The 226,498-nt window shown below is 73.2% G+C and carries 212 protein-coding genes, 1 tRNA gene and 3 pseudogenes (2 of these 216 only partly in view); 95 read left to right on the forward strand and 121 right to left on the reverse strand.

Going from position 1 to position 226,498, the window contains the following annotated elements:
* The 3 genes from CRYAR_RS43750 to CRYAR_RS27885 all read left to right on the forward strand — a co-directional run.
* Window positions 1-681: the 3' portion of a DUF4142 domain-containing protein gene (locus CRYAR_RS43750; protein WP_051571032.1), read on the forward strand. It extends 54 nt beyond the left edge of the window; 681 of the gene's 735 nt are visible here — the last part of the coding sequence; its start codon lies beyond the left edge, outside the window; the stop codon is at window positions 679-681.
* Window positions 682-757: 76 nt separating this feature from the next.
* The gene (locus CRYAR_RS27880) at window positions 758-2,032 is read left to right on the forward strand and encodes an MFS transporter (RefSeq protein WP_035856345.1); all 1,275 of its coding nucleotides are present in this window, start codon (window positions 758-760) and stop codon (window positions 2,030-2,032) included.
* Window positions 2,029-3,048: a ketopantoate reductase family protein gene (locus CRYAR_RS27885; RefSeq protein ID WP_035856346.1), complete on the forward strand. Its 1,020-nt coding sequence runs from the start codon at window positions 2,029-2,031 to the stop codon at window positions 3,046-3,048. The genes CRYAR_RS27880 and CRYAR_RS27885 overlap by 4 nt, the downstream gene beginning before the upstream one ends.
* Before the next feature lie 81 nt (window positions 3,049-3,129).
* Here the strand turns inward: CRYAR_RS27885 and CRYAR_RS27890 are convergent, their stop codons facing one another.
* The 3 genes from CRYAR_RS27890 to CRYAR_RS27895 form a co-directional block, all read right to left on the reverse strand.
* The gene (locus CRYAR_RS27890; RefSeq protein ID WP_035856347.1) at window positions 3,130-4,002 is read right to left on the reverse strand and encodes a sigma-70 family RNA polymerase sigma factor; all 873 of its coding nucleotides are present in this window, start codon (window positions 4,000-4,002) and stop codon (window positions 3,130-3,132) included.
* Between the two features lie 228 nt (window positions 4,003-4,230).
* Window positions 4,231-4,374: a DUF6203 family protein gene (locus tag CRYAR_RS47595; protein WP_157018127.1), complete on the reverse strand. Its 144-nt coding sequence runs from the start codon at window positions 4,372-4,374 to the stop codon at window positions 4,231-4,233.
* A gap of 71 nt (window positions 4,375-4,445) precedes the next feature.
* Window positions 4,446-5,189, reverse strand: coding sequence for a CAP domain-containing protein (locus tag CRYAR_RS27895; protein ID WP_051571033.1), 744 nt, complete (start codon window positions 5,187-5,189; stop codon window positions 4,446-4,448).
* Window positions 5,190-5,345: 156 nt separating this feature from the next.
* On the opposite strand from CRYAR_RS27895, the gene CRYAR_RS27900 reads away from it, so the two are divergent.
* The 6 genes from CRYAR_RS27900 (at window position 5,346) to CRYAR_RS27930 (ending at window position 11,199) form a co-directional block, all read left to right on the forward strand.
* Window positions 5,346-6,314 (forward strand): TIGR03619 family F420-dependent LLM class oxidoreductase, encoded by a 969-nt coding sequence (locus tag CRYAR_RS27900; protein WP_051571034.1) that lies wholly within the window; start codon window positions 5,346-5,348, stop codon window positions 6,312-6,314.
* Window positions 6,311-6,937, forward strand: coding sequence for a hypothetical protein (locus CRYAR_RS49160; protein WP_051571035.1), 627 nt, complete (start codon window positions 6,311-6,313; stop codon window positions 6,935-6,937). The genes CRYAR_RS27900 and CRYAR_RS49160 overlap by 4 nt, the downstream gene beginning before the upstream one ends.
* Window positions 6,938-7,822: 885 nt before the next feature.
* A complete protein-coding gene (locus CRYAR_RS27915) occupies window positions 7,823-8,821 on the forward strand; it encodes a LacI family DNA-binding transcriptional regulator (protein ID WP_035856349.1) in 999 nt (332 codons plus the stop codon).
* Between the two features lie 26 nt (window positions 8,822-8,847).
* The gene (locus CRYAR_RS27920; RefSeq protein WP_035867103.1) at window positions 8,848-9,276 is read left to right on the forward strand and encodes an HIT family protein; all 429 of its coding nucleotides are present in this window, start codon (window positions 8,848-8,850) and stop codon (window positions 9,274-9,276) included.
* Between the two features lie 130 nt (window positions 9,277-9,406).
* Window positions 9,407-10,579 (forward strand): aminotransferase-like domain-containing protein, encoded by a 1,173-nt coding sequence (locus CRYAR_RS27925; protein WP_035856350.1) that lies wholly within the window; start codon window positions 9,407-9,409, stop codon window positions 10,577-10,579.
* A gap of 251 nt (window positions 10,580-10,830) precedes the next feature.
* Entirely contained in the window at window positions 10,831-11,199 is a 369-nt protein-coding gene (locus tag CRYAR_RS27930; protein ID WP_035856352.1) for an FKBP-type peptidyl-prolyl cis-trans isomerase, read from the forward strand.
* A gap of 52 nt (window positions 11,200-11,251) precedes the next feature.
* Here CRYAR_RS27930 and CRYAR_RS27935 read toward each other — a convergent pair whose 3' ends face one another.
* Together CRYAR_RS27935 and CRYAR_RS27940 are read right to left on the reverse strand one after the other, a co-directional pair.
* Window positions 11,252-11,809, reverse strand: coding sequence for a hypothetical protein (locus CRYAR_RS27935; protein ID WP_035856353.1), 558 nt, complete (start codon window positions 11,807-11,809; stop codon window positions 11,252-11,254).
* Between the two features lie 143 nt (window positions 11,810-11,952).
* Window positions 11,953-13,065 (reverse strand): hypothetical protein, encoded by a 1,113-nt coding sequence (locus tag CRYAR_RS27940; RefSeq protein ID WP_035856354.1) that lies wholly within the window; start codon window positions 13,063-13,065, stop codon window positions 11,953-11,955.
* 93 nt (window positions 13,066-13,158) lie between these two features.
* Here CRYAR_RS27940 and CRYAR_RS27945 point away from each other — a divergent pair, with 93 nt between their 5' ends.
* Window positions 13,159-13,584 carry a rhodanese-like domain-containing protein gene (locus tag CRYAR_RS27945; RefSeq protein ID WP_157018129.1) on the forward strand — a complete coding sequence of 142 codons (426 nt, stop codon included), beginning with the start codon at window positions 13,159-13,161 and terminating at the stop codon, window positions 13,582-13,584.
* Window positions 13,581-14,528, forward strand: a complete 948-nt coding sequence (locus CRYAR_RS27950; protein ID WP_051571037.1) for an aminoglycoside phosphotransferase family protein — start codon at window positions 13,581-13,583, stop codon at window positions 14,526-14,528. The genes CRYAR_RS27945 and CRYAR_RS27950 overlap by 4 nt, the downstream gene beginning before the upstream one ends.
* On the opposite strand, the gene CRYAR_RS27955 is transcribed toward CRYAR_RS27950, so the two are convergent.
* The 3 genes from CRYAR_RS27955 to CRYAR_RS27965 all read right to left on the reverse strand — a co-directional run bounded on the left by CRYAR_RS27955 (window position 14,503) and on the right by CRYAR_RS27965 (window position 18,376).
* Window positions 14,503-15,690 (reverse strand): winged helix DNA-binding domain-containing protein, encoded by a 1,188-nt coding sequence (locus CRYAR_RS27955; protein ID WP_035856356.1) that lies wholly within the window; start codon window positions 15,688-15,690, stop codon window positions 14,503-14,505. The genes CRYAR_RS27950 and CRYAR_RS27955 overlap by 26 nt on opposite strands.
* Window positions 15,691-15,776: 86 nt before the next feature.
* Window positions 15,777-17,165, reverse strand: coding sequence for a MocR-like pyridoxine biosynthesis transcription factor PdxR (pdxR, locus tag CRYAR_RS27960; protein WP_035856357.1), 1,389 nt, complete (start codon window positions 17,163-17,165; stop codon window positions 15,777-15,779).
* Window positions 17,132-18,376 (reverse strand): MFS transporter, encoded by a 1,245-nt coding sequence (locus tag CRYAR_RS27965; RefSeq protein ID WP_211247675.1) that lies wholly within the window; start codon window positions 18,374-18,376, stop codon window positions 17,132-17,134. Before CRYAR_RS27965 ends, pdxR begins: the two co-directional genes overlap by 34 nt.
* A gap of 81 nt (window positions 18,377-18,457) precedes the next feature.
* On the opposite strand from CRYAR_RS27965, the gene CRYAR_RS27970 reads away from it, so the two are divergent.
* A complete protein-coding gene (locus tag CRYAR_RS27970; protein ID WP_211247676.1) occupies window positions 18,458-19,297 on the forward strand; it encodes an SAM hydrolase/SAM-dependent halogenase family protein in 840 nt (279 codons plus the stop codon).
* A gap of 2 nt (window positions 19,298-19,299) precedes the next feature.
* On the opposite strand, the gene CRYAR_RS27975 is transcribed toward CRYAR_RS27970, so the two are convergent.
* Window positions 19,300-20,091, reverse strand: coding sequence for a class I SAM-dependent methyltransferase (locus CRYAR_RS27975; RefSeq protein WP_035856360.1), 792 nt, complete (start codon window positions 20,089-20,091; stop codon window positions 19,300-19,302).
* Between the two features lie 59 nt (window positions 20,092-20,150).
* Between CRYAR_RS27975 and CRYAR_RS27980 the strand changes: the two genes are divergently transcribed.
* Entirely contained in the window at window positions 20,151-20,831 is a 681-nt protein-coding gene (locus CRYAR_RS27980; RefSeq protein ID WP_035856362.1) for a winged helix-turn-helix transcriptional regulator, read from the forward strand.
* Here CRYAR_RS27980 and CRYAR_RS27985 read toward each other — a convergent pair.
* Window positions 20,815-21,945, reverse strand: coding sequence for an FAD-dependent monooxygenase (locus CRYAR_RS27985; RefSeq protein ID WP_035856364.1), 1,131 nt, complete (start codon window positions 21,943-21,945; stop codon window positions 20,815-20,817). The genes CRYAR_RS27980 and CRYAR_RS27985 overlap by 17 nt on opposite strands.
* A gap of 168 nt (window positions 21,946-22,113) precedes the next feature.
* Between CRYAR_RS27985 and CRYAR_RS27990 the strand changes: the two genes are divergently transcribed.
* Window positions 22,114-23,124: a phosphotransferase family protein gene (locus tag CRYAR_RS27990; RefSeq protein WP_035856366.1), complete on the forward strand. Its 1,011-nt coding sequence runs from the start codon at window positions 22,114-22,116 to the stop codon at window positions 23,122-23,124.
* Here the strand turns inward: CRYAR_RS27990 and CRYAR_RS27995 are convergent.
* The 4 genes from CRYAR_RS27995 to CRYAR_RS28010 all read right to left on the reverse strand — a co-directional run bounded on the left by CRYAR_RS27995 (window position 23,113) and on the right by CRYAR_RS28010 (window position 26,689).
* Window positions 23,113-24,210 carry a coiled-coil domain-containing protein gene (locus CRYAR_RS27995; RefSeq protein ID WP_035856368.1) on the reverse strand — a complete coding sequence of 366 codons (1,098 nt, stop codon included), beginning with the start codon at window positions 24,208-24,210 and terminating at the stop codon, window positions 23,113-23,115. The two genes, CRYAR_RS27990 and CRYAR_RS27995, sit on opposite strands and share 12 nt — an antisense overlap.
* A 108-nt stretch (window positions 24,211-24,318) precedes the next feature.
* A complete protein-coding gene (locus CRYAR_RS28000) occupies window positions 24,319-24,885 on the reverse strand; it encodes a dihydrofolate reductase family protein (RefSeq protein ID WP_035856370.1) in 567 nt (188 codons plus the stop codon).
* A gap of 5 nt (window positions 24,886-24,890) precedes the next feature.
* A complete protein-coding gene (locus tag CRYAR_RS28005) occupies window positions 24,891-25,733 on the reverse strand; it encodes an ABC transporter permease (protein WP_035856372.1) in 843 nt (280 codons plus the stop codon).
* Window positions 25,730-26,689: an ATP-binding cassette domain-containing protein gene (locus CRYAR_RS28010; protein ID WP_211247677.1), complete on the reverse strand. Its 960-nt coding sequence runs from the start codon at window positions 26,687-26,689 to the stop codon at window positions 25,730-25,732. The genes CRYAR_RS28005 and CRYAR_RS28010 overlap by 4 nt, the downstream gene beginning before the upstream one ends.
* An 80-nt stretch (window positions 26,690-26,769) precedes the next feature.
* Between CRYAR_RS28010 and CRYAR_RS28015 the strand changes: the two genes are divergently transcribed.
* The gene (locus tag CRYAR_RS28015) at window positions 26,770-27,873 is read left to right on the forward strand and encodes a nucleotide disphospho-sugar-binding domain-containing protein (protein ID WP_035856375.1); all 1,104 of its coding nucleotides are present in this window, start codon (window positions 26,770-26,772) and stop codon (window positions 27,871-27,873) included.
* Between the two features lie 58 nt (window positions 27,874-27,931).
* The gene (locus CRYAR_RS43760) at window positions 27,932-28,405 is read left to right on the forward strand and encodes a cupin domain-containing protein (RefSeq protein ID WP_051571038.1); all 474 of its coding nucleotides are present in this window, start codon (window positions 27,932-27,934) and stop codon (window positions 28,403-28,405) included.
* Here CRYAR_RS43760 and CRYAR_RS28025 read toward each other — a convergent pair.
* From CRYAR_RS28025 to CRYAR_RS28050, 6 genes are all read right to left on the reverse strand, one after another.
* The gene (locus CRYAR_RS28025; RefSeq protein ID WP_035856376.1) at window positions 28,395-29,711 is read right to left on the reverse strand and encodes a DUF4185 domain-containing protein; all 1,317 of its coding nucleotides are present in this window, start codon (window positions 29,709-29,711) and stop codon (window positions 28,395-28,397) included. The two genes, CRYAR_RS43760 and CRYAR_RS28025, sit on opposite strands and share 11 nt — an antisense overlap.
* A 207-nt stretch (window positions 29,712-29,918) precedes the next feature.
* Window positions 29,919-30,707: an HTD2 family dehydratase gene (locus CRYAR_RS28030; protein WP_035856377.1), complete on the reverse strand. Its 789-nt coding sequence runs from the start codon at window positions 30,705-30,707 to the stop codon at window positions 29,919-29,921.
* Window positions 30,704-31,909 (reverse strand): CaiB/BaiF CoA transferase family protein, encoded by a 1,206-nt coding sequence (locus CRYAR_RS28035; protein ID WP_035856378.1) that lies wholly within the window; start codon window positions 31,907-31,909, stop codon window positions 30,704-30,706. Before CRYAR_RS28035 ends, CRYAR_RS28030 begins: the two co-directional genes overlap by 4 nt.
* Window positions 31,906-32,844: a hydroxymethylglutaryl-CoA lyase gene (locus tag CRYAR_RS28040; protein ID WP_035856379.1), complete on the reverse strand. Its 939-nt coding sequence runs from the start codon at window positions 32,842-32,844 to the stop codon at window positions 31,906-31,908. Before CRYAR_RS28040 ends, CRYAR_RS28035 begins: the two co-directional genes overlap by 4 nt.
* A 77-nt stretch (window positions 32,845-32,921) precedes the next feature.
* On the reverse strand, window positions 32,922-34,205 hold the full coding sequence (locus tag CRYAR_RS28045) for a hydroxymethylglutaryl-CoA reductase, degradative (protein ID WP_035856380.1): 1,284 nt from the start codon (window positions 34,203-34,205) through the stop codon (window positions 32,922-32,924).
* 55 nt (window positions 34,206-34,260) lie between these two features.
* Complete coding sequence (locus CRYAR_RS28050) at window positions 34,261-36,186, reverse strand: helix-turn-helix domain-containing protein (RefSeq protein WP_035856382.1); 1,926 nt, start codon at window positions 36,184-36,186, stop codon at window positions 34,261-34,263.
* A 73-nt stretch (window positions 36,187-36,259) separates the two neighbouring features.
* Between CRYAR_RS28050 and CRYAR_RS28055 the strand changes: the two genes are divergently transcribed.
* From CRYAR_RS28055 to CRYAR_RS28065, 3 genes are all read left to right on the forward strand, one after another.
* Window positions 36,260-36,916, forward strand: coding sequence for a TetR/AcrR family transcriptional regulator C-terminal domain-containing protein (locus CRYAR_RS28055; RefSeq protein WP_035856383.1), 657 nt, complete (start codon window positions 36,260-36,262; stop codon window positions 36,914-36,916).
* Between the two features lie 77 nt (window positions 36,917-36,993).
* On the forward strand, window positions 36,994-37,968 hold the full coding sequence (locus tag CRYAR_RS28060; protein ID WP_035856384.1) for an NAD(P)-dependent alcohol dehydrogenase: 975 nt from the start codon (window positions 36,994-36,996) through the stop codon (window positions 37,966-37,968).
* A 58-nt stretch (window positions 37,969-38,026) separates the two neighbouring features.
* Window positions 38,027-38,938, forward strand: coding sequence for an acyl-CoA desaturase (locus CRYAR_RS28065; RefSeq protein ID WP_035856386.1), 912 nt, complete (start codon window positions 38,027-38,029; stop codon window positions 38,936-38,938).
* On the opposite strand, the gene CRYAR_RS28070 is transcribed toward CRYAR_RS28065, so the two are convergent.
* A complete protein-coding gene (locus CRYAR_RS28070; protein WP_211247678.1) occupies window positions 38,919-39,800 on the reverse strand; it encodes an EamA family transporter in 882 nt (293 codons plus the stop codon). The genes CRYAR_RS28065 and CRYAR_RS28070 overlap by 20 nt on opposite strands.
* 65 nt (window positions 39,801-39,865) lie before the next feature.
* On the opposite strand from CRYAR_RS28070, the gene CRYAR_RS28075 reads away from it, so the two are divergent.
* Complete coding sequence (locus CRYAR_RS28075) at window positions 39,866-40,360, forward strand: Lrp/AsnC family transcriptional regulator (protein ID WP_035856387.1); 495 nt, start codon at window positions 39,866-39,868, stop codon at window positions 40,358-40,360.
* On the opposite strand, the gene CRYAR_RS28080 is transcribed toward CRYAR_RS28075, so the two are convergent.
* From CRYAR_RS28080 to CRYAR_RS28135, 12 genes are all read right to left on the reverse strand, one after another.
* Entirely contained in the window at window positions 40,349-41,116 is a 768-nt protein-coding gene (locus CRYAR_RS28080; RefSeq protein WP_035856388.1) for an SDR family NAD(P)-dependent oxidoreductase, read from the reverse strand. The genes CRYAR_RS28075 and CRYAR_RS28080 overlap by 12 nt on opposite strands.
* Window positions 41,113-42,627 carry an AMP-binding protein gene (locus CRYAR_RS28085; protein ID WP_035856389.1) on the reverse strand — a complete coding sequence of 505 codons (1,515 nt, stop codon included), beginning with the start codon at window positions 42,625-42,627 and terminating at the stop codon, window positions 41,113-41,115. The genes CRYAR_RS28080 and CRYAR_RS28085 overlap by 4 nt, the downstream gene beginning before the upstream one ends.
* 3 nt (window positions 42,628-42,630) lie before the next feature.
* Complete coding sequence (locus CRYAR_RS28090; RefSeq protein WP_051571040.1) at window positions 42,631-43,290, reverse strand: HAD family hydrolase; 660 nt, start codon at window positions 43,288-43,290, stop codon at window positions 42,631-42,633.
* Window positions 43,287-44,207 (reverse strand): phosphotriesterase family protein, encoded by a 921-nt coding sequence (locus CRYAR_RS28095; protein ID WP_051571041.1) that lies wholly within the window; start codon window positions 44,205-44,207, stop codon window positions 43,287-43,289. The genes CRYAR_RS28090 and CRYAR_RS28095 overlap by 4 nt, the downstream gene beginning before the upstream one ends.
* Entirely contained in the window at window positions 44,204-45,697 is a 1,494-nt protein-coding gene (locus CRYAR_RS28100; protein ID WP_035856390.1) for an FGGY-family carbohydrate kinase, read from the reverse strand. Before CRYAR_RS28100 ends, CRYAR_RS28095 begins: the two co-directional genes overlap by 4 nt.
* The gene (locus CRYAR_RS28105) at window positions 45,697-46,737 is read right to left on the reverse strand and encodes an ABC transporter permease (protein WP_051571042.1); all 1,041 of its coding nucleotides are present in this window, start codon (window positions 46,735-46,737) and stop codon (window positions 45,697-45,699) included. Before CRYAR_RS28105 ends, CRYAR_RS28100 begins: the two co-directional genes overlap by 1 nt.
* Window positions 46,734-48,251 carry a sugar ABC transporter ATP-binding protein gene (locus tag CRYAR_RS28110; protein WP_051571043.1) on the reverse strand — a complete coding sequence of 506 codons (1,518 nt, stop codon included), beginning with the start codon at window positions 48,249-48,251 and terminating at the stop codon, window positions 46,734-46,736. The genes CRYAR_RS28105 and CRYAR_RS28110 overlap by 4 nt, the downstream gene beginning before the upstream one ends.
* Window positions 48,252-48,266: 15 nt before the next feature.
* Window positions 48,267-49,250 carry a sugar ABC transporter substrate-binding protein gene (locus CRYAR_RS28115; RefSeq protein WP_035856391.1) on the reverse strand — a complete coding sequence of 328 codons (984 nt, stop codon included), beginning with the start codon at window positions 49,248-49,250 and terminating at the stop codon, window positions 48,267-48,269.
* A gap of 76 nt (window positions 49,251-49,326) precedes the next feature.
* A complete protein-coding gene (locus CRYAR_RS28120) occupies window positions 49,327-50,160 on the reverse strand; it encodes an IclR family transcriptional regulator (RefSeq protein WP_051571044.1) in 834 nt (277 codons plus the stop codon).
* 63 nt (window positions 50,161-50,223) lie between these two features.
* Window positions 50,224-50,982 carry an SDR family NAD(P)-dependent oxidoreductase gene (locus CRYAR_RS28125; RefSeq protein WP_035867225.1) on the reverse strand — a complete coding sequence of 253 codons (759 nt, stop codon included), beginning with the start codon at window positions 50,980-50,982 and terminating at the stop codon, window positions 50,224-50,226.
* On the reverse strand, window positions 50,979-52,004 hold the full coding sequence (locus CRYAR_RS28130; RefSeq protein WP_084701040.1) for a transketolase family protein: 1,026 nt from the start codon (window positions 52,002-52,004) through the stop codon (window positions 50,979-50,981). The genes CRYAR_RS28125 and CRYAR_RS28130 overlap by 4 nt, the downstream gene beginning before the upstream one ends.
* Entirely contained in the window at window positions 52,001-52,840 is an 840-nt protein-coding gene (locus CRYAR_RS28135) for a transketolase (protein ID WP_035856392.1), read from the reverse strand. The genes CRYAR_RS28130 and CRYAR_RS28135 overlap by 4 nt, the downstream gene beginning before the upstream one ends.
* Window positions 52,841-52,933: 93 nt before the next feature.
* On the opposite strand from CRYAR_RS28135, the gene CRYAR_RS28140 reads away from it, so the two are divergent.
* The 3 genes from CRYAR_RS28140 to CRYAR_RS28150 are packed head-to-tail and all read left to right on the forward strand — an operon-like array spanning window position 52,934 to window position 55,104.
* Complete coding sequence (locus CRYAR_RS28140; protein ID WP_035856393.1) at window positions 52,934-53,989, forward strand: glycerol dehydrogenase; 1,056 nt, start codon at window positions 52,934-52,936, stop codon at window positions 53,987-53,989.
* A gap of 39 nt (window positions 53,990-54,028) precedes the next feature.
* The gene (locus CRYAR_RS28145; protein WP_035867240.1) at window positions 54,029-54,529 is read left to right on the forward strand and encodes a MaoC/PaaZ C-terminal domain-containing protein; all 501 of its coding nucleotides are present in this window, start codon (window positions 54,029-54,031) and stop codon (window positions 54,527-54,529) included.
* A complete protein-coding gene (locus CRYAR_RS28150) occupies window positions 54,526-55,104 on the forward strand; it encodes an HD domain-containing protein (protein ID WP_035856394.1) in 579 nt (192 codons plus the stop codon). Before CRYAR_RS28145 ends, CRYAR_RS28150 begins: the two co-directional genes overlap by 4 nt.
* On the opposite strand, the gene CRYAR_RS44655 is transcribed toward CRYAR_RS28150, so the two are convergent.
* The 4 genes from CRYAR_RS44655 to CRYAR_RS28170 are packed head-to-tail and all read right to left on the reverse strand — an operon-like array spanning window position 55,097 to window position 60,892.
* Window positions 55,097-56,458 carry an alpha/beta fold hydrolase gene (locus CRYAR_RS44655; protein WP_063725773.1) on the reverse strand — a complete coding sequence of 454 codons (1,362 nt, stop codon included), beginning with the start codon at window positions 56,456-56,458 and terminating at the stop codon, window positions 55,097-55,099. The two genes, CRYAR_RS28150 and CRYAR_RS44655, sit on opposite strands and share 8 nt — an antisense overlap.
* A gap of 3 nt (window positions 56,459-56,461) precedes the next feature.
* Complete coding sequence (locus tag CRYAR_RS49785; protein WP_051571045.1) at window positions 56,462-57,127, reverse strand: helix-turn-helix transcriptional regulator; 666 nt, start codon at window positions 57,125-57,127, stop codon at window positions 56,462-56,464.
* Window positions 57,128-57,131: 4 nt separating this feature from the next.
* Complete coding sequence (locus CRYAR_RS28165) at window positions 57,132-59,972, reverse strand: AfsR/SARP family transcriptional regulator (RefSeq protein ID WP_084701042.1); 2,841 nt, start codon at window positions 59,970-59,972, stop codon at window positions 57,132-57,134.
* 56 nt (window positions 59,973-60,028) lie between these two features.
* Window positions 60,029-60,892 (reverse strand): SMP-30/gluconolactonase/LRE family protein, encoded by an 864-nt coding sequence (locus tag CRYAR_RS28170; RefSeq protein ID WP_035856395.1) that lies wholly within the window; start codon window positions 60,890-60,892, stop codon window positions 60,029-60,031.
* A gap of 47 nt (window positions 60,893-60,939) precedes the next feature.
* Here CRYAR_RS28170 and CRYAR_RS28175 point away from each other — a divergent pair, with 47 nt between their 5' ends.
* Window positions 60,940-62,631 carry an IlvD/Edd family dehydratase gene (locus CRYAR_RS28175; RefSeq protein WP_035856396.1) on the forward strand — a complete coding sequence of 564 codons (1,692 nt, stop codon included), beginning with the start codon at window positions 60,940-60,942 and terminating at the stop codon, window positions 62,629-62,631.
* Here CRYAR_RS28175 and CRYAR_RS28180 read toward each other — a convergent pair.
* Window positions 62,612-62,857 carry a hypothetical protein gene (locus tag CRYAR_RS28180; protein WP_035856397.1) on the reverse strand — a complete coding sequence of 82 codons (246 nt, stop codon included), beginning with the start codon at window positions 62,855-62,857 and terminating at the stop codon, window positions 62,612-62,614. The genes CRYAR_RS28175 and CRYAR_RS28180 overlap by 20 nt on opposite strands.
* A 106-nt stretch (window positions 62,858-62,963) precedes the next feature.
* On the opposite strand from CRYAR_RS28180, the gene CRYAR_RS43765 reads away from it, so the two are divergent.
* Genes CRYAR_RS43765 through CRYAR_RS28200 form a run of 4 tightly spaced genes read left to right on the forward strand, consistent with a single transcriptional unit; the run spans window position 62,964 to window position 65,374 of the window.
* Window positions 62,964-63,407, forward strand: coding sequence for a hypothetical protein (locus CRYAR_RS43765; RefSeq protein ID WP_051571047.1), 444 nt, complete (start codon window positions 62,964-62,966; stop codon window positions 63,405-63,407).
* Window positions 63,404-63,757, forward strand: a complete 354-nt coding sequence (locus tag CRYAR_RS28190; RefSeq protein ID WP_051571048.1) for a transcriptional regulator — start codon at window positions 63,404-63,406, stop codon at window positions 63,755-63,757. Before CRYAR_RS43765 ends, CRYAR_RS28190 begins: the two co-directional genes overlap by 4 nt.
* A 34-nt stretch (window positions 63,758-63,791) precedes the next feature.
* Window positions 63,792-64,307, forward strand: coding sequence for a SigE family RNA polymerase sigma factor (locus tag CRYAR_RS28195; protein ID WP_035856398.1), 516 nt, complete (start codon window positions 63,792-63,794; stop codon window positions 64,305-64,307).
* A gap of 2 nt (window positions 64,308-64,309) precedes the next feature.
* Window positions 64,310-65,374, forward strand: a complete 1,065-nt coding sequence (locus CRYAR_RS28200; protein WP_035856399.1) for a hypothetical protein — start codon at window positions 64,310-64,312, stop codon at window positions 65,372-65,374.
* On the opposite strand, the gene CRYAR_RS28205 is transcribed toward CRYAR_RS28200, so the two are convergent.
* Window positions 65,361-66,443, reverse strand: a complete 1,083-nt coding sequence (locus CRYAR_RS28205; RefSeq protein WP_035856400.1) for a sensor histidine kinase — start codon at window positions 66,441-66,443, stop codon at window positions 65,361-65,363. The two genes, CRYAR_RS28200 and CRYAR_RS28205, sit on opposite strands and share 14 nt — an antisense overlap.
* Window positions 66,440-67,099, reverse strand: a complete 660-nt coding sequence (locus tag CRYAR_RS28210) for a response regulator transcription factor (protein WP_035856401.1) — start codon at window positions 67,097-67,099, stop codon at window positions 66,440-66,442. Before CRYAR_RS28210 ends, CRYAR_RS28205 begins: the two co-directional genes overlap by 4 nt.
* A gap of 87 nt (window positions 67,100-67,186) precedes the next feature.
* Here CRYAR_RS28210 and CRYAR_RS28215 point away from each other — a divergent pair, with 87 nt between their 5' ends.
* Together CRYAR_RS28215 and CRYAR_RS43770 are read left to right on the forward strand one after the other, a co-directional pair.
* Window positions 67,187-68,032 carry a S1 family peptidase gene (locus CRYAR_RS28215; RefSeq protein ID WP_035856403.1) on the forward strand — a complete coding sequence of 282 codons (846 nt, stop codon included), beginning with the start codon at window positions 67,187-67,189 and terminating at the stop codon, window positions 68,030-68,032.
* A complete protein-coding gene (locus CRYAR_RS43770; protein ID WP_051571049.1) occupies window positions 68,029-69,519 on the forward strand; it encodes a transglycosylase domain-containing protein in 1,491 nt (496 codons plus the stop codon). Before CRYAR_RS28215 ends, CRYAR_RS43770 begins: the two co-directional genes overlap by 4 nt.
* Here the strand turns inward: CRYAR_RS43770 and CRYAR_RS28225 are convergent.
* Entirely contained in the window at window positions 69,498-70,496 is a 999-nt protein-coding gene (locus CRYAR_RS28225) for a LacI family DNA-binding transcriptional regulator (RefSeq protein ID WP_211247679.1), read from the reverse strand. The two genes, CRYAR_RS43770 and CRYAR_RS28225, sit on opposite strands and share 22 nt — an antisense overlap.
* Before the next feature lie 136 nt (window positions 70,497-70,632).
* Here CRYAR_RS28225 and CRYAR_RS28230 point away from each other — a divergent pair, with 136 nt between their 5' ends.
* From CRYAR_RS28230 to CRYAR_RS28245, 4 genes are read left to right on the forward strand one after another with little or no spacing between them, the layout of a single operon-like run.
* Complete coding sequence (locus tag CRYAR_RS28230) at window positions 70,633-71,943, forward strand: ABC transporter substrate-binding protein (RefSeq protein ID WP_035856404.1); 1,311 nt, start codon at window positions 70,633-70,635, stop codon at window positions 71,941-71,943.
* The gene (locus CRYAR_RS28235; RefSeq protein ID WP_084701048.1) at window positions 71,940-72,839 is read left to right on the forward strand and encodes a carbohydrate ABC transporter permease; all 900 of its coding nucleotides are present in this window, start codon (window positions 71,940-71,942) and stop codon (window positions 72,837-72,839) included. The genes CRYAR_RS28230 and CRYAR_RS28235 overlap by 4 nt, the downstream gene beginning before the upstream one ends.
* Window positions 72,829-73,671, forward strand: a complete 843-nt coding sequence (locus tag CRYAR_RS28240; RefSeq protein ID WP_035856405.1) for a carbohydrate ABC transporter permease — start codon at window positions 72,829-72,831, stop codon at window positions 73,669-73,671. The genes CRYAR_RS28235 and CRYAR_RS28240 overlap by 11 nt, the downstream gene beginning before the upstream one ends.
* Window positions 73,668-75,074, forward strand: a complete 1,407-nt coding sequence (locus tag CRYAR_RS28245) for an argininosuccinate lyase (RefSeq protein ID WP_035856406.1) — start codon at window positions 73,668-73,670, stop codon at window positions 75,072-75,074. Before CRYAR_RS28240 ends, CRYAR_RS28245 begins: the two co-directional genes overlap by 4 nt.
* On the opposite strand, the gene CRYAR_RS28250 is transcribed toward CRYAR_RS28245, so the two are convergent.
* Window positions 75,075-76,262 carry an ROK family transcriptional regulator gene (locus CRYAR_RS28250; protein WP_035856407.1) on the reverse strand — a complete coding sequence of 396 codons (1,188 nt, stop codon included), beginning with the start codon at window positions 76,260-76,262 and terminating at the stop codon, window positions 75,075-75,077.
* 116 nt (window positions 76,263-76,378) lie between these two features.
* Here CRYAR_RS28250 and CRYAR_RS28255 point away from each other — a divergent pair, with 116 nt between their 5' ends.
* Genes CRYAR_RS28255 through CRYAR_RS28270 form a run of 4 tightly spaced genes read left to right on the forward strand, consistent with a single transcriptional unit; the run spans window position 76,379 to window position 80,149 of the window.
* Complete coding sequence (locus tag CRYAR_RS28255; RefSeq protein WP_035856408.1) at window positions 76,379-77,428, forward strand: sugar ABC transporter substrate-binding protein; 1,050 nt, start codon at window positions 76,379-76,381, stop codon at window positions 77,426-77,428.
* Window positions 77,428-78,150, forward strand: a complete 723-nt coding sequence (locus tag CRYAR_RS28260; RefSeq protein WP_035867285.1) for an ATP-binding cassette domain-containing protein — start codon at window positions 77,428-77,430, stop codon at window positions 78,148-78,150. Before CRYAR_RS28255 ends, CRYAR_RS28260 begins: the two co-directional genes overlap by 1 nt.
* A complete protein-coding gene (locus tag CRYAR_RS28265) occupies window positions 78,147-79,280 on the forward strand; it encodes a sugar ABC transporter permease (protein WP_035856409.1) in 1,134 nt (377 codons plus the stop codon). Before CRYAR_RS28260 ends, CRYAR_RS28265 begins: the two co-directional genes overlap by 4 nt.
* Complete coding sequence (locus CRYAR_RS28270) at window positions 79,277-80,149, forward strand: ROK family protein (protein WP_035856410.1); 873 nt, start codon at window positions 79,277-79,279, stop codon at window positions 80,147-80,149. The genes CRYAR_RS28265 and CRYAR_RS28270 overlap by 4 nt, the downstream gene beginning before the upstream one ends.
* On the opposite strand, the gene CRYAR_RS28275 is transcribed toward CRYAR_RS28270, so the two are convergent.
* Window positions 80,146-81,282 carry an AAA family ATPase gene (locus CRYAR_RS28275; RefSeq protein WP_035867287.1) on the reverse strand — a complete coding sequence of 379 codons (1,137 nt, stop codon included), beginning with the start codon at window positions 81,280-81,282 and terminating at the stop codon, window positions 80,146-80,148. The genes CRYAR_RS28270 and CRYAR_RS28275 overlap by 4 nt on opposite strands.
* A 100-nt stretch (window positions 81,283-81,382) precedes the next feature.
* Here CRYAR_RS28275 and CRYAR_RS28280 point away from each other — a divergent pair, with 100 nt between their 5' ends.
* Window positions 81,383-81,745, forward strand: coding sequence for a DUF4267 domain-containing protein (locus CRYAR_RS28280; protein ID WP_035856411.1), 363 nt, complete (start codon window positions 81,383-81,385; stop codon window positions 81,743-81,745).
* 215 nt (window positions 81,746-81,960) lie between these two features.
* Window positions 81,961-82,761: an SAM-dependent methyltransferase gene (locus CRYAR_RS28285; RefSeq protein ID WP_035856412.1), complete on the forward strand. Its 801-nt coding sequence runs from the start codon at window positions 81,961-81,963 to the stop codon at window positions 82,759-82,761.
* A 124-nt stretch (window positions 82,762-82,885) separates the two neighbouring features.
* Here the strand turns inward: CRYAR_RS28285 and CRYAR_RS28290 are convergent, their stop codons facing one another.
* Window positions 82,886-84,070 (reverse strand): FAD-dependent monooxygenase, encoded by a 1,185-nt coding sequence (locus CRYAR_RS28290; RefSeq protein WP_035867298.1) that lies wholly within the window; start codon window positions 84,068-84,070, stop codon window positions 82,886-82,888.
* A 75-nt stretch (window positions 84,071-84,145) separates the two neighbouring features.
* On the opposite strand from CRYAR_RS28290, the gene CRYAR_RS28295 reads away from it, so the two are divergent.
* Window positions 84,146-84,655, forward strand: coding sequence for a MarR family winged helix-turn-helix transcriptional regulator (locus CRYAR_RS28295; RefSeq protein ID WP_051571051.1), 510 nt, complete (start codon window positions 84,146-84,148; stop codon window positions 84,653-84,655).
* Here the strand turns inward: CRYAR_RS28295 and CRYAR_RS28300 are convergent.
* Window positions 84,623-85,333 carry a response regulator gene (locus CRYAR_RS28300; protein WP_245620518.1) on the reverse strand — a complete coding sequence of 237 codons (711 nt, stop codon included), beginning with the start codon at window positions 85,331-85,333 and terminating at the stop codon, window positions 84,623-84,625. The two genes, CRYAR_RS28295 and CRYAR_RS28300, sit on opposite strands and share 33 nt — an antisense overlap.
* On the reverse strand, window positions 85,330-86,496 hold the full coding sequence (locus tag CRYAR_RS28305; protein WP_157018133.1) for a sensor histidine kinase: 1,167 nt from the start codon (window positions 86,494-86,496) through the stop codon (window positions 85,330-85,332). Before CRYAR_RS28305 ends, CRYAR_RS28300 begins: the two co-directional genes overlap by 4 nt.
* A gap of 111 nt (window positions 86,497-86,607) precedes the next feature.
* On the opposite strand from CRYAR_RS28305, the gene CRYAR_RS28310 reads away from it, so the two are divergent.
* Window positions 86,608-88,635, forward strand: a complete 2,028-nt coding sequence (locus CRYAR_RS28310) for an alpha/beta hydrolase (RefSeq protein WP_035856414.1) — start codon at window positions 86,608-86,610, stop codon at window positions 88,633-88,635.
* A 3-nt stretch (window positions 88,636-88,638) separates the two neighbouring features.
* On the opposite strand, the gene CRYAR_RS28315 is transcribed toward CRYAR_RS28310, so the two are convergent.
* Window positions 88,639-89,838, reverse strand: a complete 1,200-nt coding sequence (locus CRYAR_RS28315) for a glycosyltransferase (RefSeq protein WP_035856415.1) — start codon at window positions 89,836-89,838, stop codon at window positions 88,639-88,641.
* A 219-nt stretch (window positions 89,839-90,057) separates the two neighbouring features.
* On the opposite strand from CRYAR_RS28315, the gene CRYAR_RS28320 reads away from it, so the two are divergent.
* Genes CRYAR_RS28320 through CRYAR_RS28335 form a run of 4 tightly spaced genes read left to right on the forward strand, consistent with a single transcriptional unit; the run spans window position 90,058 to window position 104,887 of the window.
* Window positions 90,058-93,831, forward strand: coding sequence for a non-ribosomal peptide synthetase (locus CRYAR_RS28320; protein WP_211247680.1), 3,774 nt, complete (start codon window positions 90,058-90,060; stop codon window positions 93,829-93,831).
* Window positions 93,828-102,500, forward strand: a complete 8,673-nt coding sequence (locus CRYAR_RS28325) for a non-ribosomal peptide synthetase (protein WP_035856416.1) — start codon at window positions 93,828-93,830, stop codon at window positions 102,498-102,500. The genes CRYAR_RS28320 and CRYAR_RS28325 overlap by 4 nt, the downstream gene beginning before the upstream one ends.
* A 2-nt stretch (window positions 102,501-102,502) precedes the next feature.
* Window positions 102,503-103,375: a TauD/TfdA dioxygenase family protein gene (locus CRYAR_RS28330; protein ID WP_035856417.1), complete on the forward strand. Its 873-nt coding sequence runs from the start codon at window positions 102,503-102,505 to the stop codon at window positions 103,373-103,375.
* 12 nt (window positions 103,376-103,387) lie between these two features.
* On the forward strand, window positions 103,388-104,887 hold the full coding sequence (locus CRYAR_RS28335; RefSeq protein ID WP_035856418.1) for a serine hydrolase domain-containing protein: 1,500 nt from the start codon (window positions 103,388-103,390) through the stop codon (window positions 104,885-104,887).
* A 68-nt stretch (window positions 104,888-104,955) separates the two neighbouring features.
* Here CRYAR_RS28335 and CRYAR_RS28340 read toward each other — a convergent pair whose 3' ends face one another.
* The 6 genes from CRYAR_RS28340 to CRYAR_RS28365 form a co-directional block, all read right to left on the reverse strand.
* Window positions 104,956-106,155 carry a cytochrome P450 family protein gene (locus tag CRYAR_RS28340; protein WP_211247681.1) on the reverse strand — a complete coding sequence of 400 codons (1,200 nt, stop codon included), beginning with the start codon at window positions 106,153-106,155 and terminating at the stop codon, window positions 104,956-104,958.
* Window positions 106,156-106,244: 89 nt separating this feature from the next.
* Entirely contained in the window at window positions 106,245-106,919 is a 675-nt protein-coding gene (locus CRYAR_RS28345; protein ID WP_035856421.1) for a response regulator, read from the reverse strand.
* Window positions 106,916-108,298, reverse strand: coding sequence for a sensor histidine kinase (locus tag CRYAR_RS28350; protein WP_035867315.1), 1,383 nt, complete (start codon window positions 108,296-108,298; stop codon window positions 106,916-106,918). Before CRYAR_RS28350 ends, CRYAR_RS28345 begins: the two co-directional genes overlap by 4 nt.
* Before the next feature lie 41 nt (window positions 108,299-108,339).
* A complete protein-coding gene (locus CRYAR_RS28355; protein WP_035856422.1) occupies window positions 108,340-109,134 on the reverse strand; it encodes an ABC transporter permease in 795 nt (264 codons plus the stop codon).
* Entirely contained in the window at window positions 109,131-109,970 is an 840-nt protein-coding gene (locus tag CRYAR_RS28360; RefSeq protein WP_035856423.1) for an ABC transporter permease, read from the reverse strand. Before CRYAR_RS28360 ends, CRYAR_RS28355 begins: the two co-directional genes overlap by 4 nt.
* Entirely contained in the window at window positions 109,967-110,881 is a 915-nt protein-coding gene (locus CRYAR_RS28365) for an ATP-binding cassette domain-containing protein (protein ID WP_035856424.1), read from the reverse strand. The genes CRYAR_RS28360 and CRYAR_RS28365 overlap by 4 nt, the downstream gene beginning before the upstream one ends.
* 375 nt (window positions 110,882-111,256) lie before the next feature.
* Between CRYAR_RS28365 and CRYAR_RS43775 the strand changes: the two genes are divergently transcribed.
* Window positions 111,257-111,931, forward strand: coding sequence for a DUF6199 family natural product biosynthesis protein (locus tag CRYAR_RS43775; protein WP_051571052.1), 675 nt, complete (start codon window positions 111,257-111,259; stop codon window positions 111,929-111,931).
* Here CRYAR_RS43775 and CRYAR_RS28375 read toward each other — a convergent pair.
* The 3 genes from CRYAR_RS28375 to CRYAR_RS28385 all read right to left on the reverse strand — a co-directional run bounded on the left by CRYAR_RS28375 (window position 111,928) and on the right by CRYAR_RS28385 (window position 114,980).
* Window positions 111,928-112,509, reverse strand: coding sequence for an alpha/beta fold hydrolase (locus CRYAR_RS28375; protein WP_035867319.1), 582 nt, complete (start codon window positions 112,507-112,509; stop codon window positions 111,928-111,930). The two genes, CRYAR_RS43775 and CRYAR_RS28375, sit on opposite strands and share 4 nt — an antisense overlap.
* A complete protein-coding gene (locus tag CRYAR_RS28380) occupies window positions 112,506-114,524 on the reverse strand; it encodes an MMPL family transporter (RefSeq protein ID WP_035856425.1) in 2,019 nt (672 codons plus the stop codon). Before CRYAR_RS28380 ends, CRYAR_RS28375 begins: the two co-directional genes overlap by 4 nt.
* 78 nt (window positions 114,525-114,602) lie before the next feature.
* A complete protein-coding gene (locus CRYAR_RS28385; RefSeq protein ID WP_245620724.1) occupies window positions 114,603-114,980 on the reverse strand; it encodes a RidA family protein in 378 nt (125 codons plus the stop codon).
* Between the two features lie 53 nt (window positions 114,981-115,033).
* On the opposite strand from CRYAR_RS28385, the gene CRYAR_RS28390 reads away from it, so the two are divergent.
* On the forward strand, window positions 115,034-115,213 hold the full coding sequence (locus tag CRYAR_RS28390; protein ID WP_157018135.1) for a hypothetical protein: 180 nt from the start codon (window positions 115,034-115,036) through the stop codon (window positions 115,211-115,213).
* Between the two features lie 42 nt (window positions 115,214-115,255).
* Here the strand turns inward: CRYAR_RS28390 and CRYAR_RS28395 are convergent, their stop codons facing one another.
* On the reverse strand, window positions 115,256-116,779 hold the full coding sequence (locus CRYAR_RS28395) for a class I adenylate-forming enzyme family protein (RefSeq protein ID WP_035856428.1): 1,524 nt from the start codon (window positions 116,777-116,779) through the stop codon (window positions 115,256-115,258).
* A 216-nt stretch (window positions 116,780-116,995) separates the two neighbouring features.
* On the opposite strand from CRYAR_RS28395, the gene CRYAR_RS28400 reads away from it, so the two are divergent.
* Window positions 116,996-117,931, forward strand: a complete 936-nt coding sequence (locus CRYAR_RS28400) for an RNA polymerase sigma factor (RefSeq protein ID WP_035856429.1) — start codon at window positions 116,996-116,998, stop codon at window positions 117,929-117,931.
* A gap of 99 nt (window positions 117,932-118,030) precedes the next feature.
* Window positions 118,031-119,152, forward strand: coding sequence for an acyl-CoA dehydrogenase family protein (locus tag CRYAR_RS28405; protein ID WP_035856430.1), 1,122 nt, complete (start codon window positions 118,031-118,033; stop codon window positions 119,150-119,152).
* Between the two features lie 12 nt (window positions 119,153-119,164).
* Here CRYAR_RS28405 and CRYAR_RS28410 read toward each other — a convergent pair whose 3' ends face one another.
* From CRYAR_RS28410 to CRYAR_RS28430, 5 genes are all read right to left on the reverse strand, one after another.
* Window positions 119,165-119,551 carry an SRPBCC family protein gene (locus tag CRYAR_RS28410; protein ID WP_035856431.1) on the reverse strand — a complete coding sequence of 129 codons (387 nt, stop codon included), beginning with the start codon at window positions 119,549-119,551 and terminating at the stop codon, window positions 119,165-119,167.
* Between the two features lie 4 nt (window positions 119,552-119,555).
* A complete protein-coding gene (locus CRYAR_RS28415; RefSeq protein ID WP_035856432.1) occupies window positions 119,556-119,942 on the reverse strand; it encodes a GntR family transcriptional regulator in 387 nt (128 codons plus the stop codon).
* The gene (locus CRYAR_RS28420; protein WP_051571054.1) at window positions 119,939-120,742 is read right to left on the reverse strand and encodes a hypothetical protein; all 804 of its coding nucleotides are present in this window, start codon (window positions 120,740-120,742) and stop codon (window positions 119,939-119,941) included. The genes CRYAR_RS28415 and CRYAR_RS28420 overlap by 4 nt, the downstream gene beginning before the upstream one ends.
* A gap of 45 nt (window positions 120,743-120,787) precedes the next feature.
* A complete protein-coding gene (locus tag CRYAR_RS28425; protein ID WP_051571055.1) occupies window positions 120,788-121,981 on the reverse strand; it encodes a DUF418 domain-containing protein in 1,194 nt (397 codons plus the stop codon).
* 105 nt (window positions 121,982-122,086) lie between these two features.
* Window positions 122,087-122,632 carry a GNAT family N-acetyltransferase gene (locus CRYAR_RS28430; RefSeq protein ID WP_035856434.1) on the reverse strand — a complete coding sequence of 182 codons (546 nt, stop codon included), beginning with the start codon at window positions 122,630-122,632 and terminating at the stop codon, window positions 122,087-122,089.
* A 54-nt stretch (window positions 122,633-122,686) separates the two neighbouring features.
* On the opposite strand from CRYAR_RS28430, the gene CRYAR_RS43780 reads away from it, so the two are divergent.
* The 3 genes and pseudogenes from CRYAR_RS43780 (at window position 122,687) to CRYAR_RS28440 (ending at window position 124,742) form a co-directional block, all read left to right on the forward strand.
* Window positions 122,687-122,920 carry a hypothetical protein gene (locus CRYAR_RS43780; protein ID WP_051571057.1) on the forward strand — a complete coding sequence of 78 codons (234 nt, stop codon included), beginning with the start codon at window positions 122,687-122,689 and terminating at the stop codon, window positions 122,918-122,920.
* Between the two features lie 524 nt (window positions 122,921-123,444).
* Window positions 123,445-123,600, forward strand: a pseudogene (locus tag CRYAR_RS50355) (FAD-dependent monooxygenase); the annotation flags it as partial.
* A gap of 143 nt (window positions 123,601-123,743) precedes the next feature.
* Window positions 123,744-124,742 (forward strand): LacI family DNA-binding transcriptional regulator, encoded by a 999-nt coding sequence (locus tag CRYAR_RS28440; protein ID WP_035856435.1) that lies wholly within the window; start codon window positions 123,744-123,746, stop codon window positions 124,740-124,742.
* A gap of 40 nt (window positions 124,743-124,782) precedes the next feature.
* Here the strand turns inward: CRYAR_RS28440 and CRYAR_RS28445 are convergent, their stop codons facing one another.
* Window positions 124,783-125,562 carry a glucosamine-6-phosphate deaminase gene (locus CRYAR_RS28445; RefSeq protein WP_035856436.1) on the reverse strand — a complete coding sequence of 260 codons (780 nt, stop codon included), beginning with the start codon at window positions 125,560-125,562 and terminating at the stop codon, window positions 124,783-124,785.
* Window positions 125,563-125,650: 88 nt separating this feature from the next.
* Here CRYAR_RS28445 and melA point away from each other — a divergent pair, with 88 nt between their 5' ends.
* From melA to CRYAR_RS28470, 5 genes are read left to right on the forward strand one after another with little or no spacing between them, the layout of a single operon-like run.
* Window positions 125,651-127,000, forward strand: coding sequence for an alpha-galactosidase (gene melA / locus CRYAR_RS28450; protein WP_051571058.1), 1,350 nt, complete (start codon window positions 125,651-125,653; stop codon window positions 126,998-127,000).
* Window positions 126,997-128,313: an ABC transporter substrate-binding protein gene (locus CRYAR_RS28455; protein ID WP_035856437.1), complete on the forward strand. Its 1,317-nt coding sequence runs from the start codon at window positions 126,997-126,999 to the stop codon at window positions 128,311-128,313. Before melA ends, CRYAR_RS28455 begins: the two co-directional genes overlap by 4 nt.
* Complete coding sequence (locus tag CRYAR_RS28460) at window positions 128,310-129,254, forward strand: carbohydrate ABC transporter permease (RefSeq protein WP_035856438.1); 945 nt, start codon at window positions 128,310-128,312, stop codon at window positions 129,252-129,254. Before CRYAR_RS28455 ends, CRYAR_RS28460 begins: the two co-directional genes overlap by 4 nt.
* Entirely contained in the window at window positions 129,255-130,103 is an 849-nt protein-coding gene (locus tag CRYAR_RS28465) for a carbohydrate ABC transporter permease (protein WP_035856439.1), read from the forward strand. It abuts the gene before it with no gap.
* 2 nt (window positions 130,104-130,105) lie between these two features.
* Window positions 130,106-131,392: an MFS transporter gene (locus CRYAR_RS28470; RefSeq protein WP_063725775.1), complete on the forward strand. Its 1,287-nt coding sequence runs from the start codon at window positions 130,106-130,108 to the stop codon at window positions 131,390-131,392.
* Here the strand turns inward: CRYAR_RS28470 and CRYAR_RS28475 are convergent.
* Together CRYAR_RS28475 and CRYAR_RS28480 are read right to left on the reverse strand one after the other, a co-directional pair.
* Complete coding sequence (locus CRYAR_RS28475; RefSeq protein ID WP_035856441.1) at window positions 131,370-133,067, reverse strand: sensor histidine kinase; 1,698 nt, start codon at window positions 133,065-133,067, stop codon at window positions 131,370-131,372. The genes CRYAR_RS28470 and CRYAR_RS28475 overlap by 23 nt on opposite strands.
* Window positions 133,064-133,741: a response regulator transcription factor gene (locus CRYAR_RS28480; RefSeq protein WP_035856442.1), complete on the reverse strand. Its 678-nt coding sequence runs from the start codon at window positions 133,739-133,741 to the stop codon at window positions 133,064-133,066. The genes CRYAR_RS28475 and CRYAR_RS28480 overlap by 4 nt, the downstream gene beginning before the upstream one ends.
* A gap of 58 nt (window positions 133,742-133,799) precedes the next feature.
* Between CRYAR_RS28480 and CRYAR_RS28485 the strand changes: the two genes are divergently transcribed.
* Entirely contained in the window at window positions 133,800-135,518 is a 1,719-nt protein-coding gene (locus CRYAR_RS28485) for a transglycosylase domain-containing protein (RefSeq protein WP_035856443.1), read from the forward strand.
* A gap of 27 nt (window positions 135,519-135,545) precedes the next feature.
* Here the strand turns inward: CRYAR_RS28485 and CRYAR_RS28490 are convergent, their stop codons facing one another.
* On the reverse strand, window positions 135,546-135,866 hold the full coding sequence (locus tag CRYAR_RS28490) for a hypothetical protein (protein ID WP_035856444.1): 321 nt from the start codon (window positions 135,864-135,866) through the stop codon (window positions 135,546-135,548).
* A gap of 117 nt (window positions 135,867-135,983) precedes the next feature.
* Here CRYAR_RS28490 and CRYAR_RS28495 point away from each other — a divergent pair, with 117 nt between their 5' ends.
* Together CRYAR_RS28495 and CRYAR_RS28500 are read left to right on the forward strand one after the other, a co-directional pair.
* Window positions 135,984-137,639, forward strand: a complete 1,656-nt coding sequence (locus tag CRYAR_RS28495; protein WP_035856445.1) for an aminotransferase class V-fold PLP-dependent enzyme — start codon at window positions 135,984-135,986, stop codon at window positions 137,637-137,639.
* 197 nt (window positions 137,640-137,836) lie between these two features.
* Window positions 137,837-138,061, forward strand: coding sequence for a hypothetical protein (locus tag CRYAR_RS28500; RefSeq protein WP_157018137.1), 225 nt, complete (start codon window positions 137,837-137,839; stop codon window positions 138,059-138,061).
* Here the strand turns inward: CRYAR_RS28500 and CRYAR_RS49170 are convergent, their stop codons facing one another.
* Window positions 138,062-138,352, reverse strand: a complete 291-nt coding sequence (locus tag CRYAR_RS49170) for a winged helix-turn-helix transcriptional regulator (protein WP_211247684.1) — start codon at window positions 138,350-138,352, stop codon at window positions 138,062-138,064.
* A 114-nt stretch (window positions 138,353-138,466) separates the two neighbouring features.
* Here CRYAR_RS49170 and CRYAR_RS28510 point away from each other — a divergent pair, with 114 nt between their 5' ends.
* The 3 genes from CRYAR_RS28510 to CRYAR_RS28520 all read left to right on the forward strand — a co-directional run bounded on the left by CRYAR_RS28510 (window position 138,467) and on the right by CRYAR_RS28520 (window position 140,160).
* Window positions 138,467-138,880 (forward strand): YybH family protein, encoded by a 414-nt coding sequence (locus CRYAR_RS28510; protein WP_035856447.1) that lies wholly within the window; start codon window positions 138,467-138,469, stop codon window positions 138,878-138,880.
* A 93-nt stretch (window positions 138,881-138,973) separates the two neighbouring features.
* Window positions 138,974-139,702, forward strand: coding sequence for a CPBP family intramembrane glutamic endopeptidase (locus CRYAR_RS28515; RefSeq protein WP_051571061.1), 729 nt, complete (start codon window positions 138,974-138,976; stop codon window positions 139,700-139,702).
* Window positions 139,699-140,160: a hypothetical protein gene (locus tag CRYAR_RS28520; RefSeq protein ID WP_051571062.1), complete on the forward strand. Its 462-nt coding sequence runs from the start codon at window positions 139,699-139,701 to the stop codon at window positions 140,158-140,160. Before CRYAR_RS28515 ends, CRYAR_RS28520 begins: the two co-directional genes overlap by 4 nt.
* Window positions 140,161-140,229: 69 nt before the next feature.
* Here the strand turns inward: CRYAR_RS28520 and CRYAR_RS28525 are convergent.
* From CRYAR_RS28525 to CRYAR_RS28545, 5 genes and pseudogenes are all read right to left on the reverse strand, one after another.
* A pseudogene (locus CRYAR_RS28525) lies at window positions 140,230-140,602 on the reverse strand (class I SAM-dependent methyltransferase); the annotation flags it as partial.
* 110 nt (window positions 140,603-140,712) lie between these two features.
* Window positions 140,713-141,366 (reverse strand): response regulator, encoded by a 654-nt coding sequence (locus CRYAR_RS28530; RefSeq protein ID WP_035856448.1) that lies wholly within the window; start codon window positions 141,364-141,366, stop codon window positions 140,713-140,715.
* On the reverse strand, window positions 141,363-142,517 hold the full coding sequence (locus tag CRYAR_RS28535) for a sensor histidine kinase (RefSeq protein ID WP_035856449.1): 1,155 nt from the start codon (window positions 142,515-142,517) through the stop codon (window positions 141,363-141,365). The genes CRYAR_RS28530 and CRYAR_RS28535 overlap by 4 nt, the downstream gene beginning before the upstream one ends.
* Before the next feature lie 13 nt (window positions 142,518-142,530).
* Window positions 142,531-144,021: an alpha/beta fold hydrolase gene (locus CRYAR_RS28540; protein ID WP_035856451.1), complete on the reverse strand. Its 1,491-nt coding sequence runs from the start codon at window positions 144,019-144,021 to the stop codon at window positions 142,531-142,533.
* 279 nt (window positions 144,022-144,300) lie between these two features.
* Complete coding sequence (locus CRYAR_RS28545) at window positions 144,301-145,272, reverse strand: hypothetical protein (protein ID WP_035856452.1); 972 nt, start codon at window positions 145,270-145,272, stop codon at window positions 144,301-144,303.
* Window positions 145,273-145,447: 175 nt separating this feature from the next.
* On the opposite strand from CRYAR_RS28545, the gene CRYAR_RS50360 reads away from it, so the two are divergent.
* Complete coding sequence (locus tag CRYAR_RS50360) at window positions 145,448-145,570, forward strand: hypothetical protein (protein ID WP_281174636.1); 123 nt, start codon at window positions 145,448-145,450, stop codon at window positions 145,568-145,570.
* A gap of 138 nt (window positions 145,571-145,708) precedes the next feature.
* Here the strand turns inward: CRYAR_RS50360 and CRYAR_RS28550 are convergent, their stop codons facing one another.
* Window positions 145,709-146,077, reverse strand: coding sequence for a hypothetical protein (locus tag CRYAR_RS28550; protein ID WP_157018139.1), 369 nt, complete (start codon window positions 146,075-146,077; stop codon window positions 145,709-145,711).
* Window positions 146,078-146,183: 106 nt separating this feature from the next.
* Window positions 146,184-146,456, reverse strand: coding sequence for a mycothiol transferase (locus CRYAR_RS48215; protein ID WP_084701060.1), 273 nt, complete (start codon window positions 146,454-146,456; stop codon window positions 146,184-146,186).
* Window positions 146,457-146,653: 197 nt separating this feature from the next.
* On the opposite strand from CRYAR_RS48215, the gene CRYAR_RS28560 reads away from it, so the two are divergent.
* Window positions 146,654-147,025, forward strand: coding sequence for a nuclear transport factor 2 family protein (locus CRYAR_RS28560; RefSeq protein WP_035856456.1), 372 nt, complete (start codon window positions 146,654-146,656; stop codon window positions 147,023-147,025).
* Between the two features lie 142 nt (window positions 147,026-147,167).
* Here CRYAR_RS28560 and CRYAR_RS28565 read toward each other — a convergent pair whose 3' ends face one another.
* Both CRYAR_RS28565 and CRYAR_RS28570 read right to left on the reverse strand, forming a co-directional pair.
* Complete coding sequence (locus tag CRYAR_RS28565; protein ID WP_035856457.1) at window positions 147,168-147,920, reverse strand: DUF6928 family protein; 753 nt, start codon at window positions 147,918-147,920, stop codon at window positions 147,168-147,170.
* 93 nt (window positions 147,921-148,013) lie between these two features.
* A complete protein-coding gene (locus CRYAR_RS28570; RefSeq protein ID WP_211247685.1) occupies window positions 148,014-148,910 on the reverse strand; it encodes a DUF4241 domain-containing protein in 897 nt (298 codons plus the stop codon).
* Window positions 148,911-149,024: 114 nt separating this feature from the next.
* On the opposite strand from CRYAR_RS28570, the gene CRYAR_RS28575 reads away from it, so the two are divergent.
* A complete protein-coding gene (locus CRYAR_RS28575; RefSeq protein WP_035856458.1) occupies window positions 149,025-149,447 on the forward strand; it encodes a hypothetical protein in 423 nt (140 codons plus the stop codon).
* Between the two features lie 158 nt (window positions 149,448-149,605).
* Here CRYAR_RS28575 and CRYAR_RS28580 read toward each other — a convergent pair whose 3' ends face one another.
* A complete protein-coding gene (locus CRYAR_RS28580; protein WP_051571064.1) occupies window positions 149,606-150,343 on the reverse strand; it encodes a hypothetical protein in 738 nt (245 codons plus the stop codon).
* 291 nt (window positions 150,344-150,634) lie between these two features.
* Here CRYAR_RS28580 and CRYAR_RS50365 point away from each other — a divergent pair, with 291 nt between their 5' ends.
* Window positions 150,635-150,763, forward strand: a complete 129-nt coding sequence (locus CRYAR_RS50365; protein WP_281174637.1) for a hypothetical protein — start codon at window positions 150,635-150,637, stop codon at window positions 150,761-150,763.
* A 224-nt stretch (window positions 150,764-150,987) separates the two neighbouring features.
* On the opposite strand, the gene CRYAR_RS28585 is transcribed toward CRYAR_RS50365, so the two are convergent.
* Entirely contained in the window at window positions 150,988-151,914 is a 927-nt protein-coding gene (locus tag CRYAR_RS28585) for an SDR family NAD(P)-dependent oxidoreductase (protein WP_035856459.1), read from the reverse strand.
* 76 nt (window positions 151,915-151,990) lie between these two features.
* On the opposite strand from CRYAR_RS28585, the gene CRYAR_RS43785 reads away from it, so the two are divergent.
* On the forward strand, window positions 151,991-152,608 hold the full coding sequence (locus tag CRYAR_RS43785) for a TetR/AcrR family transcriptional regulator (RefSeq protein ID WP_051571065.1): 618 nt from the start codon (window positions 151,991-151,993) through the stop codon (window positions 152,606-152,608).
* A gap of 357 nt (window positions 152,609-152,965) precedes the next feature.
* On the opposite strand, the gene CRYAR_RS46085 is transcribed toward CRYAR_RS43785, so the two are convergent.
* The 3 genes from CRYAR_RS46085 to CRYAR_RS28610 form a co-directional block, all read right to left on the reverse strand.
* A protein-coding gene (locus CRYAR_RS46085; protein ID WP_169744990.1) for an IS5 family transposase occupies window positions 152,966-153,837 on the reverse strand; the annotation gives its coding sequence in 2 pieces (ribosomal slippage) (window positions 152,966-153,448 and window positions 153,451-153,837; 870 coding nt in all).
* Between the two features lie 62 nt (window positions 153,838-153,899).
* Entirely contained in the window at window positions 153,900-154,502 is a 603-nt protein-coding gene (locus CRYAR_RS28605; protein ID WP_051571066.1) for a TetR/AcrR family transcriptional regulator, read from the reverse strand.
* On the reverse strand, window positions 154,469-155,902 hold the full coding sequence (locus CRYAR_RS28610; RefSeq protein ID WP_051571067.1) for an MFS transporter: 1,434 nt from the start codon (window positions 155,900-155,902) through the stop codon (window positions 154,469-154,471). The genes CRYAR_RS28605 and CRYAR_RS28610 overlap by 34 nt, the downstream gene beginning before the upstream one ends.
* A gap of 247 nt (window positions 155,903-156,149) precedes the next feature.
* Between CRYAR_RS28610 and CRYAR_RS49175 the strand changes: the two genes are divergently transcribed.
* On the forward strand, window positions 156,150-157,685 hold the full coding sequence (locus CRYAR_RS49175; RefSeq protein ID WP_211247686.1) for a MerR family transcriptional regulator: 1,536 nt from the start codon (window positions 156,150-156,152) through the stop codon (window positions 157,683-157,685).
* Window positions 157,686-157,896: 211 nt separating this feature from the next.
* Here CRYAR_RS49175 and CRYAR_RS50940 read toward each other — a convergent pair whose 3' ends face one another.
* Together CRYAR_RS50940 and CRYAR_RS50945 are read right to left on the reverse strand one after the other, a co-directional pair.
* Window positions 157,897-158,988: an alpha/beta fold hydrolase gene (locus tag CRYAR_RS50940; RefSeq protein WP_051572227.1), complete on the reverse strand. Its 1,092-nt coding sequence runs from the start codon at window positions 158,986-158,988 to the stop codon at window positions 157,897-157,899.
* Between the two features lie 126 nt (window positions 158,989-159,114).
* Window positions 159,115-160,149: pseudogene (locus tag CRYAR_RS50945) on the reverse strand (MFS transporter); the annotation flags it as partial.
* Between the two features lie 78 nt (window positions 160,150-160,227).
* Between CRYAR_RS50945 and CRYAR_RS28630 the strand changes: the two are divergent.
* Window positions 160,228-160,788 (forward strand): TetR/AcrR family transcriptional regulator, encoded by a 561-nt coding sequence (locus CRYAR_RS28630; RefSeq protein ID WP_211247687.1) that lies wholly within the window; start codon window positions 160,228-160,230, stop codon window positions 160,786-160,788.
* A 1,142-nt stretch (window positions 160,789-161,930) separates the two neighbouring features.
* Here the strand turns inward: CRYAR_RS28630 and CRYAR_RS28635 are convergent.
* Window positions 161,931-162,689, reverse strand: a complete 759-nt coding sequence (locus CRYAR_RS28635) for an SDR family NAD(P)-dependent oxidoreductase (RefSeq protein ID WP_035856461.1) — start codon at window positions 162,687-162,689, stop codon at window positions 161,931-161,933.
* A gap of 106 nt (window positions 162,690-162,795) precedes the next feature.
* Between CRYAR_RS28635 and CRYAR_RS28640 the strand changes: the two genes are divergently transcribed.
* Window positions 162,796-163,248, forward strand: coding sequence for a MarR family winged helix-turn-helix transcriptional regulator (locus tag CRYAR_RS28640; protein ID WP_035856462.1), 453 nt, complete (start codon window positions 162,796-162,798; stop codon window positions 163,246-163,248).
* Window positions 163,249-163,860: 612 nt separating this feature from the next.
* Here the strand turns inward: CRYAR_RS28640 and CRYAR_RS49180 are convergent.
* Window positions 163,861-164,256 carry a phage integrase N-terminal SAM-like domain-containing protein gene (locus CRYAR_RS49180; RefSeq protein ID WP_211248022.1) on the reverse strand — a complete coding sequence of 132 codons (396 nt, stop codon included), beginning with the start codon at window positions 164,254-164,256 and terminating at the stop codon, window positions 163,861-163,863.
* A gap of 113 nt (window positions 164,257-164,369) precedes the next feature.
* Window positions 164,370-164,443: transfer RNA gene (locus tag CRYAR_RS28650), tRNA-Pro, on the reverse strand.
* A 173-nt stretch (window positions 164,444-164,616) separates the two neighbouring features.
* Here CRYAR_RS28650 and CRYAR_RS28655 point away from each other — a divergent pair.
* A complete protein-coding gene (locus CRYAR_RS28655) occupies window positions 164,617-165,264 on the forward strand; it encodes a PilZ domain-containing protein (protein WP_035856463.1) in 648 nt (215 codons plus the stop codon).
* Here the strand turns inward: CRYAR_RS28655 and CRYAR_RS28660 are convergent.
* From CRYAR_RS28660 to CRYAR_RS28670, 3 genes are all read right to left on the reverse strand, one after another.
* Entirely contained in the window at window positions 165,261-165,539 is a 279-nt protein-coding gene (locus tag CRYAR_RS28660; protein ID WP_035856464.1) for a hypothetical protein, read from the reverse strand. The genes CRYAR_RS28655 and CRYAR_RS28660 overlap by 4 nt on opposite strands.
* 73 nt (window positions 165,540-165,612) lie before the next feature.
* Window positions 165,613-166,869, reverse strand: coding sequence for a DUF7224 domain-containing protein (locus tag CRYAR_RS28665; protein ID WP_035856465.1), 1,257 nt, complete (start codon window positions 166,867-166,869; stop codon window positions 165,613-165,615).
* Window positions 166,870-166,905: 36 nt separating this feature from the next.
* Window positions 166,906-167,166, reverse strand: a complete 261-nt coding sequence (locus CRYAR_RS28670; protein WP_035856466.1) for a hypothetical protein — start codon at window positions 167,164-167,166, stop codon at window positions 166,906-166,908.
* Between the two features lie 106 nt (window positions 167,167-167,272).
* Here CRYAR_RS28670 and CRYAR_RS28675 point away from each other — a divergent pair, with 106 nt between their 5' ends.
* From CRYAR_RS28675 to CRYAR_RS28685, 3 genes are read left to right on the forward strand one after another with little or no spacing between them, the layout of a single operon-like run.
* Window positions 167,273-167,686 (forward strand): MarR family winged helix-turn-helix transcriptional regulator, encoded by a 414-nt coding sequence (locus CRYAR_RS28675; RefSeq protein ID WP_035856467.1) that lies wholly within the window; start codon window positions 167,273-167,275, stop codon window positions 167,684-167,686.
* The gene (locus CRYAR_RS28680; RefSeq protein ID WP_035856468.1) at window positions 167,683-168,018 is read left to right on the forward strand and encodes a hypothetical protein; all 336 of its coding nucleotides are present in this window, start codon (window positions 167,683-167,685) and stop codon (window positions 168,016-168,018) included. Before CRYAR_RS28675 ends, CRYAR_RS28680 begins: the two co-directional genes overlap by 4 nt.
* Window positions 168,015-169,022, forward strand: coding sequence for a zinc-binding dehydrogenase (locus CRYAR_RS28685; RefSeq protein WP_035856469.1), 1,008 nt, complete (start codon window positions 168,015-168,017; stop codon window positions 169,020-169,022). The genes CRYAR_RS28680 and CRYAR_RS28685 overlap by 4 nt, the downstream gene beginning before the upstream one ends.
* A 1-nt stretch (window position 169,023) precedes the next feature.
* On the opposite strand, the gene CRYAR_RS28690 is transcribed toward CRYAR_RS28685, so the two are convergent.
* From CRYAR_RS28690 to CRYAR_RS49185, 4 genes are all read right to left on the reverse strand, one after another.
* Window positions 169,024-169,329 carry a hypothetical protein gene (locus CRYAR_RS28690; protein ID WP_157018141.1) on the reverse strand — a complete coding sequence of 102 codons (306 nt, stop codon included), beginning with the start codon at window positions 169,327-169,329 and terminating at the stop codon, window positions 169,024-169,026.
* Window positions 169,330-169,797: 468 nt separating this feature from the next.
* The gene (locus CRYAR_RS28695) at window positions 169,798-170,535 is read right to left on the reverse strand and encodes a glycoside hydrolase family 16 protein (protein ID WP_035856471.1); all 738 of its coding nucleotides are present in this window, start codon (window positions 170,533-170,535) and stop codon (window positions 169,798-169,800) included.
* Window positions 170,528-171,400, reverse strand: coding sequence for a tetratricopeptide repeat protein (locus CRYAR_RS43790; protein WP_051571068.1), 873 nt, complete (start codon window positions 171,398-171,400; stop codon window positions 170,528-170,530). The genes CRYAR_RS28695 and CRYAR_RS43790 overlap by 8 nt, the downstream gene beginning before the upstream one ends.
* Before the next feature lie 19 nt (window positions 171,401-171,419).
* Window positions 171,420-171,575, reverse strand: coding sequence for a hypothetical protein (locus tag CRYAR_RS49185; RefSeq protein ID WP_211247688.1), 156 nt, complete (start codon window positions 171,573-171,575; stop codon window positions 171,420-171,422).
* Window positions 171,576-172,270: 695 nt separating this feature from the next.
* Here CRYAR_RS49185 and CRYAR_RS49190 point away from each other — a divergent pair.
* A complete protein-coding gene (locus tag CRYAR_RS49190; RefSeq protein WP_211247689.1) occupies window positions 172,271-173,389 on the forward strand; it encodes a helix-turn-helix transcriptional regulator in 1,119 nt (372 codons plus the stop codon).
* Here the strand turns inward: CRYAR_RS49190 and CRYAR_RS28715 are convergent.
* Genes CRYAR_RS28715 through CRYAR_RS28745 form a run of 7 tightly spaced genes read right to left on the reverse strand, consistent with a single transcriptional unit; the run spans window position 173,362 to window position 179,472 of the window.
* A complete protein-coding gene (locus CRYAR_RS28715; protein ID WP_035856473.1) occupies window positions 173,362-174,000 on the reverse strand; it encodes an isochorismatase family protein in 639 nt (212 codons plus the stop codon). The two genes, CRYAR_RS49190 and CRYAR_RS28715, sit on opposite strands and share 28 nt — an antisense overlap.
* Window positions 174,001-174,008: 8 nt before the next feature.
* Window positions 174,009-174,743 (reverse strand): 2,3-dihydro-2,3-dihydroxybenzoate dehydrogenase, encoded by a 735-nt coding sequence (locus tag CRYAR_RS28720; RefSeq protein ID WP_035856474.1) that lies wholly within the window; start codon window positions 174,741-174,743, stop codon window positions 174,009-174,011.
* Complete coding sequence (locus CRYAR_RS28725) at window positions 174,740-175,702, reverse strand: FAD-dependent monooxygenase (protein WP_051571070.1); 963 nt, start codon at window positions 175,700-175,702, stop codon at window positions 174,740-174,742. Before CRYAR_RS28725 ends, CRYAR_RS28720 begins: the two co-directional genes overlap by 4 nt.
* On the reverse strand, window positions 175,702-176,940 hold the full coding sequence (locus tag CRYAR_RS28730; protein WP_035856475.1) for a phenylacetate--CoA ligase family protein: 1,239 nt from the start codon (window positions 176,938-176,940) through the stop codon (window positions 175,702-175,704). The genes CRYAR_RS28725 and CRYAR_RS28730 overlap by 1 nt, the downstream gene beginning before the upstream one ends.
* Window positions 176,937-177,674, reverse strand: a complete 738-nt coding sequence (locus tag CRYAR_RS28735) for an amidohydrolase family protein (protein ID WP_035856476.1) — start codon at window positions 177,672-177,674, stop codon at window positions 176,937-176,939. Before CRYAR_RS28735 ends, CRYAR_RS28730 begins: the two co-directional genes overlap by 4 nt.
* Window positions 177,659-178,696 (reverse strand): 3-dehydroquinate synthase II family protein, encoded by a 1,038-nt coding sequence (locus CRYAR_RS28740; protein WP_035856477.1) that lies wholly within the window; start codon window positions 178,694-178,696, stop codon window positions 177,659-177,661. The genes CRYAR_RS28735 and CRYAR_RS28740 overlap by 16 nt, the downstream gene beginning before the upstream one ends.
* Window positions 178,693-179,472: a 2-amino-3,7-dideoxy-D-threo-hept-6-ulosonate synthase gene (locus CRYAR_RS28745; RefSeq protein WP_211247690.1), complete on the reverse strand. Its 780-nt coding sequence runs from the start codon at window positions 179,470-179,472 to the stop codon at window positions 178,693-178,695. Before CRYAR_RS28745 ends, CRYAR_RS28740 begins: the two co-directional genes overlap by 4 nt.
* Before the next feature lie 106 nt (window positions 179,473-179,578).
* Between CRYAR_RS28745 and CRYAR_RS28750 the strand changes: the two genes are divergently transcribed.
* The 3 genes from CRYAR_RS28750 (at window position 179,579) to CRYAR_RS28760 (ending at window position 185,813) form a co-directional block, all read left to right on the forward strand.
* The gene (locus tag CRYAR_RS28750) at window positions 179,579-181,450 is read left to right on the forward strand and encodes an anthranilate synthase family protein (protein ID WP_063725778.1); all 1,872 of its coding nucleotides are present in this window, start codon (window positions 179,579-179,581) and stop codon (window positions 181,448-181,450) included.
* A 10-nt stretch (window positions 181,451-181,460) separates the two neighbouring features.
* The gene (locus CRYAR_RS28755) at window positions 181,461-184,217 is read left to right on the forward strand and encodes an ATP-binding protein (RefSeq protein ID WP_035856479.1); all 2,757 of its coding nucleotides are present in this window, start codon (window positions 181,461-181,463) and stop codon (window positions 184,215-184,217) included.
* Between the two features lie 63 nt (window positions 184,218-184,280).
* Window positions 184,281-185,813, forward strand: a complete 1,533-nt coding sequence (locus CRYAR_RS28760) for an FAD-dependent monooxygenase (protein ID WP_035856480.1) — start codon at window positions 184,281-184,283, stop codon at window positions 185,811-185,813.
* Between the two features lie 103 nt (window positions 185,814-185,916).
* Here CRYAR_RS28760 and CRYAR_RS28765 read toward each other — a convergent pair whose 3' ends face one another.
* The gene (locus CRYAR_RS28765) at window positions 185,917-186,867 is read right to left on the reverse strand and encodes a nucleoside hydrolase (protein ID WP_035856481.1); all 951 of its coding nucleotides are present in this window, start codon (window positions 186,865-186,867) and stop codon (window positions 185,917-185,919) included.
* A gap of 52 nt (window positions 186,868-186,919) precedes the next feature.
* On the opposite strand from CRYAR_RS28765, the gene CRYAR_RS28770 reads away from it, so the two are divergent.
* The gene (locus CRYAR_RS28770) at window positions 186,920-187,522 is read left to right on the forward strand and encodes a hypothetical protein (RefSeq protein ID WP_035856482.1); all 603 of its coding nucleotides are present in this window, start codon (window positions 186,920-186,922) and stop codon (window positions 187,520-187,522) included.
* 54 nt (window positions 187,523-187,576) lie between these two features.
* Here the strand turns inward: CRYAR_RS28770 and CRYAR_RS28775 are convergent, their stop codons facing one another.
* The 5 genes from CRYAR_RS28775 to CRYAR_RS28795 all read right to left on the reverse strand — a co-directional run bounded on the left by CRYAR_RS28775 (window position 187,577) and on the right by CRYAR_RS28795 (window position 192,448).
* Window positions 187,577-188,203, reverse strand: coding sequence for an RlpA-like double-psi beta-barrel domain-containing protein (locus CRYAR_RS28775; RefSeq protein WP_051572234.1), 627 nt, complete (start codon window positions 188,201-188,203; stop codon window positions 187,577-187,579).
* Window positions 188,204-188,371: 168 nt separating this feature from the next.
* Window positions 188,372-188,956: a VldE C-terminal domain-containing protein gene (locus tag CRYAR_RS28780; protein WP_035856484.1), complete on the reverse strand. Its 585-nt coding sequence runs from the start codon at window positions 188,954-188,956 to the stop codon at window positions 188,372-188,374.
* A gap of 47 nt (window positions 188,957-189,003) precedes the next feature.
* Window positions 189,004-190,038 carry an LLM class flavin-dependent oxidoreductase gene (locus CRYAR_RS28785; protein ID WP_035856485.1) on the reverse strand — a complete coding sequence of 345 codons (1,035 nt, stop codon included), beginning with the start codon at window positions 190,036-190,038 and terminating at the stop codon, window positions 189,004-189,006.
* The gene (locus CRYAR_RS28790) at window positions 190,001-190,939 is read right to left on the reverse strand and encodes an MSMEG_6728 family protein (protein ID WP_051571071.1); all 939 of its coding nucleotides are present in this window, start codon (window positions 190,937-190,939) and stop codon (window positions 190,001-190,003) included. Before CRYAR_RS28790 ends, CRYAR_RS28785 begins: the two co-directional genes overlap by 38 nt.
* Window positions 190,940-192,448, reverse strand: a complete 1,509-nt coding sequence (locus tag CRYAR_RS28795) for a GntP family permease (RefSeq protein WP_035856487.1) — start codon at window positions 192,446-192,448, stop codon at window positions 190,940-190,942. It abuts the gene before it with no gap.
* A 265-nt stretch (window positions 192,449-192,713) separates the two neighbouring features.
* Between CRYAR_RS28795 and CRYAR_RS28800 the strand changes: the two genes are divergently transcribed.
* Window positions 192,714-193,193 carry a pyridoxamine 5'-phosphate oxidase family protein gene (locus CRYAR_RS28800; protein WP_157018741.1) on the forward strand — a complete coding sequence of 160 codons (480 nt, stop codon included), beginning with the start codon at window positions 192,714-192,716 and terminating at the stop codon, window positions 193,191-193,193.
* Here the strand turns inward: CRYAR_RS28800 and CRYAR_RS28805 are convergent, their stop codons facing one another.
* Both CRYAR_RS28805 and CRYAR_RS28810 read right to left on the reverse strand, forming a co-directional pair.
* Complete coding sequence (locus tag CRYAR_RS28805; RefSeq protein WP_035856489.1) at window positions 193,194-193,895, reverse strand: SDR family oxidoreductase; 702 nt, start codon at window positions 193,893-193,895, stop codon at window positions 193,194-193,196.
* An 11-nt stretch (window positions 193,896-193,906) separates the two neighbouring features.
* Entirely contained in the window at window positions 193,907-194,692 is a 786-nt protein-coding gene (locus CRYAR_RS28810) for a helix-turn-helix transcriptional regulator (protein ID WP_063725779.1), read from the reverse strand.
* Between the two features lie 123 nt (window positions 194,693-194,815).
* On the opposite strand from CRYAR_RS28810, the gene CRYAR_RS28815 reads away from it, so the two are divergent.
* On the forward strand, window positions 194,816-196,066 hold the full coding sequence (locus CRYAR_RS28815) for an MFS transporter (RefSeq protein WP_051571073.1): 1,251 nt from the start codon (window positions 194,816-194,818) through the stop codon (window positions 196,064-196,066).
* A 43-nt stretch (window positions 196,067-196,109) separates the two neighbouring features.
* Window positions 196,110-197,117, forward strand: coding sequence for a LacI family DNA-binding transcriptional regulator (locus CRYAR_RS28820; protein ID WP_035867531.1), 1,008 nt, complete (start codon window positions 196,110-196,112; stop codon window positions 197,115-197,117).
* On the opposite strand, the gene CRYAR_RS28825 is transcribed toward CRYAR_RS28820, so the two are convergent.
* The 3 genes from CRYAR_RS28825 to CRYAR_RS28835 are packed head-to-tail and all read right to left on the reverse strand — an operon-like array spanning window position 197,053 to window position 199,577.
* Window positions 197,053-198,030 carry a heme-dependent oxidative N-demethylase family protein gene (locus CRYAR_RS28825; protein WP_051571074.1) on the reverse strand — a complete coding sequence of 326 codons (978 nt, stop codon included), beginning with the start codon at window positions 198,028-198,030 and terminating at the stop codon, window positions 197,053-197,055. The genes CRYAR_RS28820 and CRYAR_RS28825 overlap by 65 nt on opposite strands.
* Window positions 198,027-198,863 carry an aldo/keto reductase gene (locus CRYAR_RS28830; RefSeq protein WP_035856490.1) on the reverse strand — a complete coding sequence of 279 codons (837 nt, stop codon included), beginning with the start codon at window positions 198,861-198,863 and terminating at the stop codon, window positions 198,027-198,029. Before CRYAR_RS28830 ends, CRYAR_RS28825 begins: the two co-directional genes overlap by 4 nt.
* An 18-nt stretch (window positions 198,864-198,881) precedes the next feature.
* Window positions 198,882-199,577, reverse strand: a complete 696-nt coding sequence (locus CRYAR_RS28835; RefSeq protein ID WP_035856493.1) for an SDR family NAD(P)-dependent oxidoreductase — start codon at window positions 199,575-199,577, stop codon at window positions 198,882-198,884.
* Between the two features lie 103 nt (window positions 199,578-199,680).
* On the opposite strand from CRYAR_RS28835, the gene CRYAR_RS28840 reads away from it, so the two are divergent.
* From CRYAR_RS28840 to CRYAR_RS28860, 5 genes are all read left to right on the forward strand, one after another.
* Window positions 199,681-200,520 (forward strand): helix-turn-helix transcriptional regulator, encoded by an 840-nt coding sequence (locus CRYAR_RS28840; protein ID WP_035856495.1) that lies wholly within the window; start codon window positions 199,681-199,683, stop codon window positions 200,518-200,520.
* A 39-nt stretch (window positions 200,521-200,559) separates the two neighbouring features.
* The gene (locus CRYAR_RS28845; protein WP_051571075.1) at window positions 200,560-201,630 is read left to right on the forward strand and encodes a sensor histidine kinase; all 1,071 of its coding nucleotides are present in this window, start codon (window positions 200,560-200,562) and stop codon (window positions 201,628-201,630) included.
* A complete protein-coding gene (locus CRYAR_RS28850) occupies window positions 201,627-202,307 on the forward strand; it encodes a response regulator transcription factor (protein ID WP_035856496.1) in 681 nt (226 codons plus the stop codon). Before CRYAR_RS28845 ends, CRYAR_RS28850 begins: the two co-directional genes overlap by 4 nt.
* An 84-nt stretch (window positions 202,308-202,391) precedes the next feature.
* Complete coding sequence (locus CRYAR_RS28855; protein ID WP_035856498.1) at window positions 202,392-203,306, forward strand: ATP-binding cassette domain-containing protein; 915 nt, start codon at window positions 202,392-202,394, stop codon at window positions 203,304-203,306.
* A complete protein-coding gene (locus tag CRYAR_RS28860) occupies window positions 203,303-204,025 on the forward strand; it encodes an ABC transporter permease subunit (protein WP_035856500.1) in 723 nt (240 codons plus the stop codon). Before CRYAR_RS28855 ends, CRYAR_RS28860 begins: the two co-directional genes overlap by 4 nt.
* A gap of 8 nt (window positions 204,026-204,033) precedes the next feature.
* Here CRYAR_RS28860 and CRYAR_RS28865 read toward each other — a convergent pair whose 3' ends face one another.
* Window positions 204,034-206,763 (reverse strand): tetratricopeptide repeat protein, encoded by a 2,730-nt coding sequence (locus CRYAR_RS28865; RefSeq protein WP_035856502.1) that lies wholly within the window; start codon window positions 206,761-206,763, stop codon window positions 204,034-204,036.
* A gap of 226 nt (window positions 206,764-206,989) precedes the next feature.
* On the opposite strand from CRYAR_RS28865, the gene CRYAR_RS50370 reads away from it, so the two are divergent.
* Entirely contained in the window at window positions 206,990-208,669 is a 1,680-nt protein-coding gene (locus CRYAR_RS50370; RefSeq protein WP_063725780.1) for an ATP-binding protein, read from the forward strand.
* On the opposite strand, the gene CRYAR_RS28875 is transcribed toward CRYAR_RS50370, so the two are convergent.
* From CRYAR_RS28875 to CRYAR_RS28885, 3 genes are all read right to left on the reverse strand, one after another.
* Window positions 208,666-210,414 carry an FAD-dependent monooxygenase gene (locus CRYAR_RS28875; RefSeq protein WP_035856504.1) on the reverse strand — a complete coding sequence of 583 codons (1,749 nt, stop codon included), beginning with the start codon at window positions 210,412-210,414 and terminating at the stop codon, window positions 208,666-208,668. The two genes, CRYAR_RS50370 and CRYAR_RS28875, sit on opposite strands and share 4 nt — an antisense overlap.
* 13 nt (window positions 210,415-210,427) lie before the next feature.
* The gene (locus CRYAR_RS28880) at window positions 210,428-212,329 is read right to left on the reverse strand and encodes a maleylacetate reductase and hydroxyquinol 1,2-dioxygenase domain-containing protein (protein ID WP_035856505.1); all 1,902 of its coding nucleotides are present in this window, start codon (window positions 212,327-212,329) and stop codon (window positions 210,428-210,430) included.
* 87 nt (window positions 212,330-212,416) lie between these two features.
* Entirely contained in the window at window positions 212,417-213,280 is an 864-nt protein-coding gene (locus CRYAR_RS28885) for an AraC family transcriptional regulator (RefSeq protein WP_035856507.1), read from the reverse strand.
* A 36-nt stretch (window positions 213,281-213,316) separates the two neighbouring features.
* On the opposite strand from CRYAR_RS28885, the gene CRYAR_RS28890 reads away from it, so the two are divergent.
* Window positions 213,317-213,829 (forward strand): DsbA family protein, encoded by a 513-nt coding sequence (locus tag CRYAR_RS28890; RefSeq protein ID WP_211247692.1) that lies wholly within the window; start codon window positions 213,317-213,319, stop codon window positions 213,827-213,829.
* Here the strand turns inward: CRYAR_RS28890 and nhaA are convergent.
* The 6 genes from nhaA to CRYAR_RS28920 are packed head-to-tail and all read right to left on the reverse strand — an operon-like array spanning window position 213,800 to window position 220,510.
* Entirely contained in the window at window positions 213,800-215,227 is a 1,428-nt protein-coding gene (gene nhaA, locus CRYAR_RS28895; RefSeq protein ID WP_211247693.1) for a Na+/H+ antiporter NhaA, read from the reverse strand. The genes CRYAR_RS28890 and nhaA overlap by 30 nt on opposite strands.
* A gap of 55 nt (window positions 215,228-215,282) precedes the next feature.
* Complete coding sequence (locus CRYAR_RS28900; RefSeq protein ID WP_169745094.1) at window positions 215,283-216,605, reverse strand: MFS transporter; 1,323 nt, start codon at window positions 216,603-216,605, stop codon at window positions 215,283-215,285.
* Window positions 216,606-216,625: 20 nt separating this feature from the next.
* The gene (locus CRYAR_RS28905) at window positions 216,626-217,846 is read right to left on the reverse strand and encodes an adenylosuccinate synthetase (RefSeq protein WP_035856508.1); all 1,221 of its coding nucleotides are present in this window, start codon (window positions 217,844-217,846) and stop codon (window positions 216,626-216,628) included.
* Window positions 217,843-218,811 (reverse strand): hypothetical protein, encoded by a 969-nt coding sequence (locus CRYAR_RS28910; RefSeq protein WP_035856509.1) that lies wholly within the window; start codon window positions 218,809-218,811, stop codon window positions 217,843-217,845. Before CRYAR_RS28910 ends, CRYAR_RS28905 begins: the two co-directional genes overlap by 4 nt.
* Window positions 218,812-218,825: 14 nt before the next feature.
* Window positions 218,826-219,764, reverse strand: a complete 939-nt coding sequence (locus CRYAR_RS28915) for a lipopolysaccharide kinase InaA family protein (protein WP_035856510.1) — start codon at window positions 219,762-219,764, stop codon at window positions 218,826-218,828.
* Window positions 219,761-220,510 carry an NUDIX hydrolase gene (locus CRYAR_RS28920; protein WP_035856511.1) on the reverse strand — a complete coding sequence of 250 codons (750 nt, stop codon included), beginning with the start codon at window positions 220,508-220,510 and terminating at the stop codon, window positions 219,761-219,763. Before CRYAR_RS28920 ends, CRYAR_RS28915 begins: the two co-directional genes overlap by 4 nt.
* An 84-nt stretch (window positions 220,511-220,594) precedes the next feature.
* Here CRYAR_RS28920 and CRYAR_RS28925 point away from each other — a divergent pair, with 84 nt between their 5' ends.
* The 4 genes from CRYAR_RS28925 to CRYAR_RS28940 form a co-directional block, all read left to right on the forward strand.
* The gene (locus CRYAR_RS28925) at window positions 220,595-221,704 is read left to right on the forward strand and encodes a glycosyltransferase (RefSeq protein WP_035856512.1); all 1,110 of its coding nucleotides are present in this window, start codon (window positions 220,595-220,597) and stop codon (window positions 221,702-221,704) included.
* 216 nt (window positions 221,705-221,920) lie between these two features.
* Window positions 221,921-223,594 carry a DUF4331 domain-containing protein gene (locus CRYAR_RS28930; RefSeq protein ID WP_063725781.1) on the forward strand — a complete coding sequence of 558 codons (1,674 nt, stop codon included), beginning with the start codon at window positions 221,921-221,923 and terminating at the stop codon, window positions 223,592-223,594.
* A 73-nt stretch (window positions 223,595-223,667) separates the two neighbouring features.
* Entirely contained in the window at window positions 223,668-225,038 is a 1,371-nt protein-coding gene (locus tag CRYAR_RS28935; protein WP_051571078.1) for a tetratricopeptide repeat protein, read from the forward strand.
* Window positions 225,035-226,498: the 5' portion of a sulfite exporter TauE/SafE family protein gene (locus CRYAR_RS28940; protein ID WP_084701074.1), read on the forward strand. The gene runs 210 nt beyond the window's last position; 1,464 of the gene's 1,674 nt are visible here — the first part of the coding sequence; it begins with the start codon at window positions 225,035-225,037; its stop codon lies beyond the right edge, outside the window. The genes CRYAR_RS28935 and CRYAR_RS28940 overlap by 4 nt, the downstream gene beginning before the upstream one ends.

The following is a 226,498-nucleotide window of genomic DNA, read 5'->3' on the forward strand; positions in this document are numbered from 1 at the left end:
GTGGCGGCCTTCGGGGCCACCGACGCGGGGCTGAACGCGCAGGACCGGCTGTTCCTGCGCTCGGCCCACCAGGGCCACCTGGCCGAGATCAGCGGTGCGCGGATCGCGCAGCACCGGTCCGCCACCACCAGCGTGCGCGAGCTGGCCACCCGCTGGATCACCGACCACACCGCGCTCGACCTGCGGCTGTCCCAGGCCGCGGTCGCGCTCGACGTCGTCCTGCCGGCGGGCCCGGACGCCGCGCAGGAGGCGGTCGAGGCGCGGTACCGGGCGGCGGCCACCGCCGAGTTCGACGAGCTCTGGGTGAGCGCGCAGATCACCGCGCACCACCGGGCCGGCGCGCTGGTGGAGGCCGAGCTCCGGGTGGGGTCGTCGGCCGCGGTGAAGACGCTGGCGCGTGAGCTGCGCCCGGTGATCGCCACCCACCACCGGCTGCTGGCCGCCGCCGCGCCCGCCGCCGGGGTGGTGGTGCCGGCCGAGGAGAACGCGCCGCCGCCGGGGGCGGTGCGCACGACCGTGCCGACGCCACGGTCGGCGCCGCCGCCCGGCTGGCGGGTCACCGAGTCGCCGGGCACACCGGGCTGGACCCGCCCCTCACCGGAGACGTCCGGGGCGACGCTCTCCCCCATCCCGATTCCCGGCGGGCCGGGGCCGTCGCTCACCGTCGGAGCCGGTAGCTGACCAATTGGTCACAGTTGGTGGGGTCAACCAGGCCCCCGCCGAGGACGGGCGGCCACGGCTGACGGAGAGTGGACCGGTGGCGTGGACCGACGGCGGGACGGCGACCCGCGCTCCGCGCCTGCGGGCGGCGTTCGCCGGTACCCGGGCGCTGCGTGTGCCCGCGTTCCGGGCGTTGTTCGCCGCGCAGATCGTCTCCGGGGTCGGTACCTGGTCGCAGAACCTGGCGACCTCGCTGCTGGTCCTGCATCTGACCGGTAGCGCGGCCGCGCTCGGGCTCGTCACCGCGATCCAGTTCGCCCCGATGCTCGTGCTCTCGCCGGTCACCGGGCGCGTTCTCGACCGGTTCGACGTCCGCCGCGTCCTGCTCACGACCGGGGTGGCCGGCGGGGTGACCGCGCTCGGGCTGGCCGTGCTGGCCGCGGCCGGGCACGCTCCGCTCTGGGCGGTGATGGTCGCGGTCGGTCTGTTCGGGGTGGCGGGGGCCTTCGACCGGCCCGGCGTCTACACGCTGCTGCCCCGCACGGTCGACGAGGAGCGTCGGCCGAGCGCGATCAGCCTGGTCACCGCGAGCAACGCGGTCGCGCGGCTCGGTGGTCCCGCGCTCGCCGGTCTGCTGTACGCCACGCTCGGGCCGGCGGCCTGCTTCGGGTTCAACGCCGTGTCGTACGTGTTCGTCGTCGCCGCCCTCGTCGTGCTCCCCCGGCTCCGACCGACCCTCACCGGCGGGCCGACCGCGGCGGACGCGCCCGTCCCCACCGGCGGTGACGCCGGGCCGCAGGGAGGTGGGCTGGGAATCGGGTACGCGTGGAGGCATCCGGACCTGCGTGCCGCGCTGCTGGCCAACGCGGCCATCGGGTGTCTCACCTTCAACTTCGCGGTGATGCTCGCGGCGATGGTCACGTTCACCTACGACGGCGGTTCCGGCACCGTCGGGCTCGCGTACTCCACCGACGCGGTCGGCGCGGTCCTCGGCGGCCTGCTCGGCGTCGGAGCCGTGGTCACCCGGCGGCGCACGGCCCTGGCCTGCGTCGGCCTCGGCGTCACGATCGCCGCCGCGGCCGCCGCCCCGAACCTCGTGCTGTTCCTGGTGGCCCTGCCGGTCATGGGCGTGGCGATCACGCTCTACCAGTCGTCGGTGACCGCGCTGGTGCAGCAGTCGTCCGCCCCGGCGATGCTCGGCCGGATGATGACGCTGCTCACGCTGGGCTGGTTCGGCACGACTCCGGTCGGGGCACTGCTGATCGGGTGGATCGCCGACGCGCTGTCCCCGCGGGCCGCGATGGCCGTCGCCGGCGCCACGTGTCTAGTCTGCGCTGCCGCATTAGCGCTGCGAAAGGAACGCACACCGTGACCCGTTACGTCCTGATCGGCGCCGGAGCGATCGGCGCGCCGGTCGCCGCGCAACTGCACGAGAGCGCTACCGACGTCGTGCTCGTCGCCCGCGGTGCGCACGCCAGGGCCATCCGCGAGCACGGGCTCACCTACGCCCGGCCCGACGGCGACCGCCAGGTACGGGTACCGGTCGTCGAGTCCGCCGCCGAGCTCGAGCTCCGGACCGACGACGTGCTCGTCGTCGCCACCAAGACCCAGGCCACCGAGGCCGTGCTGCAGGAGTGGGCCTGGCGCCCGGTGACCGGAGCGTCCACGGCCGCCGAGACGTTGCCGCTGATCAGCCTGCAGAACGGCCTGGAGAACGAACGGGCGGCGCTGCGCCGGTTCGCCCGGGTGTCGGGCGCCTCGGTCTGGATGCCCAGCAGCTACCTGCGCCCGGGTGAGGTCGTCGCGCCGGGTGAGCCCCAGGTGGGCACGTTCTGGCTCGGCCGGTACCCGGGTGGCCTCGACCCCGACACCGAACGCTGGGCCGACGACCTGCGCCGGGCCAACTTCGTCGTCCGCCTCGTCGACGACCTGCCGCGCTGGAAGGCCGGCAAGCTGCTGGCCAACCTCGCGAACGCGGCCGACGCGCTGTTCCCGGACGACGACCGGGCCGGCGAGCTGAACCAGGCGCTCCGCGCCGAGGCCCGGCAGGTGCTGGCGGCCGCGGGGCTCGACCCGGCCGACCCCCGGGACGACCCGGAGGTCGATCTGCGGGCCTTCGGCCTCGCGCCGGCGCTGCTGGACCGGTACGGCGGCAGCTCCACGCGGCAGAGCTTGAGCCGCGCGTCCGGGGACACCGAAGCCGACTTCCTCAACGGCGAGATCGTGCTGCTGGGCCGTCTGCACGGCGTCCCGACGCCGTTGAACTCACGCATCCAGGCCGCAGTGGCGTCGGTCGCGCGCGACGGCGTCCCGCCCGGTGGCGTCGGCACCGCGCTTCTGGACGACCTGCTGTGCGACGCCGCACAGCAGGGAGCCCCCACCGGGTGAGGTGGGGGCTCCCGGACGCGGCCCGCGGGATAGGCGCGCGTCACCGACCGAATGGGTCGGCGGTCAACGGGGCGGAGCGGCTCAGCCGGCCGCGCGCAGCGGCGTGCCCAGCGGTGTGGTGTGCGTGAGGCGGCTGTGCAGGTTGCCGCGGGCGGCGACGTCGCTGTAGTAGGTGTGGCGGCGCCGGGCGATGCACCCGTCCTGACGCGTGTGGGTCGGCAGCTGCTCGGGGTCGAGCTGGGAGTTGATGCCGTCGCGGAGCAGGGTGAGTGCTTCGGCGCGGAGTTGGGAGACGCGTGATTCGGTGACGCCGAGTTCGGTGGCGATGACGGCCATGGGGCGTTCGTCGAGGAAGTAGGACTCGACGACGGTGCGGAGGCGTTCGGGGAGGGCGGAGATGGCTTGGTGGAGGTAGCCGATTTTTTCGCGGTGGAGGAGGAGTTCTTCGGGGCCTTGGGTGCGGTCGGGGACGAGGTCTTCGGCGGTGCCGGCGGCGAAGCCTTGGAGGGAGAGGACGACGGCGCGTTGGACGTCGTCGGCGGCGGAGTGCAGTTCGGCGACGGCGACGCCGAGGGTTTCGGCGAGTTCGGTGTCGGTGGGGGTGCGGCCGAGTTGGGCGGTGAGTTCGGCGGTGGCGGTTTCGATTTTGCGGGCGCGGTGGCGGACGGAGCGGCTGGCCCAGTCGAGGCCGCGGAGTTCGTCGAGGAGGGCGCCGCGGATGCGGACGGTGGCGAAGGAGCCGAAGGGGGTGCCGCGGGTGGGGTCGAAGGAGCGGGCGGCGGCGGCGAGTGCGGCGAGGCCGGCGGAGGTGAGGTCGTCGCGGTTGACGTGGGCGGGGACGCGGCCGAGCATTTCGCGGACGAGGTGGCCGACCAGCGGCAAGTGCTCGCGGACGAGCGTGTCCAGCTCACGGTCGGTCAGGCGCGCCGTGGCGGCGAGAGAAGTCGTGCTCATGCGTTCCCCCTGTGTGTTCACCGGTCGGAGCCGTTCGCTCCCGCTCCCGCAGCGGGGCCGTTCCGGCCCGACACCACAGAGCTTCTGACCGTTCGGGTGCGGGAGCGGGTGCCGCTCAGTTGCACTCCGGTTGCAAGGAGTAGTTCCACGAACACCCTGCGTAAACACCTGAAACCACGAAAAAGGCCGGGTACGGAGATCCGTACCCGGCCTTTTCCTGGTTCTGCGTCAGCGCACCGCGCCGACCTGCTGGGCCTTCTTGGCCCGGCGGTGCCGGAGATACCAACCGCCGCCGATGACGACGGCCGCACCCAGCGGCGTCCGGGCCGCGATCTTCTTGAGAATCGCGCCCTGGGCGAGTTCTTTCAGCATGGGGACCTTCCTCGGGTAGCCAGCTCTGGTTGCTGAATACCCGGTGAACGGCCGGTCATGCCGAGCGAACGTCAGTTCGAGAAGTCCTGGGTCATCCAGAGCGTTCCCTTGGCGTCCCGGTACAGGTCGATACCGATGCGGCCCATGGAGGGGTTCAGGATGTTCCGGCGGTGACCGTCGTTCGGCGCCACCTCGTCGATCATCGACTGGGTGATGCGGGTCGCGGTGGCCGTGTGCGCGGCGTCGGTGGAGGTCGTGGTGCTGCCGTACCCGATGTTCTCGGCCCAGGCGCTCCACTTCAGGCCCTGCGCGCTGATGCGCGTTCCGGCGTTGCCCTCACCGGCGCACTGGTGCGACAGGCCGCACCCGCCGGCCATCGTCAGGTTGTGCTGGTGCGCGGCGGCGCTCAGCTGGCTGTTGAGCGTCAGCGCCTTCGCGCCGTTGGCGGCACGCACCTTGTTGATCTGGGTCAGGACGGCCTGCACCGGGGCGGACGCCGCGGTCGTGGTGTTCGCGGTGCTGCCGACCGGAGCGGAGGTGACCGGAGCGGTCGTAACCGGCGCGGTGGGCGCGGTCGGCGTCGTGGGTCGCGTGACCGGTGTGGTGGTGACCGGCTTCGCCGGACGCGTGTAGCGCGGCCCGCCCCACGGGCCGTAGTACTCGTCGTCGTACTGGTGCTGCGACGCGTAGCGGTCGTAACCCCCAGCCGGGAGCGGAGCGGCGGAAGCCGCGGAACCCGCACCGACAGCCATCGTGGTAAAGACGGAGGCGGCGACGATGCCGAACACGATCTTCTTACCAACGGTGGTTCGCACTAATTGTCCCCCTGTTTTCGGCGCTGACCGCGGTTGCCGTCGGCGTCACCGATCACATCGGCGGGGGTGCGCGGGCGGCGAGAAAACCGTCGGTGAGCGTCCGGGGGTAGCTGGGTTGCGGCAAAGTTGTCGGAGGCGTGGTGCATGCTCGGGCACATGGACATCGGATTCGGCCTCCCGGTCGCGGGAGGGTGGGCGACCCCGGGGAACGTGATCACGGTGGCCCGGCACGCCGAGGAGCTCGGTTACCGCACGCTCTGGTCGTTCCAGCGGCTACTGGTGCCCGAGGGCAAACGGCTCGCGCCGACGTACCACAGCGTCCTCGATCCGGTCGTGGCGCTGGCCTTCGCCGCCGGCACCACCGAGCGCATCGGCCTGGGCACCGCGATCGTCAACGCGCCGTTCACCACGCCGGCCGTGCTCGGTCAGCAGCTCGCGTCGCTCGACGTCCTCTCCCGGGGCCGCCTGCTGGCCGGTCTCGGCCTCGGCTGGATCCCCGGCGAGTTCACGGCGGCCGGCGTCGCGTTCGAGCGCCGCGGCGCCCGGTTCGAGGAGTACCTGCGTTGCCTGGACGCGGTGTGGGGTCCCGACCCGGTCGCGTTCGAGGGCGAGTTCTACCGCGTCGAGGCGTCCTCGGTGCTCCCGAAGCCGGTGCAGCGGCCACGGCCGCCGGTGCTGATCGGCGGTGACGCTCCGCGTGCCCTGGAGCGGGCCGGCCGGCTCGCCGACGGGTGGATCAGCCGCAGCACGTTCGATCTCACGAAGTTGCGCCCGGCCGTCGACACCGTCCGCGCGGCCGCCGAGAAGGCCGGGCGCGATCCCGGCGCGCTGCGATTCGTCTGCCGGGGCGTCGTGGTCGTCGGCGAGCGCACCGGTCCGCTGACCGGCACGTTGGAGCAGGTGAAAGCCGACTTCCCGGCGCTCGAGGAGCAGGGCATCACCGAGGTCTTCGTCGACTTGAACTTCGATCCGGCGGTCGGCGCGATCGAGGCCGACGCCGGTGCGGGGCTGCGTCACGCGCTCACCGTGCTGGACGCGCTGGCCCCCGAGCGGGCCCGTCCGGCCGGGCAATTGGGCGGGTCACCTGAGAAAACGTTGCGCGACCCGGGACACTGGACCTCATGAGCTCGCCACGACGCCTGTTCGCGATGCTCGGTGCGGCCACGGTCGCCACCGTCTTCGCCGTACTGATACCGGCCCAAGCCTGGGCCGCCGAGAACCCCGCCCTCGCCAACCTCGCCGTCGAGACCGCCCGCGGTCGTCGCAGCCGGGGCGGGTTCGGCGGCATCTGCGGCCTGGTCTGCTGCCTGCTGTTCATCGCCGTCATCGTGATCGGCGTGGTGCTGTACATGCGCCGCCGCGGTGGCGGCCAGGGCGGTCCCGGCGGGCCCGGCGGCTTCGGCCCCGGCCCCGGCCCGAACCCGGGTGGCCCCGGTGGTTACGGGCCCGGCAACTACGGCCAGCCGACGAGCGGCCCGGGCTACACCCCGCCGCCCACCAGCGGGCCGGGCGCGGGTTACGGGCCGCCGCCCACCAGCGGTGCCGGCTACACCCCGCCGCCGAGCAACGACCCGGGGCCCGGGTACCCGCCGCCGAGCAGCGGTCCGGGCTACACGCCGCCCCCGGGAGAGCCGGGCTCCGGATACCCGCCGCCCGGAAACGGCCCGGGGTACACGCCGCCGCCGACGAGCGGGCCGCCCGGGCCGCCGCCGGGCTCGGGTCCGCTGCCGCCGTCGGCTCCGTACTGATCGCTCGTTGACGAAGGCCCGGTTCCCCTCCAGCTTTTCCGGAGGGGAACCGGGCCTTCGCCGTTCCGCCGCACTGTTCGTCCGCCCGCGGTGGGTTCGCCGGGTGGCGTCGGCGGTGCTGTCCGAAGCGGACATGGTTCGCCTCACACCCACGTCGCAAACCGTGGGCGGCACGGACGGCGCAAGAAGTGGCACGCGGCTGGGCTCCGTGCCGGCTCTGGAGAGTCCGGAGGTAACCCGTGCGCAGAGCGTCGCGGCTCGACGGGAACCCGTACGTCTACCGGGAAGTGGCGTACGGAGCCGGTGCAGCCGTCGCAGTACCTCGGCAACGGTGCCGTGATCGAGTTCCGGTACGGGCAGCAACTGGGGACGGCGTTCCGGAGCGGGTCGCAGGCGTCGCTCGGGTCGGGGCTGGAGCCGGGGGGTGTGTTCGTCGACAACCACGACTCGCAGCGGGCAGGAGCTCTGACCTACCAGGACGGTGCGCTGTACACGCCGGCGAACGTGTTCGAGCCGGCGTGGCCGTTCGGGACGCCGGTGGTCATGCTTGTTCCGCGACAACGATCCGGGGCCCCCGTCGGTGGCCGGGCGCACGTCCGATGTGACCTGCGGCAACGGGTGGGAGTGCGAGCACCGGCAGACCGCGATCGCGCACCTGGTGGGGTTCCTGACCGTGGGGCCGGACGGACAGGTCTCGGCGCGCGTGCCGGCGATGGGGCGTCGGCGATCCAACGGCTGGCGCGGGTGTGACTCGCGGGCACTGACGGCCCCGGGTGGGGTGCGTCCGCGTGGTGCGGGCCGGACTCCACCCCGGCTCGTGCGCCGGGCGCCGTGCCATCGGCGTCCTCGGATTTCCGATCGCGGCCGGGCACTAGAAGTGCGGGCATGACCCCGCGGCTTGCCGACGTCGCCGTGAAGGCCGGTGTGAGCGAGGCGACGGTCAGCCGGGTCCTCAACGACAAGGCGGGCGTCTCCCCCGCTACCCGCCAGGCCGTGCTCGCGGCGCTCGACATCCTGGGCTACGAGCGGCCGCCGCGTCTGCAGCAGCGTAGCGCGGGCCTGATCGGGCTGATCGTCCCCGAGCTCGACAACCCGATCTTCCCGGCGTTCGCGCAGGTCATCGAGCAAGGGCTTTCGATGGCCGGCTTCACCGCGGTGCTCTGCACCCAGGTGCCCGGCGGCATGACCGAGGACGCGTTCACCGACGTTCTCACCGACCGGGGCGTCGCCGGCATCGTCTTCGTGTCGGGGTTGCACGCCGACAGCACCGCCGACGTCGAGCGCTACAACCGGCTGGCGGCGCGTCAGTTACCGATCGTCCTGATCAACGGGTACCGGCCCGGCGTCGCGGCCCCGTTCCTGTCCACCGACGACCGCGCGGCGATCCGGCAGTCGGTGTCCCATCTGGTCAGTCTCGGGCACGAACGGATCGGGTTGGCGGTGGGGCCGCGGCGGTTCGTGTCGGTGCTGCGCAAGGTCGAGGCGTTCACCGGGACCGTCGGGGACGCCGGCCGGGTGGAGCACACGTTCTTCACGGTCGAGGGGGGCCGGGCGGCTGCGGCGTCGCTGGTCGCGGCCGGCTGCACGGCGGTGATCTGCGGCAGCGACCTGATGGCGCTCGGGGCGATCCGCGCGATCCGGGACCGGGGGCTGTCGGTACCGGGCGACGTGTCGGTGATCGGGTTCGACGACTCGCCGCTGGTGGCGTTCACCGATCCGCCGCTGACGACCGTGCGCCAGCCGGTGCAGGCGATGGGCGTCGCGGCGGTGCGGATGCTGCTGGACGAGATCAACGGTGTGCCCGGGCCGAAGTCGGAGTTCATGTTCGAGCCCGAACTGGTGGTGCGGGGGTCGACGTGCTCCGCGCGGCACTTGCGCGGCTGAACCCGGCGCTCTGGCATGCTGGGTCGGTGGCGAGCATATTCACGCGGATCATCGACGGGGAATTGCCGGGACGTTTCGTCTGGAAGGACGAGCACGCGGTCGCGTTCCTGAGCATCGCGCCGATTCGGCCCGGTCACGCGCTGGTGGTGCCGCGGCAGGAGATCGATCAGTGGACCGACGCTCCGGTGGAGCTGATCACGCATCTCACGACCGTGGCGCAGACGATCGGGCAGGCGCAGAAGGACGCGTGGGAGGCGCCCCGGGCCGCGTTGATCATCGCCGGGTTCGAGGTGCCGCACCTGCACCTGCACACCTACCCGGCCTGGGACCTGGACGACCTCGACTTCGGGAACGCCGACCCACGGCCGGACTCGCAGGACATGGACGAGGCCGCGGAGCGGCTGCGTGAAGCCCTGATCCGGAACGGGCACGCCGACCAGGTTCCCACTAAGTAGGAACTCCGTTCCGCTATTTAGGAACGGCGAGTTAGCCTCGAGACCGGACCCGACCAGGGCCGCACCCTACGCCCGGGCGGCACGGCACCACCGTCGCCGCCCGCGCTTCGTTCGCGCCCTGGAGGTCGTCGTGTCGTCGTTGCCCCCGCTCGCCGCCCGGTTGCACGGTGTCGCGAGCTCGCCCGTCCGGGATCTGCTCGCGCTGCTCGAGCGGCCCGAGGTGTTGTCGTTCGCCGGTGGGCTGCCCGCGCCGGAGCTCTTCGACCTCGACGGGGTGCGGGAGGCGTACGCGCGGGTGCTCGCCGGGCCCGGTGCGCGGCTCGCGCTGCAGTACGCACCCACCGAAGGCAACGCCGACCTGCGGACGCTCGTCGCGACGCGGCTCACCGGCCGGGGACTGCCCACCGAGGCCGGCGACCTCGTGATCACCACCGGGTCACAGCAGGCGCTGACGCTCGTCACGACCGCGTTGCTCGACCCGGGCGCGGTGGTCGCGGTGGAGTCGCCGACGTATCTCGCCGCGCTGCAGAGCTTCCAGCTGGCCGGCGCCCGGATCGTGGCGGTGCCCGGCGACGAGGACGGCGTGGACCCCGACGCGCTGGCCGACGTCGTCGCGCGGCACCGGCCGGTGCTGTTCTACACGGTGCCGACGTTCGCGAACCCGACCGGCCGGACGCTGCCGGCCGCGCGCCGGGCGGCGGTCGCGCGGATCGCCGCGGCCGGTGGGATGCGGGTGGTGGAGGACGATCCGTACGGCGAGCTGCGGTATCGCGGCGAGGAGGTCGCGCCGCTCGCCGCCGGGTCGGAGCAGGTTTTCCACCTGGGGAGTTTCTCGAAGATCGGGGCGCCCGGGCTTCGGCTCGGGTGGGTGCGGAGCCCGGCGGACGTGCGTCCGGCGCTCGTCGTCGCGAAGCAGGCCGCGGACCTGCACACGTCGACGATCGACCAGGCCGCGGCGGCGGCGTACCTCGCGGTGGCCGACGTCGACGCGCACGTGGCGCGCCTGCGGAAGGCGTACCGGGAGCGGCGGGACGCGATGATCGCGGCGCTCCCGTCGGTGCTGCCGGACGGGAGCACGTGGACGGACCCGGACGGGGGGATGTTCGTGTGGGTGCGGCTGCCGGACGGGTTCGACGCGACCTCGGTGCTCGCGACCGCGCTCGCGCACGACGTGGCGTTCGTGCCGGGTGCGCCGTTCTACGCCGGGGATCCCGATCGCGCGACGCTCCGGCTGTCGTTCACGACGAACTCGCCGGAGGAGATTCACGAGGGGATGAAGCGGCTCGGGGAGGCACTGAGCTAGGCGGGGGCCGGCCGGACCCGGGGGGGTGGTCCGGCCGGCGGGAACAGCATCACCCGGACGGTGGATCACCTGGGCTCGAAGAGCCACGGCTTAAGACAGTCGTTAGGTCCGCTTAGGACAGTGGCCACCAACTGGGCCTATTTCGGCTGCTCCGGGTACGGAACGGGCCTCCACGGGCGAGCCGGGGCGCGGCTCGCTGACCGGCCATGGTTCGATCGAGAGCGCCCTATCCGCTCTCTAGGAGGCAACTGATGCAGAAGCCCGACGTCGGCCCGATCGAGGGTGCTCCCCCGGCCGACCTGGTCGTCGAGGACCTGGCCGTCGGTGACGGTGCCACCGTGGGCGCCGGCCAGGTGGCCTCGGTGCACTACGTCGGGGTGTCCCACTCCACCGGCAAGGAGTTCGACGCCTCGTACAACCGCGGTGCCCCGCTCGATTTCACCGTGGGCGCCGGTCAGGTCATCTCCGGCTGGGACCAGGGAGTCAACGGCATGAAGATCGGCGGGCGGCGCAAGCTGACGATCCCGCCGCACCTCGCGTACGGCGACCGCGGTGCCGCCGGCGTGATCAAGCCCGGCGAGACGCTGATCTTCGTCGTCGACCTCGTCGGCATTCGCTAGTAGGCCGGACGCCGCCCGGCGGGAGGGGTTTCGCCGGGCGGCGTCCGACGGCTCAGAGGTGATGCACGCGCACCGGGCGGTGGGGGTTCGTCGTCAGCGCGATCGGCACCGCGCCGGTGAGGACCACCCGGCCGGGACCGGGATCGTGCACCCAGGCCGCGGCCAGGGCGGCCAGGCCGGTGTCGTGGAGCGCGCCCGCGTCGGTCAGCCGGGGGTCGTCGACGACCAGAAGCACCGGCCACTTCGCCAGCACGTGCACCGACAGCAGCTGGAACCGCGCGGGCCACGGATGGGCGCGGTTGCGTAGCGGCGCGGCCAGCGCGTGCCACGGATGGGCCTCCGGGAGCCCGGCGGTGCGCGCGGCCTCGACGAAGGTGTCGGCGGCCGCGTCGAGCACCTGGTCGGCGCTCGCGGGGTGGCGGACCCGGACGACGGCCGCCGCTCGCGGCCCGAACGCCCGCACGAGCGCCGCGGCGAGGACGTGCCGACCGGGGCCGATCAGCTGCACGCCGCCGTTCGCGGGCTCGCCGAGCGACCGGAGTACCGGGCGGAGGTCGTCGTCGCTCGGCGCCGCCGGGCCGGAATCGACGACGTAGCCGGGACAGTTCACAGCTTTCCCCAGGGCAGCGTGCTCGGATCGGCCCCCGCCACACCGGCGCTGCCCCTCCATCATGCCCGCCCACCGGACCCTGCGGCCCTCCGTCCACAGCGATTTCACGCGTCGGACGAGAGGCGCATCGGCCGAGTGGCCGATCAGCGGTACGCCGGGGCGAGCGGCATCGGCTGCGGCCCCCACACGCGAACCGTCGCGTCGTAGGCTTCGGCGCCCAGGCGGCGCAGCGGTTCGTACCCGGCCGGGAGCGGGAGCTGCGCGAGCGTGTCGAGCCGGGACTGCACCATCTGCCGGCGCGACGGTCGCGGGCGGGTGGGCTCGGTGGTGGGCGGGTCGCCGGCGAGCGCCAGGGGCAGGAACCAGCTCACCGAGAGCAACGCCCAGGCGGCGGTCACGAGGTCGAGCGTGGCCTCGAACGCGGGCGTGGCCACGGCGGGGACGGTCGGAGCCAGCGTGGTCCGCCACCGGTCCAGGGCGCGGCGCGCGACCTCCGGGGGCAGACGCCAGCTGCACCAGCAGGTGGGCCAGGGCACCCGGAGGTAGGCGGCGTGCCAGGCGACGTGGCGGTGTGCGGCGAACTCGAAGTCGAGCAGGATCAGCCCGTCGGCGGTCTCGACGTTGTTGTCGGGGCAGGCGTCGCCCGGGTCCAGGGCCGACCCGTCGGCGGGGAGCGCGGCCGGAACCGTGCGCAGCGCCTCGAGCGCCGCCGGGCCCGGGGTGACGCCGAGCTGCGGCAGATGGGTGGCGAGGGCGGCGGCGGCCTCGGCGAGGTCCTCGGCCGAGGTGTCGGCCGGAGGCGCTCCGAACGCGGACGCGGCGGCGAGCGCCTCGGTGAACGGCACGGCCAGCCCGGCCGTGGACGCCTGGAGGGTCGCCGTCGCCCCGGCCCAGGTCAGCAGCGCGTCGGTGGCGGCGTCCGGATCGGTGCCGAGGAGACGGTCGGCGAGGGACGGGCCGGTGCCCGCGTCGGCGAGGACGATCAGCGGCGGATCGTCGCTGCCGGCCAGGAGCTCGGGGACACCGCCCACTCCGGCGCGCCCGAGCACGTCGAGCGCGGCGCGCTCACGCCACGGCGCGGAGCCGGTCGGCGCTTTGACGACGACGCTCCCGAGCACGCCGGCGGGGCGCAGGTGGGCGCGGAAGACCGTGGATCGCGAGCTGGTGAGGGGCGTGGTGGGGGTGAGCGTCACCGCTCCGAAGCGCGGATGCAGGGCACGCGCGGCGACGGCGGCGAGCTCTGACAGATCGGGCATCGCGTCAGCGTGGCACCGTCGTCCGGTCGACGCATCCCACTTCTCCGGGACCTACCTGCCGCGGCCGGAGCACGGCCGGGCCACAATCGGTGCGTGCGCGACAACACGGGAGGGCAGCATCGGCGACGCGAGGAGCCGGAACCCGCGCGACCCGACGAGTTCGTCTGGCGGCTGACCCCCGCCGAGACCGTGGCCGCGTTCGTCCGCGGTGCCGTGCTCATCGACATCCGGACGATCGTCGAGCGGCGGGCGCAGGGCTGGTTACCGGGCGCGATCGTGCTCGAGCGATCGGTGCTGGAGTGGCGCGCGGTGCCCCACAGCGGGGGTCATCTGCCCGAGGTGACGAGCTTCGACGTCGAGATCGTGCTGGTGTCGCGTGACGGCGAGGAGTCGAGTCTGGCCGCCGCACGCCTGCGCGAGCTGGGGCTCTGGCGCGCGACCGACCTCGCCGGCGGGTTCGGCGCGTGGATCGCGGCCGATCTCCCGATCGGCGGCGACCCCGCCGCGATCCGCCGATGACCCGGGTACCCGGAGCGTTGGTGCGCAACGCCGTCGCCGCCTGGGGCGACGAAGGGCGCCGGTGGGTGGCGGCGCTGCCCGGCCTGATCCACGACGTCGCTCGTGACCGGACGCTGAGCGTCGGCGAGCCGTACACCCTCTCGTTCCACTGGGTCGCGCCGGTGACGGACGCCGCCGGGCGCCCGGCGGTGCTCAAGCTCGGGCCACCCGGCCCGGGGCACCTCCGGGACGAGGTCGCCGCGCTGCGTGCGTTCGACGGGCGCGGCGCGGTCCGGCTGCTCGACGAGGACGCCGGCCGGGGCGTTCTGCTGCTCGAACGCGCCGAGCCCGGCACGCTCGCCCGCGACCTGCTCACCGGTGGTGCCCGGCGCCGTCCGCTCGCCGCTCGCGACGCCGATGCGACCGCCGCGCTGATCACGGTCGTGAACCGCCTCCATCGCGCAGGCGCGACCCCACTGCCGCAGGTGGAGACGCAGCGCGAGGCGTTCGGGCAGTACCTCCACCGGTTCGGCGACCACGGACCGCTGCCGCGGGAGCTGGTGGAGCGGGCCGACCGGCTGTTCGGCGAGCTCTGCGCCGACCGCACCCGCACGGTCGTGCTGCACGGCGACCTCCACCACGACAACGTGCTGCGGGCCGAACGCGAACCCTGGCTCGCGATCGACCCGCACGGCCTGGTCGGCGACCCCGCGTACGAGGCCGCGGCCCTGCTCTACAACCCCGACCCCGACCGTCGCGACCCGTCGTTGCTCGCGCTGGTGCCGGCCCGGATCGAGCAGCTCGCGGACGGCCTCGCCCAGCCGGTCGACCGGGTCACCGCGTGGGGGTTCGCGGTCGCGATGCTCTCGGCGGTGTGGGACACCGAAGGCCAGGACGAGCCCGGCCCGCCCGGGCGCGCGCTCGACGTGGCCAGGCTGCTCAGCCGCTCAGCTCCCGTTCGGTAGGGGTGCGGAACCGCGGCAGGACGCGGACGCCACCGGCGGCGGCCAGCCACCCGGCCACCCGCTGCGCCTCGGCCTCGATGAGCGCGGACGCCTCGCGCCCGACGTCCTCGAAGACCCGGACGGCCACCTCACCGTCGGGCCGGTGCGCCCATCCGCCGACGATGCGGCCGCTGAGCCAGATCGCCGGGCCCGCGTTGCCGGCGCGGTCGAAGAGCAGTGGAGCGTACTCGCCGAGGTACCAGTCGCGCCCGGCCCAGCCCATCGTCGTGGGGTCGAGCGCCGGCAGGAAAGCCACCCACGGGCCGGGGTCGGGCGTCTGCTCCCGGTCGCCGGGGAGCACCAGCCCGGTGGCGCCGCCGGCCAGCGCGACCGGCATCGCCCCGGCGTCGGAAACCGCGCGGGTGACCTGCGCCCCCGTCCAGCCGGTCCACCACCGCAGGTCCGACGCGGGCGCCGGCCCGTACGCGGCGAGCCAGGCCGCGGCGAGCCGGGCGCGGGCCTCGGCGGGCGGCGGCCGGTCGAGCGGTACCGGCAACCACTGCTCGGCCAGCGCCCACTGGTAGCGCTGGGAGAACAGGGTGCCGGTGGGGCGGCCGCGGACGATCCGCCCGTCGGCGCCGAGAATCGTCAGCACGCGGCTGGTGATCGCGGGGCGGGCCTCGTAGGGCTTGCCCGGTGCCAGGTGCAGGGTCGTTCGTAGCCGCGGCTCGGCGGCGGCCAGCTCCACGGCCGAGGCCGTGCCGCCCCGGGCGGCGAGCGCGGCGAGCGTGCCGGCCTCGACGTCGGCGAGCCAGGCCTCGGTATCCGGCACCCCGGCCGTGACCAGGTCCTTGAGCAGGGCGCGGCGCTGGGTGGCGACGACGCGCTCCATCGTCGACGCCTCGATGACCGGGAGCAGCGGGCTGGGTACGACGAACACCGTGCGCCGCATGCCGAGCATGCGCACGAGCGTGCGCCGTGTGTACAGCGCGTCCTGGAGGTCGGCCGGTGTACCGCGGGCGGCGCGGGCGCGCACGGCGAGGAACACGCTCGCGGCGTCGGTGGCGTGCAGTGCGACCACCCGGGCCGCCGCCTCGACCGGGTCGGCGGCGCGCGCCGCCGGCGCCAGCGCATGACGCACGCCGAGCCGCCGCCGGCGCTCCTCGTCGCTGAATTCAGGCATGGCCCGGATGGTGCCGGACCCCTCCGACAGTTCTGGTCAGCCGGCGGGCGACCGCGTCGCGAGGAGACCCCGTGTCGGTCGGGGGGTCACTCGTGGCCCCGGTCCACCGCGTCGCGCAACGCGTCGAGGCCGGACGGTATTTTCTCGGCCGGGACGAGGCCGAACCCGAAGACCAGCCCGCCGTGCTCGGGCAGTGTCTCGAGGTGGACGCCACGGCGTGCGGCCCCGCGGGCCAGTCGCGCCACGTCGACGCCGGGCGCGGCGCGGACGCTCAGGTGCAGCCCGGCGGCCGACGGGATGCGGGTGAGCACGTCGGCGAAGTCGCGGTCGAGCCGGACGGTGAGCGCCTGGTGGCGGGCGGCGTAGACCCGGGTCGCCCGGCGGACGTGCCGGGCCAGCCGACCCTCGTCGAGGAAACGGGCCAGCGCGTGCTGGGTGACCGGGTCGCCGTGCCGGTCGGCGAGGCGCCGGGCCGCCACCAGCGCCGGGCGCAGCGACCGCGGCGCGACCAGGAAGCCGAGTCGCAAGGCCGGGGACAGCGTCTTCGCGAACGATCCGACGTAGACGACACGGCCGTCGGGGTCGAGGCTCTGGAGCGGTTCGAGCGGACGGTCGGCGTACCGGAACTCGCTGTCGTAGTCGTCCTCGACGACGATCGCGTCGTGGTGGTCGGCCCAGCGCAGGAGGGCGGCGCGGCGGGTCAGCGAGAGCGGGACGCCGAGCGGGTACTGGTGGGCCGGGGTCACGTACACCAGGCGGACGTCGCGCGGCAGCGCGTCCACGACGAGGCCCTCGGCGTCGACGGGGACGTCGACGATCCGCGCGCCCCGGGCCGCGTAGAGGGCCCGGGCGGCGGGGTACCCGGGTGCTTCGATCGCGACGCGGTCGCCCGGAGCGAGCAGGACCCGTCCGATCAGGTCGAAGGCCTGCTGGGCGCCGGCGGTGACGAGGACGTCGTCGGTGTGCGCGCGTACCGCCCTGGCCACGCCGACGTGGTGCGCGATCGCGGCGCGCAGCGCGGGGACTCCGGCCGGGTCGCCGTACGCGTCGTCGCGGAAGACCGCGGCGCGGAGGGCGGCGCTCATCAGACGGCGCCAGGTGGCCAGCGGGAAGAGGTCCGGGTCCGGCATCCCGACCCGGAAATCCCAGCCCGCACGCGGAGCGCCGCCGGGCCCACCGCTGTCCGCCGGCACGGCGACCGGGAGGGGCGGGCCGGGGCGGGCGGACGCGGGGGCGGGCAGCGGGGCGTCGCTGACGTAGGTTCCGGCGCCGACCCGGCCGACCAGGAAGCCCTCGGCGGTGAGCCGGTCGTAGGCCACGCCGACCGTGGTGCGTGAGATCCCGAGCTGCGCGGCCAGCTCGCGGGTGGCCGGAACCTGCTCACCGGGGCGCAGGCGGCCCTCGAGCACCGCGGCGCGCACCTGCCGGTAGATCTGGGCGGCTAGACCACTTCGGCCGCTGACGTGGATCTCCATCCTGCGCCGACCGTACTGCGTTGCGCCCACCGCGCCGCGGGCACCATCAGCGCGGCGGCCAGCGCGAAGATCCCGCCGAGGACGAACCATCCGGGTGTCCCCCAGGTGACGACGAGCGTGGTGAGCAGCGCCGGGCCGACCATCCGGGCGAGGGCGACGCCGCTGGAGAAGAAGCCCTGGTACTGGCCGTGGCGATCGGGTGGGGCGAGGTCGAAGCTGAGCTGCCAGGAGCCGGCCGAGTGCAGCATCTCGCCGGCGACCTGGACCGCGGCCGCGGTCACCAGGCACAGGGTGGCCAGCCAGGGCGACGCTCCCCCGCCGGACAGCGCGAACACCAGGCAGGCGACGAAGAGCAGCAGGCCGGCCCGGCGGACCGCGGCGGCGCCGGTGCGGACGTCGCGCACCACCCGGGCCACCCGGACCTGCAGCAGCGCGACGCTCAGCGTGTTGAGCACGAGCACCGCGGCCACCATGCCGCGCGGCGCCTCGGTGCGCTCGGCGATCCACAGCGGCAGCACCCAGCTGAGCAGCGGCATGTTCAGCAGCAACACCGCCTGCAGCAGCGTGATCACCGCGTACGGCCGATCACGCAGCACCGCCAGGGCCGACCCCCGCGTACCGGGAGCCGCCGGGGCGGCCGGCGTCCCCGGGGGGAGCGTGCGCAGGATCAGCGCGGCCAGCACGAACGCGGCCGCGTCCACGGCCAGCACCGACACGTAAGCCGCGGCGGTGTCCCGCCACAGCGCCGCCCCGCCGAGCGCCGCGCCCAGCGCGAGCCCGGCGTTCGTCGTCGACTGCAGGTACGCCCGGGTCTCGGTCCGCAGCGCGGGTGCGATCAGGCGAGCCAGCAGCGCCTGCCGGGCCGCGTGCAGCCCGGCCTGGCTGCACGCGTACGCGCACATCGCGACGACGAACAGCGGCACCGACCGCACGCCCAGCAGCGCCAGTACCGACAGCGCGGTCGCCGCCGCGAGCACGACCGCGGTGCCGCGCGGGCCGCGCCGGTCGGCGAAGTGGCCGAGCGGCACGCCGGCCAGCAGCCCGGCGACCCAGCCGATCGACACCCCGAGCCCGAACTGCCCGGCCGGTAATCCGACGATCCGGGTGAAGAACAGCGCGAACGTGACGAAGAACGCCCCGTCGCCGACGGAGTTCGCGAGCTGGGCGAGCGCGAGCCGACGCGCGGGACCGGGAGCGGGCAGCAGTTTCACGGGTCCAGCCTGCCGACCTATCGGCCCACTCCGAAGATCCAATTCGGCCCGATCCAACTGGGCCATTGCGTCCCTCCCCTCATGGCGACAAAACCCTTCGAAGCAGGTTGTATCGCCGACGGCCGGGGGTATGCCGGGCGCATGCTCGTGCACCTGATCGCCGACTACGGCCCCGGGGACCTGGCCTTCGCCGAGGTCCGGCAGCAGCTCGCACTGCACCTGCCGGGCGCGGACGTGGTCTACACGCCGGTACCGCCGTTCGACACGCTCGCGGCCGGGTTCTGCATCGCCCAGCTGGCGCTGACGCCCGGCCCGGCGGATCGACTGGTCTACTGCAACGTCGCTCCGCGGGCCGACTCCGACGCGCCCCGCCCGGAGAACGAGGGCGAGCGGCTCCTCGCCGCCCGGCTGGGCGACGGCACGCGGGTCGTCGGGGTGGACGCCGGGCACGTCTTCGCGTTCCTGCGGGACGAGACCGACGAGCTGACCGAGATCGTGATCCCCCCGACCGGCTCCCAGTTCCGGTCCCGCGACGCGTTCCCCCCGCTCCTGCCACGGATACTCCGGGGCGACGCCGAGCAGGCCGGCCCCGTCGACCCGGCCGCGATCCCGGCCCCGCCGGAACGCTCGCTGATCTACGTCGACGGCTACGGCAACCTGAAGACGAGCTGGACGGAGCCGCCGGCGCCGATCGGGTCGGTGGTGACCCTGCGGGTGGGTGGCATCGGCGCCGAGGCGATGATCAGCGACGGCACGTTTGACGTCCCGGCGCGGACGCTGGCGTTCGCGCCGGGCAGCTCGGGCTGGACCCGGCGGGACGGCTCCGCGGTGCGCTGGTACGAGGTGCTGCTGCGCGGCGGGAGCGCCGCCGAGCTGCTCGACCACCCCGAACCGGGCACGCGGGTCTCGGTGCGGGCCTGACCTCAGACGACCGACGCGGTCCAGAGCAGGTACTCCCACTCCATTCCACCGCCGACCAGCGCACCGTCGCCCAGCCGGGCGAGCGCGGCGTCGAGCGCGGCGGTCCGATCGGCGTCCAACCCGCGGTACGCCGCGATCGTCGGCCCGTAGTTCGCCGCGAAGTAATCGCGGAACTCGGCCCCGGACGCGAACGCGGAGACCGTCAACGTGCGTTTCTCGGCCACGACGCCGCTGACCCGGTCGCCGAAGAGGGTCGCCACGTGTTCCTCGGAGCCCCAGAGCGGCGGGGCCTGCACGCCGGGCGGCGGTGCGGCGACGAACGGCTTCATCGTGGCGAACAGCTGCCCGACGAACCCGCCGGGCGTCCAGCTGATCAGCCCGATCGTGCCGCCGGGACGGGTGACCCGGACGATCTCGTCGGCGGTCGCCCGGTGGTGCGGCGCGAACATCGCGCCGACGCAGGAGACCACGACGTCGAACGAGTCGGGCGCGAACGGCAGGTCCTCCGCATCGGCTTCGCGCCAGGTCAGGGACGCGCCCCGGTCGGCCGCGAGCGTCTGCCCGGCCGCGAGCAGCTCCGGGGTGAGGTCGGCGGCGACGACCGCGGCTCCGGTCAGCGCGGCCGGGATCGCCACGTTGCCGGAGCCGGCCGCGACATCGAGGACGCGGTGACCGGGCCCGATGCCGGTGGCGGCGACCAGGACCGGGCCGAGCGGAGCGACGAGATCGGCGGCGACGGCGGGATAGTCGCCGAGCGCCCAGAGTGCGCGGTGGCGCGCTTTCAGTTCGTCCATGGGTCGAGGCTAGGAAAACGGAGCGTGCTGCCCTAGTACACGATCTGTACCGTGCTCCCATGGGCGCGTCGTACCACCAGTTCTGCCCGGTCGCGAAGGCGATGGAGCTGCTCGACGAACGCTGGACGCTGCTCGTCGTCCGGGAGCTCGTCGCGGGGAGCCGTCACTTCAACGAGTTGCGCCGCGGCTTACCGCGGATGTCCCCCACGCTGCTGTCCAAGCGGCTGCAGCAGCTGGTCGCGGCCGGTGTCGTCGAGCGCCGTCCGGGAGGGCGCGAGGTCCAGTACGTGCTCACCCCGGCGGGTGCGGAGCTCGCGCCGATCGTGCAGGCGCTCGGCGCGTGGGGCGTGCGGTGGGTCGGCCGGCTCGGGGACGCCGACCTCGACCCGAAACTGCTCCTGTGGGACCTGCACCGCCATGTCGACCAGGACGCGGTGCCGCCGGGACGCACCGTGGTGGAGTTCCGCTTCCCCGGGGTGGAGGCGGGGAAGCGGACCTGGTGGCTGGTGATCGCGCCGCCCGACGTCGACGTCTGCGATGTCGACCCCGGCCACGACGTGGCGGTGCGGGTGACCGCCGACCTGCGCCGGATGGTGCTGGTCTGGCGGGGTGACGTGTCGTGGGCCGAGGCCGTGCGCGCCGGCGACGTCGTGCTCGACGGCCCGTCGGCGGTGCGGAGGGCGGTACCGTCCTGGTTCCGCCCGACGATGTTCGCCTCCGTGCCTAGGCCGGCTGGCTGACCAGGGTCGAGACCCGGCCCATCAGGCCGGGGACGTCGCCGCGGACGCCGTCGATGAGCCACTGGCCCAGCTGCACCGACGACTCGACCACGGTCTTCGCCCGCTCGTAGCGGCGCACCGTGAACACGTCGAAAACGCTCTGCTCGAGCTGTTCGGCGCTGAGCAGGAGCTCGGCGAGCACCGCCGCGTCCTCCAGCGCCATCGCCGCGCCCTGGGCCAGGGTGGGTGGGCAGGTGTGGGCGGCGTCGCCGATGAGCACGACCCGGCCGCGGTTCCAGGGCGCGTCGAGCAGGTGCTCCTCGAACCGGGTGTAGTTGACCCGGCTCGGGTCAGTCAGGCCGGGACGGATGTCGTCCCAGGGGCCGTGGTAGGCCCGCGACAGCTCGACCATCGTCGCGAGCTGTTCCTCGGGCGACAGGCCGCTGCGGTCCTGCGCCTTCTCGACGATGTACGCGTAGAGCGTGTCCTCGCCGGTCGGGCAGTACCCGGCGATGTAACTCGGGCCGCCGTAGATCAGATCGGTGCGCGTCACGCTGGCCGGCCGGGGCGCGAAGACCCGCCAGATGCCCATGCCGGTGGCGCGGGTCTCCAGCTCGACGCCGACCGCGCGGCGCACGGCCGAGCGGATGCCGTCGGCACCGATGACCAGGTCGTAGCGGCCGCTCGAGCCGTCGGCGAACCGCACGTCGACACCGCTGTCGTCCTGGGTCAGCCCGGCGAACGCGGCGCCGAAGCGCACCGTGACGCCCACCTCGGCGGCCCGGCCGAGCAGGATCGCGGCGAGGTCGGGCCGGTACATGCCGAGCGTCGCCGGCAGCTCCGGGCCGCCGGTGCGGGCGTCGGGGAACTCGGCGACGATCGTGCCGGCCGGGTCGGGCGCGCGGATGCCCAGATCGTCGAACGCGTAGCCCTTCGCGCTGACCTGCTCCCACACCCCGAGCTGACGCAGCACGCGCAGCGCGTTTCCCTGCAGCGTGATGCCGGAGCCGAGCGCGCCGATCCCGGGCTTGGCTTCGGCGATCTCCACCGTCACGCCACGCTCGGCGAGCAGGACCGCGGCTGCGGCACCGGCCGCGCCACCGCCGACGACCAGGACGTTCGCTACAGCTGGCATGGCATTCTCCGCGTCGTCACGGGCAGGGGAACCCACTATGCGAGACCCAGGTCACATGAAGGAAATCGATTCTTCCCATACCGAGTATTTCCCACGTCGATGTTTCGTGACCACTGTGGACGACCATAACGCTGCGACACTGGAAGGGCAGCGATCGGAAGGAGCAACGTGGCTTCTGACCCAGCTCTGCCAGGCCTCGACCTGGCGAGGTTCACCGCGTGGGCGTCGACCCACATCCCCGAGCACGGTTCGGTGCAGGACGCCGAGCTGATCGCCGGTGGGCTCTCGAATCTCACGTACCGCATCACGCTCGACACCGGGTCGCTCATCCTCCGGCGGCCACCGCGCGGCCCGGTGCTCCCGAGCGCCCACGACATGGCCCGCGAGTACCGGGTGCTCTCCGGCCTGCAGCGCAGCGCCGTCCCGGTCGCGCGCACGATCGCCCACCACCCGTACCCCGACGTCCTCGGGGCTGAGTTCTACCTGGTCGAGGACGTCGCGGGTGCGGTGTACCGGTCCGTCGAGCAGACCGCGTCGCTCAGCGTCGACGAGCGGGCCGCGGTCGGGGCGGCCGTCGTGGAGGCGCTGGCCCGCATCCACGAGGTGGACCTGGCCGCGACCGGGCTGGCCGACTTCGGGCCGCCGAGCGGCTACCTGCAGCGCCAGGTGCGGCGGTGGGGCCGGCAGTGGGACGCGTCGAGGACCCGGGACCTGCCGGTCCTCGACGAGGTGCTGACCCGCCTCGCCGCGGCGCTCCCGGCCGACGGCGAGACGACGCTCGTCCACGGCGACTACCGCCTGGACAACATGATCGTGCGCGGCACCCGGGTGGCCGCGGTCGTCGACTGGGAGCTCTCCACCCTCGGCGACCCGCTGGCCGACCTGGCGCTGACGCTCCTCTACTGGGGTGACGACGGCACGGTGTCGTCGGCGGGCGGCGTCACCGGGCATCCCGGTTTCCCCACCGCCGACGAGTTCGCCGCCGCCTACGCCGCCCGCACCGGCCGGAGCCTGGAACTGCTGCCGCTCTACCGCGCGTTCGCCGCGTTCAAGCTGGCCGTGATCCTCGAGGGCGTGCACGCCCGCTACCTGGCCGGTGGCACGGTCGGCGACGGGTACGCGCGCGCCGGTGCGGCGGTCGGCGAGCTGGCGTCGCGCGCGCGGGCGCTACTGGACTGAGAGGTGGACGTGGTTGGTGTGCGCCGCGGACGGGTCACCGCCGCTCTGGTAGGCGCGCCAGCCCGAGCCGGGTAGCCAGATCTGCCGGTACCAGATGACGTAGAGCACGCCGAGCCGGTCGGCGTTGTCGACGTACCACGCGGCCAGGCGGTTGCCGTAGGTGCGGTCACCGCCGGTCGCGGCCCCGCCGAACCCGCCGGCCGCGGCGGCGAAGTCGCACGCCCGGCCCTTGGGGTGCTCTCCGAACGACGCCTGCCGGAAGCAGTGCACGTAGCGGGTGAAGCCGGCCGCCTTGGTCTGCTGGAGCGCGTGCAGGGTGCGCGGGGTCAGACAGCCGCCGGAGGTCGGGTCGTCCTGCGAGCAGCCCTCGGAGCCGTACGAACCGTCGCCGCGGCGGGGCGCCGAGGTCGCCTTCCGGGCCTTCTTCCCGGTGCGCTTCTTCTTCGGCGTGGACTGCTCACCGTTGCCGGTGGCCTCCGGTACGTCGTTGTTCTCGCCGTCGCTGGTGAAGCCGCCCGACTTCTGGCCGCCGACCTTCGCCTTCGCCAGCGCCCGCTCGGCGTCGGCGCGGCGCTGCTGCATCGTCCGCTCCTCGCGACGCTGCTTCGCCAGTTCGGTGTCGATCCGGCGGCGGGCGGCGACGAGGTCCGACCGGGTGTCGACGAGGTCGTCGAGCGTCTGCCTGCGCTGGCGGGTGAGGCTGTCGACCAGGCCGACGTTGCCGATCATGTCGGGCAGCGAGCGGGAGTTGGCCATCGCGGTGGCCGGGTCGGGCAGGCCGTGCCGGTAAGCGGCCGCGCTCAGTTCCTGAACCTGGTCCTCCAGCGCCGTGATGCGTTTCTCGGCGCTCGCGATCCGGGTGACCAGAGCCGAGCGGCGTTTCTGCGACGCCTGCGCTTTCGCCCGCGCGTTGTTGTATCCGGCCGTCGCGGTGTCGAGGTCACGCCGGAGCGCCTCGGTGCCGCCCTCGTCGTCCTCCGCGGCCGGCCCCGGTGCCGCCGACGCCGGACCGGGAACCGCGCTGAGCAGCAACGCGAGTCCGATCAGGACGATGGCCAGCAGACGAGCGGGGGAAGTTCCGAGCACACCCGCACCGTAGGCAGAACGGAAACCGCGCCCCCGTCCCGCACGAGCGAATTTGCGTCGGCCTTAATCGCAAACTAATTGCGCGTGTTACTCGTGTGGTCAATGTGATTAATGGTTCGCGGAATACCGGAGAAGCACTACTCCGGATCGGAACGTGCGTGATTCGAGCAGCCGCAGCCCCGGGCGCTCGACGCCGTCGGGGAACAGCCGGGCACCCTGGCCGACGACCGTCGGGTAGACGAACAGCCGGTACTCGTCGACGAGGTCCTCCGCGACGAGCTGACGCACCAGGTCGATGCTCCCGGTGACGACGATGTCGCGGCCCGGCTGGGCTTTGAGCGCCGCGACGTCGCTACGCAGCGGCCCGCGCAGGATCGTGGTCGGTTCCCAGCCGGCCTCGGTGAGGCGGCGCGAGACCACGTACTTGCGCACCTGGTTCAGGTACGCGCTGACCCCGGTGGTGTCCTCGGTCTGCGCCGGCCAGAAGCCCCGCATCTGTTCGAACGTGACCCTCCCGACGAGGAACGCGTCGGCGCCGCGCATGTGCTCGGCCAGCGCCTCGGTCAGGTCGGACGTGTCGAGGCCGGGGTTCGTGCCGGCCGGGTCGAACCAGCCGCCGGTCGCGTCGATCACGCCGTCGAGCGTGATGTTCTCGGTCACCACCAGGGTTCGCATCGGGCTTACTTCCGGTTGTAGCGGTGCATCGTGAGCGAGCCGAAGACCACGACGAAGAAGGCGCCTGCGACGAACGTCCAGAGCACGGCCGGGCCGTCGAACTCGCCGGCCATCAGCCCGCGGATCGCGGTCACCAGCTGGGAGATCGGGTTGACGTTGACGAACGCCTGCAGCCACCCGGGCATCGTCGACGGGTCCACGTAGACGTTGCTCAGGAACGTCAGCGGCATCAGCACCATCATGCTGACACCCATCACCGACTTCTCGCTGCGCAGCACGAGCCCGAAGTACGTCCAGATCCAGGAGAACGCGAACGAGAACACGACGAGCAGCGCGATACCGGCCGCGACGCCCGGGACACCGCCGGCGGGGCGGAACCCGAGGGCCAGGCCCACGGCCAGGATCACCAGCGACGCGATGACGTAGCGCAGCAGATCGCCGAAGATCATGCCGACCAGAGCGGCCGGCCGCCAGACCGGCAGCGTGCGGAACCGGTCGAACACGCCCTTCTCGATGTCGGTGTTGAGCCCCACCCCGGTGTACATCGTGATCATCACGACGCTCGAGACCAGGATTCCGGGCAGGAAGAACTGCAGGTAGTCGCGCGGCGAATCGGCGAGCGCGCCGCCGAACAGGTACGTGAACATCAGCGTCATGATCAGCGGGAACGCGGTCACGTCGAAGAGCTGCTCCGGGACGTGCTTGATGCGCAGCATCGCCCGCCAGCCGAACACGATCGACGCCGCGAACGGCCCGGGCGGCGTGGGGCGCCCGGCCGGCGAGAGGACGGCCTGCAGCGTCTCGGCCGTGGGAACGTAGACGGTGGACTCGTCGGCCGTGGTCGTCATGGTGTTGCTCCCTTGGCGGTGAGGGCGAGGAAGACCTCGTCGAGGCTGGGCTGGCCGAGTGAGAAGTCGTCGACGACGATGCCGGCCGCGGCGAGCTCGGCCAGCGCCCGGGACGCGTGCTCGGCGGCGCCGCGCTCGGAGCCGCCGCCGATGCGCACGGAGAGCGCGACCGGATCGGCCTCCTGCAGCACGGTGGCCTCCAGCGACCGCCCGAGGATCTCGGCGGCCTCGCCGCGCTGGTGGGCCTCCCGCAGGCGGACGTGCACGGTGCCGGCACCGATCGAGGACTTCAGCGCACCCGGGGTGCCCTCGGCGATGACCTTGCCGTGGTCGATCACCGCGATGCGGCCCGCGAGCCGATCGGCCTCGTCGAGGTACTGCGTGGTGAGCAGCACGGTGGTGCCGTAGGCGACGACCGCGCGCACGATGTCCCACACCTGGTTGCGGCTTCGGGGATCCAGACCGGTGGTGGGTTCGTCGAGGAAGAGCAGGTCGGGGGTGTTGAGGATGCTGGCGGCGATGTCGAGCCGGCGCCGCATGCCGCCGCTGTACTTCTTCACCTGGCGGCCGGCCGCGTCGGTGAGCCCGAACGCGGTGAGCAGATCGTCGGCCCGCGACCGGGCCGTGCGTTTGTTGTGCCCGACCAGGCGGCCGAGCAGGAGCAGGTTCTCCAGGCCGGTGAGGTCCTCGTCCACCGACGCGTACTGGCCGGTGAGGCTCACCTTGCTGCGCACGACGTCGGCCTCGCGCACGACGTCGTGGCCGAAGACGCGCGCCTCCCCGCCGTCGGGGCGCAGCAGCGTGGCCAGGATGCGCACGGCGGTGGTCTTGCCCGCGCCGTTCGGGCCCAGCACCCCGTAGACCGTGCCGGTGGGCACGCTCAGGTCGATCCCGTCGACGGCTCGAGTCTCTCCGAACGTCTTGACCAGCCCGACGGTCTCGATCGCTCTCTCCATGGTCCCCATGCTCCCGGGTCTATCAATTCGGTACGACAGAATTAGTGACCGTGGACGCTGTGTCACCCTAACGTCGGCGCATGCGCGTTCTGGTGGTCTCTGCACCACTGTCCGGTCACGTCCTCCCGCTCCTTCCGTTGGCCCGTGCACTCGCCGGAGCCGACCACGACGTCCTCTTCGCCACCGCCGCCGACGCCGCGTCCGCGGTGAGAAAGCTGGACCTGCCGGTGGAGGACGTCGCCCCCGACTTCGACTTCGCCGCGATCGCCCGCGGCGTCGCGCTGAGACACCCGTTGACCGCCCGCGCCGAGCTCGCCGGCAGCGGCGGGACCAAGGGGGTCGGTGCGCTGTTCGGGACGATCAACGCGAGGCTCGCCGGGGCGGTCCGGGACGTCACCGAGAAGTTCGATCCGGACGTCGTGGTCACCGAGCCGCTGGCCGTGGCCGGGGCGATCGCGGCGGCCGGCCACGGGGTACCGGCGGTCCGGCACGAGACGAATCTGTTCGACGGGGCGGAGCTCGCCGCGGCCGCGGCCGGTCCGGCGCTGCGCCGGCTCGCGATCGACCGGCTGCCCGACCCGGCGGCCGTGATCCAGGTCCTGCCGCCGAGCGTGGTCGGGCCGCGCCCCGGGTGGCCGATGCGCTACGAACCGCCGGCGCCCGCGTCACTGCCGTCCTGGCTCACCGAGACGCCGGCGCTGCCGCGGATCCTGGTCAGCCGCAGCACGGTCGCAGGGCCCGGCAACGGGAACCTGATGAAGGCGCTGGTCGCGGTGGCCGGTTCGATCGACGCCGAGTTCGTGCTGGTCCGCCCGGAGCCGGACCTTCCGCCGGAGCTCCCCGACAACGTCCGCACGATCGGGTGGGTGTCGCTCGACGCGGTGCTGCCGACCTGTACCGGCCTGGTCCACCACGGCGGGGCCGGCACCGTGCAGGCCGCGCTCGCGGCCGGGGTACCGCAGCTGGTGGTGCCGGGCCCCGGCGACCGGCGGCACAACGCCGAGCTGGTCGCGGAGATCGGCGCCGGTCTCTGCGCCCCGCGCAACGGCCCCGCCGCCGAGCACCTGCAACGGCTCATCACCGACGACGAGCTGCGCCGGGTGAGCGTCCGGATCCAGGACGAGCTGGCCGCCCGCCCCTCCCCCGCGGAGATCGCGGACCGCGTCGCTACGTTGGCGAACTGACACTGCGGACGGTGGCGCGGGCACAGAGCGCCCGCGCCCCGGACGCTTCAATTCCGGTATGGCCGCGACGACGAGCACCACCCGCCCCCAGACCTCCGGGCTCGACCACCTGGAGCCCTACCTCCTCGCCCCCTCCTCGCTGACCCCGAGCGCGCTGCGCGAGCGGGCCGAGCTCATCACCGCCGAGATCGCCGCCGCCGGTGGCGCCGAGGCGATGCTGGCGGAGTCCGGCGGGGAGCCGGTGGCGCTGCGCGGCAACTTCCTCTACGACGCCTGGCTGGTGCGCTGGGCCCCGGGCGACGCGACCGACCTGCACGCCCACAGCATCGGCTTCCAGACCGTCACCGTGCTCGGCGGCCACCTGACCGAGACCGTCGCGACCGCCGACGGCCTCGACGAGGCCGAGCACCCGGTCGGCGGGCAGCTCGCCGCCCGTCCCGGCCACACCCACCGCCTGGTCGCGGGCGGGAGCGGCGCGGTCAGCCTGATGCTCTCGTCGCCGCCGCGCCCGGTGCCGGTGATCAAGGGCTGAACGTCACCCGCAGCAGTTTCTGGGCGCCGCTGAACTGCTGGTAGTACGTCACGTACTGCACCAGCCCGTCGCGCTCGGCGTACTCCGGGTGGGCGTAGGCGGCGTAGTTCGTGCCGTACTCGCCGGGGTCGGTGTCGGTCACCGTGAACGGATCCGACCACGGCCCGTAAGGGGCCCCGCCCACCTGCGCGCGCACCTCGTGCGAGCCGTACTCCATGTAGACGTTGACCCAGGCCTCGAGCGCCGGGTTCCAGAGCACGGTGTTGCCCGCCCCGCCGGCCCGGATCGTGGCCACCGCGTCGGCCGGGTCGGCCGACCACCAGCCGTCGCCGCCGTAGAACCGCCACGCCGACCGGTCGGCGATCTTCGCCAGCGGCACCTTCGCCACCCGGCACCGGACGTCGTCGGTCCGGCAGTCGCCGTAGACGTAGACGTCGTCGCCGGCCACCACCGCGGCCGACGCGTACCGGGTGTCCGGGCCGAAGAACAGCGTCGGGTCGCGACCTTCGATGCTGCTCAGCGGTTCGACGTTCCCGGCGGTCAACCGGGTGACCCGGTACGTGCGCATGTCGACGGCGGCCACGCCGGAGCCGATGTCCTGGCCGTACCTCTGCGAGCACGGCGCCTTCGCCGCGCCACCCCGGCAGAGCTTGTGGTAGAGCACGATCACCCGGTGCCGTTGCGGGTCGGCGATCACCGGGCCGGGCCAGAGCGCGAACGTCACGCCGCAGTACCTCACCACGCAGTTCTTCGCGTGGGCGCGCTCGAAGGTGCGCTCGGCGTCGGCCCAGGGCAGGAACTCGTCGTGCAGATCACCGGCGGTGCCGCCCACGTCGGCCGCGGTGAGCGTGATCCCGTCGCCCCCGGTCAGGTCCACGGTGGACGCCGCGGTGTTCGAGAGGAACGCGTCGGGCTTCGTCAGCTCGGTGTCGGCGAACACCCAGACCGACCGGTCTCCGTACCGGGTGCTCTGCCCGTTGTCGCGGCCGGTGACCCGGCCCTGCTGGTGCACCGGGTCGAGCCGGTCGACGCGGGCCACGCCGGGCCGGTCGGGGATCACGTCGCTCATCGGCGGCGCGGGCTCGCGGGTCGGTGCCGCGTGCACCGGCGCCGGCCGGGACGGCGAGGGCGGGGGCGCCGCGGGTTGCTGCGCGTCCCCGGCATCGATCACGAACCCGGCCGCGACCAGCGTGACCAGGTAGGCCAGCAGCGCCGTAACGATCGGCCGGCGTAGCGGGCGGCGCGTGCGGCCACCGTTCGGGGGCGCCTCGGCCGCCTCCGCGTCCGGGAAGGCAGCGGTCGGCACGGCTGCTTCCTCCCGGCGGAACGAGCGACGCTGACACTGGCTGGTGGTAACTACTGGGTGGTAGAGCTGACACTTCCATAGAAAAAACCACGCGTGGGCGAGTCAGGAGAGTCAACGTGTGATCTGTGGTACCCCGCGGTTCCAGAGCCAATCGCGACCGCCCGGTCCTCAGAGGACCGGGCTGCGCACTGTTTCAGTTCACTTTTGTCAACTGGATCGGTAATGCCCCCGAGCCAGCAGCCGGCCGCCGTCGTACAGCTCCACGTCCGTGCCGCGCCCGACGATCCGCAGCGCGGCGTCGACGAGCACCGGGGACCGGGATCGGACCGACCAGTGGGTGATCGACAGGTCCGGGCGAGCCGCGCGGAGCGCGTCGAGCAGCAGGATGCGCACCAGCGGACCGTGCACCAGCAGGCCGGGCAGCCGCTCCACCTCGACAGCCCAGTCCCGGTCGTAGTGCACGCGGTGGGTGTTGAACGTGATCGCGGAGAACCGGAACAACTGCCTGATGTCGACGCTCAGCGCGGCGGCCCAGTCCCCGGCCGGAGCCTCGCCGGTGACCGGAGCAGCCGCGGCGGCCGCGCCCCCCGCGGTCAGGAACACGTCGTGCCAGACGCTGCGCACCGCCACGGTCCCGCCCACCACGAACTCGCGGGTGATGTCGGCGAACAGCAGCGGGCCCGACCGCCCTTCCTTCCGCACCACCGAGGTCAGCGACGACCGCTGCTCGACCTGATCGCCCCAGCGCAGCGGGTGGAGGAACTCGGTGTCCTCGCCCGCGTACATCCGGCGGGGCGGCGCGTCCGGCGGGGTCAGGCCGTCGCCGGCCGGGCTCCCGTCGGCACGCAGCCCGGCGAGCGGCGCGTCGAACGGGAAGTACAGGCCCTCCCAGGCCGGGGGGAGGGCGGCGCCCGCCTCCACCGGTTCACCCGGCGCGAACGTGCCCGCGAACCGAACGGCGGGCGCGAGGTCCAGTACCGAGGTCCGGGCGATCACACCACACCGGCCGCGCGCAGCTGGGCGATCCGCTCGTCGGAGTACCCGGCCAGGGCCGTCAGCACGGCCTCGGCGTGCTCGTTGAGCTCGTTGGCGCGCCGCGCCGGGGTGGCCGGGGTGACGCTGAGCCGCACCGGCTGCCCGAACATGCGCAGCGGTCCGAGCGCGCCGTACCCCACCTCGACGACCATCCCGCGCGCCGCGGTCTCCGGGTCGTCGACCACCTCGCCGATGTTCTTCACCGCGGTCAGCGGCACCACGTCGCCGGCGAGTTCCTCCAGCTCGGCGCGGGTGCGCCCGGCGAACCAGCCGAGGATGAGCGGCTTCACGCGCCGCTCGTAGACCTCTTCGTCGAACCGCTTGCGCATGGTGTCGATCTCGGGGTCGTCCGCGACCTCGGGGCTCCCGAACAGCGCGCAGGAGACCCGCCACAGCTTGTCGGTGTAGCCGCCGAAGAACACCTGGCCGTCGGCGCAGGGGAACAGCTCGTACGGCCGGACCCAGGAGTGTCTGTTGCCCGCCGGCCGCGCGACCTTGCCGTCCACGGTGTAGTCGACGACCGCGGTCTCGGTCATCGCGAGCACGCTGTCGACCTGGGCGACGTCGACGATCTGGCCCTGGCCGGTGCGCTCGGCGTGCCGGAGCGCGGCGAGCGTGCCGATGACGCCGAACATCGTCGCGGACAGGTCCCCGATCGTGACGCCCACGCGCACCGGCGGCTGGTCCGGGTAGCCGTTCATCGACCACAGGCCCCCGGCGGCCTGCGCGGTGTTGTCGAACGCCGGGCGGCGGCTGCGGGTGCCGGTGCGGCCGTACCCGGAGATCGCGGTGTAGACGAGCCTCGGGTTGACCGCGGCCAGCGTCTCGTAGGAGAGGCCGAGCTTGTCCATCGTGCCCGGGCGGAAGTTCTCCACCAGCACGTCGGCCCGGCGGACCAGGTCGGTCAGGACCTCCCGGCCCTCGTCCGACCCCAGGTCGAGCGCCAGCCCGAGTTTGCCCCGGTTGTACTGGGCGTAGTAGCCGCTGACCTCGGTGTCGCCGGCCCGCAGGTAGGGCGGGAAGCCGCGCGCGACGTCGGGGTCCTTCGGGTTCTCGATCTTGATCACGGTCGCGCCGAGGTCGGCCATGATCTGGGCCGCGTAGGGCCCGGCGAGCACCCGGGACAGGTCGAGGACGACGACGCCGTCCAGCGCACCGGTCATTGCTGGGCCTCCTGGGAAGTCAGCGCCGCGAGGACGCGGGACGGGCCGGTTCTCCCGCGCTCGGCGGCCAGCCACTGGGACGTGCGCACCAGCGCGGTGAGGTCCAGGCCGGTGTCGATGCCCAGGCCGTGCAGCATCCAGACCAGTTCCTCGGTGGCGAGGTTGCCGGTCGCGCCGGCGGCGTAGGGGCAGCGCCCGAGGCCGCCGACCGCGGCGTCGAACTCGGTGACCCCGACGCGTAGCGCGGCGAGGACGTTCGCGAGGCCCTGACCGTAGGTGTCGTGCAGGTGCAGGGCCAGCGCGGTCACCGGCACGCCGGCGTCGACCGTGCGCCGGACGACGTCGGCGACCTGGCCGGGCGTGCCGAGGCCGACGGTGTCGCCGAGCGCGACCGTGGCGCAGCCGGCGGCGTGGAGTTCGGCGGCCATCGCCGCGACCGTCGACGCGTCGACGTCGCCCTCCCACGGGTCGCCGAACGACATCGAGAGGTACCCGCGGACGGCACGGCCCGCGCTGCGTGCCTCGGCGGTGACCTTCGCCGCGGTCTCCAGCGAGCCGCGCGCGGTCGAGTTGAGGTTCGCGGCGGCGAACGAGTCCGTCGCGCTGGCGACGACCGCGACGTCGTCGTAGCCGGCGGTCATCGCGTCGGAGAGGCCCCGGGCGTTCGGGACGAGCGCCACGGTGCGGCCGCCGGCGGGCAGGACGGCGGCCGAGACCTCGGCGGCGTCGGCGAGCTGCGGTATCCAGCTCGGTGGCACGAAGCTGGTGACCTCGAGGCCGGCGCGTCCGGCCCCGGCAGCCAGCAACCGGCGGCACAGCTCGGCCTTGGTCGCGGCGGGAACCACGTCAAGCTCGGCCTGCAACCCGTCGCGCGGCCCCACCTCGTACACCCGCACCGCCACCGGCAGGTCGGGGTCACGCACCGGCCGCGGCACGGGCGTCCAGAGACCGCCGGGCTTCCCGGGAGCGCCGGGCTTCCCGGGAGCGCCGGGCTTCCCGGGAGCGCCGGGTTTCACGGGACCGCCGGGGGCGTCGAGCCGCGGAGTTCGGCCAGGACCTCGGCCGCGTACTCCGCGCGGATCTTGCGCTCGGCGACGATGCGGCTCGCGACCGGCGCCACCTCGTGCGGCTCGGCGCCGGCGCTCGCCGCGATCGTGCGCGCGTGCAGCGTCATGTGTCCACGCTGGATCCCCTCCGCGGCCAGCGCCCGGCAGGCCGCGAGGTTCTGCGCGAGCCCCACCGACGCGATCACCGCGCCGAGCTCGACCGCGGTGCCGATCCCGAGGATCCGCACCGCGGCCCGCGCGACCGGGTGCGCGCGTGTCGCACCCCCGACCAGCCCGACCGCCAGCGGCACCTCGAGCGTGCCGGCCAGGTGCCCCTCCGGCGTCTGCTCGAACCGGGACAGCGCCCGGTAGCCCCCGTCGCGCGCCGCGTGCGAGTGGCACCCGGCCTCGACCGCGCGGGTGTCGTTCCCGGTGGCGAGCACCACGGCCGTGATCCCGTTCATGATGCCCTTGTTGTGGGTCGCCGCCCGGTACGGGTCGGCCTCCGCGAACGCCGACGCGTGCACGATGTCGCGCACCACCTCGGCGCCACCGAGCAGGTCCCGGTCGAACGTCGCCCGGGCCCGCACCAGCCGCTGGTCGGCCTTGTTGCTCAGGATGCGCAGGATCGCGCGCCCACCGGCGATCTCGGCCAGCCGCGGCGCGAGCGCCTCGGCCATCGTGTTCACCGCGTTCGCGCCCATCGCGTCGCGCACGTCGACGTGCAGGTGGACGATGACCTGCACGCCGGTGCGGGTCGGCAGCTCGCGGACCTCGACCGCGCGGGCCCCACCCCCGAACGAGACCAGCACGGGGTCCTGGAGGTCGGCCAGCGCCAGGATCTCCGCCGACGCCTCGCGCAGCCGGAACGCCGCCGCCCCCGGGTCGGGCACGTCGACGAGCTGGATCTGGGCGATCATCACCGACCCGGAGTTCGACGTGGTGAACCCCCCGTGCTCTCGGGCCATCCGCGCCGCGTTGCTGGCCGCGGCCACCACCGACGGCTCCTCGGTCGCCATCGGTACCAGCCGGTCGACCCCGTCGACGACGAAGTTCGTCCCGACGCCGAGCGGGACGCCGAGGAGCCCGACGACGTTCTCGATCATGTGGTCGGCCTGCTCGATCGAGAGCCCGGCGCCGGGGTCGAGCACGTCCAGCTCCGCGGGCGGGAGGCCGGCGCTCCCGGCGACGCGCTCGCGCCGTCCGCTGACGTCCGAGTCCCGGAGTCCGGTCAGTCGACTGGTCACCACGTGTGTCCTCCTCGCTGGGGCCTCGGCCCAGGCTAGGAGCGGGCGCGGCGATCACCTATGGATGTTCGGCCCACTGATCGCCCGAGTTGATGTGCGGATCGACCCGTGCCGCCAGCTCGTCCAGCCGGACCGCCAGCGAGATCCGGAACAGCCGTTCCTCGTTCCGCCAGGTGGTGCCGAGCACCCGGTCGAGGCGGTCGAGCCGCTGCAGGATCGTGTTGGGGTGGAAGTTCAGCGCGCGGGCGGTCCTCGTCGGGCTCGCGTTGTGACGCACGAACGCGCGCAGCGTCGTCAGCAGCTCGGTGCCGCGCTCGGCGTCGTACGCGCGCACCGCACCGATCGTCGCGTCGAGGAACTCACGCAGCGACCGGGGATCGGTGTCCAGCACCGCGGAGTAGGGCAGGTAGTCGTCGGTGTGTTCGGTCGTGCCGGCGATGCCCAGCGCGGAGAGCAGCCGGGCGGTGCGGGTGGCGGTCGCGACCGCCGCCGCCAGCCCCGCCACCGAATCGACGCCGGGCGGGCGCACGCAGCCCACCGGCTCCCCCACCGCGCCGGCCAGCCGCGCCCGGACGCCCTCCGCGTCGGTGTCCGACGGCACCAGCGCGACCACCGCGCCGCGGCGCTCCCCCACCAGCGCGCCGGGCAGCTGCTGCTGGGCCGCACGCACGAGCGCGCCACGCCCGGCGCCGGTCACCGTGAACAGCAGCACGGTGTCGAGCCCGGCCACCCCGACGCCGAGCCGCCGGGCCCGCCGCTCGCCGTCGGCGCGCCGCTCCGGGTCGCCGTCGACCAGGTCGGCGACCAGCTCGGCCCGGATCCGGCTCTCCGCCTCCGCGACCGCCTCGCGCTGCAGCGCCAGCAGCGCGCCGACCTGCATGGCCCGCTCCACCGTGCGCCGGTCCACCGGCGTCAGCTCGAACGTACCGACGCCGAGCAGCGCCGCGCCGAAGTAGCGCGCCCCCGCGGTCATCGACGCCACCGCGGACAGCCCGTCGTCGTCGACGAGCACGCAGCGCCCCGAGGTGCGCGCGGCGTCGAGAGCGCCACGGGTGACCGCCCCGAGCGTGAGCTCCCCGGACGGTTCCGAGTCCGCGATCGGCCGGTCCCGCTCGTCGATCACCACGACCCGCCGCCCGAGCGCCGCGCCGAGCGTCCGCGCCACCGGCCCGAACCCGCCGCCGGCCAGCACCGCCCGGAGCAGGTCCTGGTGGACGGTGTTGGCGCGGTCGCGCTCACCGAGGTGGGCGGTGAGCCGCTCCAGTGCGCTGCGGGCCTCGTCGTCGGAGCGCTGGAGCTCGCGGATGCGCTGCGCGGTCTGCAGCACCACCGACGCGTGGTCGGCGAGCGCGGAGAGCAGCGCGATCGCCTCCTGGGTGAACGCCATCTCCTGGCGGTTGGCCACGAACAGCACGCCGAGCACGTCGGCGCCGGAGAGCATCGGGACGCCGAGGATCGACACCAGCCCCTCGGCCGCGACCGCGTCGTCGACCCCGGCGTCGTGCCGCTCGGCGGCGTAGCGGGTGTAGTCGGCCACCCAGTGCGCGGCCCTGCTCTCCACCACCGCGCCGGCCAGCCCCGCCCCCGGCGGCACCTCCAGCTGCTGGAACAGCGGGCTGACCGAGCCCTTGGTGGTGCGGACCCGCAGCGTGCGGGAGCGGGAGTCGAACTCCGAGAGGTACGTGACGTCGCAGCCCATCATCGTGTGCGCGCGGTCGACGAGCCGGTCCAGGAGCGTGCCGGTGTCGTGCACCTCGGCCAGCTCGCGGGCGCTGGCGAACAGCGCGGTGAGCTCGTGCTCGCGCCGCCGGAGCCGGCCGAGCTCGCGGCGGGCCCCGAGCAGGCGGTCGAGCACGGCGGCCGCGGCCCCGGGCTCGAGATCGAGGCGCTCCAGGGCCGCGCGCACGCGGTCGTCGTCCCCGTCCGCACCGGCCACCGCGTCGATCACCGCGAGCAGCGCGGAGGACATCGCCGCCTGGGTCATGGAGGAAAACGCTAGCAACTACCGCGAACCATGGGTACCTACCACACTTCACTTACGCTGTAAGATCGCGGGCGTGAGCGCGCCGCGGATCCCGCTGAGCCGGGACCGGGTGCTCCGGGCCGCGATCGCGATCGCCGACGCCGACGGGGTCGGAGCACTCACGATGCGCCGCCTGGCCCGGGAGCTCGACGCCGAGGCGATGTCGCTCTACCACCACGTCACGAACAAGGACGACGTGCTCGACGGCGTCGTCGACGTGATCGCGGGCGAGATCAACGCGGCGGTCGAGCACATCACCGCACCGACCTGGAAGGCCGCCGCACGGGAGCGGATCCTCACCGCGCGCTCGATCTTCCTGCGCCACCCCTGGGCACCGGCGGTCTTCGCCGGGCGCACCACGGTCAGCTTCGAGGTGGTGCGCTACCACGACCGCCTCGTCGGCCTGATGCACGACGGCGGGTTCACCTACGACCTGGCCCACCACGCGCTGCACGCGCTGGGCAGCCGGGCGCTGGGCTTCGCGCAGGAGCTGTTCGACCCCGGGGACGCCGGCGGCGCCGCCGAGGTGCCGCCGGAGATGGCCGCGGCGGTGCCGAACCTGGTCGGCATGCTCGCCGAGGTCGCCCACGACGATCCCGGCTCGACGCTGGGCTGGTGCGACGACCAGTTCGAGTTCGAGTTCGGGCTCGACCTGGTGCTCGACGGCCTCGAGCGCCTCCGCACCGCCTGATCCCCTCCCCTTGACGCGCCGTACCTCGTACGGGAGCCTTACGGCGTAAGACAGCCTTACAACGTAAGGAGAAGGTCGTGAAAGCCGTGCTCCACACCACCTACGGCGGCCCCGAGGTACTGCGGTTCACCGACGTGGAGACCCCGTCGCCCGCCGACGGCGACGTGCTCGTCCGAACCCACGCGGTGTCGCTCAACGCCCGCGACTGGCATCTGCTGCGCGGCGACCCCTACCTGGCCCGGCTCGGCGCGCCCGAGCTCGGTCTCCGGGGTCCGAGGGTGCGCATCCGCGGCACCGACTTCGCCGGAACGGTCGACGCGGTCGGCCCCGGCGTCACCGACCTGGCCGTGGGCGACGAGGTGTTCGGGGAGGCGCCCGGCGCGTTCGCCGAGTACGTCGTCGCGCCGCGCGACCGCGTCGAGCGCAAGCCCGCCACCCTGACGATGGGCGAAGCGGCGGCGTTACCGCTGGCGGCGAACACCGCCCTGATCGGCCTGCGCGAGGTGGCCGGGGTCGGCGCCGGGCAGTCGGTCCTGATCAACGGCGCGTCCGGAGGGGTCGGGCTGTTCGCCGTGCAGCTGGCCGCCGCCGACGGCGCCGAGGTCACCGCGGTGTGCAGCACCCGCAACGTCGAGACCGTGCGATCGATGGGTGCGCACACGGTCGTCGACTACACGATCGAACAGCCCACCGGGCGCTACGACGTCGTGTTCGACCTGGTCGGCAACCGGTCGCTGGGCGAGCTGCGCCGGCTGCTGGCCCCGGGCGGCACGCTGCTGCTCTCCGGCGGCGGGACGTCGGACGGCGGGAGCCTGTTCGGGCCGATGGGGCTGGTCCTCCGCGCGTCGGCGCTGGCCCCGTTCGTGCGGGAGCGCGTCGTCGTGCTGGAGGCGAAGCCCACCGCCGCCCGCCTCACGGTGCTGCGTGAGCTCGCCGACGCCGGCGTCCTGCGGCCGCTGGTCGAGCGCACGGTGCCGCTCGCCGCCGCCGCGGACGCCGTGCGCCGGATGGAGACCGAGCACACCCGCGCCAAGATCGTTCTCGCGGTGTGACACGCTGCTTCACGCGGCGGAGCGCGGCTGTTCGCCCCGGCGCGCTTAGGTTTCAAGGGTGCCCAAGAGCATCCTCGGCGGACGCCGTCCGATACCGGCCCACGTCACGGTCCACCTGTTCGTCCTCGTGCCGTTCGTGGCCCTGGTCGCCGCCGTGCCCGTCGCCTGGGGCTGGGGCCTGAGCTGGGTCGACGTGGCCCTCACCGTCGTCTTCTACGTCGTCACGTGCCTGGGCACCACGGTCGGGTACCACCGGTACTTCACCCACGGGTCGTTCAAGGCGAAACGGCCGCTGCGGATCGCGCTCGGCGTCGCCGGCAGCCTGGCCGTGCAGGGGCCGGTCCGGCACTGGGTGGCCGACCACCGGCGGCACCACGCGTTCTCCGACCGGGAGGGCGACCCGCACTCGCCGTGGCGCTACGGCACGTCGCCGCTGGCGCTGGTCCGCGGGTTCTGGCACGCCCACCTCGGCTGGGTGCTCGACCGATCGCTCACCAACCAGGAGCGGTTCGCGCCCGACCTGCTCGCCGACGACGACATCCGGATCGTGCACCGGCTGTTCGGCCCGCTGACGATCGTGACGCTGGCCGCCCCCGCAGTGCTCGGCGGGCTGATCACCTGGTCGTGGGCCGGCGCGCTGTCCGCGTTCTTCTGGGCCGGGCTGGTGCGGATCACGCTGCTGCACCACGTCACCTGGTCGGTGAACTCGGTCTGCCACCTGATCGGCGAACGCCCGTTCGCGGTGCGCGACAAGTCCGCGAACTTCTGGCCGCTGGCGCTGCTGAGCATGGGCGAGAGCTGGCACAACCTGCACCACGCCGACCCGACGAACGCCCGGCACGGCGTGTATCCGGGCCAGATCGACATCTCCGCGCGGGTGATCCGGATCTTCGAACGCCTCGGCTGGGCCTACGACGTGCGCTGGCCGACGCCGGAGCGCCTGGCCAAGATCACCCGCGTGCCGCTCTGACCTCGGCCTCGTCCTCCCGGCGGGCCGCCGACTCCCGGTGGACGGCCACCCCGACGATGACCAGTGCCACGCCGGCGATCTCGGCGAACGAGGGCACCTGCGCCAGCACAACCACCCCGATCACCGTCGCGGTGGCCGGTAGCAACGACACCATCAGCGCGTACGTCGCCCGGGGCAACCGCGCCATCGCGAGCTGATCGCTCACGTACGGGATCACCGACGACGACACCCCGACCCCCACCGCGGCCGCCAGCGCGACCACGTCGGTGAACGCCGGCGCCGCGTCGGCGATCCCGATCGGCACCGCGATCACCGCGGCGATCAGCATCGACAGCGCGAGCCCGTCCAACCCCGGCACCGCGGAGCTCTGCGCCACCCGGTGCCCGAGCACGATGTACGCCGCGAACAACACCGCGTTCGCGGCCGCGAACACGAAACCCAGCGGCTCCCCCACCAGCCGCACGTCGACGAGCAGGTAGACACCGGCGACGGCGCAGACCAACGCCACCGCGTTGCGCCGGGTCCGCGACGCCCACGCGGCCAGCACGATCACCGGCAGGAACTCGATCGCCGCCACGGTGCCCAGCGGCAACCGCTCCAACGCGAGGTAGAACGCGCTGTTCATCACCGCGAGCACCGCGGCCCACCCGATCAGCACCCGCCGGACCGGCCGTTCGAGCTCCGTCCACACCCGCCACGGCCGGCGCCACACCGCGAAGACCACCGCGGCCGAGGCGATCCGCAGCCAGGCGACGCCGAGCGCGTCGACCCGGGCGAACAGCAGCACGGCGAACGCCGGGCCGAGGTAGTGGAACACCGCGCTGACGACGAAATACGCATGGGGAGGTACCCGCTTCGACATGCGACTATCGTCGGAAGGAGCGCCGCTCAACACCATGCACGATCGACGGCACAAGGGCGGAGATCATGTCCTCTCGCGCACCTCGATTGCCGAACGGCCTTCCCGACGGAAAGTCGCTCGTCGACGACGTCAACCGCGCGCTTCTCCGGGCGCTGAACGACGATCCGCGGGCCAGCGCGGCCGAGCTCGCCCGCCGGGTGAACATGTCGGCGCCGGCGGTCCGGGAACGACTCGGCCGCCTCGAGGAAGCGGGCGTCATCCGGGGCTACCGGGTCGACATCGACCCGGCCGCGCTCGGGTTGCCGGTCACCGCCTGGGTGCGCGTGCGTCCCGGGCCCGGGCAGCTGCCCAAGGTCGCCGAGCTGGCCGCGCGCACCCCCGAGGTCAGCGAGTGCCACCGCATCTCCGGCGACGACTGCTTCCTGATGAAGGTGCACGTCCCGGCCATCGAGGCGCTCGAGGACGTCCTCGACCGGTTCCTGGTGCACGGCCGGACGATCAGCTCGTTCGTCGTGACGACGCCGGTCGAGCCCCGCCTGCCGGGCGCGTCAGTGCCCTGACATGCCGCCGTCCACCGCGAGCGTCGTGCCGGTGACGTACGACGACGCGTCGCTGGCCAGGAAGACCACCGCGGCGTCGAGCTCGTGCTGCTCGCCCATCCGGCCCAGTGGGCTACGTGCGCCGATGAACGCGTCCAGCGTGTCGGGGGCCACCTCGGCGGTCATCTCGCTGGCGAAGTAGCCCGGCGCGATCGCGTTGACCCGGATCCCCTTGCGCCCCGCCCACTGCTGCGAGAGGTCCCGGGTGAGGCCGACCAGCCCCGCCTTGCTCGCGGCGTAGGCGGCCTGCGGTGCGTACGACGCGATCAGCGCGAGCACGCTGGCGATGTTGACGATGCTCGAGCCGCGCGGCATCACGCGCGCGGCGGCCTGCGCCATCCAGTAGGCGCCGTGCAGGTTCACGTCGACGACCGAGCGGAACTGCTCGGGGGTCTCCCGGAGCGCGGGCACCGCGGTGCCGAGTCCGGCGTTGTTCACCAGTACGTCGAGGTGCCCGAGCTGCTCCACCGCCGCCCGCGCGACCTCGGCGCACGCGTCCGGATCGGTGACGTCGGCCGTCACGGTGACGACCCGGCGTCCGTGCGCGCGCACGGCGTCGGCCACCGAGTCCAGCCGGTCGGCGCGGCGGGCGGCCAGCACCAGGTCGGCACCGGCCGAGGCCAGCGCCGCCGCGAACCCGGCTCCCAGGCCGGAACTCGCTCCGGTGACGACCGCGACCTTGCCGGCGAGCGAGAAGCGGTCGAGCACCGAGCTCACGAATCCTCCTGGGCGGTGACGCGCAGGACGTTCTTCCGGATCTTGCCGGTCGACGTGCGCGGTAGCTCGCTGAACACGATCCGCTTGGGCACCTTGAACCCGGCGAGCCGCTCCCGCGCGAACCGGCGCAGCTCCTCCTCGGTGACCGCGGCCCGGGTGGTCACGAACGCGACCGGCACCTCGCCCCACTTCTCGTGCGGCGCCCCGACGACCGCGCTCTCCACCACCGCCGGATGCTCGTCCAGCACCCGCTCGACCTCGACCGACGCGATGTTCTCCCCGCCGGAGATGATGACGTCCTTGAGCCGGTCACGGATCTCGACGTAGCCGTCGGGGTGCGTCACCGCGAGGTCGCCGGTGCGGAACCAGCCGTCGTAGGACGCCCGCTCGGTCGCCTCGTCGTCCCGGTAGTAGCCGAGCATCACGTCGTTGCCCCGGACTACCAGCTCACCGATCGTCTCGCCGTCGGCGGGAAGGTCCTGTCCGGACGCGTCCACCACGCGCAGCGGGGACGCGACCACGTTCGGCACGCCCTGGCGCGCCACCCGGCGGGCCCGCGCGTCCTCGTCCAGCGCGTCCCACTCCGGCTGCCAGACGTTGATGACGACCGGGCCGAACGTCTCGGTCAGCCCGTAGAGGTGGGTGACGTCGACGTTGAGCCTGCGCATGCGGGCCAGCAGCGCCGGTGAGGGCGGCGCGCCGCCGGTGGTCGCCGCCACCGGACGGTCCAGTACCGCGGCCGCGGGATGCTCGGCGATCATCGTCAGCACGGTGGGCGCGGCGCTGAAGTGCGTCGTCCGCGGCAGGGCGCCCCAGATCGCGGCCACCTCGACGGTCCGCAGCGCCCGGTGGGTGGCCCCGGCCGCGGTCACCGCCCAGGGGAAACACCAGCCGTTGCAGTGGAACATCGGCAGCGTCCACAGGTACGTCGACCCGGGGCCGAGTCCGGTGTGGAAGGCCATCGCGAGCGACTGCAGGTAGGCGCCGCGGTGGTGGTACATCACGCCTTTGGGGCGCCCGGTCGTGCCGCTGGTGTAGTTGATCGCGAGCAGCGCGCGCTCGTCGTCGGTCTCGATCCGGGCGGGGGCCGCCGAGTACGACAGATCGTCCTCGAGGATCACCGGAACCCCGAGCCGCCCGCTCAGAGCGCGGGCCACGTCGGCGAACTCACGGGTCGCGACCAGCAGCGACGCCCCCGAGTGCGCCAGGATGTACGCGAGCTCGTCGGGGGCGAGCCTGGTGTTCAGCGCGACCAGCACCGCGGACCGTAACGGCACCGCGTGGTGCAGCTCGATCATCACGTGCGAGTTCGCGCAGAGCGCCGCGACCCGGTCACCGGGCCCGACGCCGTGCGCGGCGAGCACTCCGGTCAGCGCGTCGACCCGCTGCCGCAGCTGCGCGTAGGTCAGCTCGACGTCACCGTCGACCACCGCGGTGCGGCCCGCGAAGACGGCCGCCGACCGGTCGAGGAAACGGGTGGGGCTCAGCGGCTCCCAGCTGGTCACCGGCATCGTTCACGCTCCACGGATCGCGGCCGGCAACGCACTGACCTCGTCGCAGATCACGGTAGCGCCCGCGGCGTCCAGCGCGGCGGCTCCGTAGTAACCCCAGCCCGCGCCGACGAAGGCCAGACCGGCGCCGAAGGCGGCCTCGGCATCGTGCGGGCCGTCGCCAACGTACACCGCGTCGGCCGGCTTCCAGCCGGTCCGCTCGAGCGCGATCTCGATCGGCCGCGGCGACGGCTTGCGCTCGACCGAGTCGGCCGCGGTGATCACCACGTCGAACAACGCCGCGCCGTGGCCGCGCCCGTCCAGCGGGGCGATGTCGGCCGGCGTCCGGCTGGCGCCTTTGTTGGTGACGACGCCGAGCCGGATGCCGTGCGCGCGCAGGTCGGCGAGCACGGCCACGACCCCCGGGTAGAGCCGTACCTCGTCGCGCGTGCGGGTGCGGTAGTACACGTCGTACTTCTCGGCGCACTCGGCGCCCCGCTCCGGGCCGGCGATCGCCGCGCAGCACTCGGCCACCCGCATCGCGAGCAGCGAGCCGACCGGGATCGCCGCGAGCCGCTCCGCGCCGCCCGGGTATTCGGCCGCGGCCAGCCGGTACGCGGCCAGCACCGCGCCGCGCGAGTCGAGCAGCGTGCCGTCGAGGTCGAACAGGGCGGCGCCGATCACCGGCCGGCCTCGCGGAACGTCAGCAGCCGGGCCGGGTTGTCCCGCAGCACCAGGTCGCCCACCCGGTCGTCGGCGAGCGCCGCCCGGATCGCCGCCGAGCACCCGGCGAACCCCGGCGACCCCCCATAGGCGGGCTGGTAGCGGCCGCGGCCGAGGTCTCCGGACACCGTGATCCGGGTGTGGCCGGCGTCGACCAGCCGGTGCACCATCGCGGCCCGCGCGGCGTCCGACCCGTACTTGTCCTTGGTCCACTGGTCCAGGCCGATCCAGGCGCCGCGCTCGGAGAGTTCGCGCAGGTAGTCCCAGCCGATGTTGCGGTCGAGGTGGCCGAGGCAGACCTGGTCGGCCGGCAGCCCCTCGCCGAGCAGCAGGTCGAGCTGCTGGTGGCCGAGGTGCCCGGCCTGGGTGTGGGTGAGCACGGGCGCTCCGGTGCGGACCGCGGCCCGCGCGGCGGCCCGGATCACCGTCGCCTCGACGTCCCAGATCCGCTCGAGGGAGCACGTACCGACCTTGATCAGCCCGGCGCGGGCCGCCGTCCCGTCGATGCCCTTCTCGATGTCGGCGACGAACTGCTCGGCGAGGTCGTCGACGTCGCGACGGTTCGTGCCCGCCGGGTAGTAGATGCCTTTCTGCAGGCCGGTCGCCTGGACGACGTGCACCCCCGACTGCTGCGACGCGTGGACCGAGGCGGCGACGTCGCGGCCGTAGTCGACGGTGGTGAGCTCGCAGATCGCGCCGCCACCGCCGTCCGCGTAGGCCCGCAGCTCGGCGGCGGCCCCGTCGTGCGTGCCGAACTCCAGGTCGTCGTCGTCCTGGGTGGCGTAGGGCGGCGGGGACGTCAGCAGGTGCTCGTGGATGAGGGTCGGCCCGAGCCCGGCCGGGTCGATGTCGCCGAGCACGGTGCGGATGAACGTCATGCGGTCCCCCGGTGATCGTCGTAGAACGCGCGCGTCATCCGCTGCGCGGCCGTGAAGCGGGCGAACTGCCGCTGGTGCGCCCGGTGCAGCTCGGCGTCGGGTTCGATCCGGCGGACCACGCGCACGACCGACTTCTCGGCCGCCTCCAGCGTGGGCCAGACGCCGGCCGACACCCCGGCCAGCACCGCGACGCCCAGCGCGGCGCCCTCGTCGGCCGCCAGCAGCTCGACCGGGACACCCATGATGTTGCTGAGCACACCGGGCCAGATCGCGCTGGCCGCTCCCCCGCCGGTCAGGCGGATCGTCTCGGCGGTGCGCCCGAACGCGGAGTAGCAGTCGGCCATCGCGTAGGCCAGGCCCTCGTAGACCGCGCGGAAGATGTCGGCCCGGCCGGTCGCGTCCTCCAGCCCGAGCAGCGTGCCCCGCAGGTTCGGCGCCTTGAACGGGGCCTGCGTGCCGGCCGCCGAGAAGTACGGCAGGAACGTGAGGTTCGTGGCCGCCTCGCCGACGGCGAGCACCTCGGCCTCCAGCGCGGCGAAATCGCGGGTGCCGGACACCTCGGGGGCGAGGTGGCGCAGCCACCAGTCGAACGTGCTCGACCCGGCCTGCTGCGCGACGAAGTGCGCGAACGCCCCGTTCGGCATCGGGTACATCCAGCCGATGCCGCGCCGGCCGCCGTGCGGGTCGGTGACCACGGTGGCACTCAGCCAGCTGGTGCCGAGGATCGAGACGGCCGAGCCCGGCGTCACCGCGCCGCAGCCGACCATCGCGGCCGGTGCGTCGCCCAGCCCGGCGACGACGGGGGTGCCTGCGGGCAGGCCGGTGAGCTCGGCCGCACCCGGGGTGACCTCCCCCAGAACGCTGCCGCTCGGGATCAGCTCGGGGAACTTCCCGCTCCACTCCGGCGCGCCGAGGATCTCCAGCACCCGCGCGGAGTGCGTGCCCCGGTCGATGTCGGACGGCACGAACGCCGCGTCGGACGGCTCCGAGGCCATCCGCCCGGTCAGCCGCAGGCCGACGAAGTCCTTCGCGTTGAGCACCGCGTGGACCTGGTCGACCAGCTCCGGTCCGAGGTGCGCGAGCACCGGAACGGTCATGCCGGGCAGCGCGCCGTTCTCGGTGATGCGCAGGAACTCGTCGAGGTCGGGGCCGTTCTCCAGCCGGGCGACGACGTCGTTGGCCCGGGTGTCGGGCCAGGCGATCGCGCGGCGCACGGACCGGCCGGCGGCGTCGACGAACCAGGCGCCGCCCATGTGGCCGGTGACCCCGACCCCGACGACGTCGGCCGTGCGGGCACCGAGGGCCGCCATGCACTCGGCCACGGTCCCGGCGGTGCGGGCCCAGGTGTCCTCGGGGTCCTCCTCGTGCCATCCGGGGCCGTCGTGGAACTGCCGGACCCGGCGGCTCGCGCTGACGACCTGCGTCCCGTTCTCGTCGAACACCGCGGTCTTGGTGACCGAGGTGCCCTTGTCGATGCCGACGACGAGCATCAGTGCCCCACTCTCCGCCCGGCGATCATCCGGCGGGCGGCGGTGCTCATGCCCACCGCGCCGATCAGCAGCGCGCCCTGGAAGATGTACGACGCGGACGCGGTGACCCCGTAGATCGCCATGCCGTTGGTGCCGATCGCGACCGTGAGGACGCCGATCAGCGTGCCGACGACGTGGAACTCGCCGTTGCGCAGGGCCGCCGACCCCAGGAACGCGGCCGCGAACGACGTCAGCAGGAAGCCGTCTCCGCCGCCGCTCTGACCGCTGCCGACGTTCGCGGTGATCAGCAACCCGCCCAGGGCGGCGAGCGTGCCGCCGATCACGAACGCCATGATCACCACCCGGTGCACCCGGATCCCGCTCAGCTCGGCCGCGGTCCGGTTGCCGCCCACGGCCTGCACCTCCAGCCCGAACGTCGTCCGGTTCAGCAGTAACCAGAGCACCGCGGCGACCGCGGCCAGCAGCACCACGGCCCACGGGACCGGCCCGAGCGAGCCGAGGTAGAGCTGCAGCAGGCCCTGCCCGGACTCGTCCAGGCTCTGCGGGGTGCCCTCGGTGACGATGTAGTTGACGCCGACCACGAGGCTACCGACGCCGAGCGTCCCGACCAGCGCATTGACACCCAGTTTGGTGACGACGAGACCGTTGATCAGGCCGACGAGCGCACCGACCCCCAGGACCACCAGCACCATCAGCACCTTGTTGACGCCGCTGCCGGAGAAGAGCGCGGCCGTCAGCACGCCGGCGAGGCTCGCCACGTACCCGACGCTGAGGTCGAACTCGCCGACCATCAGCACCACGGTGAGCCCGAGCGCGATCACGACGCCGATCGCCGACTGCACCAGCACGTTGCGCAGGTTGTCGACCGCGAAGAAATCGGTCCCCAGCAGCACGGTGTAGACGACGATCATCGCGCCGAGCACGACGAGCGTGCCGTACTTGCCGAAGAAGCCGACGAGCCGGACTCCGCGTCGGGTCGACACCGCGGTCGTGGTGGCGTCGACGGTCCCGGCGTCCGCGGGCAGGGTGGTGGCTTTCATGACCTGTCTCCCGGAACACGTCGGATGAAGCAGAGTCGGGTGAGTTCGTCCTCGTCGAAGTCCGCCCCCACGGGTGCCGCGACCGTGGTGCGGCCTTCGACGACGACCTGGATCCGGTCGCAGAACGCGAGCTCGGCGAGCTCGGAGGAGATGTAGAGGACCCCGACGCCGCCGTCGGCGACGCGGCGCACCAGGGTCTGGAAGTCGCGGCGGGCGCCGACGTCGACCCCGCGGGTGGGCTCGTCGAGCAGCAGCAGCCGCAGGCCGTCGGTGAGAACGCGGGCCAGCACGACCTTCTGCTGGTTGCCGCCGCTCAGCGCGGTGATCGGGTCCTTGAGCGACGCCGCTTTGAGCCTGAGGTCACCGGTGGCCTCGGCGGCCGCGCGCTCGTACGCGCGCGGAGCGGAGATCCAGCCGCCCGGGCCGCGGCCCAGGCGCCGGAACCGCGACGCCGAGGCGTTGAAGACGATGTCGCGGGCCGGGAACAGCGCGTGGGCGGCGCGCTCCTCCGGTACCAGCGCGACGCCGCGCCGGACCGCGTCGGCGGCGTTGCGGGGGCGGTACGGCGCGCCGTCGAGCGTGACCGTGCCGCCGACGATCCGGCGCAGCCCCATCAGGGCCTCGACGATCTCGGTGCGCCCGGCGCCGACCAGCCCGGCCAGCCCGACGATCTCCCCCGGCGCGATCCGCAGGTCGACGTCGGCCACCGCCGTCTGCAACCGGAGCCCCCGGACGTCCAGGAGCGACCCGGACGCGGGTTCCCGGTGCGTGACCTCGACCGGGCCGTCCTTGGGCGCACCGCTGGGCGCGATCAGCTGGGCGAGCTGGTTCTCGTCCAGCCCTGCGGTGGGCCCCGAACTCACGACGACGCCGTTGCGCAGGACCGTGGCGTCGGTGCAGAGCTCGCTGACCTCGCCCAGCCGGTGGCTGACGAACACCACGGCGGCCCCCTCCGCCGCCCGGCGCCGCACGATCCGGAACAGGCCGGCCACCTCGTGCGGCCCGAGTGAGGCCGTCGGCTCGTCCAGGAGCACGAGCCGCGCGTCCCCGGCCAGCGACCGGGCCAGCGACACCGCGGTCTGCAGCGCCGGAGCCAGCGACCGCATCTCGGCGGAGAGCGGGACGTCGATCTCCCACTCGTCGAAGAGCTCCCGGTAGGCCTTCTCCGACGCGCCCGGCCGGAACCGCTCGCCGAGCGCGAGGTTCTGCCGGACCGACAGCGCCGGCACGACCGCCAGCTCCTGGTGGGCGACGCGGATCCCGGCCCGCATCGCGTCCCGGGGGCTGCGCGGCGCGTACGGTTCGCCGTCCAGCTCGATCCGGCCGCCGGTCGGGGTGGTCAGGCCGGCGACGATCTTGATCAGCGTCGATTTGCCCGCCCCGTTGGCGCCGAGCAGCCCGTGCACCTGGCCGCGCTCGAGGCGCAGGTCCACCCCGGCCAGGGCGCGGGTGGGCCCGTAGTCCATCACCACGCCGGTCGCGGTGAACGTGGCAGTGCCGGACGTCGTCGTCACTCCGAGCCGCTCCCCTCAGGCGCCGAGGTCGGGGGTCTCGGACAGGTACTTGTCGATGTTGTCCGGCGTCAGCAGGACCGACGGTGCGGGCACGGTCTTCGTCTTCCACCCGTCCTTGCCGTCGCGGTACTCCTTGATCAGGTCGGCGAGCTGCTGGCCGGCTTCCTCGACCTGGATCCAGAGGACGGCGCTCATCGTCCCGGCCTTCAGCGCCTCGACGGCCGGCTTGGAGACGTCCCAGGTGTAGAGCTCGTAGGGCCCGCGCTTGAGCTGCTGCTCGGCGGCGACGGCACCGAGCGCGGCCTCGGAGAAGCAGGGCCAGATCACCAGGTTCGTGCCCGGCGTCTCCTTGTACTTCTGCAGCCAGCCCGACGTCGCCTGCTGGGCGGACTGCTGGCCGCCGGGGATCTTGACCTCCTGGCGGGTGACGTTCACCTGCGGCAGGTCCTTCAGCTTCGCGTCGAGGTCGTCGGCGCGGGCGCGGCAGGGGGCGCCGGGGGTGTACCGCAGCTCCAGCAGCTCGACCTTCTCCATGCCCTTGAGCTTCTCGATCAGCGGGTCGTTGACCGCGGCCGCGTTGACCAGCTCGACCGCACCGGCCATCGTGCCGCCGGCCTCGCCACCGGAGCTGGAGAAGACCGGGATGTCGGCGGCCTTCGCGGCCGCCAGCCCGGCGGTGAGCTGGTCGGGCGTGTAGGTCTGGACGACGATCGCGTCCACCTTGCGCTGAACCAGGTTCTGGATCGCGGTGATGGCCTCGGCGGGGTTGCCGTTGCTGTTGACCTCGACGGTCTTCCACCCGAGCTTCTTCATCGCGTCCTGGGCGGCCTTGCGCTCACGGTTGGCCGTGATCTGCGTGGCGTCCAGCGCGACCACACCGACGGTGAACTCGTCGTCCCCGCCGCCGCTGCCGTTCGCGCGGTTGCACGCGGCCAGCGAGGTGGCGAGTAAGACGGCGCTCGCGCCGGCCAGTAGGCGTCTAGTAAGCGTCGTTGCCAACGGGACCTCCTGGTGTACCCACTGTCTTATTCCGAGTGGATGGACACATGACAGCAGGATGAGACTTAGGAGTCAATCAAACGGCGGAGATTCCATTGGATCGGCCGTGCTTGGGCACTGGCCAGCCCGTCTCCCGGTAGCCGAGGTCGAACGACGTGCGCCGGGCCGCCTCCATCACCCGCTCGGGCAGCGTCAGCTCGGGGTTGAGCACGGACTCGGCGATGCCGCTGACCGAGAGCGCCCCGATCAGGCGGCGGCGGTAGTCGAAGACCGGCGCGCCGATGGCCGCGATGCCCGGCGTGATGTTGCGGTCGGAGATCGAGTAGCCGCGCTCCCGGATGCGGCGCAGCTCGTCCTCGACGTCCTTCACGCCGGGCGGCGCGGGCAGGTTGAACCGCTCCAGGCCGTGCTCGGCCGCGTGCACCAGCCACTCCCGGTGCAGCTCCTCGTCCGACCAGGCCAGCACCGACATCGGGCCCGCCCCGGCGTGCAGCGGCATCGAGCCGCCGAGCACCAGCGCGATGCTCTGCACCTGACGGCCCTCGATGCGTTCGATGCAGACCGCGCGCAGGCCGCGCGGCACGATGAGGAAGACGGTCTCGCCGGTGGCCTCGGCGAGGTCCTCCATGTGCGGCCAGGCGGCCCGGCGCACGTCCATGCGCTGCACGGCGCTGGAGCCGAGCCGGAACAGGTGCAGGCCGATGCTCCACTGCCCGCGGGCGCCGGCCGGTTCGACCCAGCCGAGTTCGTGGAGCTGGCGCAGCATCCGGTGCACGCTGCTGCGCGGCTCGTCGAGGAGATCGGCCAGCTCGGCGGCGGTGGCCTGCTCGCGGGCGGCGAGCACCTCCAGCAGCGCGGAGACCTTGCCGAGGACGCTGACGCCTTCCGCAGGCGCGGTGTTCTTGGGCATGCCGGATTTTCGGGTGGTGCACCCTCCGCTGTCAATCAGTGGACCGTCGTCCACTGGTTTGGCTCACTCGTCCAATCGGTGAAACGTGCCGTCGATGACGAAGCCGCCGTCGACCGGCAGCACGACGCCGGTGACGAACGACGCGTCCGGAGAGACCAGGAACGAGACCGCCGCCGCCACCTCGGCGGCCCGGCCGAGACGGCCGAGCGGCGTGTGCTGCAGCAGCAGCTGCTCGTCGAGGACACCGGCGGCGAGCCCGGTGCGGGTCATCGTCGTGTCCATGTAGCCCGGGGCCACCGCGTTGACCCGGATCCCCCGCCGCCCCCACTCCGCGGCCAGTTCCCTGGTCATGCCGACGATGCCGGTCTTGGTCGCGGTGTAGCCCAGGCGCAGGTTCAGGCCCAGCGACGAGCCGACCGAGGCCAGGTTGACGATCGACGGGTTCGGGCTCGCCAGCAGGTGCGGGTAGACCGCCCGGGAGCAGCGCATCGTCCCGCCCATGTTGACGTCGAGCTCGCGGATCCAGGCCGCGGTGTCGATGTCCTGCGACGCCGAGCGGACGACCACGCCGGCGTTGTTGACGAGCACGTCGATCCGGCCGAGCTCGGCGTGCACCGTCCGCACGGCCTCCGCGACGCCGGCGTCGTCGGTCACGTCGATGCCGATGCCGATCGCGTGCTCGATCGTGCCCGCGGTCTCGGCGGCCAGGTCGGCCAGCACGTCGGCGATCACCACGGCGTAGCCGTCGGCGGCCAACCGGGTCGCGATCGCCTCCCCCAGCCCGCGGGCGCCTCCCGTGACGACGGCGACGGGGCGCGTCATCGGGTGCTCCGGCGGGCGATCCACTCCTGGGCCTCCAACGCGATTCCCGGGGCGTCCAGCCGGTAGTGCTGGTAGAGGTGTGTCGGCGGACCGATGAGTGAGTATTCGTCACGGATGCCGTGCCGGTGCAGCGGCACGCCGACGCCCTCCTCGGTGAGCACCTCGGCCACCGCGCCACCGAGGCCACCGAGCACGTTGTGCTCCTCGACGGTCATCAGCAGCCGGGATCCCGCGGCGGCGGTCAGGATCGCGTCGCGGTCGATCGGCTTGATCGTGTGCAGGTCGACGACGCCCACGTCGACGCCGTCCGCGCGGAGCGCCGCGGCGGCCGCCAGCGTCGCGTGCAGCGTCGTTCCGCCGCTGATCAGCGTCAGGTCGGAGCCGGTCGAGTGGACGATCGCCGTCCCCGGCTCGAACACCGCGTCCTCGTCGTACACCTGCGGTTCGCGGCCGCGGCCCATCCGGAAGTAGACCGGGAGCGGATGGTCCGCGTACGCCCGCAGCGCCTTCCCCAGCTGCACCGGGTCGGCCGGCGCGACGACGGTCATGTTCGCGATCGAGCGCATGATCGCGATGTCCTCGGTGGCGTGGTGCGACGTGCCGTAGAAGCCGAACGTGATGCCGGCGTGGTGCCCGATCAGGCGTACCGGCAGCTCGGTGTAGGCGAGGTCGGTGCGGATCTGCTCGCAGCAGAGCAGGGCCAGGAACGACGAGAACGCGGCGACGTACGGCCGGATACCGGTGGTGGCCAGGCCGGCGGCGACCGACACCATGTTCTGCTCGCTGATCCCCATCTGCAGGAACCGGTCGGGGTGCTGCTCGCGGAAGGCCCACAGGCCGTTGGAGAACGCGAGGTCCGGCGTCAGCACGACGACCGGCTGGTCAGCGGCCAGCTCGCCGAGGTCGCGACCGAGGCGCAGCAGTCCGTTGGAGCTGGTCAGCATGCTGGGGATGTGCCAGCTGCCGGTGGTCATCGGCGTACCGTCGGGGCCACGGGGCACCAGCCGCTCGGCGATGTTCATCGGCTCTCCTCCAGTTCGGCGTAGACCGCCGCCTCGTCCTCCGGCGCGAGCCACCCGAGGTGCCACCCGAAGTCACGCTCCATGAACCCGACGCCCTTGCCCTTGACCGTGTGCGCGATGACGACCGCGGGCCGGGTGCGCCCGGCGTCGTCGCGCAGGCGCCGGAACGTCGACACGACCGCGGCGACGTCGTGCCCGTCGATCTCGTGCACGTCCCAGCCGAACGCGCGCCAGCGGTCGGCCAGCGGCTCGATCGTGACGACGTCGTCGACCTTGCCGTCCAGGCTGTAGCCGTTGCGGTCGACGACCGCGACCAGCCCGGAGACGCCGTAGTGGCCGGCGACGCCCGCGGCCTCCCAGATCTGGCCCTCGTGCTGCTCACCGTCGCCGAGCAGGACCCAGGTGAGGAAGTTCCGGCCGGTCTGCCGGGCGCCGAGCGCCATGCCCAGCCCGACCGACAGGTTGTGCCCGAGCGAGCCCGAGCTGAAGTCGATGCCGGGCACCTTCGTCATGTCGGGGTGGTCGCCGAGCGGGTTGCCCAGGCGCGTGTACCCGTCGAGCACCGCGCGGTCGAGGTAGCCGAGGTCGGCCAGGACCGGGTAGACGCCGACCGCCGCGTGCCCCTTGCCCATCAGGAACCGGTCGCGATCGGGGTGGCGCGGTTCGCCCGGCACCAGCCGCAGCGTGTCGTAGTACAGGGCGGCGAGGATCTCCGCGCAGGAGAACGTGGACGAGTAGTGCCCGGTCTTGGCGATCGAGATCAGCCGCACCGTCTCGGTCCGGATGAAGTGGGCCCGCTCGCGGACGCGATCGAGCACCGCCTGGTCTAAATCCACGTAACCTCCCCAGTCGGGTTCACGCTCACTGAATGGAACACGATTCGCTGAGTGATAGCAACAGATCCTGTGAGCAGATTAGAGTCCGGCCACATGAGTGAATCCACGCTGCGTGTCTTCGGTGCGCCCCATCGCTACGTGCAGGGGCCCGGCGCGCTCGACGAGCTCGCCGCGCGGGTCGCGGGCCTCGGTCCGCGGGCCGTGCTGATCGTCGACGCCGGGGTCTCGGCGTTCCTGGCGCCCCGGCTCTCCGGCGACCAGTACCTGGAGGTCGACCTCGAGGTCACGCACGCGGCGATCGAGGCGACGCTCGCCCGGGTCACCGCCGGCCCGGCGGTCGTCGTCGGCGTGGGTGGCGGCAAGGCCATCGACCTCGCCCGGGCGGTCGCCTGGCGGCGCGGCGACCCGCTGGTGACGGTGCCGACCGTGGCGTCGAACGACAGCCCGGCCGCGATGGCGGTGGCGGTCTACGACGACGAGCACCGGATGGTCGAGGTCGTCCAGACCGGACGCAACCCCGAGCTCGTGCTCGTCGACACCGCGGTGATCGCCCGCGCCCCGGTGCGGCTGCTGGCGGCCGGCATCGGCGACGCGGTGGCGAAGAAGTTCGAGGCGCGCTCGTGCCGGGCCGTCGGGGGCACCAACCAGCACGGCACGCGCGGGCTGCGGCTGGCGGCCGCGATCGCCGACGCGTGTTACGAGACCCTGCGCACGTCGGCGGTCGCGGGGCTGGCCGCCGCCCGGCGCGGTGAGCCCGACGCCGCGTTCGAGGACATGGTCGAGGCGACGATCCTGCTCTCGGGCCTGGCGTTCGAGAACGGCGGGCTGTCGATCGCGCACTCGTTCGTCCGGGGGTTGCAGGCCGTGCGCGGGGCCCGGGAGGCGCTGCACGGGGAACACGTCGGGTACGGGCTGCTCGTGCAGCTGGCGCTGGAGGGCGGCGAGCGGGCGGAACTCACCGGGTTCCTGGAGGCGGTGGGCTTACCGGTGAGGCTGGCGCAGCTGGGTCTGCCCGACCCGACCGACGACGAGCGGCGCGAACTCGCCGAGCGGTGCGTGGCCGGCCCGCACCGGCACAAGACGCCCGCGGTCGTCGACGTGCCCGCGATCCTGGCCGCGATCGACGTGGTCGAGGGTCGGGGCCAGTAGGTTGGCCCTCGACGTCCGCGGGAGAAAGCAGGCATGCCGATGACCGAGCCGCGGCTCCTCCACCCCGGCCTCACCTGGGAGGAGCAGGTCGACCTGGTGTTCCGCACGAACCGGCGCACGGTCACCGAGGCCGACCTGGTGCAGTTCGTGACCTGGTCGGGCTTCGTCGAGCCGCTCTTCTACGACGCGGAGCACGCACGGAGCGCCGGCTACAGCGGGCGGCTCGTGCCCGGCGGGCTCGTCTACAGCATCGCCGAGGGCCTGGTCATGATCTCGGGCTCGATCACCGGCACCGGGCTGGCGTTCCTCGGCATGGAGCTCACCGTCAAGGGGCCGACGTTCGTCGGGGACACGCTCTACGCGGTCGTCACGACGCTGGAGGCCCGCCCGTCGAGCAAACCGGGCCGTGGGGTCGTGCGTACCGAGGTCAGCGTGCGCAACCAGCGCGACGAGGAGGTGCTGGTCTACACCCCGGTACGCCTCATCCGCGGCCACGACTACGCCGAGCCGCGGCCGGACCGGGCCGACCCGGCCGAATGAGCGGGCTGCCGACCGACGACGAGATCGAGGCGCTGCATCGCCGGTACGCGCCGAGCGAGGCGGACTTCGCGCTGGTCCACACGCACTGCCGCATCGTCCGCGACCTCGCGCTCGGGCTGCTGGCCGAGCACCCCCGGCCGGTCGACGCCGAGCTGGTGCGGGTCGGCGCGCTCGTGCACGACCTCGGCGTGTACCGCCTCGGCGGCGCTCCCTATCTGCGGCACGGCGTCGAGGGCTACGCGCTCCTGCGCGGGCTGGGCTGGCCGGAGCGGATCGCGCGGTTCTGCTCGCACCACACCGGAGTGGGCCTCACCCGCGCCGACGTCGTCGACCGGCGGCTCCCGCTGCCGGTCGACGACTACCTGGCCGAGACGCCCGAGGAGGAGCTGGTCATGTACGCCGACAAGTTCCACAGCAAGCTCGACCCCCCGGTCTTCGTCTCGGCCGGGACCTATCGCACGATCGTGGCCGGCTTCGGCCCCGACAAGGCCGACCGCTTCGACGCCCTGCGCCGGGCCTACGGCGACCCCGACCTCGGGCCGCTCTCGGCGGCCACCGGCCACCCGATCACCTGAGGCGCTTGGTGTAGCGGCGGCACGGGACCGCGATCGTGGTCCCGCCGTTCTCGGCGGCGTAGTCGAAGTCGCCCTCGTCGGCCCATCCCTCGCGCTCGTAGAACCGGCGCGCCCTGGCGTTGCCGGCCACCACCGCGAGCCAGGCCGCCCCGTGCCCGGCCGCGGCGATCCGGCGCTCGGCCGCCGCCAGCAGCATCCCGGCCGCTCCCCCGCCCCGGTGCGGGGCCGCCACGTACACCTGCTCGACCTCGTCGCCGGCCACGACGACGAAGCCCGCCACCTCGCCGCCGCGCTCCAGCACGGTGGTTCCGGCCAGCCGGTCGGCGGCCCGGGGCGCGAACGACTCCGGGGTGCGCACCGCCGCCAACGCGGCCGGCACGTTCCCGGCGTGCCCGTCGTGCCAGCCCCGGTGCCAGATCGCCGCGATCGCCCCGACGTCGGCCGGCGTGGCCGGGCGCACCGCGGGCCGGCCGGCTCCGGTCAGGTGCTCGGCCAGCAGCGCCGTCACCGCGGCCGGGGCCTCGCGGTGGGGGAAGTGGCCGACCCCGTCGATCACCTCGAGCCGGTACCCGCCGGAAAAGTGCTCCGCCTGCCCCGCCAGCAGCGACGGCGGATCGCAGTGATCCGCCCCGCCCTGGACGGTCAGCGTGTCGACGCCGATCGTGCCCACCGTGGCCAGACGCGCCGCGAGCGGGTCGTACCGGGGGTCGCGGGGCTCGTCGGCGGCGAACCGCGACCGGTACGCGTTCAGCGTGATCGCGGCCCAGTCGGGGTTCGCGAACGCCTCGGCCGCGGCCGCGAACGTCGCCTCGTCGAACCAGCCGGGCGGGCTCCACGTCTCCCACTGCAGCCGGGCGAACCCCACCGGATCGCGCCGGATCGCCTCCGCGCCCGCGTCGACGAACATCAGCCACTGGTACCAGAACGCCCGGGCCTGCCGGAAGTCCGGCATCGCGAACACCCCGTGCGGCTGGTAGCCCAGCGAGAGCGTCGCCAGCCGGGTGACCCGGGACGGCTCCAGCGCGGCCAGCGTGTAGGCCGCCCGGGCTCCCCAGTCGTGGCCGACCACCGCGAACCGCGTCACGCCCAGCGCGTCGAGGAGGTCCAGGGCGTCCTGGGCCAGCGCCACGCCCCGCCCGTCGCGCACCGTCCCGGGTTCCCGGAACCGGGTCGCCCCGTGCCCGCGCAGCTCCGGCGTGATCGTGCGCAGCCCCAGCCCGGCCAGGTGGTCGGCGATCGGCGTCCAGGCCGACGCCGCGTCGGGCCAGCCGTGCAGGATCAGCACGACCGGGCCGTCGGCCGGGCCCGCGTCGCGGTAGGTGACGGACAGGACATCGGTCGTCAGCGCGCTCATGCGCTACAGGTAACCCTCCCGGAAGGCGTAGGCAACCGCGTGGGTCCGGTTCCGCAGCTGGAACCGCGCGTTCAGCCCGGCGAGCACGTTCTTCACCGTCCGCTCGGAGTAGGCGAGCTTGGCCGCGATCGCGCGCGTCTCCCACCCGTCGGCGAGCAGCCGCAGCACGTCGAGCTCACGGTCGGTGAGCTGCTGGGCCCCGGGGAGCAGCCCGTCGGCGGACTCCCTGCGCATCCGGTTCACCGCGTCCACGAGCTGGCCGAGGAGGTCGCTGGGCAGGTCCCGGTCACCGCGGGCGGCGGCCCTGACCGCGGCGGCCAGCCGCTCCGGCGTCGCGTCGGAGCGCAGCACGATCGCGGTGACCCCGCTGTCCAGAGCCCGCAGCAGCTCCGGTTCACGCATCCGCTCGACGACGAGCACGACCCGCTTGTTCAGCGCGAGCCGACGCAGCCGGGCCACGTCGAGGTCGTCCAGCCGCCCGGCCAGCACCACCGCCACCCCACCGACCGCGCCGACGCTCACGTCGAACGGCTCGATCAGCGGGTCGCCGCGCAGGTGGCTGAGCAGACCGGCGCGGGTCAGCGGGTCGTCGCAGTGGATCGTGACCGGGATCCGATTCGGGTCCGGTCGCGGCCCGTCGGGGCGGGAAGCGACTCGGGAAGGCGCCACGCGGCTACTCCTCGTTGCTGGCCAGCAGAACCCGGGGAGCGTACGAGGGAGCTCGTGTAGGAAATCTGTACGCGCTCTGCACGGGCCGGGCCAGCAGCGCGCGCAGCTCGTCACGCAGCAGCTCGGCGGCGGGCTGATCGGCGTCCTGCACCAGGGCGAGTGCCCGGTTCCAGGAGTCGCGCGCGTTCTCGGCCGAGCCGAGATTCCACCAGCAGATGCCGTGCTCGTGATGCGCCCGCGCGGCTTCCAGACCGCCGTGGATCTCCGCGAAGAGCGCCAGCGCCCGTTCGTTGCAGCGCAGCGCCGCGGTCCACTCCTCGCGGCGGCGGTGCAGCTGCGCGAGGTTGGCCAGCACCGACGCCTCGCCGAACCGGTCGGCGGTGCCGGCGAACAGCATGGCCGCCCGCCAGTAGTGCGCCGCGGCGTCGTCGAGCGTTTCGGGGTCGAGCGAGAGCCGCCAGCCCATGTTGTTCTCGGAGTAGGCCTCGCCCGCGCGGTCGCCGACGGCGCGGTGCAGCTCGATCGCCCGGCGATCCTCCACCAGCGCGGCGGCCGGCCGGCCGGCGAGCGAGAGCGCGGCCGCCGCCCCGACCTGGGCCATGGCCTCCCACCCGACGTCACCGACCGCGGCGAACAGGCGGGCCGCCTCCCGGCTGTGGTCGACCGCGTCGTCCGGTCGGCTCAGCTCGCTCAGCCCGATCGACATCCGGTGGTGGGCCTGCGCCATCCACCAGGCGTCGTGCTGGCGGGCCGCGGACAGCAGCGCCAGCTCGGCCTGCACCATCCAGTCCCGCCACCGCCCGGACATGTGCTGGACCATGCTCAGCGCGGCGGCCAGCTGGCAGACGTGCGCGTCGAGGCACCGGCGTTCGGCCGCGCGCACCATCTCCAGCAGCGCGACGCGCTCGGTCTCGTACCAGGTCACGACCGCCCCGGCATCGACGAAGTCGTGCCGGGCGAGGCCGGGCGGACGGTCCATGAGGCGGTCAAGCGGCCGCGCGGGCGCCAGCACCTGGCGGGTCTCGATCGCGGTGTGCAGGTAGTAGTCGAGCGCGCCGAGGAACGCGCCGTCGTCGTCGGCTCCGGCCAGCTCGAGCGCGTACTCACGGAGCAGGTCGTGGTAGGCGAAGCGGCCGGGGCGCAGCTCGGTGACGAGGTTCGCCGCCACCAGCTCGCGCAACCCGCGGCGCACGACCGGCTCCGCTTCACCGGCCATCGCCACCGCGGCGGGCAGCCCCAGGTCCGGGCCGGGGTGCGCGGCCATGCGCCGGAACAGCCTCGCGGTCTCCGGGCGCAGCGTCCGGTACGACCCGGAGAACACCGCACGCAGGTCGCCGCGCAGGCCCGGCGCCGTGAACGCGTCCAGCCCGACGTCGGACTCCAGTTCGTCGGCGAGCGCGGAGAGCGGGAACGTGGAGTTCAGCGCGGCCCTGGCCGCGACGATCGCCAGGGCAAGCGGCAGGCGTCCGCTGCGGGCGACGATCCGGTCCGCCGCCTCGGGCTCGGCCGCCACCCGGGTGACCCCGAGCCGGCCGCGCAGGAACTCGCGGGACGCCTCGGGGGTGAACGCGTCGAGCGCGACCGAGGTCACCGCACCGGCCGCGACCAGCTCGGCCAGCGGGTCCCGGCTGGTCACCACGGCCGTGCAGCCGCTCGAGCCCGGGAGCAGCGGGGCGACCTGACGGGCGTCCCTGGCGTCGTCGACGACCACGAGCACCCGCCGGCCGGCCAGCAGGCTGCGGTAGAGCGACGCCTGCGCGTCGAGGCCGTCGGGGACCGAGGCCGGCGGAACCCCGAGCGCGTCCAGGAACGCGCGGAGCGCCTCCCCCGGGTCCACCGGCGAGTCGTTCTCGTCGAAACCACGCAGGTCGACGTAGAGCTGGCCGTCGGGATAGCGCGCGGCGACCGCGTGGGCCCACCGCACGGCCAGCGCGGTCTTCCCGACGCCACCCATGCCCCGCACCGCGACCGCGGCGGCCGTGTCGACCGCGGCGTCGATCGCGGCCAGCTCGGCGCTCCGCCCGGTGAACGTGGCCAGCGCGGCCGGCAGCTGGGCCGGGATCGTGGTCCGCTCGGCCCCGTCGGCGTGCAGGACGTCCTCGTGGGCGCTGCGCAACTCCGGCCCCGGCTCGATGCCCAGCTCGTCGACGAGCCGGTCACGGACGCTGCGGTAGAGCGCCAGTGCGGGCCCGCGCCGCCCCTCGGCGGCCAGCGTGCGCACCAGGCGGGCCTGGAGCGGCTCGTCGAGCGGCTCGAGCGCCGCCTGCCGCTGCAGGAACGGCAGCACGTCGCGGGTCAGGCCGGCGTCGAGCGCGGCGTCGGCCGCGTCGGCCAGCACCTCGGCGTACTCGTCCTCGAGCGCCCGGAACGTGGGGTGCGACCGGACCGTGACGTCCAGACCGGCCGCGACCGGGCCGCGCCACACCTCCAGCGCGTCGACCCAGGCGGCGATCGCGTCGGTGGCGACGGCCGCCGCCCGCGCCTCGGCGACCCGGCGGCGGAACCACAGCAGGTCCACCTCGTCGGCGCTCGCGACCAGCCGGTACCCGCGCGACACCCGCTCGATCCACCGGCTGGGGGCCCGGACCGGACGGTCGGGCTCCAGGACGCGGCGCAACCGGCTGGCGTACCCGTGCAGGCTGCCGGCGGCGCTGGCCGGGGGCCCGGCCGGCCACAGCGCGTCGATCAGCTCGGCGAGCGGAACCTCCTGGCCGGCCCGGGCGAGTAACAGCGCGAGCACAGCGCGTTGTTGCGGTGGGCCGACGTCGACCGAGCGTCCGTCCGCCCAGGCCTGTACCGGTCCGAGGACGCAGAGCCACACCGGGCGGGATCTCGGCAGATCCACGCCGGAAGCCTATCCGCCCCCGGCGCGGGTCGACGTCACGACGCGGACGAAGGCGCTCAGTGCGCCCACGGGGTGACCGGCAGCCCGGGCACCTCGACCGGCACCACGAACAGGTGGCCGGAGTCGGGGTGGTCACGCCGCTGCTGCTCGGTGAGCGCGACCGTCGCCGTGGTGACGACCAGGCGGTCGAGGTCGTCACCGGCGAACGCGACGCTGGTGACGTTCGGCGCGGGCACCTCGCGCCGGTCGACGAGCGTGCCGTCGGGCGCGTACCGCCGGATCTCGCCCTCGCCCCAGATGGCGACCCAGAGGTGTTCCTCGACGTCGATCGTGATGCCGTCGGGGTACGACTCGCCGAGGTCGAGGTGCACGCGGCGCTCCCCCACCGCGCCGTCGGCCGGGTCGTAGTCGCGCACGGAGATCCGGCGGCGGAACGTGTCGGTGCTGTAGAGGCGACGCCCGTCGGGCGACCAGGCGAGCCCGTTGGAGAGCGTGAGGTCGTTGTCGAGCTCGGTGACCAGCCCGTCGTACTCGACCCGGACCAGCCGCTCGTTCTCGGACTCCCCGTCGATGAGCATCGTGCCGACGAGGAAGCGCCCGGCCGGATCGACCGCGCCGTCGTTGAGGCGCCGTCCCTCTCCGACCGCGACCAGCCGGGGCCCGATCTCGCGGGTGCCGTCGGGCCGCAGCACGATCAGCTCCTCCTGCGCGGCGACGAGCAGCGAGCCGTCCTCGGCCGGCACGACCGCGCCGAGCATGCTGTCGAACGTGTGGGTGCGGGTCACCCGGATCCGGTCACCGTCGAGCGCTCCTTCGAGCAGGGTTCCGCTCGGAATGTCGACCCAGAGCAGGCGTCGGCGGGATTTGTCCCAGATCGGCCCCTCAGCCAACGTGTACGACTCATCTGTGGCCGGTTTCATCGGTAGAAAATAAGACACCGCGTTCATCGTCGGAAAGGCGGCCACCCGTGACCCTCCGCAGCGCCCACTGGTACGCCGGGCAGGACCGCAACGCCTACATCCACCGGGCCTGGATGCGCCGTGGCACACCGGACGACGCGTTCGACCGCCCGCAGATCGCGATCGCCAACACCGCGTCGGACCTGACGCCGTGCAACGCGCACCTGACCGAGGTCGCGCGGTCGGTCGCCAACGGCATCTACGAGGCCGGCGGCATCCCCCGGGAACTGCCGGTGGTGTCGCTGGGCGAGACGAACGTGCGGCCGACCGCGATGCTCTGGCGCAACATGGCCGCGATGTCGACCGAGGAGATGCTGCGCGCCAACCCGATCGACGGCGTCGTGCTCCTCGGCGGTTGCGACAAGACGATCCCGTCGCTGCTGATGGCGGCCGCGTCGGTGGACCTGCCCGCGGTGGTGGTGCCCGGCGGCCCGATGCTCACCGGCACGTTCCGGGGTGTGCCGCTCGGCTGCGGCACCGACGTGTGGCGGCTCTCCGAGGAGGTCCGCGCGGGCACGCTGTCGAACGACGACTTCACGCGCTCGGAGAAGTCGATGATCCGGTCCCGGGGCCACTGCAACACGATGGGCACCGCGTCGACGATGGCGCTCGTCGCCGAGGCGCTCGGGACGACGGTTCCCGGCACCGCGGGCACGCCGGCCCCGGACAGCCGGCTGCTGGAGGCCGCGCACGGCACCGGCCGGCTCGCGGTCGAGCTGATCACCGAGGACCGCCGCCCGTCGACGTTCCTGACCAGGGCCAACTTCCACAACGCGATCGTGGCTCTGGCCGCGATCGGCGGGTCCACCAACGCGGTCGTGCACCTGCTCGCGATCGCCGGGCGCCTCGGCCTCGACCTGACGCTCGACGACTTCGACCGGATCGGCTCGCGGGTGCCGGTGCTCGTCGACCTGCTGCCGGCCGGCCGGTTCCTGATGGACGACTTCCACCGCGCCGGCGGCCTGCTCGCGGTGCTGCGCGAGGTGCGTGACCTGCTCGACCCGTCCGGGCTGACGGTGACCGGCAAGCCGCTCGTCGACTACCTGGACGAGGCGCCGATCTGGGACGCCGAGGTGATCAGGCCCCGGGGCGCGCCGCTCGTCGCCGAGGGCGGCATCGCCGTGCTGCGCGGCTCGCTGGCGCCGTCGGGCGCGCTGATCAAACCGGCCGCGGCGTCGCCGGAGCTCCTGCGCCACCGCGGCCGGGCGGTCGTGTTCGACTCGATCGAGGACTTCCACGCCCGGATCGACGACCCCGCGCTCGACGTCGACAAGGACTCCGTCCTGGTGCTGCGGGGCTGCGGCCCCAAGGGCTACCCCGGCATGCCCGAGGTCGCGAACATGCCGCTGCCCCGCAAGCTGCTGGAGCAGGGCGTCCGCGACATGGTGCGGATCTGCGACGGGCGGATGAGCGGCACCGCCTACGGGACCGTCGTCCTGCACGTGGCGCCGGAGGCGGCCGCGGGCGGGCCGCTCGCCCGCGTCCGGACCGGCGACTACATCGTTCTGGACGTGCCCGGGCGCCGGATCGACGTCGAGGCCGACCTGAGCGAGCGCACCCCGAACACCGACGGTTTCGCCGCTCCCCGCCGGGGCTGGGAGCGGCTCTACGTCGACCACGTCCTCGGCGCCGACACCGGCGCCGACCTGGACTTCCTGCTCGGCTCCAGTGGTTCGGAGGTCAGCCGGGAGTCGCACTGATCGAGTTCGCGTGCTCGCGCAGCTCCTTCGGCGTCATCACGACGCCGAAGCGGCGCAGGCGGATGTCCAGCTCGCGGGCGAGCTCGTCGACCGACGCGTCGGGCTTCTGCTTGGCGACCTGTTTGACGGTGAGCTGGATCCGCTGCGCGAGCTGCCAGCCGAGCACGGTCGGCGAGTTCTCGACGGTCGCTCCGGATAAGCCGGTGATGGAGAAATGTGAGGTCATGCCGTGCGGATCGGGGGCGGGCCGGCCCGGGCGACGGTTCCGGCCGATCCGCTCCCCGATTGCACCCCATTGACTTTCCGAGATGGAAAATGGTTGACTTTCCGTCATGGAAAACAACGCCGCTGAGCAGCTCGCCGCGATCAACGACACCCGCGCCGCCGCCGCTGACCGGCTGGTCACCCCGTGGTGGTACCACCCGGTGCTCGGCCTGCTGCTCGCCGGGTACGTCCTCGGGCTCAGCCTCGGCGACACCGCCGTCCGCTCGGGCACCCTCGCGGTGCTGATCGTCGGCTCCGTCCTGCTGGTCCGGGTCTACCGGCGCATCACCGGCGTGTGGGTCTCGGGCTTCAACGCCGGTCGGGCCGGCCGATGGGCCAAGGGCATGGGCGGTCTGGCCGCGCTCGGTCTGGCCACCGCGTGGGGCATCGCGTACTTCACCGACCTGCGCTGGCCGGTCTGGCTGATCGCCGCCCTCGTGCTGGTGGGCACGATCGTCCTCGGCCGCCGGTTCGACGACGAGTTGCGGGCCCAGCTGCGCGCCGGCGCATGACCGAGCGCTCGCGCGAGGTCCGACCGGCACCGTCGACCGAACCGTTCGACGAGACGATTCACGCGCCCAACCGGCTGCGGATCTGCGCGTTCCTCGACGCCACCGCCAGCACCGAGTTCGGCGTCCTGCGCGACGTGCTCGGCGTCGCCGACTCGGTGCTGAGCAAGCACCTCAAGGTGCTGCAGGACGCCGGCTACGTCGAGATCACCAAACCCACCGGGCGCGGCCGGGTGAAGACCTGGGTCAGCCTGACGCCGAGCGGCACCGCCGCCTACCGCACGCACGTCGCCGCACTCAAAGCACTCTTTGCGAGCCCGGGGCAACCGAACACCCCCGCCCGTCCATCTTAGAGAGGACCAGGCACCGGGGACCGGAGGGCACGGAGTGAGCGAGCAGCCGGGGGACGCGTACCTGGAGTACGTGCGGAACCGCTTACCCATGTTCCAGCGCCTGGCCTTCATGCTGTGCCAGGACCGGGACCGGGCCGACGACCTGGTCCAGGACAGCCTCGAGCGGCTGTACCTGAAGTGGGACAAGGCCGACGACGCCCGGAACACCGACGCGTACGCGCGCCAGCTGCTGGTGCGGGTGTTCCTCAGCGAGCGGCGCACACCGTGGGCGCGGCGGGTGGTGCTCGTCGACCGGCTACCCGAGTCGGCCGCCGCCACCGGCCCCGACGCCGCGTCGACGCTGGCCGTGCGGGGCGCGCTGGCCGGGCTGGCGCCGCGGCAACGCGCGGTGCTCGTCCTGCGGTTCTTCTCCGATCTGTCGGTCGACGAGGTCGCGCAGACGCTGAAGTGCTCCCCCGGCACGGTGAAGAGCCAGACGTCGAAAGGGCTGGCGGCGCTGCGGCGCGCGCTGGGAGAGTTCGAGCCCGCCGAGCTCGGGGCGAGGAGCTGACGATGGACGAGACGACGACCCGACTCCTTTTCCACCAGGTGTCCGCCTCGGCCCCGCCGGCCGCGGACGTGGACCTGCGCCGGGTGGTCCGGCGCGCCGAGCGGCGACGCCGTCGACGGCAACGCGGGCTGGCCGCGATGGCGGCGGCGGTCGTGCTGGTGGTCACCGGCGGGGTCGCGCTGCTGGCCACCGGGCTCGGTGCCGATCGGACGCCACCGGCCCGCCCCGCCGGGCCGGACGTCACGTACGGGCCGCCGCTGACCGTCGCACCGACCGCCTTCGACCCGCTCCGGCACGCGATCCAGGTGTCCGGGCTGCCGTCCGGCCTGCCGTTCGTCATCGGGCGCGTCACCCGCGACGAGGCGTTCTACCTCGCGTCGCGGACGTACTCCGGGGACGACTACCGCGTGCGGCTGGCGGCCCGCGGCCACCCGCTCGAGGAGGAGTCCGGCCTGATCGGACGCGTCTCCGTCCCCGGGCCGGAGATCCACGGCCGGCCGAGCCGGTGGTACACGTCGACGAAGGACGCCCGCGGGCAGGCGACGCACGAACTGCGCTGGGAGTGGGCGCCGGGCGCGCGGGCCTCCGTCCGGCTCGGCGATCAGCCGGACGCGCTGGGCGTCGCGGCCAGGATCGCGGAGTCGGCGCGGATGACCGCCACGCCGCTGCGCCTGCCCTACACGGCCGACGTCCCGGCGCCGTTCCGTCCGTCGGCGGCCGGCTCGAGCTGGCGCGGCCGTGACCTCAGCACGTTCAGCCTGGAGTTCGACGACCCGGCCACCGGCTCGGTCCTCGGCATCGGGGTGGCGTCGAACTCCTTGACGCTCGACTTCGAGCCGAACACCGAGATCCACGACCAGCCCGGCCAGACCAAGCGCGACGGCAACTTCGCCCGGGTCCGGGTGCGCCAGCCCACGGTGCAGTTCGGGCTCGACTGCGACGACAAGCCCTACGGGGCGCAGAGCGTCGGCGTCGCGATGGCCCGGTGCGTCGCGGTCGCCGAGTCGATCGACCTGGTCGCGAACCCGCTCCGGCCGGACACCTGGCCGCGGGCTACGGTCCGCTGACGGCCTCGGGGAACGCGAGCTCGACCCGCAGGCCGTCGCGACCGGTGGACGACGCGGTGATCACGCCGTCGTGGGCGCGGGTGATCGAGCGGGCGATCGCGAGCCCCAGCCCGACGCCGCCGCTGTGGTCGATGCGGGTTCCGGCCAGCCGACGGAACGGCTCGAACAGCGCGGACACCGCGTCGGGAGGGACGTCGTCGCCGGTGTTGGTGATCACCAGCGCGGGGTCGTCACCGACCTCGACCTCGACGGTGCCCTGGTCCCGGTTGTACTTGACCGCGTTCTGCACCAGGTTGGTGATCAGCCGTTCGAGCAGCACCTGCTCCCCCATCACCACCCGCGGACGCAGGGTGCCGGTGATCGTGATTCCGGCCTCGGCGGCGCGGGCCCGGTGGGCGTCGAGCACCTCGGCGGTGATCGTGTCCAGCCGCAGCGGGGTGCGCGAGACCAGGCCGCGGTCGCTCTCGCTGAGCACGAGCAGGCCCTCGATCAGACGCTCGTTGCGTTCGTTCGTGGTCAGCAGCTGCCGGGTGAGCAACGCGAGCTGGTCCCCGGTGGGCGCGCCGGACAGGCCGACCTCGATCAGCGTGCGCTGGACCGCGAGCGGCGTGCGCAGCTCGTGGGACGCGTCGGCGGCGAACCGCCGCTGGGCGTCGTAGCCCACCGCGATCCGGTCGGTCATGTCGTCGATCGCGCGGCTGAGGACCGCCAGCTCGTCGCGGCCCGGGCCGGGCCGGAGGCGGTACCCGAGGTTCTGCGGCCCGACGTTCGCGATCATCGGGACGAGGTCCCGGATCGGGCGCAGGCACCACCGCACCGCGAAGACGCACGCCACCAGCAGCACCGCCAGGAGCAGCGTCAGCGCGATCACGGTCGCGATGGTGGGCCGGTAGAACACCTGCCGGCAGACGTAGGAGCCGGACGGCGCGCCGTACTGGTCGACCGCGCACCAGGACGGGCCGAACTCGGCCCACAGCCAGAGCAGCCGCCCGGCGAGCCACGGGCCGAGCTGCGCGATCACGAACACGGCCCCGCACAGCAGGAGCACACGTCGCGCGGGTGACCTCACGAGCCGAGCCGGTAGCCCACGCGCGGCACGGTCGCGATCGGCGAGGGCTCACCGAGCTTGCGGCGCAGCGTCATCACCGTCGTGCGTACCGTGTTGGTGAACGGGTCCGTGTGCTCGTCCCACGCCTGTTCCAGCAGGTCCTCGGTGCTCACCACGCGTCCGCCCGCGCGCATCAGGACGTGCAGGACGGCGTACTCCTTGGGCGAGAGCGAGAGCGGCAGGCCGTCGCGGGAGGCCACGTGCCTGGCGACGTCGAGCACGATGCCGTCCTGTTCCAGCACCGGCGGCAGGGCGGGGGCCGAGCGGCGCGAGAGCGCCTGCAGCCGGGCGACCAGCTCGGCGAACGCGAACGGTTTGGTGAGGTAGTCGTCGGCGCCGAGGCCCAGGCCCTCCACCCGCTGCCGGATGCCCGCGGCGGCCGTGAGCAGCAGCACCCGGGTGCCGGTGCCGGACGCGACGATCCAGCGGCAGACCTCGTCGCCGGTGCTGCCGGGCAGGTCCCGGTCGAGCACCGCGACGTCGTAGCGGTTGACCGCGAGCCGTTCCAGCGCGGTGTCCCCGTCGTAGGTCACGTCGACGGCCATCGACAGCCGGCGCAGGCCTTCGGCCACCGTGTCGGCCAGCACCCGCTCGTCCTCGGCCACGAGTATCCGCACCCCTGCAGGCTGACACAGCGTTCATAAAAGATCCGTCAAGACGTCGCTTAACGCCGTCGGACGAGCTGAATCGCAGCATAAATCCCCATGTTCCTTCGGTTCCTCGCCGTCACCGTGCTGACGGCGGCCGCGGCCGTCGCTCCGGTGGGTGTCCGGCCGGCCGCCGCGATCGCCCACGGTGAGGACGGCGCGTATCGGTTCGCGGTGCTGCTGTCGATGTCCGGCCTGCCGGCCGCCGGGTCCGGCACCCGGGACAGCTCCTGCTCCGGCGCGCTGATCGCGCCGCGGTGGGTGATCACGGCCGGCCACTGCTTCCGCGACGCCGACGGGCGACGGGTGAGCCGCACCGTCGCGCGGCGCACCACCGCCACCGTCGGCCGGGCCGACCTGGACGGGGCCGGCGGCTGGGAGGGCGAGGTCGTCGACGTGCGCCAGGCCGGCGACGCCGACGTGGCGCTGGCCCGGCTCGACGCCGACGTTCCCGGGATCGAGCCGCTGGTGGTCGGCACCGCACCGCCATCGGTCGGCGAGGCCGTGCGCCTGGCCGGATACGGGCTGACGATCCGGGACGGCGCCTACACCCCCGCGACCCGGCAGCAGACCGGGCAGTTCGTCGTCGACCGGGTCTCCGACACCGTGCTGGAGATCTCCGGCCGGGTTCCCGGCCCGGACACCAGCGCGTGCGAGCACGACTCCGGCGGGCCGTACTTCCGGGAACGGCCGGACGGGGTCGCGGTGCTGGTCGGGATCGTGAGCACCGGGCCGTCCTGCCCGCACCCGGGCGCGGACATCGGCGCGCGCACCGACAACCTGAGCGGCTGGATCGAGGACACCGTCCGGGGCGGCGTACCGCTCGGGCGGTTCGCCCTGGGCGGCCTGGTGGTGCTCGTGGTGCTCCTCGGCGCCTGGCGGGCCCGGGCCGGGCGCCGGTGATCCGGTGGGTGGTGCGGGTCGGCGCCGGTGTCCTCATCGGAGTCCTGGCGCTGGTGGTGGCCGGTTTCCACGCGGTGGACCTGCCGCCGTTCCCGGACCAGCCCCAGACCAGCACCGCGGTCTCCGCCGACGGGAGGCACCCGCTGGCGCTGTTCGCGACCGAGAACCGGCAGCGGGTGCCGCTGGGCCGGGTACCGCGCCACGTGCAGGACGCGGTGGTCACCGCCGAGGACGCGGGCTTCTGGGACGACAGCGACGGGGTGTCGCTCTCCGGGATCGGCCGCGCGGTTCTCGGGCTCGTGCGCCGGAACGCGGGCAGCGGCGGCGGATCGACGATCACTCAGCAGTACGTCCGCAACGCGCTCGACCTCACCCGCGAGCGCAGCTACTCGCGTAAGGCCAAGGAGCTCGTGCTCGCCGGCAAGCTCGCCCGCACCGCGTCGAAGGAGGAGATCCTCGAGGGCTACCTCAACACGATCTACTTCGGTCGCGGTGCGTTCGGGATCCAGGCGGCCGCGCAGGCCTACTTCGGGCGCGACGTCGACGAACTCACCGCCGCGCAGGGCGCCGTGCTCGCGGCCGTGATCAAGGACCCGACGAACTTCGATCCCCGGATCAGACCGGGGAGCGCGCGGGGCCGCTGGCAGTACCTGATCGACCGGATGGTCGCGAGCGGGTACCTGTCCCCGGGGAGCCGATCGTTCCCGGGCACCGTCGCGCGGAGGGCGTCCGCCTCGGCCCGGGAGGCGCTGCGCTCCGGCTGGCGCGGTGTGCTGGGGGGCCGGATCGAGCGGGAACTCGACGGCGTCCTGACCGAGCAGCAGCTCTACACCGGCGGGTACACGATCACGACGACGCTCGACTGGGCCGACCAGCAGCGGGCCGCGCGGGCGGTGGCGACCCACCTGCGAGGTCAGGACCCGCGCCTGACCGCCGCCGTGGTCGCGATCGAGCCCTCGACCGGCCGGGTCACCGCGTACTACGGCGGCGAGGCCGGGTACGGGTACCTCGACCAGGCCGACACGGCCCGGCTGGCCGCCGAGACGTACTGGCCCTACGTCCTCGCGGCGAGGCTCGGCGGTTCCCCGGTGCCCGACACCGACCTCCCGACGGTGTCCCCCTTCGACCAGGCGTCGGGCTACGCCACCTTCGCCGACGACGGCCTCGCCCGGGAGCCGTACTTCGTCCAGCGGGTCACCGCGCCCGACGGCACCGTGGTCCGGGAACGCCGGCCCTCACCCGGGTACCGGGTGCTGCCGAGCGAGGCCACCGGCGTGCTCGCCGCGCACGCAGCGGCCCGGCCCGGGACCTCGGACGGCAACACCAACGCCTGGATGTGCGGCTTCACCGCCGACCGCGCGGTCGCGGTGTGGGTGGGCAGCAGCGGCGACGACTTCCCGATGCGTGACGCCCGCTCCGGCGAGCGCGTGCGGGGCGAGGGCATCCCGGCCGGGATCTGGTCGGACTACCTCGCCGAGGCCGGGTGACCCACCTCCCCGGACCCCCGCTCGACGACCGTGCTCGGCAGCACGATCGTCCGGGGTGGAGCGTCCGGGTCGGCGATGCGCGCGACCGCGAGCAGCGCCGCCTGCCGCCCGACCTCCTGCGGGTCCCTGGTGATCGCCGTGATGCCCAGGCCGGCCGAGAGCTCGGTCTCGTCCAGCGTGATGAACGCGTTCGAACGCCGGTTCGCGATGCGGTCGAGCAGGGCGCCGGTGCTGATGCCCAGGTTCAGCGCCAGGATCGCGGTCGGCGGATCCGCGCGGTCGAGCAGCAGGCACGCGGCCGCCCTGGCCTCGTCGGTCGTCGTGAGACCGGTGACGACGAGCGACGGATCCTCCTCGACGCGGTGCGCGGCGAGCCCGGCCCGGAAGCCGCGGAGCCGCTGGTCCGCGCGGAACGAACCGGCCCGGCCGGCCAGCGCCGCGATCCGCCGGTGCCCGAGCGCCACCAGCCGGGCGGTCGCATCCTGGACGCCGCGGTCGTCGTCGGTCATCACGACGTCGACGTCGAGGCCGTTGGCCGGGCGACCGGCCAGCACGACCGGCGTGGCGAACGTCCGGTCGGGGCGCAGGAAGTCACGCTCGTCCCCGTCGGGCATCATGATCAGCGCCCGGACCCGGCGGTCCACCATCGTGCGGGCCAGCTCCGGCTCCCGGCGGACGTCGTCGTCGGTGGAGCCGATCACCAGGTGCAGGCCGGTGCGGTTGAGCTCGCGCTCGGCGCCGGCCGCGACCCCGGCCTGGAACATGTTGGTGAAGCCCGCGGTGACCAGGCCGATCGCCGCGGTGCGCTGGTCGCGGCGCAGGTCCTGGGCGGTGGGGTTGGGCGAGTACCCGAGCCGCTGCGCCACCTCGAGCACCCGCTCCCTGGTCGCGGGTGTGACCAGTGCGGAGCCCTGGATGGTTCTGGTGACGGTGGCGGTGCTGACCCCGGCGGCGCGCGCCACGTCGGTGACGGTCACCCGGGAACGGTCCGACGTTCGCACGATCACCCCTACGGCCCGGAAGCGCTGACGGCTCGATTGTAAACGTTGACATTCGCGTCGTGCTGACCAACACTTGCCGCCAATGTTAACGATTACATCGGGAGGACCGGCTATGCGCGCTCGATGGAGAGCCGCCGCGACCGCGGTGGTGGTGTTACTCGCGACGGGCACCGCGTGTCAGGGCGACGGCGGGAGCGACCGGACCGTGCTGACCTACTGGGCGTCGCAGCAGTCGCCGAGCGTCCAGCGCGACAAGGAGATCCTGGAACCGGAGCTGCGTGAGTTCACCGAGCGGACCGGCGTCGAGGTCGACCTGGAGGTCGTGCCGTTCACCGAGCTGCTCACCAAGATCCTGACCGCGACGACGAGCGGCCAGGGCCCCGACGTCGTCAACGTCGGCAACACCTGGTCGACGTCGCTGCAGGCCACCGGCGCGTTCGTCGAGTGGGACGAGGACCTGCTGGACGGCGTGGGTGGCGCCGACCGGTTCGAGCCCGCGGCGCTGGAGACGACCGGAGCCGCCGGAGCGCCGCCGGCCGCGGTTCCGCTCTACACCAAGGTCTACCAGCTCTACTACAACAAGAAACTCTTCCGCGAGGCCGGCATCACCGCACCGCCGGCCACCTGGGACGAGTTCGTCACCACGGCCAGGAAGCTCACCAGGGACACGACCGGTGACGGCACGCCTGACCAGTGGGGCCTGGCGTTGCGCGGGCAGGCCACGACGATCGCGCTGCACTACGCCTACATCCTCGGCACCGCCCGGGGCGCGGAGTACTTCGACGGCACCAAGCCGACCTTCGACTCACCGGCGGCGGTCGCCGGCATCCAGCAGTACCTCTCCTGGATGGGTGCGGACGGCATCGTCAACCCGTCCGACGCGGAGAACGCCGACTGGGCCGACGTCTACTCGGCATTCGCCGCGAACAAGGCCGGCATGATGCTCGTCCAGACGCTCGGACGGACGCTCGCGGACTACCGGCTCACCGACGAGGACTACGGTGTCGCACCGATGCCGAGGAGCACCGGGCCCGGCGCCCGGGACGTGGCCTCGTTCGTCGGCGGCACCAACGTCGCGATCCTGAACTCGACCGACAACCGGGACGGGGCCGTCAGCCTGGTCGAGTTCCTCACCAGCGCACCGGAGCAGGTGACGCTGAACACGGCCTACGGCACCGTTCCGCCGGTCAAGGACGTCACCGGCGACGCCTTCCGGACGCCGGAGCAGCTGATCGCCCGCGAGACGCTGGCCCGGCGGGCCGTCCCGATGCCGCGCGTGCCGCAGGAGACGCAGTTCGAGACGCTCGTCGGCAAAGACGTGGTCAGCTGGCTCGCCGACACGGCTACCGGCAGGCAACCGGACGACGCCGCGATCAGGGCGGCGCTGAAGTCGGCCGCCGGCACGGTGGGCGCGGGCGGATGAGCAGGCGGTGGACGCCCTACTGGTTCCTGCTCCCCGCCCTGCTGCTGGAGCTGTTCATCCACTTCGGGCCGATGCTCGTCGGCGCGCTGATGAGCCTGCTCCGGCTCACCCAGTTCCAGCTGGGCCGCTGGTGGGAAGCTCCGTGGGCGGGGACCGGCAACTATCGCGTCGTGCTGGACGCCGATCGGCCGGTGGGCGCGTCGCTGCTGCAGTCGTTCCTGGTGACGGTCGGCTTCAGCGTGCTCGTCGTCGGGGTGTCGTGGGGGCTCGGCTTCGCCGGCGCGCTCGCGCTGCAGCGGTCCGGCCGGGGGCGCGGGGTGCTCCGCGCGCTGTTCCTGGTGCCGTACGCGCTGCCGGTCTTCGCGGCGGTGATCACCTGGCGCTTCCTGCTGCAGCGGGACACCGGGATGCTCAACCACCTGCTGGTCGACCAGCTCGGCCTGCTCGACGGAAACGCCTTCTACCTCATCGGCTCGAACTCGTTCTGGTCGCTGTGCGCGGTGGAGATCTGGCGGGAGTGGCCGTTCGCGTTCCTGATGCTCATGGCCGGGCTGCAGTCGGTACCCGACGAGGTGTACGAGGCGTCGGTGATGGACGGCGCGAGCCCGTGGCGGCAGGCGCGCAGCATCACGCTGCCGATGCTGTCCCCGGTCAACCAGGTGCTGGTCCTGGTGATGGTCCTGCGCACGTTCCGCAATTTCGAGACGCCGTACGTGCTGTTCGGCGGCGCGGTGCCCGACCAGGCCCGGCTGATCAGCGTCGAGATCCACCAGAACTCGTTCCTGACGTTCAACTTCGGCCTGGGATCGGCGATGAGCGTCCTGCTCCTGCTCTTCCTCGTGCTGGTGACGGCCGCCTACCTTCTCCTGACCCGACGGAGGGTCCATGAAGCATGAAACCCGCGGCTACCGCCTCTTCCGGCGGAGCACGCTGACGGTGCTGACCGTCTTCGTCTGCGCCCCGCTCGTCGTCATGGTGACGACCGCGCTCAAGCCGCTCGACGCGGTCCAGGGCGGCTTCCACTGGATCCCCACCGAGCCCACGGTCCGGCCGTTCGTCGACATGTGGTCGACGGTGCCGCTCGCCCGGTACTTCGCAAACTCGGTGATCGTCGCCGGGATCGCCACCGCGCTGTCGGTGACGGTGGCCGTGCTGGCCGCGTACGCGGTGAGCCGCTGGCGGTTCCGGGGCCGCGAACCGTTCCGCCTCGCGATCCTGTCCACACAGATGTTCCCCGGCATCCTGTTCCTGCTGCCGCTCTTCCTCCTCTTCGTCATGATCGACCGGCTGACCGGGGTGACGCTCGTCGGCACCCGGACCGGGCTGGTGATCACCTACCTCACGTTCGCGCTGCCGTACTCGATCTGGATGCTCGTCGGCTACTTCGAGTCGATTCCGCGCGGTCTCGACGACGCGGCCAAGGTCGACGGCTGCGGCCCGTTGCGGTTGCTGGTCAGCGTCCTGCTCCCGGCGGCCCGGCCGGTGATCGTCGCGGTGACGATCTTCTCGTTCATGCTGGCGTGGGGCGAGGTGCTCTTCGCCTCGGTGCTGACCGCGGAGAACACCCGCACCCTCTCGGTCGGGCTGCAGGCCTACACCAGCGAGGCCAACGTCTACTGGAACCAGGTGATGGCCGCCTCGCTCGTCGTCTCGGCGCCGCTGGTGGTGGCGTTCCTGCTCCTCCAGCGGCACATCACCGCCGGTCTGACGGCCGGAGCCGTCAAATGACCGCCCGCCTGACCGACGGCCGCCTCTCGGTCGGCCCGTCGGCGTTGCTGGTCCGGCACGTCAACGCGGTGGAGCTCGACGACGAACTCGCGCACGCCGACAGCTTCGTCCAGATCGATCTGGCCCACGCGCTCATGCTCACCCGGCAACGGATCTTCGGTGCCGGCCAGGGCCGGACCGTCGTCCGCGCGCTCCTCGAGCTGCTCGACGGCGACGCGGCCGCCGCGCTGGGAAACGATCCGGAGATCGGCACGATCACGCTGCACCTCGAGCGGTACCTGGAACGGGCGTGCGGCCCCGATGGCCTCGACATCCAGCGCGCACGCAGCCGCATCGACCAGAACGCGACCGGCCTGCGCATGGCCGACCGCGGGGGCACGCTGGCGGTGCTGCGTGCGCTGATCGACCTGGGCGCCACCCTGCTGGAGGCCGCGGCCACCCACGACGACGTGCTCAGCCCCGGCTACACGCATCTCCAGCACGCCCAGCCCACCACGCTCGGGCACTACTTCAACGCTCACTACTGGTCCGTGTCACGCAATGTCGACCGCCTGGTCGAGGCCTACCGGCGCCTCAACCAGTGCCCGCTGGGCGGGGCCGCGCACAGCGGCACGTCCTGGCCGATCGACCGTGATCTCACGGCGGCCTACCTCGGGTTCGACCGGCCGGTCCCGAACGCCCGGGACGCCGGGCTCTCGGCCACCGACGTCGGCGCCGAGCTGGCGGGCGTGCTCGGGCTCACGCTGGCCGGGCTCAGCCGGTGCGCGTCCGACCTGTACTTCTGGTCGTCCTCCGAGGTGGCGATGGTGCGGGTGCACGCGTCGCTCTGCGGGACGTCGAGCATGATGCCGCAGAAGCGCAATCCGATCGCGCTCGAACGCATCCGCGCGCTGGCCGGCGACGCGGCCGGATGGGGCGCGAGCCAGCTCGGCCTCCTGCACTTCGCCACGTCCACCGACGCCGACCAGGGTTACGTGCACAACCGCCTCCCCGGGTACTGCGCCGACACGGTCGGCGCGACCGCGCTGCTCGGCGCGGCGATCGTGACGCTGGAGGTCGACCGCGACCGGCTGCGCGACTCGGCCGGGGCGCACTGGTCGACCGCGAGCGCGCTCGCCGACGACCTGGTCCGCACCCGCGGCGTGAGTTACCGCGAGGCCCACGACGTGGTCGCGCGCCTGGTCGCGGCGGACGCGTCCGGCACCGGGCTCCTCGATCCCGGTGCGTTCGTGGAGAGCCGGACCAGCGCCGGCGGCACGGCGTCGGCGCGGCGCGCGGAGCTCGCGGCCCGCGCCGCCGACGACCTGACCCGGCTCCGGCGGACCGTGGACACCCTCACGAACCGGGTGTCGCAGGCGCGGGCCCGGCTGGTCGACGAGGCGCGGACGCTCGCCGAGGGCTGATCAGGCGGTGGCCGCGCGGTCGAGGACGAGGTCGCGGGCCGCGGCCAGACCCGACGCGAGCGCGCCGAGCAGGACGGCGTCACCGCCGAGGGTGGAGACCTCGATCCGGGGCGGCTCGAGCGCGACCAGGTGGCCGAGGCGGTCGAGCAGCGGGGCGGTGAGCAGGTCACCGGCGTGGCTGCCCACGCCGCCGCCGAGCACCACGAGCTCCGGGTCGAGCACCGCGGCCACCCCGGCCACGGCCCGGCTGAGGTGCTCGACCTCCTGGTCCACCGCGCGGCGTGCGGCCTCGTCCCCGGCGCGGGCGGCGTCGAGGACGTCCTTCGCGCTCGTCGCGCCGGTCATGCCGAAACGCTTCGCGGTCGCGACCACGCCGGCCGCCGACGCGACGGACTCGAACATGCCGCGGCCGCGGACACCGGGCTGGTGCAGCAGCGGGTCACCCTCGCCGATCGGCAGGTACCCGATCTCGCCGGCGGCACCGCGGAACCCGCGGTAGAGCTTCCCGTCGATCACGATGCCCATCCCGAGGCCGGTACCGATGTGCAGGTAGACGAAGTGCGGGACGTCGCGGCCCAGGCCGTAGGTGGCCTCGCCGATGGCCGCGAGGTCGACGTCGTTCTCCACCGTGTACGTCGGACCGGCGACGCCGGCGAGCCGGTCCAGGCTGTCGCGCTGCTCCCAGCCCGGCAGGTTGGGCGCGAGGTGCAGCGAGCCGTTGGCCTCGTCGTGGATGCCGGGGGTGCCGAACACGGCCAGCGTGACGTCGCCGCGGCCGACGCCCGCGGTGGCGGTGAGCTCGTCGGCCAGCCGGGCGAGCTGGGCGACGAGGTCGTCGGCGCCGGGCCCGGCCGCGGGATCGTCGACCCGCGCGACGACGTCGCCGACCAGGTCGGCCAGCGCCATCCGCACGTACGCGCGTCCGATGTCGACGGCGAGTACGTACCCGGCCGCGGGCCGCACCTCGTAGAGCAGCGCCGAGCGACCGGCCGCTCCCGAGCGCGAGCCGGTCTGGCGGAGCAGGCCCGCGCTCTCCAGGTTGGTGAGCGCCACCGCGACCGTGGGCTTCGACAGCCCGGTCAGCTGAGCCAACTCGGGGCGGGACGCTCGGCCGAGCCGGAAGACCGCGGCGAAGACCGCCCGTTCGTTCATGACCCGGAGAAGCGCCGTCGTACTGGCGGTCTGCACCTCACCAGGCTGCCACACCGATTCGTAAAGGTCACTTACCAATTTTGTAAAGGACATTGCCAAACGCGCGAGGATGGCCCACGATCCACTCCACACCCCGCGAGAGAGGCGCCGCCATGAGGGCCAGAATCGTCGCCGTCCTAGCTCTTCTCCTAGTGACCGCCTGCAGCAACGGATCGTCGTCGGGCGACTCCGACGCCAAGACGATCGCCCTGTTCCTGCCGGAGTCGAAGACCACGCGCTACGAGGCGTTCGACCGCCCGCTGTTCGAAGCCAAGGTCAAGGCGCTCTGCGCCGACTGCAAGATCCTCTACTCCAACGCCGATCAGGACGCCGCCAAGCAGCAGCAACAGATCGAGGCGGCGCTCACCCAGGGCGCGGACGCGCTGGTGCTCGACGCGGTCGACGCCGGTGCGGTGGCACCGCTGGTCAACCAGGCCAAGCAGAAGGACGTGCCGGTCATCGCCTACGACCGGCTGATCACCGGGATCACCTACGAGTACTACGTCTCGTTCAACAACGTCCGGGTCGGCGAGATGCAGGGCCAGGCCCTGCTCGACGCGCTCACCAAGGCCGGTACGGCCGATACGGGCCAGATCGTCATGATCAACGGCGCCCCGACCGACCCCAGCTCGGCCGATTACAAGAAGGGCGCGCACAACGTCCTCGACGGCAAGGTGAAGATCGGGCGCGAGTTCGACACCCCCGACTGGAGCCCGGACAAGGCCCAGCAGGAGATGGAGCAGTCGATCACCGCGCTCGGCCGGCAGTCGATCGTCGGGGTGCTCTCGGCCAACGACGGCATGGCCGGTGGCGCGATCGCCGCGATGAAGCGGGCCGGCTACACCACGTTGCCGCCGATCACCGGGCAGGACGCCGAACTCGCGGCGGTGCAGCGGATCCTGACCGGCGAGCAGTACATGACGATCTACCTCGACATCCGCAGCGAGGCCGAGAAGGCCGCCGAACTCGCGGTCGCCATGGTCAAGGGCGAGAAGCCGACCGCGCCCACGAAGGTCGGGGAGATTCCCGCGTTCCTGCTCGACCCGATCCCGGTGACCGCGGACAAGGTCGGCGACACGATCGTCAAGGACGGCTTCTACCGGGCGGCCGACCTCTGCACCGCGGAAGTCAAGGCGGCCTGCGACCGCCAGGGCATCAAGTAATGCTCTCGGCCTCCGGCGTCTCCAAGCGCTACCGCGCGGTCCAGGCCCTCGACGACGTCCGGCTGGACCTGCCGGACGGCGAGGTCGTCGCGCTCGTCGGCGACAACGGCGCCGGCAAGTCCACGCTGGTCAAGGTGCTGTCCGGCGTGGTGATCCCGGACCAGGGCGTGATCGAGCGCGACGACGGCCCGGTGCGTATCGGCTCACCGCACGACGCGCAGCGGCTGGGCATCGCGACCGTGCACCAGGACCTGGCGCTCTGCGAGAACCTGGACGTCGTCGCCAACCTGTTCCTGGGCGACGAACGACGACGCTTCTCGGTGCTGCGGCCGATCCGGATGGAACGGGCCGCCCGGGACCTGCTGACCTCGCTCGACGTCCGGATCCGGGACATCCGCGTGCCGGTGGCGATGCTCTCCGGCGGCCAGCGTCAGTCGGTGGCCATCGCCAGGGCGCTGGTCGGCGAACCACGTGTGGTCATCCTGGACGAGCCGACGGCCGCGCTCGGCGTCGAGCAGACCGCGCAGGTGCTCGACCTGATCCGACGCCTGCGTGACCGCGGGCTCGCGGTGCTGCTGATCTCGCACAACCTCGCCGACGTCCGGGCGGTGAGCGACCGGGTCGTCGTGCTGCGCCTCGGCCGCAACGCCGGGGAGTTCCGCACGGCGCAGTCCACTCCGGAGGAAATCGTGGGTGCCATCACCGGGAGCTCGGCCTCATGATCGATCGGTTACGCGCGCGCGCCGACCTCGGCGCCTGGCCCGTCGTCGTCGGGCTGGTGTTGATCGCGGTGGTCTTCCGCTCGTTGAACGACCGGTTCCTCTCCCCCGAGAACCTCACCAACCTGGCCCTGCAGATGGCCGCCACCGGCACCATCGCGCTCGGCATCATCATGGTGGTGCTGCTCGGCGAGATCGACCTGTCGGCCGGGTCGGTCAGCGGGCTGTCCGCGGTGATCATGACGATCCTGTCGGTCAAGCACGGCTGGCCCCCGGTGGCGGCGATCGCGGTGGCGCTGCTCGGCGCGGCGCTGATCGGGCTGCTGCACGGGTGGATGTTCACCCGGCTCGGGATGCCGTCGTTCGTCGCGACGCTGGCCGGGCTGATCGGGTGGCAGGGCCTGATGCTGTACCTGCTGGGCCGCGGCGGCACGATCAACCTGCCGTTCGACGGGTTCCTGGCGAAGCTGAGCGACACCTGGCTGCCGACGTGGATGTCGTGGCTGGTCGTCGTGGTGTGCACGGCGAGCGCGGTGCTCGACCGCCGGCTCCGCCGGGCCGCGTCGCTGCCGGTGACGCCGCTCGTCGGAGTGGGGCTGCGCCTCGGCGGGCTGGGGCTGGTGCTCGCCGTCGTCGTCGCCGTGCTCTCGGCCGACCGGGGCGTGCCGCTGCTGCTCGTCCTGTTCGCGGCGCTCGTCGTCGTGGTCGACCTGGTCCTGCGCCACACGGTGTTCGGCCGGCACGTGTACGCGGTCGGCGGCAACGCCGAGGCCGCCCGGCGGGCGGGCATCAACGTGACCCGGATCCGCCTGATCTGCTTCGCCGCGGCGTCGATGCTCGCCGCCTGCGGAGGCATCCTCGCGGCCAGCCGCCTGGCCGCGGTCAACCAGAGCTCCGGGAGCAGCGACACGCTGCTGATGGCGATCGCCGCGGCCGTCATCGGCGGGACCTCGCTGTTCGGGGGCCGGGGCCGGGCCTACGCCGCGCTGCTGGGCATCCTGGTGATCCAGTCGATCACCAACGGCATGCTGCTGCTGAGCGTCGACTCGTCGGTGCGGCTGATGGTGACCGCCGGGGTCCTGGCGCTCGCGATCGCGGTGGACTCGGTGGCTCGCCGGGGTGCGCCTTCGTGAGTCAGGTGCTGGCGATCGATTTCGGCGGGACGAAGATCGCGCTGGCCGCGGCGTCGGTCGGTGCGTCCCGGCCCAGCGCGACCGTGCGCCTGGACACCCTGGGCACGGCGGGGGCGCTGCAGGCCGTGCGGCGCACGTTCGACGCGGCGCGGGAACTCGTGGACTCCCCCGCGGCCGTCGGGGTCTCGACGTTCGGCGTCGTCCGGGGCGACCGGATCCGGCTCGCGCCCAACGTGCCGGGGTGGGACGGGCTCGCGCTGCCCGCGCTGCTGCGCGAACGGTTCGGCGACGCGCCGGTCGCGATCGACAACGACGTCAACGCCGGGGCGGCGGCCGAGCTGCGGTGGGGTGCGCTGCGCGGGGTCGACGTCGGTCTCTACGTGAACGTCGGCACCGGGCTGGCGGCGGCGCTGGTGGCCGGTGGGCGCGTGGTGGCCGGAGCGCACGGCGCGGCCGGCGAGATCGCGTACCTGCGTGAGCGCGGTGACGGGTACTTCGCCGACGGGCAGGCGCCGCTGGAGGACGTCGTCTCCGGGATGGCGTTGAGCCGGCGCGGATCCGCGCTCCTGGGGCGACCGATGACGGCGGCCGCGCTGTTCGCGCAGCGCGACGACCCGGCCGTGGCGGCCCTGCTCGACGACACCGTCGACGCGCTGGCGCGCGTCGTCGCCAACCTCTGCGTGGCCCTCGACCCCTCGACCGTGGTGCTCGGCGGCGGTCTGCTGCGTGCGGCCGAGCACATCGTGCCGCGGGTGTCCGCGGTGCTGGCGCGGGCGGTGCCGTTCCCGCCGGAGCTGACGCTGGCGCACTTCGTCGACGACGCGCCGCTGATCGGCGCGATGGCGCTGGCGCTGGAGAACGCGGGCTAGCGGCCGGGCCAGTGCCACGGCGGTTCGTCGAGACGGCCCTGGCCCTCGACGCACGTCTCGCCGAGCTCCTTGACCAGCTCGATGGAGTGGTCGGCGTCGAGCGCGCTCACCAGCGCGCGCGAGTGGCTGATCACCACGACCTGGGTGCGCGCCGAACCGGTGGTGACCAGCTCGGCCAGCGGCCGGAGCAGGTCGGGGTGCAGGCTGGCCTCCGGCTCGTTGAGCACCAGCAGGGCCGGCGGCCGCGGCGTGAGCAGGGCCGCCACCCACATCAGGTACTTCACGGTCCCGTCGGACAGTTCGGCCGCACCGAAGGGCCGCAGCAGGCCGGGCTGGCTGAGCCGCAGCGCGAACCGGCCGGTCTCGTCCTCGATCGCCAGCGTGCTGCCCGGGAAGGCCGCGTCGATCGCGACGTCCAGCGCGTCGGCGTCGCCGATCTCCCGGATCGTCTGGAGCGCGGCGGCGAGGTCGGCGCCGTCGGGTCCGAGCACGGGGGTGCGGGTGCCGATCTGCGCCTGGCGCACCGGGGCGTCGGCGTCCGTGCGCAGGTGGTCGTAGAACCGCCAGGAGCGGATCCGGTCGCGGACCTCGAGGATCTCCGGGGCGCGCTGCGGGTCGGAGTACTCGCTGAGCATGCTGTCGTAGCTGGCCAGGACGCCGGGGATCGGGAGCCAGCTCCGGCCGTCGCGCAGGCGCAGCGCGCCGTTGGCCCGGTCGGCCAGCAGCCCGGCCGGGCGCAGGAACGGCCCGGCCCAGATCGCTTCCCGCTTGATCTCCGGATCCAGCGCGAACGCCGAGCTCGACGGCCGGGGCAGGCCGAAGTCGATCGCGTAGCCGAAGTCGTCGCCGGCGAAGCCCAGCCGCAGGCTGACCGCGTTGCCCCGAGCCGCGCCCGACGGCCGGTTCGGGACCGAACCGTTCGCCGGCCCGGCCCAGAGCGTCGAGGCCAGGCCGCCCTCGCGGGCCAGCGCCGCCACCGCGCCGTTGCGGGCCGAGTCGGCGATCAGCCGCAGCGCGCGGTAAAGGCTCGACTTGCCGCTGCCGTTTGCCCCGGTGACCACGGTCAGTCGGCCCAGCGGCACCACCAGATGACGCAGGGATCGGTAGTTCTCGACGGCCAGCGTGGTGATCACTCCGACCACGCTAGCTTCTAGCGTCGCTTGGCGTTCTAGCGCCGCTAGTGTTAGCGTTCATCCATTCGCTAGCAACGCTAGATTCTTGAGGAGCACCCCCATGCTGACGACCGTCGCGTATTCCCTGGCCGCCGTTCTCGACCTGTTCATCCTCTTGATCGGGGGCCGGTTCCTGCTGCAGCCGGAGGCGGCCGCGGCGGGGTACGGCGTGCCGTCCGGCTACAGCGCCTTCCTCACCGTGAAGGGCGTGCGCGACTTCAGCCTGGGCGTCATCGGGCTGGCCCTGCTCGCGTTCGCCGGGACCACCGCGGCGGGCTGGTTCATGCTCGCCGCCGCGATCATCCCGTTCGGCGACACCGTGATCGTGCTGCGGTCCGGCGGCACGAAAGCCACCGCGTTCGGGGTCCACTTCGCCACCGCGGTCGTGGTGCTGATCAGCGCAGCCCTGCTGTTCGCGGCCTGACCCGGGACGACCAGCGGCCGTACCTCCGGCCGGTCGCCGGGCTGGAGGTTCCGGCGCACACGGTCTCCCGGCAGCGGATGCGCGCCGACTACGGCGCCGTGCCGGCGGCCGGAACGCGCTGAGTGACCTTCTGCATCCGGGACTCCGGATGAACGCGGCGCGCACTACGCTCCTGATGCGAGCACCGAGCTCCATGCTCAGCGGAAGGCGGATCGATGACGAGTGGTTCCGGATCCGGTTCCGATTTGCAGGGGCGGCTGAAGACCGACCGGCCGCACAGCGCGCGGATCTGGAACTACCTGCTCGACGGCAAGGACAACTTCGCCGCGGACCGCAACGCCGCCGATTCGGTGATCAGCGAGCTCCCGGAGATCGTCGACTTCGCCCGGGCCGGCCGGCGGTTCCTCGCGCGCGCGGTCGAGTACCTGGCCGGCGAGGCCGGTGTCCGCCAGTTCCTCGACCTCGGCACCGGCCTGCCGACCGCCGACAACACGCACGAGGTCGCACAGCGCATCGCGCCGGAGTCGCGGATCGTCTACGTCGACAACGACCCGCTGGTGCTGGTCCACGCCCGGGCGCTGCTCACCGGTAGCCCGCACGGAGCCACCGACTACGTCGACGCCGACATCCGGGAGCCGGACAAGATCCTGCGCGCGGCCCGGGCCACGCTCGACTTCACCCAACCGATCGCGGTCATGATGATCGGCATCCTCGGCCACGTGCCCGACGAGGCCGACCCGGCCGGGATCGTGCGCACGATCGTCGACGCGCTGCCCAGCGGCAGCTACCTCGCGATCAACGACAGCATCACGACGCCGCTGAACGACGGGGCGATCGAGACCGCCAAGAGCGAGGGGTGGGACTACCACCTGCGCACCCCGGCGCAGATCACCGCGTTCTTCGACGGTCTCGAACTGGTCGAGCCCGGCGTCGTCTCGAACCCCCGCTGGCGGCCCGCCCCCGGCGACGACGAGACCGAGCTCGCGGTCTACTGCGGAATCGGGCGGAAGCACTGACAGCTGGTGGCCCGGCTCACCCGCGAGCGGACGCCGGGCTCGGCGATGCCCAGCGCCGCCGCGGCGTCGGCGTCGGAGACGCCGGACCGGACGCACGGCACGAGCGCCTCCCGGCCGGGTACACCTAGGCCGGGAGCTCCGGGAGGGACCGGTCGGTGTCGGCGACCTGGGTGAGCTTCGCCGCGAGCGGCGCGAAGAGCTTCGAGGTGAGCACCGAGTCGAACAGTTCGCGGGCGGCCAGGCCGAGGCGGGTCTGCGGGTAGGCGAAGTGCTCGATCCCCGGCGGCAGCTTCTGCACGTCGTCGACGAGCGGGCGCATCCACTCCTCGTAACGGGTCAGCGCCGCGGGGAGGTCGTCGGGTTCCGCTGCGAGGTAGGCGGCGAGGACGTAGCCGCTGGTGAGCGCTAGTGACGCTCCCCCGCCTCCGATCGGGGTGACGCACCAGCCGGCGTCGCCGGCCAGGACGACCCGGCCGCGGTGCCAGGTGCTCATCCGGATCTGGGTGAGGTGGTCGAGGTAGACGTCGTCGGAGGTGTCGAACGCGTCCAGGACCCGCTCGGCCTCCCAGCCGGCGTCGGCGTACCGGACTCGGACCCGCGCGAGGGCGTCGGCCCGGTCGAGCGCGGTCAGGTCCTCGCCGCGCGCGTAGGAGAGGATCGCGCGGGTGGTGCCGTGGTTGTCGGGCCGGAGGTGGATCTGGCGCCCGCCGACCGTGGTGTACCAGCGCCAGCGGTCGTCGTCGGACGGGGTGCGCGGGATCGTGCCGAACACCATCGTGATGCCGAGTTCCCGCCGGTCGACCGCCTCGCCGAAGATCCGGTCGCGGGTGGCCGACCGCACCCCCTCGGCGACGACGAGCAGGTCGGCCCGGAGCGAACGCCCGGACGACAGGGTCAGCGTGACCCCGTCCGGGCCGTCGTCCACGTCCTCGATGGTCTCGCCGTAGCCGAGCGACACCCCCTCGGGCAGCCGGTCGAGGATCGTGCGGGCGAAGTCGCCCCGCAGCACTTCGAGCTCGGCGGTGGCCCCGTCCGGGCCGTCGGACGGCAACTCGGCCCGCACCGCCCCCTCCGCGTCGACCAGGACGGTCCCGGTCTCGGTCGTGTTCTGCGCCTTGACCGCGTCGAACAGACCCATCCGGCCGAGGACGTCACGGGCGACGCCGCGGACGTCGACGTTCTGGCCGCCGTCGCGGAAGGACGGTGCGCGTTCGATCACGGTGACCTCCCAGCCGGTGCGCGCGAGCCAGTAGGCGGCGGAGAGCCCGGCGATGCTGGCTCCGGACACCACGGCACGTCGTGAGCTCATGACCTGCTTCACTTCCTTCTGATCGGGGACCAGCTGGGCTTTACAGTGAAGCTACTTCAGAGTGAAGGGTGGCGCATGGCGAGAGTCGACCCGCTCGCGGTGCGGTGGGCGCCGGAGCACACCGCCGCGATCCAGGGGCTGCGTGACTGGGCGGTCCGGTTCACCGAGCTGAACCAGCACCTGGCGGCCTGGATGAACCTGCCGGGCTCGGACGCGACCGCGCTCAGCCACATCGTCTGGGCCGCCGAGGAGGACCGCCCGCTGTCACCGGCCGACCTGTCCCGCCAGATCGGCATGACCTCGGGCGCCACCACCGTGCTGCTGAACCGGCTGGAGACCGCCGGGCACATCCGTCGCAGCCGGGAGCACGCCGACCGGCGCCGGGTCACGCTCCGGCCCGAGCCGGAGGCCCGCGAGCAGGTCCGCCGGTTCCTCGCGGTGGCCGGGGTGGAGGTCGCCGAGGTGCTGCAGGACACCGGCCTCGACGACCTGCGCCGGATCACCGCGTTCGTCACCCGCCTCGGGGAGGCGAGCGCCGCGGCCAACGAACGCCTACGGCATCGAGAAGCGGGACGGCCCACCTGAGCGGCCGGGGCGCGGTGCCGCGGTGGCGAACCCGGTGAGGTGGGCGTAGGCCACCGCGTGGGTGCGGTCACGCAGCCCGAGCTTGCGCAGGATGCTGGAGACGTGCGTCTTCACGGTCTCCTCGCCGACGTGCAGCTGGCGCGCGATCTCCGGGTTGCTCAGGGCCTGCGAGAGCAGCTGCAGCACCTCGCGTTCCCGCGCGGTCAAGCGGGTGATGTCGTCGGGCGGTGACGGCGGGGCCAGCGTGTCGGCGAAGCGGGCCAGGTGGCGGCGGACGATCGACGGGTCGATGAGCGCGTCACCCCGGGCGGCGATCCGGACCGCGGTGATGAGCTCCTCCGGCGGCAGCGACTTGAGCAGGAACCCGCTGGCCCCCGCGGTGAGCGCGTCGCGTACGTAGTCGTCGGTGTCGTGGGTCGTCAGCACCACGACCTTGGTGCGGTTGCCGGGGGCCGCGAGGATCGTCCGGGCCGCCCCCAGCCCGTCGCGGCGGGGCATGCGCACGTCGAGCACCGCGACGTCGGGGCGTAACCGGAGGGTCTGCTCGACCGCTTCGTCACCGTCGGAGGTCTCCGCGAGGCAGGCGATGTCGTCCTGGGTGTCGAGGATCGCCCGCAGACCGGCGCGGAACACCGCGTGGTCGTCGGCGAGCAACACGGTGATCGGGGTCGTGCTCACGCGGGCTTCTCCAGATCGAACGAGACGTGGGTGCTCCAGGTCCGCCCGTCCGGCCGGGGCCCGGTACGGACCCGCCCGCCGAAGACCTGGGCCCGGTTGGTGATCCCGGCCAGCCCGCGACCGCCGCCGACGTCGCTGCCGTCCGGGTCGTACGGGTTGACGGCCTCCACCTCCACCGTGCCCTCGCCGCGCCGCACCGACAGGTCGACCGGCCCACCGGTGCCGTGACGCAGAGCGTTGGTGAGCATCTCCTGGCTGATGCGGTACAGAGCGATGTCGAGCGGTTCGGGTAGGTCGAGCGGCGGGCCGGTGACGTGCAGCCGGACCTCGATGTCCGCGCTGCGGAAGCCGCGCAGCAGGTCGTCGACGCGGGCCAGACCGGGCCGGTCCTCCACCGGGGTGGCCTGGCCGTGCAGGACGTCGAGCATGTGCCGGAGATCACCGAGCGCGGACCGGCTGGTCTCCTCCACCGAGCGCAGCGACGCGAGCGCCACCGGGTCGGTGCCGGGGCCGGTGAGGCGCAACCGGGCCGCGCCGGCGTGCACGCTTATCGCGCTGACGTGGTGCGTGATGACGTCGTGGAGGTCGCGGGCGATCGCGCTGCGGTCGGCCGCGACGGCTCGCTCGACCGCCGCCCGCTCGTCGCGCTCCTGGTTCTCGGCGCGCTGGCGCAGCTCGTCGAGGTAGCCGCGCCAGGCCGTGGTGTACCGGCCCACCAGCCAGGTGACCAGGCCGAACTTCACCGCGGTGACGGACACGGTCCAGTCCAGCGGGATGCCGCGCGTGGCGTGGGCGAGCACCAGGCCGGCGATCACCACGACGAGCGCCGCACCCGCCTGCCGCCCGTGCAACCACGCTCCGGCCCGGTACGACGCCACCAGCAGGCCGGCCTCGTTGAGGCTGAGCGACTCCGGACCGCCCAGCAGCGCGGCGCCCCCGGCGTCGACGACGACGGCGGCCAGCACGACCGCGAGCGACAAGCGCACCGGGGTCACCAGCGCGAGATCGGCGACCACGATCGCGACCATCACCGCGACCCAGGCCCAGGTAACGGCCGTGTCGGACTGCCCGAGGTAGACCAGCACGTCGATGACCGCGCAGACCGCCGCGATCAGCAGCGACATGTGGGCGAGACGACGGTGGACCTGGGCGGGGGTGCTCAACACGCTTCCTTCGACGACGACGTGCCTTCGCGATCATTGCCGTTCGCCGACGCCACCGCATCCCACACGTGGGGGAGGTGGCGTAGCGGGCGAATTCGTACGGTTCGCAGCATGACGATAAAAAAGACCATCGCGGTCGCCGTCAGCGGGCTGATCCTGCTGTGTCTCGGTGGTCTGGCGTTATGGCCCTCCTCCCAGCTGGAGGTTCCCGAGGGCGCACGCGCCGGTTCCCTGTCGATGAAGGACTGCGAGTACGACACCGAGGACGGGACGGTGCAGGCCGAGTGCGGAACGCTCGTGGTGCCGGAGACCCGCGACGACCCCGACTCCGAGCTGATCGCGCTGCCGGTGGTCCGGATCCGGGCCACCGGTTCCGCACCGCGTGAGCCGATCTTCCGCCTCGCCGGTGGCCCCGGCGGCTCGAACATGACGTTCCCCCAGGCCAGTCGACTCACCGAGAGTCACGACCTGGTGCTGGTGGGGTACCGCGGCGTCGACGGGTCGCGACGGCTGGACTGCCCGGAGGTGGCCGGCACCCTGCAGACCTCGGACGACCTGATCGGCACCGAGACCCAGCTCCGGACCAGGACGGCTTTCCGGGCCTGCGCCGAGCGGCTCACCAAGGACGGCGTCGATCTCACCGCGTACTCGGTCGTCCAGCGGGTCGAGGACATGGAGGCGGCCCGGAAAGCCCTGAGCTACCCGCGGATCGACCTGCTCAGCTCCAGCGCGGGCACCCGGACCGCGATGGTCTACTCGTGGCGGTACCCCGCCTCGCTGTTGCGCTCGGCGATGGTGTCGGTGAACCCGCCGGGCCACATGGTCTGGGACCCGACGATCACCGACTCGCAGTTCGCCCAGTACAGCCGGCTGTGCGCCGCCGACCGCGGCTGTTCCGCGCGCACCGACGATCTCGCGGCCACGATGCGGACGACCGCCGGTGACCTCCCCTCCCGGTGGGGGCCGCTGCGCATCAAGGACGGCAACGTGCGCGTCGCCGGGATGTACGGCATGCACCACAACGGGCCGGGCGCCGCGCCACAGACCGCCCCCAACATCATCGACGCGTTCCTGAGCAGCGCGGACGGTGACCCGAGCGGCCTCTGGGCCATGTCGGCCCTCGGCGATGTCCTGCTGCCGGAAGGCATCGTGTGGGGCGAGTTCGCCTCGTTCGCCATGCTCGACGCACCCACGGCCAAGGCCTACTACGCCGCCGGCGGTGACCCGGGCTCGATCCTCGGCAACGGCGGCGCGGAGTTCCTCTGGGGCGGCCCCGAGGGGGTCGCCACCGTCTGGCCGGACAGCCCGGACAACGCCGAGTACCGCACGCCGCGCCCCAGCGCGACCGAGACGCTGCTGGTCAGCGGCACCGTCGACTTTTCCACCCCGGCCCAGCTGGCCGCCGAGGAGCTGCTGCCGACGCTCTCGAAGGGCAAGCAGGTGATCCTGCCCGAACTCGGCCACACCGGGGACTTCTACGAGCACCGCCCCGAGGCCGGCAAGCACCTGCTCACGACGTTCTACGACACCGGCGTCGTCGACGACTCGAAGTTCGACACCCGTCCGGTCGACTTCACGCCCGCGGCGGTGAGCATGCCGACCATCGCGAAGCTCCTGGCCGGCGGCACGGTGGGCGGGCTGCTGATCGGGCTGGCCGTGCTCGGCGCCCTGGCGCTGCGTGTCCGCCGCCGCGGTGGCATCGGACGCCGGACCGGGATCTGGCTGCGTGTCCTGGCACCGATTCCCCTCGGCATCGGCGGCCTGTGCGCGGCGGCGCTGCTGGTCTGGAGCGTCGCGCCGCAGACGCCGCTGTTCAGCGGCCGGGTGATCGTGCCGTCACTGGCCCTGAGCATCGGTCTCGGCGTCGCGCTGGCGTGGATCCACCCGGAGCGGCCGGCGCGGGCGCGCCGGACCGGCACCGGGGCCGCGATCGGCGGTGCCGCGGCGGGGGCCCTTCTCGGCCTGCTCGCGCTCACCGGCATCGGCTCGACGCTCACCGCGGTGGTCGGTGCCGCGGCCGGGGCGAATCTGGCTCTGCAGCTGTTCGAGGGATTCCGGAAGCCCGAGCGCACGGACCCGGCCCCGGAGACCGCCACCCCCGAAACCGCCCCCGAGACCGCGGCCGCCGAACCCGCGTGACCATCAGGCACCGGCGGAGACCAGGTCGCGCAGGAGTACGGCGGCGACCTGGGCTCCGTCGGTGCGGATCCGGGCGCGGACGGCCGCCGCCCGCGCACGGACCCCGGCGGTGAGCGCCGACGCGACCGCGGCCCGCAGGGATCCGGTCGTCGCAGCCGGACCGTCGACGGCGGCCCCGAGGCCCAGCGCGGCCACCCGTCCGGCCCAGTAGGGGTTGTCGCCCACCGGCATCGGGACCGCCACCTGCGGCGTGCCTGCCCGCGCGGCGGTCCGCACCGTCCCGGCCCCGCCGTGGTGCACCACCGCCGCCACCCGGGCGAACAGCCGCTCGTGGTTGACCTCGCCGACGACGAAACAGCCGGCCGGGTCCAGGTCCGCCCAGCCCCGGCAGACCAGGACGCGCCTCCCCTCGGCCCGGACCGCCTCGACGGCCCGGTCGGCGAGGCCCGGCGCCGGGCCGGCGCTGCCGAAGCCCACGTACACCGGCGGGTCACCGGCATCCAGGAAGGCCGTGACCGCGGGCGGGAGCGGGCGGTCGTCCGGCCGCGTCCACGCTCCGGTCTGCACCACGTCGAGGCCGGGGGCCGCGCGCCAGGGCCCGAGCGCGGGGTCGGCCGCCAGCCAGGGCCGATCGGTCTGGACGTGGTCGCGTACGTCGCTCACCGGCGCGAGGCCCAGCGCCGCCCGCCGCGTGTTCAACGCCGCCCGGAACTGCGCGTTCACCTGGTCGGCGTCGCGGGCCCAGCGCGTCCGGTGGTCGGCCGGCTCCGGCTCCGGCCAGCCCGGACGGGGTGGCGGCGCGTGGTGCGGCGAGGGCAGGTTGACCGCGGCCCAGGTCGCGTACACGTACGGGATCCCCGCGGCCTCGGCCACCGAGCGGGCGCCGACCTGGGCCAGGCCGACCGCCAGCAGCGCGTCGCACCCCGCGGCCGCCGCGGGCAGGCCGGCGAACTGGGCGTCGAGCAGCTCGGCCCGGTACCGGGCCAGCGTCGCCGCCGAGGGCGGGACGCCGCTCGTCAGCACCCGGATCGGGGGCCCGAGCGGCACGGACGGCAGCCCGAGGCCGGCCAGCCGGTCGGTGAACTCCTCGTCCGGCGGGACGCACAGCCGCACGTCCACGCCGAGCGTCCGCAGCCGGAGGGCGAGGGCCACCAGCGGGTCGACGTCACCGCGTGTCCCGTACGTGGCCAAGAGAACCCGCATCCGGCGACCTCTTCCGTGTCGGCGTCCCTGTCCCAGGATGCCCTTCGAAGTACCTCCTTTGTGGAATTTTTCCTCTCTTGTGGATCGCAGAGCCCACCGATGGTGCTAACTTCCACAATCGACAGAGAATTCGCCCGACCTCGGCTGCGACGGCACGACGCGGTACCGGCTCGCAACGCGGTAGCAGTGCGCGTCTCCCCGCTCGGAAAGGTCGCCCCGATGCCGGTGTCCGCTCCCCTGTCGTCCGGTCAGCAACGCCTCTGGACCCTCTCCCAGCTCGACGGCGCCGGACCGGCCTACAACGAGACGATGGCGTTCACCCTGCGCGGCCCGCTCGACGTCGGGGCGCTGCGCCGGGCGTTCGGCGCGCTCGCCGACCGCCACGAGACCCTGCGTACCCGGTTCGCGGTCGAGGACGGCCACCCGGTGCAGATCGTCGAGGCCCCGGGGCACGGATTCCCGCTCGTCGTCACCGACACGACCGGGCAGCCGGCCGAACGGGAGCGGATCCGGCGGGAGGAGCCGCTGGAGCCGTTCGATCCCACCCGCGCCCCGCTGGCCCGGGCCCGCCTGCTCGTCGACGGCGAGCGCCACCTCCTGCTGATCACCGTCCACCACATCGTGTTCGACGGCTGGTCCCGCTCGTTGCTGCTGCGTGAGCTCGGCGCGCTCTACGCCGCCCAGGTGCGCGGCGACGGGCCGGCGCTGCCGGTGACCCGCCCCTACCGGGACTACGCCGGGGCCCAGCGGGCCTGGCTCGCGGGCACCGGGCCCGCACCGCACGAGGCGTACTGGCGGGACCGGCTCGAGGGCGTCGCCGGCGTGCTCGACCTGCCCGCCGACCGGCCCCGCCCGGCCCGGCGCGACCACTCCGGCGGCCGGGTGCCGGTGACGCTGGGGGCGACGCTCACCGAGGCGCTGCGCGCGGTGGCCCGCGAGCACGGCGCCACGCTCTACTCCACGATCCTGGCCGGGTGGTTCCTGCTGCTGTCCCGGCTGTCCGGGCAGACCGACGTCGCGGTCGGCGTGCCGACGACGAGCCAGGGCGGCCGCGACGAGTTCCCCGACACGATCGGCTTCTTCGTCAACACGCTGGCCGTGCGCGCCGACGTGGCCGGGTCCCAGACCGGCGCCGTCCTGCTCAAGCAGGTCCGCGCGGCGCTGCGTGGCGCGCTCGACCACGCCGGCCTGCCGTTCGAGCGGGTCGTCGAACTGGTGAACCCGCCCAGGAGCCCGGCCTACAACCCGCTGTTCCAGACCATGTTCGCCTGGGTGCCCACCCTCCACGACCTGCTCGAACTTCCGGACGTCCTGGTCGAGCCGCACGACGTCGAGTTCGCGCCGGCGAAGTTCGACCTGTCGCTGAACCTCGCCGACGAGCCCGGTGGTGTCTCCGGGCACCTCGACTACTCGGTCGCGCTCTTCGACCGGGCCACCGCGGAGCGCTACGGCACCTACCTCGTCCGCCTGCTCGAACAGCTGAGCGCACGCCCCGACGACGACGTCGCCGGCTACGACCTGCTCGACGACGCCGAGCGCCGCGAGATCCTCACCGGCTGGAGCACTGGCCCGCGCGCGAACCCGCGCCCCGGCGGGCTCGTCGACCGCTTCACCGCCTGCGCCGACGCCACCCCGCACGCCCCGGCGCTCGTCTGCGACGGCCGGACCCTCTCCTACGACGAGCTGGACCGCCGCTCCACCCGGCTGGCCAACGCGCTGCGGGCGCGCGGAGCCGGGCCCGGCGAGGTCGTCGCGCTGCACTGCGGGCGGACGGTGGAGCTGGTCGTCGGCGTGCTGGGGGTGGTGAAGGCCGGAGCGGCCTGGCTCCCGCTCGACCCGGCCCAGCCGCCGGGGCGGCGGGCGGCGATGCTCGAGGACGCGCGTCCGCTGCTGGTGCTGAGCGACGCCCCGGGCTCGATCGCGGCGCTGGCGGACGAGGGCGACGAGACCCGCGTCCCGGTGGCGACCGGGCCCGGGGAGACGGCGTACGTGATCTACACGTCCGGGTCGACCGGGCGGCCGAAGGGGGTGGCGGTCACCCACGGCAGCGTCCTCGCGCTGTTCGACCAGTGGCTCGACCGCTTCGGCGCGACGCCGGGCGAGGCGACCTCGGCCTGGTCGAGCATCGGTTTCGACGCGTCGGTGCACGAACTGCTGCTCCCGCTGACGACCGGGGCCGTCCTGCACGTGGTGCCGGAGGCGATCCGGGCCGACCCGGCCGCGTTCCTGGCCTGGCTGGCCGAACACCGCGTCGTGCAGGCGTTCCTGCCGCCGGCGTACGTGCGGTGGATCGACGAGGACCCCGGCCGGGTGGCCGGCCTCGCGCTCCGGCAGGTCCTCACCGGCGTCGAGCCGCTCGCGGAGGCCGCGCTGGCCCGGTTCGCCGCGGCCCTGCCCGGTCTGCGGATCTGCTTCGGCTACGGCCCGACCGAGGCCACGCTCTACGCCAGCGCGTACGTCGACCCGCGGCCGCACGACCGTCCGGCACCGATCGGGCGCCCGCTGCCCGGCTCCCGGATGTACCTGCTCGACGAACGGCAGCGCCCGGTGCCGCCGGGCGTGGCGGGTGAGGTCTTCCTGGCCGGCGACTGCCTGGCCCGCGGCTACCTGCACCGGCCGGACCTGACCGCCGAGCGGTTCGTCCCCGATCCGTTCGTGCCGGGCGAGCGCATGTACCGCACCGGCGACCTCGCCCGGTGGCGGTCCGGGGGCGACGCGGAGTACGTCGGCCGCCGCGACGACCAGATCAAGCTGCGCGGGTTCCGGATCGAGCCCGGCGAGGTGACCGCCGCGCTGCTGGCCGTCCCCGGGGTCCGGGAGGCGGCCGTGCTGGTGGACCGCGAGGGTGAGCCCCGGCTCGTCGCCGGGGTGGCCGGAGGCGGCGGGCGGACCCCGCACGAGTGGCGCGCGGCGCTCGCCGACCGGCTGCCCGACCACATGATCCCGTCGGTGTTCGCCGAGTTCGACCGGCTGCCGCTCAACCGCAGCGGCAAGCTCGACCGCGACGCGGTGCTGACGCACGCGCGGGCGAACGCGTCCGCGGTCGTCAACACCGCGGCCCCGCGCGACCACGTCGAGCTCACGCTGCTGCGGATCTGGCAGAGCGTGCTGCTGCACCCCGCGATCGGCGTCTCCGACGACTTCTTCGACGTCGGGGGCACGTCGATCTCGGCGATCAAGCTGGCCCACGGCATCGGCACGGCGTTCGGCCGGGAGCTGCCGATCCGGGACGTCATCGTGCACCCGACGATCGAGGCGCAGGCCGCGCTGGTGCGTGCGGACAGCCCTCCGGCCGCCGGCAGCCTGATCGAGTTCCGGCGGGGCGCCGGGCACGCCCGCGTGGTCTGCGTCCACCCGGCCGGTGGCACCGCGTTCTGCTACCTGCCGCTCAGCGCCGCGCTGCCCGCGGACGCCGGCGTCGTCGGGATCCAGTCCCCCGGGCTCAACCCGGACGAGGAGCCGCTGCCGAGCGTCGAGGCGATGGCCGAGGAGTACCTGCGTCTGGTCGGGCCGCGGCCGGACGAGACGCTGGTCCTCTGCGGCCTGTCCTACGGCGGCCTGGTCGCGTACGAGATGGGCCGGCGGCTGGCCGCGACCCACCCGCGGGTCACCGTCGTCCTGCTCGACACCGTCGGCACCGAGGACCGGGGCGCGATCGAGCCGGTGTCCGCGGCCGAGTTCCGCGCGAAGCTGGTGCGGTTCAACGGTATGTACCCGGGCATCGACGACGCGCAGATCGAGCGCTACCACCGCACGTACAACCACAACCGGCTGACCGCGCGCGACCACGATCCGGGCGAGTCGACGGCGCGGGTGATCTTCGTGCAGGCCGTCGGCGAGGACACCGTCGCCGGCACCGACGAGTTCTGGCGTCGCCGGGCCCGTGGCGAATTTGTCGTGGTTCCGGCCGAGTGCGGGCACTGGGACATGCTCGAGAGCGACGCGCTGCCCCGCGTCGCCGAGATCGTCACGGCCGAGTGCGGTGTCCGATGAGCTCGATCGCGCGTCGCGTCCACGACCGGGCCCGGCGGCACCCCGACGCGCTCGCGGTGTCCGACAACGACCGCCGGCTCACCTACGCCCAGCTCGACGCCGGCGCCGCGTCGGTGGCGGCTTCCCTCTCCCGCCGGGGTGTCCGGCCGGGCGACGCGGTCGCCGTCGGGCTGGGCCGCTCGGCCGAGCTGGTGCAGGTCATGCTGGGGGTGCTGCGGCTGGGCGGCCAGGTCGTGCCGCTGGACCGGCAGAGCCCACCCGCCCGCCGCGACGTCATCCTCGAGGACGCGCGCGCGGCCGCGGTCGTCCACGACGGGCTACCGGACCTGCCGCCGCTGACCCCGGCCGAGCTCCTGGCCGGGCCGGCCGCCGCCGGGCCACCGGCCGAACCCGCGGCGTCGTCGTTCCTCTTCTACACCTCCGGCACGACCGGGCGGCCCAAGGGCGTCGAGGTCGGCGACGCGGGCGTTCTCCGGCTCGCCGAACCCGGCTGGCTCGTTCCCGGCCGCCGCTTCGCGTGCCTGGCCAACCCCGCGTTCGACGCGATCAGCTTCGAGGTCTGGACGCCGCTGCTGACCGGCGGCACCTGCGTCGTCCTCGACGACGACACCGTCGGTGACCCCCGGGCGTTCGCCGACGCGCTGGTGCGCGAGCGCGTCGACACGATGTTCGTCACCGCGACGCTGTTCAACGCGGTCGCGGAGGCCGTCCCCGACAGCTTCGCCACGGTGGGGCGGGTCCTCATCGGCGGGGAGCAGCTCAACGCCGCGGCGGTACGCCGGTGGTACCGGGCCAACCCCGACGCGCCGACCCGGCTGCAGAACGGGTACGGGCCCACCGAGACGACGACGTTCGCCCTGAGCTACCCGATCCCCCGCAACTTCGACGACGACGTGGTGCCGATCGGGCGTCCGCTGCCCGGCACCGGTGCGGTCGCGGTGACGCCCGACGACCGGGTGGCCGCCGAGGGTGAGGTCGGCGAGCTGTACCTGTCCGGCTCCGGGCTCGCCGCCGGCTACCGCGGCCGGCCCGCCGAGACCGCGCAGCGATTCGTCCGGCTGCCCTGGCTCGACCAGGGCCGGACGCGGCACTACCGCACCGGGGACCTGGTCCGCGTGCTGCCCGACGGCCGGTTCGCCTACGTCGGCCGGACCGACCGGCAGGTGAAGGTGCGCGGCTTCCGGATCGAACCCGGTGAGCTGGAGCAGCGGCTGCTCGTCCACCCGCGGATCCGGCGGGCCCACGTGGCCGTGCGTCCCGGCGCCGCCGCCGAGCTGCACGCGTTCCTGGTGGCCCCCGGCCTGACCGCCGACGAGTTCGAGGCGCACCTGGACGCGTCCGTGCCGGCCTTCATGCGGCCGCACCACGTGTTCCGGGTCGACGACCTGCCCCGCAACGCCAACGGGAAGGTGGACGAGGCCGCGTTGCTGGCCGCCGGGGTGCCGGCGTGGCGACCGGCGTCGGACGGGGCCGCGCCGACGGACGCCGAACGCGAGGTCTTCGCGGTCGTCGAAGAGATCCTCGGTGTGGACGACGTCCGGCCGGGCGACACCTGGCTGCGGTCCGGCGGCGACTCGCTCAAGGCACTGCGCCTGCGGTTCGCGCTCCGCGAGCGCTGGGGGGCCGAGCTGCCGCCGTCGGCGGTGCAGCGCGGCACGTTCGCCGACCTGGCCCGCGCGGTCGCCGAGGGTTCCGCGACCCTCTACCCGGTACCCGCCGCGCCGACGACCGGGACGACGGCGCCGGCCACCAGCGAGCAGCAGCGGCTGTGGCTGCTCCAGCAGCGGAGCCCGGCCTCCACCGCCTACGCCGTGCCGCTCGCGTTCCGCGTCACCGGCGAGCTCGACGTCGAAGCGCTGCGCCGCGGCGTCCGCGGGCTGGTCGAACGCCACCCGGCGCTGCGCACGGCGTTCGTGGCGACTCCGGACGGGCTCCGGCAGGTGGTGCGGGCGCCCTACGACCCGTGGACCGAACCGGACGACCGTTTCTTCACCGCGCCGTTCGACCTGGCCTCGCCCCGGATGCTGCGCGCGGCCCGGCGCCGGGAGGCCGACGGGTCGAGCACGCTCCTGCTCTGCCTGCACCACATCGCGGTCGACGGCTGGTCGCTGACCGTCCTCCTGCGTGAGCTGTCCGGAGCGCCCACGCGCCCGGACACCCACACGCCGCTCGACTTCGCCGACTGGCAGTCCCGGTGGTTCGCCTCCCCCGGCTACCGGGCCCTGCGTGACGCCCACGCACGGCTGGACGTACCCGCCGACGACCCGGTGGTGACCGGCGGCGGCTCGCTCGCCGGACGTCTGCTGACCACCCGGATCTCGCGGGAGCGGGTCGACGGGTGGGCACGCGCGCTCGGCCTGACCCACTTCCAGCTCCTGCTCGGCGTGTTCGCGTCGAGCCTCTGGGCGGTGACCGGCCGGACCCGGCCCCGGATCGCCGCGCCCGTGGTCAACCGGCCGGTGCGGGCGTTCGAGGACGCCGTCGGCATGTTCGCCAACACCGTGCGGCTGCCGCTGTCGGTGGAGCCGGACGAGGACCTCGACCACCAGCTGCGTCGGATCGGCGAGGCCGCCGGGGTGGCGCTCGACCACCAGGACGTCGCGTTCGCCGACCTCGATCCGCAGCGGGCGGCGTTCGACTACCTGTTCGTGCTGGAGAACACCGACTTCGGCGCGCTGCGCCTGCCGGGCTGCGCGGTCACCCCGCAGTGGGTCGAGCCGGCCGAGGCCAAGTGTCCGCTCACGCTGTCGGTCGTCGAGGAACCCGACGGCTACCGCTGCCTCTGGGAGTACGGCGACGGCCACTTCACCACGGCCGAGATCGAGGCGCTCGGCGACCTCTTCGCCCGCAGCGTCGACGGCGCCGGACGGACCCCGGCGGAGCTGGCCGGCCCGTACCGCCGGAGCCTGCCCGACCACGGGCGCGGTCCGGTGGCCGAGCTGGGCCCGGCCACCGTGGCGGAGGGTTTCGCGGATCAGGTCGCACGGACGCCGGACGCCCCGGCGCTGACCGGCGACACCACGCTGACCTACGCCGAGCTCGACGCGCACGCGGCCCGGCTCGCCGCGGTGCTCCCCGACGACGCCACCGACATCGCGCTGTACTTCCGCCCGTCGGCCGAGCACGTCGTCGCGCTGCTCGCGCTCGCGCGCCTCAACGTCACCGCGGTCCCGCTCGACCCCGGCTACCCACCCGCGTTGCTGCGTGACGTGCTCGGCCAGGTCCGCCCCCGGTGCGTGCTGCTCGCGCCCGGGGACGCGGACGCGTTCGACACGATCGACACCGGCGTCGAGCGGCGGTTCGTCACGCTCACCGACTCGCCGGTGCCCGACGTTCCGCTCCGGCACGCCGGGCGACCGCTCTACACGCTGTTCACCTCCGGCTCGACCGGGACGCCCAAGGGGGTGCGTGTCCCGGAGCGCACGCTGGCGAACCTGATCCAGTGGCAGGACGCCCCGCCCGCGGTGACCCAGCAGTTCTCGATGCTGTCGTTCGACGTGTCGTTCCAGGAGATCATCACGACGCTGCGCGGCGGACACCTGCACCTGGTCCGGCCGGAGTGGAGGCACGACGTCCCGGCGCTTCTCGACCAGCTCGAGACCGCCGGGATCGAACGGATCTTCCTGCCCTACGTCGCGCTGCAGCTGCTGGCCGAGCACGGCGTCCGGCTCGGCCGCTTCCCGTCCCGGCTGCGTGACGTCGTCACCGCCGGTGAGCAGCTGGTCTGCACGCCGGCGATCCGGCGCTGGTTCGCCGGGCTACCCGGGGCGCGGCTGCACAACCACTACGGCCCGACCGAGACCCACGTCGTGAGCACGCTGACCCTCGACGGCGACCCGGCCCGGTGGCCCGAACGCCCGGCGATCGGCCGTCCGGTCGCGAACACCCTGCTGCGCGTCGCCGACGCCGCCGGAGCGCCGCTGCCGCCGGGGCAGGTGGGTGAGCTGCTCGTCGGTGGCCTGCCGGCCAACCGGTGCTACCTCGGCGAACCGGTGGACGAGAAGTTCGTGGAGCGGCCCGAGCTGTACTACCGCACCGGCGACCTCGCGCACTTCGACCGCGACGGGCTGCTGCACTTCGACGGGCGGGCCGATCGGCAGGTCAAGCTCAGCGGGTACCGCCTGGAGCTGGGGCAGGTCGAGGCCGCGCTGCTGCGCCATCCCGACGTCGTCAACGCGGTCGTCGGGGCCGAGGACGACCGGCTGGTCGCGGTCGTCGAGTGCCGGCGCACACCGGACGCGGCCGCGCTGACCGGGCACCTCGCGTCGCTGCTGCCGCCGCACGCGCGGGTCGACCGCTTCCGGGTCGTCGACGCCCTGCCGCGCACCCCGAGCGGGAAGCTCGACCGGGACGCGGCGTTCCGTACGCCCGGGCGGGATCTGCACCGCGGGGCCGGAGACGGGGCCTCGCGGCCGGCGGGTGAGCTGGCGGCGCTGTTCGAGGAGGTGACCGGTGTGGCGATCGGTCCCGACGAGACGTTCTTCGCCGCCGGCGCCACCAGCCTGTCGCTGATCCGCTTCCACCTGCGCTGCGCCGAGGCGGGGTACCGGTTCACCGCGGCCGACCTGTTCGAGCACGTCACGCTCCGGGACCTGACCCGGCACCTGTCCGGTGGCGAGACGGCACCGGCGTCCGACACCGCGTCCGAGGACGTCGTCGCGGCTGAGGGCGTCGTCGCGGCTGAGGGCGTCGTCCCGGCCGACGAGCCGGTGGCGGTCGTCGGCATGGCGGTGCGGTTGCCGGGCGCGCCCGACCTGGCGGCGTTCTGGGAGCTGGTCCGGGAGGGCCGCCGGGGCATCGAGGACTTCCCGGCCGCCGACGGACTCGTCGGCGCGCGCAGCCTGCTGGAGCGACCGCTCGCGTTCGACCCGGAGCACTTCGGCATCAGCCACCGCGACGCGGCCCTGATGGACCCCCAGCAACGCCAGCTGCTGATGGCGAGCGTGGAGGCGCTCGCGCACGCCGGTGTCGCGCGGGACGGCCGGGTGGGGATCGTCGCGGGCGGCGGCGAGGACACGTACTTCCAGCAGATGCTGCGCGAGGGCGACCCCGCCGCGCTGCCGGACGCGTTCCAGCTCGCGCTGCACCACGAGAAGGACTTCCTCGCCACGAAGGTCGCGTACCACCTCGACCTGACCGGCCCGGCGCTGACGACCCAGACGGCCTGCTCGAGCTCGCTCGTCGCCGTCCACCAGGCCGCCGCGATGCTGCGTGCCGGCGAGGCCGACGTGATGCTGGCCGGCGGGGTCCTCGTCGACGTCACGCTGGCCGCGGGGTACCGGTACCGGCCCGGGCACATCTTCTCCCCCGACGGGCACTGCCGCCCGTTCAGCGACGACGCCGACGGCACGGTGGGCGCGAGCGGCGTCGGCGTGGTGGTGTTGAAGCCGCTGCGCGCGGCCCGGCGCGACGGCGACACGGTGTACGCGGTGCTCACCGGCTCGGCGCTGACGAATGACGGCGCGGTGAAACAGGGCTTCAGCGCGCCCTCCCCCGCCGGGCAGCGGGCGGCGATCGGCGCGGCGCTGCGGCGGGCCGGGCGCACCGGCGCCGACGTCGGGTACGTCGAGACGCACGGCACCGGGACGCGCCTCGGCGACCCGATCGAGGTCGCGGCGCTGCGCGAGGCGATGCCCGACGCCGCCGACTGCGTGCTCTCCTCGGTGAAGAGCCAGCTCGGTCACCTGGGTGCGGCGGCCGGCGTGGTGGGGCTGATCCGCGCGACGCTCGCCGTCCACCACGGGGTGCTGCCGCCGACGGTCGACTTCCGGGCGCCGAACCCGGTGCTCGACCTCGGGCCGTTCCGGGTGGCGACGCGGGCCGAGCGGTGGTCGGCCGAACACCGGGTGGCGGGGGTGAGCAGCTTCGGTATCGGCGGCACGAACGTCCACGCGGTGGTGGAGTCGGTCCGCCCGGAACCCGCCGGCTCCGGCGGTCCCGTGCCGTGCCTGGTGCTCTCCGCGAGCAGCCCGGAGGCGCTGCGCACCGACGCCGGGAGGATCGCGGAGTACCTCACCCGGTCTCCGGAGTCCTATCCCGACGTTCTGCGGCACCTGCAGTCGGGGCGTCCGGCCGGCCGCTGGCGTGCGGCCGCGACGTGCGCGGACGTCACCGCGGCGATCGCCTGGCTGCGCGACGCCGAGCCGCGCGAGGCCCCCGCGGCGGGGGCGGAGCCGCGCGGGACCTCCGCGGCGGGGGCCTCGCGCGGGACCTCCGCGGCGGGGGCGGAGCCGCGGCCGGTCGAGCCGGCCGCCGCCTGGCTGGCCGGGGACACAGTGGACTGGGGGCGGACCTCGGGCCCGGCGCCGTGGGACTTCCCGCCGCCCGCGTTCGCCGTGCGCGACTACGACTTCCCGCGCGCGGGAGCGGTGGCCAGGCGTCCGGAGAGCGAGTGGCTGCACCAGCCCACCTGGGTCCGCCTGCGCCGGGCGACGACCGCCGGGCGTACCGGCCGCACCCTCGTGCTCTGCGGCGAGGGCCCGCTGACCGCGCCGTCGCTCGACGCCGCCTACCCGCGGGTGGTGCGGGTCCGCCCGGCCACCGGCTTCGCCCGGACCGGCCCCGACACCTTCGACGCCGACCCGGCCGACCCGGCGTCGCTGCGCCGGGTGCTCGACGCCGTGCTCGACGCGGTGCCCGGCACCGGGATCGACTGGCTGCACACCCTGCCGCTCGGCATCACCGGCCCGGTCGACGAGCGCTCGCTGGCCCGGGCGGCCCGGGCCTGCCTGGACACGCCGGCCGCGCTGCTGCTGGCCGCGGCCGGCCGGCCGGTCACGACTTGGTGGATCTCGGCCGGCGCCGCGCCCGCGACGACCGCCGTCACCCGCCCCGAGGCCGGTCTGCTGGCCGGGGCGAGCGCCACCGGCCCGCAGGAGAGCGGGCTGCGCGGCCACTGGGTCGACCTGCCCGGCCCGGAGCTGGACGTCCTCGCCGACCTGCTCACCGGCCCGGTGCCGCCGCCGCGCGTCGCCCTGCGCGACGGGTTCTGGTGGACGCCGGGCAGCGCGCCGGTCGGCGCCGGGGAGCCGGTCGCGGTCGAGGGTGTGCACCTCGTCCTCGGCGGCACCGGCGGGATCGGCACCGCGGTCGCGGAGACGCTGCTGGCCGCGGGCGCCGACCGGGTCGTGCTGCTCGCCCGCGACCCGCACCGGCCCCGGGCGCTCGAGCGCTGGGCGGACCGCGTCGACCTGCTCGCCGCCGACCTCACCACGGTCACGGCCGAGGAGGTGGAGTCGCGCGTCGGCGCGCCCCTGGCCGGGATCGTGCACGCGGCCGGGACCCCCGACGGGGCGCTGATCGCGACCCGCGGCAGCGGCGCACAGTCGGCCAAGCTCGCCGGAGCGCTGCTGGTGGAGCGGCTCGCCGAACGGCACCGGCCCGCGTTCGTCGTCTACTGCTCGTCGCTGTCGGCCCAGTTCGGCGGCGTCGGCCAGCTGGACTACGCCGCGGCCGCCGGCTTCCTCGACGCGCTCGCCCACCGCCCCGGTCCGACGGCCAGGCTCGCGATCGGGTGGGACGTCTGGCGGGAGACCGGGATGGCGGTGACGGCGCTGGAGACCGACGCCCGCCACCAGGCCCACCTGGCCGTCGGCCTGAGCGACGAGGAGGGGCGGCGGACCTTCGTCCGCGCGCTGGGGTCCGGGCTGCCCCAGGTACTGGTCGCGACGACCGGGCTCGAACGTGCCCGGGAGTTCCACGAACGCGACACCGCTCCGGGCCCGGTCGAGCCGGTACGCACCACCGGGACCGAGCTGATCGACGAGGTGCGTGCGTTGCTGGGCGTCGCCGAGCTCGAGCCGGACGTGCCGCTCTACGACCTGGGCGCCGACTCGCTGCTGCTGCTGGAGCTGGTCGAGGCGGTGAAGCGTCTGTTCGGCGTCGACCTCGACCCCGCCTCGCTCGGCCCCGACGTCACGATGGAGTCGTTGCTGGCGCAGCTGGAGACCGACGTCGACACCGACGAGGTCGTGGTGCAGATGTGGCGGGACGGGACGGGCCGGGAGGCGGTCTGTCTCGTCCACCCGATCGGCGGTGACGTCCACGCGTACCGGGCGCTCGTCGCCGCGCTCGACCCCGCGCTCGGTGTCTGCGTGATCGCCGACCCCGCGCTGAACCGGCCGGAGCCCCCGGGCTGGCCGGTGGCCGAACGGGCCCGCCGGTACTACGCGGCGCTGCGGGCGCGGTTCCCGGAACGCACCTGGCAGCTGGCCGGGTGGTCGTTCGGGGCCTGGGTGGTGGCCGGGATGGCCGCCGACGCCGAGGCGACCGGCCAGCCGGTGCGCGCGGTGCACCTCCTCGATCCGCCGCCGCCCGGGGCGGGCGCCGCCGACTACAGCGACGCGCAGCTCGAGGCGTTGTTCGCCCGGGAGCTGGGCGCGTCCGGTGGCGTCGCCGGCGAGTACGCCGGGCGGCTCGCGCGGGCGTGCCGGGCCAACCTCGACAGCATGACCGGGCACGTGCTGCCGCGTCTGACCTCGACGCCGAGCCACGTCTGGCTGGCCGTCGAACCCGAACCCGGCCTGCCGGTCGCCGACCGCGACGGCTGGCGGGACCGGCTGGGAGAGCCGAGTTCCTGGCACGAACTGCCCACGACCCATTACGGCATCGTGCGCGCGCCCCACGTCACCACCGTGGCCCGAGCGTTCGACCCCACCCCGGAAGGATGAGCATGGAGCAGTACGAGCTCGACGCCGTCAGGCGGATCACCACCCGGCCCGCACGCGACCACCGGACGTTCACGCTGCGGGGCCTCACCCCGGTGATCGGGGCCGAGGTCACCGGTCTCGACCTGACCCGGGAACTGACCGACGACGAGCTCACCGAGCTCAAGACGGCCTTCCTCGACCACCACGTGCTGGTCTTCCGCGACCAGGACGTCACCCCCGAGGACCACCGGCGGCTGGCCGCGCACTTCGGTGAGCTGCGCCCGGTGAACCCGCCGCCCGAGCACGGCGATCCCTACGTCCTGGAGGTCGCGACCTCGGCCGAGGCCGCGACCGTCTTCGGCAACGGCTGGCACGCCGACGGCACCGCGGACGCCGAGCCGTCGCTCGGCTCGATGCTGCACATCACCCGGATGCCCGAGCCGGGCAACGGCGGCGACACGCTGTTCGCGAACATGCACCTGGCCTACGACATGCTGTCGCCGCCGATGAAGGAGCTGCTGGCCGGGCTCACCGCGGTGCACGACGGGGCGCTGGCCTTCCGCGGCACCACGATCCCGCCCGGCTACGAGCCCCCGTCGAGCGAGCACCCGCTGGTGGTGCGTCACCCGGAGACCGACCGGCCGCTGCTCTACGTCAACCCGGCCTACACCTCGCACATCCCCCAGCTCTCGGCCGACGAGAGCCGGGCGGTGCTCGACCTGCTGTTCGCGCTCGTCCCGAACCGGCCGATGCTGGCCTGCCGGGTGCGCTGGGAGCCGAACACGCTGGTGTTCTGGGACAACCGCTGCGTCCAGCACCACGCGACGTACGACTACTACCCCTTCACCCGCTACGGCCGCCGGATCGCGATCAACGGCGGCCCGCTCAAGGGCTGAACGAGGAGAACCATGCTCGACGACGTGATGGGGGCGCTGGAGCGCGTCCTGCCCCGGCTGGCCGCGGCCACCGGCACCCCCGGGGTCGCGGTCGCGGTGGCGACGAGCACCGAGCTGCGCACGGCCGCGACCGGGTTCGCGGACCTGCGGTCGGCCACCCCGATGACCGCCGGGACGCTCGCTCCGGGCGGCTCGCTCACCAAGCCGGTCACCGGCCTGGCGTTCCTGCAACTGGTCGAGGAGGGTGTCGTCGGCCTGGACACGCCGATCGACCAGGTGCTCCCCACCGGGCTGCGCGGGCCGGACCCGGCGCCGGTCACCGCGGCGATGCTCGCCTCCCACCAGGGCGGCTACTACAGCGACATCGTCACGGCCACGGCACCGGCGTCGCCGGCGGAAGGGATCCTGGAGTACGTCCGGCGACGGCACGAGGCCGGGACCTCGGCCGAGTACGACCGGGCGTTGCCGCTGGTGACGACGCCCGGCCCCTACTCGTACTCCAGTCTCGGCGTCGGGGTGCTCGGCGGCGCGGTCGAGCACCTGACCGGCGAACCGTACGGCGCCCGGGTGCACAAACAGGTGTTCGCCGCGACCGGCATGACCGCCACGACCGTGGACGACGGCACGCGCGACCCCTGGGCGACCGGTGCACCGGACCGGACCGGCGCCACGGCGACCGGCTACATGGCGTTCGGCGACTGGTGCGTGCCGAGCCCGCCGTTCCGCACCGCGGCCTATCCCGGCGTCGGCCTGCACACCAGCGCCGCCGACGCCGGGCGCCTGCTGCAGTCGCTGCTGCGTACCGCCCGGGGCGCCGCCGGGCTGGTCAAACCGGGTTCGCTGGAGGCGATGGTGACCCCGCGGGTGCGTCGGCCGAGCCCGAACGGCGTCCGGTCGTTCTCCGGTCTGACGATCGAGATCGCCGACCCGGCGCTGGGCGAGGACCACTGGTGGGGGCACACGGCCGCGTTCCCGTACGGGTTCTGGTGGGAGGCGCGGGTCTGGCCGCACCGCGACGTCGCCGCGGTGGCGGTCGGCAACCGGTGGGACATGGCCCGGTTCCACAACCCGGCCACCCGGAGCGCTCCCGGGCTGGCCGTCGAGTGGGCCGGCCGCTGGGCCGCCACCGGGGTCCCGGGACGGCTCCCGGCGGGCGACGCCGGGCCGGGCTGGACCGGGCCGCGGCCCACCCCCGACGCCTCCCGGTGGATGGGGCTGCTCGTCGGGGAACGCACCCACGGTCTGATGGCCGTGGCCGATCCGCTGCCGGAAGCGACGCTGGCCGCGATGACCGGCGGGGCGTGCGGCCTCGGCCACGCCGAGCCCGGCGGCTGGGACCCCGGCGCGTTCCGGCTCGGGCTCGGGCAGGCCCAGGCCGTCTCCCCCGACCCGGAGGCGCTCCGCGCGCTGGGCCGGAGCCTCGGGCCCGCGGCGGCACTGTGGATGCTCGAGTGCGGTGCGTCGAGCGCCGAGGTGACGATGCCGGTCGACGCGTTCGCGCGCCCCCGGTAGGCCGCTGCCCCCGCTGGGCGGTAGGCCGCTGCCCCCGCTGGGCGGCCGGCGGCTGGGCGGCCGGTGGCTCAGTGGAGCCGCACGTCCAGGCTGACCCGGTGCCGGCCGCGGGGCAGCGGGACCCAGGCCGGCTCGCCCACCGGGTGCATCCCGGGGAAGCGGTCGAACAGGCCGCGGAGGGCGACCTCGGCCTCCAGCTTCGCGAGCGCGACCCCGAGGCAGTAGTGCGGCCCCCAGCCGAACCCGACGCCGCCCTCGCGCAGCCCGTGCTCGTGCTGCCACCGCACGTCGAGGTGATGGGGGTGGGCGAAGCGCGCCGGGTCGCGGTTGGCCGCGCCGAGCACCACCTGGATCGGGTCGCCCGCGCGGATCCGGACACCGCCGACCACGAGGTCCTCGGCGGCGTAACGCAGGCGGGCGAGCTGTACCGGGCCGTCGGTACGCACCAGCTCACGCACGGCGGCCGGCCAGAGGTCGGGCTCGGCACGCAGCAGTTCCCGCTGCTCGTCGTCGCGCATGAGGGCGAGCGCGCCGTTGGAGAGCATGTGCGCCATGGTCTCGTGCCCGGCGAGCACGAGGAACACGACGAGCGCCACCGCGTCGACGTCGGTCGTGCCGTCCTGGGCGAGGATCCGGCTGAGCACGTCGTCGGCCGGCTCGGCCCGGCGCCGGTCGACCAGGGCGTGGCAGTAGGCGAACATCTCGCCCAGCGTGGGCGTGATCCGGGCCGGGTCCTCGCCGACCAGCACCTTCCCCCAGCGCCACCAGTCCGTCCAGTCGGCCTCGGGCACGCCGACCAGCTCGCACACCACGGCGGTGGCCAGCGGGTAGGCGAACTCGTCGAGCAGGTTCACCGGTTCCCCGGACGCGTCGAGCCGGTCGAGCAACCGAGCGACGATCTGCTCCACCCGCGGACGCCGCTCGCTGACCCGGGCCGTGGTGAACGCGTCGCGGATGCCGTGACGCAGCCGCGCGTGGTCGGCCCCGTCCAGGCTGAGCAGGCTCGCGCGCATGTACGGCAGGTGTTCCCGCGCGGTACCCAGGTCGAGAAAGGCCTGTTCCTGCGTCCGCGCGCCGTGCCCGGGCAGCCCCGTCGGGTCGTTGCGCACGGCCGGGTCGGCGAGAACGGCACGCACGTCGGCGTTCCGGGTGATCAGCCAGCCCTCTTCGCCGCTCGGCAGCCGGGCCCAGCAGACCGGGGACTCCGCAAGGATCCGGTCGTAGCCGCGCATCGGATCACCGAGGACGACCGGGTCGCGTAAGTCCACTACGGGCTCTACCGACGACGAGTGAGACATACGGCCATTTTGTCAGTGATTCGGGGCGCTCGACCCAGCAATGAGGACAGTTCCCCGGATCAGTCTCCGCGGCCGACCAGGCCGAACTCGTAGGCCGCGATCACCGCCTGCACCCGGTCACGCAGACCGAGCTTGGCGAGGATGTTGCCGACGTGCGTCTTCACCGTGGTCGCGGAGAGCACGAGGCGGTCGGCGATCTCGGCGTTGGAGAGGCCTTCGGCGATGCAGCCGAGCACCTCGAGCTCGCGCGGGGTGAGCGCACGGAGGCGGGGGTCCAGGTCGTTCGGAGCGGTGTCGTCGCCCGCGTCGGGCAGGTGCGAGGCGAACAGGTCGAGCATCCGCCGCACGACGCGGGGCGCCACGACCGAGTTGCCGGAGGCGACGGTCCGGATCGCGTCGACGAGCTCGGCCGGCTGCGCGCTCTTGACCAGGAAACCGCTGGCTCCGGCCCGGAGCGCCGCGAACGCGTACTCGTCGACGTCGAACGTGGTGAGGACGAGCACCCGGGACGAGGGGTGCGTGGCGACGATGCGCCCGGTGGCCTCGATGCCGTCCATCCCGGGCATCCGGATGTCCATCAGCACGACGTCGGGGTCCAGCGCGCGGACCTGGTCGAGCGCGACCGCGCCGTCGGACGCCTCACCGACCACGTCGAGGTCGGGCTCGGACTCGATGACCAGCCGGAACCCCATCCGCATCAGCGCCTGGTCGTCCACGAGCAGCACCGTCGTCACGTGTCGTCCTCTCCGGCGGGAACGCTCGTCGGCAGCGAGACCCGGACCCGCCAGCCGCCCTCCCCGGCGGGGCCGGCGTCGACCCGGCCGCCGAGGAGCGCGGCGCGTTCGCGCATCCCGATCAGACCACGGTGGGCTCCACCGTCGGTGCCCGGGCGGGTGCCGCCGGCGTCGACGATCTCGACCTCGACCACCGACCCGGTGCGACGCATCGCGACGCCGACCGCCCGGGTGCCGGGGGCGTGCCGGAGCACGTTCGTGAGACCCTCGGTCACGATCCGCACCACGGCCAGGCGCAGCGCGGTGTCGGGCGGCAACGGGGTCTCGAGGCCGGTGGTCGTGAGCGGCAGCCCGGCGGCGCGGAACCGTTCGACGACCGCGGGCAGGTTCGTGTCGGTCGGTGCCGTCGGCTCGGCCTCCTCGGTGCGCAGCGAACCGAGCATGCTCCGCAGGTCGTCGAGCGCGTCCCGCCCGGTTCGCGACAGCTCGGTGAGGGCCTCCCGCGACCGGTCCGGCGCGCGGTCGAGGGCCGAGAGCGCACCGTCGGACAACGCCACCATCACCGAGACGCTGTGCGCGACGATGTCGTGCATCTCGCGGGCGATGCGTGCGCGCTCGGCCGAGCGGGCCAGCGCCGCGCTCGTGTCGCGCTCCCTGGCCAGCGCGGCGTACCGCTCGACCAGGTCGCGGGCGTGCAACCGCCGCGTCTGGGCGCCCGCTCCCAGTACCCCGCCCAGGACGAGCAGGGCGAGCAGCAGCATCACCGACATCGACCGGCGACCCCCGGAGAACGGCGGTTCGGTCAGCTGACGGGCGGGCTCGCCGTCGGGGAGCAGCGGGTACGTGTCGCTCCAGAGCAGGATCTCGGCGAGCCCGATGTCCTGCCACCGCCACAGGGCGACCGACACGACGACCAGCACCACCGCGCCGACGAGCCACGCGGTGCGGGCGCGGTAGCGGGCGGCCACGGCGTGCAGCGCCCACGCGAGGCAGACGCCGACGACACCGAGCACCCCGGCGGAACGCAGCGACAGCAGCGCCACCACGGTGAGCACGACCGTGACGCCCAGCGGCCACGCGCGGCGGGCGGTCAGCACGATCGCCCCGGCGGCGGCACCGGCGAGCCAGGCCCCGACGACGCGTTCCTGCACGGGGTCGTCGGGGAGGAACAGCCCGAGCGAGGTGGACCCCCGGACGGTCTCCGAGGCGACGATCGCGGTGATCAGTCCGAGCAGCAGCACCGTCGCGGCGACGGTGAGGTGGGCGATCCAAGGGCGGGCGGCGAACAGGCGGCCGGCCGCGGTCGGCCACTGCACGTGCGACTCGGTGAGCACCGCCGCGGCGTCGCTCCCCCCGGGCCGCCCCGGACGCCCCGGCATCCTCACCCGGTCACCCTCCCACACGGGTCGCGCTCCGCCGCTCATGTGACGTCGTAGCGTCGCAGCCGGTACGCGGCGCCGGCCAGCACCGCGATCACCCACGCGGCGAACACCAGTCCCCCGCCCCGGGCACCGAGGTCGGGGGCGGGTCCGCCGGTGAGGGCCGCGAGCGTGGCGTCGTCGGCGAACAGGCGGGTCCCGCTGGCCGGCGACGCGGCCCGCAGGACGTCGGTCACCCGCCCGGGGTTGGTCGCCAGCAGCTGGTCGACCACGACGAGCGCCACCACGCCGGTCACGAGCGCGCCGGCCGGCCGGCGCACCAGCGCACCGAGCCCGATGCCGAGCACCGCGACGCCGGTCAGGTAGAGCACGAACCCGGCCAGGACCCGGACGGTGCCGGCGTCGGCGAACTCGAGCGTGAGGCCGGCCGCGCTCCGCGCGGGTGCGGTCGCCAGGATCGACGCCACCAGGGCCACGACCGCGGTGAGCAGGGCGACGGCCGCGGTCACCAGCGTCTGCGCGGCGAGGACGGGCAGGCGGCGCGGCACCGCGGCGAACGTCGCCATCGAGGTGCCGGTGCTGAACTCACCCGCCCCGACCAGGGCCCCGAGGACGAGCATCCCGACCTGGGCGAAGAGGCTCCCGGACACGGCCAGCGAGGCGCCGGACACCGTGTCGCCGGACCGGACGAACAGCCCCAGCCCGAACGCCAGCGCGACCGTCGAGACGACCGTGCCGGCCGCGATCCAGAGCGTCGAGGAGACGCTGGTGAGCTTGCTCCACTCCGCGGCCAGGACCCGGGGGAACGTGACCGCGAGCAGCCGGTGCTCGCTCACACCAGGTCACGACGGCGGAGCCGGAGCGCGGCCGCGCCCAGCGGGACGAGCACCCAGGCCGCCAGGACGAGCCCGGCGCCGGCCCTCCCGATGTCGGGAGCGCCGTCGACCCCGGAGGCGCCCGGCTCGGTCAGCAGCGAGCCGGCTCCGGTCGGGGTGAACGTGATGATCGTGTTCACCACCGCGGTGCGGGTCGGGACGTTGTTCTCGTCGTAGGCCGCCATCGGGTCGCTCGCGAGCTCGGACGCGAGCAGCAGCACGATCGGCAGGATCAGCGTGACGACGATCGTGGCCACCAGGGCCGGGACCGTCCGGCGCAGCAGCGCCCCGGCCGCCAGCCCGAACAGCGCCGCGCCGACGAGGAACCCGGCCGCCCCGAGCAGGCTCTGCGGGGTGCCCTCGCTCAGCAGGTCCGGCGTGATGTTCCGGGAGGCCGCCGGCGGAAGGATGCCGACCACGGCCGCCGCCACCGCGAGGACCGCGGCCACCGACGCGAGCACGGTCGTGACCACGACCTGGGCGGCCAGTACCGGCAGGCGGCCCGGCACCGCCGCGAACGTCGAGCGGAACATCCCCGTGCTGAACTCACCGGTCCCGACCAGCACCCCGAGCACCAGCGGGCCGATGACCGCGACCGGGAGGCCGGTCGTCAACGAGTCGAGCGGGTCGAAGCCCGGGTCCCCCGACGAGGCGTTCGCGGAGAGATAGGTGACGACCCCGGACACGGCGGCGGTGACGATCACGATGATCGTCGACGACCGGAGCCCGAGTAGTTTGGTCCACTCGGCGGCGATCACCCGGGGCAGCGACGGCCCCGGAACGGCGAGCGTGGTCATCGGGCACCTCCGGCCTGGTACTGCACGGAATCAGCGGTGAGGCGCAGGTAGGCGTCCTCCAAGGAGCCGGCCTCGGCCGCGAGCTCGAGGACGGTGGCCCCGGCCCGGCCGGCGGCGGCCCCGACGTCCTCGAGCGACACGTGGCGCACGTGCAGGACGTCGTCCTGCTGGGCGACGACGTCGCCGCCGATCCGGAGCAGCTCCGGCACCAGGAGCGCGGGGTCGGACGTGCGGACACGCACCAGCCCCGCCCGCTCGGACTGGTGCAGGATCTCCGACATCGACGCGTCGGCGAGCAGCCGGCCCCGGCCGATGATCACCACCCGGTCCGCACACAGCGCCAACTCGTGCATGAGGTGCGACGACAGGAACACCGTCCGGCCCTCGGCGGCCAGGTCGCGCACGAGCTTGCGCACCCAGAGGACGCCGTCGGGGTCGAGGCCGTTGACCGGCTCGTCGAGCATCAACGTGCCGGGGTCGCCGAGCAGCGCCGCGGCGATCCCCAGCCGCTGGCCCATCCCGAGCGAGAAGCCCTTCACCCGTTTCCCGGCCACCGACTCCAGACCGGTCATCCCGATGACCTCGTCCACCCGCGAACGCGGGATCCCGTGCGTGCGGGCCAACGCCAGCAGGTGGCGGAAGGCCGTGCGCCCGGGGTGCATCGAGCGGGCGTCGAGCATCGCGCCGAGCGTGCGCAGCGGCGCCTCGAGGTCGGCGTACCGCCGCCCGTCGACGGTCACCGTGCCCGACGTCGGGCGTTCGAGGCCCAGCACCAGCCGCATGGTCGTCGACTTACCGGCCCCGTTCGGGCCCAGGAACCCGGTCACGGTGCCGGGCAACGCGGTGAACGACAACCCGTCCACCGCCGTCGTCGGCCCGTAGCGCTTGGTCAGCGCCTGCGCCTCGATCATGGCGTCCTCCTGTCGTCTCTGAGCTTCGAGAGCGACGATAGGAACGCGCGTGCCGGCGCAGCACCTGCGCGCGAACGAGATACGGGCGGCGCGCGGCCTCCTCCTCGATGAGGAGAGGCCGCAACCAGCGAACGACCGCGCCGTCAGCGGCCGCACCGGCGCAGCAGCGGTCCGAAGACCTCGTCGACCCGATGCGCTCGGGGCCCGGCGGACCGAGATCCGTCAGCAACGACGGACGGGCGCGCCGACATCCGCCTGCACGAACCGCGGTGGTGGTCGCTGTGGCGCGCCGACGTCCGCCTCGCTGACCGCTAGCGCGAGGGCGGCGGTGGCGCGCTGACTGGCCGTGGTTTCGCCGGTGCGACACTCGTCCGCGTGGGGTTGATCATCGGCGGGACGGTGCTGGTCGCGCTCGCGCTCTGGGCGGTGATCGCGCCGAGGCAGCAGTGGTGGCTGCTCACCGCGTGGAGGTACCGCGACCCCGACGCGAACGAACCCAGCGACCTGGCCTACCACCTGACCCGGGCCGCCGGGGTCGGCACGATCGTCGTGGTGCTGGTCCTCGGCTGGCAGCTGATCGACTTCGAACGCTCCCCCGAGAAGGCCGCCGCCGACGCCCGCGCGGCCAGGGCCGAGCGCTTCGGTGTCTCGTCCGCGCGGCTCACCTCCGCTCCGCCCGCCGTGGCGAACTCGTCGCTGGGCCGCGTGCCCCTGCTGCGCTACGCCACGGTGGGCGACTCCTCCGACTCCGCCGACCTCCTGGCGGGCCTGGGGACGGTGCCGCCCGGCACGAACCTGATCGTGGCCGTCGACGGCGCCCACGAAGCGCGGACGATGACCGTGGCCGAGACCGCGTCCTCGGTGACCGTGACGTTGCACGGCGGCTGCAGCCCCACCGCCCCCCGGATCATCTGCGACCCGGCGGACCCGGTGACGGCCCGCTCCCGTCCGCTGCCCCCGGTCCGCCTGTTCCCGGTGACGCTGGCCCGGCCGCTGGGCTCCCGCTCCGTGGTGGACGGCAGCACCGGCACCGAAGCCATCGGCCGCTAGGTCAGCAGTTCGACGAGGTCGTGGAGGGTTTCCCCGGGCGCCTCCTCCGGCAGGAAGTGGCCGGCGTCGATCGCGCGGCCGCGGACGTCGGTGGCCCAGGCGCGCCAGATCCCGAGCGGGTCGTACCACTGCGCGACCGGCCCGGTGGCGCTCCACAGCACCAGGGTCGGGCAGGTGATCCGGCGGACGACGTCGAGCACCGCGAGGTGGCTGACCGTGTCCGGGTGATCGAGCGCCATCCGGTACGCGCAGCGGGCGCCGCGGTCGTGTCCGACGACCGCGAACCGGTCGAAGCCGAGCGCCGCCATGGCCTCGGCCTGGTCCTGCGCGAGGGCTCGCATCCGGTACGGCGCGTGATCCGGCGCGCTCGGCGGTTTCCCGCTCGCGCCGTACCCGCCCAGGTCGGTGGCGACGACGGTGAACCGCACGGCCAGCGCCGGCGCGACCCGGTGCCACATCAGATGCGTCTCCGGAATGCCGTGCAGGAGGAGAACGGGCGGCCCCGACCCGCCCCGGACACCGTGAATCGTCGTCCGGGACGTCCGGACGTCGAACTCGTCGAAGCCGGCGGGCCTCACGAGGCGCGCCGGAACGACCACCAGTTGGCGTCGCCCAGGGCGGCGACCAACGCGGGGGCGAGCACACCGCGCACGATCGTCGCGTCGATGAGGATGCCGAGCGCGAGCGCCGTCGCCAGGATCTTCACCTCCACCGTCGGCACCTGCGCCAGCGAGATGAACGCCAGGAAGAGGATCAGCGCGGCCGACGTGACCAGGCGCCCGGTGCGGGCCAGACCGGCCACGGTCGCCTCGTCGGTGTCGTGGCCGTCGTCGTGTTCCTCGCGGATGCGCGAGAGCAGGAACACCTCGTAGTCCATCGACAACCCGAACAGGAACGCGAACACCGCGATCGGAACCCAGGTGGTGATCGCGCCCGACGCCGACTGGCCGAACAGGACCTCGGTACCGTGCCCGTCCTGCCAGATCCACACCGTGATGCCGTAGGCCGCGCCCAGCGAGAGCACGTTGAGCACCAGCGCCTTGATTGGGAGCACGATCGAACGCAGCGCCCGCGCGAGCAGCAGGGTCGTCACGACGACGATGAGCACGATCACCCACCACGCGTTGCCGTAGACCGCGTCGATGAAGTCGGCGTCACCGGCGGGCCGGCCGCCCACCCGGGCGCCGGTGGCCTCGGCCGCGGTGCGGATCGCCGCCGTCGTGTCCGCCCCCGCCTCCGACGAGGTGTCCTCGGCCGTCCACACCCGGACGAGCGTGTCGCCGCCGGCGCTGCGGGGCCAGACGACCGCCGCGGCCACCCCGGGCAGACCGGCCACCGCTTCCCGGGCCGCGGCCGCGTCGTCGGTCAGGATCTCCACCGGCGTGGACAGACCGGCACCGATGCCCGAGGTGTCGAGCCGGGTGATCGCGGTCGCCGCGGGGCCACCCGCGGAGGCCAGCGACTCGTTCGTCGGCTGCCCCAGCCGGAGCGTCAGCACCGGGGCGGCCAGGAGCAGCAGCACCACGGTCGCGAGGATCGCCGACACCCAGCGGTGACGCACGACGCCGGTGCCGACCCGCCGCCACAGCCGGCTCTCGGGGTCGGTCGTGCGCCGGTGCGGCCAGTCCAGACGCCGCCCGGCCGTGAGCAGGAGCGCGGGCAGCAGCGTCAACGCGGCCAGCACGCTGATCACCGGGATGAGCAGCCCGGTGAAGCCGACGCTGCGCAGGAACGGCACCGGCAGGACGATGAGCGCCGCCAGGCTGACCGCGACCGTGACCCCGGAGAAGAACACCGAGCGGCCCGCGGTGGCCAGCGACCGGCGCACGGCCTCCTCGGGCTCCGCGCCCCGGCCCAGCTCCTCGCGCCAGCGCGTGACGATGAGCAGCGCGTAGTCGATCGCCACGCCCAGGCCGATCAGCGCCAGCAGGAACTGCACGATGAACGAGACGTCGGTGATCTCGGTCAGCCCCCAGACGATCAGGAACGTCGTGAGGATCGACGCGGCGGCGACCACGATCGGCATCAGCGCCAGCGCCGACCCGAACACCACGAGCAGCACGACCAGCGCCCCGGTTCCGCCGACGATCGTCTCGACCAGCACGGTGGCGCCCCGGTCGCCGCCGCCCTCGGCCGCGAGCGCGTCCTTGCCGGTGACCACGACCTGCTGGGCCTCGGCCACCTTCTCGATCACCGGCAGGACCGCGACGTAGGGCTCGGGGCCGGGCACCAGGCGGGGATAGACGACCACGACCCCCGTACGCCCGTCGGCCGACCGCAGCGCCTGCTCGTCGGCGTAGGACAGGACGTCGGCGCCGGGCAACGCCTGCTCGACCGCCGCGACCACCCGGGCGGCCTTCGCCGACGACGGGCTGTTGTCGACGAGCAGGATCGGCACGGCCTCCCCGCCGGATCCGAACCGCTGCGCGACGACCTGATTGGTCTCGTACCCGGGTTGACCGGGCAGCGAGAAGTCGTAGGACAGCCCGGCCGTGGCCTGGGGCGCCGCGAAGCCTCCCACCACGGTCAGCACCAGCCAGCCGAGCAGGACCCACCCGCGCCGCTTGGTTACGAACCGTGAGAGCCTGTTCACGGACGTAAGGTAACGCCGATCCGGCCCGGCGGCCTCTCGACGTTCGGCACCTGTGGACAAGCGGGCTGGCGGCGCGGGTCAGGCGATCGCGGTCGCTTCGATCTCGACCAGCCAGGCCGGGTCCCAGATCTCGGCGACGATCACGGTCAGCGCCGGGCGGTGCGTCCCGAGCACCTCGTTCCGGATCGCCGTGTTCACCGCGGAGTGCGATCGATCGGCGAGATAGGTCGTGATCTTGGCCAGGTTCTCCACGCCCATTCCGGCCTCGTCGAGAAGCGCGAGAACGTGCGCCCAGACCAGGCGGCACTGCTCGTCGAGCGCGGTGGGAACGACGCCGTCCGGGGTCTGTGGAATCTGGCCGCTGACGAACAGCATCCGCTCGCCCCCGGCGACGACCAGACCGTTGACGTAACCGCCGACCGGCTCCGGCACCGACGGCGGCCGAACCTCACGCATCTCCACCCGCCCGATGATGTCGATCCACGCCCGCCCGCACCACCGAATTGACCGTGGGAACCGCCGTCCGCCCCGACCAGGGCGGCTCGATTCACTCGTCGATCTCGATCACCTCGGCCGGGTGTTATCGCACCAGCCGACCTCCGAACCGGGAGGAACTGCTCGGCGCTCTCGCCGTGCAGGTCGCGCTGCTCCGGCGTGAGCTCCTCGACGACTGGAGCGACGAGGCCTGACCCGGCGCCCGGCCCTCGACCTGCGGCGGAGACCACTGACGCTCAGCGCGCGGCCGACTCGCGGAGCGGCGCCTTCAGCACCTTGCCGGTGGCGTTGCGCGGCAACTCGTCCACGAAACGCACGCGCACCGGGACCTTGTACGTGGCCAGCCGCTCCCGGCACCACCCGACCAGCTCGTCCGGATCGGCGGCCGCGTCGCGTCCCAGGACGACGAACGCCACCCCGGCCTCGCCCCAGCGCTCGTGCGGCGCGCCGACCACCGCCGCCTGGGACACCGCCGGATGGGACTGGAGCACGTTCTCCACCTCGGCCGGGTACACGTTCTCGCCGCCGGAGATGTACATGTCCTTCCAGCGGTCGACGAGCACGAGCCGGCCGTCGTCGGTGAGCGTCGCCGCGTCCCCGGTACGCAGCCAGCCGTCGGCGGTGAACGCCGCGGCCGTGGCGTCCGGAGCACGCCAGTAGCCCGACGTGACGAGCGGCCCGTCGATCTGCAGTTCGCCGGTCTCCCCGGGCGCGGCGGGCCGGTCGTCGAGCGTCCGGACCCGGCAGCGGGCGTAGAGCGCGGGAAGCCCGATCGTGCCGTTGGGGCCGGGCTCGCGCTGCGGGGTGGTCGCGACGACACACGCACCGGCCTCGGTGATCCCGTACACCGTCGTCAGCCGGACACCACGCGCCGCCCACCCCCCGACCAGCGCCGAGGGAACCGGCGAACCCCCGACGACCGCGGTGAACGGACGCAGGACGACGTCGGAGAAGCCCGGTACCTGCTCCATGAACTGGTAATGAGCGGGCACGCCGCAGAAGTGCGTCACGGGTGTGGCCGGGTCGGTGAGCAGCGCGAGCGTCCGGGCCGGATCGAACGTCCTGGCCACCACGACGGTGCCGCCCACATAGAGCGTCGGGTGGGCGAACAGGTTGAGGCCCGCGACGTGGAACGTGGGGAGCACGGTGAGGCAGCGCGACGACGCGTCGACACGATGCGCGACGAGGATGCCCAGCAGGCTCGCCAGCCAGGCGCGGTGCGTGGCCTGCACGCCCTTCGGCCGGCCGGTCGTGCCGGAGGTGTAGAGGATCGTCCAGACCGCGTCGACGTCGACGGGGCCCGGCTCCCGGTCCGCGGGGGCGTCCGTGGTCGTGAGCGCCTCGTAGTCGTCGGGCTCGCCGTCCGCACTGGCCCAGACCACCCGGGCCGGGATCTCCAACCCGGACGCGACCTCCGCGGCCCAGCTCTCGTGGACCAGCACCGACGGCTCGGCGTCACGGCTGATCGCCGCCAGCTCGGGTGCGGTCAGGCGCCAGTTGAGCGGTACCGCGATCGCGCCCAGCACGGCGCAGGCGTAGAGCACCTCGAAGACGCGGGTGTCGCTGCGGGAGAGCACCGCGACCCGGTCACCGGCGCCCACCCCGTAGGCCTCGGCGAGCGACCGCGCCAGCGACCGGACCCGCGCGTCCAGCTCCGAGTACGTGACCGCGCGATCTCGGTGCAGATCGACGAGCGCGGTGCGCGACGGCGTCCGCCGCGCGTGATGGGCGATCCAGGAGACGACGGTGTCCGCGACCATTGCTCCACTGTGGGCTCTCCCGGTGGCGCCGCGGGCTATTCTGAGCACATGAAGCCCGTATCCGCCGGCTCCACGACCCTGCTGGAGCGCGTGCTCTGGTACCTGCCGATCCTGACCGTGCTCGCGGTTCTCGTCGGCGCGAGTCAGCTGAGTTAGCGACCCCGGCTCGCCCGGCGCCCCGCCGACCGGGGCCCGGGCCTGGCAGACTGGGGTGGCATGTCCTTGTCCACCGCGGAGTCGGATGCCGAACTGGCGCGCGCGGCCCGGCACGGGGACACCGCGGCGTTCGCGATCGTCACCGAGCGGCATCGCGCGGCGCTGCGGGCCACCGCGATCTCCCTGCTCGGCTACGTCGACGAGGTCGACGACGCGGTGCAGGACGCGGTGCTCACCGCGTTCCGCCGGTTGCCCGAGCTCCGCGACCCCGAGGCGATCGGCCCCTGGCTGAAGGCGATCGTGCGCAACGTCTGCCGGATGCAGTTGCGCGCACGCACCCCGCTGCCGGTGGCCGATCCGGAACTCCTGCTCCCGCCCGCGAGCGAACCGCGGCCGGACGAGGCGCTGGACCGCGCCGGTTCACGGGACTGGGTGTGGCACGCGGTCGCGCACCTGTCCGAACCGATCCGTGAGGTCGTGCTGCTGCGGTACTTCAGCCGCTTCTCGTCCTACGAGCAGATCGCGCAGCTCTGCGACATCCCCCTCGACACGGTGGGCAGCCGGCTGCGCGACGGGCGCCGAGCCCTGGCCCGGGCACTGCGTGAGACCGCGGGCGACGCCTACCGCGACGCCGACGCCGACGCCGCCGCGCACCGCCTCCGGGCCCGTGAGCACTTCGCGGCGATCGAGACCGACGGGTACGACCGGGTGCTCCGGGACTGGTTCCGCCCGGACGCCTCGATCGTCGTCCAGGGCAGCATCGTCGGCGACCGGTCGATGATGCGGCCGATGATCGACTTCACCGTGCAGGCCGGCGTCGTCACCCGGTTGCACGACGCGGTCGGCAGCAGCGGGGTGCTGGTCTGGGAGGGCGACTTCCTCAACCCGCCGTCCGACCCGGAGCACTGCCCGCCGACGTTCGCCTGGCTCCTGCGGATGCGCGAAGGCCGGGTCGCGCAGCTCGGGCTCGCCTACGGAACGAGCCGCAGCGGCTGAGACGTAGGTCACCCGGGATCGCGCGCAGAAATCCCCGGCGATCCGCATCTCGTCCCCGGCGGCCCGAGAACCGGGCCGGAGACGAGAGAGAGAACGACCGTGTCGATCGACGAACTGCCCGAGCTGCTGCGCCCGGCCATCGAGAAGTACCGTGACGCCGCCGAGGACCAGGGCCGCGTCGCCCCGGAACTGGTGGACGAGCTGCGTGACCGGGGAGCCTTCCGGCTGTTCACGCCGGTCGAGCGGGGCGGCCACGAGGCGCGGACCGCCGCCGTACTGGACTTCTACACGCGGGTGGCGCGCATCGACGGCCCGACCGCCTGGCTGCTCTGGAACTTCAACGTCGGGTTCGTCGCGGGCTGGCTCCCCGAGGAGGGCACCGCGCGGATCTGGGGCGACGGGCCGGACCCGCTGATCGCCAACTCGGGGCAACCGGGGCTGCTCACGCCGGTCGACGGGGGCTACCGGCTCGCCGGACGCTGGAAGATCGTGAGCGGGGCGCACGTCGCCGAGTGGTTCCTGCTGGCCGGGGCCGATCCGTCGGCCGGACCGGGCTTCGCCGGGCTGCGCTTCTGCGCCGTGCCGCGCGGTGACGTGTCGGTGCTCGAGACCTGGGACGTCGTCGGCATGCGTGCCTCGGACAGCAACACGGTCGTGGCCGACGACGTCTTCGTGCCGGACACCCTGACGGCCGGCCTGTTCGCGCCGAACCGGATCGACCGGCCCGCCTACCGGCTGCCGGCGATCAACCTGCTGTTCCCGGGCTGCGCGGCCGTGCTCATCGGCATGGCGCGGGCCGCGATCGACGAGGTGATCACGATCGCCCCGGGCAAGAAGGGCTTCGACGGGGTGTCGCTGGCCGAGAAGGACCACGTGACGATCGCGGTGGGCCGCGCGCTCTCCCAGGTGGCCGCGGCCCGGGGGCTGCTGCTGGAGACCCAGGGCGAGCTCGACCGCACGGTGGCCGCGGGCGCGGAGACCACCGAGGAGCAGCGCGCCGCGGTCCGCGGAGCCATCTGCCACGTCACCGAGACCAGCCGCGCGGTGCTGGGGGCGATGTACGAGCTCGGAAGCTCGGAACCGCTGTACCGGGAGAGCCGGCTCGGCCGGATCTTCCGGGACGGCATGGCCGCGGCGCAGTCCGCGAACCTGTCGACGACGCAGTGGACGATCCCCGGGCGGATCGCGGTGGGACAGCCGTCGGGGTGGCCGTTCGTCTGAGGCCTCGATCGGTCAGCGGACCAGGCGCCGCAGGGCCCAGCGCGCCACCGGGAGGTAGGCCAGGACCACCGCGGCCGGTCCGTCGACGAGCAGGCCGGTGCGGGTGCCGGTGGCGGTCGGCTCGACGGTGTGGTGCAGGGTCAGCCGCACCCCGGCGGTGGACGCCGTCCACGACCAGGAACGCCGCGGGCCGGTCGGGTCGACGTCGAGGATCCGGAACCGCACCGGGAGCCGGGCGGGGCCGCGGACCGTGCCACCGGCGCCGGGGGTGATCCGCTCGGCCGCGTACTCGACCGAGCGGATCTGGGGTGACCACTCCGGCCACCGGCCCGGACGCGCGTAGCGGTCCCAGACCTCGTCGGGGTGACCAGGTCCGTCGACGTCGATCCGGTGTCGCATGCCCTCATCCTGGACCGGATCGGGCGGCCCGGCGCACCGCGGCGAGCAGCGCGTCGTCGTCCGCGCCGAGCCGGCGCGCGGCGGCGACGTACCCGGCCGCGGAGATCGCCAGGAGCTCGTCGCGCTCCGCCGGGGTGCTGGACACCGGGGCCTCGGCGACGCGGGTGCCCCCGCCGCGGCGCGAGGCCACCAGCCCGGCGGTCTCCAGCTCCCGGTAGGCGCGGGCGACCGTGCCGGTGGCCAGGCCGAGGTCCGACGCGAGCTGGCGCACCGGAGGCAGCCGGGTTCCCGGGCCGAGCACGCCGTGCCGGATCAGGTCGGCGAGCTGGCGGCGGATCTGCTCGTACGGAGGGACCGGATCGGTCGTGTCGACGGTGAGCCGCTCGATCACGGGCGCCCGCGGCGGGGTGCGCCGAGCGTCGCCACGAAGACGCCGGTGGCCACGGCCGCGACGGCGGCGACCGCGACGCCCGCCCAGCCTACGGCGGACAGCCCGGCCGGGGCGCACGGCTGGCCGGCGAGCGAGAACACCCGGCCCGCGGCGATCAGCGTGGTACCGGCCAGCGGGGCGGCGACGAGCACCCCGACCGCGGCGGTGACCGCGCCGGCCGACGCGGCGCGCACCCGGTCGTCGGCGCCCCGGTCGTCGGGGTGCGCACCGGGGCGGGGACGGCGCACGAGGCGACGCAACGCGACGACGGCGAGGAGGAGCCCGGCGTGAACGACGACGGCGATCGGGACCGCGTAGAAGAGACCCGGCCACGGTGAAACCGACGCCGAGACGTCACCGCAGCTCAGCGTGAGCGCGCGCCCCGGGCGGCCCTGGTCGTCGGCGCTCCCGACCGCGCTCGCGAGGAGCAGCACGACGTCGAGCGTCACCCACGCCGCGGCCACGACCCTCGTCGTCCGCGGCGGCAGGTACGACCGGACCCGGCGCACCTCGAGCGTGGCCGTGCGGACGGCCGGGAGCGGCCCGACCGCGATCAGCTCGCCCACCAGGACGCCCGCGAGCAGGCAGATCGCGAACGCCGGGGCGGCGAGCGCCAGGCCAAGCCCCAGCCAGGACGCCGGGGCGTTCGCGAGCGCGACGGCGGCCACGAGACCGAGGACCAGCCCGCCGATCCGGCCGGCCACCACCCGGCGGGCGGTGCGGCCGACCGCGTCCGGGGAGTCGAGTAACGGCGTGACCATCGGTCTCCTTGTATCGCGCACTTGACACAAGTAGAGCATCTTGTGTCAAGGCTTCGATACAAATCCGTAGGTGATGCGCCGGAGGAGCACCTCGAACGGCCCGGGCGTCCCGCGCCGCCGCATCGCGTCCGCCGTCACCACCGTGACCAGCCAGGTCGACGCCGCGAGCAGCGCCGTGCCGGCGACGGTGAGCGTTCCGGAGAGGTCGAGCAGGAACGGCGTGAACGTCACGGTCCAGACCACCGACTGCGCCAGGTAGCACGTCATCGACCGCTGGCCGGTGGCGGCGATCGCCTCGACCACCGGCCCGTGGCGATCCGCGAACCGCAGGGCCACGAGCGAGAGCAGCGCGGCGTAGCCGCAGCCGCCCAGGACGCCGGTCGCGTCGTGGAGCGGGCCGATCAACTCCAGCGCTCCCCGGGCGGGCGGATCGACCACCCCGGCCAGCACGAGCGCGATCGGCTGGGCACCGGCCACCGCGACGGCCGGCCCACCGACCGCCGTGACACGCAGCAGGGTGCGGTGGCGCTCCGGCTGCTCCAGGATCCGGCGGCGCCCGGCCCACAGCCCGAGCGCGAACGGGCACAGGAACCCGATCGGGCCGAGCGACGCCACGAGGACCGAGACCGGCGGCCGTGCGACGAGCATCGACCGGAGATCCGGGGGCAGCATCTCGACGCCCGGCGGGTCGGTGCTTATCGTCATCGAGTCACCGCCCGGTAACGCGCCGAGCGCGAAGAAGAGGCCGGCCAGCACGAGCAGCCGCCGGTCCGGCCAGCGCACCAGCCATGCCCCGACCAGCAGCAGCACCCCGTAGGCAGCGAGGATGTCGCCGACGTAGAGCAGCACGGCGTGCAGGAACCCGACGCCGATCAACCCCAGGCCGCGCCGCCACAGCAGCCGGCGCACCCCGCGGGCGCCCCGCGCGGCCTGCCGGGCCGCGATCCGGGCCACGCCGTACCCGAACAACAAGCCGAAGAGCGGGAACGCCCGACCGTCGACGAACGTCGTGAGTAGCCAGACGACCGCGGCGTCGAGCTCCGAGCCCCCGGTGGGGTAACCGCCGAGCACCGACGGGCCACGCAGGAAGTAGTGCGAGTTGGCCAGCGCGATGCACAGCAGCATGGCGCCGCGGGCGAGATCCGGGCCGAGGGCCCTGGCCCCGACCGGCACCGGGCCGAGACTCCTGGTGTCCGGGTGCGGGCTCCTGCTGTCCGGTACGGGTTCGGGCGAGGTCATGGTTTCAGGCAAGCCGGTGGGCGGCACCTCGCTCAGCGGGCTTTCGTCGCTCCGTCGTCGACAAAGGTCGCGGGGGTGTCGCAACCACCCGCCGGCCGACCCCCGTCAGATGCGGGCTCGCCACTCGTCGGCGAGCTGACCGTAGATCATCTCGTCGGTACGGCGGCCCAGGTACCAGGCCGCGCCGCGTAACCGGCCCTCTTCGACGAAGCCGCAGGCCAGCGCGGTGGCCCGCATCGCGTCGTTGACGTCGAGCGTGTCGATCTGGAGCCGCTCGAGCCCGTGGAACACGAAACCGAACCGGCAGATCACGTCGATCGCGTCCCGCCCGACGCCCTGCCCCCGCGCGGACGCGAGCAGCCCGATGCCGATGTGGGCGGTCCGGTTGAACTGGTCGATGCCCCAGAGCCCCACACGGCCGATCGCCACGCCGCTCTCGTCGTCGAGCCGCTGGACGGCGAAGAAGGCGGACCCCGGCCTGGGCTCGGCCTCCCGCTTGTCGTGCTCGGCCAGCCGGCCGGCCAGGCTCTCCGGCCGGAACGGATGGTCGTCGGCGAGCGCGGAGTTCTCGGCGTCCGCGTCCATCTCGTACAACGCCTCGACGTCGTCCCGGCGCAGCGCCCGCAGACCGATCACGCGTCCAGTCAGCATCGATCCATCGAATCAGCTACCGGCCCTGCGGAGAAACGACTTTCCGACGGGCGCGTGGCGACGACCTCGGCCCCGCCGGCCGCAGCCGTCCCGGTTGCGGTGCGCGCGTCGGCGGTGGCGTGGCACGGTGGTCACGTGACGCTCTCCGTGCTCGTCGTCAAGCTGTACGAGCTGTTCCTGGCGACGACCGGCCGGCCGAGCACACGCGTCACGGTGCTGTCCGACCAGCTGCGGACGCTGCGGGTGATCGAGACCGGGCCGGCTTCAGCACCTCGGTCGACCGGCTGACGCTGCGCGAGATCCTCGTCCGAGGGTTGCGTGACGTCCGCTTCGGCGCGACCTGCACCGGCTACGAGACCCTCCCCGACCGGCGGATCCGCGCGCGGTTCGCGGACGGCGGCACCGCCGAAGGCGACGTGCTGGTCGGCGCCGACGGCATCGGCTCGGTCGTCCGGCGCCAGTACCTCCCGCACGCCGCGATCGTCGACACCGGCACCCGCTGCGTCTACGGCCGCACCCCGCTGACGCGGGTGGGGGCGGACCTGCCCGCGCCGCTCCGGGACGGCTTCTGCCCGGTCACCGACCGGCGCGGTCGCGGCCTGGCCCTCGGCGTCGTCGAGTTCCGGTCGAAGCCCTCCGACGCCGGGCTCACCGCGGACGAGGACTACGTCATGTGGAGCCTCTCCGTCCCCTCGGGCGTCCTGGGTTCCGACGAGTCGCTGTTCGCCCAGCCGCCGGACGCCCTGCGCGCGCTCGTCGCCGACGTGATCCGCGGCTGGCACCCGGTGCTACGTCGTTTGATCGACGTGGCCATGCCCGCGGCGACGTTCGCGCTCCCGATCCGTTCCTCGGTCCCGATCGAGCGCTGGCCCCCGAGCCCGGTCACGCTCATCGGCGACGCGATCCACGCGATGCCTCCGTCACAGGGCTCCGGCGCGAACCTCGCCCTGTTCGACGCGGCGAAGCTCGTCACACATCTGACCGGCGGCGGTGACCGGGCCGCACCGGTCGGCGACGCGTCCGTCGACCCCGCCGCTATACTGCAACCGCTTGCTGCAACTCTGCCCAGCGATGCCTTCTCCGCTGCAGCGGTCACCTCTCGAGGAGTAGGATGGCAGTCACTCTCGCCGACGTCGCGGCGGCCGCGGGGCTCTCCGGTTCCACCGTCTCGCGGGCGCTCTCGGCCCCCGACAAGGTCAACGCGGCCACCCGGGAGCGAGTGGAGCGGATCGCCCGGGAGATGGGGTACGTCCCCAATCACAGCGCCCGGTCGCTCACCTCCGGCCGCACCGACCTGATCGGGCTGATCGTGCCCGACATCGCCAACCCGTTCTTCCCTCCGATCATCAAGGCGGTGCAGGCCCGCGGCAGCCAGCAGGGCAAGACCGTGCTGATCGCCGACGTCGACGAACGCCCGGCCGACGAGGTGCCGCGGGCCCGGTTGATGCGCAAGCAGGTCGACGGCCTCATCATCGTCTCGCCCCGCACGCCCGACGACGCCCTGGGCGAGCTGGTCGCGCTCGGACCGGTCGTGTTCGTGAACCGGGCCGTGCCCGGCGCGGCCAGCGTCGTCATCGACGAGGCCGGCGGGATGGAGCAGGCCGTCGAGCACCTCGCCGCACTCGGGCACCGCTCGATCGCCTACCTGGGCGGGCCCAAGCGGTCCTGGTCGAACGCCCAGCGCAAGGCGGCCGTCCGGGCCGCGTGCGGCCGGCTCGGGCTCGAACTGGTGGAGTTCGGCCCGTTCGAGGCCCAGGTCCAGTCGGGCGTGCATGCCGCGGACCTGGTGATCGCCCGGGCGATCACCGGGGTGATCGCCTACGACGACCTGATCGCGCTGGGGGTGATGGCGCGACTGACCGAGCGGGGCGTGCGGACCGGAGCCGACGTCAGCCTGATCGGGGTGGACGACAGCCCGATGTCGGCGATGGCCTACCCGACGCTCACCTCGGTGCACGTGCCCGGGGACGCCGCCGGCGCGGCGGCGGTCGACACGCTGCTCGCGATCGTCGACGCCCGGCGGGACGAGGGCGAGGAGCAGATCGTCCTCGACTCCCGGCTCGTCGTGCGCAGTTCCACCGCGCCCGTCCGGACGCCCGAACGCGGCTGAACTCCCCCACCGGAGGCAGTTCGGCCGCGTCCGGCCGCGGTTACCGGTGTGGTGCCCCCTCGAGCAGGGCGGCCGACGCGGGCTCGAGCAGTAAGCGCGCGTGCGGCGTACGGCGCAGGATCGTCGCCGGGCAGGACGGGCCGATCTCGTCGGTGAGCGCGGCCCGGACCGCCCGGGCCTTCCGCCCCTCCGGCACGCACACCTGGACGTGCGCGGCCGAGAGCAGCGCGGGGATCGTCAACGAGATCGCCAGCTCCGGTACGCTGCCGGGGTCGGGGAAGTGCCCCTCGTCGACCTGCTGGCGCCTCGATTCGGCGCTGAGGCGGACCACCCGCGCCCAGCGCCGGTCGTCGAAGTCGGCGTCGCCGGGCTCGTTGAACGCGAGGTGGCCGTTCTCGCCGATCCCCAGGCAGACCAGGTCGACCGGTGCCGACCGGAGCTCCTGTTCGTAGCGGTCGGCCTCGGCCCGCGGGTCGCCCTCCCCGCTGAGGTAGTGCACCCGGGCGGGGGCGAAGCGGCGCTCGACGCGCTCCCGGATCCAGCGCTGGAAGCTGGCCGGATGCCGGTCGTCGAGGCCGACGTACTCGTCCATGTGGAAGACCTCGACCCGGTCCCACGGGACGTCCTCGCCGACGAGCGCGTCGGTGAACGCGTACTGCGAATTGCCGGTCGCGACGACGACGCGGGCCCGTCCGCGTTCGGTCACCGCGTCCCGGAGCAAGCCGGCCGCCCGGGTCGCGGCGGCCACCCCCATCGCTCCCTCGCTGTCGTGAACCTCGACGGGCAGCTCATCGGCAGTGAAGCGGCTGGTGATCGTCATGGTGTCCTCTCCGATCCCACTATTGCAAGCGTGTGCAGCATATGCATTAATCTTGCAGCAAGCGGCATCATGGATCGAAGGGCACTACATGACTCGCATCGTTTTCATCGGGGCCGGCAGCGTCGTCTTCACCCGCCAGCTCGTCGCCGACCTCCTGCTGTTCCCCGACCTCCCGCCACTGGATCTCGTCCTGCACGACATCGATCCGGCCCGGCTGGAGGTGGCCCGCGGTACGGCCGAGCAGCTCGCGGCGCGCTTCGGCCGTCCGCTGCGCGTCACCGCGACCGTGGACCGGCGGGCGGCTCTCGACGCCGCGGACGTCGTCGTCGACATGATTCAGGTCGGCGGCATCGAGACGACGAGCGTCGACATCGAACTGCCGGCCACCTTCGGGCTGCGGCAGCCGATCAGCGACACCACCGGGATCGGCGGTGTGTTCCGCGCGCTGCGGACGTTCCCCGTGCTGTCGGCCATCGCGCGGGACATGCGCGAGCTCTGCCCGGACGCGCTGTTCCTCAACTACACGAACCCGATGGCGATGAACATCTGGTGGTTGTCCGTCGTCTCGCCCGGACTGCGTGCGGCCGGCCTGTGCCACAGCGTCTACTGGACCGTGCACGACCTGTGCGAGCTGATCGACGTGCCGGTGGAGGGCACGCACTTCCGCGCCGCCGGGGTCAACCATCAGGCGTGGCTCTACGAGTGGAGCCGCGGCGGCGAGGACCTCTACCCGCGGCTGCGCGACACGATCGCCGCCGACCCGGAACTCGAACGCCGGGTGCGCGTCGAGATCTTCCGCCGGATCGGCTACTACCCGACCGAGACCAGCGAACACAGCGCGGAGTACCTGTCGTGGTTCCTCCGCTCCGACGAGCAGATCGAGCGGTTCCGGCTGGTGCCGGGCCAGCATCTGGCCACCGCGGAGCAGAACCTGGCGGAGTTTCACGCCGCCCAGCGGGCGCTGGCCGAGGGCCGGGAGCTCGAACTCGACGACGACGGAGCCGCGGCGGAGTACGCCCCCCAGATCATCCACTCGCTGCTCACCGGAACCGAGCGGGAGATCCACACGAACGTCCCCAATCGGGGCTACATCACGAACCTGCCGCCGGGCGCGGTCGTCGAGGTACCGACGACGGTCGACGGGTCCGGGCTCACCCCGATCACCGTGGGCGCGATCCCGACGCAGGGCGCGGCGCACAACCGCACCTACCTCTCGGTGGCCGAGCTCGCCGTGGAGGCCGCGCTGACCGGCTCGCGCGACGCGGTACTGCAGGCCATGCTCGTCGACCCCAACGCGAGCTCCACGCTGACGCCGGACCGGCTGGCCGACCTCGTCGACCGGATGTTCACCGCCCACCACGCGCTTCTGCCCTCGACGCTCGGCGGCGGCGCCGAGCTGGATCTGTCCGACGTGCCGGCCCCCAGGAGCCCTCGATGAAGCAGCCACGCACGACTCCGCTCGTCTTATCCGCGGTCGCGGCGCTGCTGGCGTCCACCCTGGCCGCCTGTGGATCCGGCGGTCAGGGCAGCACCACGCTCGACAAGAACGCCGAGGTGTCGATCACCCTGTGGACCGGTCAGAGCGAGGAGGCCCAGGAGATCCTCGAAGGACTGGCCGCGGAGTTCGAGAGGGCTCATCCGAACGTCTCGATCGACGCCTCACCGGGCGCGTCGAGCACCGAAGACCTGCTGCAGAAGTTGTCGGCCGGCTTCGCCGGGAACAGCTATCCCGACATCTCCTACGCCTACGGCAGCTGGGCCAGCCAGCTGGAGGGCTCGGGGCGCACGCTCGACCTCACCGACCAGGTGGCCGATCCCGCGGTGAAGTGGAACGAGTTCCCGGAAGGCGCCCGGAAGACCGTCCGGCCGACCGGAGAGAAGACGATCGGCTTCCCGGCCCTCGTCGACAACCTGTCGTTGCTCTACAACAAGACCGTCTTCGACGCGGCCGGCGTGCCCTATCCGACCGACGACTGGACCTGGGACGACCTCCGGGCCGCCGCGAAGAGAATCACCGACCCCGCGACGAACACCTACGGCTACGCGTACTCGGTGTCCGGGGCGGAGAACACCGTCTGGAAGATGTGGCCGCTGCTCTGGCAGAACGGCGGCGAGATCCTGACCGAGGACCAGAACCACGCGGCGTTCGACTCCCCGGCGGGGGTCGAGGCGCTGACGTTCTTGCGCGACATGGCCGTCACCGACGAGAGCGTGTACCTCGACCAGACCGACACCCGGTACGAGCAGCTGTTCCGCAACAACCGCATCGGCATGATGACGTCGGGCCCCTGGGTGCTCTACGACCTCAAGACGGCCAAGACGAAGTACGGCGTGACCAGGCTGCCCGGAACGAACGGCGATCACCAGACGGCGTCCGGCCCCGACATCTGGGCGCTGTTCGACCACCGGGACAAGAACCGCGCGTACTGGGCCTACGAGTTCACGAAGTGGCTGACCTCGGCGGCTCAGGACGAGCGGTGGAACGTCGCGATCGGCAACCTGCCGCTGCGCGCGTCCGAGGTCGGCTCCGACGCGTTCGCCGCTCAGGCCACGACCTTCCCGGGGCTGGACGTGATGGCCGCCAACGGCGTCAACGCGAAGAAGGTGCGCCCGACGGTTCCCGGCTACGTGGGTCTGTCGGAGGCGATCGGGGAGGCGATCGCCGAGGTGTTGCAGGGCCGGGGCAGCCCGCAGACGGCGCTGGAGAAGGCCGCCGACAAGGCCGACTCCGCGCTCGAGGCCGCCCGATGACCACGGTCGTGGCCCGGCCCACCGCCACCACCCCGCCGGAGCGCTCGCGACGAGCCCGGCGGCGGCGGACCGGGCTGCGCGATTCGGTCAGCGGGTGGCTGTTCGCCGGCCCGGCGACGCTCCTGGTGCTCGGGCTGTCGATCTTCCCCGCCGGCTGGGCGCTCGTGCTGTCGATGCAGAAGTGGAACGGCTTCAGCGCGCCCGAGTACGTCGGGGGCGCCAACTACACCCGGCTCGTCACCGACGAGGCGTTTCTGGACGCGGTCACGCACACGGTCGTCTACACGGTGATGTTCGTGCCGCTGTCGGTGCTCGCGGGGCTGTTCCTCGCCGTGGCGCTCAACCGCCGGATCCGGTTCATCGGGATCTACCGCACCGCGATCTTCGTGCCGTTCGTCGCCTCGGCGGCCGCCACCGGGATCCTCTCGACCTACCTGTTCAATCCGCAGTACGGGCTGGTCAACAACGCGCTGCGGATGCTCGGCCTACCGTCGCAGGGCTGGTTGGAGGATCCGGCCCAGGCGATGGTCGTGGTCACGATCATGTCGCTCTGGGGCCAGGCGGCCTTCACCACGGTGATCTACCTGGCGGCCCTGCAGGACGTCCCGGCCGAGTTGCTCGAAGCCGCACGCATCGACGGCGCGAACCGATGGCAGGCGTTCTGGCGGATCGTCTGGCCCCAGCTCACGCCGGTGACGGTCTTCACCACGATCTGGCAGACGATCGGCGCGATCCAGCTCTTCGACCTCGTCTACACCACGACCAGGGGCGGACCGCTCGGCGCCACCAAGACGATCGTCTACTTCCTGTGGGAGAAGGCCTTCCGGACGCTCGACTTCGGGTACGGCTCGGCGGCCGCCTACGTGCTGTTCGCGCTCACGCTGCTGACCACGATCGGTGTCGTCGTCTACTCCCGACGCACGAAAAGGGAGGCGTTCTAGATGGCCCCGTCCCCCACTCCCGCCCGGCGCCGGCCGAGGTCGCGTCCGTCGGCCTGGCACCTGGTCCTGGCGCCGATCGCGCTGGTGTTCCTGCTGCCGTTCGTGCAGATGTTCGTCGCGTCGGTCTCACCGGCCGAGGAACTGGTCAAGTTCCCGCCGCCGCTGGTGCCGTCCCGAGTGGACTTCACCGGCTTCGTCACCTTGTTCACCGAGTCCGACGCGCTGCTGTGGCTCGGCAACACCGTGCTGGTGGCCGCCTCGGCGATCGTCTCGCACCTGGTGCTGTGCTCGCTGGCCGGCTACGGCTTCGCCCGGCTGGCGTTCGCGGGGCGCACGGTCGGCGTCTTCCTGATCCTCGCCACGATCATGATCCCCACCCAGTTGCTGATGATCCCGACCTACGTCGTGTTCTCGCGTCTCGGGCTGATCGACAGCCTCGGCGCCGCCGTCGTGCCCTGGCTCGCGTCGGCGTTCGGGATCTTCCTGATGCGGCAGTTCTTCCTGTCGCTGCCGACGGAGCTCGAGGAGGCCGGCCTGATCGACGGCGCGAACCGCTGGCAGGTGTTCTTCCGGATCGTGCTGCCGCTGGCGAAGCCCGCCCTCGCGACGCTGGCGATCTTCACCCTGCTCGGCTCGTGGAACGACCTGGTCTGGCCGTTGATCGCGATCAACGACCAGCACGCGTTCACCCTGCAGCTCGGCCTCGCGAACTTCCAGGGCACCCGGCGCACCGAGTGGTCACTGCTGATGGCCGGCAACGTGGTGGCCACGCTGCCGTTGATCCTCTTCTTCCTGGTCGCGCAGAAGCAGTTCGTCGCGACGATGACGCTGTCAGGGCTCAAAGGGTGAGGGTGCGCGCCGGGACCGTCTGGGCGGTCGGCCTCTTCACGTACGTCGTCGCCGTCTTCCACCGCTCCTCACTCGCGGTGGCCGGGCTCGTCGCCACCGAACGATTCGGCCTCGCCGCCGCGCAGCTGGCCACCTTCACGGTGGTGCAGCTGCTGGTGTACGCGCTGCTGCAGATCCCGGTGGGGGTGCTGGTCGACCGGTACGGCCCGCGCGCCGTGCTGCTCACCGGCACGACCGTGCTGACGCTGGGCCAGGCCGGCTTCGCGTTCGCCGGGTCCTACGGGGCCGCGCTGCTGGCCCGGACGTTCGTCGGCACGGGCGACGCGGTGACGTTCATCTGCGTACTGCGTCTGGTGAGCGGGTGGTTCGGGCCGGGACGCGTGCCGGTGATCACCCAGCTGACCGGCGTCATCGGTCAGCTGGGCGCGATGGCGGCGGCGGTGCCGATGACCTGGGCGCTGAGCCGTTTCGGCTGGACCTGGGCGTACGGGGTCGCCTCGTCGCTGGGGCTGGTCGCGATCGTCGCCGCGTTGCTGTTCGTGCACGACGAGCCCGGCACCCGGACGCTGCGCGGGCCGGCCCTGTCCTCCGCCGCGACCCGGGCCGGCCTCACCGCGTCCTGGCGGCAGCCGGGCACACGCCTCGGGTTCTGGGTGCACTTCGCGACCCAGTTCGCGCCGAACGCGTTCGCGCTCCTCTGGGGGTTCCCGTTCCTGGTGAAGGGTGAGGGCCGGTCGCCGACGGTCGCGTCGTCGCTGCTCACGCTGATGGTGGTGACGCTGATCGCGGCCGGTCCGCTGATCGGCTGGTTCACCGCGCGCCACCCGTGGCAGCGCTCGACGCTCGCGCTGGCGATCGTGGCCGCGATCGCCGGGGCGTGGACGGTCGTGCTGGCGTGGCCGGGGCCGGCACCGCTGCCGGTGCTGGTGGTCCTCGTGGTCGTGGTCGGCCTCGGAGGGCCGGGGTCGATGATCGCGTTCGACCTGGGCCGGACGTCGAACCCGGCCGGGCGGCTGGCCGGCGCGACCGGGATCATCAACCAGGCCGGGTTCGTGGCGAGCCTCACCGCCGTGGTCGCGATCGGCGCGATCCTCGACTGGCGCAGCGCCCGCGGGAACCCGACGTCCGCGTTCGCCTGGGCGATGTCGTTCCAGTACGTGCTCTGGGCCCTCGGCGCCGCGCAGATCCTGCGTCACCGCGGCCGGAGCCGAGCCCACGAGCTCACCGCGTGCCCGCCCGGGCTGAGCCCTTCCCGGCCCGCGGAGGTCAGATCGGCAGGGTCAGCGTGAACGTCGAGCCGCGACCCGGTGCGCTGGCCGCGGTCAGGTCGCCGCCGTGCGCGCGGGCCAGTTGCCGGGCGATGGCCAGGCCCAGGCCGCTGCCGCCGGTCGCCCGGGCGCGTGACGTGTCGGCCCGCCAGAACCGGTCGAAGACCTTCGCCAGGTCCGCCGGTGCGATCCCGCTCCCGGTGTCGGTCACCGCGATCACCAGCAGGTCCGGACGTACCTCCAGGCTCACCGTGACGCGACCGCCGGCCGGCGTGTGCCGCACGGCGTTCGACAGCAGGTTCCCGACGATCTGGCGCAGGCGCACCGGGTCGACGCTCACCTCCGGATCCGCGTCGCCCTCCAGCGTCACCGGCACGCTGCCCTGGTGCACGCCGACGAGCTGTTCCAGCAGGTCCCGGACGTAGATCAGCTCCCGGTGCACGCGCAGCCTCCCGGCGTCCGCGGCGGCGAGGTCGCCCAGGTCGTCGACGACGTGGTGCAGCAGGATCGACTCCTCGACGAGTACCTCGAGCACCTCCGCGTCGACGGTGATCACGCCGTCGCGGGCGCTCTCCAGCCAGGCCCGGATGTTCGTCAGCGGGGTGCGGAGCTCGTGCGCGATGTCGCTGACCATCTCCTTGCGTTGCCGCTCCAGCGCGAGCCGGCGGGCGGCCAGGTCGTTGAACGCGGCGGCGAGGTACCCGATCTCGTCCCGGGTGGTGACCGGCACCGGTTGCCGCGCGTCCTGCCGCGCGGCGTCGGTGAGCATCCGCAGCGGGCGGACGAGACGTCGGCCGACCAGGATCGTGGCCAGCCCGGCCACCACGAACACGAGCGCCGTCGTGCCGACGATGCGCAGGACGTTGTGCCTGGACAGGGTCACGCCCGGCGCGGGTTCGGGCGCGGCCGGACCGGTGACGAACAGCAGGGCGATCGGGGCGACGAAAGGCCGCAGCTGCGCGCGTCGCTCGGCGTCCAGACAGGTTTGGAGTTGGGGTCCGGAGCCGTAGGCGACGGTGAACACCGGCGTGATGAACAGCTTCTCCTCACCGGCGCAGACCGCGACCCGTTGGGTCAGCTCGGCCAGGGGCGCACGCTCCGCCCCCACCGGCTCGTCGAGCATCCAGCTTTCGCAGTAGTCCGCCCGCCGGCCGTCGGGCGGCCCCACGACCGGGCGCCCGCTGGGGGTCCTGGTCGTCTCCGCCCGGTAGCCCACCTTCCCCAGGCAGGCCACCTGGTCGGCGGCGATCCGGTCCAGGACCGCCCGGTCGGCCGCGGCGAGCCGGTAGGGGCCGACGGCGCGCGGATCGATGAGACCGCCGTCGGAATTCAGCGGGTCCACGGCGGCGGTCGGGATCGAGGACACCGCGACCGCGTTCATCGCGTCGGCCGGCGCGGCGCCGATCGGCCGGCGGTCCGGTGTCGTGAGCGCGATCCGGCGGCCGGTGCGCTCGGCCAGCGGGCGGAGCACCCCGTCGATCCCCGCCCACGTGCGGTGGGTGGCCGCGTAGCCGATCAACGCGTCGTAGATGTCGGTGTCGGCGGTGAGCGCACGGCTCGGTTCCGGCACGACCGCGCGCCGGGTCAACTCCGTGGTCAGCCAGGCGGTCGCGCCGACGGCGCACACCGCGATCAGCATCGACGTCGCCACGAGCCGGATCAGCAGGCTGCGGTGGAGCGGCACGGTCCGCCTCACGGCGGCCCAGGGTCGATCAGTTTGTAGCCCGCGCTGTACACGGTGACCAGGTAGCGGGGGCGCCGCGGGTTCGGCTCGATCTTGCGCCGGAGGTTGGAGACGTGGGTGTCGATCGTGCGCTCGGTGGAGTCGCGGCCGTACCCGTTCGTGTGTTCCATCAGGTTCGCCCGGGTGAAGACGCGTTCGGGCTGGCGCATCAACGCGGTCAGGATCGCGAACTCCCCCGGCGTGCAGTCCACGGCGCGGCCGTGGACGGTGAAGGCGCGCCGGGCCACGTCGATCGCGAACGGCCCGTACTCGTCGGGGGCGGGCGCGGCCCGGCGCAGCAGCGCGTGGATCCGGGCCAGCAGCTCCCGCGGCCGGTAGGGCTTGGTCAGGTAGTCGTCGGCGCCCCGGTCCAGGCCGGTGAGCAGGTCGTCCTCACTGGTGCGTGCGGTCAGCATCAGCACCGGCACGTCCGACTCGCGACGCAGGAGCGTGCACACGGTGAGCCCGTCGAGTTCGGGCATCATCACGTCCAGCACCACCAGGTCCGGTCGCAGGCGGCGGAACTGCTCCCACGCGGTCCGGCCGTCGTGCGTGATCGTGGTGCGGTAGCCGGCGGATTCCAGGTAACGACGAAGGATCTCCGCGTGGTTCCGGTCGTCCTCGGCCACCAGTAGGTGGATCGGCACAGCGCGACTGTAGGTCGCCCGCACAACTTCCTGACATTCGCTCGTCAGCATCCGGGGCATGATTCGGCGAATCGTGTTCCTGTGCGTCGTGGCGCTCGTCGTGGGTCTGGCCTTCGTCTACCGCGCCGTCGAACTGCCGCCGATCCTGCCCGCCCCGCAGGCCACCACCGTCACCTACGCGGACGGCAGCGGCCCGGTGGCCGTGTTCGCGTCGGAGAACCGCCGGAACGTGCGCCTCGACGACGTGCCGCGGATCGTCCAGGACGCCGTCCTCGCCGCCGAGGACGCCGGGTTCCGCACGAACGACGAAGGGGTGTCGGTCACCGGGATCGCGCGGGCCCTCGTCGGCCTGGTCACCGGGGACGAGAGCGCGGGCGGCGGCTCGACGATCACCCAGCAGTACGTGCGCAACGCGCTGGATCTCACCCGCGACCGCAGCTACACCCGGAAGGCGAAGGAGCTCGTGCTCGCCCGCAAGCTGGCCGCGTCGACGTCGAAGGACACGATCCTGGAGGGCTACCTCAACACGATCTACTTCGGCCGCCGGGCCTTCGGGGTGCAGGCCGCCGCGCTGGCCTACTTCGGCGTCGACGCCGCCGACCTGAGCGTCGAACAGGGCGCCGTCCTGGCCGCGGCGATCAAGGACCCGACGAACTTCGACCCGCGGATCAAGGCCGACAGCGCGCGCGGCCGCTGGAACTACGTGCTCGACCAGATGGTGCGCAGCAAGTTCCTCGGTGCCACCGAACGGGCCGCGCTCGCCTACCCGACGACGCTGCCCCGGCAGACGCCGAACGGCGCGCTGCGCTCCGGGTGGCAGGGGGTGCTCGGCGCCCGGATCGAGCAGGACCTCCGCCGGATCCTTCCCGAGCGGGCGCTGTACACGGGCGGCTACACGGTCACGACCACGCTCGACGCGTCGCTCCAGCAGAAGACCGCGACCGCGGCGCGCACGCTGGTGCGGGGCCGGGACCCGCGGATCAGCGCCGCCGTGGTCTCGATCGCTCCGGACAGCGGCGAGGTGCGCGCCTACTACGCCGGCGAGGCCGGCTACGGCAACTTCGACCCCGCGAAGGCCGCGCACCCGGCCGGGGCCACGTTCAAGCCTTTCATCCTGGCGACGTCGATCGAGTACGGCGGCGGGCTCGTCTACCCCGGCCCGGACAACCTCGGGGCGTACCTGGAGACGACGAAGTTCGATCCGCGGGTGACCGCCCGGTTCGCGCGCGACGCGGGCATCACCGCGATCAGCGGGGCACCCCCGCTCACCGGCCCGGCCCTGGAGAGCATCCGGGCCGGGCACCCCGCCGTGTCGGTGTTCGACCAGGCCGTCGGGTACGCGACCCTGGCCAACCGCGGCGTCGCCCGCCGGCCGTACCTGATCGAGAAGGTGACGGCCCCGGACGGCACCGTCGTCTGGCAGCACGGTTCCGCGTCGAAGCCGGACAAGCCGATCCTCGACCAGCGGGCGCTCGACTACACCGGCGTGTTGCTGGCGAAGGCCTACGGCGACGGATCCGATCTGGCCGCCCAGCCGGGCGTCGCGGACGGCAACACCGACGTCTGGATGTGCGGCTGGCGCTCCGACGTGGCCACCGCGGTCTGGGTCGGCAGCACCGGCGACGCGTTCGCCCTACCGAAGAAGGAACGCTTCTTCGCCGAGGCGATCTTCTTCGACGTGATGCGCGTGCACCGTCGGACGTCCGGCGAGGAAAAGGGAGCGCAGGACTACGAGGCGAAGACGCGGGCCGGCGGGGCGGACACGAGGTCCCGGTAGAGCGGCCCGCCGCGCGCCGTTGCGGAACTACGCACCCTTCAACCGGAGGAGAAGGTAAGGATCCCGCGCCGTAGCCGCGCCGAAGGTGTGCATCGGGTGGTCGCCCGGTTCGACGACGAGGCAGATCTCCTCGCCCGGAGCGGCGTCGAACTCGACCGGGTGACTGCCCTCGAAGTCGATGAGCGCCTGCACCGTGTGCGGTCCCGGCGAGATCTCGACGCGCAAGCTCCGGCCCCGTTTCAGCGTGCCGATCCGCTCCCCGTCCACCTCGATCCGGTACCGCCGCCAGATGTCGCGCGCCGGGCTGGACGTTCGGGTGACGACCAGGCGCGCCGCAGGGCTCTCCACCCGTGCTCACGTAGCCGGGCCGGACGCACCCCAAACGTCGGGCGTCCCCGGCGGCCGGCACCACGTTGCCCGTATGAGATAGAAAGGAGTCCTACTTATCTAGCGAGAAGAGTTCGTATGCGCCCGCCGACAGCCCCGTCCTTACTGGAGCGCATCCGGGCCGGGCGCATCGGAACCGGTCAGACGCTCGACGGGCCGTTCGGGCCGCGTCGGATCACCTATGCCGACGACACCGCGACCGGGCAGGCGTTGGATTTCGTCGAGGACTTCATCCGGGAGCGGGTTCTCACGCAGTACGCGAACACGCACAGCGAGGCGTCCGCGACCGGGGCGCAGACCACCGCGCTGCGTGACGAGGCCCGGTCGATCATCCACCGCAGCGTCGGGGGCGGACCGGATCACGTGGTGCTCTTCTGCGGGTCGGGGGTCACGGCCGCGGTGGCCAAGCTCGTCGGAATACTCGGGCTGCGTCTGCCGGCCGACCTCGGCCGACACATCCCGTCGCATCTCCGCCCGGTGGTCTTCGTCGGGCCGTACGAGCACCACTCCAACGAGCTGCCGTGGCGCGAGTCGATCGCCGACGTCGTCACGATCGCGCCGGACCGCAGCGGGAACGTCGACCTCGACGCGTTGCGCGACGCGCTGAGCGCCCACTCCGATCGTCCACTGCGGATCGGGAGTTTCTCCGCGGCCTCGAACGTCACCGGGCTCCGGGCCGACACCGCGGCGGTCTCGGCGCTGCTGCGTCAGCACGGCGCCCTGTCGGTGTGGGACTACGCCACAGCCGGTCCGTACCTGCCGATCTCGATGCACGACAAGGACGCGATCTTCCTCTCGCCGCACAAGTTCGTGGGCGGGCCGCAGACCGCCGGTGTGCTCGTCGTCGACGAGCGCCTGATCACCGCGCCGGTGCCCGTCGACCCGGGTGGCGGCACCGTGCTGTACGTGACCCCGACCGATCACCGCTACGTGTCCGATCCGGTCACCCGGGAAGAAGGAGGCACCCCGGCGATCGTCGAGTCGATCCGGGCCGGGCTCGTGTTCGCGGTCAAGGACGCGGTCGGCACCGACGTCATCGAAGAGCGCGAGCGGGAGCTGTGGCGGCGGGTCCGGCAGCGCTGGTCGGCCGAGGAGCGCATCGAGATGCTCGGCGACCCGACCGCCGACCGCCTGCCGATCGTCTCGTTCCAGATCCGTACCGACGCGGACCGGTATCTGCATCACGGCTTCGTGGCGGTCCTGCTCAACGACCTGTTCGGGATCCAGGCCCGCAGTGGCTGCTCCTGCGCGGGCCCGTACGGGCATCGCCTGCTGGGCATCGACGACGAGCTGTCCCGCCGGTTCACCGAGCAGCTCGCCGCGGGCTGGGAGGGCATCAAGCCCGGTTGGACCCGGCTGAACTTCCACTACGCCGCCTCGGACGACGACGCCGACTACCTGATCGAGGCGGTGCTCCTGGTGGCCCGCCACGGAGCGCGGTTGCTGGCCGACTACCGCTTCGACGCCCGGACCGGTCGCTGGACCCACCAGGGGCACGCGCCGGCCCGGCTGCACCTGACCGACCTGCGGCTCGGCGCGGACGGCCGGGTCACCTGGCCGCCGGGGCCGCCGACGACACCGGAGAGCGCGCGACCGGACCATCTGGAGCAGGCGTACCGCCTCCTGACCGGGCGCACGGAACCCGTCGACGGCAGCTTCCCCGACCTGCCGGAAGACTTCGAAAAACTGCGCTGGTTCCTGCTCCCGGACCCCTGCCTCCGTCCCGACACCTAGACCGGCGGGCCCGCGTACGGCCCGGACGACCACCGCCGCGGCCGAGCCGGCCACCACCGAGATGCAGTGGGAGATCACCGACCAGGCGGTCGGGCAACTGGACCGTCCGGCGGGGCGCCCGCCGTCGTGCCGCCGGTGGGCCATCGACCCGTGGAGCAGCGCGATCCGCCCGCCGCGCCGAGGGTGTCCGGGAGGCGTTGGGCGCGTGGTGGGGTGGTCTGAGCGCGTGGCCGCCCGGGGTGGACGGGTGCGAGGTCGACCCCGGCCCGCAGCCGATTCTGACCGGAGTGACGTCGGTACTCGACCCGGTGGTGGTCAGCGGGGAGTGGGTGGTGTTGCACGCCACGCTGACCGGGACCTCCGTTTCCCTCCGGGCGGTGACGCACCGGATCGGCATCCCGCGCCAGTTCCGCACCGGCTGATCAGGCCTTCTCGAGGAGGGCCGCTCCGGTCCGGTACAGCTCGACCAGGAGCGGTTCGAGCTCCCGGCCGGCCGCGGTGAGACGGTAGATCGTCCGGGGAGGGAACCCGGCGGTCCGTCGCCGCTCGACCAGACCGCTCTCCTGCAGACGAGTCAACCGTTCGGTGAGCACCTTCGCGCTCACCGTGGGCAGCCCGCGCCGCAGATCGCCGAACGACAGCGGCCCGCGCACGAGGTCACGCAGCACCAGCGTCGTCCAGCGTCCGCCGATCGCCGCGAGCGCGACCTCCACCGGGCACTCCGCCGTCGGACGGCGGGTCGCCCCGCGCGGATCCGGCACCAGCAGCGGATCGAAGGCGCTACTTACCGTTTGGTGACCTACTCGCGGCATCGGTTCACTCGTCACATGGACGACAACGATCCGGCCCGTTCCGACGTTCTCGCGCTGACCACGGTCGCCGCCGAGCATCCGCACGTCTTCGCGCGCGCCTTCGCCACCGGCGACGGCGCGATCGTCGACGCGGTGTACGAGCCGCGTGGCGTCCTGGTCACCGCGCCGGGGCGATGTACCCGCACCAGCGACGGGCGGATCGAGGGCAATCGTCGCGTCCTCGACCTGGGTCTGCCGATCACGGTCGAACCACGACACGTGTACGTCGCCGACGACATCGCCCTGCTGATCGTGGACTGGACGATCGACGGCACGGACGCCGGCGGCGAACACGTCCACCTGGAGGGCACCGCGACCGACGTCGCCCGCCGCGGCGCCGACGGGTGCTGGCGCTACGTGATCGACAACCCGTTCGGCACGGTGCGCTGAGGGCCGGACAGCGCGTCCTGGTTTGACTCAGAAGCGGAGCGGTCAGGTTCTCGGCGTAGGCCACACCACCGACCCTCCACGGAGGACTCACCCATGTCCGTGAGCGCGGAGCACAAGCTCATGACCAGGCCCGGCACCACCCGGCAGGTGAGGCCGGGCTGGACCGAGATCGTCGTCGGACTGGTCGTTCTCGCCGTCCTCGCGTACGGGTTCCCGATCCTGCTCCAGTGGGTCGGAGCCGACGACGCGATGGGCCCGATCGCGTTCGGGGTGATCCTGGCCGCGGTCTCCGGCGTCGCGGGCCTGATCGCCTTCGCGGTGGCGGTCCGGGTCCGCGTCCGCGACCGGAGCGTGTTCGGAGTCCGGCGGACCACCGGGCGCTGGGTGCTGGTCGGGGTGGCCGGCGGGCTCGTCGCTCTCGTGGTGTCCCGGGCGATCACCTACGCCGTCCTGATGCTCTTCGGCCCGGCCGAGAACGTCCAGCAGAGCTACGCCGACGCCGCCGGGGGCGGAGTCCTCGCGGCCACGCTCTCGGTGGTGTTCCTGGCCGTGCTCACCCCGATCGGCGAGGAGTTCCTGTTCCGCGGGATCGTCACGACGGCGTTGCTGCGTTACGGCGCGGCGATCGGCGTCGTCGGAAGCGCGGCGGTCTTCGCAGTCATGCACGGCCTCAACATCGTCTTCATCACCGCGTTCGTCGTCGGGATCGTCGCGGCCGAACTGCGTCGGCGCAGCGGGTCGATCTGGCCCGGCGTCGTGGTGCACGTCGTCAACAACCTGGTCGCGCAGCTCCTGCTCGTCGTCCTGGCGGTGGCCGCGTGAGCGGCGTGCTGCACGCGAAGCAGAGCGGGCTCTTGCGGAGCGACTACGAGATCAGCCTCGACGACCAGCCACTCGCCCACTGGGACGCGAAGAACTGGCGCGCGGGCGGGTCGTTCACGCTCGACGATCGCACGTACGAGGTGCGGTCCGACGTGCTGGCGACCCGCTTCGAGCTGATCGATCCGACCGGCGCGTCGGTCGCGATCGCCGACCGCGTCGGGCGCAAGCACTGGTCGGTGGAGGCGGACGGCCGGGTCCACACCTTCGAACGTCACTCCGCCTGGCGGCTGGAGGAACGGCTCGTCGCCGACGGCACGCCGGTCGGGTCGGTGCGCCGCAGCAATCTGTGGAGCGACGAGGCCACCGCGGAGCTCCCTTCGTTACCGCTGCCGCTGCAGGTCTTCGTCCTGTTCGTCGTCCTCAGCGGCTGGGACATCCTCGCGTCGGCAGCCGGCTGACCGACGCGCCGTCCTCGTGCCCGGCAGGTAGGTCCCGGTCGGCGATCATCGTCGCGAACACCCGCGGCACTAGGACGGCGCGTTCTCCGGTACGGGATCGGCAGGCTTTCGCCAGACTGAAACGTGGTTCTCGCTGCTGGAGGTGAAAGCCGCGCCCGCCCAGTCCGCGGTTCGCTGCTCCGGTTCGAGACCGGCCAGCCGGGCCATCAGGTCGCCGGATGCCCGGCACCCACAACTCGACGACGAACCGGCCGCCCGGCACCAGGTGACGGGCGGCGTTGGCGAAGCACCGCACCTGCTCGTCCTGGGTGCGGAGATAGCTCAGGCCGTTCCAGACCAGGTAGACCAGCGTGAACCGGCCGGGGACGAACGTGGTGGCCATGTCACCGAGGACCACCGACACCGTTCCTTCCGCATCGCGGCGTCGCAACTGGTCGGCCATCGTGCGGCGCGTACATCGCCGCCGACGTCTCCTCGTAGTGCTCGGCGGCGTCCTCGTCCCACAGATCGCTGCTCACGGCACTCAGTCATCCAGATCGACGCGGCGGTCGTCTAGAGCAATGAGTTCTCGTAGGCGTAGATGACCGCCTGGACGCGGTCACGCAGGCCCAGTTTCGTCAGGACGTGCGACACGTGAGTCTTGACCGTCTGCTCGCCGACGTAGAGGCGGGACGCGATCTCCGCGTTGGAGCGGCCCCGCGCCATCTCCAGGAGGATCTCGCGCTCCCGGCCGGTCAGCCGGTCCAGCTGCGTCGACGACGCCGGGGCCGGGGCGGGCGCCAACCCGTCGGTGAAGCGGGTCACCAGCCGGGCGGTGACCGAGGGATCGATGAGCGCGTCGCCCCGGGCGGCCACGCGGATGGCGCCGAGCAGCTCCTCGGTCGGCATGCTCTTCAGGCAGAAGCCGCTCGCCCCGGCTCGGAGCCCGCGATAGATATAGCTGTCGTCGTCGTACGTCGTCAGCAGGATGATCCGGGTGGCGCTCCCCCGGCCCAGCACCGCCTCGGCGGCCGCGAGGCCGTCCATCCTGGGCATCCGGACGTCGAGCACCGCGACGTCCGGCCGCAGACGCTCGATCTCGGTCACCGCCTCCCGCCCGTCGCCGACGTCGCCCACGCACTCCAGGTCGGGCTGGGTCTCCAGCGCGCTGCGGAACCCGGAGCGGAAGAACTCGTGGTCGTCGGCGAGCAGGACACGGATCGTCACGTGGACTCCTTGATCGGGAGGGTCAGGTGGGTACGCCAGATCCCGTCCGCCGCGCCGATCCGCGCGGTGCCGCCGAACAGGTCGACCCGGTGGTGGATGCCGTCGACGCCCCGCCCGGTGCCCGCCCGACCGGAGCGGCCCACCGGGTTGGTGGCGGTCACCGTGAGGGCGGCGTCGGTCTGGGTCACGGCGAGGTCGAGCGTGCCGTCGCCGTGCCGGAGCGCGTTGGTGAGGATCTCCTGGACGACGCGGTAGGTCGCGAGGTTCAGCGACCCGGGGAGGCGTTGCGGCGCCAGGTCGGTGACCTCCAGATTCACGGCGAGGCCCGCCCGCCGGCTGCCCTCGACGAGGTCGTCGAGGGCGTTGAGGCCGGGTTGGCGGACGCCGTCGGACTCGTTGCCGTGCAGCAGGTCGAGCATCCGCCGCAGGTCGGCCAGCGCGGCCCGGCTCGAGGCCTCGACCTGCTCGAGCGAGGCGGTCACCTTCGGCGAGCCCGACGCCATCCCCAGCCGGGCGGCGGCCGCGTGGACGCCGACCGCGCTCACGTGGTGCGAGATCGTGTCGTGCAGGTCGCGGGCGACCGACACCCGCTCGGCCTCGACCGCGAGCGCGGCGGCCCGCTGCTGTTCCTCGGCCCGGCGTCGGACCTGTTCGATGTAGCCGCTGCGCCCGGTCGTGTGCCGCCCCAGCGTCCACGGCAGGACGGTGTTGGTGAACGTGAGCAGTATGTTCGGGGCGGTCTCCTCGTACCCCTGGAGCACCTGGGTGGCGAACATGCCCACGACCAGCGCGCCCAGCGCGGCCCAGGCGCCCCGGCCGCCGACCCAGGCGCCGGCCCGGTAGGCGGAGAGGAACAGCCCGGCGGCGTTGCCGATGCTGTCGTGGTCCCCGGTGGCCACCAGCAGAGCGACGGCGACGCCGACCCGGACCACCGCGTGGACCACCGCCACCGGCCCGGCGGTGCGGGCCGGCAGCGCCAGCGCGAGGTCGGCGAGGACGATGGCCGCGCCGGCGAGCCAGATCAGGGGGTGGCCGGGCCACTGCGACGCCTGCAGCAGGAACGGTGCCCCGTCGCCGATCACGCACCCCACCGCGACCAGCATCGATTGCCGACGCAGGGTGGGGGTCTCGTCGCTCTGCCCGGCACGCATGGGGTTCCTCGGCTCAGCGGTGGGCGTCGCGGATGAACCGGACGATGGCGTCCGCGCCCTGCGGGGTGGAGGCCGGGGTGTGGCCGGCGCCGGCGATCTCCCGGAAGGTCGCTCGCGGGAATTGTGCCGCAGCCGCGCGTCCCGACGCGCTGGGGGTGTTGGCGTCCAGATCGCCGCTGAGCACCAGCACCGGGACGTCGGGCAGCGTCGCGCCGACCTCGAACGGGGGCCGCGCGGAGGCGTCCTCCGGCCAGTTCAGGCACGCACCGGTGTCGTAGTCGGCCCGGGTCGTCCAGGCCCGCGCGGAGAACGGGGCGAAGTCGGCGTCGTCGAGCTTCGCGAGGCTCGCCTCGTAGTCGCCGGTGCGCTCGGCGATCGGGTCGGCGTAGTCGAAGGCACGCGGGTAGTCGTGGCAGGACGTCGCCCAGGACTGCGCGTCGGACAGCGCGAGCGGACCGTACGAGTAGATCTCGGCCTGCGCGAGCAGGCTCGTGCGGACCACCTCACGCACCGGACCCAGATCACCGTGCCGCGCGGCCGCGGCGGCGTTCACGAGCGCGAGCGTGGCCCCGGTGTCCGGCTTGTTGGAGAACACCCGGCCGGCGACGGAGGTCAGCTGCCATTCGTCGAGCGCAATGGTGTGGTTCTTGTTCGTGAAGCGGACGTCGACCGACTCGGGCTCGGCGCGCAACCGCTTCAGGAGCGCGGCGAGATCGTCGAGGACCTCGTCGCCGTCGCACTTCTTCGTCCGCGCGCAGACGAGTCCGATCGCCCGCCGGAACGCGGCCGCTCCGACGGCGCCGGTGGGGTCCTCGTTCACCGCGTACGCCCCGGCCAGGCTCACCGTGCGCACGTGCTCGGGGAACCGCTGGGCGTAGGTGGGCATCAGGTAGGTGCCGTAGGAGATGCCGAGCAGGTCGAGGCGGTCCAGGCCGAGCGTCGCGCGGACGGCGTCGACGTCGTCGGCGACCGCGGTCGTGGCGTAGTCGGATCGCGTGTCGCCGAGCTGGGCGCCGCACTCGCCGATGAGCTGTCGCTGCTTCGCCAGCGGCTCGAAGACCCGCGTCGGGCCGTTCAGCGCCGGGCAGCTCAGCGCGCTCGAACGGCCGACACCGCGCGGGTCGATCAGCAGCAGGTCACGCCGGTCGAGCAGGGGGGTGAGGGCCTCGGCGAACAGCTCACCGGAGAGGTCGATCGTCGAGGTCCCGGGTCCGCCGGGATTGGGCACGATCGTGCCCAGCCCGGGACGGGACGTGTCGGTGTGCGGCACCAGCGCGAACGAGACCCGGATCGTGCCCTTGGCCGGCTGGGCGCGGTCGCGGGGCACGGTGATCTGCCCGCACCGGGCGGTCGGGAGGCCGGGCAGGTCCGGGCAGGCGACGAGGGCCTTCAGCGTCGCCGTCGACACCGTGGGGGTGAGTTGCGCGCCGGCCGCTGAGGTGGGGGCGGCGGCGCATCCGGCGGCGAGCAGAGCGCTCATCGCGAGGACTGCGTACTTCTTCATGAGGCGTCCGTTTCAGGCGAGGGGACGAGGGCGGCCGGCCGGCACCATCGACGATGGCAGCGGCGCCCGGCCGAGTCGTCCGTCGCGCGCGGGAGAAGTCTCCCTCCCGCGGGTGAGGGGAACCCCTCCGCCGATCGAGGGCCCACATCGGGGCCGCACGACGCATCGGCGCGGGCCCGCCGGTCGAGACGCTCGAGTTGCCCGATGCCGCCGGTTCACGCGGCTCGGCGTCGGCCCCGGCTCACGTGCGGGCGCGGAGTCGTTCAGGGCGGTGGGTGGTCAGGTGCTGACCGTGTCCCGGACGCCGAGTACGTCGATCAGCCGGGCCGCCCGGGTGTCCGGGGTGCGGATCAGCCGGGCGAGCAGGTCGGCCGTGTCCCGCGGGAAGTCCGGCCCCTTCGGAGCCAGGTCGTCGATCCTGTGGGCGTCCGTACCCAGGTCGGCCGACTCGGCCGCGGCCAGTGCGGACGCGTACGTCACGCCGGCTTCGGCCAGCGCGGCCCCGCCGCCGTACTTGTCGGCGGCGTCCTGCACCAGGAAGGGGTAGAGCTGCGCGACCTCGTGGGTGGCCAGGATCCCCAGGATCACGTCGTCGGTGCGGGCGCGTTTGGTGCCGCGGCGCTGGGCCTGGGCGTTGGCCTCGTAGCGTGCCCAGTAGACCGGCACCCGGGCGACATTCATCTTGACGACCTTGTTCAGTGCCGACTTCAGCCGGCCGAACAGGCCACTACCGCCGTACTGCGTCCGTCCGATCAGGACGTCCCGGGTCGGCCGCAGCGACACCTCGACCCGGTCGGTGAAGTCCGGCGTGCGGCCCTCGGCCAGCGCGGCCCGCAGCGCGGCGACGTCGACCCGGCCCAGACGCAGCACCTCGACGGCCTGGCTCGTCTCGTCCTCGAGAAGGTGGGTCAGCAGTTCGACCGGGGTGGCACGGGGGCCGGCCGCGGCGACGGTGCGGTCGAGCGCGGCCTGCGCGGCGGGGGTCAGCGGCACCGTCTTGTCGGCCAGCCGGTAGGTGTGCTCGGGGATCGCCGGCGAGTCGTCCGGGCCGGGGCCGGCCAGCTCGTGGGCCCGGAACAGTGCCTCGATCACCAGCGTCGTCATCTCGACCGCGGCCAGCGGCTCGCCCGCACCGTGCCAGGTGAGGCCCTTCAGCAGGTGGGCGGTGCTGATTCGTCCCTCCTTCGCGGCGTGCGACGCGAGCGTCAGCGGGAGTTCGAGGGGCGACTCTTCCAGTGCGAGGACGTCCATACCGGAAGGGTAGGAGTCGTCGCAAACAGGTCATCCCGCATCGGTCGGGGACTGAAGTGTTCCCGACCGAACGTTCGTGGCGTCAGGGCGCTGATCGAGCGCGGGCCCGATCGGCGGGAACCTGGTCTCAGGACGGGGAGACACCCCGCACCCCACCTTCAGGAGGCTGGACGACATGAGCGGCTGCTACGACTACTCGTACAACGAGTGCTACGACTACAACGAGTACAAGCCGCGCCGTCGTCGCCACCACAAGAAGCGCTACAACGACTGCTGGGACTACAACCCCTGCAGCTGACGTCTTTCGCGGAGGCCCGGAGCGCGTATTGCGCTCCGGGCCTTGTTGGTGATCGGCACCATGTCAGGCCCTCGGCGGGGTGGCGGCCCTGATTCTGCTGCGTTTACTCGTCCGGTTGGACCGGCCCTGTCGTTGATATCACTCGCTGACGGAACCTTTATCGGCGCCCATCATTCCGACGAGCACCATCAACAACCCACTGGTCGCCATACAGAGCATGAACGGCCAGATCGGCAGACCGGCAACTGCGTTAGGCCGCCACAGATACAGCAGAGCCGCCGCAGAGAGCAACACAAGTCCCGCTGCTCCGCCTCTGACCAGCTGTGGAGCCCGAACACCGCGGGCCACCGGCCCTCGACCCCACCGGCCACCGATGACGGTGGCCAGCACGAGCAGCACGGCGAATCCGATGCCGAAGGGAGTGCCGGCGCCGGTGCCGGCGCTCAACAAGACGATGAAGCCGATACCACTCGATGTTGCCGCGAGAACGAACAGCACCTGGCGCACGGCCGCATACTCCTCACGGTAGGAGGCCACCCCGGACGCTCGGTGCCCCACCTCCCTGTCGTACAAACCCACCAAGGCTCCGCAGTCGGATCCACCTGCTTGTCGATCAGCCAGTCGGGGCCGCCGCTGCCTGCTCGATCTTCGCGCGATGGTCTGCGCGGGCTGCCGTGTCGATCTTTTCCTCGTACTCGGCTCTCAGCCCGGTCCGGCCGTCGAGCTGCTCGCGCGAGATGTCAGCGTGAACCTCACCGAAATACCAGGCCTCGCAGGTCGCCATGTGCTTCACCAGACCAAGGAGATTGGTTCCTTCGCGGGGTCGTCGATCATGGCGATCAGCTTGCCGCGCGGCACCAACAGGGATCCGCCCGAGCTCATACATTCGTGACGGGTGTCGCTCATCGGCCGGTCAGCGGGACTCCGGCCGGGCCTGACGAAGATTCGGAATCGCGGCGGGCAGCCGCGTCGGTCGATCCTTCGACCGCAGATGCGGGAACGCGCGATGTCGAACGCCGACGGTCGGCTACGACTCCTGGCTGCCGGACCGTCCCTGACTACACGAGAGAGCAGAGAGCCCGGATGAGCGTTTCACTCAACAAGCAACTGGTCGAGACCTACCTCGAGGGTTTCCGCACCAACGACCACGCCAAGATCCTGTCCTGCCTGTCCGACGACATCCGATGGACCGTCTTCGGGCACTTCCAGCTGACCGGCAAAGAGGCCTACGACGACGCTATCGAGGGACCTGGCTGGGTCGGCCCTCCCCAGTTGGAGCTCGTGCGGATGATCGAAGAGGGCGACACGATCATGGCTGAGCTACGGGGGTCGGTTCCCCAGCAGGCCGGCGAACCGATGCGCATGTCGATGGCCGAGGTCTTCGTGATCCGCGACGGCAAGATCACCGAGCGCCGCGCCTGGGTGATTCCGCTCGTCGAGAACGACCACCGCTGACCGGTTCGTCGGCACGCTGAGGGAGCCATGGGCGGTTCCCTCAGCGCGGGTGAGGGCGACCTCGCCTCCGTAGCCCGTCGACGCGGAGGCCCGAAGCGCGCATCGCCGGACGATCGCCTGCGAGCAACGGCCATCGCTCGGGTCAGCGCCCGGTGTCGCCGATCTCTTGAAGTGTGCCGTCGGGCATCATGCGGTAGCGACGCGGCGGTCCCATCTGCTGCAACAGTTGCTTCATCGTGGCGTCACGTTCCGCCGGTTCGCGGCCGGTCGAGTCAGCGACCCGGAACCCCAGCAGCGGAACCTGCTGCGGGTCGACGTCGTCCGGGTCCGGACGACCTTCCACGATGAACCCGAACAGGGCGCGCAAGGCGTCCTCACCCAGCTCCAGCGGGTGAAATGGAAGCGGGTACCGATCCCCCGAGAGCGTCGACCCGACCGGCCGCTCGCCCGCCCAGTACGGACGCTCGAAGTCGTACGGTTCGCCGATGTTCTCCCCGATGGCGCCGTCCGGAGAGATGCTCAGCGAGCGGACCAGGGAACCGTTCTCCCACACCGCGAAACACAGCCCGTCAGAACCTGAGTGCATCCCGTGCATGACGATCCGCCGGTCGGCTCCGAGGCGGAGCAGATGGGCAGGAAGCTGTGACGGCCGGTCGTGGACGAGCCGGCGATCGCAGAACAACACGGTGCCCGCCAGGGCCGTCGCATAGCTGATGTCATCCGGCGGGTAGACGGCATCACCGAGCCACCCGTCGCCGATCGGTGTCACCTCGTAGCCGGGGTGCACTCTGCGCACCAGGGCGAGGACCTCCGCCGGGTCAGCGCGAACCGCTCCCCGCAACGCCCGGCGCAGATCGCCTTCGGTGACAGCGAACAGCGCGGTCTTCGCGCCCATTGAGCCCTCCTGTGTAAGCGGACAGTGCCCGCACCGTAGTTCCCGCGACAACCGGCCATCCAGGGGACCGGCACGCCCCGCGGCTCGGGTGTTTCAGGCTGGGACGACCAGGAAGTCCGTGACGAAGCTGGTCACCGAACCATCCCTCGCGTGTCCGACGTACGTGGGATAGATTCCGTCGCCCCAGCCTGAGCTCACCGTGATGACGTTCGCCCCGCTTGCCTCCTCGGTGACGGCGTCAATCGCGCCGGGAGCGGCCGGCACCTGCGCCGGGATGTAGACCTCATCCAGGTCGTCGAACTCCCACTCGCCCAGCGCCCGGACCGCGACCAGGTCCGCAAGCGTGCCCACGCCCGCGCCGACCGAATACCCGAAGTAGCCGTCCTCGCCGAGCTGGTCGACGTCCTGCCCGTCGACCAGCGCCAGTTCCCACCGCAGCGTCGGCTGCTCGCTGATCACCAATTCCAGCGCGGCGGTCCGCCGATCCGCGCTCCCGCCGCCCCGGTGGATGGCCGCGACCCACGCACGTAACGCGTACCGGCCCGGCGCGACAGTCGCCGTGAACGGCGGCGACTCGTCCGCTCCGATCAACGGATCACACCCGACGATCTGACCGCTCGGAATCGTCACCGTGCCGACGAATTCGTCCGCGACGACCATCGTGAGATCCCCGTCGACGAACTGAGCGCCGGTGGTCCGCACGGCCCCCAAGTCAGGCCGATACATCCGCTCTCGCCCCTGTTCAAGGACGCCGTGAATTAAGGCGCGCGCCGTATCGGACTCGAAGGGACCCATACACGAAGCGCGCTGCCGCGACCCTACAGCCCGGACCGCGACCAGTACGGCATCGGGCAGCTCGTCGCGGCAGAAGAGGTTGTTCGTGATCGCGCGTCCATTCGTCGCCTGGCTGAGTGTCCTGAATAGAGACGTATGGACGGCGGGCTTCCATGAAAGGTCGGTGCGGATCTCCGTGTTTCGCGCAATGCTCACCGAAGCACCGTCGCTTCCGCTCGCAGGGACGCGCAGGGACGGTTCCGATGGGGCGGAGTCTACCCCGGCAGTCAGCTGCGCCTGGAGATCGAGGTCAAGTACCTCCTCCGCCGCGTGCACACGAGAATTGACGGCGAGGACTTCGACCTGCCCGACCACAGTGCACACGACCTCAGCCGCTTCGACGTGATCAAGGACGTTCGTCGCGTTGAAAGCCTCGTCGCCGCCGGGCTAGCGCATGCAGGCTGTTCACTGACCTTGACCAACGACCCGCTCTACTGGCAACCAGCCCGGCGGGCCGAGCCGCGGGACAAGGCATTTCACCTCCACGACCAGCGCACTCTCTCCGGGACCCTGGCGTGGCCCCCAGACGTACCTCCAGGCTCGATCGCGGGACGCGAAGCTCCACTCGACCTCACCGGTACCTATCGGCTGCACTGGCAGCCGTATAGCACCATCGAAAACGCTGTCGGAGGCCGCGGAACCGAGCTGCGCTACCTGGCTGTCAGCGTCTCCGGGCTACCTGCCGCCACCTGAGCGATCTTTGCTCGCGTCGAAGCACACACTGCGGTATGAGGCGGATGTTCACGATGCATCGCTCCTGGCGTCTGAGAATGGCGTCTGGGAATGACGTCATGGCATCGGTCCTCAAGCGACATCCCGACGAGTTCGGCCGCTGGGTAGCTCGTTGCGGTTCACAGTGGCAGGAGGTCCTTGGCGAGCCGGTGCCGGATGCGCCACTCGTTCTGCGTCCCGGTCCGCCGCGGAAATCCGCCGTTCCGGAAGACGTAGTTCAGGTACTCGACGAACGGACTGGTCGTTTCAGCGGCGAACAGTGCGTCGGCGCAGCCATCCGGCACGATGACGCCGTACGGTGGCCCACCGCTCCGACTGGCCTTGTGGGTTCCGTCCGGGCTGAGCGGGAGGACGAGCAGACGGTCGTCCCCGGTTTCCTGCCACATCTCCAGCTCGCCGGCGTAGTAATCGGTCATCGGCTGGTCCGCGGGGTAGCGCGAACCTTCCACCTCGCAGACGAGCGGGTCCGCCTCGGCCGCGGTGGGCCACTCCGGGTGGCTCCCGACGAGCCACACGTCACCGACACCGCGCGCCCAGGCTCGCAGCGTCAGCGGCACCTCACCGAAACGCCGGTCGAGCCAGTCGACGAGCTCGGACGCGCGGGCAGTCGGCGGGTAATGCGGCGTCAACGGTGTGCGGTCGTCGTCGTTGGTGTGGAAGCGGTAACCGTCAGCCGTGAGCCGTTCGACGATGACTTCGACGTTCTGCCGGGCCCGGCGCGCCATCTCGTCGCAGACCTGCTGCGCTTCGTCCTCCAGCTCCGGATCGCGCCGGATCGCGTTCCCCCGCTGACGCATCTCGTGCCAAACCGACGCCCGATCACCGGCGAGGTAGCGGCTCAGCCATCGCTGCGACATTCGGTGATCATGCCCGTCCTGGACCCGCGTCCGGACACATGGAGTCCGCGAACCGGTACGGCGAGCGTGGACCAGTCCTCGCTCGCGTCAGCGGTAGTGGACGCGGCCGGTCGCGGAGCCACCGCCCACCCGGTTCGATCCTGACGGCGCCGCTCCGTGCACCGTCAGCGGCATGAGCGAGTGTCGGCAAGCGAACGTTCGGACCGTAACGGCGCCGATCGAGCCCGCCCCGCATTGACGCGAAGCTAGTGGCACAGCAGGAACACACAAACTTTCAGGAGGCTGGACGACATGAGCGGCTCCTACGACTACGACTACGACCAGTGCAACGACTGGGACTACAACGAGTGCAAGCCGCGCCGTCGCCGCCACCACAAGAAGCGCTACAACGACTGCTGGGACTACAGCCCCTGCAGCTGACGCACCCCGCACCACCACCGGCCCGGAGCGCACCACGCGCCCCGGGCCGCGCCACGTCCGGGCGCCGCCCCCCGCATCGAGGAATGCGCTCGGCGGCAAGAGGGCGAGTTCGATGCTGGCGTCTGAACGTCTGGCGCCACCTCGTGTCGAGGTCGACGCTTGGTTCACCGGGGTGCTCGATGCGGTACGGATTCAGTCTCCGAACGCGCTCGGGCGCGTTGTCGTCAGGGCCGGGGGGCGGGCAGGCCGGCGAGTCCGGCGCAGTCCCGCCACAGGGCCTCCTCCCGGAGCGGATCGAACGACTCCGGCGACGAGCGGGCGACGCGGGTCCGGTCGATGTACGAACCGGACTCGCCGGGTCGCGGACCGATCGCGGCGTTCGCGAGCTGAGCACCCGCGGCGCGGGCCCGCTGGGCGAACGGCAGGAGGCTCAGCGCCGGGGCCAGCAGCGTGAACAGGCGCCGGGTGCCCGGCCCGGCGTCGCGGACCAGATCGGTGTCCGGGACGAGACCCGGATTGAACGCGTACGCGTCGACCCCCTCGGGCAGTCGCCGGGCCAGTTCGTGCACCAGGTAAATGACCGCCAGCTTGCTGGTCGAGTACGCGCGACGTCCGGCGCGTGCGGTCGACGCCTCCCCTCCCGTGCCCGGGGCGGCCAGCGTGCGCGGATCGGCCCAGCGGGGCCGGGGCACGACCGGGGCGCCGGCACCGGCATGGGTGTCACTGCTCGTCACGACGATCCGTCCGGGAGCCGTGAGCCGGTCGGCGAGCGTCCGGATCAGGACGTAGTTCGCGAGCACGTTGACGCCGAACGTGGTCTCGATCCCGTCGGCGGTGGCGCCGGTGGTGGAGGTGAGCTGGAGGCCGGCGTTGGCCACGATCCCTGACAACGGCGGTAGGTCACCGCTGTCGACGGCGGCGCCGACCTCTGCCGCGGCCCGCTGGACGTCAGCCAGTGCGGCCAGGTCGGCCCGTACCGCTGTGACGTTCGGGTTACCCGATACCCGCGCCAACTCGCCGGGCAGCGTTGACGCGGTGTCGCCACGGGCGAGGACGACCAGGTGCAGCGCCGGATCGGTGGAGAGCATCCGCTCGGCCGCGGAACGGCCGATCCCACGGCTGGCGCCGGTCATGAGCATCGTTCGGGACATGAGTCCTCCTCGGCTTCGGATGCTTCAGGCACCAAGTACCGTATGGTACTCAGTACCACATTGCTAGAGTGGAGGCATGTCACTGCGCGAACGCAAACGGCAGCAGGCGCGCGAGCGCATCGTGGGGGCGGCTTACGACCTGTTCGCCGAACGCGGATTCGACGCGGTCACCGTCGCGGACATCGCCGCTCGTGCGGAGGTCGGCCGCACCACGTTCTTCCGCTACTTCGGTGACAAGCAGGAGGTCGTGTTCGCCGACGAGCAGCGCCACGCCGATCGACTGGGCGCGGTGCGGGAGTCGACCGACGGGGACGCCACGACCCTGCCCGCGGCGATGGTCCTGGTACGCGCGATCGTGCTGGCGATCAGCGAGGAGGTCGTGGCCGATCCGGTCCGGTACGCCGCGCACGACCGCCTGGTCAACCGGCACCCCGAGCTGCGCGACCGGATGCACCGCAAACACGACCATCTCACCGGCGTTCTCGAGGAGACACTCGCCGCGCGCGGCGCCGATCCCGGGATGGCGGCGCTGGCCGCGCGCCTGGGCATCGCCTGCTTCGAAGCGGCCCGCCGTACCGCTGCCGGCGACGCAGCCGCCCTGTCCGCCGCGCTGCTCCACAACTTCGACACGCTCGACGAGCTCGGCTCCGCCCCGGTCAGCGCGGAGCCGGTCGTGAGCCGGGCACGCCGGTGAAGCGCGCGGCGACTCCTGGAGCTCTGTGCAGTACATCCGACCATCGGCAGATCCGGATGCCGACGTCAGTCAGATCCAGCGACGACGACGCGGGCGTGCGGTCTCAGCCCTTGCTGCGCTTGAACCAACGCCGCCTCAAGTGGGGCTCGGTCTGGTCGAACTGGGCCTCCACCGCCCGCTGATGGTCACTTCGCAATACCGACAGGCACGCGGCGAGACCGGTGCGCAGAGCGCCACACGTGCCGCAGTTGGGCCGGGTGCAGCCGCGGTGATCGTTGGCGATGACAGCCAGGCCCGGTCGCATCGGGGCTCCAGCCGACACTGGTCACAGCCCCTAGGGCCTGTTTGAAAAGCTGGTCACCGTAGCCATTCGTTGATCGCGGCGATGTGCAGCGTCGTGAGAAAGCGGACGGCGAGTTTGTCGTAGCGAGTCGCGACCGCCCGGTAGCGCTTGAGGCGGTTGATCCCGCACTCGACCGCGTGGCGCTGCTTGTAGGTCTCGGCGTTGAACGTCGGTGGGCGGCCGCCGGCGCTGCCGCGACGTCGGCGGTGGGCCAACCGGTCGGCTGGTTCGGGGATGGTGGCGCGGATTCCGCGTCGGCGCAGGTAGACGCGGTTGGCGCGGGATCCGTAGGCCTTATCGGCTAGGACCCGCGCCGGCCGTGTCCTGGGCCTGCCGACTCGACCGGGGACACCGATCGCGTCGATCACCGGCTGGAACTGCGGCGCGTCTCCGGCCTGCCCGGCGGTGACCAGCAGCGACAGCGGACGCTGTCCGCCCTCGGCCGCGAGATGGATCTTGGTGCTCAACCCGCCGCGTGACCGTCCCAGACCATGGTCGTTGGGCTCTGCGGTGCACCCTCCCGGCGGTTGTTTCTGATCGACCCCCTTTTACGGGCGCCCGCGGCGTGCTGGTGAGCCCGGACCACGGTGGAGTCGACGGACACGTCCCAGGTGATCAGCCCCCGGGCCTGGGCGCGGGACTGCAGATCGGACACGATGCGCGCCCAGGTCCCGTCCCGCTGCCAGTCCCGGAACAGCGCATACGCGGTCTCCCACGGCCCATACCGTTCGGGCAGGTCCCGCCACGGCGCCCCGGTCCTCACCCGCCACCGGATCCCATCAATGACCTGCCGCCGCGAACGCGGCGGCCGACCACCCGGCTTAGCCGACGGCAACACCGCCGACAAGACTTCCCACTCCGCATTCGTCAGATCACCACGAGCCACGCATCACCCAACGAACGAAGCGCTTTTCAAACACGCCCTAGGCCGCCGCTCCACTCTCTGCATCACTTCTTGTCGCGCGCGTCCAGCATCCGCTTGATCTGTCCGGCGTCCGTGCCTGGACGAACGCTGGGGAACGGAGCGGCGCGCAGTCCCGCGAGATGGATGTCGAGAAAACGCTCCCAGGCCTCGGGGGCAACGGAACCGCTCACGGCGACGACACCGCGTACTCCCCAGATCAGGATCTGGAGGTCGCCCTTGGTGGCGCTGTCGTTGATCGTGCGATGCGTCTTCGCCTGGGTCAGAAGTTGGTCGAACAGGCTGTCGAGTTGCTCGCCCACGCCCGGGCCCAGATCGCTGATGAAGCGGTCGGAATAGCCGAGGTGGTCGATCAAAGACCTGCTGAGCAGGCGGAGAAATTCCTCCAGACCGGTCCCGTCCCCTCGCGCGAGAGCCTCCTGTGCAGCTGCGACGAGACCCTCGTACATCGAATTCACCAATTGGCTGAGCAGGAGTTCCTTGTTCGGGAAATGCCGGTAGACGGTGCCGACACCGACGCCCGCGCGGCTGGCGACAACGTCCAGGCCCACGTCGGTTCCCAGCTCGGAGAACACCTCATGGGCGCTCCTCAGGATCAGCTCCTGGTTGCGGGCCGCGTCTCGGCGCACGAGGGCTCCTTTCGCGGCACGCTGGGGGTTTCCGGTATCAGAAGCGCGGCCACGGCGGCCAGCACGAAGACGAATGCCATCGCGGCGAAGCCGACTATATATCCGGACCTTTCCGGCAAGCCGTTCGGCATCAGCTGTGACGTCACGACGCTTGCCATCAGCGCCGCGCCGACCGAGCCGCCGATCGTCCGGATGTTGGCGTTCATGCCGCTGGCGACGCCGGTCTGCGACGGTGGAACGGCCGCGACGACGAGACCCGACATCGCCGCGAAGACGAGTCCGAGCCCGACTCCGATGAGGGCCGAGGACAGATAGATCTCCCACGTGTGCTCGTGTGCGACGGCGAGCAGGGCCATGGCAGCGCCACCGATGAGACACCCGAGGACCACGACTCGCCTGGCACTGATGATCGACGCGAGGCGTCCGGCGAACACGCCGGACACGAACATGGTGATCGACGAAGGCAGGAGCAGCAGACCGGACTCGGCGATGCTGGCGCCGAAGCCGTAGCCGGCGGACGGAGAGGTCTGGACGAACTGCGGAAGAAAGGCGAAGACCGCGTACATCGTGGCGCCGGTGAGCAGAGCTATCAGGTTGCTGGTCCAGATGGTGGTCAAGCGCAACATCCGCAGATCGATCAGAGGTGTCGCGGCCCGCTGCTCGGCCCGGATCCATAGTCCGCCTGCCACGAGCGCCCCGGCCAGCAAGCCGATGACAACCGGTGAGCCCCAGCCCTCGGCGGGTGCATGGTTCATCGCCAGCAGCAGACACACCAGCCAAGCGGAGAGCAGGACCGCGGGCAGCCAGCTCACCGTTCCGCCGCGACGTTCCGGTGAGGGCGGCACCAGGAAGCGCGCGGCTACGGCGGCCACCAGCGTCACGATCATGGGCAACCAGAACAGCCAGCGGTAGCCCAGGTGGTCGACGATGGGACCGGCCAGGACGATGCCGAGACCCCCTCCGACCGCGCTCAACGAGGCGATCAACCCAACGGCACCGGCGACCTTTTCCCTTGGGAACTCGTCACGGACGATGCCGAAGGACAGCGGGAGAGCGCCACCGCCGAGGCCTTGGACGACCCGGGCGATGATCATCACCGTCATGTTCGTGGCCACCGCCGCCAGCAGGGACCCCACGGACAGGGCCAGAAGGACGAAGACCAGAACACCTCGCCGGCCCAGCAGGTCGCCGATCCGGCCCATGATCGGCGTGCAGATCGAGGCCGCCAGCAGGTAGGCGGTCAGAACCCAGGTGACGGTGGCCTGACTGGTGTGCAGGACCGTCACCATCGTCGCGAGGACGGGCGTCAGCAAGGACTGCATCAAGGTGAAAGCGACGACCGACGACGCCAGGACGGCGAAGGTCGCGTTGAGCGGGATACGGCGGGTCTGGGAGTCCACGGGGACCTCGAGCTTCCAACGGCGCGTTCGGTGTGCGCCGTCGACTGTACATGAATCGGAAACGGACGTCCGCTTCCGTTTTGACGCTGTCGCGGGTACCTTCACCGACCAGGACCCCTCCGACGAGAAAGAGATCCGGAATTCCATCGCCAATCGCAGCAAGGGTGAAGCTGGGCGCATCACGCTTCGCACCCCTGGCCGGCGCCTCGGGCCGACGCGGCAACTTCACCGATCGGCTGAGGGCCGGATGCGGATGAAGATCAGGTGGAGCACTCGCGAGCTGGCCGAGGTGGCCGGCACCACGGTGAAGACCGTCCGTCACTACCACCGGACCGGGCTGCTGCCCGAGCCGCACCGGGCCGACAACGGGTACAGACAGTACGAGACCACGCACTTGATCCGGTTGCTGCGGATTCGCCGCCTCGTAGAACTCGGAGTGTCACTGCCGGAGATCACGGTCATCGAGGGCTCGGGCGAGGGCGCCGAACAGACCTTCCGCGCCTTGGACGCCGAGCTGGCGGCGAGCATCGAACACCAGCAACGGGTCCGGGCAGAACTGGCGCTGATCATGGGTGACGTCAGCCTGGCCGGCCTACCGTCCGGTTTCGACGGTCACGTCGGTAGCCGGTCGCGGGCCACCCACGCGTTCGTGCTTGTCGCCGTCCGGCTGCTGGACCCGTCGGTCGTCGAAACCCTGCGCGAGCTGATGTCCACGCCGCGAAGTGATACGGCGACAGAGTTCGACACCCTGCCCGGCGATGCGAACGAGCAGACACGGCAGAGTCTCGCGGAGCGGTACGCGCCCGAGGTCATCCGCACTGTCCACAGCCACCCTCGGCTGAAGGACGTGGCGGAACGGGCCGCGACCGGCCTCGACATGGGCCCGTGGTCCGTGGTGATCGAGGGAATCCTCGAGCTGCACAACACGGCCCAGATCGACGTCATCAAGCGCATGTACGCCGCCCTTCACCCGCCCGGGACGGGCACAGCGCCTGACGCAACTCGTGACGGTGCCCCACGGGGGCGTGATCGGCCGACGCGCACGAGGCGCGGCTGGAGCACACGAGAACTGGCCGAGATCGCCGGCCTCACCGTGAAAACGGTGAGGCACTACCACGCGATCGGTCTGCTGGCGGAGCCGGAGCGGCTGGCCAACGGCTACAAGCAGTACCGGCTGCCCCACCTCGTCCGGCTCCTGGAGATCCGCCGGCTCACTGATCTCGGCATGAGGCTGTCCGACATCGCGGCCACGCAGCATCGGGTTGAGGACGCGGAGCAGTTGTTCAGCGCGCTCGACTCCGCGACGGCCGCTGACATCGAACGCAAGGAGCGCACCCGCGCCGAGTTGGCGGAGATCCGGAAGCAGCAGCACCTGACCGAGCTGCCGCCCGGATTCGGCGGAGTCGCCGATGACCTTACGGGCAGCGATCGAACGATCGCCATGCTCGGCTCACGAGTCTTCGAACCCTGGGTCATGCAGGAGCTGAAGGCGCTGATGTCGCACCCGCGCACCGCCTGCGCGCGCGAGTTCGACTCGCTGCCCGCCGACGCCGACGAGAAGACCCGGCAACTTCTGGCCGAACGGTACGCGCCCGAGGTTCACCAGCACCAACAGCGGCACCCGGACCTGATGGCCGTGGCCGAGGACGGCAAAGCGGGCCGCGGGCCGCGTCACTGGGCGATCATCGGCCAAGCAATCACCGAGCTGTACAACCCCGCCCAGCTCGACGTCCTGCACCGCATGAAAGTCATCATCGCCGGCCAGGTCGAAAGCCGCTCTTGACGTTGCCCCACGGGCACGGCATCGAGAGCGATCCCTCCAACAGCGACAGTCCACGCCTCGTGGTGATGACCGGTGCCGTCGATCCTGGTCGGGGCCCGTGGCGTTGGGCGTGACGTGCCCGCTGGTGTCTCAACCCTCCAGCTGGATCTCGCCTCTCTCGGCAAGGTCCGGGAATTCGCGGAAGCGTACGTTTCCCTGGTGAAGGGCGAGGTCACCTACCCCGATCCGGCCGTTCGCCCGCGACGAACTGCAGATCCTTACCCCGGAGCCAGGTTCGCACGGTCTGGACCAGTTCCTCCTTGCGCTCCAGCGGCAACCAGTGCCCGGCAGGCAGACTCGTCTCGGTCAGGTCCGCGCAGGCCGAGCGCATCGGGTCACCCTGGTGATTGCCCGTCACGGTGCAGATCGCGTCCCAGTCGCCGTTGACGAACAGCACCGGCAGGGTCAGGCGGCCACCGTCGGGCGCCTCGCGGGCATAGGCGATGTTGGCGGCGTCGTTGGTGTACCACGCGCAGGACGGGCCGAAGCCCTGCGCCTTGAACGCCCGGACCAGCACGTCGAAGTCCTCGGCGGGCCAGAGAGCCGGGTCGGCCGCGGTCGGCGGGGCGTGGTGCTCGCCGCCGAAGCGGCCACCGTCCCGGGTGACCGTCGCGGTCGGTGCGACCTGGCCGAGCGCGTCGGGGTCACCCGGCCGATAGATCGACGCCAGAGTGGCGGCCGGGTCCGCATCGAGGTCCGCGACCGCGGCGTCGAAGTGGGTGGTGTAGTGGCGGTAGTAGTCCCACTGGCCGTCCGGGTAGCGGTCGGCTGGATAGATCGTCCGATCGACCAGCGGCACGAGCGTGGCCAGGCTGTTCGAGTCCGGGAAGTACGCCCACGAGGTCAGTACGACGCCGCGGCAGCGCTCGGGCGCATGGGCGGCAACCGCGCCGGCCACGATGGAGCCCCAGTCGTGCCCGACCCAGACCGCCGGTCCTCCCCCGAGCTGGTCGTGCAGCTCCCCCAGGTCGGCCACGACCTCCCTGATGGCGTAGTCCTCGTTGGCCGCCGGGGCGGCGGACGCACCGAAGCCGCGGAGGTCGGGGGCGACGCAGTGCCAGCCGTCGGCGGCGAACGCCTCCAGCTGGGCGCGCCACATCAACCCGATGGCCGGCCAGCCGTGCAAGAAGATCATCAGCGGTCCGTCGGCCGGGCCGGACTCGACGTAGTGCGTCGCCTGACGAGCCGTGCGGAAGGTGCGGAAACTCAACGACGGGGCCCGAGCCGGCCGAGGCTCGGAGCCACCGGCCCGACGGCCGTGCATGATTCCGGCGACGGCGGCCAGGACGACCAGGACGATTTCCAAGGCCCCGTACGCGACGGCGGTGGGCTGGAGACCGAACCGCTCGACGGCGAGACCGGCCGCGAGCGCCGGCACACTGAAGGCGAGGTAACTGGCGATGTACATGGTCGCGAACACCTGGCCGCGCCGGGCCTCCGGCGCGGCCACGCTCAGCGCTCCCAGGGCGAACCGGAACGACGCACCGAAGCCGCATCCCGCGAACACCGAGCCGACCACGTAGAGCGTCAACGTACCGGTCAGCATGGCGACGACCGTGATCAGGACGCCGACGGCGAGAGTCCCGTAGCCGAACCCCTCCCGCAGCCGGGGCGGCGTCACCGTCGATGCCAGCGTGCCCGCGATCCCGGCGGCGAAGAACGCCCCGAGCACGATGCCGACGACAAAATGACTGCGTACGCCGAGCACGGTGCCGAGCACCGACGACCCTAGGGACAGATACAGTCCGGCGAGCGCCCATGTCGCCGCGATGGACGGCAGCAGGGACAGGAACACCGGCCGCGTCTCGAGCGGCAGTCCGGCGCTGGGTCGCAGCGACCGCCAGATCGATTCGCGCGGTGCCACATCGGAACGGGCCCGCTCGGGAGTCAGCCAGACGAGCGCGGCCAGCACCAGATAGACGATGCCGAGGATCCAGAAGACGAGTTGGCGCGGCAGCGGCGCGAACTCCACCAGCGCACCGGCGAGGACCGCCCCGATCGCGATGCCCAGCGCGGGGACCGAGCTGCTGACGATCGAAGCGGATCGCGGGTTCGGTGCGGAGTCCGTGATCATCGCCGTGGTGGTGCCCGTGGCGGCGCCGACCGCGAATCCCTGCACGATGCGCGCGAGGGTCAGGTCACCGGTGCCTCCGGCGATCGCGAAGAGCAGCATGCCCAGCGCGAGGAGCACCAGGGCTCCGGAGGCGACCGGCCGGCGTCCGATCCGGTCGGAGAGCGATCCGACGGTCAGCAGCGCGGCGAGCAGCGCGAAGACGTACACGGCGAAGATGAACGTCAACGTGAAGGCCGAGAAGCCCCAGAGCTGCTGGTAGACGGGGTAGAGCGGGGACGGCGCCGAGGCCGCCGTCAGCGTCGCGGCACCGGCGGCCCCGGCGACGACGTAGGAGACTGGACGAGTGAGCACGCGACCTCCGTCAAAAGCAATAATCTTTGCTTTAACCGTCGTTCGGGCCGGTCAAACGTGCTCACGTATGATCGTGGGGTGTCTGACCGAGGAGCCGCACGTCGCCCCGGCGGACGAAGTGACCGGGTGCTCACCGCGATCTACACCGCGGTCGGCGAGCTGGTCGGGACGGGAGCCGACCGGATCAGCTTCCCGGTGATCGCCGAGCGGGCCGGGATCAACCCGACGACGCTGTACCGCCGCTGGCCGGACGTCAACGCGCTGCTCGAGGAGGTCGCGGTCGCCGCCCTCACCCGGGACGGCGACGCGCTGCCCGACACCGGGTCGTTCGAGCAGGACCTGACGGCGTGGGCGAGCGTCATCGCGCGCGACGTCACCCGCCCCGAACGGGTCCGCTACATGCGTGCGATGGTCGCCGCCCGCGTCGACCTCGTGGTGCACTGCGCGGTCACCGAGAAGCGGGGTGAACAGGCGGCGGAGATGGTCCGCCGGGCCCACGAGCGTGGCGAGCAGACGCCGACGGTCCCGCAGATCCTCGACCACGTCATCGCGCCGCTGTACCACCACGTCGTCTTCGCCCTGCCCGCGGACGAGCAGTACGCGCGACGGCTGGTCCGCGACGTCCTGTCGATGGCCTGAACCAACGCCGAGTGGCCTGAGCTCGGATCCGCCCACGGCGGGCGCTGTGTCCAGGACCGGGCCGGCAGAAGCCGCCGCGGAGCTCCGGCTGCAGCAAGGTGACGGCGCGGGAGCCACTCCCCCGATGCGCACTCCGCCTTCGGAGTGCGACCCGAAGAGTGCGGCCGGGCGTACCCATCGCCGTCGGCGACTCAACGACGACCCATCCGACCCAGAAGGGCTCGGCCCGCGACTCGTGGTTCGTGTCGCGCGCGGTGGGGCTCGCTCATGTGCTGCGTGATGCCGTTGGGCCGCAGCGCCTTCCGCTCGGCTCGGCTCCGCTCGGCTCGGCTCGGCCAACGACAATGCCGGAAGCTGAGCCCTCGGCTGCCTCGCCCGGGCCCGCAAGTACCGGGACAGCGCCCGTGTTTGCCGATCTCCGACAGCCACTCGCCGGTCGACCGGTTCAGCGTCGACGTCGGACCAGCTGTCAGGGCGTCAGACTCAGCGAAGTCATCGATTCGAAAACGAGGAGTCCGTACTCCGTCAGCGGCAGAACCCTCGTGGCTCAGGCTCAGGGCCAGCCGCAACCCCACGGCCGTGCGAGCGGGACGAGCGAATCAAACGCTACGAGGCACCAAGGCAGGTACTCGCCCTCGCGGTGCGCTTGGCGACGCCGGCCGCTCGACGCGCCGTCATTCATCACGAAAGGACTCTCCGCGAGCAACGCCCGATCCATACCGCTCTGCTGGTCTTCAGCACCGCACCGGATGCGTCCAGCTGAGTGGCTCCTGCTCACCGCGAACTCGTTTAAATTAGACCAACGCGGCCGCTGGGCAACGGTGTGTCGCCCAGCGACCGCATCAGCCTGACCGCTCAGACTTGCTCGCCGATACCCAGTCGCTGTTGGGCGCGTTCGGCCGACGCGCTCGCCCCGTAGTGCCGCGGCATATCCGAGCAGCACTATCAGGTCGCCCGTATCGCCGCCGTCGAGCTGAACTCGTGCGCGAAGCTGATTAACCCTGCCGGGTAGCAGTCTTGCGAACTTCTGAGCGTGCCGACCGAAACCGGATGCCCGGGTCGGCGGGACGAGCGGGCAGGCCCGGCCTCCGGCTTTGAGCGCGAGGCCGAAGGCGCCGCGCTCGCCGATCGCCGCCGGAGGTTCAGAGTTGAGTGCCGCCGGAGGCATCGATGACCTGGCCGGTGATCCAGCGGCCCTGGTCGGAGGCGAGGAATGCGACGATGTCGGCGATGTCCTCCGGCTCGCCGAGGCGTCCGAGGGCGACGCGGGCCGTGGCCTGTGCGGCGGCCGGCTCATTGGTAAGCAGGTGGGCGTTGTTGTCGGTAAGCGTGACGCCGGGCGACACCGCGTTGACGGTAATCCTCCGGGGTCCGAGCTGCTGGGCGAGGGTGTGCGTGAATGCGTCCAGGGCACCCTTGGCCGCGGCGTAGGCGATCAGCTCCGGGCTGGCGACCGTGGCCGCGATGCTGGAGATGTTGATGATCCGGCCGCCGTCGCGCAAGCGCGGCAGCGCGAGCTTGGTGACGAAGAACGGCGCTTTCACGCTCGTCGCGAACACCCGGTCGAATTCGTCCTCGGCGAGCCCTTCCAGCCGGGTGAAGCTGCCCTTGGCGGCGTTGTGGACGAGGATGTCGAGCCCGCCGCCGGGCGCCAGGTCTCCGGCCGCCTCGTCGAACGCCGCCCACAGGTGGCCCGCGTCGCCCGGGGTACCCAAGTCGGTGTGCAGGGCGAACGCCCGGCCACCGTCCCGGACGATCCGCTCGACGGTGTCCCGGGCGGCCGCCTCGTTGCGGGACCAGACGATGCCGACGATCGCGCCGTCGCGGGCGAACCGTTCGGCGATCGCCCGGCCGATTCCGCGGCTACCGCCGGTGATGAGCGCGACCTTGTTCTCCAACATCGGTGCCTCCGAAAAATTATGTGGCCAGACAAAATTTGTCTAGACACATATATGCCGGGTCGGGCGCGTCCTGCAAGATGGCAGACATCACTGAGGAGGCCGGCCGATGAACCCACCGACCCTGGTCGAGCACGCGCCGCTGAGCTTCGGGCTGTTCGCGATGTGCCGGACCATGTTCGGCTATGGCACCGAGTTGCTCCTCCGGCTCGGCCTCTATCCGGGCCAGGAGCTCATCCTCATGCGCCTGTACGACGCCGATGGCCAGACCCAGTCCGACCTGCAGGCCTCCCTCGGCTCCGACCACTCCACGATCTCGCGCAGCATCCGCCGTATGGAAGAGGCCGGGCTGGTCACCCGCAGCCCCGCCGACCACGACCGGCGGGCGATGGTCGTCTCGCTCACCGACGCCGGACGCGCCCTGCGACCCGGGCTCACCGAAATGTGGGGCACGATGGAGGCCGCTCTGAGCGGTGCGCTGACCGAGCAGGAGCGCACCGACCTGCCGCGTACCGTCTGTTCCTTGCACCGGGCCTTGGCCTCGGCCCGCGCCGCCGGCTGACGGGCGAGAGGCCCCGGTACATGCCCGCAGTCAACCTTTCAACATCGTGACGACGTAGTCACGTCCACGCGGGATTCCGAACCCTCAGTCCCCAACGGCCAAGCCGACACGGGCCATGCGCTCTTCTCGGACGGTGAAGGCCGCCGTCGAGCCAGGGCGGCCCGACGACGGCCGACGCGCGGCCAGAACGCTTCGCCGATACCGAGACGGGCCTGCGTCCGCTGGGCGCGCTCCGTAGTGGCGCGGCATGCCCGCCGACGCCCCGCCGAGCAGCACCATCAAATCCCCGGTGTCGCCGCCGGCGAGCTTCCACTCGTGCGCGAAGCCGTGCCGCCATCGGTGCGCGTGCACGTGCGCCACCCCGGCGGTCTCGCCGAGGCGCCGCAGCCGGATCTTGATCCCGTTGGGCCGCAACGCCCGACCGTCCCGCGCCAGCCACAGTTCCGGCGACTGCGACCCGGGATGCGTGGCTCACGCCCGCAGATACCGGCTCAATGCCTGCCGGTCTTCGGCCCGAACCGCACCCGCCGGTCCTTCGCGCCTTCCCGTGCAGATGCACCGAGTCGTTGCCTATCTCCGACAACCGCGTCCCCGTCGACCGGTAGAGCCGGATCAGCGCCGTGTCCCGCACCGCGAGGAAGCTCTTCCCGCGGCAAGCCGCCAACAGCTTCGCGGTGTCTCGTCCCCGAGCACCGCCACCAGCTTCACCGGCGTCCGCGGCTCCCGAATCCGGCGCATCGGCGACCGGTCGATCACTTCCTCGTCCAGTTGCAGCCAGCCGAAGAACTGCTTGAGGCACTTGCGCTTGTTCAACGCCGTCCCTGCCGAGCGGGTCTCGACCATCCACGCCTGGAAGGCCTCGACGTGCGCCCGCGTCACCGCAGCGGGGTTCACCGCCGCCTCGTCGGCGTCCGGATCCGGCGACTGCTCCTCCAGATACCGCGCGAGCCGCGCGGCGGCCAGCAGGTAGTTGTAGCGGGTCGTCTCCGGGTGGTTGGCGGTCCGCAGCGACCGATCCCAGTAAAGGAGTCCAGCAGCGGCGTGCTCGACCTCGACGAACGTTCCTGAACACGAAAAAGGGTTCCCTCAGGTCATCTGACCTGCGGAAACCCTTGCCGTTGTCGGGCTGACAGGATTTGAACCTGCGACCCCTTGACCCCCAGTCAAGTGCGCTACCAAGCTGCGCTACAGCCCGAATGTCGTCGCGCCGCTGGCGCGCTGACGGGATAACCCTACCGCACGGTCGCGCGGAGGTTCTCACCCCGGTTGCCACCCCAGGTGCAATTTAGTTGCGAACTCACCCAAATCGTGGCTGAGGGCGCGAACTGGCCGGAGAGTGGGGAACACGACCCCCACGAGGAGCTTTCGATGACCATCCCCCTGCCCGCCGGCACCCAGCTGATCCTCACCGGCCCTGCTCAGGCCGTCGAGTTATTGACGCTGGCTGCGGCCGAGGTCGGCGACCAGGAGCAGATCTCGGTGCTGGTGATGGGCTCGGACGCCCCGCCGCAGCGCGGGATGATCAGCATCCCGACCCCGTTCGGCGTCATGCGGACGATCGCCGCGCTCGACGTGGACGAAGGCACGGTCACGCTCAAGATGTCGAAGATCCCGCCCGCGTGGCAGCGCCGGGACGCGCACCGCATGCCGCTCGTCGTCCCGATCCGTGGCACCACGGTCTCGCTGCCCGCGCTCGCCGGCGCCGGTGCGCCCGGTCCGCAGCGGCCGGTGCGGTTCAACGGCACGACGCTCGACATCTCGCCCGGCGGCCTCTCGGCCCGGCTCACGGTGGAGTCCGACGCGCTGCGGCTCCCGGCCGGCGTCCGCGACGTGTTCCTGGAGATCGACCCGTTCAGCTCGCACCCGGTGGCCGCCACGCTGCGGGTGGTCGACGTGCGTTCCGACCGGCTGCGCGGCGAGTTCGAGTACCTCTCCCCCAGCGACTGGCTCCACCTGGCCCAGCTCGCGCGCGACGCGTCCGATCTCCCGCCGTTCGACGGACCGGGGCTGCCCTAGCCGATCTCGCGGTTGAGCGCGTCGATCACCCGCTGCACCAGACCGCTGTCGGCCGCCTCCAGCGGCCCGTGCATCTCCACCGACGACCAGGGCGAGGCCACCCCGACGCTGCCTCGCAACTGGTCGTCCCAGGCCGGGCCCTCGCACAACGACCACCAGTGGAAGTCCTCGAGGGTGCCCAGCGTCTCCGACCGCTGCTTGGCCGCTTCGTCGCTGCGCACCCAGATGTCGCCGAACCTGTCCCGCCACGCGGTGTTGTTCGCCGGCTCGCTCACTGTCCGTCTCCTTCTGCCGCCCGTTACCAGGATCAGGCATGGCGACGCCGATCCGCGCGCCCTTCCCGGCGGCTCATCCGTCCCGGCCACCACAGGACTCGATCGTCGCCAGTTCCTTCGCGTACCAGGCGGCCTGGTCGGGGTCGGGCCGGTCGAGCACGTCGAACACCTCGTCCAGGTTCGCCCGGTCGGTCAGGACCGGCTCGACCGATTCGTCGGCCGACCACCGGGGCGTGCCGCTGGTGAACAGCAACCAGGCGGTGACGTGGTCGACGGCGGCGACGAGCGGCCGGTCGTGCTCCGGCGGCAGCGGCTCCCGGTAACACCCGTCCGGCGTCGGGACCAGGTTCAGCGCGAGCGTGTACCGCACCAGGTCCGCGTCGTGCTCCGGGCCCCACTGGAAGCGCACCCGGCCCGGCCCGCCGGCTTCGCTGATCGTGCCGGGCATCCGCACCCCGTAGGGCGCCCAGCCCCGCTCCAGTTCGGACACCGCGACCCCGACCTCGGCCAACGCGTCCACGTGCTCGGGGCGCAGGCAGATGCGCACGTCGCCGTCGAAACATCGCGTGTCGTCGGGGCGGGGGCGGGCGGTCGCGCTGCGCGTCGCGTCGGGAAGAAGCAGTGCGGTGACGGAGGCGACCACGACGGGAACCGTGACCGCGAGCGCGACCGACCGGGCGGTGTGCGCGGCCTGGTGGACGGCGGCCAGCACGCCGGCGAGCAGGCCGACCGCGACGACGGCGGAGGCCACCGCGGCCGGGCGGTACCAGGTCTCGTCGCCGGCGCAGCAGCCGGCGAACTGCCCGTTGAGCTGGGTGACCACCGGGAGGCCGAGCCAGCCCGGGAGCAGCAGCCACACCACCCAGATACCCACGAGCGCGAAGGTAGCGGGACCCCCCGACAGAATCAGGCCGAGCCAGGCCGCGAGCACGACCTGCGCGATCAGCGCGACGACACTCACCGCGAGCAGGCCCACCGCGATCCCGGCCCCGTGGTACAGCGCGACGCCGCCGACGGCCGCCAGCTGGGCGACGACCGCGAACGCGAGCAGCGGCCAGATCGCGCCGAGCAGGGCCGTGACCGGCCGCCGGACGGCCGCCCCGCCGCTGGAGAGCGCCGACCCGCGCAGCGCGGCCGCGATCCCGATCAGGACCGAGAGGTACACCGGCTTCGCGGTCTCCGCGGTGAGCGAGACCGCGTAGTCCGAGTCCTCCGGCGCGAGGACGTAGACCACCAGGAACACCACATAGACCGGCAGGACCACGGCGAGCACCCTGAGCTGCGCGCTCCGGACCGGCGCCGGTCCGTCGGCGACGCGCGTGCCCGACATGTAGTTGTGCCCTCCCCGGTCGGCGGAGGACCGAGGTTAGCTGGCCACCGCACCCGCGCGTTGCGCCGCCTCGTAGGCCACTTCCATGCCCTGGTGCTTGGCGGTCGCGATGGCCGCGGCGAGCTGGGCCGCGGTCAGGCTGACGACCTGGTCGGGGTCCTGCTGCCACTGCGCGCGGCTGGTGTCGATGAGCGCGCCGCCGATGCCGGCGTCGAGCCCGCCGGCGTTCATGCTCAGCTGGTGCTCGGAGATCTCCTCGCGGATCGCGTAGAGAATCTCCTGGTTCGGCGTGTTCACGGCCCCTCCTTCGCCCGGTACTGACGGCTGGGGCATTCCCCGCCGGACCCCGCTCGACACCGAACCCCCTCGACAGTGAAACTACGAAATCGTATAGTCCGATCTCGTGACTTGGTCGCCGCTCCTCGCGCTGCAGCGCGCCACCCACGCCACCCTCCAGGTCCTCGCGGCCGAACTCGTCGATCTGGACCTGACCGCCTCCGAGATCAACGCACTCGCGAACCTCGCCGACGGGCGCCCGCGCACGGTCTCGGAGCTCGGCGCCGACGTCGGCTCCCGCCCCACCACCCTGACCAGCGTCCTCGACCGTCTGGAACGGCGCGGCCACATCACCCGCGGGGTCCGCCCCGGTGACCGCCGCGTCGTGCTGATCGAACTCACCCCTTCCGGGCGGGCCACGGCCGCTGTCGTCACCGACGCGATCCGCGACCTCGAACAACGCGCGCTCGGTGCGCTGCCACCCGACGAACTCGCCGGCCTGCGGGCCGGACTCGACGCACTCACGGAGGTTTCCCGATGAGTTTCGACGCCCTGCTGGACGACGTGATGACCGACGCCGAGCGCTTCGGCCATCGCGAACACCTGCACCTGACCTGGCTGGCCGTCCGCAGGTACGGCGTGCCCGGGGCCACCGAGCTGATCAGCGACGGGATCCGGCGCGTCGGCGGGGCGAGGTACCACGCGACCGTCACCCGGGCCTGGGTGGAGCTGGTCGGCTCCGACTTCGACACGTTCCTGCGCGGCCACCCCGCGCTGCTCGACCAGGATCTGCTGCTCCGCTACTACTCGCCGGAAGCGCTGGCCACGGGCCGCGACCGCTGGGTCGCGCCGGACAAGGCGCCGCTGCCGTGAAGGCCGTCCTGTTCTCACGGTTCGGTGGCCCGCTCTCCGTCGCCGACGTGCCCGACCCGTCGCCCGCGCCGCACGGCGTCGTCGTCGCGGTCGACGCGACCGGGGTGTGCCGCAGCGACTGGCACGGCTGGCAGGGGCACGACGACGACATCACGCTCCCGCACGTACCGGGGCACGAACTGGCCGGCACGGTGGTCGCGGTCGGCGCTTCGGTGCGGCGCTGGCGAGTCGGCGACGTGGTCACGACGCCGTTCGTCACCGCGTGCGGCTCCTGCGAGGAGTGCGCCACCGGCAACCAGCAGGTGTGCCGCGAGCAGACCCAGCCGGGCTTCACCGGGTGGGGCTCGTTCGCGGAGTTCGTCGCGCTGGACCACGCCGACGTCAACCTGGTGCGTGTCACCGGTTCCCCGGTGCACGCGGCCGCACTCGGCTGCCGGGTCGCGACCGCGTTCCGCGCGGTCACCGACGTCGCGCGGGTGCGCGCCGGCGAGTTCGTCGCCGTGCACGGCTGCGGTGGCGTCGGCCTGTCGGCCGTCGCGATCGCGGTGGCCGCGGGTGCCCGGGTGGTCGCCACTGATCCCTCCGCGGACGCCCGGCAGCTCGCGTCGTCGTTCGGCGCCGCGCACGTGCTGGATCCCTCGTCGGCCGACGAGATCCTCGAGCTGACCGGCGGCGGCGCCCACGTGTCGCTGGACGCGGTGGGCCACCCGGCGGCGTGCGAGGCCTCGATCCGGTGCCTTCGCCGGCGCGGACGGCACGTGCAGGTGGGTTTGTTGCCGCCGGTCGCCGGGCGCGCGGTCGTGCCGATGGAGCGGGTGATCGCGTACGAGCTCCAGGTGCTGGGCAGCCACGGCATGGCCGCCCACGACTACCCACGGCTGTTCCGGCTGGGGCTCCCGCTCGACCGCCTGGTGACGAGGGAGCTCCCGCTGACCGCCGGGCCGTCCGCCCTGGCCGAGGTGGCCGCCGCCGCCACGCCCGGCATCACGGTGCTCCGACCGTGACTCAGTTGCGCCTGCCCAGACCGGGCAGGCCGCCGCGGTAGGCCCGTACGGAGACCTCGCTCTCCAGATCAGGGTCGTAGTTCGGCGTCAGGTCGGCCAGCTCCCGCGGACGGCTCCCGCGAGCGACGCGGTCGGTGGGAGGTGTGGAGAGACGCCGGGGTGTCCGGCCCACGCGCTGCCGCGTCCGACCGAAGGCACGCGCGCAGTCGCGGCACACCGTCACATCGTCGGGCGGTAACGCGCCGCCGGTCGCCGACGTCGGAATGGTGAAGCCACACATGGTCTGCGTGGGAATCTCGATACTCACTCGGTGCGCCGTGCTCGCCCCGCGTGAGGTCCCACTGCGCCAGGAGGGATTCCAGACCGCCCAATCGGGCGTCCAGGGCACCGGACAACTCCCGTTCGCTGCGACCGCAGGCTCGTCGATGAGGTCGCGACCGTCGTGGATGGCGCTTCGCCTCGCCCGGCCCAACGCGGCCGCACAGTTGCCGCAGCTGGACATTCCGAACGGATGGTGATCGTCCAGGGCAGCGGCGCTCGGAACCTCCAGCCCGCACAGGGTCCGCACGGACTTCTTCCTACTCATTCGGTGGGCCGTACCTGCGCCGCTCAGGCCACGGGTCCGCTTCGACGCTCCCCAGCTCACCCAGGCCGGATCCCAACGCTCCGCACCCGGGCTGGACCGGTGCTCGACGTCCGATCGGGAGGGGGATGCGATCTCCGGCGTCATCGGCGGCCGAGGGTCCGAGTTGAGGCCCCTCGTGGTCGCGCTGGGTCATCCCTCGCGCAGGTGGTCGACCACCAGTTCCGGGGTGGTGGGGTCGTCGGAGGGCCAGCCGGGGAAGTCGAAGACCGCGATCATGTGCTGCATCGGGTAGTCGGGCGGGTCCGGGCACTCCCGGACGGGCTCGCCGTCGACGAGGAACGTCGCTCGGGTGGGGGTCCAGTCGACGGCGTAGGTGTGGAACTCGGAGACGTCGATCGGGAGGCGGGGGGCGGCGAAGTCCTCGCGGGTGTGCGGGTCGCGGAACGCGTGCAGCCCCATGCCGACCTCGGCCGAGACGCCGGGCTCGACCGCCTTGCCGAACACCTCGGCGACGCAGATCTCGGCGCAGTGCGCGGGGTCGTCCTCGAAACCCACCATCCACCACGCCGCCATCGAGCGGGGGGTGAGCACCATCCGGGCCCGCATCTCCAGGTAGCCGTGGTGCGGCAAACTTCCCCGGAACAGCGGCTGCGCCTCGCGGACGCGGAGCCCGGGGCGGTAGGGCTGCTGGCCGACGGTGCTCCCGGCCGGTCCGGAGAAGTTGCCCGACTGCACCGCGGACACCCGGAGCGGGGGCTCGTGGTCGCCGTCGCACCACACTGCCTGCTCCGGCGGCACGGACAGCCGCAGACACGAGTCACGCACCTCGTACGTGGCGCGGGTGGCCGCTCGGGAGCTCCAGGCCGGCAGGTAGTGCGGCAGCCAGGTGCCGGTGTCGAGCGTGGTGCCGTCGAACTCGTCAGACACCGGAGGCCTCCCGGAGAGTCCGCAGGTGGTGCTCGGCCTGCGGGTCTCCGGCGTCGACCGCCCGCTGGTACCAGCGTTCGGCCTCGGCGCGTTCGCCGCGCTCCGAGTGGAGCACCGCGAGGTTGTTCATCGCGCCCGAGAACCCGGCGCGGGCCGCTCGGCGCAGCCACCTCTCGCCGGCCCGCTCGTCGCCCGCGGCCAGCGCGAGCTGGGCCAGCGACCCCATCGCGTACGCGTTGTCGTGCCGGGCCGCCTGCTCCAGCCAGTGGAGGCCCTCCGGGTCGCGCTCGTCGTGGAGGAGCAGGCCGAGCAGGTACATCGACTCGGCGTGCCCGGCCTCGGCGGCCCGCCGCCACCACGGCCGGGCGTCGCCGGGACGACCGGCGTCGTCGAGCAGGGCACCGAGCCCGCACCAGGCGTCCGGGGTGGCGGACGCGTCGGCGCGGGCCTCGGCCGCGGTGACGACCGCGTCGGCCTGCTCGGTGTCGCCCCGGTCGCGGTACAGGCGGCGCAGCGCGAGCGCCGCGGTCAGGTCACCGGCCTCGGCGGCCGCGCGCAGCCCGGGCTCGGCCCGCGCCCGGAGCTCGGTCGCCTTCGCGAGCTGCCCCCGCCTGGTGTGCACGGCGGCGAGGTTCAGCGCCGCCTCGGGCACGCCGGCGTCGGCGGCCCGACGCAGCCACTGGAGGCCTTCGATGGTCTTCCCGGCGCGGATCCGCTGCTTGCCGAGCTCGTTGCAGGCGGGGCCGTGACCGGCCACGGCGGCCTGCTCGAACAGCGACACCGACGGCAGCTCGTGCCCGAGCAGATCGAGCCGCCGCCCCTCCCGGTACAGCTCGTCCGGACTCCGACGCCGCCAGCGAAACATGCGCCAAGTATGCCGTCGGCTACTCGAGGCCGGGGTAGGACGCGTGTACGTCGCCGCCGAAGAGCTGCCAGTAGAACGCGTTCATCGTCGCGGCGGCGGGCGCGCGCCGGGCGAGGATCGAGGCGACGACCGGAGGCAGGTCGCCGGGAAGGTGCCCGGCCGCGCACCGCCGCACGGTGACCGTCCAGATGGAGCAGTTCGCGGTCGCGCAGGAACGCCGCGGTTTCGATCAACTGCCGCTCGACGACCTCCGCCTTCCCGACCGGGTCCTCGCGGAGCCATTCGGACAACGCCATCGGGAGGTGCTCGAAGAACAGGACGAGGCTCCACGAGGCGTCCGCGAGGGCCTCCAGACGAGTGCGCGCGGCCGGCGAGCCGCCGAGGCGGGCCACCGCCGCGTCCACGTCCGCGAACTCCGGCGCCACCGGCGCGCGGCCCGGCAGGACCCGCCAGCCGTGGAGCACCGGGAAGGCGCGGGTCCGGCCGGTGCGGACCGCGTCGGTGACGACCTGGTTCGCCGCCAGCTCGCGCCACGCACCGAACCCGGGGCTGCCGATGCCGTACTGGCAGAACGTCGGGAGGCCGAACAGGTTCCCGGTGTCGCCGGGGCGCGCCCGCTCCCGGTCGGTCAACGGGATCCGTTTGGCGAACACCCGGACGCCGTCGAGCCGGAGCGTCGTCGAGGAGAGCGACGAGTTCCGCATCGCTGTACCCGATCTCCACGGAGCCGAGCATGGTAAGACGCTTCGCCGCCGCTGTCCACCCGAGCCCGACCGCCGTTCAGGGGCACCGGCCGACGCACACTGTCCCGGGGGAACACGTGGGGAAACGGAGGGGGATCCCGTGCTGGGGGAACGGTGTGCGGAGACGGTGCTGATCGGACGGGACCGGGAGCTGGGGGCGCTCCGGTCGCTGCTGGAGCGCACGGCGGCCGGTCGGCTGACGCTGGCGGTCGTGGAGGGCGCGCCGGGCGCCGGCAAGACACGGCTGCTGCAGGAGTTCGTCCGGATCGCGCGGCGGCGTGGGGCGTCGACCGCGCGGGAGACCGACTGGATCGACGGCAGCGGCATGTGGCGGATCGTCGCGTCCGGACGCGGCGACGGGCCGTCCGGACCGGGGGTGGGGACCGGGCCGCGGCTGCTCACCTGTGAGCATCCGCAGTGGATCCACCCGCGGGTCTGGCCCGAGCTGGAGGCGATCGCGCGTACGGTCCCGCTCCTGGTGGTGCTGACGCGACGCACCGGGGCGAGCGGGCCCGAGCTCGCCGACCCGCACCGGCTGGTGCTCGGGCCGCTGTCGGGGCCGGCGGTGAGCGCGTTGCTCGGGACGCTCGTCGGCGCGGTTCCGGACGCCGAGTTGCGTTCGCTCGCGGAGGTGGCCGGCGGCAACCCGCAGGCGCTCGAGGACCTGGTGACCGGCCTCCGCGAGGAAGCTCTGCTGGGGCTGCCCGCCCCGGCCCGGCTGCCCGCCAGGACCCGCGCACGGCTCGACGCGACGCTCGCGGGTCTGTCGCCGACGGCACGGCACCTGGTGCAGGTGGCGTCGACCCTCGGAGTGCGGTTCGACGTGCGCGAGCTGGCCGGTCGGCTGCACCGCAGCGCCGCGTCGCTGGTGCCTGCCGTGCACGAGGCGATCACGTCGGGGCTGGTGGTGGGCGTCGAGGACGCGCTGCGGTTCCGGCACGAACTGGTGCGGGCGGCGGCCGAGGAGTCGCTGCCCCGCCCGGTGCGCCGCGCCCTCCGGGACGAACGCGCACCGGCTCGCCGGGCCGACCCGGCGACGGGTCGAGGCTGGGACGGACTGAGCGAACCCGAGCGGCGGGTCGCGGCGCTCGCGGGCTGCGGGCTGACGAATCAGCAGATCGCGCGGCGGATCGAGCGGTCCCCGCACACCGTGAACTTCCACCTGCGCCAGGTCTTCCGGAAGCTCGGCGTCGCCTCGCGGACCGAACTCGCCCACACCTACGCCGCCAGCGCGCTCAGCACCTGATCGGTGGTCGGCGTCACCGCGCAGCGGCGGGCGGCGTACCACAGCGCCCATCGGTGTTCCTCGGCGCTGAAGTCGGCGACGGCGTCGGCCACGAGGAACGGCTGGACGTCGTACGCGTAGGCGTCGGCCGCGGTGAGCAGGCAACCGATGTGGGCGAACACGCCGCAGACGATCAGCTGGTCACGCCCGGCGGCGGCCAGGTCGGCCGCGAGCGTCGTCCGGTGGAACGCACTGTAGCGGTGCTTGATCAGCACCGCGTCGCCCGGCGCGGGCGCCACGGTCGGCTCGATCGCGCGGTCCCCGGCGTCGTCGGCCATGCCTGCGCCCCACACGTCGTGCAGCAGCCCGCGGTCGGTGCGGGACATGCGGCCGGGCTGGGCGCTGTGCACGACCGGTATCCCGCGGGCGGCCGCGGCGTCCTTGAGCCGCCGGACGTTCGCCAGCAGCTCGACCGTCGGCGAGCGGCCGGGTGGGAGGAACCCGAGGAAGTAGCCCTGCATGTCGTGCACGAGCAGCACCGCTCGCGCCGGGTCGGGCCGCCAGCCGGCCGGGCCGGCGCTCAGCTCGGCCGCGGTCGGCATCGGGTACGGATCGATCGCCGGGATCGGCACGGGACCTCCTAGGCGCGGAGCGCGGCTCCGCCGTCGACGTACAGGTCGTGCATCGTGATGTGGCGGGCCCGGTCGGAGGCGAGAAAGACCACCGCGTCGGCGACGTCCGACGCCTCCGCGAGCCGTCCGAGCGGAATGCCGACGCGGTGCCGGTCCGGCGCGCCGCGCAGCGTGGCCTCGCGGTCGGCCGGGCCGGTCCACATGTCACGCAGCATCGGTGTGTCGGTCGAGCCCGGGGCCACCACGTTGCACCGGATCCCGAACTCGGCGAGCTCGAGCCCGAGGCAGCGCGTGAAGTGGGCCGCAGCCGCTTTGGAGGCCGCGTAGGCCGCCATCCCGCTGCGGGGCACGCCGGCGGCGTTGGAGGCGACGGTGACGATCGCGCCGCGGCGGCGGGGCACCATCCGCCGGGCGACGGCCCGGCTGACCCGGAACACTCCCCCGGCGTTGACGTCGAACACCCGGGCCCACTCGTCGTCGCCCAGGTCCACCGCCGGGCCGGTCGCGAGCACGCCGGCCACGTTCACCAGCACGTCGATCGCCCCGACCCGCGCCTCGATCCGGTCCACCGCCCGGTCGACGGCGGCGGGGTCCCGGACGTCGAGGGTCACCGCCGCCGGGGCCTGCAGGTCGGCCGGTACGACCCGGCACCCTTCGGCGGTCAACGCGGTCACCACCGCCGCCCCGATCCCGCCCGCGGCCCCGGTGACCAGCGCCACCGTGCCCTCCAGCCCGGTGCTCACCGGTCACCCCCGGCGGCCAGCCGCTGGTCCCGGGCGCGCTGCTCCGGACCGTCCGGGAGGTGGTTGTCGATGCCCGCACGCCGCACCGCCTCGGCCAGGGCGGTCGCGCGAGGAGTGCGCTCCGCGTCGTAGCGGGCCAGCGCGGCGTCGATCGACGGTGCCGCCGCCAGGCACGAGGCCAGCGCGTCGGCGTCGAGCAGCGCCTGGGACGCGCCCTGGGCCAGGTAGGGCAGCATCGGGTGGGCGGCGTCCCCGACCAGCGCCACCCGTCCCGCGACCCGGCGGGGCAGCGGCGCCCGGTCGCACAGCTCGTGCCGCACCGGCGCCCGGCCCCGGGCCAGCAGTTCCCGGACGTCGGCGTGCCAGGCGTCGAACGAGGACCCGACGGCCACGACGTTGAGCACGCCGGGCGCGATCGGGTAGCTGACGCAGTGCTGACCGGGCCCCAGCCAGACGCGGACCCGCGGCGGATCGGGCCACGGGGCCCGCACCAGCACGCGCCGGGCGAACACGCCGGACGTCCGTACCTCGTCCGCCGCCACCGCCCGACGCACCACCGACCGCAACCCGTCGGCCCCGACGACCAGGTCGGCCGGGACGCTGCGGCCACTCGACAGGTGGACCGCGTCGGACACCCCCACGCAGCGCGCGCGGCGCACCGGGACACCGGCTCCCAGCGCGCGATGCAGATCCGCGCGGCGCATCGCGGCGTACGGTGCCTCGAGCGGCGTCCGGGCGATCAGCGCGCCGGAGTCCCAGCGGCGCAGCTCCCGGAACGCCGGCCGCACCGCGAACGACAGGTCGACGCCCCACCGCTCCAGCAGCCGCACCGCGGCCGGCCCGAGCTGGAGGCCGTACCCGGACGGCGGGGAGCCCTGCTCCAGCACGACGCACGGCACGCCGAGCGCGCGGGCCGTGGCCAGCCCGGCGATTCCTCCACCCACCACGACGATCCTCATCAGTAGTACCGCAGGGCGGTGTCCCAGTCCTCGCCCGGACCGAACAGCGACCGTGGTTTCAGCACGTCCGACCACGCGGTCAGCCGGGCGACCGGCACCAGGCCGCCCGGCGGGACCGCGGTCACCCGGACGTCGCCGATCGCGGCGGTCAGGTCCGCGCAGGCGGCCGCCCGGTACCGGTCGGCGACCTCGATCTGCAGTTCCAGCCGCTCCCCGGTCCGCGCGCGCCAGAACAGCACGCCGTACTCGGCCGGCAGCGAGAACACGTGGTCGTCCAGCTCGGCTTCGGTCAGTGCGCCGGAACGACCGAGCACCCGGACGTCGGGCAGCCACCAGCCGCACGCGCAGTCGCGGTAGGACACCTCGACCTCGTCCTCGATCGCGTAGCGCAGCAACGGCATCGCCTCCCGGTAGAGCGGCGTGACGACGAGCCGACCCCGCCCGGCCGGGGTGATCTCCCCGGTGACCGGGTCGTGGACCTCGCACACCACCCGGTCGGCCCACAGGTGCAGCCGTCCTTCCGGGCAGGCCCCGGCCAGGCTCCCGGCTTCGGTCGCGCCGTACTCCTCGACGACCGGCACCCCCCACAGCTCCTCGATCCGGGCCCGGCGGGCCCGGCCGAGCCGGTCACCGCCGACGAACAACGCACGCAGCGCGGGGAAATCGTGGGCCGGCGAGTACCCGGCCAGCCGCGCGGCCGCCGCCCAGAGCAGCGTCTCGGTCGCCAGCGACCAGGTGACCGTCACGTCGAGGTCGTGCAGCACCCGCACCAGCCGGGCGTAGGGCATCGCCAGCGACCGGTTGTCGGCCGGCACCACGGTCGCGCCGGCGCGGCGGGCGGCCGCGTGCGCCAGGTGCCCGGTGATCATCAGCGCGTACGGCGTCCGCACCAGGAACGTGTCGTCGGCGCGGAGGCCCACGTGCTTGCGCGCGTAGCGGCTCGCGAGGTCGTCCCAGTCGGCGTCGGTGTAGTACGACGCGGTGGGCGAACCGGTGCTGCCGCTGGACTCGTGATAGGTCGCCAGTGCGGCGCGCTCGACCGCCAGCAGGCCGAACGGGTAGGCGTCGCGGAGGTCGGCTTTGGTCGTGAGCGGCGCGTCGGCGAGCGTCGGCGGCACGCCCCGGGCGGCGTAGAACGGCGACTTCGACGCGGACGTGAGCACCGCGTCCAGCCGCGGGCGCTGGAGCCGGGCCAGCTCCTCGAACGAGGACCAGTCCCCGAGTGCGGGCAGGGTCATGACTCCCCCAGTAAGCGGCGGGCGTTGGTGTCGGTGACCGCGCGGTAGGTCGGGCGGTCGAGGTCGAGGGCCGCGAGTTTGACCAGCTCGACGCGGGGATCCTGGAGCGGGTACTCGGTACCGAACAGCACCCGGCCGGGCCCGAGGCGGGCCAGCGCCAGGCGCGCGACGGCGGTGAACGCGCCGGAGAGTTCGGCGGCGACGTTCGGGTGCGGCGCGAGGACCGCGAGGCCGCGCGCGTCGAGGCCGGTGGAGCCGCAGTGGCCGAACACGAAGTCGACGCGCGGGAAGGCGCGGGCCAGTGCGGCCAGGTCCGCCGCCCGGGTACCGGGGCGGCCCAGGCACACCGTGTAGACGGGGTGCCGGTGGGTCGCGGCCGTCGCCACCAGGTCGCGCACGCGCGGGTCGTCGTAGCGGAAGCCGTGGACCGCCGGGGAGATCTCCAGGCCGCGGTACCGGTCCGCCGCCGTCGCGTAGGCCTCGGCGTCGGCGAACGGGTCGGCGAAGAAGAACGGCAGCAGCGCGCCGCCACTGCCCCGCGCGGCGGCCAGCACCGCGGTGTTGTCCGCCGCCGGCCCCGGCTCGGCCCGGTCGGCGGTGATCCGCTCGGAGAGCTCGTCCAGCGTGACGAGGCCACCCGCGCAGACCGCGGCGCGGGCGATGCCGGCCGCGCCCATCGCGTCGCGCAGCCCTGCGTCGAGCCGGGCGTGGAAGTCGATCACTGCTCGTGACACAGTTCGTCGATCGGGTACCCCACGTGCCGGGCCCGCTCGGGCAGGTGGCCCAGCAGCGAGTCCCCCGGCCGCAGCGCGGTGGAGTTCAGCACCCGCGCCCCCGGCCCCAGCAGCCGCACGTGCCAGTCGTCCTGCACGATCAGGTTCACCGGTTCACCCGACCCGGCCACCGCGGAGATCGAGAGCAGCGGCCGCGTCTCGATCTTCACCCGCCCCACCGTCACCGGCCGGGTCCGGCCGTCGGCGCCCACCGCGAGCACGGTGCTGCCCGCACGCACCTCGCTCAGGTACCGGGTCCGGGCGTCGTCGGCCAGCGTGTACGACATGATCGCGCCGGCGTTCACCCGGAACGGCCGGGTCGGCATGTACGGCAGCGGATGCGTCTCGCTCACGCACAGCACCAGCGCCCTGGCTCGCGACCCGACCAGGATCCCCTCGTCCTGCGCCAGGTAGGTGCACGTGTCGACGCAGGCCCGCTCGCCCGTCCCGGCGTGCGCGACGCCGGTCACGGTCAGCGTCTCCAGCGGCAGGGCCGGGGTGCGGCGCCGCAGCGCCGCGGCCAGCCGGGTGCAGTCCCCCGGCCGCGCCGCGGCCAGCATCACCGCCCCCGGACCGTGTTCGAGCACCCCGGCGTGCACCGCCGCCTCGTCCACGTCGTCCACCACGGTGACGACCAGCCCGTCGGCGTCGGCCGCCGCGGCCAGCACGATCTCCAGCGGGATGTTCGTGGGATCGGTGAACCGCAGCACCGTGCACGGGTCGCGGCGCGCGCTCGCGCAGGCCTCGGCCAGGCTGTCGGCGTCGTCGACCGTGAGACACCGCGCGACGAGGTCGGCGACCCCGGTCCCGGCCGGGAGCTCGGGCCCCTTCGGGGCCAGCACCCGTTTCACCGTCGGCGGCACCGCCGCCAGGTCGTCCGCCCCGTCGGCCACGATCGCGTCGAAACCGCAGTGCAGTGCTTCTTCGCGGACGACGTCGGTCAGGTCGCCGAGCCCGCGGGTGTCGAGCCAGAGCCCGGTCATCGCGCCACCGCCGCCGGCCGCCCGTGCACCAGCGCGGAGAGCCGCCGCACCCGCTCGCCGGGATCGTCGGCGGTGAACACGAACCGCCCGGCCGCCACCCCGCCCGCCCCGCCGTGCACCGCGCTCAGCAACTGCTCGAACGTCTCCTCCGGGTCGGCCGACGCCCCACCGGCCGCGATCACCGGGATCGGGCAGGCCGCGGTGATCGCGGTGACCTCGCCCGACGACGACGGCAGCGCGGTCTTCACCAGGTCCGCGCCGAGCTCGGCCGCGATCGTCACGGCGTGCGCGACGACGTCCGGGGCGTGCGGATCGGGCACCGCCGGGCCGCGGGCGTAGACCATCGCCAGCAACGGAAGACCCCAGCGGTCGCAGGCGTCGGCGACCGCGGCCAGGTCGGCGATCTGGCGCTCCTCGGTGGCCGAGCCCACGTTCACGTGGACGCTCACCCCGTGGGCGCCGAGACGCAGGGCCTCCTCGACCCCGCAGACCAGGTACTTGGCGTCCGGATCGCCGGCCAGGCCGGTGCTGGCCGACAGGTGCACCAGCAGCGACAGCTCGCGGAACCGGTGCGGCCGCAGCCGGCGCACCGCGCCCTTGTGCAGGACGACGGCGTCCGCACCGGCGTCGGCGATCGTGCCGACCAGCCGATCCAGATGTCCACTGTGCGCGGCCGGACCCACGCTGATCGGATGGTCCAGCGGCACGATCAGCAACCGGCCGGAATCGCGGCGGTAGAGGTGCTGGAGCCGAACGCTCCGGGCGAAATTGATCACGCCGCCGACGCTAGGCAATTCGACGCGCGGCGCCCACTACTGATCCGGGTAGCACTACTCGATCGAGTAGTTGCGGCTCGGCCACCGCATTCGGCACAACAGAGGAATGGAGGAAGAGAACACCGCGTTCGCCGTCATCAGCCGAAGTGATCGGGTGGAGGTGCTGACCGGTGCGGTGAGCGTCGTACCCCGGATCGCCGACCTGCCGCTGCCGGCACCGGGCGAGCCCGGCGTCCTCGCGATCGTGCCGTACCGGCAGATCACCGAGCGCGGGCTGGACGCCGTCGACGACCGCGAGCCGCTGGTGGCGATGACCGTCGCGACCGCCACGACGGTGCCGCTCGATTCCCTGCCCACGAGTGCGGGAACGCCGCTGACCGGCGGTTTCGACCTCTCCGACGACGAGTACGCGGCGGCGGTGCGGCGCGTGGTCACCGACGCCATCGGGCAGGGCACCGGCTCGAACTTCGTGCTGCGGCGCTCGTTCCGGGCCGAGGTGCCGGGATGGTCGCGGCGGGTCGCGCTCGGTGTCTTCCGGCGGCTGGCCGAGCAGGAGCGCGGCGCCTACTGGACGTTCCTCGTGCACTGGAACGGACGGACGTTGATCGGCGCCACCCCCGAGCGGCAGGTGCGCTATGCCGGTGGAATCGCGACGATGAGCCCGATCAGCGGCACCTACCGGCATCCGGAGAACGGACCCGACGACCGCGGACTCCTCGCTTTTCTCGACGACCGGAAAGAGACCGAGGAATTGTTCATGGTCGTCGACGAGGAATTGAAGATGATGGCGCGGATCTGTGACCGGCCACCCCGGCTGCGGGGACCGTGGCTGCGTCCGATGTCGAAGGTCACGCACACCGAGTACGCGGTCGAGGGCCCGGCGTCGCGGGATCCGCGTGACGTACTGGCACGGACGCTCCCGGCGCCGACGGTGACCGGGAGTCCGCTGGCGGCGGCGTGCTCGGTGGTCGCGGAGCACGAGCGGGGCGGCCGCGGCTACTACGGTGGTGCGCTGGCGTGGTTCGGGTGGCGGGACGGGCGGCGCGTGCTGGACTCGGCGCTGCTCATCCGCACCGCCGACGTGCGTGCGGACGGCACGCTGACGCTGGGCGTCGGCTCGACGCTCGTCCGCCGCTCCGACCCGGCCGCCGAGGCCGCCGAGACCCGGGCCAAGGCCGAGGCCCTCCTGGCCGCGTTCGCACCGGCCGGCGTCGGCCCCGCACCGCTGCCTCCGGTCGCCGCGGGCGTGCCGGCCGCGCTGCGGCGTCGCAACCGGGGGCTCTCGCGGTACTGGCGCGGCGCCCGGCGCAGCCCGCCCCCGGAGCCGCCCGCGCGACGGATGGTGCTCGTCGACGCGGGCGACGACTTCACCGCGATGCTCGCCGCGATCGCCGGCTCGCTCGGCGTCGACGTGGCCGTCCGCCCGGCCGGCGCACCGGACGACGCCCTCACCGCGGGGCTCGCGCCGGACGACCCGGTGCTGATCGGACCGGGCCCGGGCGACCCCCGCGACCTGACCGTGCCGCGCATCGCCCGCCTGCACACGATCACCCGCGCGGCGCTGACCGACCGGCGCCCCGTCCTCGCCGTCTGCCTGGGTCACCAGGTGCTCTGCCACACGCTCGGCCTGCCGATCCGGCGTCTGCCGGTGCCGGCGCAGGGCCTGCGTCGTCGTGTCGACTGGTGGGGCGACCCGGAGTGGCTGGGCTTCTACCACACGTTCGCCGCCGTCCACGGCAGCGACCGGTGGCGCTGCCCGGCGACCGGCGCCCCGGTCCGCCTCCTGCGCGACGCCCGGACCGGCGCCGTCCACGCGCTGGCCGCACCGCGGGTGCGATCGGTCCAGTTCCACGTCGAATCGGTGCTCACCGAACACGGACCGGCGATCCTGCGGCGGCTGCTGCGCGCGGTCACCGCCGAGGCGGCCCTCGCGCGGTGCCCGCAAACGGTGGCTAGCGGGAACCGTGGCAGCCGGTAACCTTTCCCGCGTGCCCGCGCCAGGCCCTCCCCCGCCGGTCGGCCGCGCCCGTGAACTCGACGTGCTGCGACGCGCCCTCCGCGACACCGCCGACGGCGCCGGCGGCTGCGCCGTCCTGACCGGACCGGCCGGGATCGGCAAGTCCCGGCTGCTCCAGGCCACCGTCGACGCGGCTCTCCGGATGCCGCTGCCGGTCGCGTTCCGGCGCGCGTTCGAACTCGACCGGGCCGTCGGGCTGATGACGCTCGGCTCGACGCTCCGCGGGTGCGTACCGCCCACCGACGCGTTCGCCTGGCTGGCGGGCGGGGCCGGCCGGTCGTTCGGCACGGTGGAGCGGCTCGGCGCGACCCTGGAGGCGCTGGCCGCCCGGCGCCCGCTGCTCGTCGTGATCGACGACGCCCACTGGACGGACGAGTTCAGCGCGGCCGCCCTCCGCCAGCTGATCCCGGCGCTGGCCTCGTCGCCGGTGCGGTGGCTGTTCGCCCGCCGCCCCGAACCGCTCGACACCCCCGGGCGGCGGCTGCTCGACTGGCTGGTCCAGGACGGCGCGGTCGAGCTGGCGCTGGGCCGGCTGGCCGACGAGGCGGTCGGCGAGCTCTGCGCCCAGGTGCTCGGGGCCGCGGTCGACGACACCGTGCTGGCCCTGGCCCGCGGTCTCGACGGCATCCCGCTGCAGATCACCCAACTCATGTCGTCGCTGCGGGTCACCGACCAGCTCGTGGTCGCCGACGGGGTCGCTTCGGTCGTGGGCACCGACCTGCCGTCGAGCTTCGTCGCGATGATCCGGCAGGTCCTCGACCAGCTGCCCGAGCCGACCCGCCGGCTGGTCCGGGCCGCCTCGGTGTTCGACCGGCCGGTCGGCGTCGACGAACTGGGCCGCCTGCTCGACCGGCGGCCGGCCGACCTGATCGGTCTGGTCGAGCAGGCCACCGCGGCCAGCGTGCTGACCGAGGAGGGCCGCGACCTCACGTTCGTCCACGACCAGGTGCGCCGAGCGGTCTACCACACGCTCAGCCCGTCGATCGCCGCCGTTCTCCACCAGGAGGCGGCCGCGATCGCCCGCGCCGACGGGCGCCGGCCGATGGAGATCGCCCGCCACCTCGTCGCCGGGGGCGCCGGCGGTCGCCGGGACACCGTCGACCTGTTGCGTGCCGCCGCCCGGGACGTCGCCGACGTCGCCCCGAGCACCGCCGCGGACTTCGTCCGGCACGCCCTGGAGACGCTCGGCGAACACGACCCCGGCCGCGATCCGCTGGTCGCGGAGGCGGTCGGCTACCTCGCCGCGGCCGGGCGGCTGACCGAGGCCCAGCAGCTGGGGCGCACCGTGCTGCGTGCCGGGCTCGACCGGGGCACCGAGGCCCTGCTGCTGCTCGGGCTGGCCGAGGCGTGCAAACACGCGGGCCGGAACGAGACCGCTGTCGACTACGCCGACCAGGGCCTGGAACACGTGTCCGGCACCGATCCGGTGGCCGCCCGGCTCCACGCGATCCGGGCCCACGCGCTCGTCTACGCCGGGCCGCTCGCCGAAGCCGACCGCGCGGGTGAGCGCGCCGACACGATCGGGGAAGCGACCGGCAACCCGGGCGCGTCGGTGTTCGGTCGCACCGCGCGCAGCCTCGTCGCGCTGACCACCGGCGACCTGGTGGCCGCGCACCGGCACGCGGCCGGAGCCGTCGAGCTCGCCGACGCCGCCGGTGGGGAGGCGCTCCAGCGGCACCCCCGGATCTGGCTGGCCGGCGCGCTGACCGCGCTCGACCGGTTCGCCGAGGCCGGGCGGGTGCTCGAGCGGGGCCGGGCGGAGTCCGAACGGCTGGGCACCGGCTGGTCGGCGCCGCTCTGGCACTACTACACCGCCGGGCTGCTCGCCGCCCGCGGCCAGCTCGACGAGGCGCTGGCCGAGGCCGACGCCGGGGTGGCGGTCGCCGAGCAGCTGGGCTCCCACCAGCTCGCGGTGCCGCTGCTCGCGACGCTGACCCGGCTGGCCGTCGACCGCGACGAACCGGCCGCCGCCGAGGACTACCTGGGCCGCATGCACCGGCTCGTCCGCACCGGCATCACCGCCGCGCCCGAGGACGTCGACTGGGCCGAAGGCGTGCTCGTCGACGCCACCGCCGGACCGGCCGCCGCGATGCCGACGCTGGCCCCGCTCTACGACGTGCTGCCCGAGCGGCCGATGCTGGTCGCCCACGACCCCGGCACCGCGGCCACCCTGGTGCGGATCGCGCTGGCCGCCGACGACCCCGGCCGCGCCCGGACCGCCGCCGACGCCACCCGCGAGCTCGCCCGCCGCCATCCGGAGCTGCCCGCCCCGGCCGGGGCAGCGGCCCACGCCGACGGGCTGCGGCGCCGCGACCTGACGGCGCTGCGTGCCGCGATCGAGCACTTCCGGCGGACGCCGCGCCGCCTCGCGCTCGCCGCCGCGCTGGAGGACGCCGCCGCACTCGCCGACGAACCCCACGTCGCCCGGGGCTGGCGGCGCGAGGCGTTGACGCTCGCGGTCGCCTGCGGAGCCCAGCGGGCCCGCCGGCGTCTCGAGCAACTCCTCGGCGTGGCCTCGGAGTCCGGGCTCGGCCGGCTCTCCCCGGCCGAGCGCCGGGTCGCGCTGCTCGTCGCCGACGGGCTGACCAACCACCAGGTCGCCCAGCAGCTGCACCTGTCCCGGCACACCGTCGACAGCCACCTGCGCAAGATCTTCGCCAAGTGGGACATCCAGAGCCGGGTCGCGCTGGCGATGATGGTGGCCACCGAGAATCACGGAAAGACGTGATGGCGTCCGGACGGTCGCCCACCCCAGCATGACTCCCACACGGGGGATTCACGGGGAGGTCCGGTGGCCGCAGACGCATCGGAAGCGCAGGTACTGATCGTCGGAGCGGGCTCCGTGGGGTCGATCCTGGCGTTGGAGCTGGCGCACCACGGGGTGCCGAGCGTCGTCGTGGACCGGGCCGTGAACCCGCCCCAGTCCTCCGACGTGGACTACCTGGACAGCCGCAGCATGGAGTTGATGCGGCGGCTGCGGCTGGCCGCGACGATCCGCGCGCAGGGCGTCGGGCCGGAGAACTCCGGCGGCGTGGAGTGGCGGAGCCAGGGCCTCGACGAGCCACCGGTGCTCGTGCTCACGGTTCCGTCCCTCGACGAACTACGCGGCCGGTACGCGCAGGTCGAGGACGGCAGCGCACCGGTGGAGCTGCCGCAGCGGGTGTCCGGCGTCCGGCTCGCTACCGGGTTGCGGGCCGCCGTCGAGCACCACCCGCTGATCGACCTGCGCCTCGGCTGGACGTTCACCGGCCTGCGGGTCGACGGCGAGCGGGTCGTCGCGACCGCGATCGACCGGGGCGCGGGGGCGGCCCGCCGCACCATCACGACCCGGTTCGTCGCCGGGTGCGACGGCGCCCGCAGCACGGTCCGCCAGTGCCTGGACATCCCGATGGCCGAGCTCACCGACCCGGTGCAGCACTGCTCGGTGTACTTCCGCAGCCCCGACCTGACCCGGCGGTTCACCGAACGGCGACCGTCGACGGTCATCGTCGGCACGCTGACGCTGGAGGCCCGCGCCGACGGGAGCGACACCTGGGTCGGTCACCTGCGGGTCGCGCCGGGCGATCCGGTCACCGCCGACCCGGAGGCGCTGCTGCGTGCCGGGCTGGGCCGCGCCGGGCTGGGCAACCGCCTGGAGACCGCCGAGATCCTCGACGTGACCCAGTGGGACGACGCCCTCGCGGTGGCCGACCGCTACCGCGCCGGGCCGGTGTTCCTGGTCGGGGAATCCGCGCACCGCTTCTACCCGGTCGGCGCCAACGCGGCGACGAGCGTCGGTGACGCGGTGGACCTCGGGTGGAAGCTGGCCGGTGTGCTCAACGGCTGGGGCGGCTCCGGGCTGCTCGACAGCTACGAGGCCGAGCGTCGCCCGCGGGCCCTGATGGACCGGGAGCTCGTCGCGCGCGGGCTGGAGACCCGGCGTCGCGTCGAGCGGCTGGCCGCCGCCGGGGCGTCGCGCGAGTTCCTCGCCGGCGTGCTGCGCCAGGAGATCGCACCCGACGACACCGGGCTCCCCGAGGGGCGGGCCCCGGCGGTGCGCCTCGACGACGGCACCCAGCTCTTCGACCGTCTCGGCCCGCAGTTCACGCTCGTCGACCTGACCGAGGACGAGGCCGGTCGCGCGCTGGTGCTCGTCGCGCGCCGGCGCGGGATCCCGATGGCCCACCTCGTCGTCACCGACCGGGCGGTGCGGACCCGGTGGGACCGCCGGCTGGTGCTGGTCCGGCCCGACCAGCGCATCGCGTGGCGCGCCGACCACGCCCCGGCCGACTGGGACACGGTGCTCGACCGGATCAGTGGCCACCTCGGTCCCGAAACCCCGTGATCACGTCATGTCCGGCGGCGGCCGGGCACGGCACCCTCGAAGCGTCGCCGGCCGCGGACGGAGGCAGCGTCGGAGGGGTGCGCTGTCTTCGGTCCCGGACCCGTCACGAGGTTCGAGTGAGCAGCTCGACCAGTCGCGGGGCGAACGGGGCGTCGAGGGAGAGCACCACCCGGCACCGGGCTCCGGGCCGCTGCGGGTGGCCGACCCGCTCGCCGCGCAGGTCGCAGATCGTCTGGCCGCGTCCGGGGCCGTCGGTCGCGTCCACCACGACCGGCACCGTCGGGGCCATTACGGGGGTGGCCCCGGCGGCGGCCACAGCCGCGGCCAGCGGGTCGTGCAGCGGGGCGCAGCGCCGGCCGAAGCCCTCGACGTAGAACGTGAAGTACACGTCGAGCATCCGGCCCAGTGCGCGCGGGAGGGGCCGGTCGGCGTCCAGCAGCGCGGCGCGACCGGCCTCTTCCAGCACGTGCTCCATCGTGACGTCGAGCGTCACCAGCGTGACCGGCCAGTCGGTCGAGAGCACGCGGTCGGCGGCCTCCGGGTCGTTGTAGATGTTCGCCTCCGCCACCGGCGTCACGTTCCCCGGCGCCTTCGCCGCCCCGCCCATCACGACGACGCTCTCCACCAGACGCGGGAGGTCCGGGTCGGCGTCGAGCGCGCGGGCGAGGTTGGTGAGCGGGCCGATCGCGAGCACCCGCAGCCGCCCCCGGTGCTCGCGGGCGAGGCGGAGCAGGAGCTCCACCGCGGTGGACTCCGGGTCGCGCGGGCTGCGCGGCAGCTCGACGTCGCCGACGCCGTTCGCGCCGTGGATGTGTGCCGGGCCACCGGGCCAGCTCCCGGCGAGCGGCCGCTCGGCGCCGACCGCCACCGGGACGTGGTCGTGGCCGCCGAGCGCGAGCAGGTCCAGCGTGTTGCGTGCGGCCCGGTGCGCGTCGATGTTGCCGAACACAGTGCCGACGCCGACCAGATCGACGTCGGGGTGGGCCATCAGGTACGCGATCGCGAGCGAGTCGTCGATGCCGGTGTCGCAGTCGAGGTAGATCGGGTGCCCCATGGCGTCATTGTCTCCGGATGCGGTCCGGTGCCCGGTGGGTGAGGCTGGGCCCATGGGGCAGCGGTTGCGGTTCGACGGGTGGATCGGCGGCGTGGGGACGACGAGCGGCACCCGGTTGGTGCTCGGGCACTGGCCGGAGTCGCCGTTCGGGCCGGTCAGCGACGTGATGGTCGAGGACGCCACGGGGCGGCGGACGCTCGTCGCGACGTCGGACGAGCTGGCCGGGTTCGTCGCGGCCACGTACCGGTTCGACGAGGTGCTGGTGGAGCCGGTGCGCGTGCGGCCGGGCCCGGAGTGGGTCGTGGAGGCCGGTCCGCTCCGGTGCACGTTCACCCCCGGCGGCCGGCGTCCGCTGGGGTGGCTGCTGCGTGCGGTGCCGTCGCGGCTGGCCGGTACACCCGCCTGGGTGCGGCTGATCGACCTGCCGGCACGGGTCGTGCTGCCGGGGGTACGCACGCACGGGAGCGCGGGCAACGGGCGGTACGAGTGGTACGGCGCCCGGGACGTGCGGCCGATCGTCGCCGCGTCGGCCTCGTGGGAGTCCGCGGACCTGGGGACGCTGACGCCGATCGACCCGCCGGTGCGCTTCGGGTTCGGCTCGACGCCCCGCGACCCGTCGCTGGTGCGGATCACCACCACGGTGGCGGTGCCCTGACGTGAAGAACCGGCCCGGAGGAGGCGGGTCCCCGGGCCGGTTCGTGCGGGACGATCAGCCGACGCGCTCGATCAGCGCGCGGCGGATCAGGAACTTACCGGGCTCGCGGACCTGCTCGAACGCGGCGTTGTTCAGCAGCGCGCAGCTGCCGGACGCGCCGGTCACCTGGACGGTGATCGACTTGTTGTTGTCCAGGTTGGTCACGCGCAGCGTGGTGCCGACCGGGAATTGGTTGCTGGAGGCCGCCGGGGCGCCGTCCTCACCGGAGAGCGTGATCGTGCTGCCGTTGCAGACCTGCTGCGCGTTGCCGTTGTTCGCCGGCGGGGCCGGTGCCTCCGCGGCCGGGTCGGCGGCCGGAGGCTGCGCCGCGGGCGGCTGAGCGGCCGGGGGCTGGGCGGCGGGCGGCTGGGCGGCGGCGCCGTCGGCGACGACGTTCGCGGTGCATTCGGCGACCACGCGCCGCTGCTGGATCAGGTCGACGACGGCCTGCCGGTTGGCGATCCGCGCGTCGGACAGCGCGTCGGGGTTGGCCTGCTGCTGCGCGATGAAGTTCAGGTTGTTCTTCAGCGCGGTGTCCAGGCCGCCGCAGTCCTCCTTCGGCGCCTGGGGCGCGGCGGCGTTCTCGCCGGCCGAACTCACGCCGATGCCCACCGCGGTCGCACCGCCGAAGACCACGAGCATGCCCACCCCGACTGCTGCCTTACGCCGCCATCCCAGGTTCCGATTCGCCACGACACACCCTTCGACCGATCATCATTGACACCGTGCAGGCCCCTGCACTTTCGATACCGAGGTACGGATGTCGTGGTGGGGTCGGTTCGAATAATGGGATCTCTTAAGGTTTTTGACTCAACCCGTCCGATTCGCGGCGGCCGCGAACAGCAGCGCGGGTCTCTTGTCGACAGTCGAAACGTGCACGTGGTCGTAGTGCCCGCCGGTGACGTCGGCCGGGTCGTACACCCCCGCGCCCCGATAGGGACGCCAGCCCTCCCCGTCGTGCTCCCAGGACCAGATCCGGCCCTGGAAGATCACGTAGTGGACGCGCAGCGCGATGGCGTGGGTGCGCAGCCAGCGCGCGAGCTCCCAGCCGCCCCGGACACCGGCACGATCGGGGAACGCGCCGATCCGGCCGATCGTGTAGTCGCACGCGCGTCCGTGGGGATGGTCGCTGCGCGGGTTCCACGCGTGCTCGTCCCAGCACGAGACCGGGAGGTCCCCGAAGCGGTGGCGCACCTGGAACGTCAGCCACGCGATCGGCGCGGTGACGCAGCCGTCGGTGTCCGACGGGTCCGGGATCACGCAGCCCCGCGGCCCGCCGACGTACGGCAGCGGCGCGGGCGGCGGTGCTCCCGCCGCCACCGGGACGGCGGGTGGGTGCGGGCCGCCCACCCCGAGCAGAACGCCGAGCACCCCCGCGACCCCCGGAATCCCCATCCGAGCACGGTAGAGCGCCCGGACCGGGGTGGCGGCAGGCGCGCCGGTCAGTCGTCGGCGAGGAGTTCGCGGACCCGGGGGATCACCTTGGTGCCGTAGAGCTCGACCGCGGTCGCCATGTGCTCGTGCGGGATCGGCCCGTTCGTGTACTTCAGATCGAACCGCTGGATGCCCAGCGCACGCACCGTCCGGGCGATCTTCCGCGCGACGGTCTCCGGTGACCCGAGGTGCAGCGCCCCGTGGTTGACGTCGGACTCGAACCGGCCCCGGGTGTACTTCGGCCAGCCGCGTTCGGCGCCGATGCGGTTGTGCATCGTGCGTGCGTGCGGCCAGACGATCTCCGCGGCCTCCTCGTCGGTCGCCGCGACGAACCCCGGCGAGTGCACCGAGACCGGCAGCGGCTCGCGTCCGAACTCGGCGAGGGCCCGGTGGTAGAGCTCGACGAACGGCGCGAACCGGGCCGGGTCCCCGCCGATGATCGCCAGCGCCAGCGGCAACCCGTACCGCGCCGCGCGCACCACCGACTCCGGGCTCCCCCCGACGCCGATCGACGCGCTCAGCCGCCCCGACTCGACCTTCGGGAACACCTCCTGGTCGACCAGCGGCGGGCGCACGGTGCCGCTCCAGGACACCGGCCCACCCTCGAGCAGCGCCACCACCAGGTCGAGCTTCTCGCTGAACAACGTCTCGTAGTCGCTCAGGTCGTACCCGAACAGCGGGAACGACTCGGTGAACGACCCCCGGCCGAGCGTCATCTCGGCGCGGCCGCGCGCGATCGCGTCGAGCGTCGCGAACCGCTCGTACACCCGCACCGGGTCGTCGGAGCTGAGCACGGTGACCGCGGTACGCAGCCGGATCCGTGAGGTCCGCGCGGCGATCGCCGCGAGCACGATCTCCGGCGCCGAGATCGCGAAGTCGTCGCGATGGTGCTCCCCGACCCCGAAGCTGTCGACCCCGACCTGCTCGGCGAGCACGCCCTCGTCGACGACGTTCCGAATCACCTGCGCGTACGGGATCGGGTTCCCGTCCAGGTCCGTGCTCCGATCACCGAACGTGTCGAGCCCGAACTCCAAGTCCGTCATCTGTAACCTCCGCGGGGTCGAGTATCACCCGGAACAACCCGCGCGGATCCTGCAGGGTCGCCGGTGGCCGCACCGCCGAGCGGGCCACCACGTGCGTGAACCGCGCCGGGCGGCGGTGCGGCAGCGGCTGCCCCGCTGCCCAGCGGTAGTCGCCGGCGACCTCACCCAGCAGCAGCGCGGCCCCCTCCTCCACCGGGACACCGACCAGGTCGCCCGGCCTCATCTCGTCGAGGAAGGACGACAGCTGGCGGAGCGCCTTCGCCGGCCGTCGCCCGGAGAGCTCCTTCGCCAGGTCACGGAGCTCGGCCTGCTCCAGACCGGTCGCGTCGACGTCGACACCGGACTCGGTGCCGAGGCCGACCACGCCCAGGGACAACGCGGTGCCCAGGGCCGGCGCGTCCGACGGACGCACGATCCAGACCGGCACCCCGGACGGGGCCGGGGCCGGGGGGACGTCGTCCGCCGGGGGCCACACGTACGGCAGGTCGTCGGGGGTGTCGGGGAACAGCGGGCCGTAGAACGCGGGATCTTTGGCGCGCAGGTTCGACCGGTGCGAGCGGTGCACCGCCTCGTCCCCGACCCAGCTCGGCAGCAGCCCGGCCGCCGCGGCCTCACCCGGGGTGAGACCGGCGGCGTCGGGTGCGAACTCGGCGATCGGGGCCGCGGTGCTGTCGGCGAACCCGCGCGACCGCCAGCCCCGGACCATCGCCAGGCCGTACACGACCAGGCCGGCCGTGCGTCCGCGCCACATCGTCACGACCGGGTGGGTCGCCCAGCCGTAGTCGGGTAGCTCGAGCGCGCGCAGCACCTGGAGCGTCTCGACCCGTTGTTTGCCGAGGCGGGCGGAGTCGAGCAGCGCGGCGGAGCGGTCGAAGTCGGCGACCGGCAGGAAGGTTTGCAGTCAGACCACCAGATCGAGGAGGAGGACGCCGATCAGACCGCACACCGAGATGAGGCACTCCATCACGGTCCAGGTCTTGAGCGTCTGGCCGACGGTGGTACCGAGGTACTCCTTGATCAGCCAGAACCCGGCGTCGTTGACGTGGGACAGGAACAGCGAGCCGGCGCCGATCGCCAGCACCATCAGCGAGATCTCCGGGCTGGACAGATCGGCGGCCACCGGGGCCAGGATCCCGGAGGCGGTCACCGTGGCGACGGTGGCCGAACCGGTGGCGACGCGGATCAGCACGGCGACGATCCAGGCCAGCAGCAGCACCGGGAGCGCGCTGCCCTCGACCGTGTCGGCGATGATCTGCGCGAGGCCGGTGTCGATGAGCACCTGCTTCAGGCCACCACCGGCGCCGACGATGAGCAGGATGCCGGCGATCGGCGGGAGCGAGTCGCCGAGCGTGGAGGCGATCGCGCCGCGGTCCATGCCGGCGCCCAGCCCGAGCCCGACGATGCCGACGAGCACCGCGATCGTGAGCGCGATCAGCGGCGTGCCGACGAAGTCGACCGCGTCCTTGACCGGGCTCTCGCTGTCCGGCGCGACGACGTCGGCGATGGCCTTGGCCAGCATGAGCACGACCGGCAGCAGGATGCAGGCGAGCGTGGTGCCGAAGCTCGGCCGCTTACGTGACGTGACCAGCGACCCGGTGTCGCCGCGGCCCCGGTAGTCGTCGGTGCCGGAGGAGGCGTCGGCCGCGTCCTCGACGTCGGTCCCGCCGGTCCCGGCGGTCCGCGTCGCTCCGTCGGTGCGTGCCGCCGACGAGTCCTGGTCGGTCTGGAAGAGCGCGGGCACCGGGACGTCGACCCAGCGGGCGGCCCAGCGGCTGAAGAGCGGACCCGAGATCAGCACGGTCGGGACCGCCACCAGCAGGCCCAGCGCGAGCGTCAGCCCGAGGTTGGCGTTCAACGCGCTCACCGCCACCAGCGGGCCGGGGTGCGGCGGCACCAGGCCGTGCATCACCGAGAGGCCGGCGAGCGTCGGGATCGCGATCCGGAACAGCGGCAGGCCCGACCGGCGGGCCACCAGGATGATCACCGGGATCAGCAGCACGACCCCGATCTCGAAGAACATCGGCAGCCCGATGATCGCCCCGACCAGCGCCATCAACCACGGCAGCGCGCCCGGGCGGGCCCGCCCGACGATCGTGTCGACGATCTGGTCGGCGCCGCCGGAGTCGGCGAGCAGCTTGCCGAACATCGCGCCGAGGCCGATCAGCAGACCGACCGACGCCATCGTGTCGCCGAACCCGCCGCTGAAGCTCTCCGCGACGTCACCGGCCGGCAGCCCGGCGCCCAGCCCGAGCCCGATCGCGCCCACCGTCAGCGCGATGAACGGGTGCATCTTCACCCAGGTGATCAGCACGACGACGACCGCGATCCCGATCAGCGCGGCGACGATCAGCCGCGGATCGGAGCTCGCGGGCGCGGGTGCGTCGGCGGCGAGAACTCTCGTGACATCCATACGGGCTCCCGGTGTGTCCCCGGCGGACCTCGGCGCCCGCCGAGAGGCGCTTACCCCGACTTCAGCTCCGGTAGTCGGGTCGTACCGTCATGCCCCCGGCGCGGCGGCCCGGCGCTCGGCGGGCGCGATCCCGAGCAGCAGGGTGCTCCGTGGGACGTGCAGCGCACGGAACTCCTGGCGGAGTACGCGAGACACGGACCCTTACCGTCCGGTAAACCGGAGGGCGATCGGGACCGAGGGAGGCGCTGTGGCCGACAGTGACGTGCTGAGCACGCAGAAGCGTGGACGCCGGATCGCGTTGTCGAAGGAGGAGCTCGACGCGTTCCTCACCGAGAGCCGGACCTGCCGGGTCGCCACGCTCACGTCGTCGGGCGCGCCGCACGTCTCACCGCTCTGGTACGTCTGGGACGGCACGTCGCTCTGGCTCTACTCGATCGTGAAGAGCCAGCGCTGGGCCGACATCCTGCGTGATCCGCGGGTGGCGGTCGTCGTCGACGCCGGCCACGACTTCTTCGAGCTGCACGGCGTCGAGCTGCGGGGAACGCTGGAGCAGGTCGGGGAGGCGCCGCGCACCGGCGCCGAGTCGATCGCCGAGCTGGAGGCGGCCGAGCGCCTGTTCGCCGCGAAGTACTTCGACGGCGAGCAGAACATGTACCACGACGGCAGGCACGGCTGGGTGCGTCTCACGCCGAGCAAGATCGCCTCCTGGGACCACCGCAAGATCGCCGGTCTCAACGGCGCGTAGTCAGACGACGAAGCCGCCGGTGGCGCGCAGGTTCTGGCCGGTGATCCAGCCGGAGTCCGGGCCGGCCAGGAACGCCACCACGGCCGCGATGTCCGCCGGGCGGCCGAGGCGGCCCAGCGCGGTCAGGGCGGTGGCCGTCGCCACCGCCTCGGGCGGGTTGGTCCGGTGTAACAGCTCGGTCCCGGTCGCACCCGGTGAGACCGCGTTGACGGTGATGCCGCGCGGCCCGAGCTCGCGGGCCGCGACGGCGGTGAGCTGCTCCAGCGCGCCTTTGCTGGCGCAGTAGAGGCTGTGGCCGGGCGCGGGCACGACCGTGTTCAGCGTGGAGACGTTGACGATGCGGCCGTGGTCGCGCAGCAGCGTCGCCGCCCGCTGCATCGCGAACAACGGGAACTTCGTGTTGACGGTGAGCACGCGCTCGAACTCGGCCGGGGTGAGCGCGGCGATCGGTGCCGCCGGGTTGATCGCGGCGTTGTTGACGAGGATGTCGAACCCGTCGGCGACCGGGGCGAACAGCGCGTCGAGGGTGGCGAGGTCGGCCTGGTCGGCGCGCACGGCGGTCGTGCCGTCGACGGGAGCGCCGGGTGCCTCGCGATAGCTGAACACGACCCGGGCGCCCCGCCGGGCCAGCTCGTGCACGATCGCCCGGCCGATGCCCCGCGAACCGCCGGTGACCACCGCGACCTTCCCGGTCAGCTCCATACCCGCGGACGCTAGTGAGCCGGACGCACCGCGTCTTGGACGAATGCGAACAGTTCGCCCGGCGTCGATCCGAGCAGCGCGCGGGTCTCCCGGCTCAGGTGCGACTGGTCGGCGAACCCGACCGCGGCGGCGTCGCCGAGCGTGGCGGCGGGCGCGGTCAACACCCCGACCGCGCGCTGCAGGCGGGCCACCCGGGCGACGGTCTGCGGGGACAGCCCGATCCGGCGCCGGAACTCCAGCTCCAGGTAGCGGCGGCTGACGCCGAGTTCGGCCGCGAGCGCCCCGACCCGCACCCCGGCCGGGTCCTGCAGGCGCCACCAGGCCCGGTCGACGGTCCGCTGCACCCGGCGGCCCCGGAGACGCCCGGTGAGGATCGTGTCGAGCGCGGCGACGCGCGAGGGCCAGTCGGGTAGCTCGGCCAGCCGATCCGCCAGGCGGCCGAGGCCGGCGTCCAGGACGACCGTGGCCCCGGCCACCGCCGCGGCCTCGGCGCCGAGCAGGGCGCGGACACCGGCCGGGGTCAGGCCGACCGACACCCCCGAGCGCCAGGGACGGCCGTCGTGCACCGCGCCGGTGCGGCGGGCGCCGGTGACCAGCCGCGCGCCCTCGTCGGCGTCGAGCAGCAGCGTCGTGAGCGTGATCGGGAACATCCGGCGGCGGACCGGCGGGCCGCCGAGCGCGCGGTACCCGCCGTACCCCACCACGTACGGCCGGAGCCACGGCGCGGCGGCCGCCACCGCGCTCGAACAGCGCCCGGCAGCCGGCTCCGCGAGCGCGGAGTGGAGTTGGGCCAGCACGCGCCCCAGTATGGCTGTGACGCGAACCTCTCTAGAACGTTCTAGGGATCCGGGTATAGCGTTACCAGCGGTTGGCCCGCGATCCGCGCACCGGTGCGCATCGGAACCGTACCGGAGGCTTCGGTGGAGGCTGTGTCACGCGCGCGTCGCAACGCCGCGCTGCTCTCGCTCGCGCTGGGTGGGTTCGCGGTCGGCCTGACCGAGTTCGTCGCGATGGGGTTGCTCCCCGAGATGGCGCGCGGGCTGCTCCCCGCGGAGTACGCCCGCTCGACGTCGGACGCCGTGGCCGAGACCGGCTGGACGATCACGGTCTACGCGCTCGGCGTCGTCGTCGGGGCGCCCACGATCGCCGCGCTGACCGCCCGGATGCCGCGCAAGCAGCTCGTCGTCGGCCTGCTCGCGCTGTTCGCGGCCGGTACCGTCGCCTCCGCGCTCGCGCCGACGTTCCCACTGGTCCTGCTGGCGCGGTTCGTCGCGGCGCTGCCGCACGGTGCGTACTTCGGCGCCGCCGGCATGGTCGCGGCCGCGTTGATCGGCCCCGGCAGCCAGGCGAAGGGCTTCGCCGCGGTGCTGACCGGCCTGACCGCGGCGAACGTCTTCGGCGTCCCGCTGATCACGAGCCTCGGGCAGGCGACGAGCTGGCGGGTCGCGTACGCGGCGATCGCCGGGATGTTCGTGCTGACGCTGGTCGCGGTGCTGGCCACCGTGCCGGCGATCGCGGCCGCGCCGGGCGGGTCACCGCGGGCCGAGCTGAGCGCGTTCCGCTCGCCGCAGATGTGGCTCGCCGCGGCGATCGGCGCGATCGGCTTCGCCGGGTTCTTCGCGGTGTACAGCTACATCTCCCCGGTGACGACGAACACCACCGGCCTGTCGCCGGGCGCGGTGCCGTGGGTGCTGGCCACGATCGGGCTCGGGATGACGGTCGGGAACCTGCTCGGGGGCGTGGTCGGGGACCGGAACGTGCGGCGCAGCATCGTGCTCGGGCTCGGCTCGGTGGTGCTGGCCGCGTCGGCGTTCGCGCTGTCTGCCGGGCACCCGGCCGGGCTGTTCGTCGCCGCGTTCCTGGTGGGGGCGGCCTGCCTGGTGACCGCGCCCGCGCTCCAGGCCCGGCTGATCGAGGTGGCGCCCGGCGCCCAGCTGATGGGCGCGGCGATCAACCAGTCCGCGACGAACATCGGCAACAGCCTCGGCGCCGCGCTCGGCGGCCTGGTGATCGCCCGCGGTCTCGGGTACACCGCCCCGGCCTGGGTGGGGGCCGTGCTCGCCGCCGCCGGCGTGGTCGTCGCGGTGATCAGCTTCCGCCTCGACCGCCGGCCCGCCGGCCCGCCGGTAGTCCCGGACCCGGATGCGCGGGCCGCGGTCGCGCACCGCTGACGTCCGCCCGCGCGGGGACGGGACCGCTCAGTACGCTACGGCGATGACCGCGCGGCGTCCCACCTTGGCCGACGTCGCGGCCGAGGCCGGGGTGTCGACCGCGCTGGTGTCGATCGTCATGCGCGACGCGCCCGGCGCGAGCGCGGCCACCCGGCAGCGGGTGCTGGAGGTCGCCGACCGGATCGGGTACCGCCCCGACCGGCGCGCCCGGCTGCTGCGCAGTGGACGCAGCCGGCTGCTCGGTGTCGTCTTCAACGTGCAGCACGCGTTCCACGGCGATCTGCTCACCGGCCTCTACGACGCGGCCGCGCGGCTGGACTACGAGCTGACGCTCAGCGCGGTGACCCCGCACCGCGACGAGCACACCGCGATCGCCGGTCTGCTCCAGGACCGCTGCGAGGCGCTGCTGGTGATCGGACCGTCGTCCCCGACCTCGGCGCTCGCCGGGATCGCGGCGCGGATGCCCGTCGTCGCGCTCGGCCGCGACGTGCGCCACCACGCCGTCGACGTCGTCCGGAACGCGGACTGCCAGGGCCTGCACCAGGCCGTGGACCACCTGGTCTCGCTGGGGCACCGCCGGATCGTCCACCTCGACGGCGGGCGCACGCCGGGCACCGCCGAGCGGCGACGCGGCTACCGCGACCAGATGCGCAGGCACGGACTCGACGCCGAGATCCGGATCGTGCCGGGCGGACCGACCGGGGAGGACGGAGCGGCCGCCGTGGCCGCGCTGCTGGACGACCCGCCGACGGCGATCACGGTGTTCAACGACCTCGCCGCGACCGGCGTGCTCGACACGCTGCGCCGGGTCGGCCTGCGCGTACCGGACGACGTCAGCGTCGTGGGCTACGACGACAGCCGGCTCGCCCGGCTGACCTACCTCGACCTCACCACGATCGCGCAGGACACCACCGCGATGACGACGCACGCGGTCGAACGTGCGATCGCCCGCATCGAAGGCACCCCGGTGCTCCAGCGCGAGGTCGTCACTCCCCCGCACCTGGTGCCGCGGGGGACGACCGCAGCAGCCACTCCACCGCGGCGGCCCTGAACGGCGCCAGACCCTTGTAGGACGCCATGTCCTCGGGAAGTTCGGCGAGCACGCGCCCGAACCGCCGGCGCCACGCGGGCACGGTCGCGATCCGCGCGAGCGAGGCCAGGTACGTCCGGATCAGGAACAGAATCGCCCCCGAGTGGCCCAACCGGATCAGATGCTGCACCTCGACCCGCAGGTACAGCCGGCGCGCCAGCTCGTCCCCGGCTAGCGACCCGGCCGCCGACCGGACCGGCCCCCACACCGGGTAGGCCTCGGTCGACTGGTCGAGCCGCCCGTCGAGCGTCGCCGACCAGTTCGTGCGCCGGTACTCGTCGCCGGGTTGCAGGCGCATCAGGAACCGTTCGGCCCGCGCCACCACCCCGTCCTCGTGCACCCGGGGCACCGGCCCGTGGATCTCGGTGAACGTCATCCCGACGTCGAACGCCACCGACCACCCGGCCGCGAACGTGACCAGCCCGGCTTCCATCCACAGCGCGCCGTCGCGCTGGTCGAGCAGCACGATGTCGTCCTGGATCTGGCTGCCGAGGAACCCCAGCGGGCCACCCGGCAGCTCGTCGCCCTCCCGGAAGGCGACGTCGACCCCGAGGAGGTCGTTGCGCCACCGGTACCGCTCGCCCGCGACGTCCAGCCGCATCGCGTCGGGACGGGAGTCCGAGAGCTCGCGCAGGACCGTGACCAACGCGTCCCAGCACGCCGGTCCGGCCGACGGCCGGACGACGAGCCGGCCCGGATCCGACGCCAGGATCCGGGCCCGCTCGGCCAACTCGGCGCAGTACGCCGAGTCGACGTCGATCACGGACGAGCCCCACGAGCCCGCCTCCGTGCGCACCGGCACACGGGCACGCTCGACGTTCGTGCCGTACCGGAAGGTGTCGGCCCGGAACGGGAACGGGAACCGGGAGATCACCCCGTGATGGCCGCGACCTCGGCCGGCGAGAGCCGCAGCGACGCCGCCGCGATGTTGTCCTCGAGGTGCTCGATCGAGCCGGTGCCGGGGATCGGCAGGATCTGCGGTGAACGCGCCAGCAGCCATGCCAGCACGACCTGCCGCGGCGAGACCCCGTGGTCGACCGCGGCGTCCTTCACCGCGGCGATGTCGCCGCTGATCGGCGCCCAGGGCAGGAACACGAACTGCGACTGCTCGGCGAGGTCGACGACCGTCTCCGAGGACCGGTCCTCGACGTTGTAGCGGTTCTGCACCGAGACGACCGGCGTGAGGCCCTGGGCGATCGCGATCTGGGTCTCGTCGAAGTTCGAGACCCCGAGGTGCCGGATCTTGCCGGCGTTCTTGGCCTCGATCAGGACGCCGAGGGACTCCTCGATCGGTACGTTCGGGTCGGGACGGTGGAACTGGTACAGCGGGATCTGCTCCAGCTTCAACCGCTTGAGGCTGCCGTCGAGCGCCTTGACCAGGTGCTCCGGCGTGCCGTTGACCGGCCACTGGCCCGGCCCGGTGCGGGTCAGGCCGCCCTTGGTGGCGATGACCAGGTCGTCGGCGTAGGGGTACAGGGCCTCGGCGATCAGCTCCTCGCTGACGTTCGGGCCGTACGAGTCGGCGGTGTCGATGAAGTTGACGCCGAGCTCGACGGCCCGGCGCAGGACGGCTTTGGCGACCTCACGGTCCGGCGGGTCGCCCCAGACACCGGTCCCGGTGATGCGCATCGCGCCGAACCCGAGACGGTTGACGGTGAGGTCCCCACCGACGTCGATGGTGCCGGCCGCTCCGGCGTTGAGAGTCATGCTCCGAACCTACGCCGCTCACCAGGGAACTGCCCCGTGCCGATCCTGGAAGGTTCCGGTGGGGCCGTCGGAGCCGATCGTGGCCAGCGCGACGATCGCGTCGGTGCCCTCGCTGATCGTCTGCGGGCCGCTGTGGCCGTTGAAGTCGGTGGCGGTGTAACCCGGGTCGACGACGTTGATCCGCATCTGCGGGAGCGCCTTCGCGTACTGCGTGGTCAGCATCGAGAGGGCGGCCTTGGACGCGTCGTACAGCGGCATCGCGAACGTCGACTCGAAGCGCTCCGGGTCATGGGTGACACCGAACGAGCCCAGGCCACTGCCGACGTTGACGATCACCGGCGCGCCGGACCTGCTCAGCAGCGGCAGGAACGCGTGGGTCACCCGCACGACGCCGACGACGTTCGTCTCGAAGACCGCGCGGGCGTCGTCGCCGGTGATCTCGGCCGGCGGCGGGTTGACGCCGGGGACACCCGCGTTGTTGATCAGGACGTCGACGTGGCCCTCGTGGGCGGCGACGTCGGCGGCGGCCGCGGCGACGGAGGCGTCGTCGGTCACGTCGATCTGGACGAAACGGGCGTTGAGTTCCGCGGCGGCGGCTCGGCCGCGCTCGGGGTCGCGGGCGCCGACGATCACGGTGTGGCCGGCCTCGATCAGGCGGCGGGCGGACTCGAAGCCGAGGCTCTTGTTGGCCCCGGTGATGAACGTGGTGGTCATGGCGTCGACGATCCGCCCGGTCGCCGGGGGCTACCAGTGCCTCCCACGACGGTAGGACTGGCAGTACCAGGCCGGACGGGTCTTCCCGAGGGATGATCGGAGCATGCAGACGCTCGGTGAGACGCTCCGGATCTGGCGTGATCGGCTGTCGCCGGTCGACGTCGGGATCCCGTCCGCGGGCGGGCGGCGGGCGCTCGGGCTCCGCCGGGAGGAGCTGGCGAGCCTGGCCGGGCTCTCGGTCGACTACGTCGTGCGGCTCGAGCAGGGCCGGGCCACCACCCCGTCGCCGCAGGTCGTGGCCGCGCTGGCGCGCGCGCTCCAGCTCGGGACGTGCGAGCGCGATCATCTGTACCGGCTGGCCGGGCTGGCCCCGCCGTCGCCGGGCCTGGTCTCCGACTTCGTCTCGCCCGGCGTGCAGCGGCTGCTGACCCGGCTCGGCGAGATCCCGCTCGGGGTCTTCCGCGCGGACTGGACGCTGATCCGGTGGAGCCCGCTGTGGGCGGCGCTGATCGGGGATCCCGCGGAGTTCCCCGCCGACCGCAACCTGATCCGGGGGGTGTTCGGGCTGACCGGCGCGCGGGCGCTCGCGCACTGGCCGGTGGTGTCGGAGTACGGGCCGGACGTGCTGGACGCGGCGCTGGTCTCGGACCTGCGCGCGGCCGCGGCGACCTACCCGGACGACCCGGAGCTCGCGGCGTTGATCGCGGACGCCCGGGCCGGGAGCAGCCGGTTCGCCGAGCTCTGGGCCACCGGGGCGGTCGGGGTGCACATCGCCGACCGGAAGACGGTCCAGCACCCGGTGGTGGGCCCGATCACGCTGGACTGCGACGTGCTGACGGTTCCGTGCGCGGATCTGCGGATCGTGACGTACACGGCACCGGCCGGCTCGGAGGACGCGGGGAAGCTGGACTTCCTGCGGGTGGTACCGGCCGCGCTGCCGTGACCACCCGGAGGGTCCGGCCGGTCCCAGTAGGGTGAGCTGATGCGGATCGCGTCGACGCTCGCGGTCCTCGTGGTCACCGCGATGGACGTCTGGTGGAACCCGCCCGGCACCCCGGAACCCGACGCGATCAGCTACACCCTGATCGTCCTCTCCGGACTCGCGCTGTTCGTCCGGCACCGCGCTCCGCTGCCCGCCCTGCTGCTGTGTGCCGGCGTCTACACGGCCTGGACGATCCAGGGCCAGCGCGGCGAGCTGCTCCTGCTGCCGGCCGCGGTGGCCCTCTACACGGTCGCGGTACGCAGCGGACGCCGCCGCACGCTTGTCGTCGGCGCCGCCGCGGTGCTCTGGTCGTCCACGCTCGAATGGTTTGTCGTCGACCGGTCCAGCGCCCCCGGCGCCGCGTTCGCCTGGCCGGTCGTCGCGCTGCTGCTCGGCGAGGTGGTCCGGGCCCGGCGCGAGTTGCAGACCCGGGCCGCGGCGGAGCGGGAGCGCGACATCGCCCGTGAACGCGTACGCATCGCCCGTGACGTCCACGACGTGGTCGCGCACGTGCTGGCCGGGGTGACCGTGCAGATGGGCGTCGCGGTCGCCGCCGTCGACCGCGATCCGGCCGCCGCTCGCGCGGCCCTCCAGCAGGCCCGGACGGCGAGTCGCGGCGCGCTGGCCGAACTCCGCACGTCGGTCGCGCTGCTCCGCCACGGCGGGCCGACGGCCGACGGCGAACCGCTCCCCGGCCTGGCCGACCTCCCCGCGCTCGTCGACGGCGTGCGCCCGGCCGGCCTCGACGTACGGCTCGACGTGGACGCCGGTGAGCTACCCGCCGTGCTCGGGCTGACCGTGTACCGCATCGTCCAGGAAGCGCTGACGAACGTGGTCCGGCACGCCCGGGCCACGTCCGCCGTGGTGACCGTCGCCCGAGGTCCGGACGCCGTGCGGGTGGACGTCGTCGACGACGGCACCGGCGGCAGCGGCGGTCCGCCCGGGTTCGGGATCCTGGGCATGACCGAGCGGGCGGCCGGCGTCGGCGGGCGGCTGGACGCGGGGCCGGGGCCGGAGCGGGGCTTCCGGGTCCGGGCGGTGCTCCCCCTGCCTCCCGGGGAGGAGCCGTGACGATCCGGCTGGTGCTCGCCGACGACCAGACGATCGTCCGCGCCGGATTCCGCGCCCTCTTCGACCTCACCGACGACCTGCAGGTGGTGGGTGAGGCCGCGGACGGCCCGAGCGCGGTCACCGTGACCCGGCGCACCCGGCCGGACGTCGTCCTGATGGACATCCGGATGCCGGGCCACGACGGGCTGGAGGCCGCCCGCCGGATCCTCGCCGACCCCGGCCCGCACCCCACCCGGGTCCTCGTCCTCACGACGTTCGGCCTGGACGAGTACGTGTTCGACGCGCTCAGCGCGGGCGCGAGCGGCTTCCTGCTCAAGGACGTCGACCCCGACGACCTGTACGCGGCGGTGCGGGCGGTCGCGGCCGGCGGCAGCCTGCTCGACCCGGCCGTGACCAGGGCGGTGGTCGACGAGCTGACCCGGCTGCGCGGGGCGCTCACCGGCGTCGAGCGGCTGGACGTGCTCACCGACCGCGAGCGGGACGTGGTGGCACTCGTCGCGCGCGGGCTGACCAACGAGCAGATCGGCGCCCGGCTGGCGATCAGCCCGCTCACCGCGAAGACCCACGTGAGCCGGGCGTTGATCAAGCTCGGCCTGCGTGACCGCGTCCAACTCGTGGTGCTGGCCTACGAGACCGGGCTGGTGCGGGCCGGCGACCCGCCCCGCCCACCGCGGTGACGGCCCGGCTCCTACTCCGGCCGGAGTAGGAGCCGACTCCGGCGGGCGGATTCGCCGGCCCCGGAGTCTTCGTACGGTCCCGGCATGATCCGGACCGAACACCTCACCAAACGCTACGGGCGGACGCTCGCCGTCGACGACCTCACGTTCGACGTCCGGCCCGGGCTGGTCACCGGGTTCCTCGGGCCCAACGGAGCGGGCAAGTCGACCACGATGCGGCTCATCCTCGGCCTGGACCCGCCGTCCGCGGGCTCGGTGCTGGTCGGCGGGCGCGCCTACCGGGAGCTGCGGACGCCGCTGCACGAGGTCGGCGCCCTGCTCGACGGGCGGGCGTTCCACCCCGGGCGCAGCGCCCGCGACCACCTGCGCTGGCTGGCCGAGAGCAACGGCATTCCGCGCCGCCGGGTCGACGCGGTGCTCGGGCAGGTCGGCCTGACCGACGTCGCCCGGCAGCGGACGAGGACGTACTCGCTGGGCATGGGCCAGCGGCTCGGCGTCGCGGCCGCGCTGCTCGGCGACCCTGCGGTGCTGATCCTCGACGAGCCGGTCAACGGGCTCGACACCGACGGGATCCGCTGGCTGCGCACGCTGCTGCGCGATCTGGCCGACGAGGGGCGGACCGTGCTGCTCTCCAGCCACCTGATGAGCGAGATCGAGCTGATCGCCGACCGCCTGCTGGTGATCGGCGGCGGGCGGTTGCTCGCCGACGCCGGGACAGCCGGCTTCCTCGCGTCGGCATCGGCGTCGTACACCGTGGTGGGCACACCGGAAGCCGCGCGGTTACGGGACGCGCTGGTCGGCGCGGGAGCGACGGCCGAGGCGGACCGGCCGGACCGGCTGCGGGTGGCCGGGATCGACACGCGGCAGATCGGGGAGATCGCCGCCGCGCAGCGGATCGTCCTGCACGAGCTCACCCCGCACCGGGACTCCCTGGAGGACGCCTACACCCGCCTGGTGGCGGGCACCGGCTCCCATCGCGCGACGGAGATCACGGCATGAACGTGCTGACCGCGGAGTGGACGAAGGCGCGGACGATCCGGTCGACGGTCGGGACGCTGCTGGTGACGGCCGCGCTGACCGTGGGCACCGCGCTGCTGGTCGCGCTGACCGGAAGCCTGCACCCGGGCGAGCCGGTCCTGGCCGCGGCGCTGGGCAACAGTGTGCTGGGGCTGGTGGGGGCGGGTGCGTTCGGGGTGCTGATGGTCTCGACCGAGTACTCGGGAGGCACGATCCGGGCGACGGTGGCGGCGGTCCCGCGCCGGTCGGCGGTGCTGCTCGCCAAGGCCGCGGTGACCGGAGCGGCGGTCTTCGTGGTCGCGCTGGTCGCGTCGGCGGTGGCGTTCGGAGGGAGCGCGCTGCTCCTCGACCGGGCCGACCATCCGCTGGGGAATCCGCTGTCGGGGCTGCTCGGGGCGGCGCTGTGTCACGTGACCGCCGCGCTGCTCGGGCTCGCGTTCGGCTCGGTGCTGCGCAGCGCGGCCGGGGGCATCTGCGCGGTCGCCGGGCTGCTGCTCGTCCCGACGCTGTTCGGCTCCCTGCTCGGGCCGGCCGAGCCCTGGGTGACCGGGGGGACCCCGGTCGCCGCGCTGCAGAAGTTCGCCGGGGCGACCGAGGCGCCGGGCTCGGTGGCGGCCTGGCCGACGGTCGCGCTGGTGGCCGGATACACCGGCGCGGTGCTGGCCGGCAGCGTGGCGCTGTTCCGCCGCCGGGACGTCTAGGCGCGCCGTTAGCCGTACGTCACGAACGGCGCGCCGGCCGGGAACGGGCGCTTGAGTTCGGCGCGGTCGGTGATCACGGAGAGTTGCTCGGCGCAGAGAGCGGGCCGGTCGGCGGCCCAGGTGAGGAGGTCGTCGCCGGTAGCGGCGGCCAGCCGCTTCTGGACGGCGGCGAGGGCTTCGTCGACGGACGCGACCGTGAGCCGGTCGTCGGCGGCGGTGGTCAGGGCGTCGTGGAGCCAGGACGTGAGGACGGCGGTGGTGAGGCCGTCCACCGCGGTGGCACTGGCGACCACGGCCAGGGCGCCGGCCTCCAGGAGGGTCCGGACGAGGACGGCCGGTACGCCGCCGTCGCCGGGGCCGAGGACGACGATCGTGCCGGCCCAGGGCAGCGCGGCCAGGCCGGCGACGTCGGCGGCGGCGTCCGGGCCGCCCTCGGGGCCGGTCAGGAGGAGCGCGGTGCGCTCCGGGCGCCGTTCGTCGACCACGACCCGGCCGGCCAGGTGCACGACCGAGCCGGGGGTCAGCACCGCGCCGAGCGCCTCCGCGGTGACCGGCCGCACCTCGGTGTCCCAGCGGGCGGCGGCGTGCGCACCGGCGATGCCGGCGAACGAGTCGTTCCCGGCCGGGTCGACGAGCACGGCACCCCGCCGCCCCGGGAGCGCGGTCGGCGGGTGCGGGGGGCGCGCTGACGCGGTGGGGAGCAGCGACACACCGGGGCGGGTGGAGCCGTCGGCGGTGCGGTGCACCGCCGAGCCGTAGAGCGCGCCGAGCGCACTGACGACGACGGGCGCGGACCCCGGTCCGGCCAGTGCGGCCGCGGCGTCGACGACCGCGGCGCACCGGGCCGGGGACGGGCCGCCGGGCGCGGACGACACGACCTCGCCGATCACCGGCCGACCGGGAACGGCGGTCAACGCGTACACCCCGCACGCACCGGGCACGAACACCACCCGCACCGCGCCCGCGGGCACGGGCGTCGCGAGCGACGCGGACGCGGGCGACGGGGGTGCGGCCTCGCACAGGGTCAGGGCCTCGGCGAACCGGCCCAGCCGGATCGCCGCCTCGGCCGCGGTCAGGTACGGCGGCTCCACGTGCGGGTCCGGCCCGGCCGGGTGGGCCCGGAGCGCGTCGTACGCCGCGCAGGCGTCGCGCAGCCGCTCCCAGGTCGCGTCGGTCCACTCGCCCGCGGCCACCGCGATCCGCCCCACCGCACCACCGGCCGCCGCCCGGACCAGCGGATCCGCGCTCCCGTCGGCCATCGACGCCAGCCGTTCCCGCAGCGCCGCGACCTCCTCGGCCCGGCCCACCCCGCGCCGGGTCAGGATCGTCACCAGCCCGGCCAGCGCGCTGGCCCGCGGCCCCTCCGGGCCACCCCCGGCGGCCGCGCGGCGGAGGTAGTGCTCGGCCAGGTCGAACGCGTTGTAGCGCACGCACAGCGCGGCCGCCGCCGCGTCCGCGGTCTCGGGTGGCTCGCCCCGCTCGGCGAGGAACTCGGCCAGCGCGGACGCGTGCGCCACCACGTCGAGCAGACGCAGGTCCTCGGGGAGTTCCCCACCCGGCGGACGCGGCTGGGCCGTCTCGACCACCGACTCCGCGAGCGCGGTCAGCGCGGCGAGTTCGGTGCGGGCGTCCCCCAGCGCGGCGGCCTGGACCCGGGCCCGGTCGAGCAGCGGGCGCGCCGCACCGGCCTCGCCCCGGGACGCGGCCAGCCGGGCCTGCGCCACCCACACCCGGGGCAGCACGTGGGCGGCGCCCAGCGCCGACCACATCACCTCGGCCATCCGGAGTTTCGCGTCGGCGTCGGCGAAGCGGCCCGCGGCGGTCAGCGCGACACCCTCCTCCAGCGACCGCTGCCCGATCATCGCGGGCGCACCGATGATCACCGAGCGCACGCCGTCCGGCCCGAGCCCCTGCGAGGCGGCCAGCACCGCGGGCGGCGCCACCGCGGGCAGCTCACCGGTGGCGGCGCGGCGTTCGGTCTCGGCCTCCACCTGACGCACCCGCGCGGCGAACCCGTCGGTGTAGTGCCGGACGTCGATCGGCGGCAGCGTGGCGCGGGCCAGGTCGTGGGCCCGCGCGAACGCGTCCGCGGCGACCGCGGGGTCGGTCGGGCGGGCCAGCCCGGCCAGCGTCACCAGCGCCGCGTACGTCTCGGAGTCCACGCCGGCCTCGGCGAACAGCGCCGCCCCGCTGCGCAGCCGCTCGGTGCCGGCGGCGACCCGCCCGCGCCGGTGCAGCTCACGCCCGAGCGAGACGAGCATCGCCGCCCGGCTCGCGGCGTCGAGCCCCGGCTGGTCGAGGGCCTCCTGGTAGAACGTGGCCGCCCGCGGGTCGTCGACCCGGACGAGCAGGTCGGCGTAGTTACGCAGCACCGCGACCCGGCCCGGCCCCGGCGCCAACGTGCGGACCAGCTGCACGGCCTGCCGGAAGTACTCGTCGGCGCGGCCCAGATCGTCGGCGGCGAGCTCGACGAACGCCATGCCGCTGACCGCCGCACCGGCCAGGTCGGGATCGCCGAGCGCCTCGGCGACGTCGAGCGCGCGGCTGTAGTAGGCGCGGGCGGTGTCGAGCCGCCCGGTGGTGCGTGCGCACTGCCCGAGCAGGCGCAGCGTCAGGAACGAGTTGGCGTGCGGGCCGATGGCGTTGAGCAGCGGCAACGCCTCGATGAGCGTCTGCTCGGCCTCGGCCGTGCGCCCCTCGGCCAGCAGGGTGTGACCGGCGACGACCCGGTCGCGCAAAAGGGTGTCAGGGGACAGTTCGGCCGGTCGACGCTCCCGTCGCCGCCTGCCGAACATGCGTACCTCGGCTCGACTAGAACTGATGATTACCGCCCCTACGACGCGCCGGCACTTCGCCGGCGCGTGCCAACCGCACCCGGTTGGCCAGCGCCAGCGCTCTGCTCCGGAAGCGTAACGACGGAGGACAAGCCGGGTTGAGGTTGACCCCGTGGGGTAGCAACGAATGATGGAGACCGACGCCAGCTATCCGGTGCGTCCGGACCTGCGGACCTTTACTCACGCCGGCGCCACGGTCACGCTCGTGGACGCCGAACGGATCCTGGTTCTCGACGACGGCCAGCGCGTCGAGCTGCTCGGCGGGGTCGCGTTCCCGCCACCGGTGCGCGCGGTGTCGGTCACGGTGACGCGCGACGAGCTCGACGCGTACCTCGACGCCAGCATCCGCACCGGCACCGAGCCCTCGGACCGGGCCGGGCTCACGGTGCTCGGCAACGACCCGATCGGCGTGTTCCTGTCCAAGCGGGTCGAGTCCGGCGATCCCTGGGCCACCCGCATCGTCGACGGCGTCGGCGGTTTCCTCGCCAACGTCTCCCGCCGCCTGGAACCCGAACGCCCCGCTCCCGGGGCCGAGCCCGCCGACGTCACGATCATCGACGTCGAGTCCGAGGTCCGGGACTCCTCGAGCGGTCTGGTCGCCACCGCGAAGACCACCGAGCGGACGATCGCGCTGCGCTCGACGGTGCCGGCGGCCGAGCTGAGCGTCGAGCACCTGGAGGGCTTCTGCCGTCTGGTGCTCGACGCGGTCGCCGAGGCCACCTCGCCGGACGCGCTGACCGGCCAGGTCGTCACGGTCTCGGCCACCTCCGGGAGCCCGGAGCGGGTGACGCTCGACCAGGTCGGCGGCCTGGACGACATCGTGCAGGAACTGCGTGAGATCGCGGCCTCGTTCCGGCACCCGCAGGCGCTGGCCCGGTGGGGGGCGAAGCGTCCGCAGGGCGCGCTGTTCTACGGGCCGCCCGGTACCGGCAAGACGATGCTCGCGCGCGCTCTCGCGAACGAGATCGGGGCGCGGTTCCGCGAGATCCGCACCACCGAGATCCTCGACAAGTGGCTCGGTGCGTCCGAGCGCAACATCAAGCAGATCTTCCGCGACGCCCGGCGCTACACCGAGCCGACCGTGATGCTGTTCGACGAGTTCGACACGATCATCGGGTACGCGAGCGAGGGCGGCGACGCCGCGAGCCAGGCGATCAACTCGGTCGCGGGCATCTTCAAGCAGGAGATGAACACGTTGATCGACGCCAACCCGAACGTGTTCGTGGTGGCGACGACGAACTTCCCGGAGCGGATCGACCCGTCGCTCGTGCGGTCGGGGCGGTTCGACATCAAGCTCGCGGTGCCCGCCCCCGATCCGGCCGGGCGCGCGCAGATCCTCGCGAAGATGATCCGCCAGCAGATCGTCGAGCACGAGGTTCCGGGGTTCCGGATGTTCGCCGACGACGTCGACATCGTCGCGTGCGCGACGCTCAGCCAGGGGCTGACCGGCGCGGACCTCAAGGAGGTGCTGCGCAGGGCGCAGCTGTCCAAGGCGATGCGCGAGGCGCGCACCGGCACGCCCGCGACCGCGATCAGCCAGGACGACCTGCGCCGGCAGATCGAGGCCGTCCGGGCCGCCGCCACCCCGGCCCGCCCGGCCCCCAACTTCCCCGCCCTGGGCCGCCTCTTCCCGGCCCCCCGCCCCGCTCCGCCGGCACCCGATTCGACGCCGCCGCGGCCCGGCTCGACGCCGCCGGCACCCGAGCCGACGCCGCCGGGGCCCGGCTCGGCCCCGGCCGGGGAGAGCCCGGTGGCGCCGACGCCCGGCGCCGACCGCGCGGACCCCGGCCCCGGCGCCGGCGCGTCCTAGTCGGTGCGCGCGAGGATTCGCCGGAGCGCGCCCTCCAACGCGCTCCTCGGATCCTCGGGCAGGGACGGCACGCGGTACCCGACGTAGTTGTCGGGGCGGGTCAGCACCGCGCCGGTGTCGCCGACACCGCGCGCGGCGGCCCAGTCGCCGTAGAGGTCCTCGTAGTCCGCGCCCGGACCGATCCGCACCACCGCGATCTCGACGCCGAGCGCCGCGCCGACCCCCTCGGCCGCTGCGGTCCAGGCCTCGCCGCCGATGCCGGTGAGCAGCGTGAACCGGCCCTGACCACCGAGATCCAGGGTGGACAGCCGGGTCGCGCCCCGCCCCACCCACGCGTGCGGGACCTTGGCGCCGGGCGTCGTCGTGGCGTGGTGGAACAACTCGTCGTCACGCGGGTTCTCGGCCGCGCCCCCGTCCGGCACCACCGCGGACGAGGTGTACCGCTGGTTCAACTCGACGCCGTGCGTGTTGAACTCGTAGTCCTTGAACGCGACCGCCTCACGCAGCGCCTGCCGCTGCTTCTCCGCCTCGGCGCCCGGGTCCTTGCGCGCGGCCATGTTGGCCCGCATCTGCTCGGGGTCGGAGGTCGAGAGCAACCCGAGCGCGTCGAAGATCCGGCGCGTGTCCCCGATGCTCTGGTTCGCCCGGTCGACGATCTGCTTGCCGATCGGCGCGCGCTCGGTGCTGTAGGTCTCCAGCAGCTCCGGCCCGGCCGCCCCCGACAGCACCAGCTTCAGTTTCCAGGCCAGGTTGTAGGCGTCCTGGATGGAGGTGTTCGATCCGAGCCCGTTCGAGGGCGGGTGCCGGTGCACGGCGTCGCCGGCGCAGAACACCCGCCCGCTCGAGTACCGCTCGGCGTAGAGGTGGTTCACCGTCCAGGCCGAGGACGACGTGATCGTCACCGGCACCGACGGATCCCCGATCAGCATGTGCGCGATCTGCCGGGCGTAGTCCTCGGTGAGGTTCGGCGGCGCGCCGTCGATGTCGTAGCCCCAGACGATCAGCCACTCGTGCCAGGGCCGCACGCAGCGCACCAGCCCCATCCCGATGCCGCCGACGTCCGAGCCGGTCTGCAGCACCCAGTACAGCGTGCTCGGGCGGTGGGCCACGTACTTGGTGAGGTCGGCCTCGAAGACGATGTTGATGCTGCCGGCCACGCCCATCTGTCCGACCGTCGGCAGCCCGATGTCCGCGGCGACCTGGCTGCGCCCGCCGTCGGCGCCGATCAGGTATTTGGCCCGGATCCGGTAGTCGTCGCCGCGGAGCCGATCGCGCACCGTGGCGGTCACGCCGTCGGCGTCCTGTTCGAGACCCAGGTACTCGGTGTCGAACCGGAACCTCGTCCCGCGCGCGATCGCCGCGTTGACGAGCACCGGTTCCATCAGGTGCTGGGGCATGTCGCAGATCGACGTCGGTGACGCCAGATCGTGCTCGGCCTTGCGCGCCGGATGCGTGTACCAGGTGTGCAGCCGCCCGAGCTCCTCCCCCGCCAGCGACGTGCAGAACGGCGTGTCGCCCATCAGGTGCTGCGGTGTCGCCTGCGCGGTCACGACGTCCTCGAGACCGGCGTCGCGCAGCACCTCCATCGTGCGCTGGTTGGTGATGTGGGCCCGTGGGGTGTCGGCGAGCGCCGAGTACTTGGTGACGACGACGTTGGGGACGCCGTACGTGCTCAGCAGGAGCGCGGCGGCACCGCCGGCCGGGCCGCTGCCGACCACGAGGACATCGGTTTCCACAGTGGACATGGTGGGACCCCGCTCAGTCGATGCGGAACGTGTAGGTGAGCCGGCGCCAGCCGCCGTCGAGCGCGCGGCCGTCCGGCGGTGTGCCCTCGCCGGGTGCGAAGTCGACGATCAGGTCGTCCTTGACGCCGAACACGGTGTCGGAGTCGAGGTAGGCGCCACCGGCGACGAAGAGCTGCGTGATCAGCTGCCGGTGGCCGGGCGCTTCGATCAGGAAGTGCAGGTGGGGCGCGCGGTAGGGGTGGCGGCCGGTGCCGTCGAGCAGTTGCCCGACCGGTCCGTCGACGGGGACCGGGTACTCGCTCGGCAAAATCGTCCAGAACCGGACCCGCCCGTCGGCGTCGCTGGTGAGGCGGCCGCGGAGCACCGGCCCTTCGAGGTCGGGCAGCTGCAGGTCGTAGAACCCGTCCTCGTTGCTCTGCCAGACGTCCACGGTGGCGTCGCCGACCGGCGTTCCGTCCCGGTCCTCGATCAGGACGTCGACCCAGAGCGGGGTGCCGGGCAGATCACCGGAGAGGTCGGCGCCCGCGGCCACGGCCGGTGGACCCGGGACGTAGAACGGGCCGAGCACGGCCGAGGGCGTGGTCTCGGTGGTACGTGAGTTCGTGAGCAGGTCGACCATGCTGGAGACGCCGAGCGTGTCGGAGAGCAGGATGAACTCCTGCCGGGTGGGGCTGGTGATCTCGCCGGTGCGGGTGAGGAAGTCGATCGCGAACTGCCACTCGTCCTGGGTGAGATCGTTGTCGTTCGCGAACCCGTGCAGGCGGCGGACCAGGTCGGTCAGCAGCCGGCGCATGCGCGGGTCCGGCGTGTGCGCGAAGCTCGCGACGACCTGGTCGGTGAGCCACGAGAAGTCCGGCGTCCCGGCCGGCCGGGTGCCGGCCAGCGCGTCGGTGAGCAGCGCGGTGATGCCGTCCGCGGTGACCGGCCGCGGGTTCGGGTACGGCTCGGCGGTGGCCAGCCGGACCGCCTCGGGGACGTTCCCGGCCGCGAAGCCGAGGTCGGCGAGCGAGGTGGGCCCGCCCACCTCCACGACGAAGTCGTACATCGCCGCCGCGGCGTCCCGCTCGCGGCCCAGCGCGCCGGCCACCCGGGCCACGGCCTCCGGGGCGGCGGACGCGTTGTAGGCGATCGCGTGCGGGAGCACGACGGTGTGGGTCTCGGCGTGCGGAAGGCCGAACGATCCGCCGAGCGTGTGGCAGAGCTTGTGGTGCAGGCCCATGCCGACCGCGCCGAGGCAGGTACCGGCGAGCCACGCTCCGGTGAGCGCGTCGGCCCGCGCGTCGGGGTCGGCCGGGTCGGTGACGATGCGGCGCAGCCCGGAGGCCAGCAGCCGGATCGACTGCTCGGCGAGCGCGTCGACGGCCGGGTTCGCTTCCGGCGAGTAGAGCGCCTCCACCGCGTGCGCCATCGCGTTGACGCCGCTGGTCACCGACGTGGCGACCGGCAGGCCGAGGGTCAGCTCGACGTCGTAGAGCACGGTGGCGGGCAGGATCTCCGGTGCGCTGCGCGTCGTCTTGACGCCGTTCCCGGTCTCGCCGAGCGTCGGCGTGACCTCGGAGCCGGCGTAGGTGGTGGGGACCGCGATCTGCGGGACGCCGAGGCGCACGGCGAGCGCTTTGCCCAGACCGGTCGCCGAGCCACCCCCGATCGAGACGACGACGTCGGCGTCGGCCGCGGACTCCAGCGCACGGGCCGTCACCTCGACCGGTGTGTGCATCGCGGCGCCGGCGAACCGGCCCGCGAGCCGGTCGCCGAGCCGGTCGGCCGCCCGGTCGACGACGTCCGGCTGCGAGGCTCCGCTCACCAGCAGCACGCGGCGCCGGCCCAGCCGCTCGACCTCGGACCGCAGCGTGCCGAGCGTGCCCGCGCCGAACACCACCCGGACCGGTGACGCGGTGTGCTCGAAGCTACGCACGGTGCCTCCCGAACTCGTCGTCGCTGACCCGCCCAGTATCGCGACCGACCGGCCGCGGGTCCTGCACGATCCTGCTGCACGAAACCGCTAACCGCGGCGGAGCGCGGCCGGGGTGGTGCCGCGGTGGGCGCGCAGGACGCGGGTCAGGTGCTCCTGGTGGGTGAAACCGCAGCGGGTGGCGACCTCGGCGATCGGCCGGGCCGGGTCACGCAGCAGCGACACCGCCGCGTCGACGCGCAGCCGCAGCAGGTACTGGTGGGGTGCCAGGCCGGTGCGGGCCTTGAACTGCCGGGCGAACTGGCTGACGCTCAGGCCGGCCACCGCCGCCATCTCGCTCAGCGGCACCGGTTGCGCCAGCCGGGCGTCGAGAAGCGCGCGCACCTGAGCGAACCGGCGATCGTCCAGCCCGGGCCGGCGCCGGGCCGGCGGCACCGCCGACGGGGACCGGTTGCTGTGCCCGCGCACGAGCTGCGCCGCCAGCAGGCTGCCGAGCTGGTCGACGTAGGTGCGCGCGGCGGGCTCCCAGGCGGTGAGGACGCCGTCGAGCGCGAGCACGAGCTGTTCGAGCAGCGGGTCCTCGGTGCCGAGCTCCTCGGCGAGGTCGACGGCGGGGCCGTCGTGGGCACCCTGGAGCGCGTGGTCACTGAGGTAGACGTGCACGGTGTCCAGGGGGCCGCGGAGCTCGACGTCCAGATCCTTGCCCGCGGGGTGGACGAAGAAGCCGCCCGGCGGCACGGTGCGGGCGAACGCACCGCGGCTGACCGTCACCGGCCCGTCGCGGTGCAGGATGACGAGGTGGCTGTGGGCGCCGCCGAACTCGGCCGCGTACGGCTGCTCGCGTTGCGTCGAGACGTAGAAGTCCGGCCAGCCGAGGCCGGCGCTGGTACGGGACGGACGCACCCACGGCTGGCGGAGGATGCCGTTGGTGTCGGCGAGCGAGAGCTCCTCCATCGCCGCATGGTAACGCCTCGGGTTACCGTTGAGCCCGTGACTGAGGCTCCTGCCATCGACCTGAACCGCCACGTCTACGGCAACCCCGAGGCGCCGATCACCGTCGTGGAGTACGGCGATCTGGAGTGCCCGTACTGCGGTGCGGCCGCGCCGGTGCTGCACGAGTTGATCGACGAGTCCGACGGGCGGGTCCGGCTGGTGTTCCGCCACTTCCCGCTGTTCCAGGTGCACCCGTTCGCGTTGACCGCGGCGCTGGCCGCAGAGGCCGCCGGGGACAAGTTCTGGGACCTGGCCTGGGTGCTGTTCAAGCACCAGGCCAAGCTCGCCGACCCCGACCTGGAGGTATGGGCGGCGAAAGTGGGCGTGGCCGACCCGGCGAGCGTCACCGGCCCGGCCGCGCAGGCGTTCCAGCCCGCGATCCAGGCCGACTACGCCGCCGGCGTGGCCGCGGGGGTCCGCGGCACGCCGACGCTGTTCGTCGACGACCGGCTCTACACCGGCCGCATCGAACTCCGCGAACTACGCACCGCGCTCGGGCTCAACCGGTAGCGCGTCCCCCGCGGGCGCCGGCGGCGCTGCCGGCGCCGGCTCCGCCAGCACCACGCTCCGGGCCCTGGCCACGCGTGCGATCGTCGGGTCGAGCCAGTCGCCGGTGGGCAGCGCGGGCGGCCCGTCCTCGCTGTCGATCGTGCAGAGCGGCAGCCGCTCGCCCAGGTAACGCAGCAGCAGCGAGCCGAGCACGGCCGCGATCAGCGAGCCCGCGAGCACGCCGATCTTCGCGTCCTGGCGCAGCCGCTCGTCGTCGAACGCGAGGTCGGTGATGAAGAGCGAGATCGTGAACCCGATGCCGCAGAGCATCGCGCCACCGATGAGGTGTCCGTAGCGCACGCGCCCCGGCAGCGCACCCAGCCCCGTGCGCAGCGCGAGCCCGGCGAACAGCGAGACGCCGATCGTGTTGCCGGCGACCAGCGCCACCGCGATCCCGATCGTCACGCCGGACGTCGACGCCGCGCGTAGCGTCTCCCAGTCCAGCGGCACCCCGGCGTTGGCCAGCCCGAACAGCGGCAGGACCACGAGCGCGCTGACCGGGTGCAGCGACTCCTGCAACCGCTCGTTCGACGACACCGTCGCCCGCGCGGCCGTGTTCGCCAGCCGTACCCGGGCGGGGGTGGCGGCCTCCAGCACGGCCCGGCCGTAGTAGGCCAGGCGCTGGCGCTGGGCCGGGTCGACCGCGGCGGCCGGGATGATCAGGCCGAGCAGCGCCCCGGCGAGCGTCGGGTGGACACCGGATTCGAACACCGCCACCCACAGGGCCAGCCCGACCAGCAGGTACGGCGCCAGCTGCCACACCCCGGCGAAGCGCAGGGCGAGCAGCACCACGACGAGCACGCCGGAGATCACCAGCGCCGTCGGCGACACGTGGTCGCTGTAGAAGATCGCCATGACGCCGATCGCGCCGATGTCGTCGACGATCGCGAGCGTGAGCAGGAACAGCCGCAGCTGGTCCGGGCAGCGCGGCCCGAACAGCGCGAGCACGCCGACCAGGAACGCGGTGTCGGTGGAGATCGGGATGCCCCAACCTGCCGCGGCCGGGCCGCTCGGCTGGAAGGCCAGGTAGATCAGGGCGGGCACGGCGAGACCGCCGATCGCGCCGAGTGCGGGGACGATCACCGTGCGCCGGTCGCGTAACTCGCCGACCGACACCTCCCGGCTGATCTCCATACCGACGACGAGGAAGAAGATCGACATCGCGGCGTCGTTGACGAAGTGGCGCAGGTCCATGTCGAGCGACCAGGTGCCGACCGCGGCGGAGACCTCGACGTGCCAGAACTCGTCGTAGGTGTCACCGGGCAGGTTGGCCCAGACCAACGCCGCGACGGTCGCCACGAGCAGAACCGCGGCGCTGCCGGCCTCCCGGGACAGGAAGTCCCTGACCCCGGGCGACAAATAGGGCAAACCTATCCGCGGCGCCGGGCCCGGACGTCCCGGAAGCGGCTGCGCACTACTCACCGATGCTCTCCCGCGCTGTATCGATCACGCGAGGGAGCTTACCGATCGTCGGGAGCACGGCCACCGTCGTGAGCAGCATAGCTACCGCTCCGACGACGAACGGCAACGGCAGCGCGAGCCGCGCCAGGAACCCGCCGCCGAGGCCGCCGACGGCCAGCCCGCCGAGCGCCACCGTGAAGTAGACCGCGTTGACGCGCCCGAGCATCTCCGACGGCACGAGGCGCTGACGCGTCGACACGATCGAGACGCCGAGGATCAGCACCACGAAACCGTCGAGCGCGAGCAGCGCCGCCGCGCCCGCCGGGTGGGTGACGAAACCGAGCCCGGCCACGGCGGCCGCGGAGATCACGCAGGTGCCGGAGATCAGCACCGCCGGCGGCACGAGCCGGGCGACCCGGTCGGCGACCAGCCCGCCGACGACCGCCCCGACGGCGCCCACCGCGAGCATGATCCCGTAGCCGTGCGGGCTCAGGTGGAGGTGCCGATCGGCGATCACCACGAGCAACCCGTAGCTGGCACCGGTCATCGCGTTCCCCACCCCGGAGAGGAACGACAGGCTGCGGACGACCGGACTGTGCCAGTACCAGCGGCCGCCGTCACGGATGTCGGCCCAGAGCGAGCGGCGTGCCGCGGGCTCGGCCCGGGGCACGCGGGGCAGGAACAGCAGCACGACCATGCTGGCCACCAGGCCCAGCGCCCCGGCCGCGAACGGCAGCGCGAGCGCGATCGCGAGCAGGAACCCGCCCACCGGAGGCCCGGCGAACTCGTTCGCGACGACGAACGTCGTCTGGATCCGGCCGTTCGCCTTCTCCAGCCCGGCCGCCGGGACGATCGCCGGGACCAGCGCCGCGGACGCGTTGTCGACGAGCGTCTCGCACAGACCGAGCACGACGAACACGACGTAGAGCAGCGGGATCGACGCGAAGCCGAGCGTGATCGCGAGCGCGAGCAGGCCCAGCACGAGCGCACGCACCCCGGTGGTGACCTGGAGGATCCGCCGCCGGTCGAGGCGATCGACGAGCGCGCCGGAGACCATCGAGAGCAGCCACGGGGCCCGCTGGGCCACCAGCAGGCCGGCGATCGCGGCCGGGTCCCGGGTGAGCGTGGCGGCCAGCAGCGGAGCCGCCGCCACGTTGATGCCGTCGGCGAGGTTGGAGAGCCCGACCGCGGCCCACAGGGTCCGGAACGGGGTGAGTCGCACGGTCCGATGTCTACACGCGTGACGGAACGCCCGTTTGCCCGACCCGGCCGGAGTGGGTTCGACGACCACGACGCGCAGCCGGTGGACGTCGGTCAATGCGGTTCGGCTCTTCACTGCGGACACCTTCGTCCTCGTCAGGCGGTGAGCGATTCCCGGCCGAACGCCGGCGCACCGCGCGGGGAGTCGGTACCGAGAACCACCGGGACGCCGAGTTCGGCCTCGACGGCGGCGGGCCAGTCGTCCGGGCGGTACCGCTCCCCGACGCCGGTGCGGAGCAGCACCGCGGTGAGGCGCTCCTGGGCCTCGAGATCACCGCGCCGGCCGACCGGGATCCGGTCCAGCCCCCGGTACCCGCGACAGACCTCCACCGCCGGCGGCACGTCCAGGTGCGTCACCGCCAGCGCGTCGACGCCGCCGCAGACCTCCACCGCGTACCGGTGGGCCGGCGCGTCGAAGTGGCCGCGCCGGAACGCACCCTGCCACTCACCGGTGCCGTTGTGCGGCTCGGGGAGCCGCAGCGCCGGATCCTCGGTGACGAGCGGCCCGGCGCCGTGCCGGGTGGTGTAGGTGCGCACCACGCCGAGCCGCCGGGCCGGAACCCCGCCCAGCAGCGCGAGCGCGTTCGCGAACGTGGTGGTGGACCAGGTCGTGTGGGGGTGCCACCCGAACCACTCGTCGAGCAGCACCCCCTGCGCCCCCTCGAAGACGCACGGACCCCTCCGCAGCGCGTCGTCGAGGAAGCCGGGACCCACGATCCGGACGGCGTCCCGGAACGCGGCGAGCACCGCCAGCACGGCCTCGACGTCGGGGGCGGGAAGCGGGCCGACCGCGGCCGTCAGCCGGTCGCGGACCGCGGTCAGCCGCTGCCGGAGCCGCGCCGGGTGGAACACGTCCCCGACGCGCGGCGCCTCGCCGGGGTGGGTCAGCGCGTAGGCGACGGTCTCCCCGACGCCGAGCCCGCAGCTGCCGTGCCGTCCGGCCCCGCGCCGCCGCTCCCGGACCCGGTTCGCGGCCGCGTGCCACGGGGTGGCGAGCAGCGCGTCCTCGTCGATCGTGAGGAGCGCGAACGGGTCCGGCACCCCGACCGAGACCAGGTGGGCCGCTTCCGCGGCGAGCGCAAGCGGGTCGACGACGACGAACCGGGACAGGTGGGTGGGCACGCCCCGGAACGTGCCCGCCCCGAACTGGGCGAACGTATGGTGCCGCCCGTCCGGCAGCACCACGTTGTGGCCGGCCTGCGCACCCCCGTTGAACCGGACGACGGTCTCGACGTCCGCGTCCGCGCAGAGCAGATCCACCACGCGCCCTTTGCCGGCGTCCCCGTACCCGAGGTCGACGACGATCGTGTGGCTCATATCCGGACGTTCCCCGACGATCGGCGGGCGGCCGGGAGCGACGCGCGCACCGGACGTCCGCGCCGGTTCACCGCGCGGCTGAGCGGCATCAGGGCCTTGCCGACGGTCGCGCCGGCCGCCGAGCCCAGGTCGGCCAGGTCGGCCAGGCCGGCGTGCAGGTCGACGGCGTCCTCGTTGAGGCCGATCGTGAGCGCGATCGTCTCGCACACCGCGTTCAGGTCGTCGAGCTCGATGACGTTCTCGCCCAGCAGGTCGCGCCAGCGGCGGAGCACGGTGCGGTCGCCGGCGTAGGCCGCGCCCTTGGGCAGCAGGTAGTACACGTGGTACCGGCGGCTCAGCTCGGCGACGATCGCCTCGGTGGCGATGTCCTCGCGCAGGTCGTCGCCGATCACCCGGCGCACCTCGGCCGCCTTGACCGACGCGTACGGCAGCTCGTCGCCGATCAGGAACACGTAGCCGCGGCGGCCGTGGCGGGTGGCGTCGGTGTCGGTGTGCCGGGCCAGGAAGTACATCGCCAGCTCGTACGACTCCTGCATCTGGCCGCCGCCACCGCCCTCCAGCACGATGTTGGCGAGGTCGTCGTCCATCCGGTTGTCGGACTCGAACTGCCCGACCTGCAGCGGGGCCCGGTCGCAGGTGGCGTCGCCGACCGCGCCGAACAGCACCTGCGGGTCGGTCGCGTAGCCCTTGCGCAGCAGCAGGCCGAGCAGCTGGGGCAGCTTGGTCTGCAGGGTCCGCGGCACCCCGCCCATCGATCCGGTGACGTCGAAGAGCACCGCGATCGGCGTGCTCCGCGGGTGTTCGTCGCTGTCGCGGCTCTCCCGGGCGGCGACCCGGTGCGGGTCGAGGGTCGAGTGGACCGTGCGCGCGCCGCTGTCGCTGTAGGCGAACGCGCTCGTTCCGGTGGTCGCGCGGTAGTCGGCCGCGGCGGAGTAGACGTCGGTGGACCAGCGTCCGCTTCCCATGGTGTGCCTCCTCGTCAGGCCGGGACGGTGAACGTGCGGAACCTGCGCGGCCCGTAGAGGGCCTGCAGAAGTTCGTCGAGCTCGCCCAGCAGGTGCCAGGCGTCGTCGGGGCGCATGCGTGGCGCCGTCAGGCGGCAGCCGTTCGCGAAGCGGCGGAGCGCCGCCGGGGCCCGGCCGCCCATCAGCCGGAGCATCAGGCCCGACGCCAGGTACAGGTCGGTGGCCGGTGTGGCCGGCCGCTTCCCGGGCACCTCGGGCGGGTAGGCGTCGCGGTACCGCTCGACCAGCGCCGGCACCGCGGCGCCCGGCGCCACCGAGTAGCACCAGTCGACGAGCACGAGCCCGTGGTCGCCGGGGTGGATCAGCACGTGCTCGGGGAGGACCGCCCCGTGCACGAGGCCCGCGCGGTGCGCCGCTCCGAGCGCCACCAGCAGGCGCCGCCACATCCAGGCGGCGTCGCGCGGGTCGACGCCGTCCGGGTAGGCCCGGGCCACCGCGGCGAGGCTGACGAACCCGTCGCAGTGCTCCAGGACGTTCACGGCCCGGTAGTCGCCGTCGTCCTCGACGACGAGCGTCTCGCGCAGCGCCGGGAAGTACGCGCGGTGACGCCGGTCCTTGGGGCGACGCAGCGCCTCGGCCTCGGCGGCCAGCAGATCGTTGTCGGCGGGGTCGCGGGCGATCTTCAGCAGCGCGGTGCCGCTGCGGAACAGGTCCGCGAGGTCCCCTTCGATCGGGCCGTTCTCCAGCGAGTAGCGCCCGACCGCGGGCTGCCGCGCCTCCCACAGCTCGGTCAGCCGCGTGAACGCCGACGTCGCGATGCCCTCGCTGCCCAGCGGCGCGACGTCGGGGTGCACGGTCCGGCGCAGCCGGCGGAACGTGTCCTCGGTGTCGAACAGGTCGGCCGGTGACTGCGCGGCGAAGATCGCGAACACCGCGTCCTCGAAGGCGCTCACCGGACCGCCTCCTCGGCGGTGGGCCGCAGCAGCGGCGGGTGCAGCACGCGCGCGTCGCCGGCCCGGTAGAGCTTCGCCCTGGGCCCGCCGCGCTCACCGCCGCGCGCCGTCGTCGTGCCGGTGCCCTCGACGAACCCCGGCACCGACAGCACCTTGCGGTGGAAGTTGCCCGCGTGCAGGTCCTCGCCCCAGACCGCCGCGTACACCGCGCGCAGCTCGGCGATCGTGAACTCGGGCCCGACGAACGCGGTGGCCAGCGGCGAGTACTCGAGCTTGGCGCGGGCCCGCTCGAGACCGTCGGCCAGGATGCGCCCGTGGTCGAACGCCAGGTCCCCCGTGCCCTCCACCGGCTTCCACCCGGCCGCTGCCGCGTCGCCGCCGGCCCGCGGATCGGGCAGGCTCGGCGCGAACGCCAGGTAGGCCACCGACACGACACGCATCCGCGGGTCACGCCCCGGATCGCCGTAGGTGCGCAACTGCTCCAGGTGGACGCGGGACAGGTCGCCGTGGCCGGCGGTGAGGCCGGTCTCCTCGGCGAGTTCGCGCAGGGCGGCGTCGTCCAGGGTCTCGGACTTCACGAAGCCGCCCGGCAGCGCGAGCCGCCCGGCGAACGGCGCCTCGCCGCGCTCGACCAGCAGCACCTGGAGCGACCCCTCGCGGATCGTCAGCGCGACGACGTCGACCGTCACCGCGACCGCCGGGAAGTCACGCGGGTCGTAGGACTCCAGGAACGCCTGCTCATCCATTCGCTCGCCGTTCTTCTCAGATTGAGTATTACTCGAACTGAGAAGAACCTAGCACGGAGGGACCACCGGCGCTACCGTCGTCCAATGCGGATTCTCTTCTCCGGCCGGCCCGCCTACGGGCACCTCTATCCGCTCCTGCCGCTGGCCCGCGCGGCCCGCGACGCCGGGCACCGGGTCACGATCGCGACCGGGCCGACGTTCGTGCCGCAGCTGGCCGAGTTCGGCTTCGACACCCGCGAGGCCGGCACGTCGATCGGCGTCGCCGAGGCCGAGGCCGTGCAGCGCCACCCCGACGGGCCGGTCGTCGCGGTCATGGCCACGATGTTCGCCGACATCCTGGCCCGCCGTACGCTGGCCGACCTCGAGCCGATGCTGAAGGTCGACCGTCCCGACCTGGTGATCTACGAGATGAGCGACGTCGGAGCGGCCGGCGCCGCCCGCCGCGCCGGCATCCCGGCGGTGTCGGTGACGATCGGCCGCTCGATGCCCACCGAGGCCCGCGGCTTCGCCGCCCCGTCGTTCGAGTGGATCTGGGACGGCGACGTCCCCGCCGACCCGATGCTCGGCGACGCGTGTCTCGACCTGTGGCCGGCCGGGCTCGCCGACCCGGTCGCGGCCGCGGTTCCGGCCCGGTTCCCGCTGCGCCCGGTGCCGTGGAGCGCCCCGGCACCGCCCTGGAGCCCGCCGGGCCGGCCGCTCGTCTACCTGACGCTCGGCACGGTGTCCTTCCACGTCATCGAGGTGTTCCGGGCCGCGCTGGACGGGCTGGCCCGGCTCCCGGTGCGGGTGGTCGTCGCCACCGGGCCCGGCGATCCGGCCGCACTGGGCCCGGTGGCGTCGAACGTCCAGGTCGCGCGATTCGTCCCGCAGGCCCGCGTGCTGGCCGAGGCCGACCTCGTCGTCCACCACGGCGGCAGCGGCACGACGCTCGGCGCGGCCGCCCACGGCCTGCCGCAGCTGGTGCTGCCCCAGGGCGCCGACCAGTTCGTCAACGCCGACGCGCTGGCCGCCCAGGGTTCGGGGCTCGGCCTCACCGGCGACGACGTGACGCCGGACGTCATCGCCGAGTGCGCCAGGACCCTCCTCGGCGAGCCCGTGCACCGCGCCACCGCGCAGGCTCTGGCCGCCCAGATCGCCGCGATGCCCTCCCCCGCCCAGGTGCTTCCGGAACTGGAGGCGTTCGCGGCCCGCTGACTTCGGCGAACGCCCCCGTTGGGGGGTCAGCTGACGCGGTATCGGTTGTGTCCAGCAACTCGCATGTTTGCCCTGGAAGTGCGCTGAGCAGCGGCAATGCGAGGGTTGCTCGCTCCGGACGATTGTGGTCCACGTCACACAGCTGAGCCTGTGAGGATTCTCAGCCGTCCCCCGGGATGACCACGTTCACGGTTGATCCATCGTGGAGGACCCCGGATGACCAGCACGCCGCAGCGACCATCGAGCACCCCCGAGACGGGGCTGCCACCTTCCGCGCGGCGCTCCGCTAACCCGCGCCGGGCCGCCGCCGTCTTCGCGGCCGCCGGACTCGCGCTCGCGTCCGCCATGGTCGGACTCGGACCGGGTAACGCGCAGGGCTCGAGCCACCGGGAGGCCCCGCTGATCGCCGCGGACCCGGCGGTCGACAACACGGACTTCTACGCGTTCGCGAGCCCGGACACGCCCGGCTCGACCATGCTGATCGCGAACTTCCAGCCGTTCGAGGAGCCCAACGGCGGCCCGAACTTCTACCCGTTCGCGACCGACGCCGCGTACAAGATCAACGTCGACAACGACGGTGACGCCAAGCCGGACGTCGTCTTCCGGTGGACGTTCAAGAACAAGGACAAGCGCGGGAACGACACGTTCCTCTACAACAACGGCGAGGTCACGTCGCTCGACGACGAGAACCTGCTGTTCAAGCAGGTCTACACGCTCGACGTGTCGTACGACGGCGGCCGGCGTTACAGCCAGACGATCCTGCGTGACGCCCCGGTCGCCCCGTCGTTCACCGGCAAGGCGTCGATGCCCGACTACAAGAACCTCCGCAAGCAGGCGGTCAAGAAGAAGGGCAAGGTCAAGGCGTTCGCCGGCCAGGCCGACGACCCGTTCTTCGCCGACCTGCGCGTCTTCGACCTGCTCTACGGCGGCGACCTGAGCGAGACCGGCCAGGACACGCTGGCCGGCTACAACGTCAACACGATCGCGCTGCAGGTGCCGAACGAGGCCATCGCGCTGAAGAACAAGGTCGGCCGCAACCCGGTCGTGGGCCTCTGGTCGACCACCGAGCGCAGCAAGTACCGGCTCTCCGGCGACTCGAAGGCCAGGCTCGACCGCGACACCGTGCAGGTCTCCCGTCTGGGCCAGCCGCTGGTCAACGAGGTCGTGCTGCCCGCCGGGCTGAAGGACGCGTTCAACTCCCTCTCGCCGGACAAGGACGCCGACATCAAGGAGGTCGTGGACCGCGTCACCGACCCCGAGCTGCCGAAGCTGATCGAGGCGATCTACAAGATCCCGGCACCGGACGCCCCGCGCGACGACCTGGTCGAGATCTTCCTGACCGGTCTGAACACCAAGCTCGACGGGCCGATCGAGGTCGACCTCAACTCGCAGCTGCTGAACAAGGACGTCGACGCCGATCGGTTCCGGGCGTCGGAGATGCTGCGGCTGAACCTCACCACCAAGCACAACCCGAAGCCGAACGTGCTCGGCGTGATCGGTGGCGACACCCAGGGCTTCCCGAACGGCCGCCGCCTCGGTGACGACGTCGTCGACATCGCCATCCAGGTGATGGAAGGCGCCGCGCAGAACGGCAAGCTCGTCGACGCGCTGAAGGACGGCGACAAGGTCAAGTCGAACGACGCGCGCTTCCAGCACGAGTTCCCGTTCGTCGCGCTGCCGAACGAGGAGGGCGTCAACACCCAGAACGAGGTCACGAACACCTCGAACGTCGCGTTGACCGACCGCCTCGGCCCGACCGGCGTCTCGCTGGTCACGGCGGTCAGCACCACCGCGATCCTGTGCGCGATCGCCGGATTCGTCGCCTGGCACCGACGCCGGCCCACCACGGCCACCCTCCCGTCACGCGCCGGCCGACGCCGCCGCCGCTGACGTAATCCCAGGTCGTAGCGTGCCGCCGCCCGTGCTCCATGCGGGCGGCGGCACCTGTCGCGAGGAGACCCGAATGACTGCGCCCGCCGACGTCGAGCGGACGGACGACGAAGCGGTGGAGACCGCCGTCCCCGAACGACGGCGATGGCTGCGTGCCGTCGTGGTGGTGGCCGTCCTCGCCGCCGCGCTGATCCTCGCGGGCGGGATCGTCGGGCTGCGTGACACGCCGTCCGCCGCTCCGGAGACGACGGCCACGCCACCGCGTGACGCCTCGGCCGCGCTCGACGCCTCGATCGCGTCCGCGCAGGAACGCCTGCGCCGCCTTCCCCGCGACTACGCGACCTGGGCCGCACTCGGCCGGGCCTACCTGGAGAAATCCCGGATCACCGCCGACCCGACCTGGTACGCGAAGTCCGAAGGCGCGTTGCGTCGCTCGCTGACCGAGCGGCCCACCGCGAACCCGGCCGCGCTGACCGGCCTCGGTGCGCTCGCCAACGCCCGCCACGACTTCGCCACCGCCCGCCGGTTCGCCCTCGACGCGCTGACGCAGAACGCCTACAGCGCCGACGCCTACGGTGTGCTCGCCGACGCGGAGACCCAGCTCGGCCACGCCGGCGCCGCCACCGACGCCGTGCAGCGCATGCTCGATCTGCGCCCGACGCTCGCCGCCTACACCCGCGCGTCCTACGACCTCGAACAACACGGCCAGGACGGCGAGGCCGCCGCGCTCATGCGCCGGGCGCTCACGTCCGCCGTGGACCCCGCCGACGCCGCGTTCTGCCACTACCAGCTGGGCGAACTCGCCTGGAACAGCGGGGACCTCGCCGGCGCCGACCGGGAGTACCGGGCCGGCCTCGCCTCCGCCCCCGACTACCTCCCGCTGCTGCAGGGCACCGCGAAGATCGCGGCCGCGCGGGGCGACGTGGACGCGGCGCTGACCACCTACCGCACGCTCACCCAGCGCTCCCCGACCCCGGGTTACCTGCTGGAGTACGCCGAGTTGCTGCAGTCGGCCGGCCGGGCGGCCGAGGCGTCCCAGCAGCTGGAGCTGGCCGAGGCCGCCGGAGCGCTGTTCGCGGCCAACGGCGGCTCCGACGACCTCACGACCGTCGCGCTGGCGCTGGCCCGCGACGAACCCGCCGAGGCGCTGGCCGCCGCGCAGCGCGAGTGGAAGCGCCGCCAGTTCTCCGACGTCGCCGACGCGATGGCCCAGGCCCTGCACGCGAACGGACGGCACGCCGAGGCGCTGCGGTACGCCGAGAAAGCGTCCGCGCTCGGCGTCCGCAGCGCGCGTTTCCAGTACCACCGGGGCGTCATCCTGGCCGCGCTCGGCCGGCCCGCCGAGGCGCGACGCGCCCTGTCGGGCGCGCTCGCGCTCAATCCGCACTTCTCCCCGGTCGAGGCCCCCGCGGCCCGGCGCGCGCTTTCGGAGCTTCCGTCATGAACCTGATTCGGACGTCGCTGAGCCGGCTTGTCATCGTCGCGCTGGCGCTGGGGGTGGTGCTGATCTGGTCGGCCGACCCCGCCGACGCCCACCCGCTCGGCAACTTCTCGGTGAACCAGCTCGAGGCGCTGACGTTCCGGTCCGACCGGGTCGCGGTCGCGGCCACCGTGGACACCGCGGAGCTGCCGACGCTGCAGGAGAAGTCGGCGGTGGAGCGTTCCGGGCCTTCGGCGTACGCGGCCTCCTCGTGCGCGGCGCTGTCCCGGGCGTTCACGGTCCGGGTGGACGGCGCGCCGGTGCCGTGGACGGTGTCGTCGTCGGCCTTCGCGTACGTTCCGGGGTCGGCGGGGCTCCAGACCAGTCGGCTGACCTGTGCTTTCGACGGTCCGGCCACGCTCGGGTCGGCGGCGTCGGTGGACGTGCGCAACGCCTACCGGGTCGACCACGTCGGGTGGCGCGAGATCACCGCGGTCGGCGACGGCGTCGGGCTCGTGGATTCGCCGCTGCCCACCGCCGACATCAGCGACGGCCTGCGCGCCTACCCCGCGGACCTGTTGAGCTCGCCGCCGGATGTGCGGTCGGCGTCGTTCACGGTGCGGCCGGGCGCGTCGAGCGGGGCGGCGGTGGAGGTTCCGGCGGTGACCGACGGGTCGTTCATCGCCCGGTGGACGGCGTCGGCGGACGGGTTCCTGCGGTCCCTGGTGGGGCGTGAGTCGCTGACGCCGACAGTCGGCCTGCTCGCGGTGGCGCTGGCGCTGGCGCTGGGCGCCGGGCACGCCGCGCTGCCCGGACACGGCAAGACCGTGATGGCCGCCTACCTGGCCGGACGCCGGGGGCGGCGGCGCGACGCGGTGGTGGTGGGGGCGACGGTGACGGCGACGCACACCGGGGGTGTGCTGGCGCTCGGGCTGGTGCTCACCACGGTGGCGGGGTTGGTCGGGGAGACCGTCCTCGGGTATCTGGGGGTGGTCAGCGGGTTGCTGGTGGCGGCGGTGGGGATCGGGATGCTCCGGGAGTCGCGCCGGCGCGGGCATTCGCATTCGCATCCGTCTTCGCATTCGCATTCGGACGAGGTGGAGCCGGCCCCGGAGCGGGAGCCCGCGCTGGTGGGCGCGGCCGGTGCGGTGGAGGCGGACGAACCGCACTCGGATTTGCACGGGGCTGAGCATGCGGGTGGGCATTCGCACGGGTCCGGGCATTCGCACGGGTCCGGGCATTCGGGTGGGCATTCGCACGGCGATGAGCATTCGCACGGGGACGGGCATTCGCACTCGTTCTGGGGTGGGCACTCGCATTCGCACGGCGACGACGGGCATTCGCATTCGCACGGGCCCGCGCGGCCGAGCCGGATGGGCCTGATCGGGATCGGGATCGCCGGTGGGTTGGTGCCGAGCCCGTCGGCGCTGATCATCCTGCTGGGAGCGATCGGCCTCGGCCGGACCTGGTTCGGCGTCCTCCTG

Origin of the sequence: Cryptosporangium arvum DSM 44712 (assembly GCF_000585375.1) — a bacterium.
Lineage (GTDB): Bacteria > Actinomycetota > Actinomycetes > Mycobacteriales > Cryptosporangiaceae > Cryptosporangium > Cryptosporangium arvum.

Coding starts and splice junctions, on each gene's coding strand:
- CRYAR_RS28235 (WP_084701048.1), top strand. CDS start 71,940: ATGAGCAGGCGGTGGACGCCCTACTGGTTCCTGCTCCCCGCCCTGCTG.
- CRYAR_RS28930 (WP_063725781.1), top strand. CDS start 221,921: ATGACCAGCACGCCGCAGCGACCATCGAGCACCCCCGAGACGGGGCTG.
- CRYAR_RS28840 (WP_035856495.1), top strand. CDS start 199,681: ATGCAGACGCTCGGTGAGACGCTCCGGATCTGGCGTGATCGGCTGTCG.
- CRYAR_RS49160 (WP_051571035.1), top strand. CDS start 6,311: ATGAGCTCGCCACGACGCCTGTTCGCGATGCTCGGTGCGGCCACGGTC.
- CRYAR_RS28000 (WP_035856370.1), bottom strand. CDS start 24,885: ATGCGAACCCTGGTGGTGACCGAGAACATCACGCTCGACGGCGTGATC.
- CRYAR_RS28420 (WP_051571054.1), bottom strand. CDS start 120,742: ATGGTCACGCCGTTACTCGACTCCCCGGACGCGGTCGGCCGCACCGCC.
- CRYAR_RS28935 (WP_051571078.1), top strand. CDS start 223,668: ATGACTGCGCCCGCCGACGTCGAGCGGACGGACGACGAAGCGGTGGAG.
- CRYAR_RS28180 (WP_035856397.1), bottom strand. CDS start 62,857: ATGACCTCACATTTCTCCATCACCGGCTTATCCGGAGCGACCGTCGAG.
- CRYAR_RS43785 (WP_051571065.1), top strand. CDS start 151,991: ATGTCACTGCGCGAACGCAAACGGCAGCAGGCGCGCGAGCGCATCGTG.
- CRYAR_RS28740 (WP_035856477.1), bottom strand. CDS start 178,696: ATGACCGGGCTCTGGCTCGACACCCGCGGGCTCGGCGACCTGACCGAC.
- pdxR (WP_035856357.1), bottom strand. CDS start 17,165: ATGGAGATCCACGTCAGCGGCCGAAGTGGTCTAGCCGCCCAGATCTAC.
- CRYAR_RS28585 (WP_035856459.1), bottom strand. CDS start 151,914: ATGTCCCGAACGATGCTCATGACCGGCGCCAGCCGTGGGATCGGCCGT.
- CRYAR_RS28035 (WP_035856378.1), bottom strand. CDS start 31,909: ATGACCGGTGCGCTGGACGGCGTCGTCGTCCTCGACCTGTCCCGGGTG.
- CRYAR_RS28495 (WP_035856445.1), top strand. CDS start 135,984: ATGCGCCCGCCGACAGCCCCGTCCTTACTGGAGCGCATCCGGGCCGGG.
- CRYAR_RS28510 (WP_035856447.1), top strand. CDS start 138,467: ATGGACGACAACGATCCGGCCCGTTCCGACGTTCTCGCGCTGACCACG.
- CRYAR_RS28665 (WP_035856465.1), bottom strand. CDS start 166,869: ATGTCGGGCACGCGCGTCGCCGACGGACCGGCGCCGGTCCGGAGCGCG.
- CRYAR_RS28260 (WP_035867285.1), top strand. CDS start 77,428: ATGCTCTCGGCCTCCGGCGTCTCCAAGCGCTACCGCGCGGTCCAGGCC.
- CRYAR_RS43790 (WP_051571068.1), bottom strand. CDS start 171,400: ATGTTTCGCTGGCGGCGTCGGAGTCCGGACGAGCTGTACCGGGAGGGG.
- CRYAR_RS28100 (WP_035856390.1), bottom strand. CDS start 45,697: ATGCTCGTCGTCGGCATCGACAAGGGCACCTCGGTCACCAAGACCGCG.
- CRYAR_RS28770 (WP_035856482.1), top strand. CDS start 186,920: ATGGGGCAGCGGTTGCGGTTCGACGGGTGGATCGGCGGCGTGGGGACG.
- CRYAR_RS28515 (WP_051571061.1), top strand. CDS start 138,974: ATGTCCGTGAGCGCGGAGCACAAGCTCATGACCAGGCCCGGCACCACC.
- CRYAR_RS28465 (WP_035856439.1), top strand. CDS start 129,255: ATGGCCCCGTCCCCCACTCCCGCCCGGCGCCGGCCGAGGTCGCGTCCG.
- CRYAR_RS28820 (WP_035867531.1), top strand. CDS start 196,110: ATGACCGCGCGGCGTCCCACCTTGGCCGACGTCGCGGCCGAGGCCGGG.
- CRYAR_RS28730 (WP_035856475.1), bottom strand. CDS start 176,940: ATGACCCTGCCCGCACTCGGGGACTGGTCCTCGTTCGAGGAGCTGGCC.
- CRYAR_RS27955 (WP_035856356.1), bottom strand. CDS start 15,690: ATGCCTGAATTCAGCGACGAGGAGCGCCGGCGGCGGCTCGGCGTGCGT.
- CRYAR_RS28430 (WP_035856434.1), bottom strand. CDS start 122,632: ATGCTGACTGGACGCGTGATCGGTCTGCGGGCGCTGCGCCGGGACGAC.
- CRYAR_RS28230 (WP_035856404.1), top strand. CDS start 70,633: ATGCGCGCTCGATGGAGAGCCGCCGCGACCGCGGTGGTGGTGTTACTC.
- CRYAR_RS28545 (WP_035856452.1), bottom strand. CDS start 145,272: ATGGACGTCCTCGCACTGGAAGAGTCGCCCCTCGAACTCCCGCTGACG.
- CRYAR_RS28910 (WP_035856509.1), bottom strand. CDS start 218,811: ATGGGAAGCGGACGCTGGTCCACCGACGTCTACTCCGCCGCGGCCGAC.
- CRYAR_RS28750 (WP_063725778.1), top strand. CDS start 179,579: ATGGAGGAAGAGAACACCGCGTTCGCCGTCATCAGCCGAAGTGATCGG.
- CRYAR_RS28580 (WP_051571064.1), bottom strand. CDS start 150,343: ATGTCGCAGCGATGGCTGAGCCGCTACCTCGCCGGTGATCGGGCGTCG.
- CRYAR_RS28455 (WP_035856437.1), top strand. CDS start 126,997: ATGAAGCAGCCACGCACGACTCCGCTCGTCTTATCCGCGGTCGCGGCG.
- CRYAR_RS28905 (WP_035856508.1), bottom strand. CDS start 217,846: ATGAGCCACACGATCGTCGTCGACCTCGGGTACGGGGACGCCGGCAAA.
- CRYAR_RS28215 (WP_035856403.1), top strand. CDS start 67,187: ATGTTCCTTCGGTTCCTCGCCGTCACCGTGCTGACGGCGGCCGCGGCC.
- CRYAR_RS28855 (WP_035856498.1), top strand. CDS start 202,392: ATGATCCGGACCGAACACCTCACCAAACGCTACGGGCGGACGCTCGCC.
- CRYAR_RS27970 (WP_211247676.1), top strand. CDS start 18,458: ATGGCGACAAAACCCTTCGAAGCAGGTTGTATCGCCGACGGCCGGGGG.
- CRYAR_RS28245 (WP_035856406.1), top strand. CDS start 73,668: ATGACCGCCCGCCTGACCGACGGCCGCCTCTCGGTCGGCCCGTCGGCG.
- CRYAR_RS28015 (WP_035856375.1), top strand. CDS start 26,770: ATGCGCGTTCTGGTGGTCTCTGCACCACTGTCCGGTCACGTCCTCCCG.
- CRYAR_RS28845 (WP_051571075.1), top strand. CDS start 200,560: ATGCGGATCGCGTCGACGCTCGCGGTCCTCGTGGTCACCGCGATGGAC.
- CRYAR_RS28240 (WP_035856405.1), top strand. CDS start 72,829: ATGAAGCATGAAACCCGCGGCTACCGCCTCTTCCGGCGGAGCACGCTG.
- CRYAR_RS28725 (WP_051571070.1), bottom strand. CDS start 175,702: ATGAGGATCGTCGTGGTGGGTGGAGGAATCGCCGGGCTGGCCACGGCC.
- CRYAR_RS28785 (WP_035856485.1), bottom strand. CDS start 190,038: ATGACGGACTTGGAGTTCGGGCTCGACACGTTCGGTGATCGGAGCACG.
- CRYAR_RS28365 (WP_035856424.1), bottom strand. CDS start 110,881: ATGATCGAGGCGCAGGCGCTGACCAAGCGCTACGGGCCGACGACGGCG.
- CRYAR_RS27980 (WP_035856362.1), top strand. CDS start 20,151: ATGGGCGCGTCGTACCACCAGTTCTGCCCGGTCGCGAAGGCGATGGAG.
- CRYAR_RS28335 (WP_035856418.1), top strand. CDS start 103,388: ATGCTCGACGACGTGATGGGGGCGCTGGAGCGCGTCCTGCCCCGGCTG.
- CRYAR_RS28655 (WP_035856463.1), top strand. CDS start 164,617: ATGACCATCCCCCTGCCCGCCGGCACCCAGCTGATCCTCACCGGCCCT.
- CRYAR_RS28535 (WP_035856449.1), bottom strand. CDS start 142,517: ATGCGTGCCGGGCAGAGCGACGAGACCCCCACCCTGCGTCGGCAATCG.
- CRYAR_RS28460 (WP_035856438.1), top strand. CDS start 128,310: ATGACCACGGTCGTGGCCCGGCCCACCGCCACCACCCCGCCGGAGCGC.
- CRYAR_RS28925 (WP_035856512.1), top strand. CDS start 220,595: ATGCGGATTCTCTTCTCCGGCCGGCCCGCCTACGGGCACCTCTATCCG.
- CRYAR_RS28885 (WP_035856507.1), bottom strand. CDS start 213,280: ATGGAGGAGCTCTCGCTCGCCGACACCAACGGCATCCTCCGCCAGCCG.
- CRYAR_RS28075 (WP_035856387.1), top strand. CDS start 39,866: ATGTCCTCTCGCGCACCTCGATTGCCGAACGGCCTTCCCGACGGAAAG.
- CRYAR_RS28120 (WP_051571044.1), bottom strand. CDS start 50,160: ATGCCCAAGAACACCGCGCCTGCGGAAGGCGTCAGCGTCCTCGGCAAG.
- melA (WP_051571058.1), top strand. CDS start 125,651: ATGACTCGCATCGTTTTCATCGGGGCCGGCAGCGTCGTCTTCACCCGC.
- CRYAR_RS28295 (WP_051571051.1), top strand. CDS start 84,146: ATGGCGAGAGTCGACCCGCTCGCGGTGCGGTGGGCGCCGGAGCACACC.
- CRYAR_RS28395 (WP_035856428.1), bottom strand. CDS start 116,779: ATGGTCGCGGACACCGTCGTCTCCTGGATCGCCCATCACGCGCGGCGG.
- CRYAR_RS28400 (WP_035856429.1), top strand. CDS start 116,996: ATGTCCTTGTCCACCGCGGAGTCGGATGCCGAACTGGCGCGCGCGGCC.
- CRYAR_RS28410 (WP_035856431.1), bottom strand. CDS start 119,551: ATGCGACACCGGATCGACGTCGACGGACCTGGTCACCCCGACGAGGTC.
- CRYAR_RS28105 (WP_051571042.1), bottom strand. CDS start 46,737: ATGAAAGCCACCACCCTGCCCGCGGACGCCGGGACCGTCGACGCCACC.
- CRYAR_RS50370 (WP_063725780.1), top strand. CDS start 206,990: ATGGAGACCGACGCCAGCTATCCGGTGCGTCCGGACCTGCGGACCTTT.
- CRYAR_RS28680 (WP_035856468.1), top strand. CDS start 167,683: ATGAGTTTCGACGCCCTGCTGGACGACGTGATGACCGACGCCGAGCGC.
- CRYAR_RS28775 (WP_051572234.1), bottom strand. CDS start 188,203: ATGCTCGTGGTCTTCGGCGGTGCGACCGCGGTGGGCATCGGCGTGAGT.
- CRYAR_RS28350 (WP_035867315.1), bottom strand. CDS start 108,298: ATGCCGGGGCGTCCGGGGCGGCCCGGGGGGAGCGACGCCGCGGCGGTG.
- CRYAR_RS28920 (WP_035856511.1), bottom strand. CDS start 220,510: ATGGATGAGCAGGCGTTCCTGGAGTCCTACGACCCGCGTGACTTCCCG.
- CRYAR_RS28425 (WP_051571055.1), bottom strand. CDS start 121,981: ATGACCTCGCCCGAACCCGTACCGGACAGCAGGAGCCCGCACCCGGAC.
- CRYAR_RS28200 (WP_035856399.1), top strand. CDS start 64,310: ATGGACGAGACGACGACCCGACTCCTTTTCCACCAGGTGTCCGCCTCG.
- CRYAR_RS28330 (WP_035856417.1), top strand. CDS start 102,503: ATGGAGCAGTACGAGCTCGACGCCGTCAGGCGGATCACCACCCGGCCC.
- CRYAR_RS44655 (WP_063725773.1), bottom strand. CDS start 56,458: ATGAGCGCGCTGACGACCGATGTCCTGTCCGTCACCTACCGCGACGCG.
- CRYAR_RS28125 (WP_035867225.1), bottom strand. CDS start 50,982: ATGACGCGCCCCGTCGCCGTCGTCACGGGAGGCGCCCGCGGGCTGGGG.
- CRYAR_RS27985 (WP_035856364.1), bottom strand. CDS start 21,945: ATGCCAGCTGTAGCGAACGTCCTGGTCGTCGGCGGTGGCGCGGCCGGT.
- CRYAR_RS28010 (WP_211247677.1), bottom strand. CDS start 26,689: ATGGAGAGAGCGATCGAGACCGTCGGGCTGGTCAAGACGTTCGGAGAG.
- CRYAR_RS28485 (WP_035856443.1), top strand. CDS start 133,800: ATGATTCGGCGAATCGTGTTCCTGTGCGTCGTGGCGCTCGTCGTGGGT.
- CRYAR_RS50360 (WP_281174636.1), top strand. CDS start 145,448: ATGAGCGGCTGCTACGACTACTCGTACAACGAGTGCTACGACTACAAC.
- CRYAR_RS28780 (WP_035856484.1), bottom strand. CDS start 188,956: ATGGGGATTCCGGGGGTCGCGGGGGTGCTCGGCGTTCTGCTCGGGGTG.
- CRYAR_RS48215 (WP_084701060.1), bottom strand. CDS start 146,456: ATGTATGAGCTCGGGCGGATCCCTGTTGGTGCCGCGCGGCAAGCTGAT.
- CRYAR_RS28540 (WP_035856451.1), bottom strand. CDS start 144,021: ATGAAGAAGTACGCAGTCCTCGCGATGAGCGCTCTGCTCGCCGCCGGA.
- CRYAR_RS28290 (WP_035867298.1), bottom strand. CDS start 84,070: ATGAGCTCACGACGTGCCGTGGTGTCCGGAGCCAGCATCGCCGGGCTC.
- CRYAR_RS28150 (WP_035856394.1), top strand. CDS start 54,526: ATGAGCGGGCTGCCGACCGACGACGAGATCGAGGCGCTGCATCGCCGG.
- CRYAR_RS28860 (WP_035856500.1), top strand. CDS start 203,303: ATGAACGTGCTGACCGCGGAGTGGACGAAGGCGCGGACGATCCGGTCG.
- CRYAR_RS28310 (WP_035856414.1), top strand. CDS start 86,608: ATGACGATAAAAAAGACCATCGCGGTCGCCGTCAGCGGGCTGATCCTG.
- CRYAR_RS28320 (WP_211247680.1), top strand. CDS start 90,058: ATGCCGGTGTCCGCTCCCCTGTCGTCCGGTCAGCAACGCCTCTGGACC.
- CRYAR_RS28070 (WP_211247678.1), bottom strand. CDS start 39,800: ATGTCGAAGCGGGTACCTCCCCATGCGTATTTCGTCGTCAGCGCGGTG.
- CRYAR_RS28765 (WP_035856481.1), bottom strand. CDS start 186,867: ATGGGGCACCCGATCTACCTCGACTGCGACACCGGCATCGACGACTCG.
- CRYAR_RS28095 (WP_051571041.1), bottom strand. CDS start 44,207: ATGACGTTCATCCGCACCGTGCTCGGCGACATCGACCCGGCCGGGCTC.
- CRYAR_RS28190 (WP_051571048.1), top strand. CDS start 63,404: ATGACCGAGCGCTCGCGCGAGGTCCGACCGGCACCGTCGACCGAACCG.
- CRYAR_RS28835 (WP_035856493.1), bottom strand. CDS start 199,577: ATGACCACCACGTTCATCACCGGGGCCAACAAGAGCCTCGGCTTCGAG.
- CRYAR_RS28005 (WP_035856372.1), bottom strand. CDS start 25,733: ATGACGACCACGGCCGACGAGTCCACCGTCTACGTTCCCACGGCCGAG.
- CRYAR_RS28360 (WP_035856423.1), bottom strand. CDS start 109,970: ATGACCACGCTCGCCGTTCCGGGGCCGTCGCTGCCCCGGGTGATCGCC.
- CRYAR_RS28280 (WP_035856411.1), top strand. CDS start 81,383: ATGCTGACGACCGTCGCGTATTCCCTGGCCGCCGTTCTCGACCTGTTC.
- CRYAR_RS27975 (WP_035856360.1), bottom strand. CDS start 20,091: ATGGACGAACTGAAAGCGCGCCACCGCGCACTCTGGGCGCTCGGCGAC.
- CRYAR_RS27930 (WP_035856352.1), top strand. CDS start 10,831: ATGCAGAAGCCCGACGTCGGCCCGATCGAGGGTGCTCCCCCGGCCGAC.
- CRYAR_RS28145 (WP_035867240.1), top strand. CDS start 54,029: ATGACCGAGCCGCGGCTCCTCCACCCCGGCCTCACCTGGGAGGAGCAG.
- CRYAR_RS43765 (WP_051571047.1), top strand. CDS start 62,964: ATGGAAAACAACGCCGCTGAGCAGCTCGCCGCGATCAACGACACCCGC.
- CRYAR_RS50940 (WP_051572227.1), bottom strand. CDS start 158,988: ATGCACGGCCGTCGGGCCGGTGGCTCCGAGCCTCGGCCGGCTCGGGCC.
- CRYAR_RS43760 (WP_051571038.1), top strand. CDS start 27,932: ATGGCCGCGACGACGAGCACCACCCGCCCCCAGACCTCCGGGCTCGAC.
- CRYAR_RS27900 (WP_051571034.1), top strand. CDS start 5,346: ATGGACATCGGATTCGGCCTCCCGGTCGCGGGAGGGTGGGCGACCCCG.
- CRYAR_RS28285 (WP_035856412.1), top strand. CDS start 81,961: ATGACGAGTGGTTCCGGATCCGGTTCCGATTTGCAGGGGCGGCTGAAG.
- CRYAR_RS27915 (WP_035856349.1), top strand. CDS start 7,823: ATGACCCCGCGGCTTGCCGACGTCGCCGTGAAGGCCGGTGTGAGCGAG.
- CRYAR_RS28315 (WP_035856415.1), bottom strand. CDS start 89,838: ATGCGGGTTCTCTTGGCCACGTACGGGACACGCGGTGACGTCGACCCG.
- CRYAR_RS47595 (WP_157018127.1), bottom strand. CDS start 4,374: ATGCTGAAAGAACTCGCCCAGGGCGCGATTCTCAAGAAGATCGCGGCC.
- CRYAR_RS28325 (WP_035856416.1), top strand. CDS start 93,828: ATGAGCTCGATCGCGCGTCGCGTCCACGACCGGGCCCGGCGGCACCCC.
- CRYAR_RS28445 (WP_035856436.1), bottom strand. CDS start 125,562: ATGACGATCACCAGCCGCTTCACTGCCGATGAGCTGCCCGTCGAGGTT.
- CRYAR_RS27890 (WP_035856347.1), bottom strand. CDS start 4,002: ATGAGCACGACTTCTCTCGCCGCCACGGCGCGCCTGACCGACCGTGAG.
- CRYAR_RS28050 (WP_035856382.1), bottom strand. CDS start 36,186: ATGACCCAGGCGGCGATGTCCTCCGCGCTGCTCGCGGTGATCGACGCG.
- CRYAR_RS27940 (WP_035856354.1), bottom strand. CDS start 13,065: ATGCCCGATCTGTCAGAGCTCGCCGCCGTCGCCGCGCGTGCCCTGCAT.
- CRYAR_RS28385 (WP_245620724.1), bottom strand. CDS start 114,980: ATGCGTGAGGTTCGGCCGCCGTCGGTGCCGGAGCCGGTCGGCGGTTAC.
- CRYAR_RS27950 (WP_051571037.1), top strand. CDS start 13,581: ATGACCCGGGTACCCGGAGCGTTGGTGCGCAACGCCGTCGCCGCCTGG.
- CRYAR_RS28635 (WP_035856461.1), bottom strand. CDS start 162,689: ATGTTGGAGAACAAGGTCGCGCTCATCACCGGCGGTAGCCGCGGAATC.
- CRYAR_RS28140 (WP_035856393.1), top strand. CDS start 52,934: ATGAGTGAATCCACGCTGCGTGTCTTCGGTGCGCCCCATCGCTACGTG.
- CRYAR_RS28565 (WP_035856457.1), bottom strand. CDS start 147,920: ATGGGCGCGAAGACCGCGCTGTTCGCTGTCACCGAAGGCGATCTGCGC.
- CRYAR_RS28830 (WP_035856490.1), bottom strand. CDS start 198,863: ATGACTCTCAACGCCGGAGCGGCCGGCACCATCGACGTCGGTGGGGAC.
- CRYAR_RS50365 (WP_281174637.1), top strand. CDS start 150,635: ATGAGCGGCTCCTACGACTACGACTACGACCAGTGCAACGACTGGGAC.
- CRYAR_RS28130 (WP_084701040.1), bottom strand. CDS start 52,004: ATGAACATCGCCGAGCGGCTGGTGCCCCGTGGCCCCGACGGTACGCCG.
- CRYAR_RS28085 (WP_035856389.1), bottom strand. CDS start 42,627: ATGCCGGTGACCAGCTGGGAGCCGCTGAGCCCCACCCGTTTCCTCGAC.
- CRYAR_RS28265 (WP_035856409.1), top strand. CDS start 78,147: ATGATCGATCGGTTACGCGCGCGCGCCGACCTCGGCGCCTGGCCCGTC.
- CRYAR_RS28440 (WP_035856435.1), top strand. CDS start 123,744: ATGGCAGTCACTCTCGCCGACGTCGCGGCGGCCGCGGGGCTCTCCGGT.
- CRYAR_RS28640 (WP_035856462.1), top strand. CDS start 162,796: ATGAACCCACCGACCCTGGTCGAGCACGCGCCGCTGAGCTTCGGGCTG.
- CRYAR_RS28560 (WP_035856456.1), top strand. CDS start 146,654: ATGAGCGTTTCACTCAACAAGCAACTGGTCGAGACCTACCTCGAGGGT.
- CRYAR_RS28875 (WP_035856504.1), bottom strand. CDS start 210,414: ATGTCCACTGTGGAAACCGATGTCCTCGTGGTCGGCAGCGGCCCGGCC.
- CRYAR_RS28795 (WP_035856487.1), bottom strand. CDS start 192,448: ATGGATGTCACGAGAGTTCTCGCCGCCGACGCACCCGCGCCCGCGAGC.
- CRYAR_RS49175 (WP_211247686.1), top strand. CDS start 156,150: ATGCGGATGAAGATCAGGTGGAGCACTCGCGAGCTGGCCGAGGTGGCC.
- CRYAR_RS28170 (WP_035856395.1), bottom strand. CDS start 60,892: ATGAAACCGGCCACAGATGAGTCGTACACGTTGGCTGAGGGGCCGATC.
- CRYAR_RS28805 (WP_035856489.1), bottom strand. CDS start 193,895: ATGGAGCTGACCGGGAAGGTCGCGGTGGTCACCGGCGGTTCGCGGGGC.
- CRYAR_RS28255 (WP_035856408.1), top strand. CDS start 76,379: ATGAGGGCCAGAATCGTCGCCGTCCTAGCTCTTCTCCTAGTGACCGCC.